Consider the following 230686-nt stretch of genomic DNA (forward strand, 5'->3'; position numbering starts at 1 on the left):
TCAGACGCGGGTCCATCTCATACCACCGGAGTGTTTTCACACTGTGTCATGCGGCACCGTGCGCTTATGCGGTTTTACCAATCGTTTCCAACTGCTATCCCCCTGTATGAGGCAGGTTACCCACGCGTTACTCACCCGTCCGCCACTAAATCGGCCGGAGCAAGCTCCAGCTTCAATCGTTCGACTTGCATGTGTTAAGCACGCCGCCAGCGTTCATCCTGAGCCAGGATCAAACTCTCATTAAAAAGTTTGTAAATCCTATGTCAGAAATCATACTAGCTTGTATTTTTCCTAACCATCTTTACTGTTATTGGTTTGTTGGATCTTTGATATCATCTCTGATCCGACGTTCTTGAAATTCTTGTTTGGAATTTCAGGGTTGTCATGTTGTTAATTTTTCAAGGTTCTTTGTGTTCTCGCCTCTCAGCGACAACTTCTATATGTTATCACATCTGAAGTTCTTTGTCAACAACTTTTTTATCTTTTTTCAAGACCTTTTCGGTTGCTGATGTCTGACCTCTTCGGCGACAACTTTTAAATATTACCACACCGAAGTGTGTATGTCAACAACTTTTTTCAGGTAATTTATAATCATGTCTCAGTGACATATCATGTTGTATACCTATAAAAGCTGTCGTCTGCTGCCTGCTCATGCGACAGCTTTTATAAGATACCACCACTGCAATCTTATGTCAAGGACTTTTTTTATTTATCTGACAATTGTGTGCAATTGTTCTAAACAGCCTCCCCTACATATGGCAATCTACCTATTCTTCCTCTGGATATGTAAATCGCCATGATCTTCTGAACTCTGTCATCATATCCATGACATCCTTTGTATATTCCAGATACATATCTCCATCACCGGATATCGCACTCTCCATGTCCTGAAGCTCATACGCAAGGGCATCCGCATTTTCTCCGGCTGCAACAATCTCAGTTTTGCCTGTATCTGTGTATGTGACCTTCGCCTCCCACGCTCTTGGATACTCCATCACCTCTATATATCCATTTTCACATGATACCATTCCACGTTTCGGCTGCTTCGAGTGAAGGGACAACATAACGGTTGCCATCTGTCCTTCCTTATTCATAAGCAAAAGTCCTGCCTGCTCATCCACTCCAGTAGGCGCAGGCTTAACCTGTGAAAGAAGCTTGTCTGGCTTTGAGTCCATGAACCACCTTATAAATGACAGGGCATACACACCTATATCCAGCATTGCCCCTCCCGCAAGGTTTCTGTTGAAGAATCGATTGTTCATATCATAGTCTTTGAAGCTTCCAAAATTCATGGTTATGAGATTGACTTTGCCAAGTGCACCCGAGTCCAGTAGCTCCTTAAGTTTTCTGTAAATAGGCATATGATAAATAGTCATCGCTTCGCCTATGATCACATTGTGCTGCTCTGCCAGTTCCAGCATATCTCCAAGTTCACCGCTGTTCAATGTTATAGATTTTTCCACAAGTATATGTTTTCCATTCTCTATCGCTCTTCTCATAAACTGTATGTGTGTATTGTGTGGAGTCGTTATATATATCACGTCCACTTCCGGATCCGTGAACATCTCATTGTAGTCTGAATAAACCTTACCTATGCCATACTTCTCAGCAAATGCCACCGCTTTGTCATACGTCCTGTTACCAACCGCATAAATGTTCCTGCCATTCTTTTTGAGTGCCACTGCCATCTCATTTGCAATAACTCCTGTTCCGAGAACTGCCCATTTGATATCTTTCATGTCTGTTTCCTCCATATATAATTATGTATTTGGATTGTATATACACTTTTATTCGACAGTATTCCTCTCAGAGAACCTTCCATATCATCCACAGATATATGTCCAGATATCTCTCCGTCATCCTTGGCATCCACGAGTTCTCTCGCCAGCGATATCTTGAGATGGTGAAATCCCTTCAGCTCTATTCGTTTGCAGAATCTCGACACCGAGGCCTCGCTGACACCGCACTCCTTTGCCAGCTCCCCGACTGTCATATCCACAACCTCCTTGGGATTCCTGACGATATAATCGCCTATTTTCTTTTCTGTATCAAAGAATGAATCCATAGATGCGCATATCTGATTTATAACTGATCCTTCCATATTTTCCTATTTCCTTTCTTCTTTCGAAAATAATCCATCATATAGTGTCTTCTATACAATGCCACTAACAATTTTCTCAGTTAAATTTGTTTTCATATTTGTTGTAGGCTTTAAATCTATTTTCATACCATTTACAACTCTACCATTCTTCTACCATCCAGTCAAACAAATGTATTTTCGCTTGAAACTCATTTATCAAATAAAAACAGAGTATCCGGAACCCCTATCACGATACTCTGTTTTGAATGACTTTCTTCTATATAAATATCTATTCGTTTTATTCGCCATGTGCAATATTTCTTGCTACGTATACACCGCTTGCAGATGCGTGTGAAAGGGAGTGTGTTATTCCGCTGCCATCTCCTATGATATACAGTCCCTTATATCTTGTCTCGAGCTTATCATCTACTTCAACCTCCATGTTATAGAATTTGACCTCAACTCCATACAACAGTGTATCTTCATTTGCCGTTCCTGGGGCTATCTTATCAAGAGCGTAGATCATCTCGATTATTCCATCCAGGATTCTCTTTGGAAGGACAAGGCTCAGATCTCCCGGTGTGGCATTGAGCGTAGGTGTGATGAACGCTTCCTCTATCCTGCTCTGGGTGGATCGCTGTCCCCTTATGAGGTCGCCAAATCTCTGCACTATTACACCGCCGCCCAGCATGTTGCTGAGTCTCGCTATGCTCTCGCCGTATCCGTTGGAGTCCTTGAACGGCTCTGAGAAATGCTTTGCCACAAGGAGCGCAAAGTTTGTATTATCCGTCTGTTTTGCAGGATCCTCATAACTGTGGCCATTTACCGTTATGATTCCATTAGTATTCTCAGTAACCACGGCGCCCCTTGGGTTCATGCAGAAAGTTCGTACCTTGTCTCCATACTTCTCCGTTCTGTATACTATCTTGCTCTCATAGAGCTCATCCGTCAAATGTGCAAATATAGCTGCAGGAAGCTCTACTCTGACTCCTATATCTACTCTGTTAGATTTTGTAGGCACATTAAGGTCCTTGCACACTGTCTCCATCCATTTACTTCCGCTTCTTCCAACGGATATGATACATTTGTTACAAGCAAATATACCCTTCTTGCAGCATACACTATATGTTCCATCGTCCAGCTTTTCCACAGTCTGTATAGGTGTGTCAAAATAAAACTCTACCTTGTCCTGAAGATATGCATACAGATTCTCTAGAACTATATAGTTGATGTCCGTGCCAAGATGTCTGACCGAGGCATCCAGCAAATGAAGCCTGTTCTGCAGACACACTGTCTTGAATCTTGTGCCGGCAGTGGAATAAAGCTTCGTACCCTCTCCGCCGTACTCCATATTGATATCATCCACATACTTCATGAGGTCTATGGCCTCGTTCTTGCCAATGTACTCATACAGACTTCCGCCAAAGTCATTTGTAATGTTGTACTTTCCATCGGAAAATGCACCTGCACCACCAAATCCGCTCATGATCGAGCAGCTATCACATCCCACGCAGCTCTTGATCTTTGTGCCGTCTATCGGACATTTTCTTCTCTTAAGCTCATGTCCAGCCTCAAACACTGCAACCTTGAGATCCGGAGCCTGCTTTGTCAGCTCATATGCAGAAAATATTCCTCCTGGTCCCGCTCCAATAATTATCACATCATACCTCATACGCGCACCCTCCAAAATCATTTTATATTTTTTGTTAAAACCCCATCCATACTCTGTATCCACACACATATTTTTACACAAAAATATAGTTGACCACGGCAATCCATGTCGTAGTCAACTATTATCGGTAGCTGGTAGATACGCCCAACCATATTATGGGCTTATACATATATAATTGTAATTCTTTCGTCATAAAAAATGATTGCACTATTCATATTTACTATATCTCACGCAAAATATCTGTGCTCATGTGGATGCCACAAACTGATCGTCCACATTGCATCCTTAAAAATTATAGCATATTACATTTAGTTTGCGCAAGCTCAACCGTCGCAATGCTCATTATATATATCATAACGATGCTATGATTGCCGCGATGAATGTTCCAAGCAGGATTAATATGCTTATTACCAAAAGCACTTTCATAAGCGTTCTTTTCCGCTTCCTCATGTTTTCTAAAACTCCGGTTGAATAGAACACCGCAACCAGCAACGCACCTATAGCAACTCCCATAAGCGTCCCCATCAAATAATCATAGACTGGAAGATTGTTATCTCTGCTGATCACCATCATCGTCAGTCCTGCAATGAGCGAAACCAATCCCACTATGCTGATTATACGCAATCTCATCAGCAATGTATTCTTCTCATTTTCTGCATAATCCGCTACAAGCTGCAATCGCTCTTTCTCTTCCTTATTCACGTCCTCACCCTTTCTTTCTCCATCAATGATATCCCTGATATCAACATCATAGAAATCTGCCAGCTCCACCAAAATACTGAGATCCGGCATATTGCTGCCTGTCTCCCACCTTGACACACTGCGGCTTGTTACTCCAAACCACTCTGCAAGTTGTTCCTGGGTAAGCTGTTTTTCCTTTCTCAGTTCTCTTAGGAATAAACCGGTCTTTTTCTGATCCATATCTGTTGCCTCCTTTCTATTGAACATCAGCCCATTTTAAGTTGCCTTCGGCAAGGGCTGATGCTACATGTCAAGCTTTTGCTAAAAACTTGACCCATTCATTGACAGAATAGTGTTTTTCGAGTGTTTTTTACAGGACATGATGCGGGAATTGGCTATTTTCAGCTAATATGTAAATGCACCAGATCACTAAATCAGGTTTAGTCTTTTTTATCATTTTAAGTCCCATACATAAAAATATAGTTGACCACGACATTTTTATTGTCGTAGTCAACTATTATCAGTAGCCGATAAATACCCCAGCCATATTATAGATCTATACGTATTATATTATTGTTTTTCTTCTATATTGCGTCTCTTCTATACAAATAATAGTTAGCTATTTTTATAATTACCACCATATCCGGCACCATACTGAGCATTGCCATTCGGATTGTAATTGGCATTGCCATTCGCCGGACCATTGTACTGGGAATTGCCATAACCGGGGAGTAGAAATTTTTCATTTACTCCCCAAAATAATATTTAACAATGTTCTATATTATAATTCTTATAAATCTAGCTATTACAATATATAATCTCCAATTATTGAAATTATTTTCAGCTACTATATATCACATTCTATTAGACACACTTTTTATTTTTGTTTCTGCTTTACATTTATTATTTAACGATTCATTTTTTTATTCAGATAAACTACATCTGAATTTTGCTACTATATTATCATCATTCAAGTACTCATCATAATTATACTTGGTTATTTTTTCAAATGCATTTTCTTCCATTATATAAAACTTATTAACGCTATACAGTTTATGAGATTCTAAACTTTCTTTGTATTTCTTATTAAGCTTGTCAAGCATTTCTTTATTATCATCTGTGTTGAGAATAAAGATTTTATTCATTGCAGAAACATTGTTATCATATTCCGAATTATTCTTATCTTTAACTTCAGTTATCTCTGAATATACTTTTACATTTTCTGAATTAACTATTTTTACTATAATATTTTTTATATATGATTCATAATCATCTCTTAATAATAGATTCAAATAATCATCAGTTATAATCTCTTTATCATCTATCTTAGAAACCGTTACTGTTACAATATCACTTTCTGTTAGTCCTTGGGGATAAACTATTAATTGTTCATCTTGTAGCGAGTTTGGCGCAATATAACCTTCATAAATAAATTCTTCATCATATTCACTATCTAAATACTTATATAATTCCTCAATTCTTTTGATTGCAATCCTCTGTGAAGATAACAAATCATCATAATTGGTGGATAATCCCGCTTCCTTTAATATTTTCTTCTGTCTACTTGTTAATTCTACTTGAGAATTCTTCTGTGAATGTTCTGTTTTTATTTTTACACCACACCCTACTAAACATATAATAAAACAACAAATCAAAAATAATGCACTTTTTTTTCGCATGTCGCTATCCTTTCCAAAACATAATATTATCCTTATCTGTTTTTTCAAATGCTACTCGAGTATCTATAATTGCTTTATGAGTTTCTTTAACTAAAGTATCTAATTGTGTTTGAACATTATTTAAAGTTTCTATAACGTTTTTTATTTTTCGACGTTTTTCAACTTTTCCGTGTTGCCCTCATAATTACAGGATGCTATAATCGGGACATGTGTGCTAACCGTCTATCGGTAGCACCTTTTTCTGTATTCACATTAACACGCATCTACGTGTATGTCAAAGTATTTTATCCCCTGTACCCTTAATATCCTATCTGTAAATCTCCTGTCCTTAGATCTTCCCTCTGAGATTTTTATGTCATTTGTAGGGTCAGAGCTTATTTTTTGCTCTAAATTAGGGTCAAAATAGGGTCAAAACCCATTTTTAAGCAGAAAAAAGACCTCCGAGGGCGAACCCTCGAAGGTCTGAAAATCCTTTATTTATGCGGTTTATCAAAGATTACTCGATGATAGTTGCAACTCTTCCTGAACCTACAGTTCTACCACCCTCACGGATAGCGAATGTAAGACCCTGGCTCATAGCGATTGGGTGGATGAGCTCGATTGTCATCTCTACGTTATCACCAGGCATGCACATCTCTGTACCAGCTGGAAGGTTACATACACCTGTAACGTCTGTTGTTCTGAAGTAGAACTGTGGACGATAGTTGTTGAAGAATGGTGTATGACGACCACCCTCGTCCTTTGTCAGAACGTAAACCTGTGCTGTGAACTTTGTATGACATGTAATTGAACCTGGCTTACAAAGAACCTGTCCTCTTACGATATCCTCTCTCTTGATACCACGAAGAAGGGCACCGATGTTATCACCAGCCTGACCTTCGTCAAGGAGCTTTCTGAACATCTCGATACCTGTTACTGTTGTCTTCTGGATCTCTGGCTTGATACCAACGATCTCAACTTCATCATTGAGGTGAATTACACCAGCCTCTACTCTACCAGTAGCAACTGTACCACGACCTGTGATTGTGAATACGTCCTCTACAGGCATGATGAATGGCTTATCTGTATCTCTCTGTGGATCTGGAATATATGAATCAATTGTATCCATAAGCTCCATGATCTTGTCTCCCCAAGGTCCCATTGGATCCTCAAGAGCCTTAAGAGCTGAACCCTTAACGATAGGACAATCATTGAATCCGTACTCCTCAAGCTGCTCTGTAACTTCCATCTCAACGAGCTCGATAAGCTCCTCATCGTCTACCATATCACACTTGTTAAGGAATACAACGATGTAAGGAACACCAACCTGACGTGAAAGAAGGATATGCTCCTTTGTCTGAGCCATAACACCATCAGTAGCAGCAACAACAAGGATAGCACCATCCATCTGAGCTGCACCAGTGATCATGTTCTTAACGTAGTCAGCATGTCCTGGACAGTCAACGTGTGCGTAATGTCTCTTCTCTGTCTCGTACTCAACGTGAGCTGTAGAGATAGTGATACCTCTTTCTCTCTCCTCTGGAGCCTTATCAATGTTCTCGAAATCTGTAGCTGTGTTACCAGCAACTCTCTCTGAAAGAACCTTTGTGATAGCAGCTGTAAGAGTAGTCTTACCGTGATCTACGTGTCCGATTGTACCGATGTTACAATGTGGCTTACTTCTATTAAACTTTTCCTTTGCCATGATATAAAATCCTCCTTAAAATTTTACCCCACGCGGGTTACTCGGCTAAAAATCATTATATAGAAAATACTAGAGATTTTCAACCATTTTTTATCTCTTTATACCAGCAGGCTAACGATATGTAATCTTTAACCTGCCAGCATATATAATTTTTTATTTATATGACCTGAAAGACCAGGAAAATGTCTTTCGTCAAATATCTTACTTAGAATGCTCTGCGATAACCTTCTCCTGAATGCTCTTTGGACACTGAGCGTACTTCTCAAAGAACATTGAGTAGTTACCACGACCCTGTGTTGATGAACGAAGCTCTGTTGAGTATCCGAACATCTCTGCAAGTGGAACGAATGCTCTGACGATCTTACCACCGCCGATATCATCCATACCCTCGATCTGGCCTCTCTTAGCATTTAAGCTTCCGATTACATCACCGAGGTACTCCTCAGGCATTGTAACCTCAACCTTCATGATAGGCTCAAGAAGAACTGGGTCAGCCTTAGCCATAGCCTCCTTGAATGCCATAGAACCAGCGATGTGGAATGCCATCTCTGATGAATCGACCTCATGGTATGATCCATCGTATACGTTAGCATAAACACCAAGTACTGGGTAGCCGCCAAGGATACCAGCCTTAGCTGCCTCTTCGATACCCTCTCCAACTGCTGGGATGTACTCCTTAGGAATAGCACCACCGACAACTGTTGACTCGAACTTGAATGTCTCCTCACCGTTAGGATCCATAGGCTCGAACTTAACCTTACAATGACCGTACTGTCCACGACCACCTGACTGCTTAGCATACTTGCTGTCGATATCAACTGGCTTTGTGAATGTCTCCTTGTAAGCAACCTGAGGTGCACCAACGTTTGCCTCAACCTTGAACTCACGGAGAAGACGATCAACGATAACCTCAAGGTGAAGCTCACCCATTCCGGCAATGATTGTCTGTCCTGTCTCTTTGTCTGTATGAGCCTTGAATGTAGGATCCTCCTCAGCAAGCTTTGCGAGTGCCTCACCCATCTTACCCTGATCATTCTTGGTCTTAGGCTCGATAGCAAGCTCGATAACTGGCTCTGGGAACTCCATTGACTCAAGGATAACTGGATGCTGCTCATCACAGATTGTGTCACCTGTAGTTGTAAGCTTGAAACCTACAGCAGCTGCGATATCTCCTGAGTAAACCTTATCAATCTCTTTACGAGCGTTGGCATGCATCTGTACGATACGTCCTACACGCTCCTTCTTATCCTTTGTTGCATTCAGTACATATGAACCTGAGTTCAGTGTACCTGAGTAAACTCTGAAGAATGCAAGCTTTCCAACGAATGGATCTGTCATGATCTTGAATGCAAGAGCTGAGAATGGCTCATCATCTGATGAATGACGAACAACCTCGTTACCGTCTGGATCAACACCTGTGATATCAGGGATATCTGTTGGTGCTGGCATGTACTCGATAACACCGTCAAGCATCTTCTGAACACCCTTGTTCTTGTAAGCTGAACCAAGGAATACAGGAACTGCCTCACATGCGATAGTTGCTCTACGAAGAACCTTCTTCATCTCATCGATTGATGGCTCCTCGCCCTCAAGGTACATCATCATTAAGTCGTCATCTAACTCGCAGATCTTCTCGACAAGGTTCTCATGCCACTTGTCTGCAAGCTCCTTAAGGTCATCAGGGATAGTTGTGATCTCGATGTCCTCGCCCTTATCATCTTTGTAGTAGTATGCTTCCATCTCGAACAGATCGATCAGACCGATGAAGTCTGACTCTTTTCCGATAGGGATCTGTACTGGAATTGCATTCTTGCCCAGACGATCAATGATTGTCTGAACTGAGTAGAAAAAGTCTGCACCCATTTTATCCATCTTGTTGATGAATGCCATACGAGGTACATTGTATGTGTCAGCCTGACGCCATACGTTCTCTGACTGAGGCTCTACACCAGCCTTAGCATCGAATACACCTACAGCTCCGTCAAGTACACGAAGTGAACGCTCAACCTCAACAGTGAAGTCAACGTGTCCCGGAGTATCGATGATGTTGATTCTGTGCTCTAACGCGCCAGCCTTTGGTTTGTGATGATCCTCAAGTGTCCAATGGCATGTTGTAGCAGCTGAAGTAATTGTTATACCTCTCTCCTGCTCCTGCTCCATCCAGTCCATGGTAGCTGTACCGTCATGAGTATCACCAATCTTATAGTTAACACCAGTATAGTATAAGATACGCTCTGTAAGAGTTGTCTTACCGGCATCGATATGAGCCATAATACCAATGTTTCTTGTTCTGTCCAATGGATATTCTCTTCCAGCCAACGGATTGTCCTCCTTTTGCTATTTTTCGTAACACATCTATTGTGTCCCATATACACATAAGCATGCATACAAATGCATTCTCACACAGACAATTAGAATCTGTAGTGAGCGAATGCCTTGTTTGCCTCTGCCATCTTGTGCATGTCTTCTTTTCTCTTTACAGATGCACCTGTGTTGTTAGCTGCATCCATGATCTCCTTCGCAAGTCTTTCTTCCATAGTCTTCTCACTTCTTGCACGTGAGAAAGCTGTTAACCAACGAAGTCCGAGAGCCTGTCTTCTGTCAGGTCTTACATCGATAGGTACCTGGTATGTTGCACCACCGATACGTCTAGCCTTAACCTCGAGGAGTGGCATGATGTTGTTCATAGCCTCTTCGAATACCTCTAATGCAGGCTTACCAGTCTCTTCTGCGATACGATCAAATGCACCGTAGACGATCTTCTGTGCTACACCCTTCTTACCATCTAACATAATGTTGTTGATAAGCTTTGTAACGACCTTATTGTTGTAAATTGGATCCGCTAATACGTCTCTCTTTGCGATATGTCCTTTACGTGGCACGGTTCTTCCCTCCTTAATTATTTATTAAATCTTCGGTACTCACATTCTCTCTATAATTATGGAATGTGTTCGTGCTGTTATCTGTCTTAACTGTTTCTATCTGAATTATTATCTATATAAAAACATGACCTTACCAGCACAAATTAGAATTGTGTTCTAGCATGTTTTATTTTGCATCCTTAGGACGCTTTGCACCATACTTTGAACGAGCCTGACGTCTCTTTGCTACACCTGCTGTATCAAGAGTACCTCTGATGATATGGTATCTTGTACCAGGTAAGTCCTTTACTCTTCCACCACGGATAAGTACAACGCTATGCTCCTGAAGGTTATGACCCTCACCTGGGATATAACTTGTTACTTCGATTCCGTTTGAAAGACGTACTCTGGCGATCTTTCTAAGAGCTGAGTTAGGCTTCTTAGGAGTAGCTGTCTTAACTGCTGTACAAACTCCTCTCTTCTGTGGTGAGCTTGTCTCTACTGGCTTCTTCTTAAGTGAGTTGAAACTTCTCTGAAGAGCTGGTGCAGTTGACTTCTTCTCTACTGTCTGTCTTCCTTTTCTAACTAACTGGTTAAATGTTGGCATGTTTTCACCTCCTGTATATAAATTTAAAATGATAAAGCATGTTTTTACGCATGCTTTATCATTATATAGTCGAGTATTTTCTCTGTCAAGCATTTATTTGACAAATATTTTCTTAACGAACTCAAAGACTCTCTCTGTTTCCATTGCCAGTCTGGCTTGATCAAATTCTGTATAACCTTCATTTACAAGAAACGCCTGTCCCATTATATATTTGTGCATTTCCTCATTTATCTGATCTGCAACAATCTCATCACAGTGAAGTGTCTCAACTAACATCTTCTCTGTCCTGGTATCCTTAAACAGTCCATGTCCCGAGTCATTGTCTGCAACGAGCTGTCTGAACAACACCCTCTCACTGTCTGCAAACTCACAGACAATAGTGGTCTGGCTGACATAATCCGCATTCTCTTTCTTACACAGACTTGTCTTCAGGGAACCGTAAACCTCATTTATACGCTCTGTTGTAATCTCTATAACAGCTCCCATATCAACAAAATTCTCATATATTGGTTGTGTTGAACAGGAAATCTCTTTTGCCAGTTTTCTTGCTGTTATTGCGGCAATTCCTTCTCTTCTGGCAAGGTTATACGCCGCTTCTAATATACCTTCTTTATTGATTTTCTTTACAGCAGCCATATTATTCCATTTCTTTCTTACTAAATATTTCCAAAAAGAAATCCGGCATATTCTATTTCTCACAGGTATATCTGAATACCTTTATGAGAAATTGACATATCCCGGATTCCCCTTATATCCTTCATGTCGAGCAGCTTCGCAGCCACTACTTTTTTATATACATCCAATCAAATGAGTGATTACTCTTCGTCAGCATCTCCGGCTGTATCAAGGGTCTCAAATACGATCTCCTCTGAATTTACATTCTCTAACTCTTCGTAATCATCTGTATCCTCATCTTCATCAAAGAAGTTAAGCTCTTCCATATCAGTGTCAAGCTTTACTGAACGATATCTCTTCATTCCTGTACCAGCAGGTATAAGCTTTCCGATGATAACGTTTTCCTTAAGTCCGATAAGTGGATCAACCTTACTCTTGATCGCAGCATCTGTAAGAACCTTTGTTGTCTCCTGGAATGATGCAGCCGACATAAATGAATCAGTTGCAAGTGATGCCTTTGTTATACCAAGCATTATCTGTGTTCCAGTTGCAGGCTCCTTGCCCTCTGCGATAAGCTTCTCATTTGTATCTTCAAACTCAAGCAGATCTGCCTGTGTTCCTGGAAGATAATCTGAATCTCCCGGCTCATCAATTATGATCTTCTTAAGCATCTGTCTTACGATGATCTCAATGTGCTTATCATTGATATCAACACCCTGAAGTCTGTAAACCTTCTGAACCTCACGGAGCATGTAATCCTGAACTGCACGAACACCCTTTATCTTAAGGATATCATGTGGATTAACTGATCCCTCTGTAAGCTCATCACCAGCCTCAAGTACCTGGTCATCAAGAACTCTGATACGTGAACCATAAGGAATAAGATATGCCTTTGACTCACCTGTCTCATCGTTTGTTATGACAACCTCTCTCTTCTTCTTGTTGTCACGGAGCTGTACCTTTCCGCCAAACTCTGCAATGATCGCAAGTCCCTTTGGCTTTCTGGCCTCGAAAAGCTCCTCAACTCTTGGAAGACCCTGTGTGATATCGCCACCGGCAACACCACCTGTATGGAATGTTCTCATTGTAAGCTGTGTACCAGGCTCACCGATTGACTGTGCAGCGATAATTCCAACTGACTCACCAACCTGTACAGGCATTCCTGTTGCCATGTTCGCACCGTAGCACTTTGCGCACACACCGAGGTGTGACTTACATGTGAGGACTGTTCTGATCTTAAGCTTTGCATCTGATCTTACAACTTCGTTTCCATCGTCATCCTTAACGGTGAATGGAACGCCGTTGGCATCGACACCCTTCTTAACAATGAGCTCAGCTCTCTTAGGAGTTACCATATGATTTATCTTGACAAGCATGTTGCCCTCTGCATCATATACAGACTCTGCAAGGTAACGTCCTGTGATTCTCTCCTGAAACTCCTCGATCATTTCCTTGCCCTCTCTGAAGGCCTCAATGACCATACCCGGAATTGAATCTCTTCCTATACTACAATCAGGCTCTCTGATTATAAGATCCTGTGATACATCTACAAGTCGTCTTGTCAGGTATCCTGAATCGGCTGTACGAAGAGCTGTATCTGACAGACCCTTACGAGCACCATGCGCCGAAATGAAATACTCCAGAACGTCAAGTCCCTCTCGGAAGTTAGACTTGATTGGGAGCTCAATGGTCTTACCTGTTGTATCTGCCATCAGTCCTCGCATACCTGCAAGCTGCTTGATCTGCTGATTAGAACCACGGGCTCCAGAATCAGCCATCATGAATATATTGTTATATTTATCAAGACCTGCGAACAGGAGATCCTGCAGATGCTTATCTGCCTTCTCCCAGATCTTAACTACTGCCTGATATCTCTCCTCGTCTGATACAAGACCACGTCTGAACTTCTTGGTGATTTGGTCAACGAGCTTCTGTGCATCCTCAAGGATATCCTTCTTCTCATCAGGCACCTTCATATCTGAAATAGATACTGATATAGCACTTCTTGTTGAATACTTATATCCTATTGCCTTGACATCATCAAGAACCTCTGCAGTCTTTGTTGCACCGTGTGTATTGATACACTTGTCAAGGATTGGCTTGAGCTGCTTCTTTCCTACATGGAAATCTATCTCAAGCTTCAGAGCGTTCTCACGAACAGTTCTGTCTACATATCCGAGATCCTGTGGAATGATCTCATTGAAGAGGAGCTTTCCAAGTGTTGTATCGATAACACCTGTAACTTCCTCGCCCTCGAACTCACCGGTTCTTCTTACATGGATCTTGGTGTGAAGTGTAATTCCACCATTCTCATATGCAAGTATTGCCTCATTCTTGGACTTAAAATATCTTCCCTCTCCGATCTCGCCTTCCTTTTCCATTGTCAGATAGTAGATACCAAGTACCATATCCTGTGAAGGAACGGCAACAGGCGCACCATCTGATGGCTTCAGCAGGTTGTTAGGTGAAAGCAGAAGGAATCTACACTCAGCCTGTGCCTCTACTGTAAGTGGAAGATGGACAGCCATCTGGTCTCCATCGAAATCGGCATTGAAGGCTGTACATACGAGTGGGTGAAGCTTTATAGCCTTACCGCCTACAAGCACTGGCTCAAATGCCTGGATTCCAAGTCTGTGAAGTGTAGGGGCACGGTTAAGCATAACCGGATGCTCCTTGATGACATCCTCAAGAATGTCCCAAACCTGTGGCTCAAGCTTCTCTACCATCTTCTTTGCCTGCTTGATATTGTTTGCCTTACCTGTAGCTGTAAGCTCCTTCATAACAAATGGCTTGAACAGCTCGATAGCCATCTCCTTAGGGAGACCGCACTGGTAAATCTTAAGCTCTGGTCCAACTACGATAACTGAACGTCCTGAGTAGTCAACTCGCTTACCAAGAAGGTTCTGACGGAAACGTCCCTGCTTACCTTTCAGCATCTCTGAAAGTGACTTCAGTGCTCTGTTACCAGGGCCTGTTACCGCACGTCCACGTCTACCGTTATCTATAAGTGCATCAACTGCCTCCTGAAGCATTCTCTTCTCATTTCTCACGATGATCTCAGGAGCACCGAGATCAAGGAGTCTGCGGAGACGATTATTTCTGTTGATGATTCTTCTGTACAGATCGTTGAGGTCTGATGTTGCAAATCTTCCACCTTCAAGCTGTACCATAGGTCTGATATCTGGTGGGATAACAGGTATTACATTCATGATCATCCACTCAGGTCTGTTCTCTGATGTTCTGAATGCCTCCATTACCTCAAGTCTCTTGATGATCCTTGTACGCTTCTGGCCGCTGCATGTCTCAAGCTCTTTCTTAAGCTCTGCGCTCTCGGCATCAAGGTCTATTGCCTTGAGAAGCTTCTGTATAGCCTCTGCGCCCATCTCTGCAACGAATGAACCGTAACCATACTCCTTCTCTGCCTCTCTGAACTCCTGCTCGTTGAGGATCTGCTTGTAAGCAAGCGGAGTATCCTTTGGATCTGTTACTATATATGATGAGAAGTACAGTACCTTCTCAAGCACTCTTGGTGATATATCAAGGATCAGTCCCATACGGCTAGGGATTCCCTTGAAGTACCATATATGTGATACGGGAGCAGCGAGCTCAATATGTCCCATACGCTCTCTACGAACGTTGGACTTTGTTACCTCAACTCCACACTTATCACACACGATTCCCTTGAATCTGATCTTCTTGTACTTACCACAATTACACTCCCAGTCCTTCTGTGGTCCAAATATTCTCTCACAGAACAGACCGTCCTTCTCAGGCTTAAGTGTTCTATAGTTGATAGTCTCAGGGCGCTTTACCTCACCATGTGACCATTCTCTTATCTTTTCAGGAGATGCAAGTCCGATTTTTATTGCGTCAAAGTTCAATGACTTTTCCTGTTCTGCATTGTCTACATTGTATTCTGGCATCTTACAAAGCTCCTTTCTTATTCTTCCTCATTATTATCCATATAATCTGAATCGCCGAGGTCTTCCATATCACTTATATCGCCGTTCTCATCAACCTCTGAGAATCCGCTTGCCTGAAGCTCATCTGCGTCATCGCCTCTGAACACCTCAGGTGCATCGCTCTCATCCATATCATCGTCTCTGTCTGATGATCTGTCGCTGAGAAGTCTCTTGATACTTGTGTTGTAATCATAAGCTTCCATGGTCTCGCTGAGATCAACTTCAACCATCTTCTTGTTGCCTTCCTCGTCCTCTTCCTCTCTTACGACTCTTACATCAAGTCCGAGAGCCTGGAACTCCTTGAGAAGTACCTTGAATGACTCAGGCACACCAGGTGCTGGTATATTGTCGCCCTTGATAATAGCCTCATATGTCTTAACACGTCCTACAACATCATCAGACTTAACTGTCAGAATCTCCTGCAGTGTGTATGAAGCACCATAAGCCTCAAGAGCCCAAACCTCCATCTCTCCGAAACGCTGTCCACCAAACTGAGCTTTACCACCCAGTGGCTGCTGTGTTACCAGTGAGTACGGACCGGTTGAACGAGCATGGATCTTATCATCAACCAGATGGTGCAGCTTGAGGTAATGCATGTAACCGATAGTTACAGGGGCATCAAAGTTCTCACCTGTTCTACCATCACGGAGCTGAACCTTACCTGTTCTGTTGATAGGCACGCCCTTCCACTCTGCTCTGTGGTCTCTGTTCGTGTAGAGGTAATCCATAACCTCAGGCTTTACTGTATCCTTGTACTTAGCCTCGAAGTCTTCCCATGTACCATTTGCATAGTCATTGGCCATCTCCAGTGTATCCATGATGTCAAACTCTGTAGCACCATTGAATACAGGAGTGGATACCTTGAATCCAAGAACCTGTGAAGCAAGTCCGAGATGGATCTCGAGGACCTGTCCGATGTTCATTCGTGAAGGAACGCCCAGTGGGTTAAGCACGATATCAAGAGGACGTCCGTTTGGAAGGAATGGCATATCCTCAACAGGGAGCACTCGTGAAACTACACCCTTGTTACCATGACGACCAGCCATCTTATCTCCGACCTGGATCTTTCTCTTCTGTGCTATATATACTCTGACCTTCTTGTCTACGCCTGCCGGAAGATCGTCTCCATCAGCACGTGTAAATACCTTTGCATCTATAACAATACCGAATGCTCCGTGTGGAACCTTCAGTGATGTATCTCTTACCTCTCTTGCCTTCTCACCGAAGATGGCACGAAGAAGTCTCTCCTCTGCTGTCAGCTCAGTCTCTCCCTTTGGAGTAACCTTTCCAACGAGGATATCACCGGCACGAACCTCTGCGCCGATTCTGATGATACCATTCTCATCAAGATCCTTGAGGACATCATTTGACAGACCTGCAAGATCTCTTGTGATCTCCTCCTTACCAAGCTTGGTATCACGAGCCTCACACTCGTATTTCTCTATATGAATTGATGTGTATACATCATCCTGTACAAGTCTCTCGCTGAGAAGAACCGCATCCTCGTAGTTGTAACCTTCCCATGTCATGAAACCGATCAGTGGGTTCTTACCAAGTGCGATCTCTCCGCCAGATGTTGAAGGGCCATCTGCGATAACCTCTCCAGCCTTTACGTGGTCACCCTTGAACACGATAGGTCTCTGGTTCATACAGTTACCCTGGTTGCTTCGTGCAAACTTGATGATGTGATATACATCCTTTGTTCCATCCTCATCTGCTCTTACACAGACCTCTGTGCTGTTTGAATATTCTACAACACCATCTCTCTTGGCAACGACGCAGACACCTGAATCTACAGCAGCCTTTGCCTCCATACCTGTTCCAACCACTGCTGACTCTGTCATCATAAGAGGAACCGCCTGACGCTGCATGTTTGATCCCATGAGGGCACGGTTAGCATCATCGTTCTGAAGGAATGGAATCATCGATGTAGCAACTGAGAATACCATCTTAGGTGATACATCCATGAGATCAACCTTTGACTTAGGGAACTCGGTTGTATCAGCTCTGAATCTTCCTGATACATTGTTCTTGACAAAGTGTCCATTCTCATCTATAGGCTCATTAGCCTGTACTACTCTGTATCTGTCCTCCTCGTCTGCTGTAAGGTAAACAACCTCATCTGTAACAACAGGGTTAGAAGGATCTGTCTTATCAAGCTTTCTATATGGAGCCTCAACGAAACCATACTCGTTGATACGCGCATATGTAGCCAGTGAGTTGATAAGTCCGATGTTAGGACCCTCAGGGGTCTCGATAGGACACATTCTACCGTAATGTGTATAGTGTACATCTCGGACCTCGAATCCGGCTCTGTCTCGTGAAAGTCCACCAGGACCAAGGGCTGAAAGTCTTCTCTTATGAGTCAGCTCTGACAGAGGGTTATTCTGATCCATAAACTGTGACAACTGTGAACTTCCGAAGAACTCCTTAACAGCAGCCGTTACAGGCTTGATATTGATGAGGGACTGAGGTGTGATAGACTCAGCATCCTGTGTTGTCATTCTCTCTCTTACAACTCTCTCAAGTCTTGAAAGACCGATTCTATACTGGTTCTGAAGAAGCTCTCCAACCGCTCTGATACGTCTGTTGCCCAGATGGTCGATGTCATCGTCATTACCAATGCCATACTCGAGGTGAATGTTGTAATTTATGGAAGCAAATATGTCTTCCTTTGTAATATGCTTTGGTACGAGGTCTGACATGTCTCTCTCTATGGCAGCCTTGAGCTTCTCTGTATCATCGCCATACTCCTCGAGGAGTCCCTCGAGAACCGGATAATATACTCTCTCCACAATGCCAAGCTCAGCAGGATCAAAATCCACATAGTTGGCAATGTTGACCATCATATTAGAAAGAACCTTAACGTTTCTCTCCTCTGTCTGGATCATAACATAAGGAACTGCTGCATCCTGAATTGTGTCTGCAAGCTCCTCTGATACTGTTGTTCCAGCTTCAGCGATAACCTCTCCTGTGCTAGGATCGATAGCATCCTCAGCAAGGACATGTCCTGCTATACGAGCCTTGAGAGCGAGCTTCTTGTTGAACTTGTAACGTCCAACCTTTGCAAGATCGTATCTTCTCGCATCAAAGAACATAGCATTAATAAGGCTCTCTGCATTCTCAACTACTGAAGGCTCGTCCGGTCTGATCTTCTTGTAAAGCTCTACCACGCCCTCTGCATATGACTTTGCAGGATCCTTGTTAAGACTCTCCATGATCTTTGGCTCCTCGCCAAATAAATCTATGATCTCCTGATCTGTTCCAAGACCAAGTGCACGGATAAGAACAGTCACAGGTACCTTTCTGGTTCTATCCACACGAACATAGAATACATCGTTGGAATCTGTCTCATACTCCAGCCATGCACCTCTGTTAGGAATTACTGTACATGCATACAGCTTCTTACCAACCTTATCATGTGTTATATCATAGTAAATACCAGGTGAACGCACTAACTGGCTTACTATAACTCGCTCTGCACCATTGATAACGAATGTTCCTGTCTCTGTCATAAGAGGAAGATCACCCATGAATATCTCATGATCTGACATCTCCTTAGCATCTCCGACTCTGAGTCTGACCTTGACTCTGAGAGGCGCCGCATATGTTGCATCTCTCTCCTTGCATTCCTCGATACTGTACTTCAAGTCATCTTTACAGAACTGAAAATCTACGAACTCAAGACTATACTGTCCAGAGTAATCAGTGATAGGAGAAATATCCCTGAATGCTTCCTTCAGACCGTCAGTTAAGAACCAGTTGTATGAATTCTTCTGAACCTCTATGAAGTTAGGCATCTCCAGGACGTCCTTCTGCTTAGCGTAGCTCATTCTGTAGCCTTTTCCAGACTTGACAGGACTAATTCTGTTCTTTTCCATCGACACATTCACCCCTTGGAATTTATTTTTATGCTTTTTAAGACAAACCTTAGTTTAAATAAGTGTTTTAAAGCCATTTATCACCATATTATGATGCGTATGCACACGAAGCCATAATAGTGACAGTTTACTATCCTAACAGCAAATGCAATATTTGTCAACTATATTTTGGAATTTTTTTAGATTTTTTTATTAATTGAGAAAAGATGTATAGAAAAACCGGCCCGGCGGGATGAGATCCATCTCCGCCAGGCCGAATAAAGTCTGATAATAAAATAAGGATCAAATTACTTTAATGTAACCTTAGCGCCCTCAGCCTCGAGCTTTGTCTTAGCTTCCTCAGCCTCTTCCTTAGTAGCGTCCTCCTTGATTACCTTTGGAGCACCATCTACAGCGTCCTTAGCTTCCTTAAGACCTAAGCCTGTAAGCTCACGAACAACCTTGATAACCTTAACCTTGTTAGGACCAACCTCTGTAAGCTCTACGTTGAATGAATCCTTCTCCTCGGCTGCTGCTGCACCGTCTGCACCTGCTGCTGCAACTACAACACCTGCTGCTGCTGATACGCCGAACTCCTCTTCACAAGCCTTAACTAAGTCGTTTAACTCTAATACTGATAAACCTTTGATTACTTCAATAATTTCCTGAGTTGTCATTATGTTTTTCCTCCATATAATATAATTTGTTATTTTGTAATGCATCCACACATCATTCTCGTATCATGCGGATACCCTTTGTCCATGATATAGACAGTTGAATATCTGACAGCATATGATCCCGGCAGTGCCGATATATACATCAGATGTTCTATCAGGCTTAATATTAAGCCTCCTTCTGCTCTGCGATCTGCTTGATAACACGAGCGAAGTTTGCGATAGGTGACTGGATACTTCCAAGGAACTTGGAAATAAGCGCGTCTCTTGAAGGGATCTTTGCAATAACCTGGATTCCTTCTGCATCGTAGAATGTACCTTCTACAACGCCGCCCTTAAGCTCAAGAGCTGGGGCATTCTTTGCGAAGTCTGCAAGAACTCTTGCAGCCGCTGTAGCGTCATCCTTGCAGATTGCAAGACCAGTTGGTCCCTCTAAACAACCCTTAAGGCCTTCGAACTCTGTTCCCTCGATAGCGAAGTTAACCATTGTGTTCTTGTATACCTTGTATACAACACCAGCTTCTCTTAAATTCTTACGGAGCTGTGTATCCTGCTCAACTGTAAGACCACGATAGTCTACAACTACTGCAGTAGCAGCGCCTTCAAGATTTGCCTTGATCTCTTCTACTATTGGCTTCTTTAACTCTACCTTTGCCATAATGCGCCTCCTTATTTTACTAATGACTGCACATTCCAAGATATAAAAAAACTCTCAAAGCCCTAAGACCTGAGAGTAGATTGTTAATTCAATAACGATATCTTTCCTCGGTAGGTGATATAACATCTTACGCCCTGGGGCACCTACTGTCTTCGGCAGTTCATCGTTGCTTAATGTAACACACTGCAAATGCAATGTCAACAATTTTTTTATTTTTTACCCGGCCTGACTCAAATCCGTTTATTGCCAGGCTCACGCTCACGCGCCGATCGTCTCGTCCACAGCATTTGCTATTGCGTCTGCTATGGCTTCAAAATTGTAATCATACAGGTAATTGTCGTAATCGTTGTTGATAAAGCCTGTTTCTATGAGCACTGCGGGCATTTCAGTCCGGCGCAGCACCGCCAGCCCCGGCCTCTCCTCAACATTTATATTTCGAAAGCCCAGCTTTTCAAGCTCGCTGTTGATCTCCTGTGCAAGATTGTATTTCACTCCGCTTTTATCGTAGACAAGGGTCTGCACTCCGCTGTACTTGTTGGCCTCCGGTGCAGAGTTGCGGTGAAGCGATATAAAATAATCTGCTCCGCTCTCATTTCCCTTCTGTGCTTTGCGGACCGGAGAATCGTATACATCCTCCGTTCTGGTGTATACCACATCATATCCCCTGCGGGTGAGTTCATCCCCAAGTGCCAGCGCCAGGTTCAGGTTATCGTTTTTCTCAAGCCTGCCCTCATACGATGCACCGTTGTCATATCCGCCGTGCCCGGCATCTATCATAATTTTTGTTGCCATATAAAACATCCAGCCCCGGTTGTTTATTCCATTTATAATATGTAACAACCGGGGCTGTGATAACACGTTTATTCAAGGTTTATTATTTGAACCAGAGATCCAGATCCACGTCTCCGGATATACCGTCAACGGTTCCGGACTCGGTGTACTGCCATCCTGTATATTTGTATGGGAAATTAGGAACATTTGCATAGTGTGCAAGCCACAGCTCGTAATCCCCGAGTCTGTCCATGTCAAGGCACTGTGCGAACATATTCCTGCTGGCATATATCATCGGCGTGTAGCCTGCCGCCTTTATCGTCTCACAGAAGCCGACTATGCCATCCGTTCTCTCATCATTCGATGCGTTGTCGCCTCTCGCCTCACTGTCGCCGATAAGCTCCGAGTCGATAACTATAGGATACTTGACGTTCATCTTGCCTATCTGTTTGAGGACAAAATTCGCTTCCTCTACACCCTCGTCATATGTTATCGCCTGGGTGAAGAAGTAAAGCCCTGTCGGTATTTTGTATTTGATGACGGCCGCCTTGCTGTCCTCAAAGCTTGAATCCAGCATCAGTCCGCCCTGCGTGTAGCCTCTGTAACCCACTCTGAGCATAACAAAATCTATGTCTTTGTTCTTCGCCAGAGTCTCCCAGTCTATGTCTGACTGGAATGTTGACAGATCCACACCCACCAGTGTGTCCTTTATATTGTCATCGCTGTAATGCATATATCCATCGTCGCCCGTGTAGAACTTCTCAACATCGAGATTGTTTCTCTCCACCTTGTCGCTGATCTTGTACAGCAGCGCATCAGGGCCGAGTTCTCCGACATTGATGTACGCTGTCGGTATATAGTTCCAGTAATTGTCATATATAAGACTGGTTATCTCCGTATCCTCGAGCGTATATCCCGATTCATAGGAAAGCCCCGGAGATGCCTTGGAGTTGGTAAATCCTCCCGCTCTTCCTATAAATATTCCTATAACAATTCCAGCAATAAGACATACCGATCCAACCAGTATGCACCAGTTTCTGGTAAATTTCTTTATCTGTTGTGTGTCCATATCTCTACCTGTCTCTTCCTTCTTAGCTTAGTCCGCCTTAGTCCGCATACACTGATTACATATTATCAAGGAAATGTTCCGTGCCAAGCCGCAAATGTATGACCTTGTCATACTTCTTCTTTATGGCATGTCTGAACCTTCTCGCCTCACTGTGTGAGAACATTCTCTCAAGATCCGCTTCTCTGAGTATCGGTTCATCACAGAGTATCTTGTACTTGATGTTCCAGTCATACATAAGACTTGTGCAGTTATCTATGCTCACCCGCAGCATCGTTCCTTTGTTTTTACCCATGAACACGCTTCTGTTCCATCTGTGTTTTGCAACCGAATTCTTGGCATCAAATACAACCTCAGCCCCCGGATACTTCTTCCATATCGCATCCAGGAACAACTTCAGCTTGTCCTTGTCAAAATATCTCATCATATCGTATACAACAAACAGGATCGCCACATTCTGAGGCTTCTGCACTTCATCAAGCCATTCGTAATCAAATATTGAACTTCCTATGTTGACCTCTCTGTCCCGGATCTCCATGTATTTTCTTCTTATATCTATGCGCTCCGGGAGATCAACATTGTACCACTTTATACGGCCGTTATCCACACGGGAAAACATGGTATCCAGTTCGCATCCGACATTGACGATAATTCCGTCCGCATATCTGTTTATGAAGTTTCGGACCCTCTCGTCCACAGCAACCAGCCTCTCCATCATGACTGTCCTGTCGTAAAATGTGTATCTGGCATTCCTCTTCTTATGCTCGATGCCTAATTTGTCCGTGAGCTTTATGGCCTCGTTGTCCTCATATAACTTTGGATAACGCTCCGCCATCATCGCCCTGCACCAGATGTCATTCTCTATGTCAGCAGGTACAAAATCCGAATCTCCCTTGATGCAGCCGGCGATCTTCTTCATGATGGTCTTGCACTCCGGTATGAGGGGATGCTCGAGATAATCGTGTGTCACCGCATAATACTGATAGTAATGCACCTTCATATTCGTCCTGCTCGCGTTATCATACAGCCTTCTGGCATAGCAGTTGAGCATGTCGTCATTTGTCGTGAATATATCCATCTCATCGCATATATCCGTTATGTCGTAATACACGGGACTTGTCATATCCGTCCTGCCTGCCGCATCCTTCACCCAGTAAGCAGAGAGGAAATGCTTTATCCCCGGCGTGTAGTAATATCTGTACATAAAACGGCTCTTGTCACTCATCTTCTGTTCAAGCTCCGTGTCCTCAAATTCCGTGTCAAGAACCGGGGAGCACAGTATGAGCTTGTCCGGTCTTCTCCTGCCCTTCTTCCACAACTGTATGGCAAGCGATAACGCCAGACAGCCTCCGGATGAATGTCCGAGAAGCACCAGACGCTGGACATCCTCCGAGTCACACAGCTTGTCATACGCACCCGTAAGCATATCCAGTGCCTCTGTCACCGAATGCTCCGGCGCAAGCGGGTATATCGGAACCACCGCCCCATAGCCGGTTCTCTCCACCGTGTCGAACACAAACTTCCATTCATTGTGTGTTATCCTCGACACAAATCCTCCGCCGTGTATATACATGAAGAACTCCGTCGCCCTGCCGTCTTTAGGCATCACATAAAAGCACAGTCCGCCCTTCTCAAACACCGATCTGACCTTAAACTTATCTTCATTATAAGAAGGCGGATTATAATCCTCTTTTTTGTGAAGCTTAACCGCTGTTTTATATATGTCAGAGGCTTTCATATGCCTGTCATCAAGCATGACGTGCCCCATCTTTTCTATTGCAATAGTTAAGTAATTCTGACTCTCCATTGTCCACCTTTCCAAATGTCCGGTCTACAACTCTCTTTCAGTTATTTTTGCACATGTCAATAATATAATCAAGAAATGATTTTATTTACTGTTGCAATATTGTCAATTTATGATATTATAATTGCGGTAAACAGGATGCATACAGCATAGAAAGGCAAATCTTATGAATATTACGATGTTAAAGAGTAAGATACACCGCGCAGTTGTAACTCAGGCTGAGCTCAATTACGTCGGCAGTATAACTGTAGATTCTGAGCTTTTAAAGGCCGCCGGAATCCTTGAGTATGAATTAGTACAGATTGTTGACATAGAAAATGGTAATCGTTTCGAGACATACACCATAGCCGGAGAGCCGGGATCAGGAGTTATGTGCCTCAACGGTGCTGCTGCCCGTCAGGTCCAGGTCGGAGATCACATCATTCTCATGTGCTACGCATCAATGACACCTGAGGAGGCAAAGGAGCACACGCCTAAGGTCGTATTTGTAAATGATGACAACTCCATCTCACGTATTACCGATTACGAGAAGCACGGAGAGCTTTTCAGCTAGATCCTATATAGAATAAAAAGAACTATTCGTTTTAACTAAAGACGAATAGTTCTTTTTTATATTCGGATATGACCGGTCTTATCTGTCGGCATCTTCAAGGATAAGTCTGCACATCTCCGGCACATTTACCTCATCCATAATTATGTCTGCTTTTATGTCTCTGTCGGCATCATCCACCGGGGATATATTGGAGTGTACATAACAGGTGTGGAGTCCGACCTGCTTCGCCGCCAGCACATCACATACCGCGTCATTTCCCACCATTATGGATCTGTTCGGATTGATATGATTTCTGTCCAGGAGCTGCTGATAGAACGCTGCATCCGGCTTCATTGCACCGAAATCCGAAGAGAGCGATATATCTGTAAAATATCCCTCTATGCCAAGTGACTGAACCTCAGGGAAGGTGAAAACTCTCTGTGCATTTGACAGAACGTATAATTTCTTTCCGGCCTGCTTGAGCTGTTCGAGCATATCCGTCACGCCGTCATACAGTCTTATATATCCTGTAGACGCCTTGCGGAACTCCTGAGCCGCAGCCACTGTCAGCTCTGCACAATCGGACGGTGTCTGATCTTTTTTCAACGTGAGCTGCTCAAATACCTCAAGTATCTGTATCTCAGGGAATTTGAACCTCTTCTTTGCCATGGCCTGTTCTGCGCGTCTGATCTGTCTCTTGTACCTTGATCTGAGTCCTGCCGGATTGTATTTCACTCCGTGCTGCGCATAGAACTCACACATATGTTTCCACACAGCGATGTCCTCCTCATCAGTGTGAATGTCTATCAATGTTCCATATAAGTCAAATATAATATTGTCGTACACGTCATACCTCCGGGTAATTCTATATTTTTTAGCGATAGCAGGCTCTCGCACCGCCAATGTATTTTGCACGGGTTCTCGCCATAACCACATGTGCACTTCCAACCATGCTGTGCTCAGATCTGACCGGAACGGCCACCGGCGCAAGATGCATGCCTATGAGAGTATCTCCTATATCAATGCCTGCCTGTGCCTGTATAGCCTCGATAGCCACTGGCTCCTTCATATCTGCGTATGCCGCTGTGGCAAATGAACCGCCCGCCTTGAGCTGTGGCACAACATTGACTATCGGTATCCTGTTCGCCTTTGCATATTCCTTCTCAACTATTATTGCCCTGTTCAGATGTTCACAGCACTGCGCCGCCATGTAGACACCTGTGTCTTTGAGTTCATCGAGTATTGCTCCCGCTATACATTTGCCGATCTCCTCACTGGAGAATGAGCCTATCCTCATATTTGCAACTTCGCTGGATGAGCAGCCGACCACCAGTGCATCGCCGGGTTCAAGTCCCGCAACTGCAATAAGATCCTTCACAGCGCCGCGGACCTCATCTTCGATCTCCTTCAAATGGTCAAAGGCTTCTGTTGAAACGCCCTGTCCCGCAGGTCTGAGTCCTTCCTCAATGCTCGTAGGTTCAGCTTTCTCCGGCTCAGAAATATCCTGAACCTCCTCATATTCATCCTTATCTATGGACACCGGCACACCGGTCTTGCCGAGCACAGTCACGCCGCCGTACCATGTGCTGTCCACCTTGAGCACATCGTCCACTTCATATTCCATTGAGTATTCATCTTTCTTTTTTATTATCTTCACCATCTTTGCCATGTCACAGATCTCCTTTCCTGTACATTTGCATTTACATGCGCTTTATTATCTTATATAGAAGAGAGCCATACATGACTCTCATAACCTTTTCGTATTCGTCCCGTGTCACGTACTCTCCGTAGGTCATCATCTCATATGTAACACCGGCTTCTCTGACCTGGTAATCCAGGCAGGACAGGCCATTGCGCTCGTAGAACGCCTTTCTCCGGCACCTCTGGTCGTAATTCGGCGCATTCTCATCAAGGGGCTCGATATTCAGAAACAGCTTCTGATCCGGATACTCTGCTCTCACCCTTTTTAATATTGCAGAGCCGTATCCACCATCTCTTGCCGATTCATCTATCGCAAGGAACATGAGCGTTTTCACCCTGTCATCACCTATCACATATGTCAGTCCGACAAATCTGCCCGAGTCCACAACCGCACGAAACCTCGCCTTTCCCTGTCTGCATCTTCTGGTGAGCATCCACATAGGAGGTCTTTCTTCACTTGGGAACGCAGTCACGAACAGGTGTTTTACCTGTTTTCTATAATTATCAATATCAACAAATTTTAATTCCATATTATAACCTTCCAAACTCAGTCGTTCTATCTGTCAACATATTTTATCTGGACATCTCCCGATGTGGTATCGACAATGCACTTGTTTTCATTTTCCATATGGGACTCAGGTATGTCCACCTCTCCGCTCTTGCTGTTCACAAGGAAACGTTTCTCCGACAAGAATGATATATCCACGTTACCACTCTCCGTCGCAAACCAGAGCATATGTCCATCGCACGCATCTACATTTATATCTCCTGAAGATGTCATGAACTGTCCAACCTTTGCCGCCTTTATATTATACCCCTCAAGCAAACCCTTGCCCGCGGATATTATGACATTGTCGCCGTGGACGTTCATTATCGAAAAGTCACCGCTGCTGCCATTCACCTTCACACTGTCCGCATCCACAGAAGCCATGGTGACCTCACCGGAATCTGTGACGACATTTACATTTTCTGCGGTTATATTGGACAGATACGCTCCGCCATTCACCTCAGTTACTTCAAATGTCCCACAGGATATCTGCACACTGGACACCAGAGTTCCCGTCTTCGAGGTCATGGATATATCTCCATACTCTCCCTCCGGTATACTCACCACGACATAAGGATCGTCTCCAAAGCCTATGTCTGAGCCAAATATCCTGTTGTCGGCACAGGTCATGACCAGCGCATCATCCTGCACCGTCACGGAATGTACGACGTCGGGCGAATCAAAATATGTGATGTGACATTTGTCATCGTCGGATTCCACCAGTTTCACATCCATGTCGTCTGCCACCTGTATGTTAATGTCCCGGAACTTCTCAGTTATGGTCATCTCTTTTTCTGTGTAAGAGCTTTTCGCTTTTGCCTTTTTTTCTTCTTTCATCGTCATACGCGCCTGTCTTCCAAGCCCGGCGGATATGATCACCGCAGTCAGCATGACTCCGACCACCAGAACAACTATGGCCCGCATGATCCATTTTGCAACTTTCAAATGCATTTACCTCAATACAAATATGTTTTACATCCACCCCATTATATATACAAAACGGATGTATTGCAAATCCTGCAATACATCCGCGTGTTGTAACTCTATAATTCTATATATCCAGTGCCATGTGGTTCATTATTTCTTAACCACAGTATTTTTTGCAGCACTCCATGTTGAATAATATGTCACCTTGCCGGTATCCTGTGCCCAGGCGGTCACTTCCGGCATATTCACCGTGGCCAGCATCATAGCCGCCGACAGTGCAAATGCCATAAATCGTTTCATCCTTCTCATAAGCCTCTCCTTTTATTCACATAATTTTTTTGACAACATTCCGGAAAAATTATACCGCCGATGGAACCAGGCCCCTCCACTATCTCTGCCTAAAATAGAAAAAATCCACAGGTCGGCTGACATTTGCCAGATATCCTGTGGATTCTTAGACTTCATTATCACTATACAATTATTTCCCCAGCGTGTTCGCCCTGTTGTCGATATTCTTCTGGAAGTTGATGACCTTATGGTCGTATGGCTCATCCATCAGCTTGGACTGGATCATAAAGTCCGCTGTGGCTTTGTTGTTCGCCATCGGTATGTCGTACACCTGAGCGATACGGAGCAGAGCCTTCACATCCGGATCGTGTGGAGCTGCGGTCAGGGGATCCGAGAAGAAAACCACGAAATCTATCCTTCCCTCAACAATCTTCGCACCTATCTGCTGGTCTCCTCCAAGCGGACCGCTGTTGTAGCCCTTCACCTGAAGATTTGTCCTGTCTGTTATCATGCGGGCTGTAGTTCCCGTTCCACACAACTCATGCTGGCTCAGTATGTTCCTGTTGTCCTCGCACCATCTGATGAGCTCTTCCTTCTTCGCATCATGGGCGATAAGAGCTATCCTTTTCTGCTTTGGTATGGTCATTGTGATGTAATCTGCACTCATGTCTGTACCTCCTGTTCCTGCTATTTGCGAGCAATACTCCCATACCCTTACTCTACCCAATCCATCCATCATTTTCAATATAAAACACTATAATACAGAAAAAATTTACTGCATTATTACATTTGCAATTTTGCCGAACTTTCCTCTGTTTTTTCTCCCATCTGTGTGGTATTCTCTTATAGGACGCTTTATAAATTTAAGTATTCTTACTTATTACATTATTTCATAAAGAGATACACAGACAAAACCATATGTCTGTTCAATTATAGTTTAAGGAGATTCACAAGATGAGAAAAATTGGCTTTGACAATGACAAATATCTGTCCATGCAGTCTGAGCATATCAGAGAGAGGATCGGACAGTTCGGAGACAAGCTGTATCTGGAATTTGGTGGAAAGTTATTCGACGACTATCACGCATCCAGAGTCCTTCCAGGATTCGCTCCGGACAGTAAGCTTCAGATGCTTCTCCAGCTTGCAGACCAGGCTGAGATGATCATATCTATAAATGCTGCCGACATAGAGCGCAACAAGATCAGACACGACCTCGGCATCACTTACGATCAGGATGTCATCAGACTTATAGGCGTATACAAAGAAAAGGGACTGTATGTGAGCAGTGTGGTAATCACCAGATACGCTGGACAGTCTTCTGCGGATGTTTTCCAGAAGAAGCTTGAAGCAATAGGGATCAAGGTTTACCACCACTATTCAATCGACGGATATCCAAACAACGTAGAAAAGATCGTCAGCGATGAGGGATACGGCAAGAACGAGTATGTTGAGACTACCAGACCTCTCGTCATCGTCACAGCACCTGGCCCTGGAAGCGGCAAGATGGCTACATGCCTCTCCCAGCTCTACCATGAGAATAAGCGCGGTGTGAAGGCTGGCTATGCAAAGTTTGAGACATTCCCTATCTGGAATATTCCTCTCAAGCACCCTGTAAACCTGGCATACGAGGCTGCAACCGCCGACCTCAACGATGTGAATATGATCGATCCGTTCCATCTGGAAGCATACGGTGAGACCACAGTCAACTACAACCGTGATATAGAGATCTACCCTGTCCTTGCGGCTATGTTCGAGGGAATCTACGGACACTGCCCATACAAGTCACCTACAGACATGGGTGTCAACATGGCAGGAAACTGCATCGTTGACGACGAGGCTTGTCAGGAGGCTTCAAAGCAGGAGATCATCAGAAGATATTATCAGTCCGTGAACAGATTTGTCAGAGACGAGGCTACAAAGGATGAGGTCTACAAGCAAGAACTCATCATGAAGCAGGCAAAGATCACCGTGGATGACCGCGCCGTTGTCCCTGTTGCTAACAAGCTTGCCGAGGAGACCGGTTCTGCTGCCGCTGCACTTGAGCTGCCAGACGGAACCATCGTCACAGGTTCTACCTCAGACCTTCTCGGACCTTCATCAGCAGTCCTCCTGAATGCCATCAAGATACTTGGCGGCATCGACAAGAAGACACACCTGATCTCAAGAACATTTATCGAGCCTATACAGAAGCTCAAGACTCAGTACCTTGGCAGCAAGAATCCAAGACTCCACACAGACGAGGTTCTCATCGCCCTGTCCATGTGTGCAGTATCAGATCCAAATGCCAAGCTTGCTCTGCAGCAGCTTCCAAAGCTTGCCGGATGCCAGCTTCACACATCTGCCATACTGTCGGCGGTTGATATGAACACATTCAAGAAGCTTGGAATCGAGTTCACGAACGAAGCGGTGTATGAGGGTAGGATGTAAGCGCATAATATTTTCGCATTTTTATGAATAAACGGCAGAAAGATACAAAATAATTTAAAATTGTATCTTTCTGCCGCTTTTTTGCTGTTTAGCGATAATTTTGTGATATTTTGAACATCCAGCTACTCTCCAGATAAAAACAGTGTGTTATCTCTTCTCCTTATACATCATGAGATGTGCCACCATAAGAAGTGCACTGGATATCCAGATCGACTTGAACCCCAGATGCAGCGTGCACACGCCGCCAGCTCCGGCGCCAAGTGCGAATATGATGATGATTCCATAATAGTGCATGGCCTTTCTGAGTGCCCCAGACTCTTTGTCCCTGAGGTATACCGACAGACTCTCCGTTCCGCTTCGGAGATTTCCTATACACATCGTGCTGGCATAGCCGTAGCCATTTACCTTTCTGAAAGTCTGAACCTGCATGGAGCAGGCAAATGACACAAGCATCGTGGCGAGCAGATTGAACCTCACCGGTATGAATCCAACCGCAAACAATATCACGATCTCCACCAGCACAACTATCTGTCTCCAATGTATGCGGGATGCATTCTTGTATCTATGGCTTATCCTCTCCGCCACCAGCACGCCAAGTGCAAATGCGATCAACGGAAAAAGGTATCTCAATGCAATCTTAAAATCTCCCATCATAAGATGCTGGCTCATGAGAACCACATTTCCTGTCTGGGCGTTGGAGAACACCTCATCTCTGGCATTGTATGTATATGCATCCTGAAAACCTCCTGACAGTGCAAGTATGGCACTTAACAGAAATGTCTCGGATGTCTGTCTGAGTTCATGTTTCTTTCTTAGCATGGTATTTGTCTCTTTTCTCTCCTTATTGAATCGATAGGGCACACTCAGCCCAATAAATCGCAATTCAATTAAATAAGATAGCACAAAATTCTTTTTTTACAAGTGGACATACAGCAGAATGATTCCAGCGAAACAAATCAATTATCTAGAATTGATATGATTGTTTAAATATTATAGAATTGGAAGAAATTTGCAAACGCTATAATTCGCAAACATAAAAACCGCCAGGATACACTCTCGCATGTCCTGGCGATTCATCAATATTTTAAATTATTTTATCTACATTGCCTTCTTATATATCTCAGCGATCTCCTCCTGTGTGAATACCACAGGGTTGTTAGCTATGCTGGCTGCCGAAACCTTCATACAGTTCTCAGCCATCCAAGGAATATCCTTCTCCTCGATTCCGAGATCTGAAAGCTTGACATCCAGATCAAGATTCTTCAGAAGAGTTCTGATCTTCGGTGCCAGATCATCCGCCGTGATACCACCAAATATTCTGGCGATCTTCGCAAACTTGAAATGATCTCCCTTGTAGGATGCCTCGATGATAACCGGTGTCAGAGCTGCGAGATCTTTGATGTGTATGCCTCCATGCAGTGGCACAGTGCATCAAATCCAACTGCCGCAAGCACATGCTTTGGCATGGTCTTCATGCAATCCGGATCCACGATGGATACCTTTGCCACGATGGCATTGCATCTGAGTGACTTCTTGTCGCCATTTTCCGGATTGGTGAGAACCGCAAATCCATTTCCCTCTGAACCTGTTCCACAGGTTGTAGGAATAGGAAGTGCCGTATCGCTGACCCAAGCGAAAATACAACCTCAACCTGATATCCGGCGGAAAGGGAATGGAGAACATCGTAAGCTGGGTATACATATCAGAGGATATATCCACATCCACATTCTTGAACGGAGGGGAACCTGCGGACTTATTCTGAATACCGGCAGATATATATTTGAGGAGGACATAACCGATGAGATCGTCAGGCTGTGTCACCTATATTCGTTCCCGCTGTTCACCATGCCATGGGACACAAGGATATTTGATATAACCCACGACTACTACAACAGGATATTTGAAGACTCCAGGGATGACGGCAACATGACCGCAGCATTCCAGAATATCCTCATGGGGAATTCTCTGACCGACGAGCAGACTGACACAATAAAAGGCTCCGGATTCAACAACGGCTGCTACAACGTTCTGTCCATCGGTACAGAAGCAACAGATGAGTTCATGTATATCCTGCAGAAGGTCTGCAACAATACAGATCTTGTCTTCCATGCATTTGTATATGATGGCAATCCGACAGTTATCCTGAGATGCCCTTCCTCCGGATCCATCGCAGACAAATGCAGTGACATCGCAGAGCAGCTCGGTGGTGTCATAGAGTACGACAAAACCCATCACTCAGCTCTGACGGACACTCTGTACGAATATCTTAAGTGCAGCGGCAGTGTTCAGCACATCTCTGAGAAAATGTTCTGCCACAGGAATACGATAAATTACAGGCTCCGGATAATAAAAGAAGAGCTGGAATATGATCTCTCCAATGCGGAGGTCAGATTCCAGCTCATGGCTGCATATAAGCTCAGAGAGATACGAAAAGTATAACTCTCTCCAATTATATCCATTACATAAAATGTGCATACACCGACGCGAGTATGACCGTGAGTATTCCTGTAACTGCAATCGACAGACTGCTCATGGCTCCTTCAACCTCGCCGATCTCCATAGCCTTGGCAGTTCCGATGGCATGGGCTGATGATCCCAGGGCAAGTCCCTTTGATATAGGTTCTTTGATACGGAATATCTTGAACACGATCTCTCCGATTATATTGCCGATCACTCCGGTCACAACTATGACTGCAACCGTGATGGTCACATATCCGCCAAGTTCTTCCGAAACACCCATTCCGATAGCTGTGGTTATGGACTTCGGAAGAAGTGTCACATAATCTTTATGGGAAAGCCCCATGACCTTACACAACACAAGGACTGTAGTCAGACTCGTTATAACTCCGGCAACTATACCGCCGAGCACAGCCTTATAATTGTGCTTTAAAAGCTCCCACTGCTCATAGAGTGGGATTGCAAGACACACTGTAGCCGGTGTGAGGAACCAGCTCAGATACTTTGCGCCTTCATTGTACACGTCATAATCCACGTCAGCCACAACCAGCACCACTATAGTCACTATGATGGACACCAGCAGTGGGTTAAGTATAGCTATCTTAAGTTTCTTTTTAAGTACACTTCCAAACATATATGCCAGAAGGCTTATAGTCACCCCTGCAAATATGGACGATTCAAACATATCACTCATTTTCAGTCTCCTTCTTCCTGTCTCTCCTTATTATAAGCTGTGATACCCAGCCTGAAGCAAGCATGACCGTTATGATAACGACCACCGTTATAACGCTGACTGGCACAAGCACAGGCTTAAGCGTTCCCCACGACGACATAAGGCCCACACCGGCTGGTATGAACATGACCGGCATGATCTCTATGAGAAACTTGCCCACACTCTTCACATCGTCCAGCTTGAGGATCTTGGTCTGTAGGCAGATAAACATGATAACCATACCATATATACTCGCCGGAATCGGTAGTGGAACTATGTACTTAAGTATCTCACCGATAAAGGATATGGCGAGGATTATAAGAAACTGCTTCAAATATTTCATCTTTTTTGTCTTCCTTCTATATATTTATCATGCACATATGGAGCAACGATTCATAACTTTGGTATACATGCCTGTATACAGCCTCCGCATGTCGGGCCTTTTTCACAAAAAAGGAGGTTCGATACACAGATATAATTACTCTGTATATTCAAACCACCCTTTAACCCTTTGATTATTATATTCTCACTCTGATTTTATTCAATAGAATATCCTGCTTTTTCTAATTTTTGATAAATATAACAAATTTTTTAATTCAATCTGAAAATATTTCGTAAATATTTCTATTGACTATTATTTTTTGCAGGAATCTCATCCTATGAATTTTTCATGATCACTGTGTTCACAATATCCGCCGCATGCTCGCACACATCCATACAGTTCTCTATGCAGGCATATATGTTTTTCCACACGACCACAGTCCTAAGGTCACTCTCACCGTACAGTCTGTGCATATTCTCCACATACAATCTGTCTCCCTGCTCCTCAAGATCATTTACCCTGATTATGCTCTGCCCAATGGTCTTTGAACTTTTGAATCTCTTCAATTCTCCGATCACATCCTGCAGTGCCTTGATGCACTCGAGGAGCAGTTCTACCATCTGGGGGACATCCTCTCTGATAGTATCCACATTGCACATATAAATCTGTAGGAACACATCCTCAACAGCATCGGTAATATCATCCAGATAGTTAGACAGGGCAACCAGATCCTCCCGTTCAATCGGTGTTATGAACGCCTGACTGAGCACAGTCATCATCTTATGTTTCTTGCCATCGGCCTTCTGCTCAAGCTCATGCATACGATCAAGATTTTCCTTGATGGTGTCCACCGAAAAATCCACGACTACGTTCTTCAGAAACTCCGCAGCCTGATACGAGATCTCCACACATGTATTCAGATTTTTAAAATAAAACTCGTCCTTTTTCTTCTTCATAGTTTTTCTCCTTATAATAAAAACTCTGTGTTTGTAGGTGGTTGAAAAACTCATACGCTGCAATCGTGTAAGTGATTTTTGCATTACCAAATCAGGGGAATACGCAGCCGCCGGTCCTTAGGTGGAGCCTCAAGCGGCACCTTAGTACCGCTGCAGGCTAAGTTAAGTGGGAACGACCCCTGATTGGTATGTCAAAATATCACTTGCACTTCTCAGCCTGCATTTTCAACCACCTACAAACTACCCCAGCCACACGATCAGCAGCTTTGCCATGCCATATCCTATGACACCGCAGCCAGGGAATGTGAGCACCCAGGCGAGCACCATATCACGCACCACCTTGAGGTTAATCGCAGATGCCCTCTTCTCAGCACCCACGCCCATGATGGCTGTCGTCTTCACATGGGTGGTGCTGACCGGGATTCCACATACCGTCGAGAGCAGGATACAGAGTGCCGCCGACAGATCAGCCGCAAATCCCTGGTATTTCTCAAGCTTTACCATATCCATTCCAACAGACTTGATGATCTTCTTTCCTCCAATTGATGTTCCAAGTCCCATGACAACCGAGCAAAGTATCATCATCCATATTGGTATCATTACATTTTCTGCACTGCTCTGTCCATTTACGAGAAACAGCCCAAGCAGGAGAACTCCCAGGAACTTCTGACCGTCCTGGGCTCCGTGCATGAATGCCACCGCCGCCGAGCCGGCCACCTGTGCTTTTGAGAAGAAAGCATTTGTCTTTCTTCTGTCAAAGCGGTAACAGATAACCGCGAGCAGCTTGCACACCACAAATCCGACTGCGAATCCGAGAACGGTTGACAGCACAAGACCATATATTACTTTTATCCACTCTGAAGGATTTACACCGTCCAGTCCTCCCTGAAGTGCTATGGCTGCGCCCGTAAGTCCGGCTATCAGTGCATGGCTCTCACTTGTTGGTATGCCAAATGCCCATGCACCGATTGCCCATATTACGATCGCCGTCATTGCCGCACACAGAGCGATCATAGCTGAGTCTGTGTCACCGCCGAAATTCACCATGTTCTTGATAGTCATGGCTACCTTTGAATTGACAAGCGACATGATAAGCACCCCAAGGAAATTGCAGGCAGCCGCCATAATTATCGCCTTATCCACATCTATACATCTGGTAGACACACACGTCGCTATGGCATTTGGTGCATCCGTCCATCCATTTACCAGAATTACTCCAAGTGTCAGCAGGACGGCGATCAAAAGCGCCGGATGGCTCACAACCTGCTCTGCAAAATATGAAAATGTAATATTCTCCAGCATGTCTATCTCCTATTATCCTGTATGGCCTTAATGATCTGTATTATCGCAGTTGGTGCAAATGCAAGTCCCGCTATCTTCAGCACATCCGCTGCTCCAAGACTTACCACGCTGAACAGACTGTGAAGTCCCGGTATGAACAGGACCGCAGCCAGAAATGCCACTCCGGCTAAAAATGCATATACGCTGTATTTATTTGATCTAAATCCAAGCTTAAACATCGACTCCTCACTTCTGCAGTTAAAACCATGGAACAGTCTGGCAAGTGTCAGTGTTGCAAATGCCATGGTAGTGGCTTTTGCCGGACTTACCGGCAGTCCAAGATGGAATGCTGTCATGGTCGCTACAGCGATGAGAAGGCCCTCCGAGAGCATCTTTGCCATAAAGTCAGATGTCAGGATTCCCTTCTTAGGATCCCTCGGTTTTTCTGATAGCAGCGATGGGTCAGCCGGCTCCATTCCTATCGCGAGCGCAGGAAGAGAATCTGTGAGTAGGTTGATGAACAACAGATGTACCGGTGCAAACGGAACAGGCAGGGCGGCTATCGAGGTGTAAAGCACCGCCAGTATTCCAGCTGTGTTTCCTGACAGCAGGAACAGTATCGCATTCTTTATGTTCCTGTATACATTTCGTCCATTTGACACAGCCTTGATGATGGTTGCAAAGTTGTCATCTGAGAGGATCATGGCCGCCGCGTCCTTGGACACCTCCGTGCCGGTTATTCCCATGGCAACACCTATGTCTGCCTTCTTGAGTGCAGGGGCATCATTGACACCATCGCCTGTCATGGCTACTATATTGCCGTTCTTCTGCCATGCATCGACTATCCTTATCTTATTCTCCGGTGACACCCTGGCATATACAGATATCTTTGTTATGTCACGTGCAAGCTCCTCATCAGACAGAGCGTCAAGCTCCTCTCCCGTGAGTGCCATGTCCCCATCTTCGTATATTCCGATCTGCTTCGCTATGGCAACCGCTGTGATCTTGTGGTCTCCGGTTATCATGACCGGCTTTATGCCCGCACGCCTTGCATCGGCAACCGCTGCCATAGACTCCGGGCGTGGCGGATCCACCATGGACACAAGTCCAAGGAATGTAAATCCATACTCAGTATCAACTCCCAGTACCTCATCACTTTCCTTATATGCAAATGACAGTACACGGAGGCCATTCTCTGAGAATGCCTTGTTCTGAGCCTTGATCTTCGCTTTTTCTTCATCTGTCATAGGCTTTACGCCATCGCTGTATCTCACGCTCACGCATCTGTCAAGCAGCACATCCACAGCACCCTTGGTGAGTATGGTCGGAACCCCATGAAGCAGATACTTTGTACTCATAAGCTTTCTGTCCGAGTCGAACGGAACCTCCTCCATTCTGTCCATGCAGTCCCTGAGTACATCCTCCTTCAGACTCCATTTTACAGCCTCCGCAGGAACAGAGATACCTGTACCATCCGTCTCCATGCCTGGCATCATGTGGACCTGACGGAACATCTCAAGCAATGCATATTCCGTCGGATCTCCTATTCCTTTTCCATCCACTATGCTGGAATCATTGGTGAGAACCGCATCATATAGCAGATACCTGTGGAGCTGGTTATGGGAATCAAGCTCCTCCGGCTTGTAAAGTTTTCCATCCAGATATATCTCCTGCACGGTCATCTTGTTCTGTGTAAGTGTTCCGGTCTTGTCTGAACAGATGACTGACACGCATCCAAGACTTTCAACCGCCTTGAGGTTCTTGATGATCGCATTCTCCTTCGCCATCTTCTGGGTGCCAAATGCCTGCACGATGGTAACTATCGAACCAAGAGCCTCAGGTATAGCTGCAACTGCAAGGGCGACTGCGAACATCATGGAATCAAGCACCGCCATCTTCCTGTATATACAGAGGACAAATACCAGCGCGCACACGATCATGATGAATGCCGCAAGCCTTGCACTGAACTTGTCAAGACTCTCCTGAAGCGGAGTCTTTCTCTCCTTTGCCGCATTCATAAGTCCTGCGATCTTACCGAGCTCCGTATCCATTCCTGTTCCGGTCACAAGCACCTCTGCTCGTCCGTATGTAACAAGACTTCCTGAATACACCATATTTGTCCTGTCTGCAAGAGGCACGGAACCTTCTATTATTGCATCATTCTTTTCCACATTTGTAGATTCTCCGGTGAGTGAACTCTCATTTACCTGGAGTGAGAAGTTCCTGAGTATCCTTCCATCGGCAACTATCATATCGCCCGCCTCGAGCAGCACGATATCACCCGGAACTATCTCGCGGGACGGAAGCTCCTGCTTCACACCATCTCTCATAACTTTTGCATTTGGGGATGAAAGCTGTTTCAAACTGTCAAGCGAACGCTCGGCTTTCACATGCTGCACCGTTCCAAGCACAGCATTCATGACGAGTACCGCCAAGATTACTATGGTACTCTCGATATTGTCAGAAAACATAGAAATGACCGCTGCTATGATCAGTATGATCACCAGCAGGTCACAAAACTGGCTGAGGAACACCTGTAATGTGCTCTTTCTCTTGCCTTCCTGGAGAACATTTTCTCCCTTTTCACTGCGGATCTCCTCTGCCCGCTCCGTCGACAGTCCGCGGCTGTCTGTCTTGAATTCTTTTAGTAATTCATCACCGGAACAGTTCCAAAAATTTTTCTCTGTCATACACACCAGACTCCTTTTCTTCTTAATCTCTGTAAACAGGTTGTGTGTGTCATGCAAAGAAAAAGGAACGAGCCCTTCATTGCATGATAAACACACAATAAAAGTCTCGTTCCTTTCAAGTTCTATATACGCTACTATATATACTCCGAAAGCGTGCGTCCCGGTTCCCTGCACAGGTATGTCCCAGCCAGAAAACGTGATGACGAGATCGCACAACATCTTATAACCGATGTGAACTACTCCCTGATATTTCCGACATAATAACACGGGAACCCTTTGATTGTCAAAGGATTCCCGGCTAGTATTTGGTAAAGAATTTATAAACTTTTAATTCAACGCATCATATCCGCTCTCCTTTGTACGGATCTTAGTTGCAGTACGGATCTCGTAGCTGAATATCTTGCCGTCTCCAACCTCGCCTGTATATGCCGCCTTCTGGATAGCCTCGATGGTCTTCTTCTCCCATTCCTCAGATGACACAACTATCTCAAACTTGATCTTCGGCTGCATCACCACATCTACCTCCGTACCACGGACAAGCTTCTTATATCCTCTCTGTGCTCCGCATCCCATAACCTGAGATACTGTAATTCCATTTACATCTATGGCATTCAACGCTTCCTTGACGTCCTCAAAGACCTCCTCGCGCACGATAGCCTCAACCTTTATCATCATAATGATATTCTCCTTTCACTTTGCCAAATTTCCAGAATATGCAGGCAATTGCGAACATAGTATTCTTATTTTGTTGAGCTGATTTAGAACTACCAACTCAGGGATATACGAGGGCGCCGGTCCTTAGGTGGTGCCCCCAGGCAGCGCCTTAGTACCGCTGCAGCCTGAGTTAAGCGGAAGCGCTCCCTGATTGGTATTCTAAATCAGTTCAACACTCTATACATATCCAGTTCGCAATTGCATCCTCCTACGAATCAAGTCCATTGAATGTTGGATATGCACTCTCACCATGCTCTGAGATATCCAGACCTACCTTCTCTTCTCTGTCTGTTACACGGAGTGGTGTGAAGAGTCTCACGATTCCAAGACAGATAAGTGTTCCGACTACGGCAACTACGATCGTAACCACAATGCCAACAAGCTGCATCAGGAACAAATGTACATCTCCGAATACCAGACCATCCCAACGAGCTACACTGTTGATCGAGCTCTTTGCAAATAAACCTGTTGCGATACCTCCCCAGATACCGCCGATACCATGACATCCAAATGCATCAAGTGCATCGTCTATCTTCAGCTTACCCTTAAGGAATGATATTGTAAAGCAGCAGATCGGGCTGACAAGCGCACCGATGATGAATGATGACCAGATCGGCACAAATCCAGCGCCAGGTGTTATAGCCACAAGACCGACAACAAGACCTGTCGATGCACCGACCAGGGTAGGCTTTCCATCCTTTATCACATCTATTATCATCCATGAGAGCATTGCGCTGGCACTGGCAATTGCCGTTGTCATGAATGCATGTGCTGCAAGACCATTTGCGCCGAGGGCACTTCCGGCATTGAAACCGAACCATCCAAACCAAAGGATGAATGCACCGAGTGCTACAAATGGAATGTTGTGAACTCTGTATGCTGTGTTCTCATATCCCTTTCTTCTTCCAAGGATGATAGAGAATACAAGAGCGCTCACACCTGAACTTATATGTACTACATTTCCTCCCGCGAAATCAACTGAACCGATCTCTCCGAGGAAACCACCCTGGCCCCATACCATGTGAGCCATCGGATAATAAACGATGATCGACCAGAGCATGATGAAGAAGAACAACGCCTTGAACTTCACACGTCCGACCAGTGAACCGGTGATAAGCGCCGGTGTGATCATGGCGAACATCATCTGAAATGCAACGTATACAAGATGAGGTATATTGTCCGCATAAGGACCAGCCTCATCCATCTTTATCCCGTTAAGTGCAAACCACTTGAGATCTCCTATAACACCTCCGTGATTAGTGCCAAATGAGAGTGAGTAACCGAACAACACCCACATGACAACTGAAAGTCCCATGATGGCCGTACATGCCATGATGGTATTTACAACATTTTTCCTCCTGACGAGGCCTCCGTAGAAGAATGCAAGTCCGGGTGTCATGAAGAACACCAGAGCCGCACAGATCATAATAAAACCAGTATCTCCCGTATTCATAGTTTCTTCCTCCTTAACCTTTATTCACCCGAAGGATGCGATATCTCATTCTCCCGGTACTACATACGCGAAAAGGCGCCAAACGAATCTTTTCGATTCATTTGACGCCTTTGTCGTGATTTATAATAGCAGACTTCAGAAAATAATGCAAGAGGTAATTTTAAATTGTTTTTCTCAAGCTGTTTTGTTGTTTTTATGAAGTTTCTTAACCAAGTCTTTGTTGTCGGCTCAATTTCGATATACTGGACTTTTTTACGGCGTGCTATCCTACGCCACCCCTGTAGACTCCATTCCAGTCTTGCCAGCTGCTGCCATACTTGCATTTGCCGTAACCGGGATATGTTCCTTATATGCAATTACAACATCCCGCATGGATGGCACTGACACACTCTCTGTCTGCCAGAACCGCTCTGTAACCACGGATATTGCATGTGTGATATGTCTGTAATCATTCTCGCATCCCAGAGCCTCACTGACATACCTGTCATGCATTTCTCTGAGATATTCCACTATGTCTCGCCCATCATCTATGCTTTCCATATTGACACCTACTGAAGATATCGTCTTATTCACATAGTCATGCAGCTCTGTCTCGTACTGGCAGTGTTCTCTAAGATTCCCAGGAAATATACTGTTGTGCGGATATGTGAATGAATCTGCCACGTAGTGAACAAGCTTTCCGAGAAGAAAGCTCTGTCTTATAGTTCCCATTCCGCCTTTTTCAAGTTTCTTTGTGAGTTTATTTGTAAGTTTTTCCATATACTTTTGGACATTTTCATAGTTGTGTCCTCTAAGCTTCTCCTCGCCATGGATGCTGCCCCTGAAATAAGTCAACATATTGATATCCGGCTCTATGCTGCCAAATATGAACGCCGCCTTCTTCAGCTTAGATGCGCCGGCATCCATATGATCCATAATATATCTGCTCAGATTCATGTGGTCTGCTGTTCTCATATTTAACGCCTCCTGCCTGTTCTGCCATCAAGCACAGCTTGATAAGCTTCTCATGTACAAATGTATCCTCTATACCTTTTTCGTTGTATATAGTGTAAACGATAGATATAAAATCCACAGGAAGAAACTATAAATACTTTCTAAATAGACCGTAAAATATTCAGAAATTCATGGCAATTAAGAGAGTTCCAGCAGTGATGCATACCACGCCAACAGCCGCTTTCTTGGTCAGCTTTTCATGGAACACGATTCCTGAAAATGCAATGGTGATGAGCATGCTCAGCTTGTCTATCGGTACTACCACGCTTGCCGGTCCGTCCTGAAGTGCCCTGTAATAACACAGCCAGGATGCTCCCGTGGCTATTCCGGAGAGCGCAATAAACAGCAGCTCCTTCATCTCTATGCCATTTATCTCATGCTGTTTTCCTGACACAAACACCATAAGCCAAGCCATGACAAGAACCACCGTTGTCCTGATCGCCGTGCCCAGATTTGAGTTGATATCCGATATCCCTACCTTGCCGAGTATCGCTGTCAGACTGGCAAAAACAGCTGAGAGCACGGCGTACAACAGCCAGCTGCCATGCAAAAGTCCCATTCCCCGCTGTTTCTGTGCCACACTGCCACCGTCTGTTGACATATGTTCGACATCTTTCCCTGACAGCTCCTGATCATCTGCAGTTTTCTTTTTGGTGATCATAAGCATAGTGCCCACACCTATCATAACTATTGAGATACCCTTAACCCAGGTGATCCCCTCATGTAGGAATATAAGGGCAAGCAGAATCGTGAGCACGGTGCTTGATTTGTCTATGGGAACGACCTTGTTGATATCCCCTTTCTGCAGCGCCCTGAAATAACACAGCCAGGATGCGCCGGTTGCAAGGCCGGAGAGGACCAGAAAAAGCAAAGTCTTGCCGCTGATATATGTGTCTGCAGTCCAGGCTCCTGTGACAAGAACCATCAGCCAAGCAAACAGCAGAACCACAACTGTCCTTATGGCCGTCGCCACATCAGAATCCGTCTTTCTTATACCGCATTTTGCAAGTATCGCCGTGATTCCCGCAAAGAACGAAGAACCAGCAGCAAATAATATCCACATTTTACGCGCCTCCCATTTATATGTGACCGTAAGACACACTTACATTTATCATTTTGTATCATCTTTATAGCTAACAGGAAAATGATTAGAAAAAATTTTGATCTTTGATTAAGGTTGCGGGCGTAACAGTTACTGCAAAGTGATTTATTCTACAATGGCGGCGTCCGTCAGTCTGGAATAGTGAGCAGTATATTTCCGTAAAAACAGCAAAGCCGCCCGGTTTCGGACGGCAAATTGGCACAGGCTGTGTTTTATACTCCCCAAAGCAAAGCCAAGCACTTTTCTATTGCATATAAGTTCAAATCCTTGTTTTCTCGCTTTTCTCAGTCTACCCGCAGCATACGGTAACCGACGCCGATATGCGTCTGAATGTATTGCGGACTGTCCTTTTGCGACTCCAGCTTTTTGCGCAGGGTCGCCATAAACACCCGCAGAGAAGCAATATCTTTTTCCCAGCTGCTGCCCCAAATCTGCTGCGTGATATAGGTGTGCGTCAGCACCTTTCCGACATTATGAGAGAGCAGACACAAAAGCTTGTATTCAATCGGGGTCAGGTGCAATTCCTCCCCATTTAGATAAGCACAGCCGGCAGCATAATCAATTTTAAGCTTGCCGTTTTGGAAAACGGGTGAGTCGGCGTCGCCGCTTGCCTGAAGCAGCAGCAGCCGTCTTTGCGTGACCCGAAGGCGTGCCAAAAGCTCCTCTATGGAAAAGGGCTTTGTCAGATAGTCGTCCGCCCCGGCATCCAGCGCCGTAATTTTGTCTTTATCCTCGCTGCGCGCACTGATCACAATAATGGGCATATTTGACCATGAGCGGATGCTTTCGATCACCTGTGTGCCGTCGATATCCGGCAACCCCAGATCCAGCAGAACGATATCCGGGTTATGGGAGGTCGCTTCTATAATAGCGCTGTGTCCGTTCTCCGCGGTCAGGTAGCGGTAATCGTGCGCCTTTAATGTTGTTACGATCAGATTGCGGACGGGACGGTCGTCCTCCACAACGAGAACAAGGGGTTTATTCATTCAGAGTCACCTCGCTGAGCGGTAAAGTAAAGGTAAATATGCAGCCGTGCGGTACGTTATCCGTAAGCGTCAGCGTTCCGCCGTGCAGCTCTACGATAGATTTACACAGGGTAAGCCCGATCCCGAAGCTTCTGCGGCTGTCTGCAACGGTATTTTTCCCGGTGTAAAACATCTCAAAAATATGCGGTTTCATATCGTCTGCAATTCCGTTTCCGTTATCGGCGACTCGGATTACGGCATCCCCGCCCTGTTTTTCGGCACTTACGCAGATCTCGGAGCCTTGTTCGGTATATTTCAAAGCATTATCAATAAGGTTGACAATGACCTGCACGATAAGCTGTGCGTCCATACGGGCAAGGATCAAATCGTCGCACCTTACCGTCACCTTGTGTCCGACGGATTTTTTCTTCAAGTGCGAAACGGCTTCGTTGACCACTTCGTCTACAAGCTGGTCGGTAAGCTCCAGCTTCAGGCGTCCGTCATTCAGCCGTGTAACATACAGCAGATTTTCCACCACGCCGATCAGCCATTCGGAATCGTCATAAATATCTTTATAGATCTGCTGCTTGGTTGCTTCGTCCAGGCAGTTTCCGTTATGCAAAAGCGTGTCCGCATTACCCGAAACGGAGCAAAGCGGCGTGCGCAGATCGTGTGAGATCGACCGCAAAAGGTCGGCGCGCAGCTGCTCGCTTTTTGCAAGATCTGCCGCCCGTTCCTTTTCGGCGGCGTTGTGAGCATTATCCATTGCCAGCGCACATTCGTTCACAACCGAAAGTACGATGCTGCTCTCAAATGAATCGGGCTTTTCGGGTTTCATCGGTATCCCGATTACACCGTATACTCTGCCGCCTGCACGGATCGCAAGATAAAGACATTCGGATTTTCCAAACTGTGCTGTCGCTGCTCCTGCACGGCAACCGTTTTGAAGCACCCATTCTGCGGTCTGCCGCTCTGCATCGCTTAGCAGCTTTTCAGCGTGTGTATCCTTTTTTTCGGCATACAGCCGCCCGGACAACATTCCGTTTTCGCCTTTCGTATAGGCAACAATGCTTCGGTCAAGCAGCCGCGAGAGCTGCATACAGGTCACGCTTAAAACATCATCGTTGCTTTTTGCTTTTTGCAGCAGACGATCAGTGTCGAACAGCACCTGCACACGGAACGCGGAGCGAGCCGAGAGCCTTGCATGATCTTTCAGCTTCGAGGCAAGCGTGCCGGTGAGAACGGAAGACGCCAGCATGACTGCAAAGGTAACGGGATAGCCTACGGCATATGTCTGAAAGGACAACCTGGGTTCGGTAAGGAAAAATCCGAACAATACAACACTTAGAAGTGAGCCTGCCATACTGCAAAGGTATCCTTTGGTCAAAACGGAGATCATCAGCACACCTAGGATGTATACCGTAACGATATTGGTATCGGGAAAGTCGAGATGGTCGAACAGAAACCCGATCGCCGTACATACGGCAAGCGCCAGGACGGTCACGGCAATATCCCGCAGCGACGGTATCTCTGCACTTAAGAACAGACGGCGTCTGTGCGGCTTTGTGTAGTTCAGTGCATCGGGAATAATATGAATGTCAACATCGGGGGCGGAGGAGATCAGCTTTTCAGTGAGAGTCGGTCTTCCGAACAGCCATCTGCGTCTGGCACTGCTTTGCCCGATCACAATTTTTGTGACATCGGAAAGCCTAACATATTCCGAGATCTGCAGCGGTACATCCTCGCCGTGCGTCATAACGATCTCAGCGCCGAGCCTTTGCGCGAGCTGTATGTTCTGGGAAAGTCGGGACTGATCCTCATCATTTATGACCGTATCCGTCTGCACATAGATGGCGGTAAATCTTGCATGAAGGGTCTTAGCCATCTTTGCGGCGGTGTGTATGATCCTTGCATTGGATGGCGAAGAGGATAGGCAGACAAGGATATGCTCGTCTGTATCGAATTTTGACTGTTCGTTTTGTACTTTCATCGGTTTCACCGCCATTTTTATTTTATTATTATACAGTAAAACTGTAAAAAAATCTACCGCAGTCTAAAAATCATTCTTCTGCCCATCGGAAAGAATAATATCGACATTTCCGTGCGTTTCACGAAAACGGCGGATCTCACATAATATTTCACTTTCGGACAACCCCTGCGGCAGCAGAATTTCGGAAGGCTCACGGGATTCGTTTTCCTTTAACAATGCTTTTCTGTTTTCTTCAAGAAATCGATCCAGCCTGCTCATAAGATAAAATCCGAAAGCAAATATGCCAAGCAGGCTGACGATCAGCAATAGTTCAGCCATCCTCACTCACCTCTGTTAAATGCGAAAACACTTTTGCAGTTCTTTGTAAGCACCGAGAACCAAAAGAGTGGTCTTGTTCGTAAGAACGGTTTCCGGTGAAACTGCCATATTGATTTTTCCGTTCTCCTTGGTCGCCATGATATTGATGCTGTATTTTCTGCGGATATCCAGCTCTCCGACGGTTTTTCCGATCCACCCCTCCGGAACCTCTACCTCAAAAATGGCATGAGCCTCATCGACCTCGATGTAATCCCGTATGTGATCGGCGGTGTACCGAATAGCAGCCCAATTTGCTACCTGTTTTTCTGGGTAAACGACCTCGTCCGCTCCGTTACGCAGAAGAAATTTCTCCTGCACATCACGCTCGGCACGGGATACAACTAATTTTGCGCCGAGTTCTTTCAGCAAAGAAGTGGTTTCCAGCGAATTTTGAAAATTTCCTCCTATGGTGACTATGCACACATCAAAGTTTCCGATTCCGAGCGACTTTAAAAATTCCGTGTTTGTGCTGTCACCTATCTGTGCGTTAGTAACGATCGGCAGAATTTTATTGACCCTTTCTTCGTTGCTGTCTACCGCCATCACCTCATGCCCGAGCTTATTCAGCTGCAAAGCGATATGCCTACCGAATCTGCCGAGACCTATCAACAATATGTTTTTCATAATATAGTAACTCCTTTATCCTACTGTGATATTTTCGAGCGGCAGCTTTGCACCGCTCTGATTTTTATTGGAGATCGCCGCGTAAATCAGGGTAAGTCCGCCGACTCTGCCGAGATACATCAAGACGATCAAAATAAGCTGAGAAAGAACACCGAGCTGCGGTGTGATCCCAAGGGTAAGCCCGACCGTTCCGACAGCGGACGCCGTTTCGTAAAGGCAGGTGCTAAGCGGCAGACCTTCTGCCGTGCTGATAACAATGCCGCCGACAAAAAACAGCAGGAAATACATTACGGCAACGGCTGCGGCGTTTTTCACTGCCGAACCGTCAATGCGCCTGCCGCAGACTTCGACATCGTCCTTTTTGCAACAGACGGAGAATGCACTCAGAATCAGAACGGCAAGCGTGGTCGTTTTCATACCGCCTGCCGTGGAGCCGGGCGATCCGCCGACGAGCATCAGCAGAATCATAATTGCCTTGGAGGAACCGGTCATAGCGGGAAGATCGGCGGTATTGAAACCGGCGGTTCTCGGTGTGACAGACTGAAAAAGCGACGCAAGAATCCTTTCGGCGAGCGGCAGCCCCGTAAAATCACAGAAGAAAAAGAATACTGCGGGAGCGATAATGAGGATTGCCGTTGTTACCAATATGACCTTACTTTGCATACGGTATTTTTTGAAATGCCACTTGTTTGTGTAAATATCATCCCAGGTCAAAAATCCAATACCGCCCACAATAATTAAAAGCATAATTGCAATGTTTATTGTAGGCTCTCCGATGTATCCCGTAAGAGACGGGTATTTGTTTTCTGCGGTGCCGAGTATGTCAAAGCCGGCGTTGCAAAAGGCGGAAATCGAATGAAATGCCGCCATCCAAATTCCCTTGATACCGAAGTTTCCACAAAATGTCGGCAGCATGACGATCATTCCGATAAGCTCGATCAAAAAAGTTCCCCGTACAATAAAGCGGGTCAGGCGGACGATCCCGCCGACCTTCGGGGCAGAGATGGCGTCCTGCATGGTACTGCGCTGCATCAGCGATATTTTTCTGCCGGACAGCATGGCGAAAAATGCCGCAACTGTCACAACACCGAGCCCGCCTATCTGGATCATCAGCAGTATTACCGTCTGCCCGAAAGCGGACCAATAACTGCCCGTATCCTGCACGACCAGCCCCGTAACGCAAACGGCCGAGGTCGATGTGAACAGCGCCTCGTGAAACGGCGTAACAACTCCGGCAGTCGATGAAAACGGCAGCATCAATATCAGTGCTCCGAGCAGAATAACCCCGGCAAAGCCCAAAACGATCAGCTTAAAGGATGACAGTCGCTTTTTTCTATGTGTAATTTCAGACATATATACTTCTCCTATTTTTGTTTGTTTACAAAGAGTATATCATGAAATATAAAAAAACGGTGTAATGATCCGGTGTGCTGTATTAAGATTGCATTAAGGCTCTCGGCTTTGACAAAGACACCGCCGAAGGAGCCATATCAATTCTGACAGAACTCGGCATCATATCATGATCAGACATTTGAATAAAATATCCCCATATAATTTCTGGGAATAAATAATTTCAGAATTATATGGGGCATTTTATGTCTGTTCTATATTTCTACTACTAAATTATTCATATAAACATATCTATCATAGATAATCATATACTTTACAACAATCCCTTAACGTCCTCTGCGATCATCTCCGCATCAAGACGATTATCCTTAAGAACCTCTTCGACATCGTACCTGTCAAGGAATTCCTTCTTAAGACCATAATTCAGTACCTTCATATCCGAATCACCATAGAATCTTGCAATCTTCTCGCCGAATCCGCCGTCCAGTATACCATCCTCGATGGTGACGACAACCGAGTGATCTGCCTTGAGGCTTTCGAGAAGCTCCTCGTCAAGCCCTGTGATATAGTAAGGATTGATGACAGTGGCATCTATTCCAAGCTCACTCTTCATCTCGTCTGCTGCAGCATTTGCCAGACTGTAGAAGGTTCCAAGGCCGAGTAGGGCAACCTTGCTTCCCTTCTGTGTCACCTCATACTTATTCAGATCTCCAAAGTTCTTCGTCACAGGGCTTCCACTTACCATTGCACCGCCTGGAAGCTTGATGGCCACCGGATGCTCATTCTGCTCTATGCTCCAATCAAGCATGGCAATATACTCTTCCTTTGTTGTCGGAGCAAGATATACAAGATTCGGGATATTTGAAAGCATCGGGATATCCTGAAAGCCCAGATGTGTCACATCATTCATTCCATATACAGACCCTGCAAATGTCACTATAGTGGCTGCATTGTTGTTGATACAGAGATCCTGAGATATCTGGTCAAATGTTCTCTGCACAAATGAGCTGTACACACCGAACACTGGCTTTCCGCCGCCTGCTGCAATTCCTGATGCAAGAGCCACCGCTGTCTCCTCTGCGATTCCCACGTCGACAAACTGCTTTCCGGCCTCACGTCTCTTATCCTCTGTAAATCCTATAACTGTCGGTGTTCCCGCTGTGATGGCAACGACCTTTGGATCCTTCTTCATCTTGTCAAGCAGGTAATCACAGGACACGCTTGAGTAGTCCTCCTCGTCACCTTCAAATAACGATCTTCCTGTCTCTATGTCAAACGGTCCGCTGTAGTGCCACTGCTCCTTGTGCTCCTCGGCTGGTGCATAACCCTTTCCCTTGAGGGTTCTGATGTGGACCACAACAGGCTTCTTTGAATCTTTTACCTTCTGGAATGTGTCTATGAGGGCTGCCACATCATTGCCTTCGTGCACGTAATAATAATCAAGTCCCATGGCGCGGAACAGATTGCACTCTGCTGTTCCCTTAGTATCTCTGAGTAATTTGAGATTTGTATAGAGTCCTCCGTGGTTCTCAGCTATGGACATATCGTTGTCATTTACAACTATGATGAGGTTGCCATCCAGTTCTTTAGCGTAGTCCAAGCCTTCAAGGGCCTCTCCTCCTGACAGGGAGCCATCACCTATCACCGCTATCACATTTCCCTCTGCGCCCTGAAGGTCCCTTGCCTTTGCAAGACCTGCAGCCAGACTGATGGATGTTGAGGTATGTCCAACCGTGAAGAAATCGTGCTCGCTCTCATGCGGGTTGCTGTAACCAGTCACATCATCATAGTGCTCCTCATAGAGGTATGCATCCTTTCTTCCAGTAAGCATCTTGTGCGGATAGCTCTGGTGTGACACGTCATACACAATCTTATCCTTAGGTGACTCAAATACATAGTGAAGTGCTATGGTTGCCTCAACCATACCAAAGTTCGGTCCAAAATGTCCGCCGTGCTTGCTGGCTCTGATGAGAAGTGCATGTCTCATCTCGTCTGCAAGTGTTCCCATCTCGTCTACTGTCAGTTTCTTTACATCCTGTGGTCCGTTGATATCTTCAATATACATTTTTTCTTTATCCTCCTGTTTTTACATAGTGCATTCGCCATCGGTAATTTTCCCGTCCCATACAAGCTTGCCGGTCTTCACGGCCTCCTCATATTTGGATATCTTGTAATGTAATCTATCCATGGTGGCTTCAATCTGTTTTCTCTGCTCCTCAAGTTTCTCATACTGCTCCTTAAGGAGATCCAGCCTCGCGCCAAATGTAGCATCTCCCATCTGGAACAGTTTTACATATTCAATAAGCGCCTCTATCGGAACACCAGCATTTCTCATGCATACAGTGTGTTCAACCCAATCGACATCCTTTTCCTGATAATCTCTGTTGCCACTGGCATTTCTCGCTACAGGAGGGATAAGCCCGACCCTCTCGTAATACCTGAGCGTATCAGCGGTGATATCAAACTTTTCACTTACCTCTTTGATAGTCATATTGCCACCTCTTTCCTAATTTCAAGAAAACCTTTCTATTTATAGCTATATGCACTCACACAATACCTATATGTTACATTGAATATATCACTTGGAGCTCACTCCAAGTCAACCCCCAATTTTCACCCCTTATGGGGACGGAGGTGCCTGACCCCATACAGGATATAAAAGAGGCGGGCAACGTAGTTACCGCTGTCCGCCTTTATATACATGAATATGTAAATTTTTATGCTACGCACTGATTCCAACTGTCGAGCAGATGTTTACTGCAATGATATCATCCACTGTTACACCAAAGATGGCGGCCAGAATGATCAGGTTATCTACGGTTGGCATAGCCATACCCTTCTGCCACTTGTATATCGCATTTGGAGTGGCAAATCCAAATATATCCTGCAGATCCTTTACAGAAAAACCTGCATTCTGTCTAAGCTTCACAATATTTCTGCCTGTTCCTGTCATGTCAATTGTTGGTACATTACACATAATACTTCCCTCCCAAAATTCTCATCTCATCTGCATTGCTACAATTGTGACAGATTTCTTCTTCACAAAGACGAGTTAAAAAACACGCAAAAAACGCCCATCCACATGAATACTTCTATAATACTCACATGGATGGACGCTTTTTCGTACATCATGATTCCAATCTATAAATGCTGATAGATCTGGCTGATCTCAGTCTATCGAAACCTATCTGATCTGTTATGTATTTGCTCAGATCATTCAGGTCAGCATATTTGTATGATCATGTTCCGTACGCTCTCGCCCTGTACCATATGAGTACATATGTTCACGCAGCTTATCATCTGTATGTAAAGTATTCCCTGCCACATCACTATTAAACTCTCGGGTTATGTATTTAGCGAAAACTATACTTAACATGATTCTTTCCTTTCCTGACTACCCTTCCGGGTTCCTTTTCCTAAGTCATTTTTTATTGGTGTGTCCTGATTTTCTTCTTTTATTTGACCACCTAAACTGTACTCTACCACAAATATAATTATTTGTCATTACACCGCTGGTATAAAATTATTTTATCCCCGGCTGCTTCAAGCTCCCTCTCTATCCAGGTCATGATAACATCCACCAGATACTCCTGCTGTCTTGGACCAAGCTCCACTCCCGGGGCAAATGTATGCCACTTACGTATGCATTCCCGGCAGCATGTAGCCGTCGCATGCTGTGCCACAAATACCGGATGTCCCCGCATGGGAGTCTGCTTTCCGTCATTTGGTATGAATGCCGGAGCTTCCCTCTGCGCTATGAAATCCCGTGCATGCTGTCTTATGGTATCCAGCCCCTTTTCATGTATATAGTCGATATCTTTCTGTGTCAAATGAAATCCACTGCGAAATTTCGACCTTCCCAGACGCTCAAAAAGCTGGGCGTACCATTCTTCCTTTGTCAACCCTATCATCTCCATTTATAAGTGTCATCGTATTTCCTCCGTATGAAAACTGATTATAAAAGCTGATTAAGCCTCTGTGTCTAATATATATCTAATCCGTACATTTTCCAAGTTCATTGTTCACTGTCTCACGAATCTAATATAAAAACCTCTCATATAAAAATTTGTTGAAAAAAGTCCATAAAAAAACTCTTGCTACTCGTATATATATTGAGAGTTGACGATATACCAGTTACAATAAATCATCGGGACGATACGATGGGCTTTACAATAAGGAGGTTTCAACTATGAAAAAACGAATGACAGCATTACTACTCAGCGCCTGTATATGCGCAGGTCTTGCCGGCTGCGGCACAAATACACCGGGAAATAATCCTGGTCACACAAAAACTGATTCGTCGGTCACTTCACTCACTGACAACATCTCTGTGACTCCGGTCAAAACGGATATAACATCATTTGACCAGCTAAAGAACGGAATCAATGAATTCTCTATGAATATGTATTCTGCACTTCCAGCTGACAAGAACATATTTTACTCGCCTTACAGCATTGCAAGTGCACTGTCCATGCTGGATGTAGGTGCCGGCGGTACAACAAAAAATGAGCTAGAAAACGCTCTCGGCATAACAGACCTTGATGAGTGGAACGATGAGATGAAGGCATATCTGTCAAAAGACTGGTCTCAGAATACATTTGTCAACACAGCAAATTCAGTATGGATGAACAAGGGAACGACTTGGGCGGCCAATATAAATTCCGACTTTCTTACACCTGCCAAGGATTATTACTCCGGTGAAATCTACGAGGCCGACTTCGATGGTCAGGCAGACAAGGTTGTTCAAAATGTCAACAACTGGGTGAGTGACAACACCAACAAGATGATCCCTGAAATCTTAAAGGAGATTCCTGGTGGAACCGTGATGATGCTCATAAACGCAGTTTATTTCGAAGGAAAATGGGATACTCCTTTTACCGAGGATAAAACTTTTCAGAGCAGTTTCTACGGAACCGATAAGGAAAGCGTTGTTGATATGATGCATCTCTACGGTGAGCACTTCGCATACATGGACAACGGCGAGATCAAGGGAATCACACTTCCATACGACGGCGACAATGTTGTCATGAAGGTGTTCATGCCAACCGCCGATGACGGAGACATAAATGAACTCTTTGACAAACTAAGCAACGAAGAAAAACAGAAACTCATCGACTCTCTGGATGATGCCAGCAACGTAGAGATCAATACCCTCCAGCTCCCAAAATTCACAGATGAGCAGAGTATCGACGGTCTTGACGACATTCTGAAAAACATGGGAATCCAGTCGGCATATTTGGAGAGTGCTGACTTCTCCAAGATCGCCGATGGCATAGCCGTTTCATCAGTCAACCACAAAGCAAAGGTGATCGTGGACGAGAACGGAACCAAGGCCGCAGCAGAGACAGACATCATGATCAAGGAAACAGCAATGATGCCAAGTGAGGAAACATATAACTTTATTGTGGACAAGCCATTTGTGTATGTGATTGAAGATCAGAGCACTGGCATGATCCTGTTCATGGGCAGGGTGAATTCGCTGTAATTTTTGATTATCGACACATACCAGAACTTGCTTCAGCAGCTTTTACTCGCAAAGGAATGGAACATTTTCACTTTTCTTTGCGAATATCAAAAAAGCACACAAGATCTCAAAATCTTGTGTGCTTTTTTCTATAGGCCCACTATTCCGACTTTCTCTCTGAATTCTCATTGGATTCTGTCGTGTCACCTGTTTCTCTGAGATTCTTCTCTCTTATATACTGAATAGCCTCTTTTACGGCTGCTTCCTCCTCATCCTTTGCTATCTTTCTTGCATAGGATACAGTCTTTACTAGGTTGGCTATGAGTATAATGGCAAGCGGAACAAGAATTATGGGTACAAATATAAGTGGGTTAGACACAAGCCTCACTATCTTGCCAAGTATGAGTGACGACCACACCACCCTGCCAAGCAGGTCTCTTGAGTCCACATCATAACGGTCCACCACATTATTGGCGTCGCCCTTTGTAATATACCTATAATTATTACCATCCGTCTCTATCGAGACAACTCTATGTGTATTTACCGCACCAGAAAGAGCCGGATCCGATGAATAAAATGATATGACATCATTCTCATGTATGGATGCCGGGGCTGTCTGCTTAACAATTGCCTGGTCTCCCCCATTTTTCAAATAATACAATATTGTATATCATAATGACGTATTATTATATGGGAAAATGTCAAGTATTCATGTATTAGTAATCTGTTTTTGTGCATATTGCAATATTGCATATGTGCACTATGTTCTACATTCTATCGTCTTGTGAAAATATCGGACCTACTGAGCGGTTGTCACACGGCACCAGTCAAGTACAGCCGAGTAAGAAGCCATCACACTCTCATGCATCTTGCAGATCATATCCACATCAAGTTCTTTAACCGCATTCTCCAGCTCCTGCGCCTCATCGCCCAGCTCCATGGCTCCGATCGTTCTGGATGTACTTTTTACCGTATGTATCAATATCCTGTAGCCGTCCCAATCTTTTTCATCATAAGCCTTCTGTATCTCTGCGCGCTTGTCGTCAGCTGCATACATTGATATGATTTCTTTCAAAAAGTCTTCACTGCCCCCGCAGTATGTAAGACCTTTCTCGTGGTCAATGTGAACTTCTTTACAAGATATGTCTAAATCCTGTTTTGAAAACCCATCTCGAGTCATATTTTCACATTTTTCTACCGCGCAAGTCTCTTCCGTAGCTTTATTCTGTTTTCCCATAACATCTGTTTTTTCGTCTACGGTTCCGGCACCCATTGTTGGGCTTTCCCGATCTTCATCACATACCGTCGGATCCACCAGCTTATCCTCAGGTATATATCTCATCAGGATATCTTCCAGCACCTCCGGCTGCACCGGCTTGCTGATATAATCCTTAAATCCTTCCGCCAGATACATCTCTCTTGCACCCATGACAGCATTTGCAGTCATGACTATATATGTACTCCTGCCACACAGGCTGTCGCGCATGAGCATAGCACGGTGAAATGTCTCCATGCCATCCATCTCAGGCATCATGTGATCCATAAGGATGATATCATACCTGTACTTTTTTATAAGCTCCAGACACTCGGCACCGCTGGCACAGGTCGAAACCTTCATACGTGTAGGCTTAAGCATCATCTTGATAACTTTCAGATTCATGACATTGTCATCCACAACAAGAACACTGACATCCGGGGCACACAATTTGCTCTTATACGTCTTTCTCTCCTTCATATACTGTCTGTGCCTGTCCTTAAAATCGCCTATTCTCTCATCGGACAGACGTTCCTGGCTGATTTTTACCACAAATGTAGTCCCATGTCCATACTTACTGTGGCAGGTTATACTTCCACCCATCATTTCCACAAGGTGATATGTGATGGCCAGTCCAAGTCCTGTCCCCTCTATAGATCGGTTATTCGACAGATCAAGCCGCTCAAAATCTTTAAAAAGTCTCTCCTGATCTTCCTCTTTTATTCCGATTCCAGTATCACGAACAGCCATGACCAGTTCCACATTATGGGGATCTGCACCATGATCCTCCATATGGACGGTCACTCTGATCGAACCTTTCTTCGTATACTTCACAGCATTTCCAATAAGATTTATCAGGATCCGGCATATTCTGGCGGAATCGCCTTTCAGATCATTGTACAAAATCTCCTGAACCTCGGCATCAAGCTCCAGATTCTTCTGTCTTGCTCTGGACTCCATAACAGACAACACATTGCTGAGCAGCTGGCTGAAATGATATTCCTCATTGACTATCTCCATCCTGCCCGATTCTATCTTGGAGAAATCCAGCACATCCCTCACCAGATCTACCAGGATATCACTTGAGCTCTGTATATCCCTGGCACATTTCATGGTTTGTTCCTCGTGTGTCTCTCTCATTATTATCTCATTCATCCCCACTATGGTATTTAGCGGAGTCCTGATCTCATGGGACATATGCGCAAGGAACTCGGATTTGGCATGGTTCGCCACATCAGCATCATTCTTCGCCCTGGTAAGCTCCTCATTTATCTGCTCTATCTCCTCTAGTTTACACTTGTATACGGCATTCTGGAATCTCACTATGGATCCGATAACTATGCCGAATATTATAAGGCTCTGGAGCATGTCTACATACACACTTCTCTCATTTGCCAATGGGATCACCAGTTCTGGGTATTTATACGAGACTATGTAACATGCAACCACCATTATGATCTGGACAGCCAGCATGACATAGCAAAACATGCCATCTATCAGAAGGAATGAGAATATCATGCCTAAGCCAAACCAGAAACCCATACCGCTGTACGCTCCGCCCGAGGTGAAGAACATCATCGGAAATGCCATCAAAGTTATAACAAAAACGATCACTATAGCACTCTGTCTCACCATCTTTTTTGCATTTGCAAGGTAAATGCATATGCCGAGCACAGCCAACGCGGTCAATATGGCAACATCTTGTATAAGTGGAGTTTTGATGATCAGGCTCGCTATAAAGCTGATGATTCCGCCAACGGTGCCTCCACCTGTAATTATATTAAAGAGGAGAAGCTGCATATCCGTATCATTGTTGAGCATCTTCTTCCAAGGTACAGCCTTTGAACTTTTTTTATCTGATTTCTCATTTACTATCTTCCCCAAAGTGTCCCCCCATCTGTATTTAACCGATAACTCCGTACAAGGTCTCAAGGAAAACTATTGGAAGGAACGGCTTCGTAATATAATCCTCAACCCCCATCTGTCTCGCTCTCTCTATCAGCTTATAATCCTTATAAGCTGTTACGAATATGACCGGTACGTCTGTGATCTTTCGTATCTCTTCCAGCGTCTGGAATCCATCCATGTCTGGCATCTCGATATCGAGCAATACTAGGTCTATCTGCTGATTTCCCACTATGTCTATGGCCTGCTTTCCGCTCTCAGCCGCAATGACCTTGTAGAGAGGCTCGTTTTTGCAGATATTCTCTATAAGTCTGATATTTATCTTCTCGTCATCTACAACAAGGATATTGCTGACCATCTTCTCGACCTGTCTCATGTTGTAGTCTTCATCCTCATCAATCATACTGAGCATGACTTCTGCAATGTCCGGATCAAACTGACTGCCCTTGCCCTTCTCCATCTCATCGCGCACTATCTTCTGTGGCAGGGCGTATCTGTAGCTTCGGTTGGATGTCATGGCATCATAGCTGTCCGCCACCGCTATGATCCTTGCACACCTCGGTATATTTTCTCCCTTCAGCCCACTTGGATATCCTGTTCCATCGTACCTCTCGTGGTGATACTTTGCGCCCACCGCCAGTTCCGGAAATGCATTTATATTCTTGAGAATATGGTATCCATTTACACAATGAAGCTTTATCATGGAGAATTCTTCATCCGTAAGTCTTCCCGGCTTGTTGATTATGTTGTCCGGAATACGTATCTTGCCCATATCATGAAGCAGTGCTATCTGATATATCTCGTCCTGCTCCCTGATTGTTCCGCCCATCCGCTTCACCAGCTCACGGCTGTATCTGGCAACACGCACGGAGTGGCCTTTTGTGTATTTGTCCTTTGCATCTATCGTCTTGGCAAATGCCTGCATGACCATATTATTCAGGTCTGTGAGTTCGTTATTTGTCTCATCGAGCTGGCTCATGATTGCATCCGTACTATTCTTGGATCTGGTACAGAAGAACACTATAATTATATATAAAACTATTCCAACGCCTATATCGTAGCCTATCAGGTTTCTTATTCCGTGGTACAGCTTCTCATTTGTGATGACCATGACCACATACCACTCATCAACTATGGAACAGCTGAAAACCGTCACCTTCTTGTCATCAACAACCGCTTGAAATGGTTCGCCGTCATTGTCCGTTATGCCCTTCATGAGTGCAGACATTTCACCCTGAGTATAGTCCTGTCCTACATCTTTCTTGTCTGAATGGGTTATCACCAAGCCTGACTTGTCGCAGACGAATGCATATCCCTGACCATTTAATTTGATATTTTCCGTCTCAGCCTGTATTTGATCCAGAGTTACATCCAGAGATATTACGCTCACACCATCATAGAGTAACTGGCTGACTGACATCAGAATATCACCTGTCTGCGCATCGATGTACGGCTGGCCCAGGGTTGGCTGGCCGTCTGCCGCCACTGCTGCCTTGTACCATGCCCGCTCCTGAGGAACATAATCATCGTCGGGAACCCAGCCTATACCATCCAGGTATTCGCCGTTTATAAAGCCATATACGCCTGTGAATGCAGCATCTATATCCTGGAGATAATAATCTGATTCATTCGTGAGAAAGTTCAGTATATCCTGCTCCGGCCTGCCTTCTCTCATCATATGCTCCACAGTGATCTTCGTAACTTCCACCGCATCCACGGCTCGATTCAGATACGAATTCATATATTCCTGCTCCTGCTTAACAGTCTCTGCCGCCAAAGCCAGAGTATCATTCACTGACTTCTTATAAAATGTCATGATCGTACACAACGACAGTACCACAATTGCCACAAAACTCACTATCAGCGTCAGTATATACTGCCTCTTGCTTGCATTCTTCATACCGAATCCCCCATCTCACGTACATTATTCCGGTCCCAGATCAGCTCAAGTTTATACTTACATATAAATATAATTGTAACACACTACCACCATTAATCAAATATTTAATGGGGACGGAGGTCCGTCCCCAGAGATAAATGACACCCGTTAGAGCGCGCCCATGGCGCGCAAACAAAAACAACCTCCTGGCGGTTTCCCACCAGAAGGTCGTCAATCCCTACCCCGAATAGGCAGGCCATTGCATACATGTTGTCAAATGTAGGAAGGCATTCGCCCCTCTGCCACTTGTAGATCGATACAGGTTCATTGAACCCGAGAAATGCCTGCAATGCTTTTACGGTGATTCCTTTCTGCTCTCTCACTTCTTTGATCCTCTTGCCTGTTGCACAAAGGTCGATCATTGGAAAATTGTTCTGTGTCATAAATGATACCTCCCATTGTAAATGCTATAAACTATCTGACTACCAATATCTCCAATAGTCTTATAACTGGGTCAATATCCCGAACACTAATAATAAAATATGTCAGAAGGAATCTACAGATACTATAACACAAATAAACCACAGGTTAAAAGTAAACCTGTGGTTTAAAATTTTTTATTCAGTTTTCCCGTTCTGCTTCGCAAGCTTGTACTGGGTCATCTTCCTCTTGGAAGCTATGCGCTTATGCTTCTTTGCCTCAGCCCGCTCCGCAGACCGGTCAGGAAGAATGCCACAGGCCTCAAGGGCTCTCGGCCATGGCCCAAGGTAGGATTTTATCCAGCCAACCTGCTCCGGTGTAAAGTCTGACTTTTTCGGATATCTTCCAAGTGAAATATATGCGTCCAGAAGCATCTGACAACATTCTTCACGTGTATAGCCAGCTCTCTTGTTCTCCATACCTCTTTCCTCCGGATCATCTCTGCGTTTCTATGGCCTGAGAATTATTTTACTTTGACAGACTTCACTGAGCTGCCAAGTCCCATGTATCTCTTGCCATTTATTGTTTTGTAAGCTCTTACTCTCACATAGTATCTCTTGTTCTTTGCTAGATTCTTGATAGTTGCACTGCCATACTTTGCGCTCACATACTTTGTCTTTGCAGACTTAAAGCTCTTGTTTGTAGCATATGTTATCTGATATCCGGTAGCACCGCTTACCTTCTTGTAGGTCACCTTAAGACTTCTGCTGCTGTTTGATGCAAGCTTTGTTATTGATGACTTTGCAGGGGTAACTATCAGAGTTACGATTCCGCTTGCCTTGTTGTAATTGCTGTTGCCTGAGACAGTGATCTTTATCTGTACTCTGCCCGGCTTCTTGGTTCTCACAAGACCTGACTTGCTGTTTACTATCGCAATATTCTTGTTTGTTGATGAGTAAGTTACAGTTCCCTTACCAGCAGCCTTAACAGTTATATATCTGTTGTATACATATAATGTGTTGCCTGTCACTGTCTGGTCTGCCTTATTGATCTTGAAGGTCTGCTCAACACTGCCTGTATAATCGTTCTTACCTGTTATAGTTACCTTGGCTGTTCCGGCGTTCACGTTATTTGCATACGATGCTGTATAATCAGCCGCCTCAAGTTTCTTACCGTCAACTGTTACTGTAACCTCAGGCTTCTGTGCCTTGCCTGTATATGTCACATCTGCAACTTCTATAACTGTGTTGTCCTTTGTGAGTGTAACCTTTGTATCCGGCTCCTCTGGCTCTACAGGAACCTCCTTGACTGTTATCTTGATAACGATCTGTCCAGCCTCGTAGTTCTCTGTTCCCTCAGATGAAACTGTGATCTCAGTCTCACCGACAGCCTTGACTGTCACACGTCCTGTCTCAGGATCTACCTCTGCCACCTCTGGTGCAGATGATGCAAATGTAAGTGTACCCTGTCCTGTAACCTCGAGATCAAATGGCTCTGCATTTTCAAGAACCTCGATCTCAGTCTTTTCTGTAGTTATCGTCTTTGTAGACTTCTTTATCTCGAACTCGCCCTGAATTGTACCAGAGAACTTACCAGTTCCCTTTACTGTACAAGTACCCTTTCCGGCATTTACGTTATCACTGTATGTAACCTCATAGCTGCTTGGATCAAGCTTCTTGTCATTTACATATACGGTAACTTCCGGTGTGAGCTCCTCTCCAGTGTACTCTGCATCTGCTATCTCAAGCTTTGTATTGTCCTCAGTGAGTGCTGTCACTGCCATGATCTTGTACCATGCAGTTCTTCCACCTCTTGATGTGATCCTGCACACAACATCATTTGTCAGGTTGATCTTGGCTGAAAGTCCGTCAACCACAACATAATGGCCATCCGCAGTTGTCTTGTATGTCATGTCAAGCTTTACAAGATCTGCGCTCTCCGGCAATACAACACCGACCTCAAATGGATCAGCCTTTGTTCCTGTTCCATTCAGAACCTCTCCATTTGCCTTGTATGTGTAGATAGAATTCCAATTCTCATCGGTTTCTGTCTCTGTGGTAAATGTTATCTCTGTTCCATCTATTGTCATGGACTCAAATGTAGGAAGTCCTGAGAATGATGCTGCTACATCTGCTCCTGTGAGCTCATAGTGAAGCTCGATAGTGTCGTTATCCTTTGCATCCAGTGAACCAAGCCCACCGTTGTCAAAGTCGTCTCCGTTATATGACAGCATCCATCCTGACATTGAGTAGTCAGCAACTGATGCAAGTCCGTTTACAGATACGATATATGGGCCATAAGCTGACTCTTGAATATCGTAGGCTATTCCGGCATTATCCAGTGCACGCTTTACAGCGTCAACCGCTGAAGCTGCCTCAACCTTTGTGTTCTCAAGGATAACTCCATCCTTTGATGCACCATTTATTCCGGCTGCACTTGCTGTGTAGTCATATACACCTATGTTGAAGATAGTAACTCCGTCAATTACAGTTCTTACCTTCTTGTATGTCTCTACAAATTCTCCATCTTCTGCTGTCAGAGGAACATTTGCCATGATCTCTGCTGCAGGTGCCACGTTCAAGATGGCCTCTCCGTCATTGATCTTGGTAACTGTGTCAACTGTGAGCTTCTTGACTGCCTCTATATTAGCAGCCGATACATATGAAGCCTGATCCTCTGTGATGCTCTCATCTGCTGCGGCTGTGCATGAATATGCAGATCCTGATATTGTCAGATCCTCTGAATAGCCTGCAAATACGCCTGTTGTGGCTGTGTCGCTGCCATTTACAGTTCCTGCGCTGTAGCAGTCTGTGATCTCCACGCCTGCGTCATTTGACGTATTACCCTTGAAAACACCTGCAATACCGCCTGCATTTGTCTGGCCTGTGATCGTTCCTGCATTGTAGCATGAAATGATCTTGCATCCAGGATCCTGTGGATAGTATTCATTGTGGCTTCCGAGTATTCCACCAACATTTGTCTTGGCTGTGATGTCACCATAGTTTGTCGAATTCTGTACGCAGATATTTCGGCTGCTCATAGATCCTATGATTCCGCCGACGGTACCACCGTTGTCTGCCTTAATAGTTCCATGATTTACACAGTTCTCAATCACTGTGTTGCTTATTTTGTTCGTGTTACAGTATCCTACCAGACCACCTATCGAAGCTGATGTATTTGTGCCTGTGTAAGTGATATTTACTTTAGATGTACAACCTGCTACTCTTGCCGGTGCATCTGTGGTTCCCTGATACAGGTATCCCACAACCGCTCCTGCTGCAGTCTTGGTGCTCATGATGATAGTTCCCTCTACTGTGAGGCCGCTGATCCTTGCACCCGCCTGTCCAAATATTCCTGAGTAGCCTATATCATTCTGATACAGATTGCTGATAGTATGTCCCTGGCCGTCAAATGAACCCATGTATATGGCACCCGATGTACCTATTGGTGTCCAGCTATATCCTGCAAGGTTGATATCCGCTGTGAGCACTGCATTTATGTCGACCTTCTTATTGACATTTACCTCATTTTCAAACCAGTACAGCTCTGCACCTGTGCTGATCTGGTATACTCCGTCAACCTGTTCGGGCTCGGTCTTGCTCTCGCCATCCCAAGCAGTTGCACTTGACGCTGTGAGGCTGATGGTCTGTGACATCTCGCCGGAAGTATCCTCCGGGATCTCAAATGTTCCCTCGGCATACATGTATCCGGCACACTTCATAGTGTAATTGTACTGTCTGCCTGCAAGACCATTGAAGCTGCCGTCCTTTACTGTTACGGCATTTCCTTCAGTATCCTTTATGCTTACCTTATATCCTTCTACTGCTTCGTTTGTAGCACCATCCACTACATCAAGCTTTACCTGGACAAAGTCTGTCTTTGCCAGCTTAAATGACATATCCGGGAGACTTCCAAGGTATGCCACACGTACGCTTGCTGCCATCTGTACAGGCTTTCCTGTTGCATGGCGGACCTCTCTGTGTGAACCGTATGGCGAACCAAATCCGCCCTCATACAAAACTCCGCTCAGCGTGTACTCGTCACCTGCAAAATACTGAGGTATCTTGACTGTAACTGTCTGGGCAGCAGGATATGATGCAAATGCATACTGGTTGCTTGCTCCTGAGAATTCATTTCCTTCACCATCTGACAGTTTTATAGTTCCGGCCATGTTGTAAATTCCTGCAAGCTTGTTGGCCGGAATATACAGACCATCGTATGCCTTCTTGCCATCCTCTGTACGCTTACCATATGAAACCTCTATGGTATCACCGGCTCTGAGTTCATCTGCTGAGATCTCGTCACCATCAGCGTTCTTATATGTGTATGATACCGGGACTTCCTTTGCACGTACTACCTGATATGTGCTAACTCCGTCCTTTGTCACCTTTATTATGTTTGATCCCTCTGTGAGACCGCTTACAGTGTAGCTTCCATCATCATTCTTCTTGACATCTGCTGTTGTAAATCCACTGTATGTAAGCTTGTTTCCCGTGATCTGTGGATGAAGAACTGATACTGCCACTCCATCCTCCGGTGTAAATGTGTACTCTGCACCGGCTGCTCCCTCAAGATAATACAGAACATCGATCTGTGCATCCAGATTGTCTACAGCAGTCTTAGCAGTCTCTGTGTTGCGTCCTGCATTTAATGTCATATTTGTCTGAATGTCTGAGCCGTCATTTCCTACAGTGAATACGACTACACCTGTGTTCTCAGGCCAGATCGCACTGAAGAATGAACCGCCCATACCAGGCTTGTTGATCTCTGCGTCATAGGTTACAAGCAGGATCGCTGTACCCTCTGATTTCGCCTGGATCTCAGCAACCTCTGAGTGCTCTCCCGGAACTACGCTGATGACATCATCAGATACGTTTCCATTCTCATCAATGACTGTATAGTGGTAATCAGGCTCTGCTGATTTTGCATTCATGATACCCTCTATAGCCTGCCAGTTACGGAAGCACTCAAGGTGATACTTGTCACCCTTCTGCATTGACACATAGCCCTTCTCATTGGATGTCATGTAGATATCTGCGACATCTGAGCTGTTGGCTGACATGTCATGTACAACTGTGCCAGGGCCATATGTGCTGTCGCCGATGTACATATCCTCGGCTGTTACCTTGTACTCAGCATCTGTGGTTGTGGAGAACCAGTTCCAGTATGTCACTCCCTCTCCACCAGTTACACGGTAGTAATATGTGATACCACTTCCAAGCTTATACTTGTATGTGTCATATCCGGCATCCTTGCTGTCTATCTTGATGCCAGCCTCATCCTTATATATATAGTATGTTGAAAGTGTACCAACTCTGAGCTCAGTTCCCTCTGGAACTGTGAACTCTACTGTCTTTGCCGCTGCAAGAGCTACTGAATAACCGTAGCTTCTGTTGGATGTAAGTGTGTTTGACACAGTCTTAGAGATATAGTCATCTGCTCTATCTCCAACCGGATCATATGTCACTGACACCATATCAGCATAGTAGAACAGTCCTGCATACTTTGCCCAGGAGTCATCTGATCCCTCCCTGGTCTTTACAAACTCTGCATGTCTGTCCACATTGTCAGGAGACATAACCTTACCTGTGACGGTATAGTCAACGTCTTCCTTCCAATATTTTTTGTTGCCATCTACAGTGTCATAACCTGTACATGCTATATCTGTGATGCTGTATATGCTGTATGACTGCTGTGGATCGTCTGTGACTACGAGATCTATCGATCCCATATCTGTCTTCTCGTCACCGCTCTTCTGATATGCTGACAAACGGTATGTACCCGGCTCAAGCTCAAGGGTATACTTGCTGCCATCAGGCTCTCCAACTTCAATCTCATTGCCCTCTGAATCAGCCAGAGTCATGTAAGGAGCAGAATAATTCATGGTTACAGATACTGTATTTCTCTTGTCGCCCCTGATCTTCTTCTCAACTGCCTGAACCTCATCTGCAGTTGCAGTGAGATCTGTCATGACCGCCTGAACCTCTTCACGTAGAGCCTCGTCCTTAGCTATCTCATCTGCATGCTCTGCATAGAGCACATAGAGCTCTGTCTTGTCCTGAGTCTCATAGTATGCATACTCAGAGTCAAATGTATTCTTATCCGGATTGTAGCCATATCCCAGATCTGCGCCATAATCTGCGAGTGTGAACTGCCAACGGATAACGTGTGTATTGTCTACTCCGGCTGCAGAATCTACCTGATATTCTCCTGCGCCGACATTTCCCATTATATTGTCAACTGTGTTCATCCAGCCAGACATGCTGAAATAGTCAAACTGGCCAAGATCTTTTCCAGTCTTGTCCTTAAGCTCAAGTACCTTTCCATTCTTCTTCTGATAAGCATCCTTAAGCTCCTGTGGAACATTTGCAGCTCCCTTATCAATGCCCTTTACGTTGGCAAGATAATAACTGGAACTGTTGTATTTGTCTGTTCCTGAAGGTTCTGTTTCAAGTCCCTCTTTCTTGAAAAACGCGTAAGTTGCCTGTGATACGGTAAGCTTAGACAGGTCGATGTCTATGCCTTCCTCTTTCCAGACTTCACCGATCTCTTTGTAGGACATTCTCTCCGGCTCGATATAGAATCCCTGGCCAAGAGTAAATCCCTCAAGAGACAGCACAACGTACTCAGTGCTGTAATCAACTTCGCCATCACTCTCTGCGGCGGCAGCCTGAACATAGCCCCAGCTTGCATTTGAAGCAAATGGTGTCACTAAAACTGCGCATGCCAATAAGAATGAAAGCATCAATGTCCTGATTCGTTTCATCTCCTATTTTCCTTTCTTTATTTAATTGTAGGTTATAAAGCAGGGAATATGTATTCTGCTTTTCCCACGCCCAAAAGCTAACAGATGAACTGTCGTGTCATCCGCATCCGGGTACTCCGCATATCCCGGCTGTCTGTGTCTGTCAGACGCCGTCACGCGGCCGGAAATCTCATAAAATCTGCGGGCATTCTGACTGAAAGACACAAGTCTTAACACAGTAATGGCGGTTGCACCGGAATCTCACCGAATTTCCCCCTGATCGAATGCTTTTCAGGACGGCATCCGAGCAGATTTTCACTATGAAATCACAGGGTTTATAGTAATTGTGAATCGGGGAATTGTCAACTCCAAGTACCACTTAATGTATTTTTTTGTCATATTTTATTAGTAAGGTGAGATATGTGTTTTATCCATATCACACATTTCTGCATAATATGTAAGTAGAGAGAAATTACTGAGAATACCTTTGGATTTCATTCTGCTGTCCACAGCATACATTTGGTTTACAAATCCTCCAAGCCATGATAACATCAAGAAATCGAAGGATGTCAAAGAGATGCTATCAGAGATGGTTGAGGAAGAGAGAAACCGTAAGAAAGTCACAAGCCGGGTATCCCTATTTTATAGAGATATCCGGCTTTTCTTCTAACTCTTATTCTGATTACTTTTTAGTTACGGAAGCCAGCTTATTCTGACCTCTTTGAGCTGTCCTGTTGTATCGTCAAACTCAAATGTATAGCCGCTGCTTCCCATATAAACCTCAGAATCTACACTGTACTTGACTATCTTGCCATCTACTTCTGCATTCTCGCTGCACTTTTCAAGCAACTGATCCTTGGTGATAGTTGTAGGGAATGAGAAGTTCACCTGCTTTGCACCGTCAATCATCATCTCACTGATCTCTGCATTCATGCTGGCATCATAATCCGGGTTTGGCACAAAAAGGTGTGAATACCTTACATATGAGAGAACGCAATCCTCTGCCTTCTGCTCACCGTCAGTAAAGTTGCCAAACATAAACTGCATCGTTACGTAGTCATTGATTTCTGCTGTGTATCTGTCAGTTTCGTAATTTTTATTTACATTGTTGCCACTGTTATTGAGAGAATTCTGCTCAAATGGTATTCCACCGTCTATAAGATCCTTCAAGGTGGACTCACCTAAAGTGAATTTCTTTCCATTATATACAAATGACCTATTGTCAAGATCTGCGTAATTCTCGCTGAGTCCCGATGCCAATGTAAAATCCTCATATACAGGCATCGTAAATTCTGTGGATTCCTCACTGTCATCACTGTAATCGGTTTCATCTGCATATGAATCATCAGATTCAGTATCACCTGTATCCTCAGCCTCAGATTCCTCCTCCGTTGCCATTTCCGTTTCGGTTACCTGCTCTGTTGACTCCGTCTCTCTGGTGGATTTGCCATCATTTCCACATCCAACTATAGAAATTCCCATCACCACCGTGATAAGTCCTGCAATCAACATTTTCCTGTTCCTCATATAATAATCCTCCTTAAAACCTAGTGGCTTTATTATTGAGAATGTCACTATATTTTATCAAGCCGTAATCGGTTGCAACCAGGCAACTATGGGTAGCAAACCGGAATTATAGGGATTTTCGTCACTTTTTTGCAATCTATAGTGCTTATTTCTCCGTAATGTTCATGAAACTATAATAAGTGTCTCTGTCCATGGCATCCGGATTATCATCGGCAAATCCGCTGACTGTATATATGTTCCCATCCTTCAGATCAGCATATGCATTAAAATAGTATGTGATATTTCTCTTGCCGTCCTTTATATATAAGGTCGAATATGTGTAGTAATAAAATGTCACACCATTTACCTCACACTGACCTTCCTCTGTTACCTTTGATATTCCGGCCCCGGTCTTTCTGTCTGCCATATCAGATGCTGTCATCCAGCTATATGGTACGATCGAAGTCACAACCGTGATCTTATCACCGTCTGAATAGTATGTCTTACCTGACAAATCCTCATTCTGAAGGCTGTAATTTTCAGGGATTTCATATGACACGGTAGTATCTCCATTCACGACACTGTCCACTACTCCCGTCTCCATAGCTTCGTCCTCCTGCCAGTATGAGCCTGTCATATCATTTGTCTCATCTGTGGGAACGGCCCCCGCAACAATAGCCACAGCTTCATCGGCAGCCTTCTCATATACCTCAGCTCTCTCCGACCCGCTCAGCGCATCTATATCTATCTCATCAAATCTTATCGAAGTAAAGAAACGCTGCCCTTCCCCGGCATCACATATAAGCTGATAAAAATATGATCTGTCGAACTTCGCACCTCGTTCATTTGCAAGACTCGCTATGTATCTGATATATTCCTTCCCCTGTATCTCGAACTTCTCAGGCTCCAGCTCCATCACATAACCTGCGTCCTCAATATTTTTCTTGCGCTGCTCTCTGTTGTCCCAGAAATCCGCCATCGTCTTATCCTCCACATCGATCTGTATCAGATAATCATCACAGCTTCTTATATTAAGACAGCCACTCTCATGTATGATTGCCAGTCCTACCGGCTTCACAGAGAAGGCATATCCCTTGAACACTATATGCCAAGGCTCTGTCTCATCGTCAGCTATTTTATTTCCATCCTGTTCAGTTTCACTTTTTTCTTCCGTCTTCCGCGCACTGTTCAGATCAATAACGCCCATAAACTCAAGAGCGACAAATGCAACTCCCGCCAGTATGCATGCTATTACGATCGCGCAGACAATTTTTTTACATTTTTTCATCGGCTGTCTTATCCTCAAGTATGATCTGAAGTGTATCTTCTTTCTTCATCCTTCTTATCTCAAGTCCAATGAGGATCAGAAGAATAATAAACACCAGCATGACAAATGATGCGGCAACTATGGTTGATGTCTTGTAATTCAGAAACAGACCATCACCGTCCGCCCCTGTGTACAACTGTATGTAATCTCCATCTCGTATCCCCGGTACATCAAGCCACACAGTATCCATGATCTTTCGGCCATTGTCATCAAAATATGCCAAATCAGCTTTTGTATACTGCTGATACACCTTCTCCACGCGCACATTTCCGTTCTTATCTGAATGGCTGATCCACTCGTTCCTCACAAACAGCACCGCCACCACAATTACACAGAAAACGCATATGGCTGCCATCACGCAAAATAATATTTTCAATCTGGCAAGCCTGCCTTTTCCCCTGAGATTCTTCAGATGGACAGCATTATTCGCTGAAGTCCCATCCCCGGACACCTCTTCCGGCGCCTCCGGCTCCTCACCCTTTCCATATATAAGTTCTCCAACCTGTACATCCAGAATCTCACATATACACACAAGCCTGTCCAGATCAGGATACGCCTTATCCCTCTCCCACTTGGACACAGCCTGTCTGCTGACTCCCATCTTTTCCGCAAATTCCTCCTGATTCAGCCCGGCTTTCTTCCGGTACTCCTGAATCCTGGATCCTATAAGCAGCATTTGTTTTCCTCCTTATCTCCATCTGTTATACTGTTTTTTTCAAACAATTAATCCATGCTTTTGCCAAAGTTATATGCCCCTCTTTTGTAGGGTGTGATCCGTCTAATGTTTCATAACGTAAATTCTGTGATGCCAGATCTGCAACTTCAATTCCCGCAATTTCTGCAGCAATTTTTATTGCCGCATTGTATTCATATATCGATACACCAGCCCATTTATGTGGAAATTTCCAACTATTATCGCCTTTCATATAACTTTCCATCAATGTCCCACATATAATTCTACTTTTCGGATAATTCATCTTTATCTTTTGCAACATATTATAATAGGACGAGAAAAATGAAGGGCTTCCCAACTTATCATTTGTAATATGAACACCGTTTCCAAAATCATTAAACCCTAAATATATTAGAATCATATCAGGTGTGTACTGCTCTGTATGCAAATTTGATGTACGCTGATCACAATTTCCACTAGGGAATTTTTCACCTGCAACCTTACTTCCAGAATAAGAATTATTAACACAAATGTAGGCGTTAATGAACTGGTTTACCTTTGCCCACCATGTATCATATACCGATGTCATGTCATTTCTTAAAGAGTTGTACTCATCATAAAACACCTTATATCCAATCGGATTATATCCTGAATATGTACTTATAGAATCACCCAAAATAGATACAAATTTTACTTTATTTTTCATTGAAGTCCCCTCTACTTTCCTCTCTTCTTCAAAGTTTCTCGACGTTCTAGTCTATTCTTAACCTAATCGGCCCTAATCGTAACATTTCTACTCAATGGGCCAATCGATAACGCTTTTAACACAATATCCTGACACACTTTCGCTGACGCCTTATCTCCCTGATAACCATTTTCATTTGCTTCTTCAATAAGCTTCTGTATATTTATCATCATAAAACCTCCAATCTAAGTGTCTCCATTACCATGTTTGACTTTGGTAATTCATACGCATATTCTGCAACTAAAGTCATATCCAGTTCATGAACAATCTTTCTATAACTTGCAATTAATTCTTTGTACAAATCAAAAGAAAATTTTCTTTTATTCCGTATCAGTTCCACAAGAAGACGCTCTTTATCATAAATTACAATATCCACACCATCATAATTCATTGTAGTTTTGCCCATATCAAATGCTTCGCTGTTTTCATAAAAATGCTTCACTCTTTCATCGCTGATTTTTCTTGTATTTTTCGGTGTCGCAACATAATAAAAATTTGGTATGGTATCCGTCAATCCATAGTAATAAAAGGCACTATTCAGAGTTATAATTGCATTGGGATATTTCTTAGAAATAATCTCCAGCTCCGGCACATATCTCTTATCAGAATAGATGCCTTTTTCTTTTACATACAGTTCCCCTTCTTGAACACATTTTTTAATTTTATAATCCGTTCCATATTTTTCCAAACACTCCTGATATGACAGCAACATTTTCCTTCATATGTTTTTCTGATTTAGCACCGTTTATCTATTTTGTTCCATGCTCCACAATCATCTCAACATTCTCAAATACATCGACAAACACCTGCTTTGCTCTTTCTAAAAGCTTACGGCATATCTCTGGTTCCTCAAACAAAAAACTAACACGCAGTTCTACGCTTTTAACATTTGGGTACTTTTCTTTATATTGTCCTGAATCTATGTACCAGATATAGGTATTGAGTTTATCTTGCAACAGCAATAAATGTCGATTCATATCTGACCAGTCCATTCCGTCTGTAAGAAGAAGTAACAAGCTGGAGGTGTCTTGTTCATATGCCAAGCCATCAATGGTATCTGTTTTTTCAATATTAAACTTATCATCGTTATTCTCTAACTCCATATCATCACCTATTTCCTTTATTGTATCCTCCGTATGCATTGATGTCGCATTTTTCGAATACACTTTTGATTTCCTGCTCATTTCCAGCCTCTACCAATTGCTCAAAATCCTTCGGCAGCGTCTTTCTCTTTGCTATAGTACCATTCTCCTTTCCGAATTCAGAACTATATCAAAATAGCTTTCATCATTTTTACTTAAATATAGATTCAATTCCTTTTAAATCATCTATTTTTATAATAGGAATAACAGCTTTATCGTAATTATCAAATCCATTGAACAAACTTATTAGTTCGTAACCTATCAACCTCAATTCACGAGCAATCACATTGCTTTGTAAAATATCATAATTGATTTCTTCATGAATCTCCTTCCCATTTAAACAGTAGTTTTGTAATTCTTCCTGATACATCCGATCCAATAAAGTCAAATCTAACTGTTTCTCACATCCAATATCGGATAATATACGATTAATCCCCTTCGTAAACTGCTCCATAGACACCTCACCATCCAAATGAAACAGGAACCCCCGATCAATTAATGCATCAACCCATGCATCATAGAACTCATTAAATGCATCTTCTGTATTATTTTCCATTAATAATCGATACTCAGGCAGAACTGTGATGTCATATCTTGAATTAGTGATAATCTCATTAAAAAACTTATACAAATTTATGTCAGTTGTCTCTTCTTCATAAACAATGTCATAGCCATCATAATCACAGGCAATATCAAATAAATCTTTCTTTTTTTTCGTACCATGTAATAACTTTAAAAAGTTCATGATCCATCCTCCGCTTAAACTAATATCTCTGCCTAACTGCTTCCTCGTATCTTTCAATGGGGCCCATTTGGTTCATTCCCGTCAAGTAGCGGCTTGTGCTCTAACTCTGTAGTCATCTTATTGCCTCCAAAACCACAAAAAAGTATATCTTTTCTAAATCACATTGTAATTATATCATTCAATTTTTTCAATTCTTCTTCATAGGCACAATCTGTCCAACAGGAACTAATATTTTTTCTTTTACACATTTCTGCCTTTGCATCTCCAAATGCGCTTCTCGTTTTTTCAAGATTTTTCTCTCGTACATTCTGCCCCGCTGCGTTCCTTCTCCAACCACAAAAATATACCTTAGCTTCTTCTTCAATTTTTCTTTTTTTAGAAGCAATTTTTAATGTCTCTTTATAATCTGGGCGCATCATAAATTCTTTAGGAATTCTTTTATTTAACGCTTCAAAAAAGTCTAGCGGAACAAATTTATGCGTTGGATCATATTTTATTTCAAGATAATCTACCAATTTTTTATAATCATCAATAAAACATTTGGCCTTATACCCTTTCTCTATTTCCAATTCAAATACCACCGGATATAATCCTAAAGTTGTCAAATACAAGCGGTATGGAATTATATCCGTCAAGAAAATACAACTAAAAATTTTTCCATTAAACCCAAATGGAAATGTTGCTCTCTCTTCTCCCTTTTTCATCATGTCTTTATGCAGGGTTCTTAATCCAGTAAATTCAAACATTTTCATCCAATCACCTTCGTTCTTATACCAATATCAATTTCATTATATCACTTTGGCGAAAAGTATCCTTTCGCCAAAATGTATATCTCCTGTTCCCCCAAGCCTATCCCCTGGGGTAAACCTCCACTTATATCATCACTCTACGGAAACAGAAACGCACATCTATTTTATTCCCCAAATGGCAAAATCCTTTGATTTATTGAGCTTTTCTCGACAGAAGGCAGACTGTTTCTACATGAACAGTACCCGGAAATTGATCGACAGCGCATGCCTTAGTCACGAAATATCCGTTCTCCTGCAGAGTCACCAGATCCCTGGCAAGTGATGTAGGCTTGCAGCTTATGTACACAAGCTCCTTCACTCCATAGTTAATGATCTTTGTCAGAGCCTTTGGGTTGATTCCGTCACGTGGTGGATCAAGAACTATGAAATCCGGCTTCTCCTCTATGTCATCTATGACCTTAAGAACATCCCCCGCGATGAACTCACAGTTGTCAAGGCCGTTGAGCTCCGCATTCACACGGGCAGCCTCCACAGCTTCCTCAACGATCTCTACGCCGATGACCTTCTTTGCAACAGGCGCAAGAAGCTGGGCTATCGTTCCGGTTCCACTATAGAGGTCGAATATGACAGCATCCTTTGTATCACCCACATACGAACGAGCCTTGTCGTAGAGTCTCTCAGCGCTCTTGGTATTTGTCTGGAAGAATGAGAACGGCGATATCTTGAACTGAAGTCCAAGGACAGTCTCATATATATACTCTGTTCCGTATAGCAGATTTGTCCTGTCACTGATGACCGCATCCGCCATGGAGTTATTTTCCGTATGAAGGATTCCTGCGATCTTTCCCTCAAGCGGCAGCTCCAGCAGCCCCTTCACGTATGCATCAAGGTCGAGAGCCGCCAGATTCTGGGTGGTTGTCACCAGATTCACCAGCAGATCGCCATTTGTCGCCGAACGTCTGATAACCAGATGGCGCAGAAGCCCCTCGTGCTGCATCTTTTTGTAATATGGGAGTCCCGCCTCCTTGCAGAACTGGACAGTATATTTCACTATCTTGTTCAGATCATCATTTACTATATAGCAGTCATCCATCTGTACGATGTCGTACGTGCTGTTCTTCTTGTGAAGTCCCAGTGCCAGCGGACCATCCTTATACTCATCGCCAAATGAGAACTCCATCTTGTTCCTGTATCCCTTTGTCACAGGAGATGCAAGTATCCCCTGCCACTCATAAGGGTGAACCTCGCTGTCTATCACTCCGTCAAGGAGGCCTTTGACAAGCTCCTCCTTCACCTTGAGCTGGTTCTCGTAGCTGAGCGTCTGGTAACTGCAGCCACCGCACATACCAAAATGCGAACACACTGGCGAAGCATCCTCAAGCTCAGATTTCTCAAGAACCTCAAGGAGCCTTCCGTCCGCCTTGCCCTTCTTCAGCTTGGTTATACGGCAGCTCACTTTCTGACCTTTTATCGCACCCTTAACTGTTACTTTTCTGTCATCCATATGAAAGCTGCCCTTGTTCGGGAACTCATATGTGTCTATCACACCTTCAACTATATCGTGTTTCTTCATTCTATTTCCAATCCTTATTTATTTTTCTGGAACGGTCTGCCCTATCCCCACAGATCCTCAAAAAACTTCTTCCTCTTCTTCTCCTCCGGTATGGAACATCAGCCATTTAAAGCTGCCTTCGGCAGGGCTGATGCTACATGTCAAATTTTCTTCGAAAACTTGACACATTCGACTCTACCCTCGGTAGCTCATTCTGCGCAAAAAACGGCGTTCCGTGCTGGTCAAAATCAAGCAGCATATACGTTCCAATCCGGTTGTCCCTCGGCAGAGCCAGACTTCCCGGATTCACTATATATGAACCCTTGTAGCTCGTCAGGTCACGGCGGTGGGTGTGTCCATACATTACGAAGTCATATCCTTCCGTGTCGATAAGCTCCTCCAGATATGAAATACCGCTGTTCACACCATACCTGTGTCCATGCGTTATAAATGCCCTCTTATCTCCGATGTTGAATTCGTCATATATCGGGAGCTCCGGGTTGTAATCGCAGTTGCCCCTCACCATGTGGATCTCACAGTCAAACAGATCATGTATCAGCTTTTCATCTCCCTCAACATCTCCGAGATGTATCAGCATGTCCACGTCGCCAACTATATCGTGTATCTGTTTTAAGCAGCTACTCTTGCCATGAGTGTCACTTATTATCAGTACTTTCATCTATTCCTCCTAACGAGAATCCATCGATCCCATTGATCATTAACTTATTTATTCCTGATTCTCACTTACTCTCCCTGTGCGCTCTGATGACGTTCTTCATCAGTCTCAGTGCATTTCCCCTGTGACTGATCTTGTTCTTCTCCTCAGGATCAAGCTCCGCAGTGGTCTTGCCCAGCTCTGGAAGGTAAAATATAGGGTCATACCCGAAACCGTTCTCGCCGCGCTCCTCGTAGCCTATGATTCCCTCTATGGTTCCCCGCTCTGTGTACTCGCTTCCATCCGGGAACACTGCTGCTATAGCGCACACGAATCTTGCTGTCCTCTCAGGATCTGGAACCCCGGCCAGCTTGTCTATTATGTACTGGTTCTTTATCCTGTACGATGTGTCCTCGCCCAGGAATCTCGCGCTGTATATGCCAGGCGCCTTGTCCATATAGTCGACCTCAAGTCCTGAGTCATCCGCAAGCACCAGGCATCCGCTCTCCTTGCTGATGGCTCTCGCCTTGATCAGAGCATTCTCCTCAAATGTCTGTCCGTCCTCCACTATGTCTATATCGATCCCAGCCTCCTTCATGGACTGTATCTCAAATCCGAGGTCAGCAAGTATCATGCGGACCTCCTTCATCTTTCCTTCATTTCCCGTTGCAAATATCAGCTTGTCCATAATAGTTCTCCTTTCCCACAGCTTACATACACTTCCTGTTTATTCTGTCTTATCCGTAAATGCCTTGAGGCAGACGTTACATTTTCTCTCTTTTTCCGCACTGTACCACTGATTTCCATACAGACTTATATAGCCTTCTCCATCGGAGATGTCAAAGCTGTCGGTCATGGAATCCGCATCATACTCTATGGCTATCGGGTATTTGCTGCCCGGCGTGGTTATATGTACTATGACCGCAAATTTCTTTTCATCCGGGAGCTTGACCACATCATCCATGTTGACCGTGTAGTATCCTGCGTACTCCATCTCGCCTGACGCGACAAGCTTCTTATTTGCCAGATCGTCAGTGTCCTCAAAATTTGTAGCCACATATACTTCATATGTCGTCTTTGCATCAGTAGCATAGAATGACACAGCCTTGAGCTCCTCGCTCTTGCCTGCCGTGTAAACATTTGCAAAGTAGGCATCCTCCTGGTCAAATCCAAGGACTCCTACCCAGCCCAGCTTATCCGACTGGTATATCTTATCGTAGTTGTCTGCACCCTCAAGTCTGGTGTACACAACACTGGTCTCGCAAATATGCGCATCATAGTATGATATATAGAAATATCCATCCTCGCCAAATTCGGTTCCCCAACTGTTCTTACAGATAAAAGCACCATCTTTCTTCGGTGCCTTGTTAAAGTTGTTCTTGCTGTAATTGTCATCCCATCCTACTATTACCACATCGTGGTTGATTCCCTCTGAACCATCATAATAGTACGCATGAGTCTCCTCGTTGTAATACTCCGAGCTGCTGTCGGCATCTATCATATCGCTGTATATCGCAGTCTCCACACCGCCCTTGGTGTACACTGCCTCTTTCACAGCCTTCAGATTCTTGTCGTCAATTATCTCCGCCTCCTGCAAATGCTTCACGGCCTTAAGCTTGGAGTTCGTCTTGTCATCCCCGTACGGATCATCCTTCTCGAGAACCGGTCCCTTCCAGGATGCAAGATATGCAATACTCATCCTGTACTGGCCACCCTCAAACTGTTCAACGCCAAATCCGTTGTTCATGGTCATGTTATCCACAGAGAACTGCAGCTTTTCATCCGGCATAAGAGTTGTCTCAAGCGCAGCCAGCGACGCAAATGCCCAGCATGTTCCCGAGTCTCCCTGGTCTCTGACCTCTGTGACCCTGCCCTCTTTTCTCATGTCGTAGGCGGCCGGCAGCTTACTGTCCTCACCGACCTTCTGCAGGGATACACGGCCTGTGTCATAATTGTACTCACATGTATAGTCAAGCGTGTCCGCTATATACTCTATAGGGACAAATATCTCGTCATCCTTCTTTATCGGCGCATCCGCGATCTTCACGTCCTTGCCGTCCAGCTCTGCATCCTGGGAATCAAGCACCAGTCTGGCGACTCCTTCATTCCTCTTGATCACGATACTGCCATTCACATACTCTATGTATGTGCACTTCATCTTATCCTTGAGCATCTTCAGCGGCATCATAAGGTGAAGATTATTGCTTACATACGGCTTGTACTCGTCCTCTTCCACCTCACTGCCATTTACATACAGTGTGAGTCCCGCTTCATTGTAATCGCCCGCAAGCTTCTCAGACATGCCGGAAACTGCGTGCTGATCCTCCTCGTTCTTCTCCAGACGTCCCGACGGCTCCTTTGTTCCGTAATACGCCAGAGCACCTATGGCAAGGATCAGAATTATATATACAAATTTCTTCAAGCTTCTTCTCTCCTTCGTTTAGGCGGCTTCGGTCCCATAAACTGATAGAAATATGATTTTATCATTCCGTTGTATATCTTGCGGTTTCTGTCGGCCTTTCTGCCGATATACTTCTCCGCATCCGTATACGATGTGATCAGGAACATTGACCAGTCATCAAGACTCCTATAGCTCTCGCCGATGGTCCTGTACAGCTCAGGCAGAGCCTCCTTCTCCTCAAGTCTCTCTCCGTAAGGTGGATTTGTGATTATAAATCCATACTTCTTCGGATTTCTCAGATCCTTCACATCCCTCTGCTGAAAATGGATGTGCTGCTCCACTCCTGCTGCCCTGGCATTCTCCATGGCACACTTCACCATATCGCCATCCAGATCATATCCCTGTATGTTCATCTTCACATCGCGGTCTATGAGATCATGAGCCTCATCCACCGCATTGTACCATATCTTCTTGTCACAGATCTTGGACCACTCCTGGGCCGTGAACTCCCTGTCCATTCCCGGTGCGATGTGTGCGCCTATCATGGCCGCCTCTATCGGAAATGTTCCACTTCCGCAGAACGGATCTACAAGGACTCTGTCGCTGTGCCACGGCGTGAGCATGATCAGCGCGGACGCCAGCGTCTCCGATATAGGAGCCTTTCCAACCAGCTTTCTGTATCCCCTCTTGTGAAGTGACACACCTGACGTGTCAAGTGCTATGGTCACTATATCCTTGAATATAAATACTCTCACCGGATAGCTTGCGCCATCCTCCGTGAACCATGACACTCTGTATGTCTGCTTCAATCTCTCAACCATAGCCTTCTTGACTATGGACTGTATATCCGATGGACTGAAGAGTGCACTCTTGTTTGATGTCGCCTTGGACACCCAGAATTTTGCATCCCTTGTCAGATACTTCTCCCAGGCGATGGCCTTTGTTCCCTCGAACAGCTCGTCAAATGTGGCGGCCTTGAAGCTGCCACATTTAAGCATGATACGCTCGGCTGTCCTTATAAAAATATTTGCCCTTGCAATCGCACTCTCGTCTCCGGCAAATGTGATCCTTCCGTCCTCCACCTGGACTATCTCGTATCCAAGATCAAGTATTTCTTTTTTCAGTACCGACTCCAGTCCAAAATGACATGGAGCTATAAGTTCTACTCTACTCATTTCCTGCCCTTTCTGTGGGTTGTATATTTGTTCTATCTCTGTCTTGTGAGCGGGCCTCTGTACTGCGCCAGGCCTCCCACCGTGTTGATAACTCTGTATCCATCCTCGCTCATGATGAGCGCAGCCTTCATGCTGCTCACCCCATGAGCACAGTATACCAGCAGATATTTGCTTTTGGGAAGAGTATACTCCCTCGCTTCTATCAACTCAAATGGAATATTTACCGCCATGGGGATGTGTCCCTCCAGAAATTCATCGCGGTCCCTGACATCCACTATTATGCCGCCCCTTGCAACAGCTTCACGTATGATGTTGCGTATGGGAATACTTGTGAATCCCATTTCTCCACCTCCTTCATACCGACAGAAAAACCTCTTCTGTTATATGATATGAAGGAAATGTCTCATCGACACAATAAAAACGAAGATCCCGGCAGGCGAAAAGCCAATTCCGTCTGTCGGGACCTTATAATTACTTCTTAAGCTGTGCAAGACGCTCGGCAACCTGCTCAGACATCTCAGTGTACTTGGCAAGCTTTGCCTTCTCCTCCTCAACCTTTGCGGCTGGGGCCTTGTCAACGAACTTTGGATTTGCAAGCATTCCTGATGCACGCTTGATCTCTCCGGCAAGCTTAGCAGCCTCCTTCTCAAGTCGCTCGATCTCCTTGTCGATATCCACAAGCTCCTCAAGAGGAATGTATACAGCGGCATCGTGGATCAGTGTTGATACTGCATTCTCATCGATTCCTGTCTTGTCCTCCTGAACGTGTACCTCGCTGGCATAACCCAGTGTGGCAAAGAAGCTCTTTGATGACTCAAATATATGTCTCACGTCCTCCTTTGCAGATACGACATATACCTTTGCCTTTCTGCTAGGTGGTACGTTCATTCCTGTACGAAGGTTTCTGATGGCACGGACTGCTGCCTTGATAGTGTCAACAGCGGCCTCGTCAGCCTCAAAGTTCCACTCGTCTGTGTACTCAGGCCACTTGGAGATCATGATCGACTCCTCCTCGTCCTGAATGTTGCAGAAGATCTCCTCTGTGATGAATGGCATGTATGGATGAAGAAGCTTAAGTGCCTGGATCAGAACTGTCTTAAGTGTCCAGAGTGCTGCTGCCTTTGTCTCATCCTCATCGTTGTAGAGACGAGGCTTAACCATCTCGATATACCAGTCACAGAACTCCTCCCAGATGAAGTCGTATACCTTGGATACAGCGATACCAAGCTCGAACTTCTCCATGTTGTCTGTCATCTCTTTTGCAAGTGTGTTGACCTTGGACAGGATCCAGCGGTCAGCTATTGTCAGGTCTGACAGCTTCACATTTGTGAAATCTGCCTTCTCCATGTTCATCATGATGAAACGTGTTGCGTTCCAGATCTTATTTGCAAAGTTTCTGGAATTCTCAACTCTCTCCCAGTAGAAACGCATGTCGTTTCCAGGAGCATTTCCTGTTATAAGTGTCAGACGAAGGGCATCTGCACCGTACTTATCTATAACCTCAAGCGGGTCAATACCATTTCCAAGTGACTTACTCATCTTACGTCCCTGGTCGTCTCTTACAAGTCCGTGGATCAGCACATGCTTGAATGGGCTCTTGCCTGTCTGCTCAAGTGCTGAGAATACCATACGGATTACCCAGAAGAATATGATGTCGTATCCGGTTACAAGCACGCTTGTAGGATAGAAGTATTCATACTCAGGTGTCTTATCCGGCCAGCCAAGTGTTGAAAATGGCCACAGCGCAGATGAGAACCATGTATCGAGCGTATCCTCATCCTGTGTGAGATGTGTACATCCGCACTTTGGACATACTGTAGGTGTCTCACGGCTGACGATGGTCTCGCCGCACTCGTCACAGTACCATGCAGGGATTCTGTGTCCCCACCAGAGCTGTCTTGATATACACCAGTCACGGATGTTCTCAAGCCAGTGGATGTATGTCTTGTCGAACTGCTCAGGCACAAATGAGAGCTCATCTGTCTTGATGATGTCAAGAGCTGCCTGGCCCATCTCCTTCATGCGGACAAACCACTGAGGCTTGATCATAGGCTCTACAGTTGTCTTACATCTGTCATGTGTTCCTACGTTGTGGCTGTGTGGAACTACCTTTACGAGAAGTCCCAGTGCGTCAAGGTCTGCCACCATCTGCTTTCTTGCCTCGTAGCGGTCCATGCCTGCATACTTGCCTCCGAGCTCATTTATGGTTGCATCATCGTTCAGTATATTTATCTCCTCAAGATTGTGACGCTTTCCAACCTCGAAGTCGTTAGGGTCATGTGCAGGTGTGATCTTTACACATCCTGTTCCAAACTCCTTGTCAACATATGGATCTGCGATAACCGGAATCTGTCTGTCTGTAAGTGGCAGCTCCAACATCTTTCCTACTATATCTGTGTATCTCTCATCGTCAGGATTTACTGCAACGGCTGTATCTCCGAGAAGTGTCTCCGGTCTTGTGGTTGCTATCTCCACAAATCTTCCAGGCTCTCCAACTACAGGATAGTTGATATGCCAGAAGAATCCGTCCTGCTCCTCATGTATAACCTCAGCATCTGATATGGAAGTCTTACATACAGGACACCAGTTGATGATCCTTGAGCCCTTGTAGATGTAGCCCTTCTCGTACAGTCTTACAAATACTTCCTTGACTGCCTTGGAACATCCCTCGTCCATGGTAAATCGCTCTCTGTCCCAGTCCGCGGATGAACCCATCTTCTTGAGCTGGCTCACGATACGATTGCCGTACTCCTCCTTCCATGCCCATGCATGCTTTAAGAACTCCTCACGGCCGATCTCTTTCTTATCTATTCCCTGCTCCTTCAGCTTCTCTGTAACCTTGACCTCGGTTGCGATGGCTGCGTGGTCTGTACCAGGCTGCCACAGTGCTGAGTAACCCTGCATTCTCTTGAATCTGATAAGTATATCCTGCATGGTATTGTCCAGGGCATGTCCCATGTGGAGCTGTCCTGTTACATTTGGAGGCGGCATTACGATCGTAAATGGCTTCTTGCTCCTGTCAACCTCTGCGTGGAAATACTTCTTCTCCTCCCACTTTCTGTAGAGTCTGTCCTCTATCTGGGAAGGATCATATGTCTTCTCTAACTCTTTCATCTCATTCTTCCTTTCTATTGTTACTGATTTCTTACTGTTTGATAAATCCGGACCGGACTTTTTACCCCGGAGCTTTCTTATTCCCTATGCACTGCACAAAAAAACCCGCTCTCCGGACATTCTGTCAGAAGGGCGAGTAAATATTCGCGTTACCACCTTGTTTTGTATCTCATCTTATCCTATAACGGGAACGCCCCGGCATGGCTTATCCTTGTTAATTATCTTTCAGCCATGCAGCTCAGAAGCTACCTTCACAAGTCTCTGTCAGGAACGGTCTCACAGCCCACGAACCATTCTCTCTGTCTGACTCCACATGCTACTCCTCTTCGTCACAGCATTTGCATATATCTTCTTTATTCATTGTGATAGTACAACATAGGCTGGCTGTACGTCAAGCACAAAGTCATCCTATCTGGTTTCTGAACTGATCCTTGAGTGCACTCAGGATGGAATTCATACGCCTGTCATAGTCCTCTATGTCGCCGTGCATTCTGTTGTACACAGCCTTCTGGACTTTGTTGTATATGGACATCTCATGTACATCCTCCTTTGAATCAGCGATCTCGTTCATCAGATCGTCCAGGAATCCGGCCGGCATACCGCGCTTTCTTATCTCCCTCTGGAGTGTCGCCGTGTCCACCGTCACCGCCATTACACAGAAGTATTCTATCAATGACTCATTGTTCTTATTCAGCGCAAATGCTCTGATGAAAGCATCCTTTGCCTCCTCAAGCTGAAGATTGCCCGCCAGCGCAACGCCTTTGTTGTGATATATATTTCCAAGGAACTCATCGTACTCACCATGTGACTCCTTGTACTCTATGATGTCATCGTATATGGCGTCAGCCTTGATGTAATGCTTGTACATCATGTAGCTGTCAGCTCTCTTCTTGTCCAGCTCATACGGCTTGAGAGTCCTGATCCTCTTGCACTCGTCCATGAATTCCTTCACTTCATCCTTGCTGTAGAACTCACCAAATGTAAGTATCTCCACCATGATATCCTGGATATACGCATTCTTGGCATTGAGCGCGTCTATCTTGTCCGCAAGATCCTCCATGTCTATGGCCGTTCTCAGCCAGTTGCTGAGTCTGTCCGCAAGGTCGTCTTTACCTATGAGCACCATATTGTTGAATATGTAGTAGCACAGCTCCTCATATGAATATATGGTTATCTTCGTATTGAGGAATGTGTACGGATTGTCCGCTGTCTTTGTCTTACAAATAATAATTCCACTCATATGTGTATCACTCTCCCGGATCAAAATGCTGTCCTCTGAGGTATGACGGGATGCTGAACGCACTCTGCTCATACTCATCGGAATCTTCGTCATCCAGATCCTCTTCATCTATGGTTTCTTCATCGTCCGGCTCTGACTCGTCGATCTCAGTCTCGCTGTCATCTGCATCGTCTGTAATGTCATCTGATTCTGATTCGTCATCATCTACCTCATATGCAGCATCCACAGATTTCGTTTCGTCATCATCTACCTCATATGCAGCATCCACTGATTCCGTTTCGTCATCATCAATTTCATCTGAAATGTTCTCAGGATCAGAGACCGCATCATCTTCTAACTCTTCAGCCTCCGTCATATCCCCCGCATCGTCGTCAATCTCTTCCACAACATCCTCTGCTTCCGTTCCGAAATCATCCGGCTCTTCCACAGTCTCCGGCTCCACAGGTGACGCTGTTCCGTAATATACCACAGGCTCTTCATGTACCTCCGGCTCGGCTTCCACCGTCTTTGCATTACCATGCTCCACCGCCGGATCTTCGCCTCTCAGTTCCTCGGTGTCACCCATGCGTATCCTGAGCTCCTCTTCCCTTCGCGCCGCCTCAAGCTTCTCCGCATGCTTTCTCCTGATGGCTCCTATGTCAAATTCTTTTCTGTATATCTTATTTGTGGTAGGATACAAACTTCCAAATCCAAGATCACGGATGACTATGGCGCCCTTATCCGCACCATAATACTCCACGGATATCGACAGCTTTGTCGTCTTCTTTGGTCTCGCCGGAAGTCCGTATATCTCCACAGTCTCCCGCCATTCTTCCTCAGTCAGTATGTCCTGGTATACAATCTGTATCCTTCTTGTGTTGTCGAGGAATACCTCTATGCTTCCGCGGGTGTTGAACCACTCAAGCCCGCCGTATGCTATCGGCCAAAATGTCTTTTTCTCATCCATGAGATTTATTCCGATATTTGTCTTGACCGTCTGCTCCGTATCTATAAAATATCTGCTGAGCGCCTCCGTGTACACACCGCCAAGCGATCTGTAACATGCACCCTTTGTATATATATTCTGTCCAACAAATACCCTTCTGCCCTGACACAGGACCGCCGCCGACTGCTTCATCCAGTTGTCAGCAAATCCTATTCCCGTGAGGAATACAGAGGATATAAACACCTGTGACATACATTCCTTAACTATATCCGCAAATGCCTCATCCATATCCTCATGGTATTTTCCAAATCTTTTCATGTTCATCCTGTCATGGAAGTTCACATGCTCAACGGTCACTATCAAAGGATATTTCCTTGTCATATCTATCCTGTAAAAATCCAGCCCGCTCCTGCCGAAATCAAACAGTCCCACGCTGTTATTCCTGAGCGGCTCAGGCTGTGCAAATATATAGCACAGGCCACTGTCAAGATGGCTCACTATATTAAACTGGTCATGGGTCAGACGGAGTGCCGACTTAAGTCCTCTGACTGCAGCTATGATGCGCGGATCTGTGTCAGCCACTGTGACTGTCAGTTTCTTTATCACAAAACTCTCAAACTGCTCGGTAAACTGTCTTATATGCAGTATCATCATCTTCACAAGAAGATCTCCCGCCTTATAATTACGCCCCGCAACTTCTATATTCTCATTTCTCAGGGTACGCTCATACACCTGATCCACAACCGTTCCATTTTCCTCGAACCTGCAGGCTGAAGCCTTCGCCCCTGCACACCAGCCAGCCAGATCTATGAACTTGTAAGCTTCACTCTGTCCGTCATCCGACTTTTTGTTGTACGCGCTGTAGAACATGATGTTAGGGAGCATATATGTATCCCTCGCCTCCTTGTGGTACACCGATTCCGGCTCCCGCGTGTCAACATTATAATAACTAAGCTGTGTATATTCCGGGCCAAGATCCAGACCCAGATATAACTGTGTGTCAGACATAAATTATGCCCCTCCTTGTGAAAAATCAAAAAGTTAAAGCAACATCAAATTGGCGTCGAAGAAATGGCTGTTGTACAGATATGTGTCCATTGCCTGTATGAGCTCATGGTCATTTCTTGTCTCCTGGCTAACCAGCATGCTATTGATAAGTTCAAAGCTGCTGCTTCCATCCTTATGGAATGTCTCATTTTTGAGTATGTCGCTCTCAACCACGACTGAAGTTCCAACCACTCCATCGATGGAGTAGACAAGCGACTCTCCGTGGAATACGACAACTTCCTTAACATACACTCCCGGAATTATCTCATTCATCCTCTCGGATTTGTAGTTTGCCATACTGCTGCTCTCCTGTCCAAAGCTGTAGCTGACCCATACCTGCTTTCCGCTTTCACCCTTGAATATGACATATGTCTTGAATCTCATATCCCCTGGCAGCTTTACGATCGACTCAAATTTTCTGAAGAACGGAAGTATCTTGCTGTATTCTATAAACTGTTTTACATTTGCCTTGATCCATTCCTGCTGCTCCTCAGTGTATCGTCCACTTCGGTTGCTAAAATAATACAGCAGGCTCATTCTGGATATCTCGTCCTTTATATTGCCCTTGGCGATCTCCTTGTACAGATCCTCCATTATATATGAAGGGATCTTCTGATCCTTTATAAAATACTGGTGCGCGCAATATCTGAGGAAAGCTTTCACCACCATGCCTCGGCTGCGGCCGCGATAGTACACCTCAAATATATCGTATATGGACTCTATATATCCGTCCGCGAACATCATCTGTGCGAGTATGTTCTCAGACAGCATATCAATATTTCTGTAATTTGAATTGACCGACTTGAAGAGATTTGCCATCTCCTCGAGTGATCCGTTGTAATTGTTGATGAGATATGACAGTATCTTCTGTCCGGCGTACCCTCTCCTGTATATATACACGCATATGGATATGAGCAGCCTGCTCTCATCGTATCTCTTGTCATCGATTCCAAACTCGGCTATCTTGATCAGCTCATCTATATCCACATCCACATAGCCAAATCTGTACATTCCCTCAAATGCATTCTCATACATATCCAGAGCTATATAATATGTATTTATCCTGGAAGCATATGAAGGATCCACGTAATCCAGATCTATCTTGGACAAATATTTTCCGAGAATGTCCGCATCGAAATTCTCATGATAATACTCAACCATATGGGTAAGCGCTTCCTGTCTCACCCTGTAGCTCACCTCAGGGCAGAGTGCGATATCTCTGGCAAGATTTATCTCCTTTGCATCCCTGTGTGTAAATATATCTATATCGTTGTAGAGGAACAACAGGTATCTGTAATCCCTTGGACTGTACTCGTGACAAATGTCCAGATAGCTCCTCTCGTCTACGATCCTCTCCATTCTGTACTGTACGGTGCTCACATATCTGCCGCCGTTGTCATCCAGAAGTGTGACTATGGCAGACGGCGATATTATCTCTACATATGCCTCACCATTAACCACCGGAACCTTGACCTCTCCGCCAAGCTCACTGTGGGATACCAGTATGTGTGTTATATTCTCATTATCACACACGAACTTTCTCTTGAAGATTATGTTGATGAGCTTTGTGGCAAATTCCGGTTTCACCGTATCAGGATCAAGGAATTCATCGTATATGACTGTCAGGTCATCGCTCACATTCCCCTGAAGTATCATCTTCTCCATAAAACGCTCAATGGCAGGGACAAAATCCCTGTACACAGACTTCTGGTTCTCCTTGTTCATGATGACATTTGCATATATATACGCCAGCTCCTCGTCCGTCAAAACGTTCTTGTAACTGAAATATCTGAGTATGGCCTCAGGTATCTCATCGTAGTGGTTTTTGTCCATGCTCCTGATAAAGCATTCATTCAGACCAACATACTTGAGATCCTTGTCCGATGCGTCACTGTAATATCTGTGATAACACGGATCGTACATCTTATTCTTGATCAGTATTCCGCAAATGGCATCCAGAGTCGTCCTGTCATGCCTCATATCGTATATCTGCTCAAGCATCTTAAATGCCTGCTCGTCAAAATCCTTCTGTCTCGAAGCAGTCTTGACAAACTCCACGATGACATCCTCTGAGACAAATTCATTTCTCATGCCCCATCTGAGGGCTGCGATCTCAAGCGGTGCGATCTTCTTCATCATGAGCGGCTGCTTGTTGAACATGTCGCATATCTCAAAGTATATTACCGGACTGTTTACACCTGAGTTAAACAGCTTCTGTATATCCTCGTAGAGAACCCATTTGTCCTCTGTATAATTCACATCCACAAATAACAGTATCCAGAAATAGAACAGCCTGTTCTTGTCATTTGCCTCAAATCTTTCTCTGACCATGGCAGCAGTTCTGTCTATGATGAACTTCTCCCTGCGCAGAAGCGACTTCAGGTAACTGAGATAACACTTCTCCATGTCCTCCATGCTGGTGAAATTGGCGTCCGCATCTATTCTCAGGAATTCCTGCTCGACAAATTCTGTGTGTCCCTCCAGAATCTGCATATGAAGCAGTCCCAGCCTGTACATTCCATACTCCGGTCTGTATTTTATAAGGGTATTCAGGGCATCCCTGGTCTCCGCTATGTACTTCTTCAGATCGATCTTGTCCGTTCTGAAGTCAATATATGCACGGATCAGAGCCTCCTCCGCCCTCTTGATGGTGAATCTCGTCTGCCTGCTCTTTGGAGTCATCTTGATGACCTCAGGCTTTCTGATGCTCACCTGTATTCTCATATTCTGATACGTGTTCCATATATAAATGTAACCCGATGACTCCCCATCATGGATCTTCTGCGGATCTATGAGGAAACTGAGGTCAAATGTGTTGCCATCGAAGCTGTTCCACTTCAGCACGCTGGTCTCAGGTATGAGGAAATCGCAGTCCGATGCTATCTTGGTATTCGTGTAGCCCCAGGTGTTCTTGGTGATCGTAACCGATGCCCTGACCAATTCGGATGGCATCTCAACCAGCAGATCGTTCTGAGCCACGGACAGTGTGAGTGCCCTCTTCTTGTGTGTATACACAAGGAATTCCTCCATGGCCTGTCCTATGGACAGTGACATTCCCAGTGTGTCATACACCCTCTGAAGCTTTTCATCCCTGCCTATAAAAGTGCGCACAAAATCCTCGCTTCCGAATATCCTTATGGCATCCTCCCAGTTCTCCTCTGCATATGCTGCAAACTGGAACAGATCCTCGAGCTTCTTACCCTCGACCTGAATATATGGAGCGACTATAGCTATATGATAAGGGATGATAAACTCTCCCCCATCAGTGATTATATTTATATGACCCTTGAAGGATTTGCCTTGCTCGATTCCTCGGGCGTCAAATGAATAGCTGACTCTGTTCTTCCTGCCCACAAATGTGTGACTCTTGAAATCCAGTATATAGCGGCTGTCGTATACCATCAGTTTCACTGCACAACTGTTTGAAGAATCCACTGTAAACTCTCCATCATACACAGTTCCCGCCTCGATATTCAATTCTATCTTGCTGACTGATATGGCTACCGCTGGTCTGTCAACCTTAAACTCACCACGAGCATACTGTTCAACTATTCCCTTCATCGTCTGGTCTCCTGTATCTATTTCTATTGTCTTTTTGTCAAAAATCACTCATAGTGGTTGTATTTGAAGCTTCCAATCGGTATAATTGACAAAAAGACATATATTCAGATTATAACAAAATATTGTCTCTTTTTAAACAATATATACAGAAAAATAACTTAAAACAACTGAAAAAGGGGTTTTTTTATGAAAAATGGGGTTATCAATCTAAAAACAGAGAATCTCCTCAGTCAGGTCGAAACTGTTCGTGCAGATCTTAACATGAATCCACTGGGAGTTCCCGAATCTGTTACTAAAGCTATTGCAGACAACATGAGTCAGTTATCAGTATACCCTGATCACAACACAAAGAAATTAAAGGAGGCCATATCCGCATACTCCGGAGCAAAGACAGACGACATAATCGTCGGCGGTAGCTCCTATGAATTTGTCAAGATACTGTGCGAATTTACCTCGCCTAAGAAAGCTATCCTGATAACACCTGGAGCACAGAATTACGAAAAGCTGCTCTCTATGAACAGCTGTGAGATAATCTACTACTCCACACCTGAGGAGGAGGATTTCACCCTCGACATCGCAGATTTTATATCGAAGTTGTCAGAGGACATCGATATTATATTTATATCGAATCCTAATGGTACAACATCACAGATAATCGATGCAGAGTCTTTGGAATTTATAGCCAAGATATGCGATGGCAATAACATAACCATGGTCGTTGACGAGGAATACATGGATTTTGTTGATGATCTGGAGAGTAATTCTGCCATTCCTCTCACATCGGAATACGAGAATGTTATCGTGCTGCGAAACACAACGAAATTTTTTGCAGTTCCCGGACTCAGGCTGGCATATATGATCACATCGAATCCTGTTCTCAAGAAAACACTTGAGATCACCGGACTGCCATTTGCGATAGGCAAGCTTGTGGAGGCCGCCGGAGTCGCCATGTTCACCGACGAAAAATACATTGCCGAATCAAGAGAGCTCATCAGAACCGAGCGCAACCTTGTGTACTCGGCACTGTCCACCCACAAGTCGATCAAGCTGTACAAACCGGCCGCCAACTTCATACTGATCCGTATCCTGAGGGATGCTATTTCCGCGGGTGATGTGGTGGATTACTGCATGCCAAAGGGTCTTTATATACGAAGCTGTGCTGATATAGGCGGACTTGACAACAAATACATAAGATTCTGTTTTATGAATCCAAAACAGGATGACCTGCTGGTCAACACCGTGCTGGAAATAGTCTAGGAAATTACTGTTTTATTTACAGACAACATAATAATAGAAAAGGAGAATTTAAACTATGGAAAACATGACAACCAAGATCACATCGTCTTATAACAATGCACTGGACATCAAAGTAGTTGACGGACATTTTGCAACTAACCATTCCCACATCAACAGATACATCGATATGACAACCATCAAAAGCAGAAGAAAGATGGCTCTCGCTGCTGCCAAATCCATGGCTACAGAGTATGTTGCAACAACGATCGTTGACACCATCGTCTGCATGGACGGAACAGAGGTTATCGGTGCTTACCTTGCAAATGCCCTCACAGAGAACGGTATCGTGTCCATGAACCAGCACCAGACCATATACATCATGACACCTGAGGTTCATTCTTCAGGCCAGCTCATATTCCGTGACAACCTTCAGCCAATGATCAAGAACAAGAACGTTCTCCTTCTCCTTGCATCGGCAACCACCGGCAAGACAATCAAGCAGAGCATCGAATGTATTGAATACTACGGTGGAAGCATCTCAGGAATATCAGCTATCTTCTCAGCTACAGACGAGGTTGCAGGCCACGAGGTTCACTCTCTGTTCAGCAAGAAGGATATCGACGACTATGCTTCTTATTCCGTTGACGAGTGCCCTATGTGTAAGGCCGGCAAGAAGATAGAAGCCATTGTCAACAGCTATGGTTATTCGATGCTGTAATACCACAGAAACAACACAACCTTTCCCTCGCCGCTCACATAAACTAAAACGGCTGCCTCGATGGCATATGGCCTTTCTTACCGAAAACCACACACCATCAAGGCAGCCGCTTATTTTATATTATTCTATTTTCCAAGATAAAATTTCTTTGACCTTTTATGATATACGATCACTCCGGCCAGTGCACCGATCACCGCTGCCACAATAAACCATGCCCATATCGGCACATCTTTGATATTGTAGCATCTGATGTTGATCCACATCTGGTTGATATCCTTGGTGGCATCCTCATCGAAATACTCCATGACCGCACTTCTCTCTATGGCGTCCTGTGACGGATACTGAGCCCCAAGCTGTCTGTTGACCTGTTCCGCAGGAGCTCTGAGAACGTAGTCAGGATCTGAGTTGTCCCCTGTGAAGAAATATCCAAGTGGATAATCAACAACATCCTCCTCGTCATCTTCTGCACCATAAGTGTAATCCAGATAAGAATATACCGTATCGTCATCCCCACCTGCTATGACTGAGGTATAACCAATGTAATACATGTTGCGGACTGCATTGTCAGGTCTTGACACAAAGTTGATAAACGCCTCGGCCGCCTGCTTTCTGTCAGCGTCACCGTCTATTCCATTTTTCAGCATGACCCATCCGTCAAAGTACAGATTTGTGCACTCCTCAGGGACCGCAAAGTCAAGCTTCACACCATCCTCCTCAGCCTGATCCATGGCATAAACTGCATCTCCTGACCACTGGTAATTCGCGACAACCTTTCCTGTTATCATGTCTGCCTTACCGCTGTCAGTCTCAAATGAATACACATTATCCTTTATGTCCTGAAGAAGATCCTGTGACTTTGCTATAGTCTCAGGACTGACATCGTTCATGATATCCTTGAGCTGCTCTGAGTAATCATCCTGAGCCCTGAATTCAGTGTCCATCAGCTTGTCTCTCTGCAGTGCTCCGACTGCGGCAAAGTAGGAATCTCTGACATTGTCTTTTATGGTGATCTGTTTTGCAAACTTAGGGTTGTTGAGGACTGTCCATGTTCCCGCCTCGTCAGCAGTCATCTTCTCCGGATTGTACAGAATTCCCGTAATTCCAAACATGAAGCCAGCCGCATATTTGCTCCAGGTCTCACCATTTATCTCATGAGTCTCAAATGTATCTCGAATATATGGCGACACACCATTTATATAATAATTCTTGTCGTTGTTCTCATCGAAAAAGCCATCAGATAAAGGCTCAAGCTTGTTCTCAGACATAAGCTTCATGATCATGTACTCCGAAGGACATACAAGATCATACACATCGCCGAGAGTCAGCATATTATAGAGATCCTCATTGGTGCCGAAGCACGAATACTGAACATTCACCTTCACACCATAATTCTCGTAATACCAGTTCTCGAAATCCTCCACCATGGAATTCTCACCAAATATAGTTGTTCCATTGTCCAGTTCCAGGGCTTCGTCTTCATCCCAGCCACCCTCGTCAATGTACTCTTCCCAGCTGCACACCCTGAGAGTGACCTCTTTTTCAGTAGCAGATGCGCCGTCACTCTTGACAGAAGCAGCATCTCCTATATCCTCCGCTGCCATTACCGGCAGCATCTGTCCGGCAAGCAATGAAACAGCCATGACTGCTGCCGCCAGCTTTCTGGAAATCGAACGTCCAAAACATATATGTCTTATCATCGCTCCACCTCCTTCTTTCTTCCGGCCACATTCATAGCCACAACGATTATGACAACCAGTGCAAAAATGACTGTTGAGAGCGCCCACAGGGCTGTCTTAACTTCCGTCTGTGAACCCTTTGTCGCATTTACAACGTAAGTACTTATGGTGTCAAATGTCGCAGGCTTGGTGTATGTCGCGATGAAGTAATCATCCAGTGACAGTGTAACAGCCAGCGCAAATCCCGAGATAATACCCGGAAGTATCTGAGGTATCACTACCTTTGTGAGTCCCTGGAAAGGTGTAGCTCCCAGATCTAACGCAGCCTCATACAGACTGCTGTCCATCTGCTTGAGCTTTGGCACTACCGACAGATATACGAAAGGTGCCGACAAAACCACATGGCCGATGACAAGCGGAACATAGCTGTCCTTGCTCATGCCGAATGCAACTATGAGCAGTATACATATAGAGAAACCTGTCACAACATCTGCATTTACAACAGGCACCTCATTCATGGCATTTATCGATGCTGAAGCCCATTTTTTTGAATAAAAAGCACCTATGGCACCGAGTGTTCCTAGAATGGTTGCTATCAGTGCTGAACCGGCAGCCAGAAGAACAGTTCCAACGATCATTGACCTCAGCTCATCTTTGGTGAACAGAGTCACATAATTGTGGAGCGACCATCCGTGAATGCTTCCGATATTTGCCGATGTCGTAAAGCTGTACACAGCCAGTATCAGTATAGGCATATATATGAGAAGCAGCATAATGCATATAAATATAATCTTAGACCATTTCTTCATTATAACAACGCACCTCCTCTGCTTCCACCGTCGTCATCCGTGTACTTGTTTGTCACAAGTGTGAATACAAGTATTATCACAAGAAGGACGAGTGCTATCATGGAACCGCCGTTCCAGTTGTATGCTGAGAAGTAGCTTCCTATCAGACTACCCATGATGTATGTGCTGTTGTAAAGCATGTCAAGCACAACATAGTTAGTCATAGATGGTAAAAATACCATAACTATTCCGCTGACGATTCCCGGAACGGTGAGCGGAAGTGTGACCTTGACAAATGTCTGGAAGCTATTTGCCCCAAGATCCACAGCAGCCTCCATAAGACTGCCATCAAGCTTCAATATGGTTGTGTATATAGGAAGTATCATAAATGGCAGGAAATCATATGTCATTCCTATAACCGAATTGAGAAACGGGTGGAATGCCAGATTGCCCTCTATAACCGTGAGCACTTCCTTGAGTGCTGTGATCCTCAGTGTGAAGTTGATCCACATCGGGAGCACGAACATCATGACAATTACCGATTTCCTTTTCATCTCACTTCTCGCAAGTATATATGCGATCGGATATGCCAGCAGCAGACACACCAAAGTAGTCGCTATGGCAAGCAAAAAGCTGTATGCCAGAGTACCTATGGTGTTCGGGCTGGTAAAGAATCCCGTCAGATTGTCAAATGTAAACCTGCCCTCGCCGTTGGTGAAGGCATAATAAATAATTACAAACAGTGGTGCAACTACAAAGCATATGAGAAATAATGCGTATGGGATGCCCAGCTGTTTTCTTGAAAAACGTAAGCCGTTCATGTTCATCCCTCCATCTATTTCTTAAGTGAAAACTTCATCTTATCCTCTGGAATTATCAGGCTGACTCTGTCCTCCATGTTCCACAGGTACTCGTCATCCACGATAAAGTCCTCCTCATTGTCAGTTCTCACCACATAGCTGTAGTGGTCTCCCTTATATATAAGATTGATGATATGTCCGCAGATTATACCAGCTTCCTCGTCATCACTCATGTCGATATCCTCTGGAAGTATAGATACTATTACCTTGATCTTCTCACGGTCTATCGCCTCACCATTTGCATCCACCAGCACGCCATCCTTCATGGCTGAACCCGGAACGATCTCCGTGAGGTCGCATGATACCTTACCGTCAAATACGCCGAGGGCATAATTTCTATTGACTGAGCTCTCAATCTTGTTGATTGCAGTCTCCGATATCATGATGTGTATTCCATCAGGTTCAACATTGAGGCCAACCTTGTCTCCAACCTTGGCGGACTTTGTGGTCTGAATAACTATCTCATTCCTTCCGGACTCAACGGTGATCTCATAGTGTACACCCTTGAACACAACAGATGTCACAACTCCCTTTACAGCGCCCTGTTCAGGTGTAGTGATCATCACATCTTCCGGTCTTACTACGGCATCCACCTTTGTTCCAATCTCCACGTCATCCAGACAGACAAATTCTGCACCACAGAATCTTACCTTTAACTTGCCCGTCATAATTCCGTTGAAGATGTTACTCTCGCCTATGAAATCCGCAACAAATGCATTCTTTGGCTCATTATATATATCTTCAGGAGTTCCTATCTGCTGTATCTCACCCTCGCTCATGACAACTATCTTGTCTGACATGGTGAGTGCTTCCTCCTGGTCATGTGTTACATAGATAAAAGTGATTCCCAGCCTGTCATGCATTCCCTTGAGCTCTATCTGCATCTCTTTTCTCATCTTGAGATCCAGTGCGCCAAGAGGCTCATCCAGAAGAAGTATCTCTGGCTCATTGACAAGAGCTCTCGCTATAGCTATTCTCTGCTGCTGTCCACCCGAAAGCGTGGCGACTTTTCTGTCCTCAAAGCCCTCAAGGTCAACCATTTCAAGGACCTTCTTGACCTTCTTCACGATCTCTGCCTTAGGAAGCTTCTTGAGCTTGAGGCCAAATGCTATGTTGTCAAAGATATTCAGATGTGGGAACAGCGCATACCTCTGAAAGACCGTGTTGATAGGTCTCTTATTTGGTGGAAGCTTGCTGATATCCTGTCCATTCAGTAATATCTCTCCTGAAGTAGGAATCTCGAATCCTGCTATCATTCTAAGTGTCGTGGTTTTTCCGCAGCCTGAAGGGCCTAAGAACGTGACGAACTCGCCTCTCTTCACTTCGAGGTTAAAGCCGTCAACTGCTGTGAATCCATTGTCATAGGTCTTGACAATGTTTTTCAATTCAATGATATTGTTGGAATTATTGTTGTTTTTTTCCATTTATTTCCTCCTTAAGTATCATGACATACTCCGTCACTTACTTACAGTGCCCCAACAAAGCGCATTTGTCATCTGCCATTCCAAATGGACGACAAGAGCGACCGCCCCGCCGTCAGCGGACAACAAATCCACGCTCCATGTATCACTGCTGTATATCTCACCAGCCCGGGGAGCAAATAACGAAAAGCCTATCTGATAGCTCTCCTCGCATGAGCACAACTTTATCTTGCCCTCATACTGTCGGGGAATCAAAAACATGTTAAGAAAAAACCCCTTTATGATACCGGGTGATGGCATGGATCACGGTTAGTAGCCCTATCCACCTGCCTCTCCATGTCGAGATACATTTTAAGGCACGGTATCCAGGGTAAAATAGCTAACAGACTTCCTATTTTTCCCAAAATCCATGAAGATCATTCTGCATTTTATGCAGAAAAATCGACCCTGTCTCCAAACATTCCGCATATTCGCGGCTGCATCCCTGCAATTTGAAACAAAGTCGATTTATTCTAACATATAATCATTGGTAATGATATATATTTTCATTTAATTCTTTAACAAAACAGGTCGTTACCTGCTATTTCATTCTGAACAATTCCGGAATGACTCAAGAGGCAGTCACATTTTACTGAATCCGTCAAATCCGAATCGCTATTCAAATAATAGCTAATAAATTCTAGATCAGAAGTACCGCCAACTGCACCAGTGCTGACAGCCATATGAGAACCACCAGATATATCTTTGCCGCTTTTGTCATGCCGAACCTCCACACACATCCCTTTTACAACTTGTTATTATTATGTTCTACGAGAGGGATTTTATGCCTGAACAGGCACAAGTTTACGCAAAAATCATCTGATGATACTTCTTTCCGTTTTCCCATATTTCCATGTATATACATACGTAAGCTTCATCTGCCCGTGCTCTGACTGCCATTCAAGATGTCCGTCTTTCATCCGAAAATCTATGCCCAGCTTGTCCGTGTCTATCTCTCCTGGCTGGTATGTTCCATCTTGACCGTCACGAGATACATCGCCGATACCAGCGACCTCGTATCTCACCTTCTCAACATCCGCCTCCACCTGCGCTTTGGCCATGTAACCAGCCGCAGAAAACATAGCCAGATCAAAAATCACGGATACAAAGCCAGCCAAAAGTACAGTCATTATCTTCTTAAACAGATAGGTCCTTACCTTTCTGTCATCGACTGGTTCAAGCCTTCCTCTATATCTTCTATTGTCAGACTGCCTATAATATACAACTGCCCCAGCCACCCAGAATACAGCAACAATACACAGACATATTCCAGGAAGCGACACTCCGGGGAGCCAGCGCCACCACCCTACATAATACTTTATGACCACCACCGCAAAACAAAGTGCACATGCAGCCGTGATACATGCTGATATCACGCTATCCCTGTCCCTTCCATCAACGATGCAATAATCTTCTCGTTCTCTCGGCAGATTTTCCAGCACACAATTATATTTCCTTCTGTCGTCTGGGACCTCATATCCGGCCTTGATCAGTTCTCTCAGGTACAGCCATGCGTCCAGGTAGGCAAGCCACAAACCAGCCATAGGGCAAAATGTAATAACGCTGGTCACCATCATAACATCGCAAAATGTACTGACAACATCATCAAAAAACACACCACAGATCATTCCTGCAAGTGTAGGAACAGATACCACCACCGCGGTGATCAGAATTATACGCATTACGCGCCTGTCATATTTTATCTTCATACGACTTCACCCCATTTTTGAACATCAAATAACTTACTATCTCTTACATGCACTACATCAATGCCAGCCCCACAAACATTTTAACTGCTGTCTCTATGATCTCATCCGGGAACTCGAATCCCGCCGTATGGAGCTGGGCATGATCCTCACCATCGCCTACGCCGAAGAATGCTCCCATTGTCTCCTGCAGATAGTATCCGAAGTCCTCCGACCACCTCATCGGCTCAGCGAGTTCTGTAACCACAATATTCTGGTCAGCAGCACATTTTCTCAGTTTGTCCACATTCACAGCATGATTTTCCGTTGCCGGGAACCGCTCTATCTCCTGTATATCAAGGGTGAAGCCCCCATCGTCCGCAGTATTTTGTGCAATCTGCTTTATCTCATCCACATACCCGGCAAATACCTTTTCTCTCTCAGCCCTCACCGTCATGCGCAGCGTTCCTTCTGATGCAGCCACACCGTAATTGGCACTTCCAATATCCATTCCGATGAGCGTCATCCTGACAAATCCCCTGCTGCGGTTGTACTCCTCCGTAAGCTTCTCTATCTCCAGCAGCAGCCTGGCAAGCGCAGGCCCCGGATTCTTTCCCGCCTCAGGATATGCCGCATGGCTGGCTGTCCCTATCATATGTATCTCAAGCCCCGTTGATGCGCATGCAAATGTTCCATCTATCGTCAGCACATGATTTCTCGGATATCCTGGTATGTTATGAAGTCCGTAAATCTCACCTATATTCTTCTCAATTATAAGATCTCTGCACAGCCTTGCCCCGGCACCAATCTCCTCGCCTGGCTGGAAAATGAAATAGACGTCCCTGTTAATTATCTGATTCTGGCTTGCACGGGACAACCAGGCCGCAGCCCCACATAATATACTGCTATGTCCATCATGCCCGCAGTAATGTCCCGGCTTTCCATCCTGCCCACACACTGCATCCATGTCTGCCCTGAACGCGATCGGCGTTCTTTCTTCATCCCCTATTATGTCATAAGAAGATTTCAGCACCGCATAAAACCAAGCACCTCTATCCACGATCTCAAGGTCAGTATTCTCCCTGAGAAACGACATGAGCATCGCCTTAGTCCGCATCTCATGCATCGAAGCCTCAGGAATGCTGTGAAGCCTGCGTCTGAGGTCATATATCTTTGTCATAAGCTCTTTGTCAATTTCCATAACGCCTCCGTGCTCCTTCTCATCTATCACAGCCCAAGACACATCCTTATAATACCGAGTATCAGCATATGCACTGGATAGAACAGGTAATTCACCAGCTTATTCTGCCTGCCGCGCTTGCCATTGTATGTCAAAGTCAGTCCAAACCCCAACAGTGCCCACGGTTCCTTGAACATCGCCAGGTAGCAGAACGGTATTGCAATTGCGGACTTTTCATGAAATATATACAGGAAATATCCTATAAGTATGGCGTGGTAGTCATAATCAACCGCAAGATTCATCGATATAAGACACACTATGGCAACTATCGGTATCGTTGCTATAAACCATACTGCCTTGGGAAGCTTCTCCATTTTTTTCCTCAGCACATCAATGATCCATATCATTGCCAGCACCATCGCCAATGTAAACATAATATTATTTGCATTCCATTCAAAGAATACGCCACTGGAGAACATGTCATAAGGGATCTCAGATATCACGCCAAATATAAGCAGCATTCCAAGATACTTCCACTTGTTTCTCGTATGAAAATATCCTTCCACCAACATATATATGAATATCGGGAAAGCTATCCGCCCCAGGACATCAAATACATCACTTACAGCCGATATTATTCCACCATCCAGATACGGATACAGCAATGTCTTATTCGTATGATCTATGAGCATTGAAATGAACGCTATATACTTAAGCTGTGCTCCGGAAAGCAGACCTATTCCGTTCAATGTTATTTTTCTGCACGTTTCACAAGTTGCACCCTCTGCCTGCTCAAAGTTATTTTCTATTTTATAATTATGAACTTTCATGCAATTTCTCCTTTGTTTTTCCAACATTTACTGATGTTTTAGTCCTAATAAGTACAGTAGTCGTTTTTAGGCCCCCGCACTGATGCACTACCACACTTTTCAACTGTGTTTTCACTATAAGTATAACATAACTGCATTGAATAACAGAGCTTAACTTTTTTTCAATACGCTTAAATTTATGACATTGCGCATTTACATGTAGTCAGCATATTTGCTGGATAAATAAACAAAATACCAGTCTGCAAAATCAGATGTTTTTCTAATCTTTGCAAGCTGGTATTCGATCACCCTCTGTGTCAATCAGAGCATATGACCTATATGTTCAGATCGTATTTCTCCACCTCAAGTTCCACACATCCGTCAGTTTCAAATACAATAGCCTGAGCATTGCGCGGTGTATATATAACTGTAGACAGCACTTGTTCTCCATCATTTACAAATATCTCTATGGAATTCCAATCCATCACTATTCTCATTTTTGAAAGTCCATTGCCATTCTTGATTTTGACCTTGCGCACACAGTTTGTATCACGTATCCATCCCGCAAATGTTCTGTCTATCTCAAGCATTTGTGCTCCCGGGGTATAGCTGACATTGGTTTCATGAATCTCATTCTTTGCAAAGTGCATTGTAAAATGTCCGCATTCAGCTTTCTTTATATCAACTGTCATATCGATAACTCTGCCGTTAATGCCTTCATATGTCTTCTCACCACGCAAAGTATCATTAACTACCAGCTTGTTCTGCCTGTATCCACAAAGCTCTCTGACCGGAGTCTGAATCAGCTTGCCGTCAGAGATCATTAGTTCTCTTGGAACTGACATCATACATGCCCACTTCTGTCCACGTGGCAGCGTATTTACGCTGTCCCAAGACTGCATCCAGCCAATCATCACCCTTCGGCCATCAGGTGTTCTTATAGTCTGTGGTGCATAAAAATCAAATCCACTGTCCACAGATACTGCTTTTTCATACTTGAAAATATGTTTCTCTTCATCCACATCGCCTGTGAAGAATACCACGTTATTTCCATTGTGAAACTCTCCATCTGCTGACATGTCCTGTGGGGATACTATAAGCACCTTATGTCCATCCATCTCAAAATAGTCTGGGCACTCCCACACTGCGCCAAATCTGCCTGTTTCATCCTTTGCAAATACTGATTCAAATTTCCAGTTGTACATATCATCTGAAGAGAACAGTACAACCTGAGGGATTCCATCATATGTCCGGTTTCCAGCCAGCATATAGTACCTACCGTCCGCATCCTTCCAGACCTTCGGATCTCTGAAATCAGCACGGCTGCATTCCTCCGGCATGATCTTCCCATCAACAACAGGATTGCTGGATATTTTTTCATAACTAATTCCATCGCCTACAGCCATACACTGGTTTTGTATAACATTCTTAGTTCCACCAGCCAGTTTTTCCTCAACTACTCCTGTATAGAACAATACATGCTTCCCGTCATTCTCTATTGCAGTTCCTGAAAAGCAGCCAAATGCATCATAATCCGAGTCAGGTGCCAGTGCTGTTGGAAGCTCCTCCCATCTTATAAAATCATCTGAGGTGGAATGTCCCCAGTGCATAGGTCCCCACTCCGTGCTGTATGGATGGAACTGATAAAACAAATGTGCCTTTCCTCCATATATGGAAAATCCATTAGGGTCGTTTAACCAGCCCACCGGAGTTGTAAGATGGAACTCCGGCTTGTCTGCTCTGTCTACTCTGTTCTTTTCTATATATTCATCTGCCTTCTGGCATGTATACATACTGTGACCTCCTTCTGTTTGATTAGATTGTTTTTTCGGTTGTACTGTCAAAGAAGTGCAGCTTATGTGGCATGAATACGAACGAAACCTTGTCGCCTATCTGGCTTATCTCATACTTTGATACTCTTGCAACAGTCTTGCTTCCCGCAAACTGGAAATACAGATTATTTTCATTTCCCGTCCACAAGAAGATCAAACCGCCCACACCCCTTTATTTATCTGAGGTGTGGGCGGTTTTTATCAAAACTTTTGTCCTATAAGTTTAAATATCATTCTGTCTACTGCGCATGCTCGAACTGATGCTCTTTGTAGTGATGAGCCTCCTCCAGCATCATGTCCTTGACCTTCATAAGTCTGACCTGGGTGCTTCGCTCATTCTCATCAAGCTTCATGCTTATATACTTTATTCCCTCCCGAGTCTCCGGGATGATAACATGCTCAAGAGCATTTACACGCCTTCTGGTCTTCTCTATCTCCGCTGCGAGCATCTGGCAAGACTTCTCCACCTCCGCCAATCTCAGCATATCAGGAAGTATATCCGAAAGGGACTTCACTGCATCGTCCAGCTCTCCAGATGTAAATGCAAATCCATACGAATAGATGTCATTTGAATTTGCGCTTTTCGTCTTATAGTCGTACACAGGAATATCAACACTCATTACATTCCTGTCGCCAAGGGCGATCCGCACCTCCTGCTTCGGAGCCATGAGCGCCGTACTCAATGTCTGCTCATTCATACCCGCCTTCGCTATTACAAAGCCTGTGTTGGCAGCTTTGATGCCAGCCTCAACCTTCTTTCTCAGTTCCATATTCTCTCTTGCCATGTCAAGGAACTGCCTCATCAGCTCATCTCTTTTATCTTTCAGGAGCTTATGGCCTCTGGATGCCGTGACCAGCTTCTTCTTAAGCCTTGTCAGCTCCATTCTGGTTGGATTAACCACAACATTAGCCATCTATCTTCTCCTTTCTTCCAAATATATTTTCAAGCTACTTGACATGTATTACAAAGACAACGTGTATATGGCAATTTTGAATGTCGTACATTTAATTGTGTCCCCATTGCGGCATATATTGCCAACCGGGGGTCGCTTCCGCTTATTTCGGTCTGCAGCGGTACTAAGGTGCCGCTTGAAGCGCCACCTAAGGACCGGCGACCTCAAACTCCCCCTATTGGCAATATATGCCGCAATGGGGGACGAACACAATCTACATCTTTCAAAATTGCCTACCCACTACTTTCCGTAATACATGTCAAGCCACTTGTCGTCGATACGTTTCAGCTCGGCTCTAGGAAGAATGGAGAGAAGCTTCCAGCCTATGGCAAGTGTCTCCTCAATACTTCTGTCGGTGCCGTACCCCTGGGATACATACTCCTTCTCAAATGCCTCTGCAAACTTTGCATATATGATATCTATATCCGAAAGTGCCGACTCACCCAGGATAGTCATGAGCTCCTTGGCATCCTTTCCTCTTGAATAAGCTGCAAATAACTGGTTCATGGTGCTGGCATGATCTCCTCTGGTCTTGCCCTCACCGGTTCCCTTATCCTTAAGTCTGGACAGTGATGGAAGTACATCGATAGGCGGTGTGACTCCCTTTCTGTACAGCTCTCTTGAGAGAATAATCTGTCCCTCTGTGATATATCCCGTAAGGTCTGGTATAGGATGAGTCTTGTCATCCTCAGGCATGGTCAGGATCGGTATCATGGTTATACTTCCATTCTTACCCTTCTGTCTTCCGGCTCTCTCATACAGAGTTGCCAGGTCAGTGTACATGTATCCAGGATAACCACGGCGTCCCGGAACCTCTTTTCTTGCGGCTGATACCTCACGAAGTGCATCCGCATAGTTCGTGATATCCGTGAGGATTACCAGAACGTGCATGTTCTTCTCAAATGCAAGATACTCAGCGGCGGTAAGTGCCATTCTAGGTGTGGCGATACGCTCAACCGCAGGATCATTTGCCAGGTTGATGAAGAGGACTGTTCTGTCTATGGCACCAGTCTCCTTGAAGCTCTCTGTGAAGAAGTTTGCCTCCTCAAATGTGATACCCATGGCTGCAAATACGACGGCGAATGGCTCATCTGTTCCGCGCACCTTTGCCTGTCTTGCTATCTGTGCTGCAAGCTGGCTATGCGGAAGTCCTGAAGCCGAGAATATCGGCAGCTTCTGTCCTCTTACCAGTGTGTTCAGTCCGTCTATGGCTGATATACCTGTCTGAATGAACTCAGACGGATAGTTCCTGGCAGCCGGATTCATCGGCAGACCATTGATATCTCTTCTCTCATCAGGAAGTATCTCAGGGCCGCCATCTATAGGTCTTCCAAGTCCGTCAAATACACGGCCAAGCATATCTTCTGATACGCCGAGCTCCATACTCCTTCCAAGGAATCTTACTTTGCTGTTTGAAAGGTTGATACCTGTCGAATTCTCAAAGAGCTGTACCAGGGCGTCCTCGCCATTTATCTCAAGGACCTTGCATCGTCTGATCTCGCCGTCCGCCAGCTCAATCTCACCCAGCTCATCATAAGCTACATTCTCAACTCCGTGCACCAGCATCAGAGGACCCGCAACTTCCTGTATAGTTCTATATTCCTTTGGCATAGTCTTAGTCCTCCTTCTCTATAGCTTCCTGAAGCTCCTTGTCAAGCTCCCTGGATATCTTCTCGTACTCTTCATCCACATTCTCAGGAAGCACATATTTGAATCGTCCGATCTTTTCTCTGATCGGCATGTTCAGAATATTTCTTATGCTTGCTCCACCGGCCAGTGCCTGCGCTGACTCCTCATAAAATGCCATGATGAGCTCCATCATCAGAAACTGCTTGTGAAGCGGTGTGTATGTGTCCACATCATGGAATGAGTTCTGGTGAAGAAAATCCTCTCTGATGGATCTCGCCGCCTCCATCTTCAGTCGGTCTCCCGCTGAAAGGGCATCCATACCTACCATCTTAACGATCTCATCGAGCTCTGCCTCCTCCTGAAGCAGGGTCATCATCTTCTGTCTGTCGACCATGAACTTTTCATTTACATTTTCCTCGAACCATTTGCCCATATTGTCCACATACAGAGAGTATGAGGTCAGCCAGTTGATGGCAGGGAAATGTCTCTTGTACGCAAGCGATGAATCCAGTCCCCAGAATACCTTGACGATTCGAAGTGTTGCCTGTGAAACCGGCTCGGAAATATCACCACCCGGAGGAGAAACCGCACCGATAACCGACAGTGCACCGGTTCTTCCCTCGCTGCCGAGAGTCTTGACCATTCCGGCTCTCTCGTAGAACTGTGCAAGTCTTGAACCGAGGTAAGCAGGGTAACCCTCCTCACCAGGCATCTCCTGCAGACGTCCTGACATCTCTCTGAGCGCCTCAGCCCAACGCGATGTGGAATCCGCCATGAGTGCCACCGAGTAACCCATATCACGGAAATACTCAGCTATAGTTATACCCGTATATATAGATGCCTCTCTGGCCGCAACCGGCATATCCGATGTGTTGGCTATGAGGACTGTTCTCTGCATGAGTGAATGTCCGGTCTTCGGATCCTTCAGCTCTGGGAACTCGTTCAGAACATCTGTCATCTCATTTCCACGCTCTCCGCATCCGATGTAGACAACGATATCCGCCTCAGCCCACTTTGCAAGCTGATGCTGGATAACTGTTTTGCCGCTTCCGAAAGGTCCGGGAACCGCAGCCACTCCTCCCTTTGCTATAGGGAAGAATGTATCTACAACTCTCTGTCCTGTGATAAGTGGCATGATCGGTGGTATCTTTTCCTGATATGGACGGCCCTTACGAACCGGCCACTTCTGCATGAGTGTCAGCTCCCTGTCACCCTTGTCTGTCTCAACCACACACACAGTCTCCTCAACTGTGAATTCTCCTGCCTTTATCTCTTTGATGGTTCCTGTCACACCATAAGGCACCATGATCTTCTGTGTGACGACCACAGTCTCCTGAACTGTTCCTATCACATCGCCTGCCGACACTTTATCACCCACCTTGGCAGTCGGCACAAATGTCCACTTGATATCTCTCTTCAGCGATGGGACTTCAACTCCTCGCTTCAGGTTGTTACCACATATCTTCATGATATCATCCAGCGGTCTCTGGATTCCATCGTATATACTGCTTATAAGTCCCGGTCCCAGCTCAACCGACAGAGGCATTCCCGTTGACTCCACCGGTGCTCCCGGTGCAAGTCCTGATGTCTCCTCGTATACCTGAACTGATGCCTGATCTCCATGCATCTCTATGATCTCGCCGATAAGTCTGCTCTCACTTACACGCACCACGTCGTACATATTTGCATCACGCATGCCCTCAGCGATGACCAGTGGTCCGGCGACCTTCTTAATCTTTCCTGTAGCCACTTAACAGCTCACGCTCCCTTCTATACTCACTCGCTCCATAGATAATTGCGAATCCTCTTTCCGATATGATTGAGGCAGTTTAGTATATCAATCAGTGGTCGCTTCCGCTTAACTCAGCCTGCAGCGGTACTAGGATGCCGCTGACGCGCCATCTAAGGACCGGCGGCTTCGTATTCCCCTGATTTGATAATACTAAACGCCTCTATCAAAATCGAATTATACCGATTTCGCAATTACCTATATCCGCTCGTTTCACCATTATTTTCTAATCATTCTTCATTAAATAAAATATCCGAGCCTACAGCCTGCTCAACGGATTTCTTTACTCCCGCTATTCCGGCCCCTGTATTGCCAGATATCCCCGGTATGAGAATGATCGCAGGCTTCATAACCTCTCTGTATCTGTCTATCTCTTTATTGAGATCCGAAGCCAGTGCCTCGGTCATATATATGACTGCATAATTGTCCTCCGCCAGCCTTTTCAGCAACGTGACCCCATAATCCAGATTATCTACAGGGAATGTATCCAGGCCCAGAGTTGCAAATCCGTATATACTGTCATAATCGCCCATAACAGCTATCTTATACATACATCTCCCTTACCCTTTCCCTGATAGCCTCCTCCGGAAGCTGGTTCAGCTTGCATGTCAATATGATCCTGACTGTCTTTATCTCGTTGAGCCTCGCCAGAATGTACGCCACTATCGGTCCCACCGTAAATGGGTTGTACTTCTGAGGCTTTATCGTTTCTATAATACGGTTGTCACACCATCTCTCAAATGCCGATGCCGACTCAGAAAGTGCCTCTGCCCCACCAGCGTATGCTGTATCCGCAAGGTATCTCTCTATCTCCTCCATGCCAGCCACCGCAGCCGTCGCCAGCCTGTCAATATCCAGAGTGTTGCACTCCGCCATGGCTCTCTTCATGAAATCCTTGTTTTTGCCTGTCTTCATGGATCTCACCGCTATCTTGATATCTGCAACAGCCACCGTCGTCTCTGCATAATCCCTGAGCAGGCTGTCATCTGCCTTCTTTGCAGCCTGCATGATTGCCAGCAGTGTCCCTCGGTCTATCACAGCATCGCACATCTGTCCATCTCCAGCCTGTGCCATACAGTCCCAAGCCTCCCTCGCGCAGTCTCTCATGTGTTCTGGAAGTCTGTCCCACGCCTTGTCACTTACGATGGACAGCATCTTCTGACCGTCTATCTCGGCATTGTCGAAGAACACATGGGCAGGAGTCTCCCCGGCAACCACAGTCTTGATCGCCGCCTTGAGGTTGTGATACAAATCTGGAAGTCTTATGACATCGAACACGGACATATCATCCACCATCTCAGCCACAGCAGCCCACGTCTTGTCAGTCTCCGCCCTAAGTATGTCATTTTCATCCATACTGGCTTTATCACTATCGCCCCAGCCCTTCTCTATGATGAACTGAACCGCCTTCTTGTAGGAATCCGTGGCCACGAGCTGTTCTATGACTGCCTGACTCATAAGCGTCATCTCAAGTGCCCTGATCCTGGCAACTGCATATATATATTTGTCTGCCATCTGCCTACCTCCAGCTATCTGTTATCAACAAATAATAATTCATTTACCTTGTCTGCCAAATGTTCTCTGTTCGCGTCCAGCATTGCTCTGAATGAACAGTTTTCCTCGATTCCTCCGTAGATCAGGATAAATCCTCCATCTATATCACAGTTCCCATTGGACACCTTAAGGCTTCCTCCATGAGCTGCAGCTATCTGCTCTATCTGCTTCTCAGTCTGTGGTGTAAGTCGTTTTCTGTCTTTCCCGGAAAAACATATCTCTCCGCTTTTCGGCTGTACCGACTTCTCCAGACATTTGACGATCACCTGGAAATACTCCTCATCCGGGAGCGCCACCATTGCGTCATATGCCTTATCCAGCATATTCCCAATTATGGACTGCTTTGCCGCAAGTATCGCCTGTCTCTTCTTAAGTTCTGATGAGGACTTTGCCCTGAATGATCCGGACTTTTCTGCCTGGGCAACCTTCTCTCTGGTCTCCTCATTCATCTTATCCACAGTCTTTTTGGCATTTGCAATGATGGAATCCGCGTTTCTGGCAGCCTGAGCTTTGATCTCTTCAGCTTCCTTCTGCGCTTCCTGAAGGATCTGTTCTACGATTGTTTCCAATCCCGTCATAAAGTACATCCTCCTTACAAAAAGTTATAATTTGATTCCATTTACCGCAAGAATTGATACCAGAAGTGCAAGGATCGCATATGTCTCAACCATGGCTGGGAAAAGCATCGCCTTACCAAACTGATCAGGCTTCTTTACAACTATTCCAACTGCTGCAACTGCTGTCTTGCCCTGGTGCATTGCTGATACAAGACCAACTACCGCTATTGGAAGACATGCTGCAAGCATCATAAGTCCCTGTGCTACTGTGAGCTCCTTCGGTGTTCCTGAAAGGATTCCTATGTTGGACAATGCTATGAATCCAACAAGAAGTCCGTAGATACCCTGTGTACCCGGAAGAAGCTGGATGATAAGAACTTTTGCAAATTTGCTTGGATCCTCACTTACTACACCTGCTGCCGCCTGACCAGCAACTCCTACTCCATATGCAGATCCCATGCCTGCAAGAATTACTGCAAGCGCAGCTCCCACTAATGCCAAAACCGTTCCCATTGTCATAATATTTTCTCCTCCTAAAATTGGTTTCTTATTTCTGTGTTTCTGTACCACTTACTATATCAACGTACTTCGTATTCTCTCTGAACGGCCTGAATGGATTGCCGCCGCCCTCGTAGAATTTGCCGAAGAACTCTACATACTGGAGACGGCATGTGTGCACGTATGCTCCCAGCATGTTGATCGCAAGGTTGAACAGATGTCCTACTATAAATACGATGATGAACACTATGGCTCCGAATATTCCATCGCCAGCCATGCTTCCCATCTGGTTTATTACCTGTGCTATAACTCCCGTCGCAAGTCCCAGAGCAAGAAGCCTTGAGTACGACAGCAGATCTGACAGCCAGCCTGTCAGGTTGTATATGTCATACAGCCCAAGCGCAAACCTGAGCACCGGATTCTTGTGGTCTCTTCCCGACATGAGCACGATGATCGCAGCTCCCACAATCGCCAGTCCGTAGCTTGTATTCTTAAGCCAGCCAGGGAAATTGAACTGCATCTGTGCTATGGATGCGAACAGCTCCGTCGGCATGAGCATCAGCACAAGTCCTGTGATGAGCATGAACCACGACAGCACGTCGCATATGAATGACTTCGCATCTCCCTTCTTCAGACACATATATCCCTTGAGTGCCAGTCCGCCGAACAAATGTATAAGTCCGAACAGCAAAGAGAATAACAAAAGCTTCATCGGGTCATCCAGCGGTGCAAACCATACCGGCTTGAACGTCACCTCGTGGTGGAAAAACGTCCTCGATACCACCGTTATCAGGTCTCCGAAAAAACCGCCAAATAATATTCCCCATATCAGTGTGGATATACCACAGTACATGAACAGACGCAGGGACTTTTGAAGTCCGTTCTCCATCTTCGGGAATTTCCTGATCAAAATAAAACATGCCAGGAATATGATGAGTCCATACGCCGCATCGGACAACATGAGTCCGAACAGGAATATATAGAATATCGCCATCGGTGTGGTTGGATCCATCTCACCTTTTCCCGGAAGTCCAAATGACTCCAGTACGCCCTCCGCCGATGCGAACATCTTCGGATTCTGAAGCTGTATAGGTGCCGCTTCATCCTCCGGAACATCATATACATCAGCCATCAGGCTGAAATTCTCATTGAGTACAGCCACTACCCTGTCTGCATCTCTCTCCAGCACATATCCCGATATGACAAATGTGCTCTTTGACTGGAGAAGGCCTCCAAGGACCTTATATTTATCCGCCCTTATGCGGTAATAGTCAGCCAGAAGTCTCAGCTTGTCTCTGTCATCAGCCATGGATACTAGTTCATTCTTCTTGTCCTCTATCCACTGTTCGAACTCCCTTATATCCGCCCTGTACTTATCCGTCTTCTGTTCAGGTGTCCTTTTGGAGAAATACGAAATTCTTGTAAATCCATGGGATCTCAATATCTCCTCCACCCTCTGTGATACAGTTTTAATGGCTATTGCCACCATACAAGTCTGGTCCTTATCAGATCCTACAACAGTGACTGTGTATCCCGCTATCTCCGGTTCCGCAGAGCTTATATACCCCTGAATATCCGTCTCCGTGAGCCCCGGTGGCATAGTTCCAATCATCACATCCGTCTTCTCGGTCCCTGTGGTATTGATCGGTATGTCCATATTCAGCCACGGCGCCAATCCGTCTATAGCCACCTGACATTTGACTATTCCCGCCTCACAGCCTGCTATGTCCTTGCTGATCTCCTGGATCTTTTTAACCTTACGGTTATAATCCCATCTTCCAGCTATGATCTCCTGAATGTCAGCCTCCGACGCCTCCTGCCGTCCTTCCAGGCTGGCAAATATGGATTTCTCCTCCGGAGCATATTTATCAATTATCTGTAAGGCTTCATCTGTATTCTGTACTCTCTTCTCGTACTTTGCTCTCTGGCTTGTGGTACTCATCTTCCTGAAGTCATCAGTCTCTTCGTTATCAGTCTGTATCTCAACCATTCCCAGCGACTGGAGCTTCTCAAGAATTGCTTTTCTGTCCCTCTTCATGGCACAGATCTCAATCTTCTTCATAGGAAGTACCGCCATACATTTACCCCCTTTCTTAAAATGCCTGCAGGGCTTTTCATCCCACCAGCTCTGTGATGATCATGGAAGTAACCTCGCCTTCCATGGACGCTGCACGTTCCCTGAGATGTGCGATCTCAGCGGTGGCAATATCCATCGCCTTCACCGTGAGCTTCTCCTCCTCAGATCTGCCGGCTCCCTCGGCACTCTTCATGCTTTCTCTCGAAGCTGATCCTGCGGCCGCGATCATATCCGCAGCCTCCTTCTTTGCAGCAGCTACTGTATAGTCGGCTTCTTCCTTGGCCTTGCGAATGATCTCGTCAGCTTCAGACTCTGCATCGGTTATCTTCTTCATAGTCTCCTGCAGCATAACATTCCTCCCTTATAAAAATTTATGAGTAGACTCAATTCCATAAACACTTCATCAAAGCATCACTTTAGATTATTATGTCAAAACTCAAGTAATATTATTTTATAATGAGTTGGCTATATTGTAAATAAACATTTTGTAAAGTTTGTACAACCCCCTTGATATTTTTTTATTGTTAATGTACAATGTGACTATGTTGATAATACTTATGTTTATCCATTAATCATTTTTCTTCCTTTTAACGCGGTTATATGTCGAACAAATGATGCAGTTTGACGAAAACCGTATAAAAAAAGATCCCATGACAGTCTTGACCATACTGTCATGGGATTCTTTTTTGAGTATGAACGGGGTCCCCCTTACGGCATAACTTATGATACTACTCAATCATTCCGATTCTTCTTACGTGACGCTCATCATTTGAGAATGGTGTGTCGAGGAATATGTCGACTATCTTAAGTGCAAGTCCAGGTCCTATGACTCTGGCACCCATAGCCAGCATATTTGCATCGTTGTGCTCTCTTGTCGCCTGTGCCGAGAAGCAGTCGTGGCAGAGTGCAGCTCTGATTCCCTTTATCTTATTCGCTGAGATCGATATTCCTATTCCTGTTCCGCAGATGATGATTCCCTTATCACACTCACCTGAGGCTACTGCCTTTGCTGCTGCCTGTCCATATACCGGGTAGTCAACTGACTCTGTGCTGTAACAGCCAAAGTTCTTGTACTCAAGGCCTCTCTCCTCAAGATGCTTTATAACCTCCTGCATAAGCTCATATCCGCCGTGGTCACATCCAAGTGCTATCATGTTCTGATTCTCCTTTTTATATAATATTTTTTTCGAAATTAACTAACAGCTTATTATCCTGTGTCCTGCAGCCTTGATGAGACGGTTCATGATGGCGTAGCCCATGTCCCCCTCCTCAAATGACTCGCTGTATATATACTGTGCACCTATGTCATCACAGGTTCTGAGCAGACTGTACAGTCCGGCAGACACAGTTATCTCGTTCTTCTTGCTTCCGGCATCGTATACGTTCTCGCATACTCCGTCATCATAAAGACTGACATTGTCAGTGTCACACAGTACCGCAGTCTTGTATCCCTGCGCCTTTTTCTCCGCAACAAGACTTCTTATCTTCTCAGCCGCAGCCAGTCTATCGCCCTCTACTATGCTGAGTTCTCCCTTTGGAGCATAGTGTGTGTACTTCATCCCCGGAGCCTTAGGTCTCAGAGCATTGTTCATACCTGTTATCGCCGGATCTATAGTCACATCGCCAACGATATCCCTTATCATCTCCGGAGTGATATATCCAGGCCGCAATATAGTCGGTCTGTCTCCGGTCATGTCCACTATCGTCGACTCTATACCGATTCCGACTGCCCCGCCGTCGATGATCATATCTATCCTGCCGTCCATATCCTGCTGCACATGCTGCGCAGTGGTCGGGGATGGTCGTCCGGACAGATTGGCACTTGGAGCTGCGATATACACTCCCGAATCCTTTATGAGCCTCATGGCAACCGGATGCGATGGCATCCTGATGGCAACCGTATCAAGTCCGCCAGTGGTCGTGTGCGGAACGACCTCTTTCTTGTTGAGTATGATGGTGAGTGGTCCCGGCCAGAATGCTTCCATGAGCTTCTTCGTGTCGTCACTCACTGTCTCCGCCAGTTCATACACGCTTGATGTCTCTGCTATATGGACTATGAGCGGATTGTCCGATGGCCGGCCCTTTGCCGCATATATCCGATGTGACGCATCCGGATTCAGCGCGTCTCCTCCAAGGCCATACACTGTCTCTGTCGGAAATGCTACAAGACCACCTCTCTTAAGTATCTCCGCCGCCTGCTCATACATGCGGTCGTCATCCACTCCTGCTTTTGCAATTATAGTGTTCATCACTTTACCTTCTTCTATAATAAATTGTTATCGCTTCTATATTATTGCATATACGCCCATATTTTAGCCCAGCACTGCATGTGTGTCAAATGTTTAGGCTATATTTGGGTAACATATATCATATAACGTCCGCCGCCGTCATATAAAATAGTAATTACACTTCCCGGGTATCACCGATGCGTACTTCCACCAAATTATACATACTTGTATTTGCCATAATATTTGCAGTAATACTTCCTCCAATCCTCTGCTACATATTTATAGTCCGTCCCGCAGACCATACAGCCGGGCAGGATACTTCCACCAATACAGGAAATGAGCACACATCCACCGAAGGTTTGGACACCACAGATGCGGCCAAATCATTTACGATCCTCATCGATCCGGGACACGGCGGATTTGACCCGGGTAAGGTCAGCCCGGATGGGATCATGGAAAAGGATATAAATCTGGCCATCGCCTCAAAACTGGCATCGGCACTTACGGATCAGGGATTTTCCGTGTATCTGACCAGAGACTCCGACAAGTCCCTGAACAGTGAAAATGCATCCAGCAAGAAGACTTCAGATCTGAAAGCCCGCACCAACCTCGCCACAAATGTAAACGCTGATCTCTACATCAGCATCCACCAGAACAGCTATTCAGCCGAGTATGTCCACGGAGCGCAGGTATTTTATTACTCCACTTCCTCCGGTGGTAAAGCCTTGGCGGAGTGCATCCAGGAGCATCTCATCTCCGAAGCCGATCCATCCAACACACGGGCGGCAAAGGGCAATTCCGAATACCTTGTTTTGCGGGAAAGTCCATGCACCGCCGTCATCGTTGAGTGCGGCTTTCTGAGCAACACAAAGGAATGTTCCGATCTGTGCAATGATGAATACCAGACCGCCCTAGCAAACGCCATCTGCAATGCAGTCTGTACATGGCATGAACAGCACGCCAAATAAAACCAGGAGCTCTGCTGTGACAGCGGCAGAGCCCCCCAAATAGATGTTAAGTGTAATTCTGTGCATATAATTATGTTCTATATGCTACTGCTGCCTTTTAACCCCCTATAGGCATCACCCCCAAATAGTTTATTTTTCCATCCCTGCCATGCAATGTAAAGACAGATGTGTTGTGATGTATTATTCTCCTTTTATGTGCCATGTGTCAGTTATGGAAATGTGTGAGCACTGTCATATCACTATCTCTGGGAATTGTATCTGAGACGATAAGAATCAGACAGAATTTGTAGAAAAATAAAGAAATGAGCTCATCTAAATATCCTGAGCACGTCCCGCTCACAACTCCACAATAACGCATAAAAAGCCATTTTCCAACCCCATTTGAACATATTTTATGAAATTTTCATAAAAGTATACATAACGTAGAATTAGGGATATTTTTTCACGGAAAATTCCAATATTTTCTCCATATATCCTATTTACTTGCTTGACAAATGTGGTAAACTATAATACACATTTTAATACCATTAAATTATTGAAGGGGGTCGATTCTATGAAGATTGAACGTCTAAGTGAAAATCAGATAAGATGCACACTCAACAAAGCCGATCTCACCGAAAAGCAGCTCAAGATCTCCGAGCTTGCCTATGGCACACCGAAGGCAAAAGAGCTCTTCAAGGATATGATGCAGCAGGCATCTGTAGAATTAGGCTTTGAGGCTGACGACACTCCACTTATGATCGAAGCCATACCGGTATCACCAGATTGTCTCATACTCATTGTGACAAAGGTTGAAGATCCGGAAGAACTGGATACACGCTTTTCCAGATTCTCAAAGACCAGCGAATATGATATTGATGACGATGACGAATACATGGATGATGATGACATAGATGACGATCTTGACGACAACGATGAGTCCAGGGATAACAACGGAACCATCGCAAGACTTGAGATCAGTGGATCCGGTTCCGTTCCACAGGGCGTAAGAGAGGCACTTGAGGGCATTTTCAACACCATATCCGGACTTGCCGGAACCGCAGGAGATTTTGCCGCTGCGGCAAATGGCAGCAATACATCATCTGATGACAGCACCACAGGCACTGCCGCCAGTACAACAGGCAGCACAAAGGAATCAGGTTCAGCAAGGGAGAGCATGTGCTCACTGTACATCTTTGACTCACTTGCAACCATCATAAGTGCAGCAAAACAGGTTGCTTCTTTCTACTTCAGCGAGAACTGCCTGTACAAGAATCCTTCCAACGGAAGATATTATCTGGTTCTCACGAACAGCAATAACACAAGCCAGGAATTTGTGAGAGTCTGCAATATCCTTGCAGAATACGGAACAGCACAGAAGCTCACATATGCCATGCCGGCACATTTCAAGGAGCACTTCACCGCTATTATGCCGGAGGAAGCACTTCAGACACTGTCAGCATTATAAGTAATAGCCAGAGATTCCGGCGCAGCAAAAAAGACGTACCGCACAAGCGATACGTCTTTTTGTTTTATATGTCAATATCATCATTCTCGATAACTGCTTTTGGATTGGTGTAGAAGAGCTCCGTCATGTAATCCTCTCCATACTTTCGCTCTATGTACTCAGCACACTCCCTGAGGTATGGTGCTTTATCCTCTGAATCCAATGCATCACTTGCCACAAAGTGAACAAGCTCTCCCTTGAGAAGCTTTCTCGAAAAATTCTTGATGTCATGTCCAAGATCTCCAACCACAGCCGATGCACTTATCTGTACATATGCACCAAACTGAATGAGCTCCTCGACCTTGTCCTCGTCTTCCTCAAGACATTCATACTGTTCTACATTGGCAACTATCGGTATATATCCGTCCATATTGATGTCTCTTATAGCTTCAGATATCGTCTCAAAATCCACATCGTAAGGGAATCTGATCATAACATACTTGCTGTCTGCCATGGAATCCAACTGACCAGATATGATCTTCTGGTGGTTCTCATCGTTATACTCTATCTCTCTTCCAAGATAGACTCTGTAATCCGGATCTATCTTCCCAGCTTCAACGTTGAGCTGTTCCACAAGTCTGTCCAGTTTGTCTCCATCCATTATCGGATTCTTCTTGTTGTATGGCGGGGTGGCAACTATCGTCCTTATTCCCTCATCATACGCTATTCTGAGCATCTCTGCCGCTTCCCGGAAATTATCCGGTCCATCCTCTGTTCCCGGTAAAATATGACAATTAATATCTATCAGTCCAAATATTCCCTGCCCGGGAGGATTTGTTCCGTCTGTCTTCATATATCTCTCCATCCTTTATAGTACACCTGGTTACTTTGGCAAGTATACTACTCAGCCTCCTTTTTTGCAAGATAATCATTGATCTCCTGCTCAAGCTCCTCTGCATCAAGTCCGTGAACGGCTGCTGCCTCCTCAAGACTCTCTCCTGCTGCTGCAAGGCATCCTATGCAATGCATACCTGCTGCCATCAGTATTGCCGCATTTCCTGCATCAACTGCAAGAATGTCATTTATAAGCATGTCTTTACTTATCTTTACCATTATTTATATCCTCCTTAGATTGCACTCTTACTCAGCATTCACATTATATTATACCCAATTTTAAATGTCTATCCCTTTTATTGTTACTTATTGATAAAACCCGTTGTTGATAAATATTATTATCACTTGCTAATTAATGAGTTTTGTTTTACAATAAGCGTGTGATTATTTTTACTTTATAAGGAGGAAACAATTATGGCATTCGTTATTGGCGATTCATGTATCGGTTGTGGTTCATGTGCTGGTGCTTGTCCAGTAGGTGCTATCAGCGATAATGGCGGCGTATTTGTTATCGATGGTTCACAGTGTATCTCATGTGGTGCTTGTGCTGGTTCTTGTCCAGTAGGAACAATCGCAGAGGAGTAATCTACATGATCCGTAACATTCGGACCCATGCTAAGTAACTTATACTACAACTATTATAAAGAAAACGGAGCGGTAACTCGCTCCGTTTTCTTTTTATCTTTATTCCTCAACATAAGTGTAGGATTCATTGTGCCACTGGAGCATCATATCCGTATACTCATCTCTTGACACAACTATCTCCTTGTCCTCGACAGGATCATAATATCTTATGTCTGCCTCATTATAGCTCACTATGAGAACATATCTGCCATCGCTTATCCTCGATATTACCGGTATTCCCGAACTCACATAACCGAGGAGCATATCCAGCGAAAGACCTGTAACATCTATGCCCTGTCTCTTTCCAAGAGAGTTAAGAGCCTCGACAGGATCTGTATACTGTGCTATATCATCCTCTGTCACCTGTACCCCCTGATACGTCAGAACCATGTACAGACAGTCGCCGAGTGACGCATCCACACTTCGTGTACTGCGATGGAATATTCCAGAGGCAATGGTGTTGTATTCCTGGCTCTCAGCCTGCCTGTATATTACCTCGCCTTCGCTTGACACCACTATACCTGATACAGACACTGCATAATTTATCGCATCACCCGCCACGTCATATATCTTTGAAAGTCCAAGATTGTCGTACACATGATAGGTCACCTTATCACGCACTACTGTCATTATCATACTTGCAGCATCAGGATCTATCTTTTCCTTTGTTATGTTCAGCGCCGGTATATAGCTCAGATACATATTTGACGGGACCGTAAAATACAGCCTGTCATATCCGGTTATGGATGACAGATGGGTAGTTCCTATCGTCTCCTTTGTATCGTCCTCCTTGAAGGTTATGAAATCATCGTCCACAGACTTGAATCCACTGTCGGATTTCTCTCCTCTTGTCAGATACAGCAGATTCGTATCCACATCAACCTGCATCAGATAATACCCGCTCTTTGCGTATTCCTTTATCTGCTCGCCATCGCTGTTTACTATATACAATCTGGATGCAGGTATGTTATCTCTGGACTCCTCGCTGTACCTCGTACCAACAAACGACTCGGCATCCACATCAACCTGCGCATCAGATATGCTTGACACTCCGTATACCATATCTGAGTCCTTAAAGCCATAGCATATCAGACATTCCCCTGCTCCGGCGGTTATCTCATAACTCTTTCCGGTATGCATATTCATCAGAGTCAGCTTTGTATTGCTGCTCTGGTCCTCGCTCTCTCCATACGCCATAACTTCCATGTTCACCGACACCTTGACATCGCTGGCTGACAGTCCCTCCGCAATATAAGACTGCTGTCTCGTCTTCATGTCCACGGCGTTCACCTTTCCGCCGAGCATGTAATAAAACTTATCTCCGTCGTAATATGTCAGTCTGGAGGTCTCGCTCTTCATAGCCTCATAAGGCACATTGCACTCGACGAACAGAAGCTCGTCCACCTCCAGAGTCGTATAATCAAATGTATACAGCGCAACTCCGAGCTTTCCCTCATGATCTCCGCTGTTCATATATCCATACACCGCAAATGTCATATTTCCATCTTTGTCAAAGCTTATGATGTTCATGTCATGGTCGGCGTAAGTGTTTGAGTCATTTGCATGGTCATCCATTCCTGATCCGTACACCAGAGTTATCTGTCCATCGCCGTAGTCATACATCCAGAGCTGTCCATTTCTCACAAATGCGATCTTCTTGTTATCCTCTGTGTAGCGGTATTCCAGATCATCCGATGACACGATACCTATCTCATACACATTGTTTATAGCATCTATGCCGTCTTTGTCAAAATACTCGTCCACATATCTGTCATAGCTGAGCATGGTGATCTTCGGCTCAGTCTCCGTAACAGTATCTGCATCCTGTTCATCCGAATAGGCCTCATCATACGAAGCTGTTTCGTCAAAATATATTCCATCAGTGCCGGCTCCGTCCGCCTCATCAGTCTGGCTGGCAACAGGCACATCCTTGTAGCTGATCTTATAGAACTCCTTAACTGTATAATAGCTCATGACATCCTGCGATGTGATGGACATGGCTTTATATTCCATCTCGATCACCGCATAGTTGACATCTATCTCCTTTATATATGTGTTTACATCGCTTATAACCGTAGGCTTAAGCCCATCCCAGAGGAGATCCGAGTATGCATTTGCAAGGTTCACATGTCCCAGTCCGTAGGAATCTCCCGTTCCGCCACCCGTGTATTCCTGCTTGTAGGTTCCTATGACCGATTCCGACTCCAGCTTGTCAAATGCAAATGTCGCATCGTGGAAATCCTTTGCGGCATTCAGCAGTTGGGACTCATGATAATTGTCATTTACGACCACTCTGGTATAGTATGAAGCACTCCTGCCATCACCGCTCTTAAGCTTGACAACCAGCATATACTCCATATCCTGCTTGAGATCCATTCTCGCACTTATATCAAGCACATCGTAGCCATCAGTTCCCGAGGCCGCCTCCAGATCACCCTTCTCTATAAGGGAATCTCCGGATATCGACCTGATCTCATACGAATACGACGCATCCTTAAATGCATCATTCTCCACCATTATCTCAAGATTCTTATTCTCATCTATCGGCGTCACAGAGTCCCTGAGAAGTGTGAGGTCGACCTCCCCTGTATAACCATGCATACAATTGAGAAGCGAATCGCCATAGCACACATAAGCTAATGGCAACTCTGCATCCTTCATCTCCGCAGCCAGATTCTTGTAACTTCTATTCTGAAATATATTGACCAAATATATTGTGATCACAAATATTGCTGCCATCACAAGTATTCTCACAAGTACATTTATTTTCTTCTTCACTTAATAAAACCTTCTTCTACGTCTTCTATGCCTGTCGCGTCTCATACAGAATTCATTGCACACAAGCAGTTCGATTATATTTCTCATAACACAATTGGCGCATCCGGGTCCCTCTGGAACATATGGCGGTTCCTCGTACGAAGCTTCACCTGCCGAAGCCATTCCTGCATAACAATCCTCCGATATCTGCCCACTTTCGCTCAGATCATCGTACACCCTTCGCGCAACACGGCGCATCTCTTCTCTGTCAGGATATTGAACAAGCATCGGACTGCCCTCATACTCGAGCTTGTCACACTCCTCCTCCACGGCCATACTGACCTTTCGGAGTTCTTCCGGGTACATCTCCTTCATGTACTCAATATCCCTCATCATTTCATCTGTCCCATCATCACAGTCAGGAAGCATGATTCCTGTCGAACTCATACTGTATCCACCAGTCTCACCCATACCGGGTATCACAGGTGTCTTGATATTATAGACATTTCCATCCCTTATAAGCCCTCTGAGGTTTTCATCGTCCGGGCTGTAAGGAATATACTTAAATTCTTCACTCATACAAATCTCCCTATCTGCATTGTTGTGTGTCTATTACATAGATATGCAGATGGGGAGAATGTGTGAATATCTCTGTTACTTTTTTCAGAGCTTACTTTATCTGTCTCCGAATGAGATTCCAAGTGTTCTTGCCTCGCTGATGATGTCGTCATCAGGAGATACGTATTTGAGCTTTCCTGCACTCTCTGAGAGTGGGATAGCTGTAACCTTGTTGTCAAGGAATACAACAAGCTTTCCAAAATCCTTTGCCTTTATGAGCTCTGCTGCCTTTGCTCCAAATCTTGATGATATGACTCTGTCATATGCATCCGGACTTCCACCTCTCTGGGTATGTCCAGGTATTGCTATTCTTATATCCTGTGTTGTGTACGCCTTGAGCTTATCAGCCAGCTCATACGCAACTGATGGATATGGATTGTTGGCTATCGCTTCTTTTCTCTTCTTCTTTGGAAGCTCTGCGATCTCCTTCGGAATAGCACCTTCGGCAACTGCAACTATCGTGAAGCCCTTGTTGTCCTTTGTTCTCTTGTCTATAGCCTTATATACCTTATCGATATCGTATGGGATCTCCGGGAGCAGGATCACATCTGCGCCACCGGCGATTCCGGCGTGGAGAGTTATCCAGCCAACCTTGTGGCCCATAATCTCAACGATAAAGATTCTGTTATGCGATGCAGCGGTTGTGTGGATACAGTCTATTGTCTGGGTCGCTATATCAACAGCACTCTGGAAACCAAATGTCATGTCAGTTCCCCACAGATCATTGTCTATGGTCTTTGGCAGACCGATGACATTGAGTCCCTCCTCACTGAGGAGATTTGCGGTCTTCTGTGAACCATTTCCACCTAAAACGCACAGGCAATCCAGCTTCAGCTTCTTATAGGTATCCTTCATGGACTTTACCTTGTCCAGACCATCCTCAGTTGGCTCTCCCATGAGCTTGAATGGCTGTCTTGAACTGCCGAGGATCGTTCCACCCTTGTTGATAATACCTGAGAAATCAGCCGGCTTCATCTTGATATAGTTGCCTCTAATGAGTCCCTTGTAACCCTCAAGGAATCCATAGATCTCAACCTCGTCAAACAATTCATACAAACCCTTTGCGATTCCGCGCATAGTTGCATTTAATGCCTGACAGTCACCACCACTAGTCAAAAAGCCTACTCTTAACATACTCTGCACCTCTTTCTTTTATTTTTCTTATGTACACAGACTGTCTGTATACATTATAAGTATACTCTTCCCTCAAGAGCCCTCAGAAGCGTAACCTCATCTATACACTCCAGATCTCCGCCTACAGGCACACCGCTTGCTATACGGCTGACCTTGATACCGGCCGGCTTCACAAGCTTTGATATATACATCGCAGTCGCCTCACCCTCCGGGCCTGAACCTGTAGCGATTATGAGCTCATCCACATCTTCATTCTGAAGCCTTCTCATGAGCTCGGATATCCTGATATCCGCCGGGCCGATACCCAGGGCAGGATTTATAACTCCGTGGAGCACATGGTAAACGCCATCAAACTGTCCTGTTCTCTCATATGCCGCCAGATCCCTCGGGGTCTCCACCACCATTATCACCTTGTGATTCCTGTTTGGTGAACTGCATATAGGACATACCTCCCTGTCAGTTATCGTGTAGCAACAACTGCAGTATTTTATGTTCTTCTTTGCATTCACAATGGCATCGGATAACGCCAGCGCCCTCTCCTCAGGCATACTGATTATGTGAAACGCCAGTCTCTGAGCCGTCTTGGAGCCTATTCCTGGGAGTCTTCCCAGCTCTTCTATAAGTCTGTTTACTTCTCCTCCATAAACTTCCATTAGAACGGCAATCCTCCAAGTCCCATTCCACCTGAGATCTTGCCCATACTGCTATTGTAGTCATCCTCCTGTGCTCTCAGTGCCTCGTTCACAGCCGATATGATAAGATCCTCAAGTGTCTCTATATCATCAGGATCAACAACCTCAGGATCAAGCTTGATCTCCATGAGTTCCTTCTTACCTGACACCTTTGCAGTGACAACTCCTCCACCTACAGATGACTCATACACCTTATCCTCAAGTGTCTTAGTTGTCTCCTCCATCTGCTTCTGCATCTTCTGTGCCTGCTTCATAAGATTGTTCATATTACCAGGCATCATACCTCCTGGGAAACCGCCTCTCTTAGCCATTACAATAGTCCTCCTTATTCTGATTAAATAATTTATAATATGATATCATCATTTCTTATCTATTGGAAAGTTGATCTTGTTCAGGTTCAGTATATTCTCCGTCTCAAGCCTTCCATTATCACTGTGGGAATTCCTTGTACAAAGTATCTCAAATTCAATCTCTCTTCCAAGATATTCCTCGATCACACTCTTCACATGCTCCACATTCTCAGGCTTGTCAAAGTATAACTTCGGCATATCGTCATCCGTCAGCGGGATCATGAGCAGAAGTCTTCTGTGATCATCGGACAGTATGAGCTTCGTCCTTATGGCCGGATCAGCATCATTTCTCTTGAGATATCTTCTCGCAGGAACCGACAGCTTCTCCAGTATATCATTCCAGTTCTCCGCAGCTCTCTGCAGATCCTCGAACTCTGCCTTTGGAAGCTCCATTGCCAGCTTGTCCTGATATTCCTTCATGCCCTTCTGATCTATCACATCGTCAGCCGGGCTTACGGAGGCAGCACTTTGAACCGGCGCAGCCTGTATGCCATTTGCCTCAAGGTCATCAAGCTTCTTCTCAAGCATCCTTACCCTCTCGATCAGACTTGTGGTATCAACCTCCATCTGTGGTCTGCACAGCTTTATAACAGCCATCTCAAGCACTATCCTCTTCTGTGAGGAATACTTGATGCTGGCGGCTGTATCCGAGAACACGTTTATATATCTTACTATGGTGCTCTCCTCCATATGACCGGATATCTCTCTTATGCGTTCCAGATTCTCCTTGGTCATATCCAATCTGTCGCCCTCCGCCGAGGACAGCTTGACAACGAGTATGTTCCTGAGAAACCATGTAAATTCATTTACGAAACGGCCAAGCTCACGTCCCTGCCACACAACTTCGTCAACCACATCTATGGCATGTTCAACATCAGATTCCAGCACGCACTCCAGAAGTCTTGCAAATGTATCTATGTCCACAGCTCCTATGGTCTCAAGCACATTATCATATGTAAGCTTCTGTCCGAGATTGAATGCAACGCACTGATCCAGAATAGACAAGGCATCTCTCATGGAACCATCGCCGGATTTTGCGATATAATCTATCGCCTTCTTATCCGCATCAAGTCCCTCCCTGTTCATAAGCTCCTCCAGTCGATCCGAGATGACATCCACCGGGATACGTCTGAAGTCGTACTTCTGACACCTTGACGATATGGTTATAGGTATCTTGTGGGACTCCGTGGTAGCCAGTATGAATATTACATATGATGGCGGCTCCTCGAGAGTCTTTAACAGAGCGTTGAACGCTCCCGGAGACAACATATGAACCTCATCTATGATGTATACCTTATACTTGCCCTCAGTAGGAGGATATGCTACCTCCTCCCTTATCTGCCTTATATTGTCAACACCATTGTTGGAGGCCGCATCTATCTCAATGACATTAAGCGATGATCCATCCGATATGGCTCTGCAGCTTGCACATTCATTACATGGGCTTCCGTCCACCGGATGCTCACAGTTACATGCCTTGGCAAATATCTTGGCGATCGAAGTCTTACCTGTTCCTCTTGTACCGCAAAATAAAAAGGCATGACCAAGTCTATCATTCTTAATCTGGTTTCTAAGAGTGGTAACTATATGATCCTGCCCCTTTACCTCGTCAAAAGTATCAGGTCTCCATTTTCTATATAAAGCTACATACGACATCACCAATACCTACCTTTGTATCATAAAACTCACACAGACTATTATATCTGAATTTACATTTTATATCAATCAGATAAGCAATATTTGAATATGGTATTGCCTGGTGCCTATACACAGAACATCTCTGTCCGCAAGCTGCCAGCTCCTGCCCGCCGGAAGCCTGATCCCATTTATGACAGTTCCATTTGTGGAATCAAGATCTTCGACATAGATCTTCTCTGCATCCTCGTATATCCTTATGTGCCTTCTACTGACGCTGATATCCTCTATAACCTGATCCGCCTGTCGTCTGTCCCGCCCCAATACAACTCCCTCCGGCGTCACCGGAAATTCAGTAGCCACAATGCCTCCGTCTTCGATCAGTCTCACAGACAGTCTCTGCTCCTGTGCGGACTCTCTGCCATCGAGATTATGCTGTGTAAGCAGGGTTGTACAGTCATCCTCCGAGCCAAGCACCGTGGTATCGCCAGGTATTTCGTCAGCCAAACTTACATGTTCCAATGCATCAACATTCTGTTTTTTAGGTCTTCTGTTTTCATCTTCCTCCGCATATCGCAGCTCTGAGCACTCCACGCCCTCCTGTCCCCGCCGTTCATCCTCAGCAGCAGACAGCTTCCTCTTCATCTCCACATAGACAAATAACTCCACGGACAGCACGATGAGTGCCAGCATTATAAATCTCACATCCGCCGCATGCCCCTGTATATAAAATTGAACAGCCGCTATTCCCGTAAATGCCGCCACAGTAAATCCTATGAGTATGAAAAATATCCTATCATATTTGTTTTTCTCCGTTGTCGGTATCGTCAACGCCGCCGCACTGCTTTGATCCGTTCCGAACACCTCATCCATCAAAAGCTCCTGCTCACGGGCCGCAGCCAAAGATTCCACATTTCTTTTTCTATTGCCGGAGCAGCATTTTTCCTGCTCACGGGCAGAGACCTCATCCACATATTTCTGCATCCGCTCCATGTCATAATTTGCCGACACCACCATGTCATATATCTCATACATAAAATCCACAAGCTCAGTGTCCCTGTGATCTACCCTCTTTATGATCTTCTCCACAAGATTCTTTATTCCCATTCTGACATCCGTTCCCTGTCCCGGCACATACACGTATCTGAAACTCTTCTCTGCATCCGAGTAAAATATCTTGTCGGATTCTATCAGAAGATTGTCCGGCTCAAGCATGTATTCTCCCGTCTCCATGACCACACTGCACAACGATCTTATGAGAGCAACAGCCTGCTCCATGGACATTATCCCCCTGTCAGATATATCGTCCAGGCTCTTCATGCCATTTATTTTGCAGTATATGAACATATCTCCGTTGATGGCCCTGAATTCCGGCTGTATTATTCCCTCGACAAAATTATTGTACAGCATGTCCGTCTCATAGGAATTTATGGCTGCTGCACTGACCTCCACCACAAAAAAAGTGTTAATTCCCTCTACCTGGCAATAACTTACCATATTCCTGCCACCTCCTAAGTTCATTTCCTACATCCCTTATCTCCTGTCTGGCCGCAGTCTTTCTGTCACATCTGCCGTCATCTATCAATATCTGTATCCCCGGAAATGACTCTCTGTAAGTTATCTCCGCAACCAGATTCTTCCCATTCATGGCCATTTCCGCATTCACACCATCGGCACATATCACGGTCTCGGATACATTTGTGGACATCGCTTTCTCTGCACTGTCCGTATCCCCCTCACCACTCTCATTGATCCTGTATTCCTCTCGGTTGTACAGTACCAGATATGCCTCCCCCGATGCCGCCGCATGGTTAAACGCTATAAACAACATGTTCATCACCACAAACACGGCACACACAAGTATCGGTGTTATCAGGCACATCTCCAGAACTATAGATCCATTGTCATCCATATATCTGACTCCTCCTGTCTTTTCTTCTCTTCTCCTATCTTTTCCCGCACTCTGAGCACTGAGGAAGTCCCCCGCACTCTGACTTTTTCTTTCTGTATATCGTCCGCTTCAAGCCGGAGCAGCCCAGCGAATAGTGATATTTGTCTCCCTGTTCAGTGACATAAATCACACCATTGCTTTTATATCTTCCACAGATCCTGCACGCCGAAAGCCCGGAATATCTGTCATCCAGAACCTCCCCACTCACGCTTCTCACAGATATCCTGATATGGTAACAGCTCCGCGAGTTGTGGTACACCGAACCATTCTCAGCCACATACACATACTCATCATCATCGTCATCATCCTGCGACCTGTCATATCCCAGGTACGCCCTCTGTCTTATCCTGTCCACGCACCCCACGGTGGATCCTCCGGCAAATGGCAGATTGATCTTCAGCATATATCTGACCTTGAGGCACACAAATCCGTCATCCGACAGCTCTGCATTTATCACCTTAACCCCGGACATTCCGCCGTCGACATATGTGTTCACCGTGCCTTTGTCATCTATGTACTCCCTGATCTTCCTGTTCGCCAGCACGAGCGACACACCATCTGCCATACCTTCAGCATACGGCCCCATGTCCGCGCCCTTTTCGGCTAGCTCATACGCATAGCTGTATTCCGCAAGATACGCAGCCGTCTCATGTAAGCCCTCATATATCACAGTCCGTGTCCGTATACATCCGGCCATGGCAAACACAGTCAGCATGGCAAATATAAACACTGGCAGCACCAGCGATGCCTCCACACTGGCACTACCATGGTCACATCCCAAAGGAGCTGTCTTATATATTCTCCTGCCATACCTGATCCGAACAAAATCTATAGTAATATGCGCTTGGAGAGGCGATTTATCTTTCATATATTTACTTTTCAACATACAACAAGAGAACATATAACACCCCCCTTCAGGATATTTTCATATCTCAATAACTCACACACTGCCTGAAGCTGTACCTGTACAGTCCGTCATCTATCTTCGATACGCCCTCGTGATCTTCTATAAACGATGCAAATTTCCTGTCCTGACTGACCTCAACATCAAATGTCAGAGAATACATCATATTCTTCATCTCAAACGACTCATCCGTCTGTCTGAAATTAAGCTGTATAAGATCCGCCATCCTGTAATACATGCCTCCTTTATTCTCTATCAGAAGTATCGCCAGATAATCCCTGTAGCTCACAGCATCCACGCCTTCATAGTCCACGGAATCCAGATTCATCAGCTTGTCAAGATTGTTGATGTCCGTCACCCAGTATTCGTCTGTCTTCATAAACTGAACGCTTTTGCCGTCAAGCAGCAGCCTTATATCAACAATTGTCTCAGCATAAGCCCAGCATCCGAGCAGCAGATATTTCGCCGCCCCATAGGTGACCCCCGGCACAAGAGCCAGCACCGCAGCTATGGATGACACTTCGGCCATCTTTGCGCTGTCTGAGAGCAGATATGCCAGATTGAGCGGCAGTCTGTGAAGCACTATCCTGTTCACGACCCCCTGCAGATTGTCATGGTCATTATCCTTTCCGGCGATAATGTATTCCACCTCACACTCAAATGGTCTGTCCTGTTTCCTGTCAGTAAATGTATTGAAATTCGCCAGTGCATACCCGACACCATATATGTCATCCACTATTCCGGTCTGTGATCTCTCTCCATCCAACATGAGCTGCCTCTGGAATTTATCCAGATCGTCAAATTCTATGTCCTCCCACTGTCTCGTATCCTCCGCCTGTCCGTCTGACGGAAAGCCATCCAGATCGTATGCCTGATCTGACACCACCCGCCCGGATGGCGTGACAACATTCAGAAGTCCACCTGTCAGGATGCTTTTCAGCGCTTTTCTAGGATCCGTACCGCTCCAACTGCTCTCATCCTGATTCGACTCATTCTTACCATTTTCCACAGCTCCAGAAGCATCCTCCATGGCCTTATCCCCGGATGTTATCATCTCAAGAATGTCTTCTATTCCCTTCTCCTCCATGTACACCTTCATATGGTCGGTTATCTGCAGCTTCATATTCTCGCAGTCATTCTCCAGAAGTCCCCTGCACTCTGCCAGCGCCACATCTTCAACGCTCATATTGTCGCCCTGACCATTTTCCAGAGTATATTCCAGATAATCCTGCGCCATCTGCTCAAGCTTTCCCTCACCGTGTCCGCCAAATGTGCTGTCGACCGCCAGCAGATGATACTCCTCAAACAACTCCTTGTCGTACGCCGCCTTCACATCACAGGCTGCGCCCTCGGCCGCCATTGCGGCCTTGGCACTGCCCATTCTTATCCGCGCCATCTCAAGCACGGAGAGCCCCAGAAGCAGCATGGAGATCAGGATTATACTCAGAAAAACCGTTACATGTCCCTGATTTCTCATACAGCTCCCCCTTAATATATCTTCTTTGCACTCTTGTTGATCGAGTTCCATATGTTGTTCACCAGAGAAGTTATCTGCTGCTTGAATATGACGCACATCGCGATCAAGACCACCATTATAAGGATTATTTCGACCACTCCCATACCTGACTCATCTTCCATAAAATCTTCCCATCTCTTCATACATTTTTCCTCCTTAAAACTTATTATCTTAAAAATTTATTATTGCGGGCAGCATGACTATTACCATGACCACTCCCAGCAGAACCACCATCGGAAGAAGCAGCTTTGTCCCGGCTTCCTCCCCCTTTCTCTTCGCCATCTCCTTTCTGGTCTGCATTGCGTTCTGCTCCTCGCCCGCCATCATGATCAATATATCTCTCGTGCCTTTCTTCACATTCTGTGACAAAAGCGACATGAGCTTTATATACATCGGCAGATTTATCCTGTGCCCCATGTTGTAGTAAGCCTCACTCTCGGATACTCCTGCCTGGATCTCATTTAGCGTATAAATCAGTTCCCTGGTCAGAACACTCCCGCCCTGATCCGTACCGGCACAATCTTCCCTGCCACTCTTCACTATCCTTGCAAATGCACCTCTGACCGTGACTCCTGCTCCAAGATAGAGCGTCAGCTTATCCACAAGCTCCGGGTACTCCGACATGAGCTCGTCGGATCTCTTTTTTTCCATTCCCTGGATCTTCGACCTGTTTCCACCCCATATACAAATGGCTGCGAAACCACCGAGAAACAGTATCATAAGACCGCTTCCGCCTCCCGAGGTGGGCCTGACCGCATATCCGTTTATCTGCTCCGGCAGCGCCACCTCGCTCGAATCTCCACTTCCCGCCTGTATCTCCCTGATGCCTTCCCTTATATCCTTCAGAGCCTTTTCCCTGCCTGTCTCTTCCCTTCCGCACACGCGTATCTGATATGTTCTCTCCGCGCTCAGCTCCCTGTATGTAAGAACAGCCGTGATGGACACTATTCTGTCTTCTCCCTCCGCTATATCGCCGATACGTCCATCGGACGACACCAGCTCGTTGTCCTCGCTTATCCACTGCACATCGAGTCCGAGCGCATCCAGGTGATCCACAAGCTCCAGATCATATATCACTTCGTCGGGGGATTCATTTTCCCCAAGATACAGGTCTTCAATCTCACCAAATCCCTGCTCAAACACTGCTTCCATATCGTCAGGATCATATTCCAGCGGCATGACATCCACATCAAAATCAGTCTTTTCTCCATCTATGTCAGTCTCCAGAGTGACGGTGGACACATCCCCTCCGTACCCATCTCTGGTGAGCACCACCTGATGAGGCGCAAATGCTTCCTTTGCCACAAGGATCACCGCAAGAATACATGTCACCAAAAGCGTCAGCAGGATCTTCGCAATAATGTCTGTGTACATCTCCGCACATTTATCCCTCGCCGCGGCATCCGTACATATGTATACCCTCTTTATCTTCGTGAGCATCTTGTCATTGTCCATATGCGGTTCTATCCAGCCGTATATTTTTCCCGCAGCCCTTTTCAGCATATCCATCATCCTTTCACATATGTATATCTGTGATCTTTCTGCCCCATATCACCGTCGCCGCCGTGATCACCAGACACGCACTCATGGCAGCTATCCCCAGAGCATTGCCATACAGCGCATCCATATATCCAGGATTACACACCCTCAGATACAGAATGATGACAAATGGCATGGCAGACATGATATTCTGCTCCAGCCGTTTTGACGTTATCATCGTGTCTATCTCTTCCTCCACTTCCAGACGCCTGTCAATATTTTCAACCATCTTCTTCATCATCCTGATGAGATTTCCCCCGGAGCCCTTTGCAACTGCGACCACATGAGCAAATTCCTTCACATCCTGAAGTCCTGACCTGTCCGCCATATCCCTCAAAAGACTTTCAACATCAGAGCTCATCTCAAGGCCGTTTATTATGAGCAGCATTTCCTGTCTGATATAAGATTTCCCCTGATACATTCCGTCCAGCTCGTGACAAGCTGGAACAAACGCTTTTTCCAATGAATATCCCGCCGCCATATTTGCGGACAGGGACAGCAGCATTTCCTTAAATTCATTATTAAGTTTATTCTTTCTCTGCCGGCATTTACCATCGGCAATTTTCCTGAGAAATACCAGAATCCCCGGCGTGAACACCAGGCACGGTATAAGACTGTCAAAGAAGAGCACCGACACCATCACCGCTATGACTGAATACACAGCGATACCGGTTACGATTTCCCTGACACTTAGTTTATAAGAATCATAATCTATACCCTGTCTCAGCACACATCCCTCCTTGAATCACTGCTCTCATTAACGCTTATAAATCCAGCCGCCACGAGCTTTGATGTGTTGTGAAGATCATTTATCTTTCTAAGCATTCCTTCCACTCGCCCCCTGTCCTTTCCCATATTGCTCTCATGAAATTCATACAATTTATTCATGACAAATTCACCTCCTTCCAGTCCTGTGACCTCGCTTATCTCTATACATCTTCGGGATCTGTCCCTCAGTCTTCCAAGCTGGACAACTATGTCCACCGCCGACGCTATCTGCTGCCTTATCGCCAGAACAGGCATATCCGCACCCATCAGAACCATGGTCTCAAGCCTCGTCAGCATGTCCCGGGCAGAGTTTGCATGTCCTGTTGACAGGCTTCCATCGTGTCCTGTGTTCATGGCAGTAAGCATATCTATCGCCGCCGCATCCCTGACCTCACCCACTATTATCCGTGAAGGTCTCATTCTGAGGCTCGTCTTGATAAGATCCCTTATGCTCACCGCATTTTCGCCCTCGACATTTGCACTTCTCGCCTCAAGGCTCACCAGATTGTCGATGCCCGCAAGCTGAAGCTCCGCCGAATCCTCTATCGTGACAATTCTCTCATCCGCCGGTATATACCCTGACAGGGCATTCAGAAATGTCGTCTTGCCCGCGCCGGTTCCTCCCGAGATGATTATGTTGTAGCCCGCCACGACCAGATTCTTCAGGAAATCGGCAACCTCCATGGTGACTGATCCGATCTCCACCAGCTTGTCCATGGTCATCTTGTCCTTCGGAAACTTTCTTATGGTCATCACGCTGCCGCTCAGGCTCACCGGCGGCAGCACCACATTCACTCTCGAACCATCCTTAAGCCTTGCATCCACTATCGGCGATGCCTCATTTACTATCCTGTTGCACTCCGCTACGATGCCCTGGATTATGGTCTTGAGCCGTTCCTCGCTCTCAAATGCCTTGTCATACCTGTACATCCTTCCTGCCCGCTCGACAAATATATTGCTGTAGCCATTTATCATTATCTCAGTCACCTCTTCATCGTCGAGAAGCTCTGACAATATATCAAGCCTCCTCAGACTGTTGAACAGTTCCTTCTTCAGCGCAAGCTTATCCCTCACACTCAGCACATTCCCGGACTCAGATTCGAGAATACACCTGTCGATCATATCGCTGACCTGCTCATCTCCTATGTCACCCGACATATCTATACTCTGCATGACCTTACTTCGTATCAACTGTCTGTCATCCTGTTTCATCTTCTGCTTCCTATTTCACTTTCTATAAATCTCAGCATCTCCGCACTTCCCGGAACCGCCAGCGGCACGTTCAACCTGTGCAGCCTCCGAGCAATCTTGCCGAGCTCCCTTCTCTCCAGAACCCTCTCGAACATCCCAAGCTTGTCCTGGGACAATTCATCCTTAAGCTCCGGAACCATTATCTCGTCAAATGCCCCAAGTATCGCCAGATCCTTGAGAACCGCCTGTCCCATATCAAACACAACCGTTGTATATCTGCCCCATCTGCGGAACTCGTCGATGAGCCACACCATATCCTCCGTGTCCAGCTCCAGTGCATCTATGTACGATCCCAGATATCCAAGCACGCTGTATTCCTCAAGCTCCACGATATTTTGCTCCATATATCCGGTCAGATCCGGTGACCTCTGTTTCACCAGATATATCACATTCGCCAGAACATCCTCATGGTCGTGAAATGCACTGTACTCCTCCATGCCCACATACAGGCCGCCCCGCACCTCATCATTCATGCACAGGCTGACCGCAAGGTTTGTCTTACCACACCTCCCTATGGGTGATATAACTGCATACGACCTGAACAGCTTTCTTCTGCGGTCCGTATCGTCTATATTCATATATCTGAGGATCTCTGAAGAAATGTTCCGTACCCTGGAATATTTGAATATCCTGTTATGGCTGATCTCTTCTGATCCATCGACTCTATCCCTCGTCATAAATATCATCCGGCAGGCCACCGGCACTTTGCTCTCATCCAGAGGAATATTCTCATCCATCAGCAGAACATCCAGAGTCTTAGTCTCAAGATACCCATACAGTTCTCCCTCCGATGAAAATGCAAGCGCAAACAGCGGATTGTCCCTGTCCGAATTGATATGGTTCATAAGACTTATCATGTAAGCCCTGTCACCATCCAGTATTCCAATCTTGTACTGCTGAATTTTGTCACCTCCACTCTATAGTGCACACGTAATACATGACTCCGCCCATTATGGCAGCAGAGAAATGTACCCTAGACTTCATCAGATTCCTATAAAATTGTTTTGTTGAAATTTCTTTACGATTCGTAACTGACATTAAAACTTCTTTTAAAAGAAAAAATAAAGATATAACTCCTCCGGCCAAAAAGGAGTAAACAATCACCCGGATCACATCGGTTCCTACAAATGTGCCAGCCGTCGCCAGCAGCTTGATATCACCTGCCCCCAAGGCTTTTTTATGAAATAATACAAACAAGATCACCACAGGAATAACACAGCCTGCCACACTGCTCAGAAGTCCATCACACGGTCCTCTGACAACTGCCGACATCAGGAATCCCTGTATCATGCCAACTGCGATAAGCCTGTTCGGAATCCTCCAGTCTCTGAAGTCCGATACCACCGCCATGCTCACAGTTGCGATCAATGGTATTACATAATATATGATCTCTGTCCTCCCTTCTCTCTGAGTTGTAAGCACACCTTACACCCTCTCTCAGCCTTTGTAAAGGGGGGATTTCATAAAGAAAATTTTATAAATTGCGGCTATATACAGGCTGTATATTGCCCAATTTCAATATACAAAAAGCCCGTCCTGTTACGAACGGGCTTCTGATTTTACAGCATGTATATATAATTTTTTTTACTAAAATTGTCCATTTCCCATGTTCTGATTGTTATTTGGGTTCCGGTTATAGTTCTGGTTAGGACTCTGATTAGGATTCATATCAGCCTGCTTCCTTGCCGCCATGGCATTATCAATGTTCTGTATCTCGCTCCTGCTTATGGCTATACTGTCCTGAAGAACCTTTACATTGTTGAAATACTGGAGCAGCTCCTGAGGTGGATTCTCCTTGTTCTGCTCGTAGAAATACTTGCCGATCTCGACCATGTTCCTGTCGATCATCTGCACCTCATTTGATATCTTGTTGTTGAGCTTTGCCTTCTGCGCTGCGTCCTTCGTCTCATCCACCGCATTATTTGCAAACTTCTTGGTCTTGTTGAACACATCCTGGAAAAAATCTGACATATCATATACCTCCATGTAATATAGATCTTTCTTTATCTGCCTTAATATATCCATGTAAAACTAAAAAAACCGGGAATATGGGTGTTGATTCCATAATCCCCGATTTTTTATTTGACTTTGTTTCTCACTATGTCATGTATACTTATGGCCTTTCACATCAGTCGTCTATGTACTTATTCAGTGTATCAACCACATCATTGAGATTATAAGGCTTTGCGATATAATCATCAAGCTGGTTCTCAAGGATCCTCTCCTTGTCACCGAACATGGCTCTCGCCGTAACCGCAATGATCGGAAGTCTCTTTCTCTTCTCCTTGCGCTCTATCTCCCTGATCTCCTGTGTAGCTGCTATACCGTCCATAACTGGCATCTGTACGTCAAACAGTGCCGCATCATATATCTTGGTCTTGAACAGTTCAACAGCCTTCTGGCCATTCTCAGCTATATCGTATGAGAATCCTGCCATACCGAGAAGCTTACCGATAACCTGCTGGTTGACCGGCTCATCCTCTGCAACAAGTATCCTTGCCTTGCTGTGTGCATTGATGGAGAATACCGCTGGCTCCTCCTTCTCCTTGAGAAACTCATCTGCCGCATCCGCAGCCTTGATGACCTTGAGAGGTATCTCAACAATAAATGTTGAACCTATATCTTCCTTACTCTGAACTGTGATGTTACCACCCATCAGCTCAACGATCTGCTTGGTGATGACAAGTCCCAGACCTGAACCACCGTACTTTCTTGTATCTGATGCATCTACCTGGCTGAATCTTATGAACAGCTTGCTCATGTTAGCCTCTGAGATACCTATACCGGTATCTGCAACTGCCATTCTGATCTTAATCTTGTTGTCTCCATCATCCATGGATGCTATCTTGACTCTTACGCTTCCCTCGGATGTAAACTTGATAGCATTTGAAAGCAGGCAGTTGAGAACCTGCTGGATTCTCTGTCCATCACCGCGGACAAGCTTTGGAATATTGCTTCCAAATGAACAGTCGAGCTGCAGTCCCTTGTTGGTTGCGATCGGAACCTGTGCAGCAACTGTGTCCTCAATGGCAGTCCTGATGTCAAATGTCTCTTCCTTGATCTTGTACTTACCAGCCTCAAGCTTGCTTATATCAAGAATATCATTGATAAGTCTGAGCAGTGTGTCTGCACAGTTCTTAGCTGTGATAAGGTTATCTCTGTAATCAGCCTGAAGATCCTCAGCCATAAGTGTGAGCTGGAGCATACCGAGAATACCGTTTATAGGCGTTCTTATCTCGTGGCTCATGTTTGCAAGGAACTCGGCCTGTGTCTTGTATGCTGCATTCGCATCCACGATGGCCTTGCTGAGCTTCTCCTCAGTCTCCTTCTGCTTGGTCACATCTATGACTACCATGTTGATGTAATCAGCCTCAGACTTATACATAACCGTGTTGAACACCTTCTGAAGTGACTCCATGGTGATCTCAACATCCATCAGATCTCCCTCTTTGGTGCCGGAGTTGTTATAAGCTGTGAACCATGCATTGATATCCTGAAGTACCTCTATCTTGCTCTCCTTCAGTATCTTGTCCTTGTAGTCAGACACATCGAGCTTGAAATACTCCCCAAATATCTCATTGGCGTCTACTATCTCGTAGTTTGTTCCGTTGACAGGATCATTAACGATCCTCGCCTGTGCAAATCCTATAGGAAGGTTCATGAAAAGCTTCTTATACTTATCAGACTTTCCTGCTGATCCCATGTTGCCATCTCCGAATACCAGTAATACCAGAACAGCAACGACCGCTGCCAGGACGCCACATATAATAGCTCCCACACCTATACCGGCGACTCCCAGCACTCCCGCCAGCAAAGCCAGAACAGCCATGGCCAGTGCAAGCGGCTTAATCCCAATTTCCTTAATTTTGTCCATTAATGCACCTCTGTTTCTATAAATATTGCGTTTGCCACATAGACACTCCTATGCATATCCACATGGATACATTATATTATAAATAATTATTAAGGTCAACGCTCATATAGTTTTTTATGCTGAATAATGTACAAATTTTCTCTGTTATTTTGTACATATTGGACTACTTTTTATGGTCTCCCAGCCATTCTACCTCGTTATTATGCATATTTTATCTATCAACAGATCTGCATTACTCTATCGCTGCTTCATCATCTGTCCGATCCTCATCCTCTGGCTTCCCCTTTTTGCTACCGCGCTTCTCCTTGATGGTCTTCGCATTCATAAGCAGTGCAAACACAAGCCAGCCGGCAAATGTGAATATCAGGCCGCTCTTGAGTCCTCTAGGGAAATACTTGAACTCTATCACATGGTCTCCCTTCTCAAGATCCAGTGCGATAAATGCTCCCGCAACAGTCTGTATATCGGTCTTTCTGCCATCAACATAGGCAGTCCAGCCCGAATCATATGGTATGGATGTGAACATCAGGCCAGCCTCATCGACTGATATATGTCCCTTCACATATCCATCCTCAAATTTGTTGATATTTAACTGATTGTCAGCCCATCCCTCATACGCCTGGTCAAATGCAGCACCGTTGAGAGTGGCTATCGTAAGTCTTGCAGATGTATTGTCAGGTACACCCGCAGAGAAATAATACTCGACCTCCACGTTGGTTCCCTTTATCAGATGTCCCACATGGTATGTCTGGTACTGAAGTCTCTCGTAATTCTGCTCCTCACCGTTCACATATATCCTTATCTTGGTGATTCCATTGCAGTTCGCTATGATGTACAGATCATTCTGTTCCTCTGTTATGTCAAAGCTGAGTCCAAAGCTCACGATACCCGGTGTGATATCGGAAAGTCCAAAGTATTCACTGTACGGATTGTCATGTGTTATCGTGATGTCATTTGAAGAGCCAGTTATCTCCGGATATATCTGGCTGAACGTACCAGCCACCCCAGTCGACTTTTCCACGAAATTATTTATACTGTCAAACATATTCGATGCGTCAGAAGTCCAGTCTTTCAGCTCGTTATTCACCATGAAGCCCAGCTTGAGCGCCCGGCTGTTCTGGTATACATCAACGCCATCCACTGTATCCACATAGTCCATATCGTAGGACATATGCTCATCCTGTCTCCTGAACAAATATCTTATGCCCAGAACCGAACTTGACACCGGATTTGCTCCGTCAAACAGGAACTCATTGGCACCTGTGTAGAAACCAAGTCCGTGCATGGCATTCACAAGGTCATTTGAAACCGTCGAACCAAACAGGCTGACTCCCTGCATATTGTAATAGGTAGATTCATCCACCACCTTGGTGTTGTTGAGCTCCGTTCTATACGGAAAATGGCCTGTCTTAACAGAATCTATAGCGGCCTGCACACTAGCAGCATCGCCATAGTAATCCGGTATGTTCACCGTTCCGTTGCTCTCGTATCCCTTTGCCGCGCTGAACACGATCTCAGTCAGACACAACACTGAAAGTATAGCTGCCACTGCGAATCTGCCTTTGCCGCGGACAAGTCCCAGCACCAGGATTCCCGCCGAGTACACAGCAAACAGCACCCATGTGAGGATAATTACCGTCCTGTCCATATCAATATTCTTGTCTGCATAAACCAGTAAACCGAACGCCACGATGATTCCCAGGGCTATTCCCGGTATCTGCTTCTTGTCTGTATTTGCAATGGCCTCGTATCCCATGCTCAGCAGAATGAAGATGAACAGGAATGAAAATCTGTTCGGGATTCCGTACTGATCATGGAAGCCGTGCCATATATAGTTGAGCAGCGTATTGTTGAAGCTCATCATGAGAAATACGATCAGTATCACATTCTTAAGCTTCTCGTACCATTTGATCTTTGTATTGAAAATATATATTCCTATCAGCAGTATGGCAAATGTACCGCAGTACAGGTTCACACCGCCGTCAAACTGCTGGCTCTTTATCGGCTCAGTCAAGACAAACATCTGCTTTATCATATCCCATATGCTTCCGTACCACTCCCATTTAGGGAAATGTCTGGTGGCAGACGCCGTGGTGTTAATCCCGATATAAGCCGGGATCAGCAGAAACGCAGACATAGCCGCAGCCATGACAGATGTTCCCGCAAATCTCAAAGTGTCCTCTGCGCCCTTGTATATGTTCTTGTGATTGGTGAGTATAAACTGGAGAACCAGGAATACACATATCATGAAACATATATAGTAGTTACACAGAAGTCCATAGAACAGACTGAGTGTGTACAGTCTGTAGTTGCTGCCGTCCTCCATCATCTGCTCGAAGCCCTGCATGATAAGCGGAAGTATCAGTATACAGTCCATCCACATGAGATTCCATGAATATCCTATGACATAGTTGCTGAGTGCATATGCCACAGCAAATGGAATGATGAGCAGGTTGTTCTTGTTCCTGCACTTGTATCCAAGATAGCTCGCCATGGTCATACCGGACAGAGCTATCTTGATACTTATGAGCAGGCACATCGCTATGTACAGATGCTCCCTGCTGAACAGCACGATTATAAAGTTCAGAGGGCAAGCCATATAGTAGGCGATTATGTCAAGCAGATTGCTTCCCATGCCTATGTCCCACGTATAGAACAGGCTTCCCTCGTTCACCAGTTTGTCATGATAATCAGAGAAGAATGGCAGATACTGGTGAAGACTGTCCACCATGGTAAGGCTGTGTCCGCCAAATGGTCCTATCTCCGCCACCACCCACAGCACGAACATAAATATCGCCGGGATGATAAAAGCGATTATCATGATATAGTTGTCAGCAAATATATCCTTTACAGGCTTTTTATCCTTCTTAAATACGAAGCATTTGCTGAATATATAGTTTATTACAAGTACAACTACCTGAATTATTATCTTTGATATAAACTCATTGTATCTGAAGGAGTCGCACAGCAGGTTGGTTCCAACGACCTCCACCACCATGGCAAACAGACGCATGCCCACAAATGATATGAACTCCCTTATGATCCGGCCTACGCTCTTCCTCTGCTCCGACCTGAACACGTAAAATCCATTTGCAAAGTAAGCAAATAATATGGCAAGCATTATCGCTATGATATTCGCCGCACTTCGCGACAGATCCGTCACAAGTCTCAACACAAAGAATGATACAAGATTCACAGCCGTGGTCATTCCTCCGGCTATAACATATCTGACCATCTCTTTCTCCATAAGCTTTTTTATTTTGTCTACATATTCATTCATATTTCCATACCGATTCCTTACATGATATTCAATAGTTATATCAAATATGATGTACTAATTATAGTTACATATTCTTAAATATTTGCTACTTGAAGTTCGCAAGAAGATATACAAGAGGTGAATTCCAGTAGATCGTTACCTCATTACATGAATAACTCTGTGCGTTGTCGACATAGCATCTCTCCTTTGGAATCTTTGCAAGAACAGCCTTCGCATATGGATCCTCAAGGTTTCCATCGGCACCGCCCACAAGCATTCCAGGCATTGCCTTGCCCAGTGCCTCTGAAGGTCTGTGGTGTGGATTCTCAGGAGTCTGTGAACCATATCCTGTCACATAACAGTAGCTGACTGCATTTCTTCCAAGTATATAGTTGAGCTGGTCTGCCGCATAGTCCACATATGAATCGTCGCCCAGAACCTTTGATGCCATGAGCAGAAGGATTCCGTTATCCGCAACGACCATGTTGCTTCCCCATACATAAGAGCCGCCTGTTGTTGAACCGAAGCCGCTGCCGGCATAGTTATCTACAAGCTTGTCAGCACCCTTCTTAAGTATCTCCTTCTCTGCTGCGCAGTCCTTTACATTTACACAGTAGTCATATATTCCATAATATCCGACATCCGCCCATCCAAGGCCGTACTTAACGCTTCCCTCGATGGCTGTCTTCACATAATCATTGTAGCTCTCATCACCTGTTGCGATATACAGCTCCGCTGCTGCCCACAGGTACTCATCGCTGTCATTGCTGTCAGGATACTCACCTGTAACTATGCTTCCAACGTTCTTAAAGCCTGCATCTCCCTGATGCTGCTCAAGATACTTCCATGCCTTCTGAGCTGCAGCAAGACATGAATCTGCAAATGCTGCATCGTACTTTCTGTATACAACTGAAGCCTTTGCCATAACAGCCGCAAAATCGCCTGTTGCTGTGTTGGATATAGGTGAGAGTATCATCTGAGCAGTCTCCTCAACAGCAGCCACCATCTCAGGGAACACCTCTCCGGTAACCTTGTGATAAACTCCGCCGCTGGTCTCATCCTGCATCTTGAGCATCCAGTCAAGCTCGTATCTGACCTCATCCAGAACGTCAGGAACACCGTTGCCGCTCTCAGGTATTCCGATAGCGTCGTCCTTTGCCGCATACTCTGAATCCTCATATGTAAGGAGCAGATCCTGTACCGCCTTTGCGCCCGGAACAACATATCTTCCGTAGTCTCCGGCATCATGCCATCCGCCGGTCACATCCTTTGCAACATCTGAGCCGTACACTATGGCAGTTCCCGTGTGACATGCAGCGTGTGCAAAATCACCGGCTATGGCTGAATCAAGCTCTGTTCCACATCTCTGGTCATAGAACATGAGCACTGACGCCTTGTATATATCGTCATACACGCCATCCCCAACAGGGAACTCGTATGATTCTGCTCCGGTGTCGAGAACTATCTTGTATGTACCCTGATCCTTGACATCAGAGAAATCTATAACCGCACATTTGTCGCCCACAGCAGGATCGTAATCCCAGCCAGATACGTCACCCTTGCTGACTACCTTGTCATCAGCGACGCTCTTTACCTCGTAGCTCTTGGCGTCTCTGTCAGTCACTGTGGCAAGCTTCTTCGCATCCTTGCCGTAACCCATCTGGTTGATGCCAACCAGCTTTGGATCAGGAATACCCTCAACGCTCTGTGCGCTTGAGGCGTCAACTACAGTGAGCTTGATATTGTCAAAGTATACCTTGTGAGGCACGCTGTCATCACCAACGCCCTCGAAATGTCCCAGATTCATACACATTCTAGGTGCCGGATCCGATGCCTCGCTCATGGTGAACTGGTTGGATATGTGCTGTGTCTCAGTGCCTATCGTTATGTCATCCATCACATAAGCGTGGTAATCACCGCCATTTATCTGAAGTCTGTACTGAATTCCTCTCTCAATGGTGCTGTGCACGTCAAATGACAGCTCATACACACAGTCCTGGTTGAGCTCAAATCCGTCATAGTATATCTGGTTCGCATAATCCAGGCTTCCTGTTCCGGTTATATCCAGACACAGTTCTCCGTTCTCTGCTCCGAGTACGGCCTGTCCGCCATTTGAATATGTATGGCACTCGTCCGTGTCATTGTCATCAAAGTTCAGGTCTATCAGGACATCCCCTGCCTTGACCTCTGTCTTCTCCTGTTCAGCCTCCTCCGAAGCAGCCTCCTCTGTCTTCTCCTCCGAGGTCGCAGCCTCGCTGGTCTCCGCCTGGCTTGTCGCCTCTGTCACATCGTCCTTGCCCTGACCTCCGCAGCCAGCCAGCATGGACATACCCATAGCCGCAGCCATCGCAATGGCCAGTACCTTCTTCATCTTTGCCATGTTAACCCTCCATAAACCTTATAATCTCCTGAAACGCCATATGTCCCCCAAAGATATCCAGTGCACTCCCTATGGTCACGTCTATCCTGTTCCTTCCGAGACTTCTGAGCTGTTCCAGATCGTCAAATGATGCCACACCTCCGGCATATGTCATCGGCAGCTTTCCCCATCTTCCAAGCATGTCCGCAACATGGGTCTCTATGCCTGACGCCTTGCCCTCCACATCCACCGCATGAACGAGATACTCGTCGCAGTATTCTGAGAGCCGGTCAAGCGTTGCCTCCTCCACCTTTACATTTGTAAATTTCTGCCATCTGTCAGTGACAATATAATACTCTCCGTCCCTCTTCCGGCAGGACAGATCCAGCACCAGATGTTCTCTGCCCACAGCCTTCTCAAGTGCCTTCAGGTTGTCGTAGTTGATCTCTCCATCCCTGAACACAAATGATGTGGCTATGACATGTGACGCACCCATATCTATGAACCGCTGTGCATTGTCAGCATTTATTCCCCCGCCTATCTGCAGTCCTCCCGGATATGCAGCCAGAGCGAGCTGTGCCTGTCTTACATCGGCGTCATAGTATTCGCTGGACGCAGGATTGAGAAGTATGATATGACCACCCTTAAGTCCATAGCTTTTGTACAGTTCAGCAAAGAAGTCTCCGTCCTTCTGTGATACAAAGTTTTCATCTGCTCTGTCACCCTCATCACAGAGACTGCCTCCAACTATCTGCTTTACCTGTCCATTGTGTATGTCTATGCATGGTCTGAATCTCATATCGTCTGTCTCCTGTCGCTTTTGTCACCTTTTGGTGTAAATTTTGCTCATATAACTGCTATTTTATCATACAAAATACAAATATGACACAATAAATGGATTAACCAGGCAAAACTTTATTTGATTACATGGGCCAAAGGCTTTACAATAGATACAATTATGTGCTTTATGGAAAGGATGGGGAACAACTTATGAATTACTCACTAAAAGCCGAACTGGACAACTGCTATTCCTATGCCGATTCGCTGGACAACGACGGCTACGGTGCGCGCCAGAAGACAGGACTCAAGACAAGAGAGATGCTTCAGTTTGACCTGCTTCAGTTTCTTGCATATCTGTCCAGCTCCGACCAGGCAGAACTTACCCTGGAGATAAAATTTGTCCGCGAATACCTGAACCAGCACTTTACAACAGACAAATTCCGCACATTCAAATATGAGAGAACAACCGGGGATTTTGCCGTGACACAACCTAGATCCCTTACATATTTTGTACAGGGCGATCTGGCCCGGGCAAAGGTAAATCCCAGATCAGTATACCGTTCCAGAGATTACGTCAGAATGTTCAAGCTCATGGGTCAGGAATTCATCGCCTGCAACAACATGACTGACGACAACGAGATAGCAAGGCTCACAGGCTACTGCCTCATGCTCGACAAATATCTCAAGTCCATGAACCTGTACGCCATAGATCCAAGCCCACTGCTCGACAAGTACAACGCACTCCCAAAGAGTGCTTCCCCAGTCTCACAGACTCCGGCTAAGTCGACAGCTTCCGAAAGGGCTGAACCCGTCAAGGATGTGGACACTCTTCTCGAGGAACTGAATTCCATGACCGGTCTCGAGAGCGTGAAGAAGGACATCACCAACCTCGTAAACCTTCTGAAGATCAAGAAGCTCCGCGAGGAAAACGGCATGAAACAACCGTCCGTATCTCTCCACCTTGTATTCTCCGGCAATCCGGGAACAGGAAAGACCACGGTGGCAAGACTTCTTGCAAATATATATAAGGGTCTGGGCATACTGTCAAGAGGACAGCTTGTCGAGGTCGACAGAGGCGGACTTGTTGTGGGATATATTGGTCAGACAGCCGTCAAGACAACCGAGGTCATAGAATCAGCCCTCGGCGGGATCTTATTTATAGATGAGGCTTATACTCTCACCGCAGGCAAAGGTGAGAATGATTTCGGCCAGGAGGCAGTGGACACGCTGCTCAAAGCTATGGAGGATCACAGAGATGATCTCATAGTCATAGTTGCCGGCTACCCGGATCTCATGGAACGGTTCCTGAGCTCCAACCCGGGACTTCGTTCCAGATTCAACAAATTCATCACATTTGAGGATTACACCGGGGACGAGCTTATGTCCATCTTCGAGAGCATGTGTTCCAAGCAGGAATACAAGCTGGACGATGATGCCCGCGCATACGCCTCAGAATACTGGCACGACAAAGCCGCACATCACGACGATACATTTGCCAACGCCCGTGAAGTCCGTAACTTTATGGAATCCGCCATATCCAGGCAGGCCACCAGAATAGTTTCCATGGACAACATTGACGTAGCCACACTTGAGACCCTTACAAAGGAAGATCTGATGGCTTAGGCTTGTAATTTTTTTGGATAAAGAAAGAGAGGTATTTTATTTTGAACAGATCATTATCGACAGATAATCCTATCATGAATTTTCTAACCATAGTGTGCGATATAGTAATATTGCATTTTCTGTGGCTGCTGACTTCCTTGCCAATCCTCACGATAGGTGCATCGACCACAGCACTCTACTACACCACCATGAAATGCATCAGAAACGGTCAGGGCGGCGTGGTCAAGCTGTTCTTCAAGAGCTTCAGGGAGAATTTCAAACAGGCTACAGGAATAGGCGTTCTGGCTCTGCTTGCCGGTGTCCTGTGTGCATTTGACATGTGGTTCGCCGTGAGCAGGAACATCAAGAGTATGCTGGTCATATTCACCATCATGTCACTTATCTACCTGTTCACTGTCCTGTATGTATTCCCACTTCAGGCGCAGTTTGAGAACACAGTCAAAGCGACCATCAAGAACGCATTCCTCATGTCCATCAAGAATCTTCCATGGACACTTCTCATGGTTGCGATAACGGCAGCGATCGCAGCGGGATGCTATTTCAGCTCCACCGTGCTCGGTCTTATGCTCATATGTGTCGCAGGACTTCACGCTTATCTGTGCTCACTGGTATTTGTACACATCTTCAACGAGTACATGCCGGAGGAGGAAGAGAAGAGCGACGAGGACTTCCATATAGTTGACGATACAGACGAGGACTAACACCCCTTGCCAACACATACAGATGAATAATATACATGGCGTGCGCCGGCTTTCTTCAGAAGGCCGGCGCACACGTCTATGGTGACACCGGTTGTATATATGTCATCCACAAGCAGGATATTTCTGTACTCCGGGTACACTCTGCCTATGTCCATGGATGTCTTTATGTTGTTTGCCCTCTCCAGGTTGTCCAATTTCTTCTGCGGTGTGGTGTACTTTCTTCTCACCAGCATATCCTCACAGAATGGAAGCCCCAGTTCATCAGCGACAACCTTCGCCAGTACAGCCGCCTGATTGTAGCCGCGCTGTCTCTGCTTTCTCCTGTGCAAAGGTACACAGGTGACCGCATCTATTCCATACCTTCTGACATACGGGCGCACCTTCTCCGCCATCTGAGCTCCGTAGAAATCACAATATTCTTTTTTGTTATGGTATTTTATCGCCAGAACACTGGCTTTGACGGGTTCCACGTAATTAAATACGGGGAAACCTCTTTCGAAATTTCTTGAATGTTTTTCACAGTCCAGACAGAGCTCCCGCTCTTCACTGTCGACCTCCTTGCCGCACACCATACATGACGGAGTCTTCACATAGGGAAGGCTGTTATGCCCTCTGCATATCAGCCCTTCTCCCATCGGAAGCACCTCGTCACATATCGCACACCGGCGGGGATACAGGAGATCCGTGAGCAGTCGTCCGAACCCGAACTTATCTGCGCATCGTTTCATCTTCTCTCCATCTCCCTGAGTCTCAGTGCAAATGAGGTGTATCTCTTCTGTTCATCCTCATTGTCTATCATCGTATTTACCAGTCCTATATTGCCCACTATGACCACGCTTCTTCTGGCTCTCGTCACCGCCGTATACAGCAGGTTTCTGTTCAAAAGCTTAGGTGGGCATCTGAGAAGCGGGATCACAACCACGGGATACTCACTTCCCTGCGACTTATGTATGGTTATCGCAAATGCATGCTCAAGCTCCTCAAGCTGGTTGTATGGATACTCAGTCTGTCTTCCATCGTCAAATTCCACCACGATCCTCTGCTCGTAGTCGTCAACAGCCTTTACAAATCCAATATCGCCGTTGAACACTCCGACTCCTTCCTCCTTGGCAAATCTGCCCGACGGATCCAGTATCTTCCACTCCTGCTTGTAATTGTTCTTGACCTGCATGACCTTATCGCCCTGTCTGAACACCACATCGCCCCGGTCATGCTCGGGTTTTCCGTGCCCCTCCGGATTGAGGACATCCTGAAGCTGCTTGTTGAGGTTCTCAACACCCATATCATACTTACGCATAGGTGTCAGCACCTGTATATCCGATTTATCCACACCAAAATATGATGGAAGCTGCTTTGTCAGAAGCACCTTGAGCTCTGCCACGATCTCATTGTAGCCATTCCTTGGAACAAAGAAGAAATCCCTGCTCTTGTTCTTGATCTCCACATGCTCTCCATCCTTTATCCTGTGGGCATTGCCTATGATATCGCTGTCCTCGCCCTGTCTGTATATCCTGTCCAGCACCGACACGCTGAACACACCGGACGCTATGATATCCTTGAGCACATTTCCCGGGCCAACTGACGGAAGCTGATCCGAATCACCCACAAGCACAAGTCTTGTGCCCGGAGCCACAGCCTTGAGCAGACTGTAGAAAATGCTGCTGTCAACCATGGACATCTCATCTATTATGATAACATCGGCCTCAAGTGGATTGCTCTCATTCCGCATAAATGTATACGCAGAAGTCTCTTCTCCTTCCACTCCGCCCGTAAGCTCGAGCATTCTGTGTATGGTCTGTGCTCCGTATCCTGTGGCCTCTGTTATCCTCTTGGCTGCACGTCCTGTAGGCGCAGCGAGAACTATCTTCATCCTGAAGCTCTCGTATATCTTGATAAGTACATTTATGATCGTTGTCTTTCCGGTTCCGGGGCCTCCGGTTATGACCGCAACGCCGTGATCCACGGCATTTCTTATGGCAAGTCTCTGGGCATCAGCCAGCTTCATATTCTCTGACTTTTCTACCGTCTCAACAACCTTGTCTATCTTGAGCTTTGCCTTTGAGAAATCTATGTTGAGCTCACACAGAAGTCTTGCCGAATTGAGCTCCATATAATAATTAGGTGCTGCATACACGGCATTTGTCACGTTTGACTCTGACTCCGTATCCAGCAAATCCATGTCTATGTCAGCCACCGGATCATCAAGGCTCACATCTGGGAGCTCCCCTGAATCTGGATCGTCCTTCAACTCCTTTATGATTATCTTGCCGGCAACGCTGAGCTCAAGTATCTGATTGCATATAGACATCTCAAGCTCCGGATCATATGGCATGTACTCATTCATCAGCAATGAATATGTCTTGTCTACCAGCATCTTCTGGGGAATATACATATGGCCAAGTCCATTTGCACCGGATAGGGCATACATAATAGCGGCTCTTACCCTGAAATCAGAATCTCTTCCGATACCAAGTCTGTCCGCAATCTCGTCCGCTGTCCTGAATCCAACGCCCGTTATATCCTCTGCTATCTTATAGGGATTTGTCCTCACTATGTCGTACACTTCGTCACCGTATTCATTGTAGATCTTTACAGCGAGGTTCACCGGGATATTGAGACCGGTCAGGAACATGAGCGCATCCTGCATCTCTTTCTTCTCGTTGTATGACACAGCAATGTCTCTGGCCTTCCTCTCTGATATTCCACGTATCTCCGCAAGGCGCTCCGGCTCTTCCTCGATTATCCTGAGTGAGTCCATGCGGAACTTCTTCACTATACGTTTTGCCAGAGCCTCTCCGACACCCTTTATGATGCCCGAACCGAGGTACTTCTCAATACTGAGCACATCATCCGGCATCTTGATCTCACATGAGGTGAATTTGAACTGCAAATCATAAGTTGGATGCTCTACATAATCCCCCTCCGCCGATACATAGATCCCCTCTGCAACGCCGTGAAGATTCCCCACAAAAATATCTTCGCCGTCCTCGCCCTCAACGGCGAAGACGGCGTACCCATTGTCTTCATTCTTATATATAACTTTCTCTACGTAACCTTCTCTTACCAAGTTTTCTCTCCTCTGAAGACTGAGTCCTCAGCTCCTGTCTTAATTGTTCTTCTCGCTGAGAAGCTCGATGTACTTTCCTGTACCAATGGCCACCGCTCTGAGTGGATCCTCCGCTGTCATGGTGGTTATTCCTGTCTTCTCCTCAAGCAGCTCCTCAAGTCCGTGGAGCAGCGCACCACCACCGGTCAGAACTATACCACGATCTGCAATATCAGCAGCAAGCTCAGGAGGAGTTCTCTCCAGAACTGAATGAACAGCTTCACATATCTGGGACGCAGGCTCACGAAGTGCCTCCTCCGTCTCATCCGATGTGACCGTAACAGTCTTCGGAAGACCGGTTACAAGGTTTCTGCCTCGTATATCCAACGTTATATTCTCAGGTCTTCTGTAACATGTACCTATCTTGATCTTGATCTCCTCGGCGGTTCTCTCTCCTATGAGAAGGTTATGCTTCTTTCTCATGAATCTGACAACTGCCTCATCAAAATCATCTCCGGCAACCTTAATGGATGCGCTGACAACAGGACCTCCGAGAGAGATGACTGCTATATCGGCAGTTCCACCACCTATATCAACTATCATGTTACCACATGGTCTGTATATATCTATTCCTGCGCCAATGGCTGCTGCCACAGGCTCCTCAATTATGGACACATCCCTGGCACCGGCCGCATAAGTTGCATCCTCAACTGCCTTCTTCTCAACCTCTGTAACCTGAGAAGGTACACATACGCTGATCCTAGGTCGTCTTCCAAAATAACTCCTTCCGACAGCCTTCTGTATGAAATACTTGAGCATCTTCTCTGTTATCGTATAATCAGAGATTACGCCCTGCCTGAGAGGTCTGATGGCCACTATATTACCCGGAGTTCTTCCAAGCATAAGTCTCGCCTCTTCACCAATAGCCACTATCTTATTAGTATCCCTGTCGTATGCAACTACTGAAGGCTCCTTGAGTACGACTCCTTTGCCTTTCACATACACCAGTATACTGGCTGTACCTAAATCTATACCAATATCTGCGCTTGCCATCACAAGTCTCCCTTCTATTCGTTCACGTCCCTTAATATTACAAGAGATGCATTGCTGCCGTCAAGCCATTTCATGCTAACTTCAGTCAAATCCATGATCTTGTCGAGACTTCTTATATAGCTTCTCCAGTTGACCTCCTTGCTGTCCGTAGCCAGATGCTGATCCGGACCTCCCATGAGCTTGTACTTATCTCTGAGATTCTCTATAAGGAGCTTACTGTCCTTGTCTGTAAAATCATATCCAAGCATATCGTTCAGAGTCCTGTTCGAGAACAGCACTCTTCCAGTATCAACTTCTCTAATAAATATACCCTCATCAATATAGTTATATGTATCGAGGAGAACACTGTTTATGCGTTTAACGCTGTCATCGCTCTCTATCTTCTCAAGGGCACTTCTGAGTACATCACCTGTCTGCTTTACAAATTCAATCTCCTCTGTGGTCCACAATTTGTTGATAGAGGTATTCGCCAGCACAAATACCGCTCCATAATTGCCATTAACATACACAGGAACTGCGGTAAAGCTCTTAACAGGCCCCCCTGACATGATCTTCTTAGCTGCTTCATCCATATGCTTTGCATCTATCACAAGGTATCCCTTGTCCACCAGCTTGCCCGAGCCCTGACCATTCTGCCATGATCTGAACTTCATGTTGGCGCGCTGCCACTCTGTCACATACTCCTCCGCAGACATGCTCTGATTCTTGGACCAGATATACTGGCAATCCAGATCTCCCTGCTTGTCCTTCACATACAGGGCTGCCACGTCAGCATTTAAGACCTCGCCCACCTGTGCTATCACGTCATTGATAACCTGCTGGGAGCTCTTATCTGAAGTGTTCAGGGCATCAAGCAGAATCTTCTGCCACTGCAGCTTGTTCTCCATTATGACCTCCTCTGACTTGGCACGGATCGCCTCCTTTGCCAGGATCTGAGAGCTGAATGCGTATTCGGAGAAAATGCGTCCAAGCTGCCACTGCACCTTGTATACGCTCTCCATTTTCTTCGCATCCTCGTCATCATATGAGCAGCATATCCATGTTGCCACATGCTTGCCATCTATCATGATCGGTGCACCACAGATCATACTTCCCGTGATGTCATCGTCCATTTCCATCATAACCGGAACATTGTTCCTGAGAACTACCTCATTGAGCTTCATATATATCTGCTTATACTGAGGCTTCTCAAACATATCATAGAAATAACCCATATGCTTCTGAGGGCCGGCCGGCTCAACCATCTTCTTGCCCACAGGATCTATGATAGTTGTATAAAGTCCTGTGAGTGCAGAGAACGCCTTCGTTATCAGAGTCCACTTCTCGATATCTATCTGATTCCTTTCCTCATCCGACTGGGTATTTGTCTTCATAATGTATGAGAGCTTGTCATCGAACTCCTTCTTAGCGCGCTCAACACTGTTCTCAAGAGCCTTCTTGTCCGTAATATCAGATATAAAATACTCAACCGTGTATGTGTTATCAGCCGCCTGTGTCACAGAGCTCTGGGACTTCACCCAGATAACCTCGCCTCTGTCGTTGACTATCCTGAACTCTTCCTCGTAGTCCTTGTCCTCGCGCTTCGTGGCGTTTCTGACATTCGCCATAACCCTGCTTCTGTCCTTCGGATGGATATAATCCTCTATGAGTCTGTCACCAAGCTTGATGGCATCCACATTTATTCCCATCTGCTTGGCGTTCGGGGTTATATACTTGAAGATCGGTCTGCCATTCTCGTACTGCTGTACCATGACAAAGCTCTTGATCTTAGACATGGCAGATAATATATACGCCGCCTGATCCTCATTGTATCCGGTCTCCTTGTCCTTTATGAACAGGAGCTCTATTCCATCCATGTCGCCATCTGTGGTTCTCACGATGTGACACTTAAGTCTCATCTTATTTATATCTCTGTGAGCTGATACGATCCTAGTCTCCATCTCAAAATCATCCACTCCGGTATTCTGAACCTTGTAGAGCTGTCCGATCAGAAGGTCATAATCACTCTTAGGGAGCAGGTCGCTGAGTCCCACCAGCCCACTGTAGAAATTGCCATCTGTATATCCATACTCAGATATGTTCTTAGATACGTATCTCGTTCTCCATACGCCCTCCGGCTTATACAGATACAGAGCTATAACGCCTATATGGTTTATGATCCTCTCAAGACTCACGCTTCCTATCGTAACGTCTGATCGAAGCTCAAACAATACCATATACGCCTTCTTGTCACCATATTCAAACTGGTTGACAAATCCACTGACTACATATCTGTCCTTGTCGTTAACTATAAGTCCAAGTCTGTGCCATATGATAGCCTTCTTGTCGTCAAGTGTCGGCCAGAACTCATCGCTGACCATAAACTTATCCGGCTCCATGGCAATGGATTCAACATCCGAACCCACGATCTTAACTGCGGCATTGTTTATGCTGATGACTTCACCATCCTCGCAGAACACAACCGCAGGATATTCAACTATTCCCAGAAAATCTGAATAACCACTAAGTCTGTTTATCTCCATAAATATCTCTCCATATATCCACTGCACAAGTGCAGTTTTATCCCATTATTATACACCCCGTATATTATTTACCCCTTAATGCACATAAAACTTTCCTATGTCCCATCACATAGAAAAGTTTCATGTTACCATATATCATATATTACTACTGTGCATCCTCAGCATCACTAACCATAGCAGTTGCCTCGCTCTTCAGTCCGGTAAATGCCTTGTCGGCAACATCCTTTGTTGAAGCACATGCAGAAATAACATTGTCCAGTGATGACAGAAGATCTGACATATATCTGCTTACGCTCTCGCACTCCTTCTTCACATTGTTGCGAAGTCTGGTTGCATCATCTGTGGCTGCATTTCTTGTATTGGCAGCATCCTTCTGAGCTTCCTCTCTCATAACCTTGCACTCGTAATCTGTCTTTGCCGACAGAGCCTCTGCATCTGCGTGAGATTTATTTCTTGTCTTCTCTGCCTCTGAGTATGCCTCATCCTTCATGCTGTTGCACTTTGCCTCGGTCTGATCATACATCTGCTGGCACTGTATCTCTGTATCTGTCTGGAGCTTTGTGCATCTCTCCTTGACATCTGTCTCATATGCCTCGAGCTCTGCAGTTATAGTATTCTTCTTGTCTGTGCACTCCTTCTCAGTCTGTGCGATCAGTGCGTCTGCGCTCTCACGGGCCTCAAGAAGTGTTCTTGATATTGACTCGTATCTTCCTGCATTCTCAAGCTCTCTCTGCTTGTATGCATTGATCTGCTCCTTGAGTGACTCTATCTCGCTCTCCTGCTCTGAATTGGTCTTCTTGAGAGTCTCTATGGTCTTGGAAGACTCTGTCATATTGACCTCTCTCATGGTCTTGAGACTCAGAACAGCCTCGCTGAGCTTGTTGACGTTCGCCTTAAGCTCCTCTACTTCTTTATTGTGCTTTCCCTTAAGTTCATCAATATAGTAATCAACGGATGCCTTATCATATCCACCAAACTTCACTGTCTTCAGTGATTCTACTCTATCGTCAGTTACAACATCTTCTACCTGTTTTGCCATGACCTTACCTCCGAAAAACTAATCCTATTGTAGATACTCCGTAATTATAGCACACATAATTCTGTAAGCAAAGTATTTTTACCTTTTATGATTACAAACCACTTTTTTTATGCTATATTGTAACTGCTCATTGAATTTAAATTTTACGGAGGATCATATAGATGAAACACCATTCAAAACTTGTCATATTAGGTCTCGCGGCAACCCTCGTGATGACATCACTCACAGGCTGTCTTCACCGCAAGAAGACCACCTATCAGGCATACATGCAGAACGTTCTCGACGTCAACTACAAAGGAAGCTTTGACGGATACGTGAAGGACAACGACGGCTCCGAGGAGGACGCCTCAGCCATGTACAGCGACAGCATAGATTATCTGGCCGGCCAGCTCATCAATCATTACTCACTGAACAACGCAGAGACAGACGAGGTGGATGCTATATTTGACGAGACCGCAAAGGTCATCTACTCCAAGGCCAAATACGAGGTGTCAAGAGCCTATAAGAGCGGAAGCGACTACTATGTGGACGTGACCGTGTATCCTATGGACATTCTCAATCAGGCATTTGACGATGTGTTCGCATATATCGACGACTATAACAAGAAGATCAGCGCCGGCGATTTCAACAACACCACAAAGGAAGATTACGAGAAAGAATTTGCCCAGGGCGTGTCGGATATCCTTCAGAATAAAGCCGCAGACATGGATTACCGCAGTCCTGTTGTGGTCTCTGTGAAGATAACCGATGACGGTGAATATTACTGTGCTGACCCGGTGGGGCTGTCCCAGGTTGATGCATCCATGCTTGCAATAGAGGGTTCCCAGCAGAGCTCAGGCTCTGACAGCTCAAGCGAGGACAGTTCAGACGAAGGCGATATCTCCTCAGGTGGCGAGACCGCCGAGTAACTATATGCATTAAGAATGTGTCTTAAGAATATACATTAAGAAAAGCTCAGCCTGTGTGATTTCTACTGAATCCATCACACAGGCTGAGCTTTATATATATGTTATCTCCGGCTACTTTCTCACCCTGACTGACTTTGTCTTGCTCCATGCTGAGTAGCATCTTGTGCCAAACTTGTTCGAAAAGCTTCTAACCCTTACATAATATGTTTTTCCGCCTTTAATCCGCTGCTTTGCTCCAAGACTCGCAGTCGTCTTGCTTCCACCGCTTAACACCGTGAATGCATATGTACCCTTTTTAAAGTTTGATGTTGTTGAATACTGGATCTGATAGCCATCTGCGCAGCTTATCTTTCCCCACTTTAATCTTACAGACGCAGCCGATGGGCTCTTTATCTGGCTTATACTTGGTATCTTCGGGCTGACAGTAACAGGTATTATCTTCTTCACCTTCACATGATTCGAATCTCCAGCATATACGGTGATGTTTGCCTTGCCTATATACCGGGCTGCGATCGTTATTGTTCCAGCAGAGTCTACCTTTACAGCTTTGTTATCCGAGCTGTAGCTGAGCTTTCCGGCACGTGCGCTCACGCTCTGTGAAATAGATATTCTCTTCGAGCTGGTTGACATCTCTATTCTGTAGCTGCGCTTTTTCAGCGTTATGCTGTTCGGCGCCTTTTTGATCTTAAAATTGATCGTCTTCTGTCCCTGATATGCGCCAGTGCCTGTAATTACAGCCTCTGCTGTTCCGGCAGCTTTGTTCTTATTGTATGAAACCGTATAATCTATACCCTTTTTCAGCGTTTTATTGCCAAGCTTTACTGTTACAGCCGGATTCTTCGAATTACCATCATATGTATATTCTGTTTTGTTAAGCGTAACCTTTGCTGACGATATGCTCTTACGCGTGAGCTTTGAGCCATACACATAGCTTGTCTCACCCTTTGCTCCACAGTATACACATGCATAGTAATACTCTGCCGGGGAATCATAATCTGCTGCCTTCTTCAGATATTGCTCAGTTGTTTTCTTTGCTGTGTAGCTGTGATCAACCGGGTCTGTTGCTGTACCGGTTTCAAAAATCTCACCACACATGCTGCAGACAACATCTCCTGTATATCCGCCGCCCATACAGGTAGCTTTCTTCTCTCCTACAAGCGTTCTATCATGGTCTGTCTTTGGAAGAATCTCAGCAGTCCTGCTGAGTTCTGCCTTGCACACGGTGCAGTATATAACCTTGTCTCGGCTGCCTTCAGCCTGACATGTAGCCAGATTTACATTCTCATACACAGCCTTTCCCTGGGTATGTCCGAGTGGCTCTGTCTTCTCATCCTTTGTCTTTTGGCATCGCTCACATGTGTATCTGATCAGACCTTCTGCTGCACACAAAGCTTTTTTCTTAACCACGCCTGAATCCCATCTATGTCCCAATGCACCAATGGCTATCTTCTTGGTACTCTGATAACTCTTGCCATTCAGCGTGCATTTTGCTGTACACACCTTTGCACCATCGTTCTCGCAGGATGCCTGCGTTATCTTGCTTGTTACAGTCATCGGCTCACTGATCACATGACTCGAATCTCTGGTACAGGTGAGAACCAGCTTGCAAGTGTTGCCATTTGCTGACCACTCATACTTTGGGGCGTAATCATGCCCCAGGCTATCCCCGTGTGTAAATGTCTTTTTGCGATTCACTCTTCCACAGTTATCACAGGAATAATAATATTTCGCAGCAGTTGTACAGGTCGCAGCCTGTGCAAGAGTTTCATCATTTACTATTTCCGCAGTGTATGAATGTCCGCCTATCTCTGTTATATCAAGTTCATACTCAGCCTTCACCCACGGATTATATTTACTGGCAATCGTAATCGTTACAACGCCGTTGCCGATTGCCGAAAGTGATGCCGTAGTCCTAGACACTTCATTCACCTTTACAACAGTCTCATCCGACGATGTAACCGCATACTCATGTATGTCCGCTCTCGTTGGCCAATCCATTATATTTATACTCAGTTCCGCTCCAATTTCATACTCACTTGGTGAAGTAGTCCTGTTATCGCTGTCCTTCTCCTGCCAATACACATATCTGATACTGGTAGGAAGTGACACGATCTTCTCATATCCGCACTTTGAACACGTCTCTACTGTCTGGCTTTCACCCTCATCTGCCTCTGATATGACATACTCATGTCCCCCCTGATCTGCCACATTGAACGTGTATTCCTGACAAATTGAGCTGTCATATTTATGAACTATTCTTATGGTTACATCACCTGTTCCGACCGCCGTAAGCTTAGCATCATATCTTCTATAAGAAGATTCCGGATCACTCACTTTTACAATACCTTCATCCGATGATGTAACTATAAACTCAGAGTTGTCGACCTTCGTTGGTGCATAATCTACTTCCAGATTGATCTCATCACCTACTTCCACATCAGCAGGCTTGTAATATCCATTACTATCACTCCACCATACAGTACGTGTTATCGCCGTCGGGATTGTCACCGTTTTTGTCGTCCCGCACTTTGAACAAATTTTTTCTGTCTCTCCAGATCCCGGTTCTGCCTGACTTATTACATAGTCATGACCACCCACATCTGTTACCGACACAGTGATTACCCTCTTCATATCCGGATTCACGACCGGATATACAGTCACCGTTGTCTCTCCTATCTTGTTCATATGGAATGTTCCAGCATAGTTAGACGAAGGGGTATACGAAATAATAGACGGGTCTGCTATATCAAACACGAATTTGTCATCGGATTTGCTATCTGATGCCGTTGAGAAAGATATGTATGTCTCTATATCCTTTCCTACTTCGAACTCCTGATCATATGTGGCTGATGAAGCAGTTTCCGATAATCTCCAGTACACGTACATCGTCTTTGGTCCTGTTACTTTACATCTCGTACATACGCCATCTGTAAAGCTATGCCCAAGAGCCGGAACCTTATCCTCTATCTTTTTGTAGCCACATTTAGCGCATGTGTATACTGTTCCACCTGTCTCTGTACATGTGGCCTCTTTTTTCACACCTTCACCATACACATGCTCCGTGCATGCATCATACCGCTGTCCAAGCAACTTATCCAGCTTGGCCTGCGCTGCATCCACCTTTTTCTGCCACTTCTCCGGATCTACAGTCTCATAATATTCATCAAACAGCTTCTCAAATTCAGCTATTGTGTACACCTCATATTGGCTAGTATAGTTTGAAAGCTTGCTTGCATTGAAGCATGAAGTATTGCCATACCTGCCATAGAGTGTGAATCCGACTCCCATCACCTGATCTGCTGCCCAGAACATATTGGTATAATGTCCAACCGTGACTCCCTCCGAATCCGCCTTTTGTTCAACAGCTGTAAGCTGACTCTGCGAAGTTATGGATGAATATCCCAGCTCATCCCTTATCTTGTTAAAAGATGCCTTCTCACTGTTCCATCCTGCCGCCGGATCAGTATATCCAAACGCCAGATTCTCACATGACACCTGAAGAAGTGAATGATTTGTGAGTCCTGCACCTCTGTCCGCGCCTGACTGTGCCACCGCCATGAAATAGAAATTAGTCTTAGCCGCATTCCTCTTCATTGCCCCGACATAGTTTTCGTCTGTGTCCCTTAACGAATTAATTTTATTCAATACCGCAAATGTCGCCTTTGTGTTTTCAAGCGATATGGCGTCTTTCTTATCTCCGGTAACAACAACCTTGTTATTTCTCGATTCCGGAAGACCTGTATTATTTCCTCCCGCCCACTTGGAGAAATCTTCCTCACATGCCTCCTGCAGGACAGTCTTGGCCCGATTCAGATCATATTTCTGTTTTGTTGTCAGGTTGCTTTTCGCAAGCATCCAGTCTACAAAACCTATAGAGCCCTGATCATATACGGTCATCACTTCACTCTGATCTTTCTTCACCTGTTCCAACTCACTCTGAGCCTCTTCTATCTGCTGGTCAAGGGTACTGGCCTTAACAGTCTGAATACCTGTCGTCTGAATACCTGCCGTCAGCATCAGCACTGCACACATTACCACTGTTGCTGCTTTTTTACACAGTGTCCTTCCCGATAAGCTTCCTTTTCTTTTCATAATCTTTGATACTCCCCCTTTTTTCACATTCTATTTATATTACCCCTTTACCCACATGTACTCCGGCGCACCTATGCAGGGGATTTATTATAAAATAAGGAGACTCATTATAATAATAAACAAGTCTCCTTATCCAGTATAATATACTATTTTATTTCTCCTTGAAGGTGAACTCTTCATTCGCAAGCTTGAATCTGATTCCATCTATGAGCATCATATCCGTTCCGCTGCTTATGATCTTGCCACCAAGGTAAGTGTGGTTGGTCGACTTGTTATCTCTCAGATAGTACACGCCGTTGACATTGATAATGTAAGCATGGCGGCGGCTGACTGAATTGTTGTCAGTTACCTGATAGTCAACTCCCTGTGTAGACTTACCGATACAGAATATCGGCTTGTCGATCCTTATCCTCTCGCCTGTTCTCGTTCTTATGATGACAGGGCCGCTCTTGCCACGGTTGTTGGCTGTGAGAACTGTTGTCGAACCGTCATCGTTGTCATCAAATCCAATATCATTTGATGAGAAATCCTTAACTTCCTTTGCAAGCTTGAATGAAGAAGTTGTAACATGAGGAGTCTCAGGGACCTCTACCTTAGCCACATTGACCGGGCTGACTCCCGCTGACTTCATAAGCTCCTGCTCATCCTCAGGATGTGCTATATTGTCATTCTTCAGGTCTGTTATAAACTTATAAAATTCTGACAGATAAAATGTAGGATTGTGATCAAAGTATTTGATAAGCTCATATCCGGCATCGGATGCCTTCTTATTCGCAAACTTCATATTGCCCATAAGATCCCTTATAAACTTCTCCATATTACATCTGTCCATAGGCTTATCTATAGGCAGGAATATGAGCTGAACAGCCATATTCTGGAAGTCTATATACATATATCCCTTATTCAGTATAACCTTTCCAATGGACAGATCATTCGCCTTGAGATACATGAGCTGATCTGCAATACTGAATATCAGATCAACCAGCTCATCCTTGTGTATCTTCTTCTCAAGGAACTGATTCATGGTAGTCATGGCTGGAATAGAATATGTCAGAGCTCTCTGACCATCTATATATTCCTCATGGCAGAACGCATTATTGCCCACAAACTGAGCATTGTACAGCTCTACCTCATTGTGAAGAACCTCTACATCGTCTTCAATCTTAAAGTACAATTTGTACTCATCACACAAATACATCTTATCACTCATATAAAACCCTCCGATATTTATCGCACGATATCCATGTAAGTCCCGGAGTCAATTATTCTACTGTAACTGACTTTGCCAGATTACGTGGCTTATCTACGTCCAACCCCTTTGCATCGGACGTGTAATACGCTATAAGCTGCAGGATGACAGCAGCCGAAAATACCGTGAACAATCCATCCTGCTTTGGTATGGATATGTGTTTGTCACATACATCTTTATCATTGTACTCTTCATCCATGCTGACAAGAATGACGTATGCGCCTCTTGCCTTAACCTCGCGTATATTGGAAATCATCTTTCCGTATACAGATTCCTGTGTAGCCAAGGCTATGACCGGAACGTTCTCAGTTATGAGTGCTATCGTTCCATGTTTTAACTCCCCTGCCGCATAAGCCTCAGCGTGAACATAAGAAATCTCTTTCAGCTTCAGTGCACCTTCCAGTGACAGTGTATAATCCAGTCCTCTTCCTATGAAGAATGCATCCGGAGCCATCTTTATATAGTTTGCAACTGTCTTTACTTCATCTGCCTGCTTGAGTGTCTCCTCTATCACCGGGATAACGCCCTGAAGCTGTCTGATGAATTTCTTTGCCCTGTCCTCAGAGTATATACCCTTGACATAGCCAAGTCTGCATCCAATGAGATACATTGCAGCCATCTGTACCGAATATGCCTTGGTACTTGCAACTGCGATCTCAGGACCGGCATGTGTATAAAGGACGTAATCGCTCTCTCTGGCGATGGTCGATCCCTTTACATTGACTATGGACAGAACCTTTGATCCACATCTCTTGGCAAGTCTGAGTGCCTCGAGTGTGTCAATAGTCTCTCCTGACTGTGATGTAACTATTACGAGAGTCTTTTCATTTATGAGTGGTTCCTTGTATCTGAATTCTGATGCTATCTCAACATTAACAGGAATCTTTAACTCCTTCTCAATCATGGCCTTGCCGACTATTCCGGCGTGCATAGCTGTTCCGCATGCAACCACTGTGATGTTCTCAAGATTCTTAAACACCTCATCATCGATGCCGTCCTCAGTGAAATCAGGAAGCTCATTCACTATACGAGGAGTTATCGTGTTTCTCAGTGCCTCTGGCTGCTCATAGATCTCCTTCAGCATAAAGTGCGGATATCCACCCTTCTGAGCTGCCGTTATGTCCCATGTTATCTTGAGCATCTCCGGCTCTACCATGTTCCCCTTCATGTCTTCTACTCTGATGCCTGTGCTTGAGAGTGTCAGTATATGATACTCCGGCACAACAAAGTATTCCTTTGAAAATGATATTATCGCTGTGAGGTCTGATGCAATGATCGATCCCTCATCTGTGTATGAAGCGATCATCGGACTTACATTTCTCACTGCGTATATCTTGCCCGGTCTGTCTGCAAACATAATGCAGAGTGCAAATGAACCGGCTATAGCCTTAACAGCCTTTCTGATAGTCTCGATGGGATTGCCATCGTACAGTGTGTCCAGAAGTGCTGCTACTACCTCTGTGTCCGTCTCGGATACCAACCTGTCGGCCAGTCCGTATTCTCTCACAATGTCGTTATAGTTCTCTATAATTCCATTATGTATAAGTGCCACATCTCCGCACCTATGTGGATGTGCATTCACATCCGTAACTCCGCCGTGAGTAGCCCATCTCGTATGGCCTATTCCACAGGTTGATCTGTACACAGGACTGTCGTCGCTGCACATCTCCCTGAGGTCTTCCACTCTGCCGGCTTTCTTCTTGATCGTCAGTGTATCATCATCATTAAGCAGTGCTATTCCCGCACTGTCATATCCCCTGTACTCGAGCTTTGCCAGTCCGTCAATAAGAATGTCCTTGGCTGGTTTCTTTCCTACATATCCTATGATTCCACACATATTAAATTAATCTCCTTTCGGCTTATAACCACGCTGTATACTGATAATATTATAATATGGCGCACTTAAAAAAGGTGAAACCACCATACATAACAGCTATGGGTGTCTGGTCATGATTCTTTGTTTTGGAGTTACCCCCATATTTGGATATCATGTGCGCATCCAGACTCTGCGTGAAGGCATCCGCCGAATATTCGATAACCTTCAACCTCGTTATCCCTGAAAGCCAAAGCCCAGGGGTCATGGCGCTAAGATTTCTAAATCTTTCCAAAGGCACACTCCTCCTGTCCGTGCACCTAACAAAATTCTATCATGAAACATCTAATAAATCAATGCAGAAAGGCCTCTGCGTATAATCTTTGTAACATAAAATTTACTTCAGCTTTATAAATAAAAACAGGGAAACACCACGGATCCCGGCCGTGTGCCCGGCCTGTGATGCTTCCCTCATTATATCCACTATTTTATATCTTAGCTTATAAAGCATCCACCTGGGAAGTCCTTCTCGGTGGTCAGGAGTGACAGATTGCCCTCAGGATCCTCTGCGCACAGAAGCATACCCTCTGATACGACTCCGGCAAGCTTGCATGGCTTGAGGTTTACTATAGCCACAACCTTCTTGCCAACCATATCCTCAGCGGAATATGTACCCTTGATTCCGGACACAATCTGCTTCACATTGTTCTTGCCAAAGCTTACCTGTGAACAGAGAAGCTTTCTGGAGTTTGGAACCTCCTCACAGGAAACGATCTCGCCGATCATGAGCTGCATCTTCTGGAACTCCTCAATGCTTATCTCCTGCTTGTCAACTACATCAGGATTGGCCTTGAGTGCCTGAACCTTTGCCTCTGCGATCTTGATCTTCTTGGTCTCAGCAGAATTCTCCTTCTCTTCCTTCTGCTTCTTGGCCTGCTCGTACATGGACTCCTTCTCCACTGGAGCGAACTCGGCAACCTTAGCCATAACTTCCTTCACGTCAAGACGTGCGAATAGGATCTCAGGCTGCTCTGTTACCTTTGTTCCTGACTTGTACAGACCAAACTTTCCAAGCTCTGTGACCTTTCTCTTCTCGGTATTGAGCTGTGCCATGATCTTCTCAGTTGTCTCAGGCATATATGGCTCAAGGAGTGTTGCACCTATAACGATGCTCTCGACAAGGTTGTACAGAACTGTGTTCAGTCTGTCCTTCTTGTCCTCCTCCTTTGCGAGTGCCCAAGGCATTGTCTCATCTATGTACTTGTTGCATCTCTTGAACAGTGCAAATATCTCTGTGATCGCATCTGCAACCTTGAGCTTATCCATGCACTCTGCAACCTTGTATCTGCAGTCCATAACGACCTTCTTAAGATCCTCATCGACAGGCTCTGTGACGTTGGTATTTGTCACAATGCCACCGAAATACTTGTTTGACATCGATATGGTTCTATTGACCAGATTTCCAAGTGTATTTGCAAGCTCTGAGTTGAGTCTCTCAACCATGAGCTCCCATGAGATAACTCCATCATTCTCAAATGGCATCTCGTGAAGAACAAAGAATCTGACAGCATCCACGCCAAATATATTGACCATATCGTCAGCGTACATTACGTTGCCCTTCGACTTACTCATCTTGCCATCACTCTGGAGGAGCCAAGGATGTCCAAATACCTGCTTTGGAAGCGGAAGTCCGAGTGCCATCAGCATGATAGGCCAGTAAATGGTATGGAATCTCAGGATATCCTTGCCGATCAAGTGAAGATCTGCCGGCCAGTATTTATAAAACTTCTCATCGCTCTTTCCATCTACGTCATATCCAAGTCCAGTTATGTAGTTTGAAAGCGCATCAACCCATACATATACAACATGTTTTGGATCAAAGTCTACCGGAATTCCCCACTTGAATGATGTTCTTGAAACACACAGATCCTGAAGTCCCGGCTTTAAGAAGTTGTTGACCATCTCGTTACGTCTTGACTCAGGCTGTATAAACTCAGGATGCTGCTCTATATGCTTCATGAGCTTGTCCTGATACTTGCTCATCTTGAAGAAGTATGCCTCCTCCTTGGCCTCCTGAACAGGTCTTCCACAGTCCGGGCACTTGCCATCTATGAGCTGTCCATCTGTAAAGAACGACTCACATGGTGTACAGTATTTTCCTACATAATGTCCCTTATATATATCACCCTGATCGTACAGCTTCTTAAATATCTTCTGTACCTGCTTCTCATGGTAATCATCTGTTGTACGGATAAACTTGTCATATGAAGTATTCATGAGATCCCATATTCTCTTGATCTCACCTGATGTCTCATCAACGAATTCCTTTGGGGTCTGCATGTTCTCAAAAGCCTTGTTCTCGATCTTCTGTCCATGCTCATCTGTTCCTGTCATGAATCTTACATCATAACCTGCGAATCTCTTGTACCTTGCAATGCTGTCAGCCAACACGATCTCGTAGGTGTTGCCTATATGAGGTTTACCTGATGCATATGCAATGGCGGTTGTAATATAATACGGTTTTTTTGCCATTTCAAAAACCCTCCCTGAAAAAATACTACAAGCACAAATGAAATGCTTGTGCAACTTTACCGAAAAACTCCTCGGTAATTGTAAATTATATGCCTTTTTATTATTTATTGTCAAGAAGATGGGATATTAAATAAGTCTGTTACGATGGTCATTCTATAACGCTGCCAATAAACTTGTCATCGTCTCTCTCTCAAAAGCGCATCACATTCCTGAGAACGGCAAACATCACCGCCCCGGCAATACATATAAATATAAGTATATTGTCAAATCGCGATAATTTTCTGTTTCCATATCTTACGAATACATAATCGTTTTTTACAATTATGTATGCCAACGCCGGAAGAGCTATAAACATAAATTGATTATAAGCAAATGCCTTTGCAAGATCCAGCCTTACGGCCGCAAGGATAGCCCGTGTTATCCCGCATCCTGGGCATAAAAATCCGGTTATCTTTCTGAATATACATGGTATGGCAAGTCCTGTCACTCTTATGAATATATAATAGAGGATGCCTATCCCCACGAGGATGGCATCCCTTTTAATTATCGCATTTCTTCTTGATTTCTGTATCTGATCCATGCTCTGTATTTCTTTGTCTCCGCCGACTACTGCTGGCTGTTATCACTGCCTGAAGCATCTGCTGATGTGTTAATATTCTGATCTGACTGCTGGCCAAATGTATTCTGGTCTAAACCGGCCTGCTGGCCATATCCCTGCTGATTGTATGCATTCTGATCATATCCCTGCTGGCTGTATGGCTGCTGTCCGTATGCCTGCTGGTTATATGCATTCTGGTCATATCCCTGCTGACCATATGGCTGCTGTCCGTATGTATTCTGATTATACTGCTGCTGACCATACGCATTCTGGTTGTATGCGTTCTGATCATATCCCTGCTGACCATACGCATTCTGGTTATACTGCTGCTGGCCGTATGTATTCTGACCATATCCCTGCTGACCATATGGCTGCTGACTGTAGGTCTGCTGACCATATCCTGTATTCATCTGAGGTATAGCCTCTGCATATTTGTTTGCAGTGTCCTGCATAAGCGCATATGCAATAATTCCAAGTCCAAATACCTGAAGAAGGACGTATAAGATGCCTGAGTTGCTTGATGGTACACCGTTCTTATTCTTTATGATATCAACTTTCTCACCCATCTTATATGCCCAGAACCATCCATAGATGTTACATGTAACGATAGTGAGCAAAAGCGACATTCCACCACTTGTTGCATCTGTCTCTCCTGACTCCTGATTGATATCGTCTGTCAGCACAACAAACCAATACAATCCATATATTCCGCATGTCACAATTGAAAGCAGAATACATATTCCAATATTCCTCTGTTTGATCATAATTGATAATCCTCCTTAAATTTAGATCCTTAATTACATATGTATGACTTGTGTATGACTGCAATTATACTGTTCCTATATAACCACTACATAACTGCAATAAAAATAATAGAATAGCCCCGCAGACACAACTCAGCCTACGGGACTATTTTCTCATACATTTTGTCTGTATGCAACTGCATCTATACATTTTTCAATGTATATTTGTATGCAATTTGATTCATTACGCATTTTTATTGATGGTATCCTGCATAATAGCATATGATACAATTCCAAGTCCACATAACTGGAGCAGAAGGAAAAGTATGCTTGAGTTTCCTGCTGGCTGACCATTCTTTGTCTTTATGGCATCAATCTTCTCGCCCATCTTGTATGCCCAGAACCATCCATAGATATTACATGTAACGATAGTAAGCAACAATGCTACCCCACCGCTTGTTGCATCTGTCTGTCCAGATTCCTGATTAGCATCATTTGTAAGGCAAACGAACCAATACAGTGCATATATTCCAAATGTAATGATTGAAAATACTATGCACAAAGCAATGTTTCTCTGCTTGATCATAAAATGTCCTCCCTTTGATTTAATTATAAATTTTTTATAAAAATTTTATAAAATAATAAAACCATATATGCACATCTTTGTCAATAAAAATCAAAAAATTAAGCTGTTTTTTGCTTTATTATCTATATTTTTTTATAATCAGGCATAAATCTTCAAATATTTACATTCATAATTTATGTGATGTCGTAAACTGTTTTACTTTTGAAACCATGTGCTATATAATAAAATTTCAGGCAGACATATATCAACACCCGTATCCTAAATATATTGCCAGGATCCACAGATTATGTTTGTCCGTATTGCAAGTAATTTATAATTATAGAGAAAAGAGGACATTTGTTATGAAAAACATGCTTAACTTCAAGAATTTCACAGCTGATGAGCTGATGGATATTCTCAATCTGGCACTTGATATGAAGAAGAACCCTGAGAAGTACGCTCATGCTCTTGATGGCAAGAAGCTCTACACTCTTTTTGAGAAAACTTCCACAAGAACATTCCTTTCATTTACAACAGGTATAACTGAGCTCGGCGGTACATATTACAACCAGCTCTGGAAGGATTCCAACTTTACACTCGGTGAGCCTGTATCAGAGATTAAGTATGTCTGCAGAAATGTAGATATCATCATGGCTCGTCTTGTAAAGAACGAGACTGTTGAGCTGTTCGGTGACAATGTTACTGTTCCATTTATCAACGGATGTGACAGTTCTTATCATCCATGCCAGATTCTGGCAGATGCCCTCACTATCATAGAGAAGTTTGGCAGCCTCGATGTAAAACTTATGTACATCGGTGCCAAGAATAATGTATTCAACTCACTTGTTGAGTTCTTTGCAAAGATGAAGAAGGGAACTATCTACGGACTCACGCCACTTGTGAACAACACCGTATGCGGCGATGACTTCTTTGAGGCAGCAAAGGCTACAGGTCACTATGTTGAGCTCGATCCTACCATGAGCATGGAGGAGGCCAAGAAGTACGCCAAGGACATGGATATCCTCTACACAGATACATGGGTAGACATGGAGTTCTTCAACAACCCTGCATACAAGCAGCAGAAGGAGGAGACTCTCGCAAAGATGATGCCTTACCAGCTCAACGAGGAGTTCACAGAGGGAAGCAAGGCTATAGTATTCCACGACATGCCTATGCACCAGGGATTTGAGATCTCACAGGGCGTTATCGACAAGAACCTCAACCACATTTTGGATGAGGCTGAGAACAGACGTCACGCTGAGAAGGCTGTTATGTATACACTTCTCAATTCATGATAATATTTACCCGATCATCTAAGGAGGATTATGTCAAATGAGACATTTAATAGACCCGATGGATCTGTCAGTTGAGGAGATCGATCATCTGCTCACTCTGGCGCAGGACATCATCGATAACAAAGAAAAATACAGTGAGGTGTGCAAGGGCAAGAAGCTTGCAACTCTGTTCTTTGAACCAAGCACACGCACAAGACTTAGCTTCGAGGCTGCCATGATGGAACTTGGCGGAAACGTTCTCGGATTTTCATCTGCGAGCTCCTCATCTTCAACAAAAGGTGAGAGTGTGGGCGATACCGTCAAGATCGTCAGCTGTTATGCCGATATTATAGCTATGAGACATTATAAAGAGGGTGCCCCGATGCTGGCTTCCATGAAATCAGATGTTCCTATTATTAATGCTGGTGACGGCGGTCACAATCACCCTACGCAGACATTGGCCGATCTTCTCACAATAAAGAGAGAGAAGGGCAGACTAAACAATATGACCATAGGTTTCTGCGGGGATCTTATGTTTGGTCGTACGGTTCATTCACTTATAAAGGCCATGTCACGATACGAAGGCATAAAATTTATTCTCATATCACCGGATGAATTAAAATTACCTGATTATATAAGAACAGAAGTCATCGAAAAGAATAATATACCATATGAGGAGATTTCCTCTCTTGAGGATGCTATCGGATCTCTGGACGTTCTCTATATGACAAGAGTCCAGAAGGAACGTTTCTTCAACGAGGCGGACTACATAAGACTGAAAGATACCTATATTCTTGACAAGTCAAAGCTGGCTCTCGCCAGGCCTGACCTGTCGATCCTTCACCCGCTTCCTCGTGTAAATGAGATATCCGTTGAGGTGGATGATGATCCGAGAGCATGTTATTTCCGACAAGCCCTCAACGGCAAATATGTCCGAATGGCACTCATCATGGACCTTCTCGGACTCGACAAGGATTTTAAGGCATAGGAGGAACGATCATGAATATTGACAGTATTCAGAATGGTATTGTACTTGACCATATAACAGCAGGCAAAGCCCTGCAGATATACAACGATCTTCATCTTGATAAGCTGGATTGCTCCGTTGCTATAATCAAGAATGTTAAAAGCGAGAAGATGGGAAGAAAGGACATTCTTAAGATAGATCAGGATATCGACATAAACCTTGATGTTCTGGGGTATATCGACCCGGACATATCCGTCAACATCATCAAGGACGGCAAGCTCGTTGAAAAACGTAAGATCGAACTGCCTGAGAGACTGGTTGGAATAAAGAAATGTACCAATCCAAGATGCATTACGACCACAGAGCAGGGAATAACCCATATATTCAAACTCACAGACAGAGAAAAGCGAATTTACAGATGTATATACTGTGAAGCAGACAAGTAACTGTTTACTTTTCAGTTTTATGTGCTATAATCTATAAAGTTGCGATAATCCGAGAATTATCTAAGAGGTGAAATATGGAACAGTATGTTATCAAGGGAGGTCGTCCTCTGGAGGGCGAAGTTACCATTGCGGGTGCTAAGAATGCCGCACTTGGAATACTTGCCGCTGCAGTCATGACCGACCAGGAAGTCACAATAGAAAACGTACCGAACGTCAGAGATACAAGAGTCCTTCTTCAGGCCATTCAGGGTATCGGCGCAAGGGTCCGTTACATAGACGAGCACACGGTTGCTATATGTGGTGGAACCATCAATCCGAATACCAATCTCTGTGTCGACGACGAATATATCAGAAAGATCAGAGCATCCTACTATCTGCTCGGCGCACTGCTTGGCAAATATAACCATTCACAGGTCGCTCTTCCAGGCGGATGCGACATCGGAGCCCGTCCGATAGATCTGCACATAAAAGGTTTTGAAGCACTTGGAGCCCACGTTGATATAGCAAACGGTATGATATCCGTTGAGGCTGATGAGCTGATCGGAAGCCACATTTACATGGATGTGATCTCAGTAGGTGCCACCATCAATGTCATGATGGCCGCCGTAATGGCAAACGGCAAGACTACCATAGAGAACGCAGCCAAGGAGCCACATATCGTTGATGTTGCCAATTTCCTCAACAGTATGGGTGCTAACATCAAGGGTGCCGGAACTGATGTCATCCGTATCCGTGGCGTAAAGTCACTTCACGGAACTACATATTCCATCATTCCGGATCAGATCGAGGCAGGAACCTTCATGGTTGCAGCAGCAGCCACCAGAGGCAACGTCCTCATCAAGAACGTAATTCCTAAGCATCTTGAGGCTATAACCTCAAAGCTTACAGATATAGGTGCCACTGTCATCGAGTACGATGATTCAGTGAGAGTAATGTGCAACAAGAGACTCAAGGCTACCAACATCAAGACTCTGCCATATCCGGGATTCCCGACAGATATGCAGCCACAGATGGCGGTTACACTTGCACTGTCCAACGGAACAAGCATCGTCACCGAGAGCATATTTGAGAACAGATTCAAGTATGTCGCAGAGCTTTCAAGAATGGGCGCACACATCAGAGTCGAGGGCAACACCGCTATTCTCGATGGTGTGGAGACATTCACCGGTGCAAATGTTGCAGCACCTGACCTGAGAGCAGGCGCAGCACTTGTAATTGCGGCACTTGTGGCCAACGACTTCTCTACTGTATGTGATATCAAGTATATCCAGAGAGGCTACGAGAAGTTCGACGAAAAGCTTCGCGGACTTGGTGCTCTAATCGAGAAGGTAGAGACGGACAAAGAGATCCAGAAATTCAAGCTCAAAGTAGGTTAATATATACGACATAAGGCGAAAAGCTTTTGCCGGTCAGCACTTGTCTGACCGGCAAAAGCTTTTTTGTTGCAATTTTATTACTTTTTTATAACTTTTTTCACAAAAATGGTGCTCATTTGCAATAATTATGGTAAACTTAGACTGATGTAATTTTGTCATAAATACTATTTTATATATAGATTTGTTTTATGAAAAATGGAGGTTACTATGGATATCAATAATAAACGAACCCGGACTACTATTTCTATCGTAATGCTTATTTGGGCGGTCGTCTGTATCGCGGTGACCGGACTGTATGTGGGAAACAATCACGCAGAAGCCGCGACCACGGGAACTCTCACGTCTGACTACGTGTATTTCCGCAAATCACCAAACGGCACGCCTATAAAATATAACGGCTCGGCCATACTCCTCAGGAAGGGTCAGAAGATGACCGTACTGAGCACTTCCAACAAGACATGGTACAAGGTCAAGCTTACATATAAGAAGAAGCGCTACACCGGTTATGTGTACTCCGCATTTATCAAGGTGACAAGGACAACCTCCAAGAAGGCTCACCTTCGAAAAAATGAAAACTATGTATATTTCCGAAAAACGCCAAACGGCACGCCGCTGAAGTATAACGGATCGCCGATCATGCTCATGGGCGGTCAGAGCATGACCGTACTGAGCACTTCCAACAAGACATGGTACAAGGTCAAGCTTACATATAAGAAGAAGCGCTACACCGGTTATGTATATTCCAAGTTCATCGTGATCGACTCCACTTCAGCCACAACAAAGGCCACGACCAAGGCTACTACGCAGCAGCCTACCACAGCGGCTCAGGCAGCCAAGAGCGGTTATGTGAATGAAGACTATGTATACTTCCGCAAGACGGCAGCGGGTACACCTATAACCTACAACGGAAGCGCGATCATGCTCATGAAGGGACAGGCACTCTCCGTGACTGATACATCCAACAAGTCATGGTACAAGGTCAACCTCACATACAGCAGCAAGAAGTATACAGGATTTATCTCCTCATCGCTCATCACAATGGGAACATACAAGGAACCTGACGGTAACCAGACATCGGATGCAGCATTTGAAAAGCAGTTATCCGCCCAGAACTTCCCTGAGAGCTACAAGGTGCTTCTCAGAAAGCTCCATGCGGAGCATCCAAACTGGATATTCAAGGCGGTACACACCAACCTTAACTGGAACGACGTGGTCAAGAACGAGGTCAACGTACAGGGACGTGTCAACAACCTTGTAAACTGTACATCTTCCAGTCCTAACTACGGCTGGAGATCACAGACCGTTGGATACAACTACAAGACAGACTCCTACTCATCATATGATGGTTCAACATGGTTTGCAGCCTCGGACGATCTTGTAAAGTATTACCTCGATCCGAGAACATATATGTCATCCGCAAGCTCCATGTTCGCATTTGAAAAGCTGTCATACGACTCATCACAGACAAAGTCAGGAGTTGAGGCTATATTATCTGGTTCGTTTATGCACAATGCGCACCCAACCGGTTCGACCACCACATATTCATCCATGATAATCACCGCAGCACAGAAATCCGGCGTCAGCCCTTACCACATTGCTTCACGTATCAAGCAGGAGGTCGGAGGCTCGATAACCTCGGGAACAAACGGTAAGAATGCCACATATCCCGGCATATATAACTTCTACAATATCGGTGCATTTGAGAGTGCATCAGGCAACGCTATAACAAACGGTCTGAGATGGGCTTCATCGGGCACATCGTACAACAGGCCATGGACAACACCTGCCAAATCAATAATCGGCGGTGCGATGTATATCGGAGAGTCCTACATCAACAAGGGTCAGAACACTCTGTATACTCAGAAGTTCAACGTAACCTACACAGACTGCCTGTACTGGCATCAGTACATGGGAAATGTACAGGCCCCTACAACAGAGGCATGGAAGGTATATGATGCCTACAAGTCTTCAGGAGCACTCAACAAAGCCATAACATTTGCCATACCTGTTTACAAGAATATGCCAAGCACAGCAATGAAGATGCCTGCGGCTAATCCGGGCAACCAGAACAACTACCTGAAAACACTCTCTGTAAGCGGCCAGAAGCTGTCACCTACATTTGCAATAAACAGCACTACACAGTACACGGTAAATGTGCGCTCATCTGTATCAAGTGCGACAATAAACGCTTCACCTGTAAGCAGCTACTCCACAGTGAGCGGAACGGGAACAAAAACCCTGAAATCAGGAAAGAATACATTTAAGATAGTATGTAAATCCCAGAGTAAAGCTACACGTACTTACACCATAATAATTAACAGAGGATAAGGAGGACTCGGTGGATAACCGTATATGAATATTATGAGGACTACAAGATTTAGCTTTAGAACGTTTATGACAGAAGTTGCATGTGTGTTGACTATGATGCTTTTCATGCTTCATACCACTTATGCCGCTACAGTCGCATTTAGTGTTGAGGTTCCATCCACCACGGTCGTTGTTGGCGATACCGTGGAGATCAAGGTAAGTATAAACGCAGCCGATCAGGCTTTATCAAGCTACAGCTACAATATCACATATGATTCCACATTGCTCAAGGCTGTGAGCGGCGGCACCGTGGAATCTGAGGGCACCGTAAGCTACTCCCAGGCAAATGTAAAGCCTGGAGATGCAATGACAGCAACATTTACATTTACCGCCATTGCGAGCGGAACTGCCAGCATAGAGACATCAGCAGTTGAGGTCATCTCCGACACAGAAGAGTCGATAGACATGACACCGTCATACAACTCGGTAACCATCAGCGACAAGTCAGCCGCCGCTTCCACCGAAGCAGCTTCATCTACTGTCAGCGATACCGGTCCAGAAGCCGAGCCTGCAACACCTCTTGCATTGATCGACAGCGAGACCAAGCCTGTTGTTACTGAGGATGAGGTAGGAACACTCACAGAGGCAGATCAGAACGCATCCGCACCTGCAGATACCCTTGTAAGCGTTCACTCAAACAACAACACTTATAACATCATTCCAAAGCCTAATTCAGTCTCAGTGCCAACCGGATATCTTCCAGTGAAGATCAACCTGAACGACACGGACATCAGAGCTTATATGAAGGGAAGCAGTTCCAACACCGTTCTCCTCTACGCAGCAACAAACGACGGACACCAGGGCTGGTATTTCTTCAATCCAAATGAAGGAACTTTCCTTGACGCAACGGATCTCATCGAGGAGACGGATTCGCTGTCCAGCTTCATAGACAAGCACAAGTTCGTAATAATGCTCATAGCCATCATAGTTCTTGTGATACTGGTCGTTGTCATCATCATCCTTGCTGTCTCACTCAAGGGTCTCATCGCTGATTACGAGGCTCAGATAGACAAGCTGAAGAAGGACAACGAGGAGAAGGAAAGCACAGCAAATGAAACATCAGAAGCTGCCGAGCCTTCCGCAAAAGCCGCTGAACACGTCAGAATGCCTCACCACGACAATAGCGAGGTGCCCACCATCAACAACAAGGCGCTCTTCCCTGGGGACGACGAGGTTATCCACGAGAGTTACGCAGACTCCGATTACGACAATCAGGTATCTCCTGATGAGGACGATGTCATCCACACTGACGACTATGACGACACTGCATTTGAGGATGTCGCCGATGACAGCGAGCCTATAGATTCAGCATTTGACGTCAAAGAGGATACGGAGAGCAAGATCCAGGCATCCCTCGACGAGATAGATGCGGCACTTGAATCCGCAAAGAAATACAAAGATTAATACTCACGGAATAACGTGATATACAAAAAGCACATGTATCAGTTTCAATCTGATACATGTGCTTTTATATTTGTCTGAATTTTTTTAATCTGCTTATAAGTATGCTTTCAGCACATCCACCTTGTCCAGCTTCTCCCATGGGAGATCAAGATCTGTTCTTCCGAAGTGTCCGTAAGCTGCTGTCTGCTTGTAGATAGGTCTTCTGAGGTCAAGCATCTTGATGATACCTGCTGGTCTTAAGTCAAAGTGCTCTCTAATGATCTCAACAAGCTTCTCATCTGAAAGCTTTCCTGTGCCAAATGTGTCTACCATGATGGATGTAGGTCTTGCAACACCGATAGCGTATGAGAGCTGTATCTCACACTTGTCAGCCAGACCTGCTGCAACTATGTTTTTAGCCACGTAGCGGGCCGCATAAGCCGCTGAACGGTCTACCTTGGTACAATCCTTGCCTGAGAAGGCTCCGCCGCCGTGACGGGCATATCCGCCGTATGTGTCAACGATGATCTTACGTCCTGTGAGACCACTGTCACCATTTGGTCCACCTATTACGAATCTTCCTGTTGGATTGATGAAGAACTTGGTATTCTCATCGATGAGCTCCTGTGGAAGAACCTCGTCGAATATATACTTCTTAACGTCAGCGTGGATCTGCTCCTGGCTGACTTCCTCTCCGTGCTGTGTTGAGAGAACGACTGCATCAAGTCTTACAGGCTTGTCATTCTCATCGTACTCAACTGTTACCTGTGTCTTACCGTCCGGTCTTAAGTATGGGAGTGTTCCGTTCTTTCTTACCTCTGTGAGCTTTCTTGCAAGCTTGTGGGCAAGTGCTATTGGATATGGCATGTACTCAGGTGTCTCATTTGTTGCAAATCCGAACATCATACCCTGATCTCCGGCACCGATCGCCTCGATATCATCCTCGCTCATGAGATGCTCCTTTGCCTCGAGTGCCTTGTCAACTCCCATGGCAATATCTGATGACTGCTCGTCTATGGCTGTGATAACGCCGCATGTATCGCAGTCAAATCCGTACTTTGCTCTGTCGTATCCGATCTCTCTGATCGTCTCACGAACGATCTTCTGAATATCCACATAAGCGTTGGTTGTGATCTCTCCCATGACAAGCACAAGACCTGTCGTGATGGATGTCTCACATGCCACACGGCTCATTGGATCCTGCTCCATCAGCGCGTCAAGCACTGCATCTGATATCTGGTCACAGATTTTGTCAGGATGTCCTTCTGTTACTGATTCCGATGTAAATAATCTTCTTTCCATACTACTTCCTTTCCTTTTTGTACATAAGAAAAACCGCTTCGTATGAGCGGTTTGATCGTGTCTGTCAAGCCTCTCATTGTTCGAGCACAGATCTTGTATCACCTACATATCTGCGTCGCTCAGGTCGGCACCTTCCGAATCTGACATCGGGGTTGCCATGGCTTCTTCGTCCCTTCTGACTCCACCATTCTGAATAAGAGCGTTTTTCTAATATCTATAAATGCAATCATTACTCTATATCATTGAGAGTTATTAGTCAACATATTTTTGGGGGAAATGATGCTTAATGAATTATTTTCCATATAAACCATATAAGCAGCAAATGCAGGGGATAAAACAGGTAGAAAAAATACTTGAGCTTCATCCTTCCTCTCTCTCCGCTGTACATATTCACAGGTATCATCGCCAGCAGAGCGTATAGCTGATTCATGCCCAGGCAGAGAATGTATACCAGCGAACTGAGCACTACGATCTCAATGTTCTGCTTCTTATTGAAATATGCCAGAGTATAAGCATCCGCTCCACTCCGCTCCTTCTCGATCAGATAGAACATGACTATGATTCCCACTCCCGCCATGCCGTAGTCGAATCTCAGGAACTCCGCCAGAAGTGCTGCGGCCAGTACGATCTCGACCTTCCATCTTCCGATTGGCCCCCGGCTATCCATGGCGTATATGGCAAACAGTCCGGCTGTCAGGGTGAAGAATATGTTCTGAGCCCCCGGATACCAGATCGTATCGTGCATTGCCAGATCAAATGGTATCTCTGACACCACCGCAAATATTCCAAGTCTCAGAAGATACCTCCTCACGTCGGATGTACGCAGAAGCCCCTGTACAAGCAGGAATGCAAATACAGGAAATGCCAGACGCCCCACAGCGCGCATGAACAGATTGTTGTCCACAAATACGATTCCTATATGATCAATCAGCATACTTACGCAGGCTATGATCTTCAGCGCATTGGAGGAAAATATCCTGATATTCCTTTTTTGTTTTTTTATATCATTCAGTCTATTTTCTCCCATTTATTTATCCTTTCCTCATCGTTGATCACCAGCCATACGACTGCCTTCAAGTGCTTATCCAGACTCTATATCTGTATTTGCAGACATTGTATACAGAAAAAAACAGCACATGACTTATGTTCATCATGTGCTGCTCTTCTCACAAAACCTTATATATCTATCTTCTATCGTCTAGATTCTCTTTCTGAGAGCCTTAGACAATGCTGACAGCTCCTCTGTATCAGCCTTACCCGGTATCCAGGTCATAGTCACGTTGTCCTTGATGTATCTTGGAACAAGATGCATATGGAAGTGGAATACAGTCTGGCCTGCTGCCTCGCCGTTGTTCTGAAGGATATTCAGTCCGTCCGGATTCAGCTCAGCCTTCTGTGCCTTTGCCACCTCTGTAGCTATAGTAAATATCTTGGCTGCTGTCTCAGCATCCATGCTGTATATATTGTCAAAATGTTCTTTCGGGATAATAAGCGCATGGCCCTTGTTAGCAGGATTCACATCAAGTATTACTCTGCAGATACTATCCTCATAAACTGTCGCTGATGGAATCTCACCGTTGGCTATCTTACAAAAAATGCAATCGTCCTTATTCATATAAGTTTTACCTCCTCATTGCCTCTATCCATTGTAAACCATCTGACAAAATATTACAAGCACCAAAGAGAACACCAGTTTTATACACCAGTCAAATAATTCTATAATATTGACATGTAAAATTCATTTTTCCTGTCCCTGCCCTGCGGAAATGTCTTTCTGGCACCGGCTATGACCGCAGGATCCAGCTCCGCAACGAGCAGTCTGTCGCTCACCCTCTCCGCCATCTCGTTGCCGTAGACATCATATATATGTGAGCTCGGGACATATCTCTCCCTTTTACCCATGCCCACTCTGTTCACGCCTATCACATATGCCTGATTCTCAATGGCCCTCGCCCTGAGCAGCGCTTCCCACTGGGCAACTCTCTCCTCAGGCCAGTTGGCTATCACAAGTATGGCATCGTAAGAATCCCTCGCCGCCGAAAATATCTCCGGGAATCTGAGATCATAGCATATGTATCCGCCCAGCCTCAGATCCTTGACATTCGCCTGACAAATGCGGCTGCCTGCCCGGTACACCCTGTCCTCACCGCTGAACGAAAAAGGATGTATCTTTGCGTAATCCATGATCACCTCATCACCGCTGACGATCGCCAGCTTATTTTCAAATACCTTCCTTCTGCTCTCATCAAACTCACCGCTTCCATCAGCCATGAAAGCTTCTATATAACCAAATGCCATGGCCATATCGTATTTCCTGCTGTTCTCCATGAAAAACGAAACGCTCTCCGGTATCTCACCATCCCTGTACGCCTCCCACATGCGAGCGGGCATCATGGTAAATCCCGTCAGCGTCATCTCAGGAAACACCAAGAGCTCAACGCCATTCTCATATGCCTCCTGCATGACCTCAAGACAGTGCTCCCTGGCATACTCCTTATCCTCGTATCCAATATCGATCTCCGTGATTCCGACCTTTATCATATCCCGCCTCCTGTGTATACACTCTGTATATCGTTCGAATTCTATATTAAGTATTTTACACAATAACGTGTGTTTTGCAAATGTTAACCTGCGTTCAAAATTTATGGTTGACATTCCTCCCATGTGTATATATAATGTCAACCATAGCCCTTGTGTATAGGTTAACAAATCCAGGCAGTATTCGTCATCAGCCCGTCGAAACTACCTGGATTTGTTGTGAATAAGCTGTACACAGGCATTACAATCATTGGAGGATTATTACAAATGAAAAAAGCATTTACCACTGTAGAGCTGGTCATGATGGCCATGTTCACTGCAATTCTGTGTGCATCCGCTTACCTGAGCATTCCAACACCGCTCCCTAACGCAGCACACATCACATTACTCAACTTTATGATAATTCTGATAGCTCTCGTATTTGAGCTCAGAGACTCAACGATCATAATAGCACTTTGGATGATCATGGGTGCCATCGGCGTTCCTGTATTCATCGGCGGAGGCGCAGGCCTTGGATATCTGTTCGGAGTATTCGGTGGATACACCTTCTCATTCATCATTGCATCAATCGTAGTCGGTCTCATCAAAGGCAAAAAGTACAAGAGACTTAAGTATACCATCGTTGCGATCATAGGTGTCGTGATCATTGATATCGTGGGAATGATCTGGTGGAAGTTCAACGGTAACCTCACATGGAAGGTTGCATTCTTATCAGGTTTCGTGGCATTCATTCCACTCGACCTCGTTAAGGCTGTCATCGCCGCACAGCTCGTTCCACTGTTCAAGAGACTTCTCCCTGAGAAGGACGACAAAGAGGCCAATGAACAGGCAAAAGAAGCCTGATTAATGGAAATACACAAACTTAAGTGCAATTATAGCTGTCGGCTACGATTGCACTTTTTTGTTACCATCTCGTTTAGTAAACATATTTACTAAAATTTAAAGGGTCACAAACCCGTATGTTATCATTTTTGCGGGTGATCGAATGCAGTATATGGAATTTAGCAAGGATAAAAAGTATATAGAAAGAATCCGTGGACTGCGGGAAGATCATGACTTTACACAACAATATGTTGCCCGCTATCTGAACACCTCACAGACCATGTACGCACGTTATGAAAGGGGCGCAAGCGCGCTGCCAATCCATCACCTTATATATCTCACCGAGTTATATAACGTGTCATCCGATTACATTCTTGGAATCACCAACAACCCTGTTCCATACGAAGAATATTACAGAGAAGCCGCTGTCACCGACCAGGATCCCAGATCACCGGGAAAATACGATATACACTGGAAGGGCAACAGCTAATTCTTTCCCGCACATTTGACCACTATCAACCTGTCACCGGCTTTCACGTCATCCCCCTCAAGGCTGTTGAGCTTTCTTATGGAATCAAGACTGGAATAATACTGTTTTGCGATCGACCATATGCTGTCACCGTCACGCACAACATAGCCCACTATACCTGGCGCCACCGCTTTCTTCTTCATATCGACCGGAGCCACCGTCATGTCATCGATAAGCTCTATCTCTTTCCGGGTAAATATGGTCATTCCCATATCCACTATGGCTTTTATCTCCACCTCGTCATTGCCCGGCAGCGCCGCCGTGATCTGATTGAGTGCAGGGGTAATCCTGATGGAATCCTGAGTTCTGAGCGGAACAGTCTCCACCCTGTATGAAAATGGAGCTACCACCTCCATCTGACACAGAGGTCTGCTGTCATCCGATGACACATAAAGAACTGCCGCCTTCACAGCACCCTCGACGACCACGGCGTCATCCGCCGGCCTGACATCGTCTATATCCACACTGCCCGTCACATTTACGATCTGGAGAATGGACGGCTGGCCGCTCTTGAGCCTCTCCTTCTTCACGACCCTCGTCTTTGCATTGTTTCTCATGAGAAGGTTCTCGTAGCTGAATCTGCTCCTGACGGGATCGACCTGCGCAGAATATGAGAACATATCCTTGAGAAGGTCTGCCTCCACGTCCTCGTACACCTTGATGTCCACATTGAGGCTGCTCTCCACCTGGAGTATCCTGTCCTCACCGCCGTCATTTGCACGCACGGACACCGAACCGCGGGATGCGGTTATCATATCGTCCAGTATCATATCCTCGTCTATTCCATCGCAGTTCACAGTGTCCTGGAACTCCCTCGTGGCGCTGACATACTGCACCGGAGCCACCTCGTCATCCGGCTTGTATATGACAAATATGTCCATCTTGCCGCTTATATGTACCCCCACGTCCGTGGCACGGCTCTCTATCTCCGAGAAGTTCACCTGATCCCACAGCACACGTCCGATATTCGGCTTATTTGCCGGGATCTCTATGTCCTCCTTTATCTTCATTATGTCTCTGGAAGACGCCGCAAGATTTGTAAAGCTTACCTTCTCCGTCATGCACTCTATACCAGAGCCGTTTGCTATGCCCACGGCGCCCTCTGCGGTGATCTGCTGGCACGCCCAGAGCTTCACGCCCACAAGCCCTCTCACCTCGTATTTTCTGGAATTTATCACGGTCACGTACAGATCCTCCAGCACACCCTGTACGGAAACCTTATCTCCCAGCGACAGTTCATCCGCATTTATCGTCTCCTCAAATGGCAGCTCTCCGTCATGGCTCTCAAATGAATACCCCTCCCGGTCCGTCTGGTATAGGATGGCGTAGCTCACAGTTCCTGTGATGCGCGCCTTGCCCTCCATGACGTCTATGTTTTCTATCGTCACCTGTCCTTTGCTGGCTATCTGTCTGTCTATATCCCCCTTCACATCAGGGACATTGAAATCGTCATCCACGGTAAACTCAACGTATTTTGCCGCCTTAAGATTCGTCGTTGTGATCCTGTTCTTAGTAAGCTCCATATTTTCCCCACCTTATTTTTTATGATATACCGTTCTACTTGAATACAACCGGAAGATCCATCTTCACTATCCTGACCACCATATAAGGAAATGATACATTGTCTCCCTTCACGCCATCCGTCGGAGTCGCCACCTGCCTTAAAACTCCCTTGATGTAAATGGCATTGTCGTCCTTGTACATCTCCTCCAGAGTCACCCCAACGTCATCCCTATCCTGCATGCCCGCAGCGATGACTATATATGTATATGTGCTGTTTGAATATACGAGATTAAATGGTTTTTCCTTCTTTTTGTCTATGATGGTAACCAGTTCATCCGGCAGCATGGTCTCATCGCACACGTCATAGAGCAGCGGCTCACCACTGTCCGACACCTCAAACCTTGCACATCCAACGCAGAATATCATGAGCTCCAGTGCAACCACCAGCAGGAAGGTAAGTCTGCCCCACATTCTCCCTCTTAGAAACTCTTTTTCATTTTCCACATGTATCACCTCCACCATTTGCTTTTTAAGGTGTCTGGCTGTCATTTTAAGCCACTTAACACACTTTGGTATAGTATATGTACCCCATTTGCTCTTTATGTCTGTAAACGCAAAAAAGAGGCGGGATATCCTGTTTGATATCCCGCCTCCGTATCAGAAGCTCGTCCTTCTGTATATTATTCTGTCATTCTACTCTGCGTCTGCAGGTGCGCTCTTCTCAGCCTCGATCTCGGCCTCAGCCTCTGGTGTGACCTCGATTCCAAGCTCAGCGAGCTGCTTGTCGTCTACATAGTCAGGCGCATTTGTCATGAGACATGATGCATCCTTTACCTTAGGGAATGCGATTACGTCACGGATAGAATCCTGCTTTGCCATGAGCATGACCAGACGGTCAAGACCATAGGCAAGTCCTGCGTGAGGTGGTACTCCGTACTTGAACGCATCCAGAAGGAATCCGAATCTCTCGTGAGCCTCGGCCTTTGTAAAGCCAAGGCACTCGAACATCTTCTCCTGAATGTCATCCTGATGGATTCTGACTGAACCTCCACCGATCTCATTTCCGTTTAATACTATATCATAAGCCTTTGCACGAACCCTGCCCGGATCAGAATCGATGTACTGAAGATCCTCCTCCATAGGCATGGTAAATGGATGGTGCATAGCTGTGAATCTGTTCTCCTCGTCTGACCACTCAAGAAGTGGGAACTCTGTGATCCACACGAATCTGTATACATTCTTGTCCACAAGTCCCATGAGCTCTGCCAGATGGCATCTCAGTGCGCCGAGGACTGTCCATACGATCTTTGTCTTGTCCGCTGCGAACAGAAGCAGGTCGCCAGGCTTTCCATCCATGGCTGCCACAAGGGCGTTCATCTGCTCCTCTGTCATGAACTTGGCAAATGATGACTTGTAGCTTCCATCCTCGTTGATAACTATATATGCAAGTCCCTTTGCGCCGTATGTCTTTGCATACTCGATAAGGGCATCTATCTTCTTTCTAGGCATGCTTCCCTGTCCCTCGGCATTGATACCGCGGACTGTTCCGCCATTTGCAAGGGCACCTGTGAATACTCCGAACTCACAGTCCTTGACAACATCGCTGACATCCTTGAGCTCGAGTCCAAATCTGAGGTCAGGCTTATCTGAACCAAATCTGTCCATTGCCTCCTGCCATGTCATTCTCTGAATTGGAAGCTGGATGTCGAGATCAAGTATCTCCTTGAAGAGCTTTGCAAGAAGACGCTCATTTACATCGATTACATCGTCAACGTCAACAAATGAGAGCTCCATATCCATCTGGGTGAACTCCGGCTGTCTGTCTGCACGGAGATCCTCGTCACGGAAGCATCTTGCGATCTGGAAATATCTGTCGTAACCAGAGCACATAAGAAGCTGCTTGAAGAGCTGTGGTGACTGTGGCAGAGCGTAGAATGTACCAGGGTGTACACGGCTTGGCACAAGGTAATCTCTTGCTCCCTCTGGTGTTGACTTGGTCAGCATAGGTGTCTCTATCTCAAGGAATCCCTCATCTGCCATGAACTGTCTGGCGATGGTGGCTACCTTACTCTTCATGATAAGATTTCTCTGGAGGTCAGGACGTCTGAGGTCGAGATATCTGTACTTGAGCCTTATCTCCTCCTTGGTCTTGCTGTTCTCCTCTATAGGGAATGGAGGTGTCTCTGCCTCTGACAGTATACGGAGGCTGCTTGCAACGACCTCGATGTCTCCTGTTGCAAGGTTCTCATTCACTGCACCCGCACGCTTGCACACTGTTCCCTCGATGGCTGCAACGAACTCTGAACGGAGCTTTCCTGCCTTCTCGAAGCACTCTGCGCCACACTGTGACTCCTCAAATATAACCTGTAATATTCCACTTCTATCTCGAAGATCTACAAAGATTATTCCACCTTTATTTCTGCTCTTCTGAACCCAGCCCATCACGGTGACTTTCTCACCTATGTTGGCACTGCTAACCTCTGTACATCTGTGGCTTCTCTTAAGCCCCTGCATAGATTCTGCCATCTTACGCTATCCTCCTAAAATTAAAAACTTTCCTTATGTCACTATACACTTTTTTCATTTTTCGTCAAGACCTGGAATATCGCCGTGAAGCACCTGATTCACCCTGCTCATGATGTCTGTGGTGTTGATCAGCCGCTGGAACGCCAGAAACGCCCTCATGTCGAAGTGTCTCACCTCATCTATCACCATTCCAAATGCCGTATCCGCGTCAAATGCCTTCCTGTATGGTCTGTCGCTGACCAGTGCACTGAACACATCGCACACTCTGATAAGTCTTGCGCCGAGTGGTATCTCCTCGCCCCGCATCCTGTACGGATATCCCGAGCCGTCATAGTTCTCATGGTGATAGTGCACCATATCCACTATGTCCTGATCGTAGCCCTCACGCTTAAGTATCTCCGCGCCAAGCTTGGCATGCAGCCTGACGTATCTCATCTCCTCGATCTTCATCGCACCCTGCCGCCGTCCATATATGTAAGGACTCACCTGCAGCTTGCCCACATCGTGCAGCATTCCCGCCACGGCAACCTTGTGTATGAATTCCTCATCACAGCCCAGCTCCCTCGCCAGCTCAGATGCCAGTACACTCACACACATTCCATGGCGCACCGCATCATTCATATCAACTGAATAGCATTCTTCTGCATCCTTCTCCAATGCTAATCCCATATAAATCCCGCTTTCTTACGCTCGATCATCTCATCTATTCGAGCTATATAATCGTCTACACTCTTACAATTCTCTATTCTGTCTATACGTGTCCCCTCTGTCACTCCGTCATGTCCTGGTCTCACCACAAGCTTCGATGAACTTCCGGCACCGAGACCGATGATGTCAGTCCTCTCCTCCATGATGAGTATATTGTACAGGCACTCAAGCCCCGGCTTCGAGTAACCCACGTTCTCCAGATTGCCGGTCATGTTCTTCTGTCTGTACAGATAGTATGGATCAAGCCCCATCTCAGCCGCCGCCCTCGTAACAGCACCAAGCTGGCTGTCTATATCCGACTTCAGGGTGTCACGGTATTTGTCCATCTCTATGTTCAGATTCGCCGCCCTCTTGATGGCAAGGGTGTGAACCGTCAGACTTTCAGGGGAAAGCTCCTTCACCTGTCTCAGCGTGTTCTCCACACTGTCCGTGTCCTCTCCCGGAAGTCCCACTATCAGATCCATGTTGATGTTGTCAAAGCCCGCTCTCCGGGCATTCTCCATGGCTATGACCGTCTGCTCCGGCGTATGTGCCCTGCCTATGGTCCTTAATGTCTCCTCGTTCATGGTCTGTGGATTTATGCTTATACGCGTCACTCCGTGGCGCTTCATGACCTCAAGCTTGTCAAATGTGGTACTGTCCGGTCTGCCCGCTTCTATGGTGAACTCCCTCACCTGTGACAGGTCAAATGACTTCTCTATCATGCTGCAGAGTCTGTCCATATGCTCCGCAGATATGGATGACGGCGTTCCGCCTCCCACATATATTGATATGAGCCGTTTTCCGGAATATGCCTCCGCAACGTATGCCATCTCTTTCTCGACTGCGTCCAGATATGCATCCACCTTATTCTTATATACCGCGATCGGATATGAGGTAAATGAACAGTACAAACATCTTGTCGGACAGAACGGTATGCCTATATACAGACAGTATTCGTCCTCCTCCGCCACAGAGTCTATGATTTTCTTCTCCCTGTCAGCCACCGCCACTGCCAGCTCGGCTTTCTCACGGGAGGTTCCATATATCTCCTGGTAGTTTCCTATTATATCCTCTGAGGTCATACCGGCTTCCATATAAGACACAGCTATCTTCGTAGGTCTGATACCCGTCAGGGAGCCCCACGGAAGTCTGCGGTCTGTATACTCCGAAAGCATGTTGTATATCGCCAGCTTTAACGGATTCCTCACGGCACTCTTATCCCGGCAGTCGCCATCCACAGGAATCTGTGTGCTGCACGCCAAAGTCCGCTCTCCTCCGTCTGCTACAGAATACAGCTCTATATTTATTCTATTGTCATCTATATCCGCCACAAGCTCCTTGTCTATCTCCGCCTTAAGCTCCGGCTTTTTGTCAAATATCTCCGGAACCACTATTCTTTCACCGCCGTAGAAGGCCTGGAGACTCACCCGGAGATCATTGTTGTAATCTTCTATATTCTGTATCAGTAATATCATATTTCCACCATGATCCGCCCATCAGAAGAACGGATTCATCTTCTTCTCTTTTCTTATAAGTGTTGTCTCCCCGTGTCCAGGGTACACCACGGTATCATCAGGAAGCACAAACAGCTTCTCTCTTATGTTCTCGAGCAGCGCATGCTCATCACCTGTAGGGAAATCCGATCTTCCCACACTGTATTTGAACAGCGTATCCCCTGAGAACAGTATATTCTCTGACTCGAAGTAATAGCACATTCCGCCTCTGGTATGTCCCGACACACTGATGCATCTCATCTCAGTGCCAAGCAGCTTCTTCACACTGCCGTCGCTCAGATAGTGATCCGTCTCAGTCTCTATCACCTTTTCAAATACACTGGTCATCATCGCCGACAGGTTCACCCTGCTGTTGCCGAGAACTTCCTTCTCGTCCTCCGAAGCATATGTATCCGCGCCTGTGAGCTTCTTCAGATCTCCCATCGCCGCCATGTGATCCACATGACCGTGAGTGAGATAAATGCCAACGCAGGTATACTCATTCTTCTTCAGTGTGTTGTATATATAATTCGCATTCCATGAAGGATCAATGACTATAGCCTCCCCGGTCTGCTCATTTGCCACTATATAACAATTCGTCTGGAATCCTCCCAGCTCACTTCTGATAACTTTTAATTCCGCCATATAAACCTTTCCGGCCATCAGCCCGTAGTTCTCTCTATATCAATTATATTATCAACATTCCTTATCTTGGCAATTATCGTATTCAACTGTTCCTTCGACTTGATCGCAAATGAGATCGTGATCGTAGCCTTGCCCTGCTTGCTTGTACGGCTGTTGATACTGTTTACGTTTATATTTGCCTCGCTGAGGATCTTGGTTATGTCAAATAATATGCCGTTTCGGTCATCTGCATATATATTTATCTCGGTCATGTATGTGTTCGATGCAACAGCGTCATCCTTCCACTCGGCCTCGATGACTCTGGCTCTGTCCGCCTCGCTCATGCACAACACATTTACACAGTCGGTACGGTGTATGGACACACCTCGTCCTCTGGTGATAAATCCTATGATCTCATCCCCCGGAACAGGTGAACAGCACTTGGAGAATCTCACGGCAACGTCATCTATGCCGTTTACGATTATTCCACCCTTGCCGGTATGGTTGCCATGGTTCTTCTTCACCGAATACTCGTCCAGAACCTCAGCGTTCGTGGCAGTCTGTGGCTTGTGCTCCTTGTTGTACTCATCAATCAGACGGTTTACTATCTGACCTTCCTTGATTCCGCCATGTCCAACGGCGGCAACTATGGAATCCCAATCCTGGAAATTGTACTTCTTGTATATCTTCTCCTGATACTCAGGCTTTGAGTACATGGAGTAGTCTATTCCCTTTGATTTGCAGTAGTTCAGTATGAGCTCTCTTCCGCGGCTGATATTCTCATCCTTGAGCTGATGCTTAAACCACTGGTTGATCTTTGTCCTCGCCTGTGTACTCTTGACTATATTCAGCCAGTCACGGCTTGGTCCTGTGGAGTTCTGTGAGGTTATGATCTCCACACGATCTCCGTTGTTGAGCTTGGTATCTATAGGAACCTGTCGTCCGTTAATCCTTGCACCGACCATCTTGTTGCCCACCGCCGTGTGAATGGCATAGGCAAAATCTATAGGTGTGGATCCGCTAGGAAGGTTCTTAACATCTCCGGCAGGAGTAAAGCAGTATACCTGTTCAGCAAAGAGATCAAGGTCAGTCTTGACAAAGCTCATGAACTCCTTGTTGTCATCGGTATCCCTCTGCCACTCAAGGATCTGACGGAGCCAGGAGAGCTTTTCCTCCTCCTTCTGCATGACCGTACCGGTTATGTTCTCCTTGTACTTCCAGTGCGCAGCGATACCATACTCAGCCGTTCTGTGCATCTCGTAGGTTCTTATCTGTATCTCAAATGGCTGTCCCTCAGGTCCGATCAGTGTGGTGTGAAGGGACTGGTACATGTTGGACTTAGGCATGGCTATGTAGTCCTTGAATCTTCCCGGAATAGGCTTGTACATCTCATGAATGATACCCAGTGCTGAGTAACAGTCCCTGACCGTATTCACCTTGATACGTACCGCAAATATATCGTATATCTGATCCAGAGTCTTGTTCTGGTTCTTCATCTTCTTATATATACTGAAGAAATGCTTTACTCTTCCGTCTATCTCAGCCTCAAGTCCGGCATTATCAATATGCTTCTTGACATCGGCAACGACCCTCTTGATATAAGCATCCCTCTCGGTAAGCTTCTCATCTATCTGCGCCTTGAGATCCTTGTACACATCCGGCATGAGGTACATCATGGACAGGTCATCCAGCTCGACCTTGATCTTGCTGATACCAAGTCTGTGTGCGATAGGCGCATATATATCCATGGTCTCTCTGGCCTTCTCTATCTGCTTCTCCGGTGACTGATACTGGAGGGTTCTCAGATTGTGGAGTCTGTCTGCCAGCTTTATCAGTATGACTCTGATATCCTTCGCCATGGAGAGGAACATCTTACGCAGATTCTCCGCCTGAACCTCTATCTTGTCCGTGGTCATCTTGAGCTGTGTCAGCTTCGTAACTCCATCCACAAGGAAAGCAACCTCCTCGGAGAACTCCGCTGCTATCTCCTCAGATGTCATGACTGTATCCTCAACGACATCGTGGAGTATCCCTGCCACTATCGTCTCCTTGTCGAGCTCAAGCTCTGCCAGGATTATGGCCACATTCAGAGGGTGCATGATATAAGGCTCCCCGGACTTTCTGAGCTGTCCCTTGTGGGCAGCGTCCGCCACCTTATATGCCTTCTCTATCATAGTGATGTCGGCAGATGGGTGATATGTGAGTATCCTTGAGATAAGCTCCTTATACAATTCCTCCGGCGGTGTAAAATCTGCCGGTGTGGACAGATCTATCTCTCTCTTCGCCTTCATCTGCTTATTCGCCTGCTCCTCCAGCTTTATAAGTTCATTCTGAGGAACATTCTTGCCAGACGCAAGAGCCTTCTCGATGGCTGCTATTCCATCCTTCGTGGCCTGCTCCGAGGTGATAACACCTGCTTCCGCAGCCCTCTTTGTCTCCTGAGCTATTATATTGTCCTGTGTCTTATCCAATGTCTCTCCCATATGCTCACCACACTTCCTGTTTTATTCTGCCCTGATCATTCGCCCTCAAACTGTACTACTGAAGCCACGTCATATTTGGAAAGTCTCTCTCTTCCCTTCAAGTCTGTCAGCTCTATGAGGAATACCATCTTGACTACTATTCCGCCAAGGCTCTCTATAAGCTTAGCCGCAGCCTCTATGGTTCCACCTGTTGCAATAAGATCATCCACCAGCACGACCTTCTCACCCGGCTTGATGGAATCCTTATGTATCTCTATAGTAGCCTGTCCATACTCAAGATCGTAAGACATCTCCACGGTCTCTCTCGGAAGCTTGCCCTTCTTTCTCACGAGAACAAGTCCCTTGCCGTTCTTGTATGCCAGCGGTGCTCCAAATATAAATCCTCTGGACTCTGCTCCGGCGATGACATCGTAATCTACTCCCTCCAGCAGCTTGTCCATCTCATCGATGGCCAGCTTCATGCCCTCAGGATCCTCTGTTACACTTGTCACATCCCTGAATATGATTCCCGGCTGTGGAAAATCAGGAATACTCTTGATATACTTTTCTACCTCACTCATCTTACGTCCTCCTGTATGGTATATATTACAAATGTACTTAATAGTATTCTCATCAAAGTCAGCTTATATTCCCTTGTTATAGGCCTCCATCTTCATCTGGAGTGAACGTCTTCCCATATATTCATTGATGGTCGGATAGTATGCGACATCTATCACTACGGCGTTCGGCTGACCATTTAACATTTTAACACATTCATCCTCTCCAAACCACTGTTTTATGTTATTCACAAATGTATCCGGATCAAAATCTATGGCATCCACGCACCTTCCGTACCCGGTATCAAGCTGGAGCTTCAGAAGATTTTTGTTTCTTCCAAGTATCTGCGCCCTTCGCACCGGTACTGCCGCCTGTGCAAACAACGGTTTCCTGTTACCCTTTCCGTATGGTTCAAGCCTCTCGATCTGTTCCGTCAGCTCTATGCTGTTGTACGCCAGCGGCATGGCCACATCTATCATCAGCTTAGGTGTTATATCTTCATCCGTCAGCACCGCCGCTTCATTGAGCTTCCGCCTCAGCTCGTCAAGCCTCTCCTTCTCTATGGAAAAGCCCGCCGCCATGGCATGTCCGCCAAATGCAGTGAACATCTCCCGGAACCGGTTCAGCTCCTCGAACATGTTGTAGCTGTCTATGGATCTTCCCGATCCTTTCAGTATCCCCGGCGTCTCTGCGTCCGTGAACACCATCACAGGTCTTGTGTATGCCTCCTTGAGCCTGCTGGCGATTATTCCCACAACGCTCTCATGTACAGCCGGTATATACACCACAAGTACCTTGTCCGCAAGGGTAGCCGCCTGTCCGAACTCTCCGTTCACAGTGGCTGTCTCAAGCATATCTGTGATATGCCGGGCTCCGGCCTCCGTCATGCTCTTTCTCTCATTGTTGACAGCCAGCAGGTCCCTAGCCCTTGCCTCGGCGACATTTGGATCTCTCTCAAGCAAGAACTCAAGGCTCTGTTTCGCATCCCCCAGTCTTCCCGCCGCATTGATGCACGGCCCTATCAGAAATCCCAGATCATACGTTGATATCTTCTTCTCATTTCTGCCGCTGAGCATCATGAGGGCATTCAGACCCGGATTGCGGCTGTCCTTCAGACTTTCAAGGGCATATTTTACATAGAGTCTGTTCTCATCCACCAGATCCATCATGTCACAGTTGGTAGCCAGCCCCAGGATCTCCATGAATTCATTTACCTCGCTCTCGGCTATCCCGCATATCCTGTACATGTACTGGATGAGCTTGAACGCAACGCCGGCCCCGCACAGCCCCTTGAATGGATATTCACAGTCCTGCCTCTGATTGTCTATGACCGCATCCGCCTGGGGCAGCATATATACCCGCTCGCCGCCATCACTCTCCTCAAATGGGATCTGATGGTGATCCGTGACGATGACCGTAAGCCCGCGCTCCTTCGCATATCTCACCTGTTCTATCGCCGCTATTCCATTGTCGCAGGTTATGATAGTATCAACACCATCCGCTATGGCGGCATCTATAAGTCTTTTATTTATTCCGTATCCATCATGCACTCGATGTGGAATGTCGTAATCCACCACGGTGCAGTCATCAGCGCAGCTTCCGTGCAGCGCCGTCCATGTTCTCCGAAGGCCGAGAAGCAATATATAATTGGAGGTAACCCCGTCCACGTCGTAGTCCGAGATTATCCTTATCCTCCTGTTATCGCTGAGCTTTTCCTTTATTATCTCACCGGCTTCCACCATATCCTTCATCAGTGCCGGATCGTGCATGGAATCCCAGCCGCCATCAAGGTACATAGCTATGGCTTTCTCCCCGGTGACTCCTCTGTTCGTGATAACCCTCGCCACAACAGGACTCACACCGAACCTCTCGCCTATGGCATTAAAGTCCGCTCTTTTGCCCGCCACTCTCCACTCTGGCTTCTTCACATATTTATCTATTATATCCTTCTGCTCCGGTGTCAATGTCATCTTCTGTTCTCCGTATCATTTTATCGCAGGAACATATCCGCATCCCTGCTGTATCCATCCACATATTTTAGCAGACGCATTATGGTATTACCAGTGTAAATGCCGCCATTTTGCCTGTAAATGTTGACATTTCACCTGTTATGTCTATTTGCTTTTTATTGTATAAATGTTATAATAAATATACATTTTGAATATATCTTTTGTGCATTTTGATGGCAGCATCTGAAAGTTCTATCACAAATGCGCAGTGCAAAGGAGGAGATATTTTTATGGCAAACAGATTCGTACTCAATGAAACCTCTTACCACGGAGCGGGTGCCATCGCTGAGATCGCCACAGAGGCAGTCGGCAGAGGCTTCGCCAAGGCTCTTGTGTGCTCAGATCCTGATCTGATCAAGTTCGGTGTGACCAAGAAGGTCACCGATGTTCTGGACGGTGCAGGACTTGCATACGAGATCTATTCCAACATCAAGCCAAACCCTACTATAGAGAACGTGCAGCAGGGTGTGGCCGCATTTAAGGCTGCTGAGGCAGATTACATCATCGCCATAGGCGGCGGATCATCCATGGACACTGCCAAGGGTATCGGCATAGTTATTGCCAACCCTGATTTTGCAGACATCAGAAGTCTGGAGGGTGTTGCACCTACAAAGAATAAATCAGTTCCTATATTTGCAGTTCCAACTACAGCCGGAACCGCAGCAGAGGTAACTATCAACTACGTCATCACAGATGTTGAGAAGAACCGCAAGATGGTATGTGTTGATCCTAAGGACATTCCTGTTGTGGCATTTGTCGATCCTGAGATGATGAGCTCCATGCCAAAGGGACTCACCGCAGCAACAGGTATGGATGCACTGACACACGCAATCGAGGGTTACATCACCGCAGCCGCATGGGAGCTGTCAGACATGTTCCACCTCAAGGCAATCGAGATCATCAGCCGTTCACTCAGAGGGGCTGTTGCCAATACGCCTGAGGGCCGTGCAGATATGGCTCTTGGCCAGTATGTTGCAGGCATGGGCTTCTCAAATGTAGGTCTTGGAATCGTTCATTCCATGGCTCATCCACTGGGAGCTCTGTATGACACACCTCACGGTGTTGCAAATGCCATCATTCTCCCAACTGTCATGGAGTACAACGCAGAGGCTACCGGCGAGAAGTACCGCGAGATAGCAAGAGCCATGGGCGTCAAGGGCGTGGATGACATGACCCAGGAAGAATACAGAAAGGCTGCTGTCGACGCAGTACGCCAGTTGTCCATCGATGTAGGCATTCCTACAGACCTTAAAGACATTGTAAAGCCAGAGGATATTCCATTCCTGGCACAGTCAGCCTACGATGACGCATGTCGTCCGGGCAATCCAAAAGAGACTAGCGTGGAGGATATCACCAAGCTCTACGAGTCATTGATCTAACTGACCCATTAGATCAAAATATGTCAGTCCTTTGCCGGGACTTACATATTATATATGGGACCTCACCAGTCCCCTTAAACCCCTAAAAACTAACTAAAAGAACTCCTGTTACAGAGATTTTGCTCTCTCTGCATCAGGAGTTCTTTTTTTATTCGTCGGATCCATCTGTCATGCTCTGATGGACTCAAGAATATACTCTTGAAACTCATTCATATTCTTAAATATAAAATCTGCCTTATCCCTCATCTCATCATCCGGCTGCACGAGGTCCGGGATCATGGCAATCTTCATCCCTGCCGCATATGCTGCTCTGACTCCGTTGTATGAGTCCTCCACCGCCCATGCACTCTCCGACTCAACTCCAAGCTCTTCACAGGCCTTCAGGAATATATCCGGTGCGGGTTTGCTCCGATCTACCATGTCTCCACATACAAGCTTGTCGAAGTAATCTATCACCCCGAGGTTGATGAGCTCCATGGTGACTACCTCTTTTCTGGTGGATGTGGCAAGGGCACATGGTATGCCATTATCCCTGAGCATCTTCAGCATGTCCGTAACTCCCGGCTTCAGCACAAGCTCTCCCTCTGCCGCTGCCCGGTGGAATTCCGCCGCCATCTCAACCTTGAGGCTCTCATATCTCTCCTCATCCAATGTATCCTGTCCTTCATCACATCTTCCTTTGTACATCTGCACGAACAGCTTCTTCGCCGCCTCACGGTTGAGTCCAAGGGCAGCCATACAGAAGCTCTCTATGTCCTCTATGCCATATTTGTCCGCTGTCTTCTGCCAGCTCTTGACAACCAATTGTTCTGAATCGAGGATGACTCCATCCATATCAAACACCACTGCTTTACAATTCATATCTCTTCCATCTCCCAATAATACAACAGGCTTCCACAGCATCTCTGCCATGGAAGCCTGTTATCATCTGTCATCTGACATCCGTCCGATAACTTTATTCTATTAAGCATCTTTTTCTGTCTTACCAAGCTTTGTCTTCATGTAGTACCAGAGTGGACCTGTGATACATACTGAAGAGTAAGCACCGATAACTACACCAGCCATAAGTGTGAGAGCGAACTCCTTGATGGATGCCACTCCCATGATATACAGAACGAATATTGTAACAAATGTTGTGAGTGATGTATATATTGTTCTGCTGAAGGTCTGGTTGATACTCAGGTTGACTATATCCTTGTATGTGGCCTTCTTAGGCTTCATAACACCTATATTCTCTCTTACACGGTCGAATATGATGATCGTCGCATTGATCGAGTAACCCACTATGGTAAGCAGACATGCGATACATGTGTTACCAACTGTAAGTCTCAGTATAATATACAGACAGAATACCATCGCAACATCGTGGAGAAGTGCGATAACTGCACTTGCACCAAACTTCACATCATGGAATCTGATAGCAATGTATATAAGCATCAGGATAGCTGCAAGGATGACTGAGAATATAGCGTTCTTGGACATCTCGCTGCTGACTGATCCACTTATTACGTTTGCCTCCTTGACATCTGCGCCAAGCTTGTCTGTGAGTGCGCTGCGCACCTTGGACATCTGTGAGTCATCTGTTCCGTCATCTGAAAGCTCAGGCATCTTGAACACGATCTCATTTGTTCCGGATACTGTCTGTACTGATATTCCCGCTTCACCGATACCGGCTGCCTCTGCAATGACAGGAACTATATCTTTCTCAGCCTCGCTAAGTGAGTACTCTTTGTCAAAACCTACTGTAAGGCTTGTACCGCCTGCAAACTCAACACTGAAGTTAAGTGGTGAACCCTTTGACTTATTATTAACAGGCATCATACAGAAGCATGCGATGATCACAATGAGTGATCCGAGCATACAGAACTTACCTGCCTTCACGAAGTTTGTCTTCTTTGGCTCTCTTGCAACGCCGAAATACTTGGCATCTGTAACGCCGAGATTTACAAGCGCTGTGAGCAGTGACTGGCTGACTGCCAGAGCTGTGAATACTGAAAGAACAACACCGATAGCCAGTGTGATCGCAAATCCCTTGATAGTACCTGTTCCGAATATTCCAAGTACAAGAGCTGCTATAAGTGTTGTAACGTTACCATCTATGATGGCTGACAGGGCATTGTGGAAACCACCCTTTACAGCCTGCTTTACGGACTTGCCATCCGCCAGCTCCTCTTTGATACGCGTGAATATGATTACGTTGGCATCGACCGCCATACCTACTGACAGGATAACACCAGCTATACCAGGAAGTGTCAGTGTTACGTTGAACAGATTGAGTACCAGCAGATCAAGTATTGTGTAGAATGCCAGAGCAAATGATGCCACAAGACCTGGGATCCTAAATACTATGATCATGATAAGAAATACAAGTGCAATACCGATCGCACCTGCCTTAAGGCTTGTGCTGATGGCATCTGATCCAAGTGTAGCACCTACTATATTGGAACGAACCTGCTTAAGTGTAAGAGGAAGTGCTCCGATACGGATAGTAGTAGCAAGCTGCTCGGCCTCCTCGTAGCTTCCGATCTTGTTGATTTCTGCGCTTCCGCCTGTTATGGCTGACTGTACTGTTGGTGCACTTACGACCTTGTTGTCATATATAATGTATACTATATTCCCAACATTTGCCGCGGTAACATCAGCGAACTTCTGAGCTCCCTCATCGGTGAATGCAAGCTGTACCACATTGTCATTGCCGTTATCTGAGTCAATTCCGGCTGTGGCATTTTTGATGTCATCTCCTGTAAGAGCAGCCTCATACTCCTGTCCCTGTGACCACTTTGTATAATTGTCCGGATCAAGAAACTCAAGCTTTCCCTCAATATTCAGAGCATTAAGTATCTCATCTGCATTTGTTACACCCGGGATCTCTGCTGTGATCTTCTTGTCTCCATCTTCATAGACTGAGTACTCATTGGTGTAGGCCTCTACACGCTGCTCAATCTTATACTTGGTATCCTCGAGATCCTTGTCGCTGTAATCATCCTCCTGAATCTCGTAAGTTACACTCAGACCACCCTTAAGGTCAAGTCCAAGCTTGATGTACTCGACTTTACCTCTGTCTGCAACACCGAATATTGCTGTATATATAGCAACACCCAGTATAAGCAGAAAGGCAATGATGACGAGTACAGCGTTTCTCTTTGTCTTCTTCATCGTCTTCTCCTTTTACCCTTTTTATTCCTCTTCTGCCTCATCGGCCATAGCCGCCTTCAGCATGATTGCACATTCTATACGCTTCTTCTGAAGCTCACAACCTATGTCATATGCATCAAGTATATTGCCGTGGAACTTGTATGAGTTGGCCGCACAGCCACCGCTGCAATAGAATCTTGCAAAGCAGTCCTTACACTTATCCTTGGCATATACATTGCACAGCTTGAATTCATTGACTATATCCTGATTCTTGATTCCATCGAATACATTTCCTATACAGAAATCATCCTCACCAACAAACTGATGGCAAGGATAAAGGTCTCCCCAAGGAGTGACCGCCATGTACTCTGTACCTGAACCACAACCGGAAAGTCTCTTGGCTACGCAAGGTCCACCCTCAAGATCTATCATGAAGTGGAAGAAATTGAAGCCTCTTCCCTCCTTATGTCTCTTGATCATCTCCTTAGCCAGGATATCGTACTGCTCAAGCAGTACCGGTATATCCTCTTCCTTTATAGCATATGGCTCGTCCGGAAGTGATACAACAGGCTCAACGGATATCTGGTCAAATCCCAGATCCGCCATATGAAGCACGTCCTGTGAGAAATCAAGGTTGTTATGAGTGTAAGTACCTCTTACGTAGTAGCTCTTGCCTGCTCTCTTCTTGGCAAATTCCTGGAACTTGGATAATATCACATCATAACTTCCCTTGCCATTCCTTGTAGGTCTCATGTAGTCGTGGACTTCCTTCCTTCCATCTATGCTGAGCACCACGTTCGCCATCTCTCTGTTGGCAAATTCCATGATCTCGTCATTCAGAAGCACTCCGTTGGTAGTAAGTGTGAATCTGAACTTCTTGTCATACTTCTCCTCAAGGCTTCTTCCGTATTCCACAGTCTTCTTGACTACATCCCAGTTCATAAGCGGCTCACCGCCGAAGAAATCCACCTCGAGATTTCTTCTTAAACCGGAATTCGCAACCAGAAAATCCAGGGATTTCTTTGCCACCTCAAGTGACATAAGCGCCCTGTCTCCCTTATATTCTCCCTCACCGGCAAAGCAGTATCTGCAGGCAAGGTTACAGTCATGGGCGATATGCAGACACAACGCCTTGACAACTGTCTTTCTCTTCTTGAAATCTATAATATAATCTTTGTATACGTCATCTGTAAATAATGTTCCGTCCTCTACCAGTTGGGCTACCTCGTCATAAGCCTCGGAAACATCTGCGCTGTCATACTGTGACAGTGCCTTTATAATCTGCTCTTTATCATTCTCCTCATATAAAGAAATAATATCATAGACAAGATCGTCTACGACATGTACAGAACCACTACAGACATCAAGCACTATATTATAACCATTGTTCTTGTACTGATGAACCATAATTCTCCTTCAATATATTCCATCGGATCTATCCGTGAAATTCTAATTCAAGGCGCCACACACGGCACCCTTATACACGCACTAAAGAGGACTGTCATCATAAACGACGGTCCCCTTTAGCTGATCAAATACAAACCTGTTACAAATTACTTGTTGTTAACATTCTCACAGCTCTGATTACCAACTGTGCATGATGTCTTACAAGCTGACTGGCATGATGTCTGGCACTCGCCACATCCACCCTTGACCATTGTATTCTTCATAGTCCTGTTTGTGAGTGTTTTAATTCTCTTCATTCTGGATACACCTCTCTTTTTATGTCATATACCGGGATTATAACACAAAGATATATAAAGTAAAAGTTTTTTTTAACTGAGCATAGCCCCCAGCATCCCGCCTGCAACGCACATAATACACTTGGTTATAACTGCTATTCCCTCTCTGTCGCCTGAACCTGTAAACAGCACCGACACGGTCAATGCGACCGATATGTAAGTCAGGCCATACACCATCCCCCACAGGAAACGCTTCTCCCTGACTTTTCTGCCCGTAACAAAGCCCCCGGCAAATGTGGCCACTATGTATATCACAACAACCAGTATACCGAGCACCTTATCGCTTATCCCCACTTTGTATACGACCACCGCCGTTATAAACAGCATGATTATCGTGAGCAGATAGGACAGGATCAATCCCTTTACAACTCCCATAAATTTCTGACTTGCAGACATACTACCACCATATTCTTTACTCTTTACATTATTATGATGTTCCTCCTCATTTTATTAATAAAAATACAGCCTGTTTACTCAAACAGGCTGCATATATCTTCTATATCATAAAAGGTTTTGTATGCACGCTCGCGCGTGATATCATTTGGTTTTATCAGATCCACCACCATGACCGTACATAGCCCTGCCCGGCTGGCAGATATGATACCATTCACAGAGTCCTCAACGGCCACCGCTTCGTCTGGGTTTACGCCCAGCTTCCCGCAGGCCTTCAAATATATATCAGGCTCCGGCTTTCCGTGGGTGATCTCGTCTCCGCATACCTTTTCATCGAAGTATCCGGCTATTCCAACGCTATCAAGTCTCTGCTGCGCCCTCGTCCTCGCAGTGGAGGTTGCAAGTGCTATCTTCACGCCGTGTTCTTTTAAGAATCTCAGCGTGTCCTCGACATGTGGCTTTATGTCTATTCCATACTTTTCCACATGTTCATCGAACAGATCCATTGTTCTCTGTCTGAACGCAAGATAATCAAAATCTTCGCCCATTATTTCCTTAAATACCCGGGCGTTGGAGGTCTTGTTGCCTCCAGCCACCCGGTCACATACATTTTCCATCTGTGCCTCAGGAATCCCTATGCTCATGCCGTTTTCCTTCCAGCACTTCCTGTATATCTTCTCCGTGTCTACCAACACGCCGTCCATATCAAATACAACTGCCCTGTACATAGCACTTTCTCCTACATTAAGCAGCGGCGTTTTTCTTTCTTCTTCTGCCAGCTATGATGATGAATGCAAGCAATGCAAGAAGCAGGATCGCTGCGATTATTATTATGATCAGCACAACCGGTGACATCTTTTCGCTGAGCTTGAAGGTGAATACCTCTCCGGTCTCTCTGTCATATGTTGTCGCTATATTACCGGCCTTATCCTGGGCTGTTACCTCAACCGTGTATGTATCATACTGATCTACCTGCATCTCATACTTGTTATCTGCCTGATAGCTTGCAGGATCTATGGTATTGCCATTTATAACGATGGATGTGATCTCGTCTTCCTCATTCTCAAGACCTATCGTCATGTTGAATGGCTCTCTGAGAGTCTCTCCATCCTCAACACCTGTTATGATGATTCGTGGTGCAGTACCATCATACGTATAATCAAATTCCTGTGTTGCCGTGTGTCCAACCTTGTCAGTTACTGTAAGTGTTATCTTGTGATATCCGTCTGTCATATCTGAGAAATCGATAAGATTTACTCCGTCTATCTTGGCGTCAACCGAGAAGTCTGAAGTATCACTTACATCCCACAGTGCTTCGTAGCCCTTGTCTCGTATATCAGCAAAATCTGATGCATTGAGAAGCAGTGTTCCGTCATCGCTTGCAATGCTCTTGCTCATGAATCCGGCAAGTGTCGATGTAGCCTTGAGCTCAGGTGGTGTGTTATCGACTGTGAATACCAGGCTGTAATCATCAGCCTTATTTCCCAGTTCATCCTGCGCTGTTATTGACACCTCGTATACACCATCCTCAGAGAATCTCTGGCTTCCTGTGCTGAGCTCTGAAGAATTGCTGTAATTTGTAAAGTATGATGATGACACATCCTTGCTGTCCTTCTTCACGGTTATCTTCACATCATCTGTCGAGAAGAATGACTCCTGAACGCTCAGTGACATATCAACATAGTTCGGTGCGGAAGAATCCATACTTCCTATTGGGTCGTAATTCTTTACTTCCTTGTTGTTCTTATCCACTGCGCTCACCTTTACAACAGGTGCCTTTGAGTCAACCTTGAAGGTCTTGGTCTGGCTGGCTGCCACATTTCCTGCAAGATCTCTTGCATTTGCTGTGATCGTGTACTCGCCATCCTCTGTAAAGTTGTAAGTTGCGGTATGTGGATTGCTTCCTGAGAAGCTGCTTGTTCCCAGCGTAGCGATATTCGATGCCGCTGTTCCGTCCGTCTTTCTGGTTATTGTCACGTTAAATGCATCTGCGGCAAGATTGTTGTTCTCATATGCAAATGAGAATGCCTCATCTATGCTGATGGTTGCATTTACCGCCGTTGTCTGTCTGTCGTTCATTCCTGAAATCGATATAACCGGTGCAGTCTTATCGATTCTGAACTTCACTGTTCTGGTCACAGCCTTGTTGCCCGCCTTATCCTCTGCGGACACGGTGACTGTGTAATCACCCTGGGCGTCAAATGTCACACCGCTGAGTACCTCTCTGACTGTGCTGACTCCATCGCCCTTTGTTCCCCAGGTAACATTCTTTCTGATATCTCTGTTCTCTACAACAGATCCACCCTCATTTGTTCTGACTACATGAATGGTGTACTTTCCACCTCTCATGTTATCTGTAAGTGTTACAGGGACTGTCACATCGCTGTTGTTTATAGTGTTGACATTTCCAAGCTGTATCTCAGGCTTGTGCTTGTCTATGTAGAAATGGGTTCCTGTTGTTCCTTCATTTCCACACTTGTCGGTAACGGTCATGGTGAGATCATACTCACCTTCCTTATCATATGTGTACTTCTTGCCCCATGTTCCGCCGTTACTCTTTATATAGAAGTATTGCGGATTCTCATCCACTGCTGCATTTCCATCATTCTCTGTGATAATGGTGTTCTGAAGCGACTTGAACTGTTCCTCCACACCAACTCTGAATGATATTGAAGTCTTGAAGTAATTGTTATTATCCAGTCTGTACTCAGGATCATCGTCCACATACACAAGTGGCTCTGTGGTGTCGACGTAATAATTCTTTGTATTGAGAGCACTTGTGCCCTCCTGAACACTGAACGCCTCGTCTGCTGCCGGCTTCAGTGCATTGCCGGAATTATCGGCTCCCTCAACTGTGAAATAATATACAGTTGCCTTGCCGCCCTTAGCTGTCATCTTATATGCTGCAGTGGTCTTGCCATCTGCTGTCTGGAACGGAACCGTTGTCTCTGACCAGTTCGAATCACTGTAGGTCTTGTAGTGTACCTTAAGCGTTGCATTCTGTGCATCCATTCCATAATCGTCTTCTATGCCAAATGTAATAGTTCTGCTCCTGTTAAGGAATCTGCTGCTTCCACCGGACACAACTGATATCTCAGGGCTCTTCTTATCTATTACAAATGAAGTTGTTGCCTTACCCGACTCATTGCCAACCTCATCGACAGCAACGATCGTGATATTATAAAGTCCAGGCTCTTTGAATGTTGTGGACTTTGCTGCATTTGCAGTGTAATCCGCATCCAGCTCATACTTGCTTATGCTCCTGCCATCGCGTGTTCCTGTCACAACGAACTTCTCCACGAAGTAATTGTCAGTTCCCCTTGCTGTTATGGTCACATTGCTGTTATTCCAGTAATTTATCAGCTTTCCGCCGGCAGTTCCATCTATTGACACTGATGGCTTGACGGTATCAACTATCAGGTGTATCTCCTGACTGGCCTTGCTCTCGTTTCCTGCTCTGTCCTTCAGCTTAACAGTCATCGTGTACTCTGTATTTTCATCTGTTATGCCAAGGGCCTTTGCATCCAGTGTCTTTTCTATATCATTTCCTGATACATTAATGCTTCCTGTAATGTCCTGTGATCCGGCTGCGCTGCTTCTGCCTACTGTATATGTAACTTTGCCATTGCTGTCATTGTTATCGGAACCAGAGACCTTGATCTTCACGTCACTCTTTGATCTGTAATAGAATGTCGATCCTGATTTGTATTTCTGGTTTGCACACTCCAGCTTCACATTTGCCGGTGCAGTCTTATCATAGTAAACCTTTATGCTCTGTACTTCTTTGAACTTCGTGTCAGCATTGTTCGGATCGTGTATTCTCGCCATGAGTGAGATCTCGTACACACCCTCATCTGGAAGCTCGTAGGATATGTTGACCGTATTCTTGTCATATGCAGCGGCAACTGTACCCTTTACCTCAACTGCCTTATCCTTCTTTCCTGCAAATGATGTTCTGGTGATCACCAGCTTTGCGTCATCTGCTGCAAGCTGGAAGCCTGATACTGCACCCTCTACAGTCAGAGTATCATCATTTCTCCAGAATATAGCGCCGTTGTCAGCATCTGTACCGTTCACAGATAACTTCTCTCCTGAAAGGCCATCCACATTGACATACACATATGTGTTCGTCTCTGTCTTATTTCCAGCCTCGTCAGTTACCACAACTGTCAGGACATAACTTCCTGAACCATCTATGCTTATCTCTTTTCCGCTCTGCAGGCCATTGTCACCTGTAGATGTTGAATACCAGTTCTTGACTGATGTATATGATCCATTTGCATCTGCCTTCTTGAGTGAAGCGACCGCCGATGCAACACCTGATGTGGCATCGCTGTACTTTATATTAAGAACAGCTTCCTTTGCGTCTGTGACCGTGTACTGCTGATCATTGTTTGTCCTGTCTGTTCCGGCGTTGTCCGTAACCTTTACAACAGGTGCTGTATTATCCACCTTGACTACAGTCTCTATCCTGCCATCTATTCCGGCGAAGTCCTTTGCCGCAAATGTGATGGTATGCTCTCCATCAGCCAGATATATGTCTGACTTTGTTGAATCCTGTACATCTCCACCGCTCACACGGACATCGCTGCTGTATGTGAACTTGTTTCCTTTTTCAAGGATCGTTTCCTTCTTGCCATCCACGCTGTATGACACGGTGTCTATGTAAGAATACTCTCCAGTTGCCTTCACTGTCAGCTTTGTGGATTTCACATAGCTTGTGGAACCGCCTGTAACTGTGAGTTCAGGCTTTCCTTCCTTTACAAATACAATGTCGCCATCCTCATCTGCGCCGACTGAGTTATTGCCAAACTCGTTCTCCTTGGCGTAAATGACAAGCTTCTTTGCATTGTCTGCATTGTCCTTCTTGAACCACTGTGCACTTATCTCGAATTCATATTCATATCCGCCGGACACAGCCTTTTTGCCTGTGCACTCCACTGCTGAAGCTGCACCCGTAAGCTCGTAGTACAGGCTCACGTCATCTATCTCAGTGTTATCACTGCCGACTGTAACCTTCTTCACCTGTACAGTGAACTTATAAGCATCATCTACCTTGAGCTGAGGGAATCTGTAATCCACTCCGTTCTTCTGTATGATCTCAGGGGTAACACTTGTTATGACAGGAGCTCCGTTGAGCTTCTTGACGATAACACTGGTCTCCTCTGACTTGTTTCCTGCAACATCGACCGCTCTGAACTTGTATGTTCCACTCTTATCAGGTGCAACAAACTGGGATGTGCTCTCAGTCTTGCTCCAGGTCTTTCCATTGTCTGATGAATACTCCACATAGTCTATTCCTGTGGCATTTCCCTCTGCTGCATCTGTGGTATCCTTGGCGTCTATCACAAATGTTCTGTCGGCATCACTGCTTGTGAGGTTCAGGAGATAATAGCCATCGCTCACCTTGTTGTGAAGGTTGTAGTTATCATCAGCCTCAACCGATATTGTAGGTGTCTGCTTATCCACGGCAACCTTTATGGTTCCAAGCAGCTCGAAATCGCCGCTCTCATCAGTACCTGTATAATAGTAAATAGCTATCTTCTGTACTGCTGTGTCATTCTTCAGCTCATACACATTATCAAATGTGACAAGCTTTCCTGCTGCATCTGTGGCTGTAGCGATCTTATCGTCCGCTGTAGCTCCTTTGTAAACAGCCACTCCCAACTTGCTGCTGTCGATTCCGTCAACTTTGTCGGACTTGATCTTGAACTTTATTGCCTTGTCAAAATCCTTGAAGCCATACACCATATCCGCCTTATCGCCCTTTACAATGGCCGTTACATCTATGGTCTGTATATCTTCCTCCTCCGCAAACAAATGAAAATGTGAATCGATCGCCACAAGAGTGAGTGTCATAACTACCGCCATCGTAAGCGCGATCAGTCGATGCAAAAGTGATTTATTCTGCATAACCTTTTTCATGTCCCTCTCCTCCTATATATCTTCATCGGAATGTACTATAATTACATTCTTTATCATTCTTACCGAGCTCGCTGCGCGTCCTCCCTGAAGAACAGCTGTGGAATCATCTGCGTCATCGCTTCTAAGTACATCCGTTGCTTCCTCGTCTGCGTCATCGCTTCTGAGTATGTCCGTTGCTTCCTCGTCCGCCTCATCACTTCTGAGTATGTCCGTTGCTTCCTCGTCCGCCTCATCACTTCTGAGTATGTCCGTTGCTTCCTCGTCCGCCTCATCACTTCTGAGTATGTCCGTTGCTTCCTCGTCCGCCTCATCACTTCTGAGTATGTCCGTTGCTTCCTCATCCGCATCTTCTCTGAGGATGTCTGTCGCCTCCTCAAAGCTGCTGCCATTGATGTCAAGATTCTCTTCGTCTTCCCTCAGAATATCTGTTGCCTCCTCGGCATCATCGCGGAGAATATCAGTTGCAGTCTCGCCTTCATCCTCCAGTCTCTTTTTCCCGAGATCAGCTATCGCTTTCTCGTAATTTGCCATTCCCTTTTCAGAATGTTTTTCGGCTGCAGTTGACTTTACATCCCTTACCGAAATTCTGGATGTATGGTTCTTGATCGCCTCCTGTTTGGAGGCACCGCCTCCCTGTACACTCTCATAGCCCTTCTCCTTGATCTCATCGATCTTCTTACGGGCTGTTGAGCCTGTGGCAATTCCCACCGCCTTCGGTATCTTTAACACAAAGAACAGTACCACCGCCACAATAGCGAATACGATCGCAAGTGCCAGGCCGCCATATAACATTACATTATAAACTGTTGCCATAACCTTTCACTCCTCCCTTACTCGCTCGTTGACCTTGAACTGCCATTTACTATGCTCTTAACTGTCAGGTCATTGGATAACGACTGCCATCCCTGCTTAAGACCATTTGCAAGTGCCGGAACTTTGTTACCGTTCTCGTACACTTTCCTCACAGCCCTTGTGGCACTGGCATTCCATGATGCCGAATCGCTTCCAAATTTATTCGAATATCTATCGACCAGATAGCTCAGATGGCTTACGTACACGACCGCTGCGTTGTCATCGGTTCCAAGTGTAGTCTCAGCGTTGCCATATATTCTCTCTGCCTCATCATAGTAGCTGTCATCGCCGCTGTTCTCTGCCATCTTGATATAAGTCTCAGCCTCGTTCACCGAGTATTCTGAATATGCTTTCTTGGATGTCTCTGTCGCATTCTCGCCCTCTATATCCAGACTGTTCAGATAAAGCGCTGCACTGTTCGCCGCAGAGTTGTAATAATGTAACTGCTGGCCCGCATCATCCGCATTCTCGGCAAGTTCTGTATATACTGAGTACATAACTCCTGAATACTGGCCATTGTAGTATTTTACGCCTCTGTCCGCCGGGAACTGGCTGTTCAGCACCTCTGCGTTGTCGTCCAGGTTCTTCATCGCCTCATCCATCAGCACCTCTATTCTGTTCGCAAGCTCCGGATCATTGGATATCTCGCCAAGATATATGTAAGCTATGTTGAGGTAATTGGTGTATTTGTCAGGATTGGTGTCATCTATGTTGTCACTGTTGTAATCCTGGAATGCAAATATATTTTCCTTGTTCGTATCAAAGCTTGCAGACTTGTTTATCTTGCTGTCACATATCGCAGCGTAATACTTTGCCTGCTTTGCCTGATCCGGGAAGTCCTTGCTCTCATCAACCATATTGAAATATTTCTTGGCCGCACTGTAGTCCTTGACCTCGTCGTAATACAACATGGCTATCTTGAACTTTACGTCGTCCTTTATCTCGTCCTTGTTCTTAAGTGCAAGTCTTATTCCCTTTTCTGCCGCCGTCTCGGTGTTGGCCGAAGTGTTTCCATCGTCCTCTGTATAATAGTAAGCATATGTCTCCATGTAGCCTATATAGGCATCCGATGCGGTTGGGTCTATGTCGACAGCCGCCTTATAGCACTCAAATGCCTTGTTGTAATCGCCCTCGTCGACTGCATCCCTCGCCTCGTTGACCTTGTTGTTGTAATCAAGATCCTTGAGCTGGCCTTTCTTTACTCCGCCTATCACAGCACAGCACGCTGAGAGTATCGATAATCCCGCAACCACTGAGAACGCTGCTATCTTATGCTTTGCCTTTGCCTTGTATGCATCGTCGAGCTCGTTGTAGTGATCCAGCGCATACAGCAGTTCTGAACAAGACTGATATCTGTCCTCAGGACTCGGCTGACAGCACGTCTGTATAATTCTCTCAAATCCTGATGAGAGCATCGGATTCCACTGTCTGATAGGCTTTATCTCGTAAGGAGGCTCACATGGATTCTTGCCGGTAACAAGGTGATAGAGCGTTGCTCCCAGATTGTAAATATCTGTTCTTGCATCCGTGTTGTAGATTCCATGTCCCTGCGCATCACCGAACTGCTCCGGTGCCGCATAGCCTCTTGTTCCAAGAGCCGTGGTATCCGCATTGTTCTCCACTATGTATTCCTTAGCCGTTCCAAAGTCGATAAGCTTTACCGAGCCATCCGGCTTCAGCATGACATTTGAAGGCTTCATATCTCTGTATATGATCGGCGGATTCATGGAATGCAGGTAGTCAAGCGCACTGGCAAGCGCCCTGCCCCATTCGATTACCTTTTCCTGTGGCTGTGCTCCCTCCGCCTTGAGCACATCGCTGAGTGGACGTCCTTCTACGAAGTCCATGACAACGTAGATCGTGCCATTCTCATTGATGATATCAACGATTCGTGGCAGTACCGGATGATCCACATCCTTGAGGATATTTGCTTCTCGCTCCAATCCCTTTAAGAGTGTGGCTGTACTCTTGGAGCCATCATTCTTGATTTCCTTTACAGCCCACTGTTTATTAAGTCGGTTATCCATGGCAAGATAAACTATTGACATACCACCCTGACCGACTTTTTTAAGTATTTCGTATTTTCCGTCTAATACCGTTCCTAACTCTGTCATATATCGATCCCCATTACTCCGATTTAATAAGCACTACTGTTACATTATCCGTTTCTTTTCTGTACTTCACAAGCTCTGTGAGGAACTCACAGCCCTCCTTCATCTTCGCCTCGTCGACGCATGTTCCCGGGCCAAGTCTCTCTATCATCTCCTGAGGCGTTATCTTATGTCTGAATCCATCAGAACACAGCATGTAATGCGCTCCGGGAGCTGCCTGCCCAACTACGAAATCCGGTTCCACCACAGGTGAAGCTCCGATACACTGGAGAAGCACGCTTCGTCTGCTGTCCGTCTCCGCCTGCTCCGGTGTAAGTCTTCCCGCTGCGATCTCCCTTGCAACAAGCGTCTGATCTGCGGTGAGCTGTCTTATCCCTGAAGTGATCTCATACACTCGGCTGTCTCCAACATGGAGAATGTAGTACATTTCTCTGTATATGAGGATCGCAGAAATGGTCGTACCAAGCATAAATCCATTCTGCTCGCCATACGCCTTGATCTTCTCATTCTGCTCCACGGCAAGTCTTATCCACTGGTATCTCAGCAGCTCTTCACTAAAGCTGTTGTTGTCAACCATCTCAACAAACTGTGTGTCAAACCAGTTGCAGAAAGCTGTTATGACTTCCTTGCTGGCAACCTCTCCCTTTTCCAGACCTCCCATGCCATCACATACGAGGGAGAACACGACCTGTCCATTTGGAGTATCCGCTATCTTGATCGCCAGCGAATCCTGATTTGTCTTTTTCTTTATTCCTACGTCTGTATTGTATACTGCGCTAAACCCCATATACATTCCTCCCAATATTTATGTCTCAACTCTCGTTGCGGATATTCTATCTAATGTGATAGACAAGCTCCTCGTCCCCGAGTATAACGATCGCATTGTTCGTCAGGAACTTTTCTTCGCCCGCCTTCAATTCCTCTCCGTTCACAAATGTACCATTTGTAGACTTGTTATCGCTGATGAAGCACACGCCATTTCTCTTGGTGATAACACAATGAACTCTGCTTATAGCTGAATTGTCAGTAATCGCATAGTCCACAAGTCTTGCCTTATGTCCGATCTTGAACTCTGCCTTGTCCAAGCTTATTCTCTCGCCCGTCTTCACCCTAAGGAAATATGGTGCCGGTGCTCCATCAAATGGATTGCCCTGCACTGGCTGTGCCTGTGGCATCGGCGGTGTCTGTGGCATTGGTGGTACCGGCTGCATCTGTGGCATTGGTGGTACCGGCTGCATCTGTGGCATTGGTGGCACCGGCTGCATCTGCGGCATTGGCTGCGCCTGTGGCATTGGTGGAATCGGGTTTCCTCCAAATGGGTTGCCCTGCATTGGGGGTATTGGCTTTATCTCCTGTGGCTGTGTTTCAACCGGCTCTGCTGGCTCAGGCTTGACATCCTGCGGCTCTGTCACAACAGGCTCTACAACCTCCGGCTTGGCATCCTGTGCTTCTGCTTCAACCGCCTCATCATTCTCCGTTTTATCACTCTGCGGCTGTGCTCCAGCCACCTCAGGCTTAATTGGCTCCTCCATCGGTGGCACGCCTACCGGTGGCATTCCATTTGGTCCCATTGAGCCGTTTGGTACCTGTCCATTCGGTCCCATTGGCGGCATGCCCATCGGTGGCATTCCGTTTGGCACCTGGCCATTCGGTCCCATTGGCGGCATGCCCATCGGTGGCATTCCGTTCGGTGCCTGTCCATTCGGTCCCATTGGGCCGTTTGGCACCTGTCCATTCGGCCCCATTGGCGGCATGCCCATCGGTGGCATTCCGTTTGGCACCTGGCCATTTGGTCCCATTGAGCCGTTTGGCATCGGACCGTTTGGTTCCATCGGCATCATGCCCATTGGCGGCATTCCGTTCGGAACCTTGCCATTCGGCATCTGACCATTTGATCCCATCGGGCCGTTCGGTCCCATCGGTGGCATGCCCATCGGTGGCATTCCGTTTGGCATCTGGCCGTTTGGTCCCATCGGCTGTGCATATCCATTCATTCTCGCATTATTTCTCATAACCTCGAGTCTGCTCACCTTAGGTGACTCACCTCGAAGTATGTGGCTGTTGCCACCCTTTGGAGCATTTGTGGAAAGCTCCTTCATCCTGTCTATCTCAGCAGCGTCTATGCCTGCTTCTGCAAGCATCGCCTTAACCTCGTTCTTCATGTCCGAGTTTGAAAATGTACCTCTCATATTCGCACAGTTTATAAGGCGTGCTACGTAATTGTCATTGTCATTCTCTGAGTATCTCGCATCAACTATCACCGACTTCACAAATGCTCTGACATCGTTGAGATCTGTCACTTCCTTCTGTACCGGAGCGACAATAAAGCAGACATCGTATGTCTCAGGCGATACAAATACACACTGCTCGTCCCTTGCAACATAGCTGAGCGAAACCATATTCTTACCAAACATCTCCAGTGCATGCAGAATGTTGTACAGAAGTGTGAGTATCTCCTTCTTGTTCATCTCCTGTCTCAGTATCTCCGCAAGAGGCTTCTTGTCATCGATCTGATAATTGAACACCCTGACTCCGGCATTCTCCTGCATGTCACACGGTGCCATCTCAGGCATAGATCCGCTTCTGCTCATATCATACACTTTAGCATCTATCACATCACTGATATCCAGACTGTAACTCACTCTGTAAGTTTCCCCCGCCGGAACTACAACAACCTTTTCTCTGTTCATTTTTTCAATCCCTTTCGTCTAAATCCGCATATTTTCCGTCAAAAATTATTCCTTCATTCAAACACCAAAAGCAGGTATTGCTACCTGCTCTTATCCCACATCGTGGGTGGTGTATATTAACTTAATTTGAAGATGAAGTCCTCTCCACCGATGCTTATCATGGCATCGTTTGAAAGCTTCTGCTCTGCATTCTCATCCAGGCGCGCTCCGTTGAGATATGTGCCATTTGTCGCCTTGTTATCCTTCAGATAACATCCATCCTCTCTCTGGTAGATGATGACATGTACCTTGCTGATGGCCCCATTACCACCGACATGGTAATCAACACCTCTTGCCGCCTTTCCTATCTTGAACACAGCCTTGTTGACCATAACTCGCTCGCCTGTGTTGACACGGACTATATATGGCATAGCCTTTGGAGCGTTCTTGTTAACCGCTGCCTTCTCAGGTTCGGTATCCTTAACTACGTTCATTCCTCCGGTCAGCTCAACAGTGCTTCCTGTGCCCTTCTGCTCAGGCTCCTCTGCCTTCGCCTTCACCGGATCCATATTCGTCTCAGGCTCCGGCTGGTCACCGTTCATGAACTGTGGTGCAACTATCTGTTCTGTAGGGTTATCTATCTGAGTTTCCTCTGTCTCAGCAACCGCCTTCTGTATGATCTTCGCACGGTTGATCTTGATATTCTTAACAACAGGTGGATTATCCATAAGCTCGTCCGTAGATATCAGAACCGGCTTCTGCTCATCCTTCTTGTCAAGCTCAACCTCCGTAACTCCATCGGCAGCCTTTGCAACCTCTGTAAGTCCTGATGGCTCATGTACTGCCATATCTGATGTGAGAGCCTCTGTCATGCCCTCCTCGTCGTCCTCTTCTTCCTCATCAAGGCTCTCATCTAACTCGAGCTCCTCAAGAACGCTGTCATCAAATACCGACATATCTATCTCGCTTGATACATTCTCTTTCTTCGTCTCATCCGAATCAAGATCAAGATCCTTGAATATCGCATTCGCTGCGGCCGCCTCGTCGCTGATCTCCTCTACCTCATCAAGCTCGTCTTCCTCATCATCGCCAAATGATACGTCCTCAAACTCAGGCAGATCATCCATACTTGTATCAGATTCCACCGTGTCAACTGAAGACTGTGAAACCGACATATCTGATCCTATATCAACGAAGTTCTCCTCCACCTGCATTCCTGCAGACTCCATAAGCTCTGTGAGCTGTGCATAGAAGTTTCTCACTGTGAACTTATCCGCATTCAACAGATTGAGAAGCTTTGCCACATAGTTGCAATCCTCACTGTCATCATAAATAACGCTCGTCAGCAAGTCCTTTGCGAACATCCTGAATTCGGCATTGATATTGGCTTCTGACTCAACTGGAACACATAACATTCCAACATCGTATGTAACCGGATTAACATATGTAAACTCCTTGTGAAGAACCACATATGATGCCGGTATTCCAAGATCACGTAAATTAACTATACCAGAAGCTACCCCTCTGATTATCCCCAATATCTTCTCAGCATTTACCGTATTCGAAAGGAGTGCGTCAACCGTTGTCCTGCCTGTAACGTTATATGTAAGATAATCGTTCTCATCATCCTCTTCATAAATGATATCAATGAGCTCAGGAATCCGGTTCTCCTCCAGATAATCCAATAACTCCTCGTCAAACTCACAATCATCATTCAGAATATATGACAAATATTTCTCAGAGCCGATATTTCTTACCTTGAAACTTATTTTCCTCATCAAATATTCCTCCTATCGCACCTCCATAAGCGCATAACTAGATGCATAAAAACCCAAAAGGGTACATACTCCTTTATTATATATAAAAAGTCTATATATCGCAAGCAGTTTATACCCTTTTAGATAATTTTCGCTATATAATTTTGTCTATATTTTTTTACTCTGAATCAGTGCTTTCATCGGAGCCATCTTCTGATCCATCACCCTCTGCAGCTTCCTTTTCCGCCTTGGCTGCATCAGCCTTTTCTATGTCAGCAAGATGTCCCTCGTATGTCTTATTAAAGATACATGCTCCCTGGCTCTCATCTGATGTCAGGTAGTAGTAGTAATCATGCTTAACCGCATTCAGGACACCCTCTATGGATGCCTCGCCCGGATTACATATAGGGCCGACAGGAAGTCCTGTGTACTTGTAGGTATTGTACGGTGAATCAACCTCCAGATCATCATATGACAGCTCTGCCTGATTGTACTGACCGTCAGTCACAACATAGAGAACAGATGGATCTACCTGAAGAGGCATGTCATCATTCAATCTGTTGATAAATACTCCCGCAACCATCGCTCTGTCTGAATCCAGCTTACACTCCTTCTCAACTATGGAAGCCATGGTGAGAACCTCAAAATCTGTATATCCAAGCTCCTCTGCCTTCTTCCTGAAGTCATCTGTGTAAATGCTGTTAAACTTGTCTATCATGTCCTGTATGAGCTCCTTTGGAGTCATATCTGCATATATGTCGTAAGTAGCAGGGAACAGGAAGCCCTGTAATGCGTACTTGACTTCCGATGAAGGTATCTCAAACGGATACTCAAACTCTCCCGACTTGCACGCCTCAAGGAACTCCTTTGCAGAGCAGAAGCCCAGCTCCTCGCATCTGTCAGCGATCTGTTCAACCGTAAATCCCTCAGGAACTGTCAGTGTATATTTTACCTCTCTGGTCGACTCCACGTAACACAGAGTCTTTATCATATCCAATGTCGACATACCTGTTGTGAGTGTGTAAGTACCCGGCTGAAGACTGTGGCTGTACTGCGAGCCGGTCATTCTGAGCTGGAATGCAAGCTTATACTTTATAAGCCCCGCATCCTTAAGTATAGATGCTGCCTCCTTGACAGATGTATCCTCAGGTATGGTAACCTCGATCTTCTCTCCGCCGCCGGCACTGTAGGTGCCCTCGTATTCCTGCATAAATCCGGTATACGTCTCCTTAACCTTGTATACCCCGAACAGCACCAGACATACCGCCAGCGCTATTATAATAACGGGTCTTGCTATGTTTCTCCAATCCATCTCTTTCTCCTTCTGTATCTGCAAATTTCATTTGCCTGTTCTGTTAACTGATGTTATCATTACCCTATCTTATACCAAGAAAGGAATGATATACATGGCAAATCCAATAGTTACTATCACTATGGAAAATGGCGATGTCATGAAAGCAGAACTCTATCCTGACATTGCTCCAAACACTGTAAACAACTTCATCTCACTGATCAAGAAAGGCTTCTATGACGGAATAATCTTCCATCGTGTAATAAAAGGCTTCATGATACAGGGTGGAGACCCTCAGGGAATCGGCATCGGCGGTCCTGGATACTCAATCAAAGGTGAATTCTCACAGAACGGATTCAAGAACGATCTGGCCCACACTCCGGGAGTGCTGTCAATGGCCCGTTCCATGATGCCTGACTCAGCAGGTTCACAGTTCTTTATCATGCATAAGACATCTCCTCATCTGGACGGTGCTTACGCTGCCTTCGGTAAGGTTATCGAGGGACTTGACATCGTAGACAAGATCGCAAATGTGCCAACTGATTACAATGACAAGCCTCGTCAGGAACAGAAGATGAAGACTGTAACAGTCGAGACCTTCGGTGTTGATTATCCTGAACCTGTAAAGGCTTAATTGAAAGTATTATAACCCATATAGCAGTTTTTGAAAACACTTATAATTCTTCTTACAAAAAAATAAACATCTGCCCTGCGATCCCAGGTATACAGGAGTTCGCAGCAGATGTTTTTTTATGTTCATTTATTGTACTATCCTTCCATCTTTCATCTCATATATCTCATCGCACAGATATTCCAGCTCCTCCCTGTCGTGGCAGGCAGTGATTATAAGACTTCCTCCATCACGCAGCTTCAGCAGCTCCTTCTTTATGTTATCTACAGACTCTTCATCAAGTGCGTTGATAGGTTCATCCAGCACTATGACATCCGGCTCTCCCATGATTGCATTTGCTATGCCAAGCTTCTGCTTCATTCCAAGGGAATACTTTCTGTATACCCTCTTATCATCCGGATCAAGACCTGTCCTCTCTATGGCATATCTGACATCGTCATCACTGATCCCTCCCATGAGCTTTGCCAGAAGCCTGAGGTTCCTGAAGCCTGTGTACTGAGGCAGAAATGACGGATTCTCTATCAGAGCACCTATACTCCGTGGAAACTTTATGTCCCTGTGGAGCTCTTCATCATCTATATATATGTGTCCTCCATCAGGTATGAGCAGACCACATATAGCTCTCATAAGCATTGTCTTGCCACAGCCATTCTTTCCACGGAGTCCATATATCCTGCCCGGAGTCATGGTCAGACTGATATCATTAAGTATAACTGAACCCTTTATCTTCTTATTCAGATTTTCTATCCTTATCTCGCTCATATGTATTCTCCTATCAGATTATATCCTTATTATCAAAATACACGATTCCTCCTGCAAATGCAGTGATCAGCATACCAGCCGCAAGCACCACTCCACTCATGGGATTAACCCCATCTGCCACTACATATGACACTCTCTGCCACATCGTATAATTTCCCGACAGATACCATACAGTATAGTATGCCGACAGAACATACACTCCACACACCGCTGCAAAGCTGATGACCGGCGTGATTATAAAACCCGCCAGTACCTGAAGCTGGCTTATCCCCAGCGTTACCAGCATCGGTATAAATAATGTTATCAGAAGCAGATCTGCGGCACTAAGATTGTATGTCTGCGGAGGATACAGCCGTGTTGTCAGCGCCGCCGTCATATCCATGGTCATATCTGCCCCATATGCCGCCGCCATTAAATATATCGTCAGCACACATACAGCAAAATACATTACCACAGCCACCGTACAGTATATGAGCTTGCTGACCCACCAGCTTCTTCTGCTTCCGGACGCAAGGCACACCACTCTCGCATTTGCGGCAAAATCATCACTGGAATAATATGCCAGGAAATAGGCCAGGCCTATCTGGAACGCAAACCAGTATATCGGTATGTAAAATACGCTCCTTGGATCAAAGTAATACACCTCCATCCCCTTCATCGCAAACAGAAGATAGTCCGCAAATGTTCCGTTGGTCAACAGGATATTCCCATCTGCAAGCTCGATAAGATATGCGTGGAGCTCACGTGTCTGCGACACCGCAAACAGTAACGGCAGTATAAAAAGAACACATCTCCTTAATATTCCATTTTCCATATCTCTTCCGAGAAGTCTCAGAGTCCTCATTCCCGCATCACCTCATATCTGTCCACCACATACATTCCTTTTTTATCTGTATTTCCTTCTTTCATAGAATATCCCTTCTTCTGTGCCATATGTATATAAGAACGAGTGCCGCTGCACTCACCGCAGCATACATCGTCACCATCTGGTACCTGTATGTAACCACATTCTGCAGTGGATTGACCATCTGCATGGCTGACCAGGTTCCAATCCCACGTCCCTCAAACATCACACCGGTAAATACATACAATGCGAACGGAGCCATTATCGTTGAAAATCTGCTCCCGCACCACCTCGCAAAGCACATAGCCACAAGACCTGTTATCCCTCCAAACACTGCATCGAGCAGCGTAAACAGCAACGCATAGCACACAGGATGCTCTGCAAATATTCTCGGGAACATGTGGCAGTCTATAATTCCTGCATACAAAAATGTCAGTTTTTCCGGTCTTTTATCCGGATATATCCCCGCAGCAATGAACATGGCTATGAGCAGCGGGCACGCCACGGCTGCCGCTCCCGAAGCCGCCACAGCCGCTTCCTTTGCAATCATATAGCTTAAGCGGGACGTCTTAATACATATACTGCTTTCATATCCGGTTTTTTGATCCTGATAACACGACCCCGCATACGGAAAACACGCAATCAGTGGCAGCAGTACGTAAAACAAGCTGTTGTATGCAAACTGATAGTCTGTCCCGATCCATGTCTGGATCAAAGCCCTGCCTCTGTTAAATCCATACTGGCTGACATTAAGCCATATGTCCGCCAGCCCAATCAACGTTCCCAGAGCTATGCTTACTGCAAGCCACTTATTTCTGAACGCTCTGGTCATTTCAAATCTTAATACTCTCATATCTCAACACCACTTCATTCAATATCCAGTCTGATCATCAGCTTATCAGGTTCAAGGGTGAGTACATAATAGAAGCTCTCCCGCTCCAGGTTATCCCACGTATCCCTGCTAAATGACACCCGCGCCAGACTTGTCACATACCATATATCCTGATTCATTCCGGGCTCCAGATCATTACTTGTAAACGTATTCAGTTCCCGGCCAGAATACAAATTCACCGAACTGCACCATGTCTGTGACTCAAAGCCACACTCAGTCGCCGCCATCACAGTATCCCAATCGATCGGTTCTTCAGTTGTATTATCTACATTCAGGCGTGTACAGATAAACCGATCCTCCGGGCTCAGCACATCCACACTGTCCACATTAAAACGTGCTTTATACTCATCTATACTGTATATGCGGGTCTCCCTGCATTTTATAAGCAATCCATCCACCGATACATTCTCAGCCGCTTCTACAACTCTGGTGTCATCACTGTACGCCCTGTTAACGCTGTATATTCTTCCGCACCACAAGGTGACTGCACACAAGCTCACAACACCCAATGCCATCAGAACACCTCTCCTCATGCATATACCTCCACAAAATCTGATTCCCACCTCATGGCTTGTCATCCGCTTCCGGCTTTGGGAGTGCATCCAGATCCACAAAATCCGGAAGATCCGCCGGATTGTACGTAAAATATCCTGTGATCACCTGTCCATAATAATATTTCACGCCATCCTCCGGCTCCTGTGGCACAACAAGTCCAATCGTACATTCCATTGTCTCGTGTCCTTCCAGTCTGTATAGATAGTACCAACTGGCTCTGTCATCGCCCTCTGTGTGGACTGATTTGTCAAAGTATACCATTCCTTCTACGAACGAAACCTCACTCTCACCGGGAATCCTCTCCACAATGTCGTATGGGAACACATTCTTCACAACCGCATCCCCGGTATTCGTCAGTCTGCACTTAATAAAATACAGCTTATTGGTCTTTACCACAGTCTGCGTATGCTTATCTATCACATCCTGATACTGTGCAGTTATCTCCTCACACTCCTCAGGAGTATACGCATCCCCTGCCGACTCCTGAAATTCCTTGTATCCCGGAGCCTCCTCATACAGAGCATCCCAGTCTGTTATCTCCTCCTCCGACTCAGGCTCCGGCAGAGTCTCACTGCGAAAATATTCAACCGGATATTTATCCTCTGTTGTTATCTCGTCACCTGTGTATACATCAGCCGACAGCAGCTCTATCTTCACCGCTCCTGACATCAGCACGTTATCACCCACACCTTCTTTTTCACTTATTTTCTCTCCGGTCTTGTTTCCCGAAGCTTCGCTGTCTGTCTCTTCAGATGCCGCCTCAGACGACTTCCTTAACGCTCTGTCCTCTGGGGTTTCCCGTTTTTTCTGGAGCACATACGCCGAAGCTGCCACTGCTGCCATGATCAGCACTGCTGCCACTGTCATCACAAGATATCTTTTCTTCTTCACTTCTACTCCTCCCAACTCTGCCTTTGCCATCCGTCTTATGTCACTGCTTTAATCAGTCATAAATAGTGTAATTTCTTGTGGAATCCGGACTCCACCAGCCCTTTGAATCAGTCTGTGCTTTGACTGTCCTGTGCATCCTCAAGCCTGCATAGGCATAGCCTTTTTCGTTTACCATGTTTGTGATACTCGCCTCAATTCCAAGCGGAATAATATGCGTATCAGATTTTACTATTGGGTTTGTCCCTTTTGATGAATGCGAGCCCATTACTGTGTAACTGAGCTTTGGTCCTACTGTTGGATATACATAAACCTTTGTCTTATTATATTTACGTCTGTACGAACTATAACCATATCCGCTGTTATTGTTGCTAAAAGTAAACAGCTCGTTATCTGTATTAGAATATGATTCTTTGCATGTAACCACTGTACCTGCATTATTTGTATGTACATTCTCAGCCTTAGCAGGTGCAGCAATTCCCGCTGCTCCTGACACTGCCATCGCTCCTGCAACAGCGAACATCGCAAGCTTTGTTTTCATTGACTTCTTCATAACCTTTTGTCCCTCCTAATTAATTATCTGCGGTCTTTACTCCACTTTTGCCACTTTTAACAATTTTGCTATTGTACTTTTCTGTGTCTGATAGTACAATCCGCTTATCAAGATTTTTCCAGCAAATGATTGTCTTGATATTTCTAATATCCTGAAGCTCAACTCTTCAGGATATTTTACTTTGTCTCTTTCTGCGAATCGATATTCCTGAGACACTCTGGGAGTTCTATCTCTCCCCAATGATTCTGGCATCCAGTCAATTTAATTATGTCTCCTGCCAAATCTTCTAGTATGTCACCAAGCACTGCTCTTACCTTGCTACCAGACATTTTTCTCGCCTCCCTTCTTAATATCTGGCAATATTGATTTCTTACATACAACCAAGATTGCCTCTATTATCTCAAGCAGCAAAATACATGTTATCGTACTGCTATAAGATTTCATAATTACGCTCAAAACAGCCGAGACCATCAATCCAGCTATACATCTTATTTTTATATTTATACGTTTCTTCCCTATATATTTGGGACGTTGTTCTGATGGTAACGGTGCATATAAAATAACCATAAGCACACATAACAAAATACTTGCACTCTGCATAAGTAAACTGAAATGAAATATTTTTCCGCCTATTATCGCTAAAGAATACACCATAGTTGTCATCATCGTACATCCAAACCAGGTTGTCATATGCATTCCACCCATAAATTTCCTTGTTAAAGATATTACCAACATACAAACCAGAGCTTCTTTGGTTGTATCAAATACTATTGATATCAGAATAATGATAAAAAACTTTTCTATATCATCTATTATTTTCTGTAACGAATATCCTATCTTTGCTGTCCTTTCGGACTCGGAATCGTACTCATCGCCTTCAATTGCCTTTACCAAATACCTGCTCAATATTTTATTTAGATTCTCTATTCGACCACCTCCACTTTCCTTTTATCATACAACTACTTAGATTGCAATATATTTTACTTGATTTGTCATGAACGGTATCTATCATGTCATAAACGACAATTGACTAAACTTTTTTGCTCTCATATAATGTTTTAAAATCTCTTATTATTTGCGGGAAAGCGAGCGTGGAAATATGCCTGACATAATTATTGAACAGCTTTGTTTTTTGTTAGAACTTATTTGTTATCTTACTCTTATATCCTCTCTCTCAGGTATACCAATAAAGAAAATGCGTCATCCCTTTATTGCTCTATCCAGTAATTTTTTTATATGCTCTGTGCTCTCATATATTTTTTCTAACGCCTTAGGCTGGATTATTCTGTGTTTATGCTGCTTTATCACTTTTTCTTACATACTACATGTATCATTTTTCAAATCATCAATAGCATATGTTTTATCCTATGCCTTGCTTAGCCTTATTCAGGATATAGTTGTTATGGCTTTTAACCGATTTAGCATTCAGGATAAGGCTTTTTCATCTTTTCTTGGATCTGCAATATCTACTATTTTAATTTTAATATTGTGTCGTTTCATCAATCTGAATAAATGGTTTTTACTGTTAATGGAAGGATCTCTGTACCCTAAATATCTCATATTGCATTTATATGTTCTCTATATGGTAGAAATAGGACTGTCAAAGTACAGTGCAATTAATATCAATGCACTTATCCCCCTCATCTCATTTTTCACCGTGATAGTACTCATCACCGACATAGTAATCCTCAGCCAGCAACAGATCATCAGCAAGCAGCAGCACGATCTGGCAAATTACAACATCTATCAGCCTATGATGGATGATCTGATTGAGGACGTCACGGGAAGGCAGCATGACTTTGACAATATATTGACCGGTATTCGAATGCTTCCATATACACACACCGACTACAGTTCATTAAAGGAGGCTCTTATCAGCAGTTCAGATGAGGTTATATCCGAATACAGAACCACCGAGCTTCTGAAAATCAACATGTTCGTGATCGCCGGGTTTATATACAGCAAACAAAAGCAGGCAGAAAAGGCGCACAAAAAGCTGAATATTGTCGTTCACAGCTATCTGCTCGAGAGCCGGATGCCTGAATATGAGCTGGTCAGGGTTCTGGGAATACTCATCGACAATGCACTGGAGGCCATATCTGAGCACGATAGTATGACTCTGCACCTGGATAGCCGTGACGGCAGGATCATCATCACCACTCTGAACAGGGGTCCTCTGCTAACACCCGAGATCAGAGCAAAGCTTTTCACGGCAGGCTATACCACCAAGACCTGTGATCGTCAGAAGCACGGTCTTGGTCTTTACAATCTCAGGCGTCTGGTATTTAAATATAATGGAAAAATATATCTGGAAAACGATTATCTTCTGGATGATACTCTGGTGCGTTTTGAAGTAATGGTTTAAATTACAACACATAGAAGGAAGGAGTCTTTTACAATGAGAGCTTTGGTAGTTGAAGACAATGTGGCACAATTAAATGGTCTGGCGGAAATAATAGAAGAAACCTTCCCCGACATAGAATGTCTGAAGGCCGCCTGCTATGATGATGCTCTGGCTCTGGCAGATTCGCACAGCATCCAGCTTTTTCTGCTGGATATACAGCTTGGCGCCGACCCGGATAAGGACGGAATAACGCTGGGAGAACAATTGCGGAGGAATCCGCGTTATCAGACAACTCCTATTTTGTACGTGACAGCTCTTGTAAACGAAGCTCCCAGAGCGATCCACAAGACCAACTGCTACGATTATCTGGTCAAGCCCTACTCACAGCAGGATCTGATAGAATCTGTCTCCAAGCTTCTGAACCTTTCTCTGATCAGGGAGGAACCAATAGAGCTTACCGACAGAGATGGTGTACTTGCCAGGATCAGACCAGACAATATACTATACATTAAATCCGAGCTGCGAAACATGCATGTCCACACAACCACCGGACTATTTATATCCACAGGAACACGACTCTCTGTATTTGCGGACTCTCTTCCATCGTATTTTGCGCGCTGCCACAAGAGCTTTATCGTAAACCTTCATCATGTGGATACCTACGACAAGGTTACCGCCATGGTATCGCTTGACACACCGGACTATCAATGGATACCGGTTGGCCGCAAATATGCCACAGAGTTTGGTCACAGACTTAAGGCTTCCACAACTGCGCACAAACACGTTGAACAGGCTTAGCAATGATAAGGAGTATTTGAAATGCCGAATTCTATAATTGATCTCCTATGCTTTACATTGGAAACAATGAAGGATGTTATTTTTATATCTGCCCTCATCGGAAGAAAATTCCGGGATATGCGCCACCCAATTATTGGAATGGCTGCTTACCTTATACTCGGGAATGCAGTTTCCTTAATTTTCCCAAATGCATTTGGATGGCTGGCATTATGCCTGCTGTCCTATCTCATGCTGTTGTATATTATGAAGACCAGATATTTTTATGTATTGATGGCGTATATTCTTGAATATCTGTATGCGGCTTTTCTTGAGGACATTATCATCATGGGTATGACACGTCTGGGTGTGAACAATGAGATATACCTGTCCATTTCCTGTGCTGTATTTTCATTTCTGATCTCAGTGGCTCTGTGCAGATATGCGCCTATGAACCGTGTGTTCCAAACCTTCATGGGCGGCAGTGGAATTATCAAATTCCTGTCTATTCATTTGTACGTTGTGTATATGATTGAGACTGGGCTGTACAAATTCAGCACCATCGACACCTCGGTGTATATACCTGTGATATCATGCTTTGCGGTTGTGGTCATTCTCTCGGATATCATCATTCTGGGACAGCAGCGAACCATAGGAAAGCAGCAGCACGACCTGGAATGCTTTAAAACCTATCAGCCTATGATGGCTGATCTGATAAAGGATCTGCGAAGCAAACAGCACGACTTTGATAACCATCTGATGGCAGTCAGAATGCTTCCATACACCTATAGGGATTATGAGTCTCTGAAAAATGCCCTGATAAACTATTCGGACAATATGGTATCTGAATACCGTGAGTCTGAGCTGCTTCGCATCAATCTGTCTGTTGTCGCCGGTTTTATATATAGCAAGATGATCAATGCTGAAAAGAACGGAAAGACTCTGAATGTGATAGTCAGACAGCATACGTTGAAAAGCTGTATGCCCGAATATGAGATCATACGTATACTTGGAATATTAATAGACAATGCTCTGGAGGCTGTAGATGTTCCGGGATCTGCCACCCTGTCTCTTGACAGCAGTCAGAACCAGATCATCATAAGTACCATGAACAAAGGTCCTGTGTTGAGCTCTGATCTTAGAAGAAATATGTTTACCTACGGCTACACAACCAAGACCATCGACAAACAGCATCACGGATATGGTCTTCCGAACATGAAAAAACTTGTGGATGAATATGAGGGAAAGATATGTCTGGATAACCGAACCATATCCGGACAGAATTATATTTGCTTCGAGGTGACAGTGTAACGCAGCTCATGCACCTAGAAAACCGGCAGTATACAGTTGAGCTTCAACTGATATACTGCCGGTTTTCTATGCTTATCTATGATCTGCCTGTTACAGCTCTACATCCCAGAAATCCTTGATGGTTGCGAAGTAATCCTCAGGTGTCTCTGCACGGCGGATGAGTTTGAATGAGCCGTCCGGTCTGAGCAGAACCTCTGCTGACTTCAGCTTGCCGTTGTAGTTGTAGCCCATGGCAAAGCCATGTGCTCCGGTGTCGTGGATGACAAGGATATCTCCCATGTCGATTTTCGGAAGCATTCTGTCTATAGCGAACTTGTCATTGTTCTCACACAGTGAACCTGTCACATCATACTTGTGATCACACGGCTCATTCTCTTTGCCGAGGACTGTGATGTGATGGTATGCACCGTACATGGCAGGTCTCATGAGGTTGACTGCACATGCGTCTACGCCGATGTACTCCTTGTGTGTGTGCTTCTCATGGATAGCTGTTGTAACAAGGTGTCCATAAGGTGCCAGCATGAAACGTCCAAGCTCTGTGAAGATAGCAACATCACCCATTCCTGCAGGTACGAGAACCTCCTCGTATACCTTTCTTACACCCTCGCCGATGACCATGATGTCATTTGGCTCCTTGTCAGGTGTGTATGGGATTCCTACTCCGCCTGAAAGATTGATGAAGTCAAGCTTTACACCTGTCTTCTCCTTGATCTCAACTGCTGTCTCGAACAGGATCTTTGCAAGTGTTGGATAATATTCATTTGTCACTGTATTGCTGGCAAGGAAGGCATGCATTCCAAATCTCTTCACGCCCTTTGCCTTGAGGATCTTGTATGCCTCGATGATCTGATCCTTGGTCATACCATACTTTGCATCACCAGGGTTGTCCATGATGGTGGTTGATATGGAGAACTTTCCGCCCGGGTTGAATCTGCAGCAGATCTTCTCTGGAATTCCTGCTGACTTCTCCAGGAAATCAATGTGTGTGAAATCGTCAAGATTGATGGTTGCGTTAAGCTTCTTCGCAAGCACGAATTCTTCGGCAGGAGTGTCATTGGATGAGAACATGATCTCATCGCCCTTAAATCCCATCTTATCTGACATCATAAGCTCTGTCAGTGATGAACAGTCTGTTCCGCAGCCCTCTTCCTTGAGGATCTTGAGTATCGTTGGGTTTGGAGTAGCCTTTACAGCGAAATACTCCTTGAATCCTTTATTCCATGAAAACGCCTTATAAAGCTTTCGCGCATTCTCTCTGATTCCTTCTTCATCGTAAATGTGAAACGGTGTAGGGATCTCCCTGATGATCTCCTCTGCCTTTGCCTTTGTAATAAATGGTGTCTTCATCTTTTTTGTCCTTTCTGTGCTGTATTATGGCAAGTATCCTGCATATTATGCGTTGTTCTCCGCTGCAACAAGGTTCTCACTCTTGTGCATCTTACGGAGAAGTGGCTTTTCTATCTTACCTGTAGCATTTCTCGGAACGTGCTCAAATATGATCTTCCTTGGTCTCTTGTATCTTGGAAGTTCTTTACAGAACTCGTTGATCTCTTCCTCTGTGCAGGTCATGCCATCCTTTACCTCTATGATCGCCGCTGTGATCTCTCCGAGACGGGCATCTGCGATACCAATGACCGCAACGTCCTTGATCTTCTCGTATTTGCTGAGGAAGTTCTCTATCTGTACAGGGTAGATATTCTCTCCACCACTGATTATAACATCTTTCTTTCTATCTACAAGATAAATAAATCCATCTTCGTCCTGCATAGCCATATCTCCTGTGTACAGCCAGCCGTCCTTCAGGCACTCCTCTGTCGCCTTCGGATTCTTGTAGTAGCAGGTCATGACACCAGGTCCCTTGAGGATAAGCTCGCCGACTGCGCCCTGCTCGACCTCTGTTCCGTCCTCGTTCACGATCTTCGCCTGCCAGCCATAACCCGGCACGCCTATAGCTCCGACCTTATGTATGTTCTCAACTCCCAAATGTACAGCGCCCGGTCCGATGGACTCTGAAAGACCATAGTTCGTGTCGTACTGATGGTTAGGGAATATCTCTTTCCATTTCTTTATAAGACTCTGTGGTACCGGCTGTGCTCCAATGTGCATCAGTCTCCACTGTGACAGCTCATAATCTTCAAGATGTACATCGCCGTTCTCTATGGCAAGCAGTATATCCTGAGCCCATGGCACCAGAAGCCATACTATAGTACACTTCTCGTCGCTTACCGTCTGAAGTATAGTCTTGGCGCTTACTCCCTTGAGCAGAACTGCCTTTCCGCCCACTATCAGACTTCCAAACCAGTGCATCTTGGCACCTGTGTGGTACAGTGGCGGAATACACAGGAACACATCATCCTTTGTCTGTCCGTGATGTACATTCTCGACCTTTGCCGCATGCATCAGGCTCTCATGGTTGTGCAGAATAGCCTTTGGGAATCCTGTTGTTCCAGATGAGAAATATATAGCCGCATCATCACTGTCCTTGATGTCCCTCTTCTCGAATACACTTGAGCAGTTGGATGTCAGCTTGTCATAGTCCTCTGCAAATGTAGGACAATTGCCGCCCACATAGAAGAGGATTCTCTTCTCAGCTATCTCGTCAACGACAGCCTCTATACGTCCGATGAACTCAGGGCCAAATACAAGCACGTCAACATCTGCAAGCTCTACACAGTATTTGATCTCCTCCGCATCGTATCTGAAGTTGAACGGAACCACTATGGCTCCTGTCTTCAATACTCCGAAATATATTGGAAGCCACTCAAGGCAGTTCATCATGAGGATACCTACCTTGTCTCCCTTCTGGATTCCGCGTGATACCAGTAGATTGGCAAATCTGTTTGCCTTCTCGTTGAACACGCTCCATGTGATCTCTCTTCTGTACTGGCATGTAGGATTCGACTCTATGAGCTCATACTCCCTCCATGTAACCCTTCTCGTCTCCTGCACATCAGGATTTATCTCTACCAGAGCGACATCATTTCCATATTCTCTGACATTTCTCTCTAAGTAATCTGTGATTGGCATAATCGTAACTCCTAACCTCTCTTAATAATTGCTCTTCTTTCTCAATTAAAAGCTTTAACGCGTTAAATTGCACGCTCTTTACAGTATATCCCTCACATGGAAAATATACAATAGGCAATTACATTTGAATACTATCATAAAAAATAGTGCTGATGTATAAGTTTTTTATCACTTATACATCAGCACTATTTTTTTCATGGATTCATCACTCTACGCATAAAACGATGCCTTGATCATATTGATATAGCCGTTCATCATCTGTGATCCCACAAATGTCGCGATCATCAGTCCCACGCTGAGCGCCGGGCCAAATGCGAAATGATCGTCCTTGCCCTTCTTACGCCTTGCAAGAAGTATCACGCCCTGGCATCCACCAATGATAAGTCCGATGAAGAATGCTATGACGGTTGCCTTCCAGCCAAGAAAGAATCCTGCGGCAAACATGAGCTTGATATCTCCGCCGCCAAATCCATCCGGTATAACCAGCACTATCAGGAACAGAGGAAGACTCACGCAAAACATTCCAATAAGTCTGCTCACAAGAGAGAGATCTCCGCCTGTCAGTAAAAATCCACCTCTCGTGAATATGGATATAACTCCAAGCACCAGTATGCATACATTCAGCACAAATGGTATCTCCATGGTATCAGCGTCTATGAATGTGATGATAGTCAGCAGTCCAAAGAACAGGAATACCGTGACCGCCTCAAGGCTCACACCAAACTGCCACACCATCAGCACGCCGAACACCCCACCAAGGATCTGTATGAACAGACATCTCGGAGAAAACTTCTCAAAGCTCTTCGGCTTTCCCTTAAATATATTCTCGTTGTCAGGCAGCTTGAGTATGATCTCATTTGCCAGAGTGAAAAGCACCACCCCAAGTAAAAACGCAACTATACAAGCTGCTATATTGATTGAATTCATAAATATAAAATCCCTTCTAAAAATATCACTGCTCACGATGGTCGATGACACGCTGTGTCTTCTTCTCACTTCTAGGCAGCGTTCCAACAGGGACAACAGTAATCTTCGGTGTAACTCCGATCCTTGACTTGAACAGATCTCTGATCTGACGTCCTGTCTGCTCAAAATCTACACGTCCCTCGGCCTCAACTGTAACCAGCATGATATCCTTATTGGCAGGCTCGTCATGGGCTATATTTATGGTGTACTCACTTGGGACTCCATCCACAAGTGCAAGCAGCTCCTCAACCTGACTTGGGAACATATTTACGCCGTGTACCTTGAACATATCATCACTTCTGCCCTTGATGATATCCAGTCTAGGATGCTTTCTTCCGCATGGACACTCACCCGGAATGATCCTTGATATATCGTGTGTCCTGAAACGAATGAGCGGAGCCCCCTCCTTAACCAGAGTAGTGATAACTATCTCTCCCTCCTCTCCGTCAGGGAGAGTCTTTCCGGTCTTCGGATCTATTATCTCTATATAAACATAATCATCCCAATAGTGCATTCCATTCTGGGCATCGCAGCTTATTCCGATACCAGGTCCATAGATCTCTGTAAGTCCATATATATCATACAGCTCTATTCCAAGCTTCTCTTTTATATACTTTCTCTTCTTCTCACTCCAGCGTTCTGAGCCAAATACGCCCTTTTTCAAATGTATCTTATCCTTAAGCCCTCTCTTATCTATCTCCTCGGCAAGAAGAAGTGCGTATGATGATGTTGCTGTGAGAACTGTACTTTCAAGATCGATCATCATCTGTAACTGTTTGTCAGTATTTCCAGGACCCATAGGAATCACCATGGCACCAAGCTTCTCCGCGCCTGCCTGAAATCCTATTCCGGCTGTCCACAGACCATATCCCGGTGTGATATGTACTCGGTCTTTCTTTGTCACTCCTGCTGTCTCGTAGCATCTTGCGAACATGGTTGCCCAGTCATCGACATCCTTTGCTGTATAAGGTATGATAACCGGCTTTCCTGTTGTTCCTGAAGATGAATGGATACGTACCACTTCCTCATCCGGAACAGCCTGTATTCCCAGTGGATAAGCATTTCTCAGATCATCCTTGCTTGAAAACGGAAGCTCCTCAAATGCCTCCTGACTTGTCACATCTGTTATACCAAGTTCTCTGTACTTCTTACCATAATAGCTGTCAGTCTTTACAAGTCTCTTTATCTGAGCGTCCACCTGACTGAGCTGTGTGTCATTTAACTTCATAATTTTTACTCTCCTTTTTCCCTTCGGTCAGCCCATCGCCAACTACATCTTCATCGCATATTCAAATACTTTCTTGTTCACCTCTACAAACTTCGGATTCACTCCATTCTCAATAGCTGAAATGATATCCGCCTCGTCAAGTCCAAGTCTGCCGCTGACTGCTGCAACTCCAAGAAGTGCTATGTTGTAGAACTTTGCCGAACCAAATTCACGGCTTATCGCCGCGCCATCCATGACTATACAATCGCATTTATCCTTCAGGTAGTCAAGCATCGGCTGCGCCTCGTAGCCTGAATTCATGAGCGAGTCAGTCGCCGGTTTCACCGGGACGTTGTTGGTGATGACGATTCCTCCCTTTTTCAGATAAGCCAGATTGCGCACCGCCTCTGCAGGCTCAAACGCAAGTATAATGTCAGCACCGCCCTGAGCTATGAGTGGCGAATACGCCTCACCGATCCTCACATGGCTCGTGACACTTCCGCCTCTCTGCGCCATTCCTATGGTCTCCGCCGAATGTACCGTCTCGCCCTTTGCCATATAAGCCGATGCGATGAGCTTGGACGCAAGAACCGTTCCCTGTCCGCCTACTCCGCAGACCAGAATATCTTTATTCATTGCAAGCACCTCCTATCGCCCCCACCGGACAGATCTGTGAACAAAGACCGCATCCCGTACACAGGCTTTCATCTATCGCCACCTTACCATCCTTCAGGATTATCGCAGGGCAGCCTATCTCTCTGATACATTTCTTACACTGTATACACTTTTCGAATATCTCCATCTTGCCAGACGGCTTGGTGATGGCTATACATGGCGACTTGAAAATGATCGCTTTGACACCTCTGATATCCGCACACTCCTTAACTGCTGCCACGCTCGCCTCAAGATCAAGCGGATCAACAGTGACTATCTTCTTCACTCCGATTCCTTCAAGAACCTTCTGTATACTCACCTTGTCCACGAACTGGCCCATCATGTTGCGTCCTGTTCCCGGATGTGGCTGGTGTCCCGTCATGGCTGTGGTCGAATTGTCCAGCACGCACAGGATCATATTTGCATCATTGTACACTGCATTTACCACGCCGGTCATACCAGACGCGAAGAATGTGGAATCTCCCACAAATGCAAAGCACACGCCATCTTCATCCACCCAGTGGAAGCCCTGCGCCATAGTGATTCCGGCTCCCATGCACAGACAGGTATCCACCATGTCAAGCGGCATGGCATTTCCAAGTGTATAGCATCCGATATCTCCGCAGAAATAACTCTTTCTGCCGGCCATCGCCTTCTTTACCGCATAGAATGACGCTCTGTGAGGGCATCCCGCACACAGCACAGGCGGCCTTACAGGAAGTGCCGGTGCATCTGACACATCCACCTGGGAAGTCTTCTCAAGTCCCAGAAAATCGCACAGGATGTCTGCAGCCTTGTTTGTGCTGAGCTCTCCGCTTGTCGGCACATCACCGGTCTGCTTTCCTCTGACATCTATATCCATATGGTATTTGCCTGCAAGGCGTAATATCTGATTCTCTATGTATGGGCTGAGCTCCTCAAGACACATGACCTCAGTCACCCCATCCAGCGCATTTTTCACGAACTGCTCAGGGAACGGATGTGGGGTCGCTATACGGACCAGCTTCACATCAGGCACGTTCTTGAGTGTCTCCTTTGCATAGCAGTAGCTGATTCCCGATGCGAATACCGCCTTGCTGCCGCTTTCCTCCACCGTGTTCATGGAGTAGCTGCCGAAGTCGTCCCCAATCTCTACATTTCTTTTTTCTATCATGGCATGATTGGCAAATGACAATCTCGGGAAGATGACCCATCTCTTTGAATCCTTTACAAATCCCTCATATTCCTTTGCCTTCCACTCGTCTTTTACCTCTATGGATGCATATGCATGACACACTCTGGTTGTCGGTCTGAACAGAACCGGCGTCTTGTATTTCTCCGAGTAGTCAAATGCATCCTGTATCATCTGATATGCCTCCTCAGGAGTCGACGGGTCAAATACCGGGATCCTGCAGAAGTCTGCAAACATCCTCGTATCCTGCTCTGTCTGTGATGATATAGGGCCCGGATCGTCCGCTGACACGATGACCATTCCGCCTTTTATTCCAACATATGCCAGTGACATAAGCGGATCCGATGCCACGTTTAGACCCACCTGTTTCATGGTCACAAGCGTTCTCGCTCCACTGTATGATGCACTGGCGGCAACCTCCATAGCCGCTTTCTCATTTACCGACCACTCCACATGGACTCCGTCGTGCGGGTATTTTGCTACTGTCTCCAGTATCTCCGAAGACGGGGTTCCCGGATATCCCGCCACAAGGTTCAGACCCGCCGCAAGTGCACCGAGGGCTATGGCCCCGTTACCCATAACATATTCTTTTCTCATAACAATACTACCTTCCAAGTCATTTATAAATTCTCTTATATTTCGATATTATACCCTCCACAGCTTTCAATGACAACAAATATTCGGGTCAGCAATTAAAACGGGGCATTTTATTAAAATAAAATAATAAAAACGGGGCAAAATAATTTTATAGTAATTGAAAAAACGGGGCAAATAGGTTAAATTGTATTTGGGAGGTATGAATGTATGTATAGAAAAGATTCCAGAATTATTGGAGAATGGCTTGAAAATTCAAATAAAGCATTGTTGGTAACTGGGGCAAGACAGATTGGAAAAACATGGCTTATAAGAAACGAAATTGAAAAGAGCAAATATACCAAGTTTGAGGTCAACTTCATTGATCAACCGGATATGGTATCTTATCTAAATGCAGAAATGAGTGCAGAAGAATTTCTGGTTAAACTGAAAATGATCATGCCCGAAGATTGTAAAGTGCACGAAACGGTTGTTTTTTTTGATGAAATTCAAAAATGCCCAGAAATAGTAACAAAAATAAAATTTCTGGTAGATGAGGGCAGTTATAAATATGTCATGAGCGGTTCACTACTGGGTGTGGAGCTTAAAGGAATTGCTTCTGCCCCAGTCGGGTATCTGACAGTCTTAAGAATGTATCCCATGGATTTTGAAGAATTTATGGTGGCAAATAATGTCTCAGCAACAACCTTGAATATGTTAGAGGATAAATTTAAAACTTCCAGCCCGGTGGATGAATTTATACACAAAAAGCTTCTGGCAATGTTCTTTGTGTATCTTATTGTCGGCGGAATGCCGGATGCTGTCAAAGCTTATATAAATACCAAGGATATTCGGGAAGTCGATAAAGTTCAACGGGATATTACAACTCTTTATAAGGAAGATTTTTCACAATATGAGCTTGAAGACAAAAAGTTAAAAGTGAAATCTATATATGAGATTATTCCGGCTGAGTTGAATAAGCAAAATAAGAAATTTGTATTTACCATGTTGGATAAAGAATTGAAATTTAATCGATATGAAAACAGCTTTTTATGGTTAAAAGATGCAGGCGTGGCGTTGCCTGTTTATAATGTAGATGCGCCGGTAATCCCACTTCTGGCGAGCAAGAGCAGTAATGTGTTCAGACTTTTCTCGAGTGACATCGGTCTGCTGACCAGCGCTTATCCGGCAGAAACTAAAGTTGAGCTGATAAATAAAAACGGGGAAGTCAACAATGGTGCTCATTTTGAAAATGCAGTCGCACAGCAATTGGTTGCCAATGGTTTCGAACCTTATTTCTGTAAAAAGCAGAAAATCGGAGAGATGGATTTCGCAATAGAAATGAATGGTCAGGTTGTTCCAATTGAAGTTAAATCGGGAAAGGCTTATAAATCACACAAAGCGTTGGATAATTTTATGAAAGTTCCGGATTATCATCTTGAAAAAGCATATGTTTTATCAATTGGAAACGTGGAGACAGACGGTGCTATAACATACCTTCCAATCTATATGTGCTATTTATTAAGAGAGCAAAAACTGGAACAGATGATCATAGAATTGGATACAACGGGGTTGTAAAATATATATTCTGCGTGACTTTTAACAACATCATAACACACGTGTTGACTCATTCAACAATTAAAAATATAATTACCTAGATACTATATATGACAGTTGTAAAATAGGAGAATAACTATGAATAACAGACCATTTGCAGGAAGAACTGCAGCAGTTATAGATCTGGCAAAGCTCAGAAGCAATATCGCAAATATCAAGGCAAGACTGAAGCCGGGCGTGGAGTTTACCGCCGTCATGAAGGGTGACGGATACAGACACGGCATCGCCGGACTTTACCCAACACTTAGGGAATGCGGCATCGACAGCTACGCAGTTGCCATCTGGGAGGAGGGCAAAATGCTCAGGGACGCAGGCGCAACAGAGTCCGTGCTTATACTTGGAGACACCGCCGATGATATGCTGGATGAAGCAGTAAAGTACGACCTCGACCTGACCTTGTTCTCTCTGGAGGGTGCTGAGAACATGGCTGCCGCTGCAAGAAGAGCCGGCAAGAAACAGAATGTCCAGATAAAGCTGAACACCGGTATGAACCGAATAGGATTCCCGGTATGTCAGGAATCATTTGACACTATAAAGAAGATCTGCGAGATGGACGACCTGAACGTAACAGGTATATTTACACATTTTGCAAGGGCTGACGAGGGGGATCACACAAGTGCAAGAAAGCAGCTTGACCTATATCTCCACGCCGTAAATGAACTTGAGAAGATGGGGGTTGTCATACCAAAGCACCACGTAGCCAACAGCCCTGCCATACTGATGTTGCCTGAGGCACAGCTTGATGCGGTGAGATGCGGTGATATCCTCTATGGTCTCACTCCTTCTGATGATTTTGACTGGAAGAATTCAGGACTTCAGGAGATCCTCAGCTGGTACACATACGTTGCCATGGTGAAGGAGGTTCCTGCCGGTTCAGAAATCGGCTACGGCGGAACATTTGTCACCAAAAGGCCTACAAAGATTGCCACTCTGCCTGTCGGATTTGCCGACGGCTACAGCCGCTATCTGTCCAACAAGGGCAAGGTCATCATAAACGGCCATGAAGCGCCGATCATCGGACGCGTATGTATGGATCAGTGCATGGCAGACATTACAGACATCCCAGATGTAAAGCGCGGCGACACCGTGACTCTTCTCGGCGAGGGCATGTCCATCGAGGATATGGCAAATATGCTTGATACCAATGTGGATGTGATCGTGTGCAACATATCGGTGAGGGTTCCGAGGGTGTATA

At 45.4% G+C, this 230686-nt stretch carries 193 protein-coding genes, 1 rRNA gene, 2 riboswitches and 2 other annotated features (1 of these 198 cut by a window edge); of the genes, 27 read left to right on the forward strand and 167 right to left on the reverse strand.

Features of this window, described 5'->3' with window-relative positions:
- The 18 genes from DXB91_RS10405 to DXB91_RS10490 form a co-directional block, all read right to left on the reverse strand.
- Positions 1-245: ribosomal RNA gene (locus tag DXB91_RS10405) — 16S ribosomal RNA — on the reverse strand; the annotation flags it as partial.
- A gap of 522 nt (positions 246-767) precedes the next feature.
- Positions 768-1739, reverse strand: coding sequence for a Gfo/Idh/MocA family protein (locus DXB91_RS10410; protein ID WP_118017910.1), 972 nt, complete (start codon positions 1737-1739; stop codon positions 768-770).
- Complete coding sequence (locus tag DXB91_RS10415; protein WP_243003558.1) at positions 1736-2101, reverse strand: MurR/RpiR family transcriptional regulator; 366 nt, start codon at positions 2099-2101, stop codon at positions 1736-1738. Before DXB91_RS10415 ends, DXB91_RS10410 begins: the two co-directional genes overlap by 4 nt.
- A 277-nt stretch (positions 2102-2378) precedes the next feature.
- On the reverse strand, positions 2379-3752 hold the full coding sequence (locus DXB91_RS10420; protein WP_118017912.1) for an NAD(P)/FAD-dependent oxidoreductase: 1374 nt from the start codon (positions 3750-3752) through the stop codon (positions 2379-2381).
- Between the two features lie 91 nt (positions 3753-3843).
- Positions 3844-3942: riboswitch (purine riboswitch) on the reverse strand.
- A 161-nt stretch (positions 3943-4103) separates the two neighbouring features.
- The gene (locus tag DXB91_RS10425; RefSeq protein ID WP_118017914.1) at positions 4104-4673 is read right to left on the reverse strand and encodes a helix-turn-helix domain-containing protein; all 570 of its coding nucleotides are present in this window, start codon (positions 4671-4673) and stop codon (positions 4104-4106) included.
- A 683-nt stretch (positions 4674-5356) separates the two neighbouring features.
- The gene (locus DXB91_RS10430; protein WP_147343983.1) at positions 5357-6160 is read right to left on the reverse strand and encodes a hypothetical protein; all 804 of its coding nucleotides are present in this window, start codon (positions 6158-6160) and stop codon (positions 5357-5359) included.
- A 448-nt stretch (positions 6161-6608) separates the two neighbouring features.
- Positions 6609-7796: an elongation factor Tu gene (gene tuf / locus DXB91_RS10435; protein WP_004850603.1), complete on the reverse strand. Its 1188-nt coding sequence runs from the start codon at positions 7794-7796 to the stop codon at positions 6609-6611.
- A gap of 201 nt (positions 7797-7997) precedes the next feature.
- On the reverse strand, positions 7998-10115 hold the full coding sequence (gene fusA / locus DXB91_RS10440; RefSeq protein ID WP_071849530.1) for an elongation factor G: 2118 nt from the start codon (positions 10113-10115) through the stop codon (positions 7998-8000).
- Positions 10116-10207: 92 nt separating this feature from the next.
- Positions 10208-10678 (reverse strand): 30S ribosomal protein S7, encoded by a 471-nt coding sequence (gene rpsG / locus DXB91_RS10445; RefSeq protein ID WP_004850607.1) that lies wholly within the window; start codon positions 10676-10678, stop codon positions 10208-10210.
- Between the two features lie 166 nt (positions 10679-10844).
- The gene (rpsL, locus tag DXB91_RS10450; protein ID WP_004850608.1) at positions 10845-11264 is read right to left on the reverse strand and encodes a 30S ribosomal protein S12; all 420 of its coding nucleotides are present in this window, start codon (positions 11262-11264) and stop codon (positions 10845-10847) included.
- A 93-nt stretch (positions 11265-11357) separates the two neighbouring features.
- A complete protein-coding gene (locus DXB91_RS10455; protein ID WP_015534191.1) occupies positions 11358-11900 on the reverse strand; it encodes a hypothetical protein in 543 nt (180 codons plus the stop codon).
- Positions 11901-12079: 179 nt separating this feature from the next.
- Positions 12080-15802, reverse strand: a complete 3723-nt coding sequence (gene rpoC / locus DXB91_RS10460; protein WP_015534192.1) for a DNA-directed RNA polymerase subunit beta' — start codon at positions 15800-15802, stop codon at positions 12080-12082.
- A gap of 17 nt (positions 15803-15819) precedes the next feature.
- On the reverse strand, positions 15820-19722 hold the full coding sequence (gene rpoB, locus DXB91_RS10465; RefSeq protein ID WP_022216760.1) for a DNA-directed RNA polymerase subunit beta: 3903 nt from the start codon (positions 19720-19722) through the stop codon (positions 15820-15822).
- A gap of 287 nt (positions 19723-20009) precedes the next feature.
- Entirely contained in the window at positions 20010-20378 is a 369-nt protein-coding gene (gene rplL / locus DXB91_RS10470) for a 50S ribosomal protein L7/L12 (RefSeq protein WP_015534196.1), read from the reverse strand.
- A gap of 166 nt (positions 20379-20544) precedes the next feature.
- Positions 20545-21033, reverse strand: a complete 489-nt coding sequence (gene rplJ, locus DXB91_RS10475) for a 50S ribosomal protein L10 (RefSeq protein WP_015534197.1) — start codon at positions 21031-21033, stop codon at positions 20545-20547.
- 36 nt (positions 21034-21069) lie between these two features.
- Positions 21070-21207: a sequence feature (ribosomal protein L10 leader region), on the reverse strand.
- Positions 21208-21291: 84 nt separating this feature from the next.
- Positions 21292-21825: an N-acetylmuramoyl-L-alanine amidase family protein gene (locus DXB91_RS10480; protein ID WP_015534198.1), complete on the reverse strand. Its 534-nt coding sequence runs from the start codon at positions 21823-21825 to the stop codon at positions 21292-21294.
- A gap of 82 nt (positions 21826-21907) precedes the next feature.
- Positions 21908-22873 (reverse strand): glycoside hydrolase family 25 protein, encoded by a 966-nt coding sequence (locus DXB91_RS10485; RefSeq protein WP_022216759.1) that lies wholly within the window; start codon positions 22871-22873, stop codon positions 21908-21910.
- Between the two features lie 55 nt (positions 22874-22928).
- Positions 22929-24677 (reverse strand): alpha/beta hydrolase fold domain-containing protein, encoded by a 1749-nt coding sequence (locus DXB91_RS10490; RefSeq protein WP_022216758.1) that lies wholly within the window; start codon positions 24675-24677, stop codon positions 22929-22931.
- 163 nt (positions 24678-24840) lie between these two features.
- Between DXB91_RS10490 and panD the strand changes: the two genes are divergently transcribed.
- Entirely contained in the window at positions 24841-25227 is a 387-nt protein-coding gene (panD, locus tag DXB91_RS10495; RefSeq protein ID WP_015534201.1) for an aspartate 1-decarboxylase, read from the forward strand.
- A gap of 78 nt (positions 25228-25305) precedes the next feature.
- On the opposite strand, the gene DXB91_RS10500 is transcribed toward panD, so the two are convergent.
- The 6 genes from DXB91_RS10500 to DXB91_RS10520 form a co-directional block, all read right to left on the reverse strand.
- Positions 25306-26052, reverse strand: a complete 747-nt coding sequence (locus DXB91_RS10500; protein WP_158564600.1) for an HAD family hydrolase — start codon at positions 26050-26052, stop codon at positions 25306-25308.
- A gap of 28 nt (positions 26053-26080) precedes the next feature.
- Entirely contained in the window at positions 26081-26617 is a 537-nt protein-coding gene (locus tag DXB91_RS10505; protein WP_118018059.1) for a TIGR01440 family protein, read from the reverse strand.
- 289 nt (positions 26618-26906) lie between these two features.
- Positions 26907-27437, reverse strand: a complete 531-nt coding sequence (locus DXB91_RS10510) for a GNAT family N-acetyltransferase (RefSeq protein ID WP_118017920.1) — start codon at positions 27435-27437, stop codon at positions 26907-26909.
- Between the two features lie 26 nt (positions 27438-27463).
- Positions 27464-28399 (reverse strand): DUF4097 family beta strand repeat-containing protein, encoded by a 936-nt coding sequence (locus tag DXB91_RS10515; protein WP_158564601.1) that lies wholly within the window; start codon positions 28397-28399, stop codon positions 27464-27466.
- A 132-nt stretch (positions 28400-28531) separates the two neighbouring features.
- Positions 28532-28690 carry a hypothetical protein gene (locus DXB91_RS14155; protein ID WP_158564602.1) on the reverse strand — a complete coding sequence of 53 codons (159 nt, stop codon included), beginning with the start codon at positions 28688-28690 and terminating at the stop codon, positions 28532-28534.
- Between the two features lie 169 nt (positions 28691-28859).
- Complete coding sequence (locus tag DXB91_RS10520) at positions 28860-29336, reverse strand: methylglyoxal synthase (RefSeq protein ID WP_055147786.1); 477 nt, start codon at positions 29334-29336, stop codon at positions 28860-28862.
- A gap of 287 nt (positions 29337-29623) precedes the next feature.
- Between DXB91_RS10520 and DXB91_RS10525 the strand changes: the two genes are divergently transcribed.
- Positions 29624-31096, forward strand: coding sequence for a DUF1846 domain-containing protein (locus DXB91_RS10525; protein WP_015534206.1), 1473 nt, complete (start codon positions 29624-29626; stop codon positions 31094-31096).
- 147 nt (positions 31097-31243) lie between these two features.
- Here the strand turns inward: DXB91_RS10525 and DXB91_RS10530 are convergent, their stop codons facing one another.
- The 3 genes from DXB91_RS10530 to DXB91_RS14665 all read right to left on the reverse strand — a co-directional run bounded on the left by DXB91_RS10530 (position 31244) and on the right by DXB91_RS14665 (position 32703).
- The gene (locus tag DXB91_RS10530) at positions 31244-31915 is read right to left on the reverse strand and encodes a YoaK family protein (RefSeq protein WP_118017924.1); all 672 of its coding nucleotides are present in this window, start codon (positions 31913-31915) and stop codon (positions 31244-31246) included.
- A 279-nt stretch (positions 31916-32194) separates the two neighbouring features.
- Positions 32195-32521: an iron-containing alcohol dehydrogenase gene (locus DXB91_RS14660; protein WP_022216750.1), complete on the reverse strand. Its 327-nt coding sequence runs from the start codon at positions 32519-32521 to the stop codon at positions 32195-32197.
- Positions 32476-32703, reverse strand: a complete 228-nt coding sequence (locus DXB91_RS14665; RefSeq protein WP_330416383.1) for an iron-containing alcohol dehydrogenase — start codon at positions 32701-32703, stop codon at positions 32476-32478. The genes DXB91_RS14660 and DXB91_RS14665 overlap by 46 nt, the downstream gene beginning before the upstream one ends.
- On the opposite strand from DXB91_RS14665, the gene DXB91_RS14670 reads away from it, so the two are divergent.
- Positions 32606-33535, forward strand: coding sequence for a PucR family transcriptional regulator (locus DXB91_RS14670; RefSeq protein ID WP_118017926.1), 930 nt, complete (start codon positions 32606-32608; stop codon positions 33533-33535). The genes DXB91_RS14665 and DXB91_RS14670 overlap by 98 nt on opposite strands.
- Before the next feature lie 19 nt (positions 33536-33554).
- On the opposite strand, the gene DXB91_RS10545 is transcribed toward DXB91_RS14670, so the two are convergent.
- The 18 genes from DXB91_RS10545 to DXB91_RS10630 form a co-directional block, all read right to left on the reverse strand.
- Entirely contained in the window at positions 33555-34247 is a 693-nt protein-coding gene (locus tag DXB91_RS10545; protein ID WP_015534210.1) for an LrgB family protein, read from the reverse strand.
- On the reverse strand, positions 34240-34608 hold the full coding sequence (locus tag DXB91_RS10550) for a CidA/LrgA family protein (protein WP_004850651.1): 369 nt from the start codon (positions 34606-34608) through the stop codon (positions 34240-34242). Before DXB91_RS10550 ends, DXB91_RS10545 begins: the two co-directional genes overlap by 8 nt.
- A 314-nt stretch (positions 34609-34922) precedes the next feature.
- Positions 34923-35543 (reverse strand): DUF47 domain-containing protein, encoded by a 621-nt coding sequence (locus tag DXB91_RS10555; RefSeq protein WP_015534211.1) that lies wholly within the window; start codon positions 35541-35543, stop codon positions 34923-34925.
- Positions 35544-35783: 240 nt separating this feature from the next.
- Positions 35784-36845 carry an inorganic phosphate transporter gene (locus DXB91_RS10560; protein ID WP_015534212.1) on the reverse strand — a complete coding sequence of 354 codons (1062 nt, stop codon included), beginning with the start codon at positions 36843-36845 and terminating at the stop codon, positions 35784-35786.
- 2 nt (positions 36846-36847) lie between these two features.
- Positions 36848-39514 carry a cation-translocating P-type ATPase gene (locus DXB91_RS10565; RefSeq protein ID WP_118017928.1) on the reverse strand — a complete coding sequence of 889 codons (2667 nt, stop codon included), beginning with the start codon at positions 39512-39514 and terminating at the stop codon, positions 36848-36850.
- Between the two features lie 327 nt (positions 39515-39841).
- The gene (locus DXB91_RS10570; RefSeq protein ID WP_004850656.1) at positions 39842-40189 is read right to left on the reverse strand and encodes a P-II family nitrogen regulator; all 348 of its coding nucleotides are present in this window, start codon (positions 40187-40189) and stop codon (positions 39842-39844) included.
- 247 nt (positions 40190-40436) lie between these two features.
- Complete coding sequence (locus DXB91_RS10575) at positions 40437-41681, reverse strand: ammonium transporter (protein ID WP_022058952.1); 1245 nt, start codon at positions 41679-41681, stop codon at positions 40437-40439.
- 267 nt (positions 41682-41948) lie between these two features.
- Entirely contained in the window at positions 41949-42635 is a 687-nt protein-coding gene (locus tag DXB91_RS10580) for a zinc dependent phospholipase C family protein (protein ID WP_022216743.1), read from the reverse strand.
- Between the two features lie 160 nt (positions 42636-42795).
- On the reverse strand, positions 42796-43737 hold the full coding sequence (locus tag DXB91_RS10585) for an EamA family transporter (protein ID WP_055147804.1): 942 nt from the start codon (positions 43735-43737) through the stop codon (positions 42796-42798).
- A gap of 323 nt (positions 43738-44060) precedes the next feature.
- On the reverse strand, positions 44061-44762 hold the full coding sequence (locus DXB91_RS10590; RefSeq protein WP_015534217.1) for a response regulator: 702 nt from the start codon (positions 44760-44762) through the stop codon (positions 44061-44063).
- Positions 44755-46731 (reverse strand): ATP-binding protein, encoded by a 1977-nt coding sequence (locus tag DXB91_RS10595; protein ID WP_118017930.1) that lies wholly within the window; start codon positions 46729-46731, stop codon positions 44755-44757. The genes DXB91_RS10590 and DXB91_RS10595 overlap by 8 nt, the downstream gene beginning before the upstream one ends.
- Positions 46732-46794: 63 nt before the next feature.
- Positions 46795-47049: a hypothetical protein gene (locus DXB91_RS10600; RefSeq protein ID WP_015534219.1), complete on the reverse strand. Its 255-nt coding sequence runs from the start codon at positions 47047-47049 to the stop codon at positions 46795-46797.
- 15 nt (positions 47050-47064) lie between these two features.
- Positions 47065-47712, reverse strand: coding sequence for a potassium channel family protein (locus DXB91_RS10605; RefSeq protein WP_015534220.1), 648 nt, complete (start codon positions 47710-47712; stop codon positions 47065-47067).
- Positions 47713-47727: 15 nt separating this feature from the next.
- Positions 47728-49065 carry a TrkH family potassium uptake protein gene (locus DXB91_RS10610; RefSeq protein WP_055224440.1) on the reverse strand — a complete coding sequence of 446 codons (1338 nt, stop codon included), beginning with the start codon at positions 49063-49065 and terminating at the stop codon, positions 47728-47730.
- A 310-nt stretch (positions 49066-49375) separates the two neighbouring features.
- Complete coding sequence (locus DXB91_RS10615; protein WP_118017932.1) at positions 49376-51127, reverse strand: 1-deoxy-D-xylulose-5-phosphate synthase; 1752 nt, start codon at positions 51125-51127, stop codon at positions 49376-49378.
- Between the two features lie 21 nt (positions 51128-51148).
- On the reverse strand, positions 51149-51553 hold the full coding sequence (locus DXB91_RS10620; RefSeq protein WP_004850681.1) for a MerR family transcriptional regulator: 405 nt from the start codon (positions 51551-51553) through the stop codon (positions 51149-51151).
- A 231-nt stretch (positions 51554-51784) separates the two neighbouring features.
- Positions 51785-52039, reverse strand: coding sequence for a helix-turn-helix domain-containing protein (locus tag DXB91_RS10625; protein ID WP_015534224.1), 255 nt, complete (start codon positions 52037-52039; stop codon positions 51785-51787).
- 517 nt (positions 52040-52556) lie between these two features.
- Positions 52557-52964 (reverse strand): DUF4186 domain-containing protein, encoded by a 408-nt coding sequence (locus tag DXB91_RS10630; protein WP_118018061.1) that lies wholly within the window; start codon positions 52962-52964, stop codon positions 52557-52559.
- A gap of 287 nt (positions 52965-53251) precedes the next feature.
- On the opposite strand from DXB91_RS10630, the gene DXB91_RS10635 reads away from it, so the two are divergent.
- On the forward strand, positions 53252-54547 hold the full coding sequence (locus DXB91_RS10635; RefSeq protein ID WP_118017934.1) for a serpin family protein: 1296 nt from the start codon (positions 53252-53254) through the stop codon (positions 54545-54547).
- A 139-nt stretch (positions 54548-54686) separates the two neighbouring features.
- Here the strand turns inward: DXB91_RS10635 and DXB91_RS10640 are convergent, their stop codons facing one another.
- From DXB91_RS10640 to DXB91_RS10765, 25 genes are all read right to left on the reverse strand, one after another.
- On the reverse strand, positions 54687-55187 hold the full coding sequence (locus DXB91_RS10640; RefSeq protein WP_118017936.1) for a signal peptidase I: 501 nt from the start codon (positions 55185-55187) through the stop codon (positions 54687-54689).
- Between the two features lie 138 nt (positions 55188-55325).
- The gene (locus DXB91_RS10645; RefSeq protein WP_055224450.1) at positions 55326-57665 is read right to left on the reverse strand and encodes an ATP-binding protein; all 2340 of its coding nucleotides are present in this window, start codon (positions 57663-57665) and stop codon (positions 55326-55328) included.
- A gap of 19 nt (positions 57666-57684) precedes the next feature.
- On the reverse strand, positions 57685-59586 hold the full coding sequence (locus DXB91_RS10650) for an HD domain-containing phosphohydrolase (RefSeq protein ID WP_055280318.1): 1902 nt from the start codon (positions 59584-59586) through the stop codon (positions 57685-57687).
- A gap of 104 nt (positions 59587-59690) precedes the next feature.
- Positions 59691-60008, reverse strand: a complete 318-nt coding sequence (locus DXB91_RS10655; RefSeq protein ID WP_070097475.1) for a helix-turn-helix domain-containing protein — start codon at positions 60006-60008, stop codon at positions 59691-59693.
- 174 nt (positions 60009-60182) lie between these two features.
- Entirely contained in the window at positions 60183-60464 is a 282-nt protein-coding gene (locus DXB91_RS10660; protein ID WP_055271920.1) for a homing endonuclease associated repeat-containing protein, read from the reverse strand.
- Positions 60465-60508: 44 nt separating this feature from the next.
- Entirely contained in the window at positions 60509-66751 is a 6243-nt protein-coding gene (locus DXB91_RS10665) for a DUF4430 domain-containing protein (RefSeq protein WP_243003559.1), read from the reverse strand.
- Between the two features lie 672 nt (positions 66752-67423).
- Positions 67424-68257: a hypothetical protein gene (locus tag DXB91_RS10675; protein ID WP_015534232.1), complete on the reverse strand. Its 834-nt coding sequence runs from the start codon at positions 68255-68257 to the stop codon at positions 67424-67426.
- A gap of 145 nt (positions 68258-68402) precedes the next feature.
- Positions 68403-69524, reverse strand: coding sequence for a hypothetical protein (locus tag DXB91_RS10680; RefSeq protein ID WP_118017940.1), 1122 nt, complete (start codon positions 69522-69524; stop codon positions 68403-68405).
- On the reverse strand, positions 69511-70239 hold the full coding sequence (locus DXB91_RS10685) for an XRE family transcriptional regulator (RefSeq protein WP_118017943.1): 729 nt from the start codon (positions 70237-70239) through the stop codon (positions 69511-69513). Before DXB91_RS10685 ends, DXB91_RS10680 begins: the two co-directional genes overlap by 14 nt.
- A gap of 25 nt (positions 70240-70264) precedes the next feature.
- The gene (locus DXB91_RS10690; RefSeq protein WP_117875129.1) at positions 70265-70942 is read right to left on the reverse strand and encodes a GDSL-type esterase/lipase family protein; all 678 of its coding nucleotides are present in this window, start codon (positions 70940-70942) and stop codon (positions 70265-70267) included.
- A 62-nt stretch (positions 70943-71004) separates the two neighbouring features.
- Positions 71005-71154, reverse strand: coding sequence for a hypothetical protein (locus tag DXB91_RS14160; RefSeq protein ID WP_158547590.1), 150 nt, complete (start codon positions 71152-71154; stop codon positions 71005-71007).
- Complete coding sequence (locus DXB91_RS10695; protein ID WP_243002940.1) at positions 71151-71669, reverse strand: type IV toxin-antitoxin system AbiEi family antitoxin domain-containing protein; 519 nt, start codon at positions 71667-71669, stop codon at positions 71151-71153. Before DXB91_RS10695 ends, DXB91_RS14160 begins: the two co-directional genes overlap by 4 nt.
- Positions 71670-71730: 61 nt before the next feature.
- On the reverse strand, positions 71731-72165 hold the full coding sequence (locus DXB91_RS10700; RefSeq protein ID WP_117549554.1) for a DUF6572 domain-containing protein: 435 nt from the start codon (positions 72163-72165) through the stop codon (positions 71731-71733).
- A 109-nt stretch (positions 72166-72274) separates the two neighbouring features.
- Entirely contained in the window at positions 72275-72868 is a 594-nt protein-coding gene (locus DXB91_RS10710; protein ID WP_118017946.1) for a hypothetical protein, read from the reverse strand.
- A 158-nt stretch (positions 72869-73026) separates the two neighbouring features.
- Complete coding sequence (locus DXB91_RS10715; protein WP_242992633.1) at positions 73027-73620, reverse strand: DUF6037 family protein; 594 nt, start codon at positions 73618-73620, stop codon at positions 73027-73029.
- 190 nt (positions 73621-73810) lie between these two features.
- Complete coding sequence (gene rlmD / locus DXB91_RS10720; protein ID WP_118017948.1) at positions 73811-75190, reverse strand: 23S rRNA (uracil(1939)-C(5))-methyltransferase RlmD; 1380 nt, start codon at positions 75188-75190, stop codon at positions 73811-73813.
- A gap of 133 nt (positions 75191-75323) precedes the next feature.
- The gene (locus DXB91_RS10725; RefSeq protein ID WP_118017950.1) at positions 75324-75848 is read right to left on the reverse strand and encodes a metallophosphoesterase family protein; all 525 of its coding nucleotides are present in this window, start codon (positions 75846-75848) and stop codon (positions 75324-75326) included.
- 61 nt (positions 75849-75909) lie between these two features.
- Positions 75910-76512, reverse strand: a complete 603-nt coding sequence (locus DXB91_RS10730) for an XTP/dITP diphosphatase (protein WP_022217550.1) — start codon at positions 76510-76512, stop codon at positions 75910-75912.
- A 39-nt stretch (positions 76513-76551) separates the two neighbouring features.
- Positions 76552-78246, reverse strand: coding sequence for a lectin like domain-containing protein (locus tag DXB91_RS10735; protein WP_118017952.1), 1695 nt, complete (start codon positions 78244-78246; stop codon positions 76552-76554).
- Entirely contained in the window at positions 78243-79400 is a 1158-nt protein-coding gene (locus DXB91_RS10740) for a THUMP domain-containing class I SAM-dependent RNA methyltransferase (RefSeq protein ID WP_118017954.1), read from the reverse strand. Before DXB91_RS10740 ends, DXB91_RS10735 begins: the two co-directional genes overlap by 4 nt.
- Positions 79401-79432: 32 nt before the next feature.
- Positions 79433-79741, reverse strand: coding sequence for a rhodanese-like domain-containing protein (locus DXB91_RS10745; RefSeq protein ID WP_117875111.1), 309 nt, complete (start codon positions 79739-79741; stop codon positions 79433-79435).
- A gap of 130 nt (positions 79742-79871) precedes the next feature.
- Positions 79872-82514, reverse strand: a complete 2643-nt coding sequence (locus tag DXB91_RS10750; protein ID WP_022217547.1) for a valine--tRNA ligase — start codon at positions 82512-82514, stop codon at positions 79872-79874.
- 125 nt (positions 82515-82639) lie between these two features.
- Positions 82640-82856: a binding site (T-box leader), on the reverse strand.
- Positions 82857-82917: 61 nt separating this feature from the next.
- A complete protein-coding gene (locus tag DXB91_RS10755) occupies positions 82918-83754 on the reverse strand; it encodes a hypothetical protein (RefSeq protein WP_117549702.1) in 837 nt (278 codons plus the stop codon).
- A 7-nt stretch (positions 83755-83761) separates the two neighbouring features.
- On the reverse strand, positions 83762-85687 hold the full coding sequence (locus DXB91_RS10760; RefSeq protein WP_118017957.1) for a DUF5716 family protein: 1926 nt from the start codon (positions 85685-85687) through the stop codon (positions 83762-83764).
- Positions 85688-85720: 33 nt separating this feature from the next.
- Positions 85721-89287, reverse strand: a complete 3567-nt coding sequence (locus tag DXB91_RS10765; RefSeq protein ID WP_022217545.1) for a DUF5717 family protein — start codon at positions 89285-89287, stop codon at positions 85721-85723.
- A gap of 186 nt (positions 89288-89473) precedes the next feature.
- On the opposite strand from DXB91_RS10765, the gene DXB91_RS10770 reads away from it, so the two are divergent.
- Both DXB91_RS10770 and DXB91_RS10775 read left to right on the forward strand, forming a co-directional pair.
- On the forward strand, positions 89474-90544 hold the full coding sequence (locus DXB91_RS10770) for a pyridoxal phosphate-dependent aminotransferase (RefSeq protein ID WP_117875107.1): 1071 nt from the start codon (positions 89474-89476) through the stop codon (positions 90542-90544).
- A 55-nt stretch (positions 90545-90599) separates the two neighbouring features.
- Positions 90600-91241, forward strand: coding sequence for a phosphoribosyltransferase (locus DXB91_RS10775; protein WP_022217543.1), 642 nt, complete (start codon positions 90600-90602; stop codon positions 91239-91241).
- 125 nt (positions 91242-91366) lie between these two features.
- Here DXB91_RS10775 and DXB91_RS10780 read toward each other — a convergent pair whose 3' ends face one another.
- The 21 genes from DXB91_RS10780 to DXB91_RS10880 all read right to left on the reverse strand — a co-directional run bounded on the left by DXB91_RS10780 (position 91367) and on the right by DXB91_RS10880 (position 112837).
- On the reverse strand, positions 91367-92938 hold the full coding sequence (locus tag DXB91_RS10780; RefSeq protein ID WP_117875105.1) for an extracellular solute-binding protein: 1572 nt from the start codon (positions 92936-92938) through the stop codon (positions 91367-91369).
- On the reverse strand, positions 92935-93726 hold the full coding sequence (locus tag DXB91_RS10785) for an ABC transporter permease (protein WP_055146251.1): 792 nt from the start codon (positions 93724-93726) through the stop codon (positions 92935-92937). The genes DXB91_RS10780 and DXB91_RS10785 overlap by 4 nt, the downstream gene beginning before the upstream one ends.
- Entirely contained in the window at positions 93726-94526 is an 801-nt protein-coding gene (locus DXB91_RS10790) for an ABC transporter permease (protein ID WP_004850757.1), read from the reverse strand. The genes DXB91_RS10785 and DXB91_RS10790 overlap by 1 nt, the downstream gene beginning before the upstream one ends.
- Before the next feature lie 14 nt (positions 94527-94540).
- On the reverse strand, positions 94541-95989 hold the full coding sequence (potA, locus tag DXB91_RS10795) for a polyamine ABC transporter ATP-binding protein (protein WP_015534263.1): 1449 nt from the start codon (positions 95987-95989) through the stop codon (positions 94541-94543).
- A gap of 33 nt (positions 95990-96022) precedes the next feature.
- A complete protein-coding gene (locus tag DXB91_RS10800) occupies positions 96023-96247 on the reverse strand; it encodes a hypothetical protein (RefSeq protein ID WP_015534264.1) in 225 nt (74 codons plus the stop codon).
- A gap of 593 nt (positions 96248-96840) precedes the next feature.
- The gene (locus DXB91_RS10805; protein WP_117875103.1) at positions 96841-97734 is read right to left on the reverse strand and encodes a hypothetical protein; all 894 of its coding nucleotides are present in this window, start codon (positions 97732-97734) and stop codon (positions 96841-96843) included.
- Positions 97735-97786: 52 nt separating this feature from the next.
- Positions 97787-98941, reverse strand: coding sequence for a M20 metallopeptidase family protein (locus DXB91_RS10810; protein WP_117875101.1), 1155 nt, complete (start codon positions 98939-98941; stop codon positions 97787-97789).
- Complete coding sequence (locus DXB91_RS10815; RefSeq protein WP_117875099.1) at positions 98938-99720, reverse strand: TraX family protein; 783 nt, start codon at positions 99718-99720, stop codon at positions 98938-98940. The genes DXB91_RS10810 and DXB91_RS10815 overlap by 4 nt, the downstream gene beginning before the upstream one ends.
- Before the next feature lie 314 nt (positions 99721-100034).
- Entirely contained in the window at positions 100035-101492 is a 1458-nt protein-coding gene (locus tag DXB91_RS10820; protein ID WP_118017959.1) for a glycoside hydrolase family 32 protein, read from the reverse strand.
- A 22-nt stretch (positions 101493-101514) separates the two neighbouring features.
- On the reverse strand, positions 101515-101688 hold the full coding sequence (locus DXB91_RS10825) for a hypothetical protein (protein ID WP_227135321.1): 174 nt from the start codon (positions 101686-101688) through the stop codon (positions 101515-101517).
- An 82-nt stretch (positions 101689-101770) separates the two neighbouring features.
- Positions 101771-102445 (reverse strand): V-type ATP synthase subunit D, encoded by a 675-nt coding sequence (locus DXB91_RS10830; protein WP_004850770.1) that lies wholly within the window; start codon positions 102443-102445, stop codon positions 101771-101773.
- 279 nt (positions 102446-102724) lie between these two features.
- Positions 102725-104095, reverse strand: coding sequence for a V-type ATP synthase subunit B (locus tag DXB91_RS10835; RefSeq protein WP_004850771.1), 1371 nt, complete (start codon positions 104093-104095; stop codon positions 102725-102727).
- A gap of 4 nt (positions 104096-104099) precedes the next feature.
- On the reverse strand, positions 104100-105863 hold the full coding sequence (locus tag DXB91_RS10840; RefSeq protein ID WP_022217533.1) for a V-type ATP synthase subunit A: 1764 nt from the start codon (positions 105861-105863) through the stop codon (positions 104100-104102).
- Positions 105864-106132: 269 nt separating this feature from the next.
- Positions 106133-106453: a V-type ATP synthase subunit F gene (locus DXB91_RS10845; RefSeq protein WP_022217532.1), complete on the reverse strand. Its 321-nt coding sequence runs from the start codon at positions 106451-106453 to the stop codon at positions 106133-106135.
- Positions 106446-107417 carry a V0D/AC39 family V-type ATPase subunit gene (locus DXB91_RS10850; RefSeq protein ID WP_022217531.1) on the reverse strand — a complete coding sequence of 324 codons (972 nt, stop codon included), beginning with the start codon at positions 107415-107417 and terminating at the stop codon, positions 106446-106448. The genes DXB91_RS10845 and DXB91_RS10850 overlap by 8 nt, the downstream gene beginning before the upstream one ends.
- A 14-nt stretch (positions 107418-107431) precedes the next feature.
- On the reverse strand, positions 107432-108034 hold the full coding sequence (locus DXB91_RS10855; protein ID WP_022217530.1) for a V-type ATP synthase subunit E: 603 nt from the start codon (positions 108032-108034) through the stop codon (positions 107432-107434).
- A 24-nt stretch (positions 108035-108058) separates the two neighbouring features.
- A complete protein-coding gene (locus tag DXB91_RS10860) occupies positions 108059-108532 on the reverse strand; it encodes a V-type ATP synthase subunit K (RefSeq protein ID WP_004850778.1) in 474 nt (157 codons plus the stop codon).
- A 28-nt stretch (positions 108533-108560) separates the two neighbouring features.
- A complete protein-coding gene (locus tag DXB91_RS10865; RefSeq protein WP_118017961.1) occupies positions 108561-110588 on the reverse strand; it encodes a V-type ATP synthase subunit I in 2028 nt (675 codons plus the stop codon).
- Between the two features lie 37 nt (positions 110589-110625).
- Complete coding sequence (locus tag DXB91_RS10870) at positions 110626-110937, reverse strand: Vacuolar (H+)-ATPase G subunit (protein WP_118017964.1); 312 nt, start codon at positions 110935-110937, stop codon at positions 110626-110628.
- A 379-nt stretch (positions 110938-111316) separates the two neighbouring features.
- On the reverse strand, positions 111317-111742 hold the full coding sequence (gene rpiB, locus DXB91_RS10875; protein ID WP_015534276.1) for a ribose 5-phosphate isomerase B: 426 nt from the start codon (positions 111740-111742) through the stop codon (positions 111317-111319).
- 42 nt (positions 111743-111784) lie between these two features.
- On the reverse strand, positions 111785-112837 hold the full coding sequence (locus DXB91_RS10880; RefSeq protein ID WP_022217527.1) for an L-threonylcarbamoyladenylate synthase: 1053 nt from the start codon (positions 112835-112837) through the stop codon (positions 111785-111787).
- A gap of 176 nt (positions 112838-113013) precedes the next feature.
- On the opposite strand from DXB91_RS10880, the gene DXB91_RS10885 reads away from it, so the two are divergent.
- Positions 113014-113784, forward strand: coding sequence for an N-acetylmuramoyl-L-alanine amidase (locus DXB91_RS10885; RefSeq protein ID WP_022217526.1), 771 nt, complete (start codon positions 113014-113016; stop codon positions 113782-113784).
- A 553-nt stretch (positions 113785-114337) separates the two neighbouring features.
- Positions 114338-115231, forward strand: coding sequence for an adaptor protein MecA (locus DXB91_RS10890; RefSeq protein WP_015534279.1), 894 nt, complete (start codon positions 114338-114340; stop codon positions 115229-115231).
- 64 nt (positions 115232-115295) lie between these two features.
- On the opposite strand, the gene DXB91_RS10895 is transcribed toward DXB91_RS10890, so the two are convergent.
- Positions 115296-116063, reverse strand: a complete 768-nt coding sequence (locus tag DXB91_RS10895; RefSeq protein WP_022217525.1) for a CpsB/CapC family capsule biosynthesis tyrosine phosphatase — start codon at positions 116061-116063, stop codon at positions 115296-115298.
- Between the two features lie 47 nt (positions 116064-116110).
- Entirely contained in the window at positions 116111-116323 is a 213-nt protein-coding gene (locus tag DXB91_RS10900; RefSeq protein WP_015534281.1) for a DUF1858 domain-containing protein, read from the reverse strand.
- 195 nt (positions 116324-116518) lie between these two features.
- Between DXB91_RS10900 and DXB91_RS10905 the strand changes: the two genes are divergently transcribed.
- Entirely contained in the window at positions 116519-116689 is a 171-nt protein-coding gene (locus DXB91_RS10905; protein ID WP_015534282.1) for a DUF362 domain-containing protein, read from the forward strand.
- Positions 116690-116788: 99 nt separating this feature from the next.
- Here the strand turns inward: DXB91_RS10905 and DXB91_RS10910 are convergent, their stop codons facing one another.
- The 21 genes from DXB91_RS10910 to hisA all read right to left on the reverse strand — a co-directional run bounded on the left by DXB91_RS10910 (position 116789) and on the right by hisA (position 142134).
- Positions 116789-119506 (reverse strand): hypothetical protein, encoded by a 2718-nt coding sequence (locus DXB91_RS10910; RefSeq protein ID WP_118017966.1) that lies wholly within the window; start codon positions 119504-119506, stop codon positions 116789-116791.
- Positions 119507-120064 carry a hypothetical protein gene (locus DXB91_RS10915; protein ID WP_015534283.1) on the reverse strand — a complete coding sequence of 186 codons (558 nt, stop codon included), beginning with the start codon at positions 120062-120064 and terminating at the stop codon, positions 119507-119509.
- A gap of 96 nt (positions 120065-120160) precedes the next feature.
- Positions 120161-121237, reverse strand: coding sequence for a 6-phosphofructokinase (locus DXB91_RS10920; protein ID WP_015534284.1), 1077 nt, complete (start codon positions 121235-121237; stop codon positions 120161-120163).
- A 53-nt stretch (positions 121238-121290) separates the two neighbouring features.
- Positions 121291-121890, reverse strand: a complete 600-nt coding sequence (gene recR, locus DXB91_RS10925; RefSeq protein ID WP_022217523.1) for a recombination mediator RecR — start codon at positions 121888-121890, stop codon at positions 121291-121293.
- Entirely contained in the window at positions 121890-122240 is a 351-nt protein-coding gene (locus tag DXB91_RS10930; protein WP_015534286.1) for a YbaB/EbfC family nucleoid-associated protein, read from the reverse strand. Before DXB91_RS10930 ends, recR begins: the two co-directional genes overlap by 1 nt.
- 48 nt (positions 122241-122288) lie before the next feature.
- Positions 122289-123935: a DNA polymerase III subunit gamma/tau gene (gene dnaX / locus DXB91_RS10935; protein ID WP_015534287.1), complete on the reverse strand. Its 1647-nt coding sequence runs from the start codon at positions 123933-123935 to the stop codon at positions 122289-122291.
- 69 nt (positions 123936-124004) lie between these two features.
- Positions 124005-125411 carry a DUF6382 domain-containing protein gene (locus DXB91_RS10940; RefSeq protein ID WP_022217522.1) on the reverse strand — a complete coding sequence of 469 codons (1407 nt, stop codon included), beginning with the start codon at positions 125409-125411 and terminating at the stop codon, positions 124005-124007.
- The gene (locus tag DXB91_RS10945; RefSeq protein ID WP_015534289.1) at positions 125380-125826 is read right to left on the reverse strand and encodes a hypothetical protein; all 447 of its coding nucleotides are present in this window, start codon (positions 125824-125826) and stop codon (positions 125380-125382) included. Before DXB91_RS10945 ends, DXB91_RS10940 begins: the two co-directional genes overlap by 32 nt.
- A gap of 34 nt (positions 125827-125860) precedes the next feature.
- A complete protein-coding gene (locus DXB91_RS10950) occupies positions 125861-126733 on the reverse strand; it encodes a TadE/TadG family type IV pilus assembly protein (RefSeq protein ID WP_147323108.1) in 873 nt (290 codons plus the stop codon).
- A gap of 64 nt (positions 126734-126797) precedes the next feature.
- Entirely contained in the window at positions 126798-128246 is a 1449-nt protein-coding gene (locus tag DXB91_RS10955; protein WP_015534290.1) for a DUF5702 domain-containing protein, read from the reverse strand.
- Positions 128247-128257: 11 nt separating this feature from the next.
- The gene (locus tag DXB91_RS10960; RefSeq protein ID WP_015534291.1) at positions 128258-128428 is read right to left on the reverse strand and encodes a Flp1 family type IVb pilin; all 171 of its coding nucleotides are present in this window, start codon (positions 128426-128428) and stop codon (positions 128258-128260) included.
- Between the two features lie 28 nt (positions 128429-128456).
- Complete coding sequence (locus DXB91_RS10965; RefSeq protein ID WP_015534292.1) at positions 128457-129788, reverse strand: immunoglobulin-like domain-containing protein; 1332 nt, start codon at positions 129786-129788, stop codon at positions 128457-128459.
- A gap of 13 nt (positions 129789-129801) precedes the next feature.
- Positions 129802-130554 carry a type II secretion system F family protein gene (locus tag DXB91_RS10970; protein WP_055271948.1) on the reverse strand — a complete coding sequence of 251 codons (753 nt, stop codon included), beginning with the start codon at positions 130552-130554 and terminating at the stop codon, positions 129802-129804.
- Positions 130548-131804 carry a CpaF family protein gene (locus DXB91_RS10975; protein ID WP_117549734.1) on the reverse strand — a complete coding sequence of 419 codons (1257 nt, stop codon included), beginning with the start codon at positions 131802-131804 and terminating at the stop codon, positions 130548-130550. The genes DXB91_RS10970 and DXB91_RS10975 overlap by 7 nt, the downstream gene beginning before the upstream one ends.
- On the reverse strand, positions 131801-132745 hold the full coding sequence (locus tag DXB91_RS10980; RefSeq protein ID WP_330410625.1) for a hypothetical protein: 945 nt from the start codon (positions 132743-132745) through the stop codon (positions 131801-131803). Before DXB91_RS10980 ends, DXB91_RS10975 begins: the two co-directional genes overlap by 4 nt.
- Positions 132746-132749: 4 nt before the next feature.
- Positions 132750-133265 carry an A24 family peptidase gene (locus DXB91_RS10985; protein WP_055222450.1) on the reverse strand — a complete coding sequence of 172 codons (516 nt, stop codon included), beginning with the start codon at positions 133263-133265 and terminating at the stop codon, positions 132750-132752.
- A 165-nt stretch (positions 133266-133430) separates the two neighbouring features.
- Positions 133431-133814: a hypothetical protein gene (locus DXB91_RS10990; protein ID WP_055271950.1), complete on the reverse strand. Its 384-nt coding sequence runs from the start codon at positions 133812-133814 to the stop codon at positions 133431-133433.
- Positions 133815-133971: 157 nt separating this feature from the next.
- On the reverse strand, positions 133972-135717 hold the full coding sequence (locus DXB91_RS10995; RefSeq protein ID WP_015534296.1) for an ATP-binding protein: 1746 nt from the start codon (positions 135715-135717) through the stop codon (positions 133972-133974).
- A 232-nt stretch (positions 135718-135949) separates the two neighbouring features.
- Entirely contained in the window at positions 135950-138952 is a 3003-nt protein-coding gene (locus DXB91_RS11000; protein ID WP_243003560.1) for a GtrA family protein, read from the reverse strand.
- A gap of 130 nt (positions 138953-139082) precedes the next feature.
- A complete protein-coding gene (locus DXB91_RS11005; RefSeq protein ID WP_015534298.1) occupies positions 139083-141356 on the reverse strand; it encodes a glycoside hydrolase family 9 protein in 2274 nt (757 codons plus the stop codon).
- A 1-nt stretch (position 141357) separates the two neighbouring features.
- A complete protein-coding gene (gene hisA, locus DXB91_RS11010) occupies positions 141358-142134 on the reverse strand; it encodes a phosphoribosylformimino-5-aminoimidazole carboxamide ribotide isomerase (protein WP_055146208.1) in 777 nt (258 codons plus the stop codon).
- Positions 142135-142325: 191 nt separating this feature from the next.
- Between hisA and DXB91_RS11015 the strand changes: the two genes are divergently transcribed.
- Both DXB91_RS11015 and DXB91_RS11020 read left to right on the forward strand, forming a co-directional pair.
- Positions 142326-143738: an AAA family ATPase gene (locus DXB91_RS11015; RefSeq protein WP_118017972.1), complete on the forward strand. Its 1413-nt coding sequence runs from the start codon at positions 142326-142328 to the stop codon at positions 143736-143738.
- Positions 143739-143779: 41 nt separating this feature from the next.
- Positions 143780-144439, forward strand: coding sequence for a YesL family protein (locus DXB91_RS11020; RefSeq protein WP_022217511.1), 660 nt, complete (start codon positions 143780-143782; stop codon positions 144437-144439).
- On the opposite strand, the gene DXB91_RS11025 is transcribed toward DXB91_RS11020, so the two are convergent.
- From DXB91_RS11025 to DXB91_RS11045, 5 genes are all read right to left on the reverse strand, one after another.
- The gene (locus DXB91_RS11025; RefSeq protein WP_015534301.1) at positions 144436-145167 is read right to left on the reverse strand and encodes a ComF family protein; all 732 of its coding nucleotides are present in this window, start codon (positions 145165-145167) and stop codon (positions 144436-144438) included. The genes DXB91_RS11020 and DXB91_RS11025 overlap by 4 nt on opposite strands.
- Positions 145164-147506 (reverse strand): SF1B family DNA helicase RecD2, encoded by a 2343-nt coding sequence (gene recD2, locus DXB91_RS11030; RefSeq protein ID WP_055146199.1) that lies wholly within the window; start codon positions 147504-147506, stop codon positions 145164-145166. Before recD2 ends, DXB91_RS11025 begins: the two co-directional genes overlap by 4 nt.
- A gap of 39 nt (positions 147507-147545) precedes the next feature.
- Positions 147546-148538 carry a rod shape-determining protein gene (locus DXB91_RS11035; protein WP_015534302.1) on the reverse strand — a complete coding sequence of 331 codons (993 nt, stop codon included), beginning with the start codon at positions 148536-148538 and terminating at the stop codon, positions 147546-147548.
- Positions 148539-148552: 14 nt separating this feature from the next.
- Entirely contained in the window at positions 148553-151060 is a 2508-nt protein-coding gene (locus tag DXB91_RS11040) for a PAS domain-containing protein (protein ID WP_118017974.1), read from the reverse strand.
- 145 nt (positions 151061-151205) lie between these two features.
- Entirely contained in the window at positions 151206-152099 is an 894-nt protein-coding gene (locus DXB91_RS11045; protein WP_117549749.1) for a hypothetical protein, read from the reverse strand.
- 161 nt (positions 152100-152260) lie between these two features.
- Here DXB91_RS11045 and DXB91_RS11050 point away from each other — a divergent pair, with 161 nt between their 5' ends.
- Positions 152261-153007 carry a hypothetical protein gene (locus DXB91_RS11050; protein WP_117549751.1) on the forward strand — a complete coding sequence of 249 codons (747 nt, stop codon included), beginning with the start codon at positions 152261-152263 and terminating at the stop codon, positions 153005-153007.
- 111 nt (positions 153008-153118) lie between these two features.
- Here the strand turns inward: DXB91_RS11050 and DXB91_RS11055 are convergent, their stop codons facing one another.
- The 8 genes from DXB91_RS11055 to DXB91_RS11090 all read right to left on the reverse strand — a co-directional run bounded on the left by DXB91_RS11055 (position 153119) and on the right by DXB91_RS11090 (position 164620).
- A complete protein-coding gene (locus DXB91_RS11055; protein WP_118017977.1) occupies positions 153119-157099 on the reverse strand; it encodes a hypothetical protein in 3981 nt (1326 codons plus the stop codon).
- Between the two features lie 151 nt (positions 157100-157250).
- A complete protein-coding gene (locus DXB91_RS11060; protein WP_015534306.1) occupies positions 157251-158309 on the reverse strand; it encodes a DUF6382 domain-containing protein in 1059 nt (352 codons plus the stop codon).
- 52 nt (positions 158310-158361) lie between these two features.
- The gene (glmS, locus tag DXB91_RS11065) at positions 158362-160185 is read right to left on the reverse strand and encodes a glutamine--fructose-6-phosphate transaminase (isomerizing) (RefSeq protein ID WP_118017980.1); all 1824 of its coding nucleotides are present in this window, start codon (positions 160183-160185) and stop codon (positions 158362-158364) included.
- A 49-nt stretch (positions 160186-160234) separates the two neighbouring features.
- Complete coding sequence (locus DXB91_RS11070) at positions 160235-160456, reverse strand: hypothetical protein (RefSeq protein WP_055146187.1); 222 nt, start codon at positions 160454-160456, stop codon at positions 160235-160237.
- Between the two features lie 200 nt (positions 160457-160656).
- Positions 160657-162693, reverse strand: coding sequence for a methionine--tRNA ligase (gene metG, locus DXB91_RS11075; protein WP_055222442.1), 2037 nt, complete (start codon positions 162691-162693; stop codon positions 160657-160659).
- Positions 162694-162883: 190 nt separating this feature from the next.
- Positions 162884-163273 carry a DUF2752 domain-containing protein gene (locus DXB91_RS11080; RefSeq protein ID WP_015534309.1) on the reverse strand — a complete coding sequence of 130 codons (390 nt, stop codon included), beginning with the start codon at positions 163271-163273 and terminating at the stop codon, positions 162884-162886.
- Positions 163274-163299: 26 nt separating this feature from the next.
- The gene (locus DXB91_RS11085; protein WP_118017984.1) at positions 163300-164055 is read right to left on the reverse strand and encodes a DUF4234 domain-containing protein; all 756 of its coding nucleotides are present in this window, start codon (positions 164053-164055) and stop codon (positions 163300-163302) included.
- 223 nt (positions 164056-164278) lie between these two features.
- The gene (locus tag DXB91_RS11090) at positions 164279-164620 is read right to left on the reverse strand and encodes a DUF4234 domain-containing protein (RefSeq protein ID WP_117549759.1); all 342 of its coding nucleotides are present in this window, start codon (positions 164618-164620) and stop codon (positions 164279-164281) included.
- 341 nt (positions 164621-164961) lie between these two features.
- On the opposite strand from DXB91_RS11090, the gene DXB91_RS11095 reads away from it, so the two are divergent.
- From DXB91_RS11095 to DXB91_RS11120, 6 genes are all read left to right on the forward strand, one after another.
- Entirely contained in the window at positions 164962-165894 is a 933-nt protein-coding gene (locus tag DXB91_RS11095) for an ornithine carbamoyltransferase (RefSeq protein ID WP_118017987.1), read from the forward strand.
- A gap of 37 nt (positions 165895-165931) precedes the next feature.
- Entirely contained in the window at positions 165932-166861 is a 930-nt protein-coding gene (pyrB, locus tag DXB91_RS11100) for an aspartate carbamoyltransferase (RefSeq protein WP_118017989.1), read from the forward strand.
- An 11-nt stretch (positions 166862-166872) separates the two neighbouring features.
- Entirely contained in the window at positions 166873-167286 is a 414-nt protein-coding gene (locus DXB91_RS11105) for an aspartate carbamoyltransferase regulatory subunit (RefSeq protein WP_015534312.1), read from the forward strand.
- Between the two features lie 74 nt (positions 167287-167360).
- On the forward strand, positions 167361-168662 hold the full coding sequence (locus DXB91_RS11110; RefSeq protein ID WP_117549764.1) for a UDP-N-acetylglucosamine 1-carboxyvinyltransferase: 1302 nt from the start codon (positions 167361-167363) through the stop codon (positions 168660-168662).
- A 207-nt stretch (positions 168663-168869) separates the two neighbouring features.
- A complete protein-coding gene (locus tag DXB91_RS11115; protein ID WP_242992637.1) occupies positions 168870-170990 on the forward strand; it encodes a cadherin-like beta sandwich domain-containing protein in 2121 nt (706 codons plus the stop codon).
- Positions 170991-171014: 24 nt separating this feature from the next.
- A complete protein-coding gene (locus tag DXB91_RS11120; RefSeq protein ID WP_118017992.1) occupies positions 171015-172433 on the forward strand; it encodes a cohesin domain-containing protein in 1419 nt (472 codons plus the stop codon).
- 93 nt (positions 172434-172526) lie between these two features.
- On the opposite strand, the gene metK is transcribed toward DXB91_RS11120, so the two are convergent.
- The 4 genes from metK to DXB91_RS11140 all read right to left on the reverse strand — a co-directional run bounded on the left by metK (position 172527) and on the right by DXB91_RS11140 (position 176255).
- The gene (gene metK, locus DXB91_RS11125) at positions 172527-173714 is read right to left on the reverse strand and encodes a methionine adenosyltransferase (RefSeq protein ID WP_022217499.1); all 1188 of its coding nucleotides are present in this window, start codon (positions 173712-173714) and stop codon (positions 172527-172529) included.
- A gap of 70 nt (positions 173715-173784) precedes the next feature.
- Positions 173785-173914: riboswitch (SAM riboswitch) on the reverse strand.
- 83 nt (positions 173915-173997) lie between these two features.
- A complete protein-coding gene (locus tag DXB91_RS11130) occupies positions 173998-174741 on the reverse strand; it encodes a TraX family protein (protein WP_118017994.1) in 744 nt (247 codons plus the stop codon).
- Between the two features lie 171 nt (positions 174742-174912).
- Positions 174913-175329 carry an HIT family protein gene (locus tag DXB91_RS11135; protein ID WP_015534318.1) on the reverse strand — a complete coding sequence of 139 codons (417 nt, stop codon included), beginning with the start codon at positions 175327-175329 and terminating at the stop codon, positions 174913-174915.
- A 101-nt stretch (positions 175330-175430) separates the two neighbouring features.
- A complete protein-coding gene (locus tag DXB91_RS11140; protein ID WP_118017996.1) occupies positions 175431-176255 on the reverse strand; it encodes a nitrilase-related carbon-nitrogen hydrolase in 825 nt (274 codons plus the stop codon).
- Positions 176256-176519: 264 nt separating this feature from the next.
- On the opposite strand from DXB91_RS11140, the gene DXB91_RS11145 reads away from it, so the two are divergent.
- Complete coding sequence (locus DXB91_RS11145; RefSeq protein ID WP_015534320.1) at positions 176520-177095, forward strand: biotin transporter BioY; 576 nt, start codon at positions 176520-176522, stop codon at positions 177093-177095.
- A 151-nt stretch (positions 177096-177246) separates the two neighbouring features.
- A complete protein-coding gene (locus DXB91_RS14460) occupies positions 177247-177564 on the forward strand; it encodes a helix-turn-helix domain-containing protein (protein ID WP_308936787.1) in 318 nt (105 codons plus the stop codon).
- Here DXB91_RS14460 and DXB91_RS11155 read toward each other — a convergent pair.
- The 9 genes from DXB91_RS11155 to recJ all read right to left on the reverse strand — a co-directional run bounded on the left by DXB91_RS11155 (position 177561) and on the right by recJ (position 189429).
- Positions 177561-179126 carry a DUF3794 and LysM peptidoglycan-binding domain-containing protein gene (locus DXB91_RS11155; protein ID WP_118017998.1) on the reverse strand — a complete coding sequence of 522 codons (1566 nt, stop codon included), beginning with the start codon at positions 179124-179126 and terminating at the stop codon, positions 177561-177563. The two genes, DXB91_RS14460 and DXB91_RS11155, sit on opposite strands and share 4 nt — an antisense overlap.
- Positions 179127-179160: 34 nt before the next feature.
- On the reverse strand, positions 179161-179610 hold the full coding sequence (locus DXB91_RS11160) for a protease complex subunit PrcB family protein (RefSeq protein WP_243003561.1): 450 nt from the start codon (positions 179608-179610) through the stop codon (positions 179161-179163).
- Between the two features lie 189 nt (positions 179611-179799).
- Complete coding sequence (gene aspS / locus DXB91_RS11165; RefSeq protein WP_055146156.1) at positions 179800-181632, reverse strand: aspartate--tRNA ligase; 1833 nt, start codon at positions 181630-181632, stop codon at positions 179800-179802.
- Between the two features lie 54 nt (positions 181633-181686).
- Entirely contained in the window at positions 181687-182301 is a 615-nt protein-coding gene (locus tag DXB91_RS11170; protein ID WP_118018002.1) for an HD-GYP domain-containing protein, read from the reverse strand.
- Positions 182292-183797, reverse strand: a complete 1506-nt coding sequence (gene hemZ / locus DXB91_RS11175; protein ID WP_055146151.1) for a coproporphyrinogen dehydrogenase HemZ — start codon at positions 183795-183797, stop codon at positions 182292-182294. Before hemZ ends, DXB91_RS11170 begins: the two co-directional genes overlap by 10 nt.
- Before the next feature lie 21 nt (positions 183798-183818).
- Entirely contained in the window at positions 183819-184460 is a 642-nt protein-coding gene (locus tag DXB91_RS11180) for an MBL fold metallo-hydrolase (protein ID WP_070098441.1), read from the reverse strand.
- Positions 184461-184477: 17 nt separating this feature from the next.
- Positions 184478-186922 carry a RelA/SpoT family protein gene (locus DXB91_RS11185; RefSeq protein WP_015534327.1) on the reverse strand — a complete coding sequence of 815 codons (2445 nt, stop codon included), beginning with the start codon at positions 186920-186922 and terminating at the stop codon, positions 184478-184480.
- A 35-nt stretch (positions 186923-186957) separates the two neighbouring features.
- Positions 186958-187482: an adenine phosphoribosyltransferase gene (locus tag DXB91_RS11190; RefSeq protein ID WP_015534328.1), complete on the reverse strand. Its 525-nt coding sequence runs from the start codon at positions 187480-187482 to the stop codon at positions 186958-186960.
- Positions 187483-187545: 63 nt separating this feature from the next.
- On the reverse strand, positions 187546-189429 hold the full coding sequence (gene recJ, locus DXB91_RS11195) for a single-stranded-DNA-specific exonuclease RecJ (protein ID WP_118018004.1): 1884 nt from the start codon (positions 189427-189429) through the stop codon (positions 187546-187548).
- 269 nt (positions 189430-189698) lie between these two features.
- Between recJ and fucO the strand changes: the two genes are divergently transcribed.
- Positions 189699-190847: a lactaldehyde reductase gene (gene fucO / locus DXB91_RS11200; RefSeq protein ID WP_015534330.1), complete on the forward strand. Its 1149-nt coding sequence runs from the start codon at positions 189699-189701 to the stop codon at positions 190845-190847.
- A gap of 168 nt (positions 190848-191015) precedes the next feature.
- Here fucO and DXB91_RS11205 read toward each other — a convergent pair whose 3' ends face one another.
- The 13 genes from DXB91_RS11205 to mltG form a co-directional block, all read right to left on the reverse strand.
- Positions 191016-191708 carry an HAD family hydrolase gene (locus tag DXB91_RS11205; protein WP_242992639.1) on the reverse strand — a complete coding sequence of 231 codons (693 nt, stop codon included), beginning with the start codon at positions 191706-191708 and terminating at the stop codon, positions 191016-191018.
- 102 nt (positions 191709-191810) lie between these two features.
- On the reverse strand, positions 191811-194003 hold the full coding sequence (locus tag DXB91_RS11210; protein ID WP_015534332.1) for a protein translocase subunit SecDF: 2193 nt from the start codon (positions 194001-194003) through the stop codon (positions 191811-191813).
- A 21-nt stretch (positions 194004-194024) separates the two neighbouring features.
- Positions 194025-195389 carry a thioether cross-link-forming SCIFF peptide maturase gene (gene scfB, locus DXB91_RS11215; protein WP_015534333.1) on the reverse strand — a complete coding sequence of 455 codons (1365 nt, stop codon included), beginning with the start codon at positions 195387-195389 and terminating at the stop codon, positions 194025-194027.
- A gap of 146 nt (positions 195390-195535) precedes the next feature.
- Positions 195536-195685, reverse strand: coding sequence for a six-cysteine ranthipeptide SCIFF (scfA, locus tag DXB91_RS11220; RefSeq protein WP_015534334.1), 150 nt, complete (start codon positions 195683-195685; stop codon positions 195536-195538).
- A gap of 72 nt (positions 195686-195757) precedes the next feature.
- On the reverse strand, positions 195758-196120 hold the full coding sequence (locus DXB91_RS11225) for a TIGR04086 family membrane protein (RefSeq protein WP_015534335.1): 363 nt from the start codon (positions 196118-196120) through the stop codon (positions 195758-195760).
- 74 nt (positions 196121-196194) lie between these two features.
- On the reverse strand, positions 196195-196845 hold the full coding sequence (locus tag DXB91_RS11230; RefSeq protein WP_118018006.1) for an HAD family hydrolase: 651 nt from the start codon (positions 196843-196845) through the stop codon (positions 196195-196197).
- A gap of 16 nt (positions 196846-196861) precedes the next feature.
- Entirely contained in the window at positions 196862-202042 is a 5181-nt protein-coding gene (locus DXB91_RS11235; protein ID WP_118018008.1) for an Ig-like domain-containing protein, read from the reverse strand.
- A gap of 12 nt (positions 202043-202054) precedes the next feature.
- The gene (locus DXB91_RS11240; RefSeq protein ID WP_118018010.1) at positions 202055-202855 is read right to left on the reverse strand and encodes a hypothetical protein; all 801 of its coding nucleotides are present in this window, start codon (positions 202853-202855) and stop codon (positions 202055-202057) included.
- Positions 202856-202872: 17 nt separating this feature from the next.
- Positions 202873-205008, reverse strand: coding sequence for a serine/threonine protein kinase (locus DXB91_RS11245; protein ID WP_117549797.1), 2136 nt, complete (start codon positions 205006-205008; stop codon positions 202873-202875).
- A 13-nt stretch (positions 205009-205021) separates the two neighbouring features.
- Positions 205022-205792: a PP2C family protein-serine/threonine phosphatase gene (locus tag DXB91_RS11250; RefSeq protein ID WP_118018012.1), complete on the reverse strand. Its 771-nt coding sequence runs from the start codon at positions 205790-205792 to the stop codon at positions 205022-205024.
- 46 nt (positions 205793-205838) lie between these two features.
- Positions 205839-207695, reverse strand: a complete 1857-nt coding sequence (locus DXB91_RS11255; protein ID WP_118018014.1) for an FHA domain-containing protein — start codon at positions 207693-207695, stop codon at positions 205839-205841.
- A 116-nt stretch (positions 207696-207811) separates the two neighbouring features.
- Positions 207812-209452, reverse strand: coding sequence for a DUF6382 domain-containing protein (locus DXB91_RS11260; protein ID WP_118018016.1), 1641 nt, complete (start codon positions 209450-209452; stop codon positions 207812-207814).
- 157 nt (positions 209453-209609) lie between these two features.
- Complete coding sequence (gene mltG / locus DXB91_RS11265; protein ID WP_055146128.1) at positions 209610-210743, reverse strand: endolytic transglycosylase MltG; 1134 nt, start codon at positions 210741-210743, stop codon at positions 209610-209612.
- Between the two features lie 94 nt (positions 210744-210837).
- Here mltG and DXB91_RS11270 point away from each other — a divergent pair, with 94 nt between their 5' ends.
- Complete coding sequence (locus DXB91_RS11270; protein ID WP_015534342.1) at positions 210838-211356, forward strand: peptidylprolyl isomerase; 519 nt, start codon at positions 210838-210840, stop codon at positions 211354-211356.
- A 126-nt stretch (positions 211357-211482) separates the two neighbouring features.
- On the opposite strand, the gene DXB91_RS11275 is transcribed toward DXB91_RS11270, so the two are convergent.
- From DXB91_RS11275 to DXB91_RS11305, 8 genes are all read right to left on the reverse strand, one after another.
- The gene (locus tag DXB91_RS11275) at positions 211483-212115 is read right to left on the reverse strand and encodes an ABC transporter ATP-binding protein (RefSeq protein WP_055146125.1); all 633 of its coding nucleotides are present in this window, start codon (positions 212113-212115) and stop codon (positions 211483-211485) included.
- Positions 212116-212128: 13 nt separating this feature from the next.
- On the reverse strand, positions 212129-212959 hold the full coding sequence (locus tag DXB91_RS11280; protein WP_117549805.1) for a hypothetical protein: 831 nt from the start codon (positions 212957-212959) through the stop codon (positions 212129-212131).
- A gap of 61 nt (positions 212960-213020) precedes the next feature.
- Positions 213021-213812, reverse strand: a complete 792-nt coding sequence (locus DXB91_RS11285) for a hypothetical protein (RefSeq protein ID WP_055271978.1) — start codon at positions 213810-213812, stop codon at positions 213021-213023.
- A 14-nt stretch (positions 213813-213826) separates the two neighbouring features.
- Entirely contained in the window at positions 213827-214384 is a 558-nt protein-coding gene (locus DXB91_RS11290; RefSeq protein WP_117549807.1) for a hypothetical protein, read from the reverse strand.
- A gap of 31 nt (positions 214385-214415) precedes the next feature.
- A complete protein-coding gene (locus tag DXB91_RS11295) occupies positions 214416-215297 on the reverse strand; it encodes a hypothetical protein (protein ID WP_238051178.1) in 882 nt (293 codons plus the stop codon).
- Positions 215298-215349: 52 nt separating this feature from the next.
- Entirely contained in the window at positions 215350-215847 is a 498-nt protein-coding gene (locus DXB91_RS11300) for a hypothetical protein (protein WP_118018018.1), read from the reverse strand.
- Positions 215848-215883: 36 nt separating this feature from the next.
- Positions 215884-216087: a hypothetical protein gene (locus DXB91_RS14035; RefSeq protein WP_147343985.1), complete on the reverse strand. Its 204-nt coding sequence runs from the start codon at positions 216085-216087 to the stop codon at positions 215884-215886.
- 78 nt (positions 216088-216165) lie between these two features.
- The gene (locus DXB91_RS11305; protein ID WP_158564603.1) at positions 216166-216741 is read right to left on the reverse strand and encodes an accessory gene regulator B family protein; all 576 of its coding nucleotides are present in this window, start codon (positions 216739-216741) and stop codon (positions 216166-216168) included.
- Positions 216742-217429: 688 nt separating this feature from the next.
- On the opposite strand from DXB91_RS11305, the gene DXB91_RS14165 reads away from it, so the two are divergent.
- Genes DXB91_RS14165 through DXB91_RS11320 form a run of 3 tightly spaced genes read left to right on the forward strand, consistent with a single transcriptional unit; the run spans position 217430 to position 220276 of the window.
- Positions 217430-218212 (forward strand): sensor histidine kinase, encoded by a 783-nt coding sequence (locus DXB91_RS14165; RefSeq protein ID WP_158564604.1) that lies wholly within the window; start codon positions 217430-217432, stop codon positions 218210-218212.
- Between the two features lie 33 nt (positions 218213-218245).
- Positions 218246-218989 (forward strand): LytR/AlgR family response regulator transcription factor, encoded by a 744-nt coding sequence (locus tag DXB91_RS11315; protein ID WP_118018025.1) that lies wholly within the window; start codon positions 218246-218248, stop codon positions 218987-218989.
- Between the two features lie 21 nt (positions 218990-219010).
- Positions 219011-220276, forward strand: a complete 1266-nt coding sequence (locus tag DXB91_RS11320; protein ID WP_117549815.1) for a sensor histidine kinase — start codon at positions 219011-219013, stop codon at positions 220274-220276.
- 90 nt (positions 220277-220366) lie between these two features.
- Here DXB91_RS11320 and DXB91_RS11325 read toward each other — a convergent pair whose 3' ends face one another.
- From DXB91_RS11325 to iorA, 6 genes are all read right to left on the reverse strand, one after another.
- The gene (locus DXB91_RS11325; RefSeq protein WP_117549817.1) at positions 220367-221623 is read right to left on the reverse strand and encodes a diaminopimelate decarboxylase; all 1257 of its coding nucleotides are present in this window, start codon (positions 221621-221623) and stop codon (positions 220367-220369) included.
- A gap of 45 nt (positions 221624-221668) precedes the next feature.
- On the reverse strand, positions 221669-223303 hold the full coding sequence (locus DXB91_RS11330) for a class I adenylate-forming enzyme family protein (RefSeq protein WP_118018027.1): 1635 nt from the start codon (positions 223301-223303) through the stop codon (positions 221669-221671).
- A gap of 210 nt (positions 223304-223513) precedes the next feature.
- Positions 223514-224230, reverse strand: coding sequence for a prepilin peptidase (locus DXB91_RS11335; protein WP_118018029.1), 717 nt, complete (start codon positions 224228-224230; stop codon positions 223514-223516).
- 25 nt (positions 224231-224255) lie between these two features.
- Entirely contained in the window at positions 224256-225497 is a 1242-nt protein-coding gene (locus DXB91_RS11340) for a phenylacetate--CoA ligase family protein (protein ID WP_004852568.1), read from the reverse strand.
- A 42-nt stretch (positions 225498-225539) separates the two neighbouring features.
- Complete coding sequence (locus DXB91_RS11345) at positions 225540-226112, reverse strand: indolepyruvate oxidoreductase subunit beta (RefSeq protein WP_118018031.1); 573 nt, start codon at positions 226110-226112, stop codon at positions 225540-225542.
- Positions 226105-227898, reverse strand: a complete 1794-nt coding sequence (iorA, locus tag DXB91_RS11350) for an indolepyruvate ferredoxin oxidoreductase subunit alpha (RefSeq protein WP_199414262.1) — start codon at positions 227896-227898, stop codon at positions 226105-226107. The genes DXB91_RS11345 and iorA overlap by 8 nt, the downstream gene beginning before the upstream one ends.
- Before the next feature lie 207 nt (positions 227899-228105).
- On the opposite strand from iorA, the gene DXB91_RS11355 reads away from it, so the two are divergent.
- Complete coding sequence (locus DXB91_RS11355; protein ID WP_118018033.1) at positions 228106-229452, forward strand: ATP-binding protein; 1347 nt, start codon at positions 228106-228108, stop codon at positions 229450-229452.
- Between the two features lie 117 nt (positions 229453-229569).
- Positions 229570-230686 carry the 5' portion of an alanine racemase gene (gene alr, locus DXB91_RS11360; RefSeq protein ID WP_118018035.1) on the forward strand. 17 nt of this gene lie beyond the right edge of the window, so the window shows 1117 of its 1134 coding nt (coding positions 1-1117); its start codon is at positions 229570-229572; the stop codon falls past the right edge of the window.

The sequence above is a fragment of the Coprococcus sp. OM06-34AC genome, assembly GCF_003462545.1.
Classification (GTDB): domain Bacteria; phylum Bacillota; class Clostridia; order Lachnospirales; family Lachnospiraceae; genus Coprococcus; species Coprococcus aceti.

Bases quoted from the DNA above. Each gene is read 5' to 3' on its own strand.
- DXB91_RS10410 (WP_118017910.1), bottom strand. From the start codon at position 1,739: ATGAAAGATATCAAATGGGCAGTTCTCGGAACAGGAGTTATTGCAAAT.
- DXB91_RS10415 (WP_243003558.1), bottom strand. From the start codon at position 2,101: ATGGAAGGATCAGTTATAAATCAGATATGCGCATCTATGGATTCATTC.
- DXB91_RS10420 (WP_118017912.1), bottom strand. From the start codon at position 3,752: ATGAGGTATGATGTGATAATTATTGGAGCGGGACCAGGAGGAATATTT.
- DXB91_RS10425 (WP_118017914.1), bottom strand. From the start codon at position 4,673: ATGGATCAGAAAAAGACCGGTTTATTCCTAAGAGAACTGAGAAAGGAA.
- tuf (WP_004850603.1), bottom strand. From the start codon at position 7,796: ATGGCAAAGGAAAAGTTTAATAGAAGTAAGCCACATTGTAACATCGGT.
- rpsL (WP_004850608.1), bottom strand. From the start codon at position 11,264: ATGCCAACATTTAACCAGTTAGTTAGAAAAGGAAGACAGACAGTAGAG.
- DXB91_RS10455 (WP_015534191.1), bottom strand. From the start codon at position 11,900: ATGGCTGCTGTAAAGAAAATCAATAAAGAAGGTATATTAGAAGCGGCG.
- rpoC (WP_015534192.1), bottom strand. From the start codon at position 15,802: ATGCCAGAATACAATGTAGACAATGCAGAACAGGAAAAGTCATTGAAC.
- rpoB (WP_022216760.1), bottom strand. From the start codon at position 19,722: ATGGAAAAGAACAGAATTAGTCCTGTCAAGTCTGGAAAAGGCTACAGA.
- rplL (WP_015534196.1), bottom strand. From the start codon at position 20,378: ATGACAACTCAGGAAATTATTGAAGTAATCAAAGGTTTATCAGTATTA.
- rplJ (WP_015534197.1), bottom strand. From the start codon at position 21,033: ATGGCAAAGGTAGAGTTAAAGAAGCCAATAGTAGAAGAGATCAAGGCA.
- DXB91_RS10480 (WP_015534198.1), bottom strand. From the start codon at position 21,825: ATGGCAACAAAAATTATGATAGATGCCGGGCACGGCGGATATGACAAC.
- DXB91_RS10485 (WP_022216759.1), bottom strand. From the start codon at position 22,873: ATGGACACACAACAGATAAAGAAATTTACCAGAAACTGGTGCATACTG.
- DXB91_RS10490 (WP_022216758.1), bottom strand. From the start codon at position 24,677: ATGGAGAGTCAGAATTACTTAACTATTGCAATAGAAAAGATGGGGCAC.
- panD (WP_015534201.1), top strand. From the start codon at position 24,841: ATGAATATTACGATGTTAAAGAGTAAGATACACCGCGCAGTTGTAACT.
- DXB91_RS10510 (WP_118017920.1), bottom strand. From the start codon at position 27,437: ATGGAATTAAAATTTGTTGATATTGATAATTATAGAAAACAGGTAAAA.
- DXB91_RS14155 (WP_158564602.1), bottom strand. From the start codon at position 28,690: ATGAGAAGGATGAAACGATTTATGGCATTTGCACTGTCGGCGGCTATG.
- DXB91_RS10520 (WP_055147786.1), bottom strand. From the start codon at position 29,336: ATGAGTGCAGATTACATCACAATGACCATACCAAAGCAGAAAAGGATA.
- DXB91_RS10525 (WP_015534206.1), top strand. From the start codon at position 29,624: ATGAGAAAAATTGGCTTTGACAATGACAAATATCTGTCCATGCAGTCT.
- DXB91_RS10530 (WP_118017924.1), bottom strand. From the start codon at position 31,915: ATGCTAAGAAAGAAACATGAACTCAGACAGACATCCGAGACATTTCTG.
- DXB91_RS14670 (WP_118017926.1), top strand. From the start codon at position 32,606: ATGGCATTGCATCTGAGTGACTTCTTGTCGCCATTTTCCGGATTGGTG.
- DXB91_RS10545 (WP_015534210.1), bottom strand. From the start codon at position 34,247: ATGAGTGATATGTTTGAATCGTCCATATTTGCAGGGGTGACTATAAGC.
- DXB91_RS10550 (WP_004850651.1), bottom strand. From the start codon at position 34,608: ATGAAATATTTGAAGCAGTTTCTTATAATCCTCGCCATATCCTTTATC.
- DXB91_RS10555 (WP_015534211.1), bottom strand. From the start codon at position 35,543: ATGAAGAAGAAAAAGGACGAGTTTTATTTTAAAAATCTGAATACATGT.
- DXB91_RS10560 (WP_015534212.1), bottom strand. From the start codon at position 36,845: ATGCTGGAGAATATTACATTTTCATATTTTGCAGAGCAGGTTGTGAGC.
- DXB91_RS10565 (WP_118017928.1), bottom strand. From the start codon at position 39,514: ATGACAGAGAAAAATTTTTGGAACTGTTCCGGTGATGAATTACTAAAA.
- DXB91_RS10570 (WP_004850656.1), bottom strand. From the start codon at position 40,189: ATGATGATAAAGGTTGAGGCTATCGTGCGCGAGGAGGTCTTTGAGGAC.
- DXB91_RS10575 (WP_022058952.1), bottom strand. From the start codon at position 41,681: ATGAATACGGGAGATACTGGTTTTATTATGATCTGTGCGGCTCTGGTG.
- DXB91_RS10580 (WP_022216743.1), bottom strand. From the start codon at position 42,635: ATGAGAACAGCAGACCACATGAATCTGAGCAGATATATTATGGATCAT.
- DXB91_RS10585 (WP_055147804.1), bottom strand. From the start codon at position 43,737: ATGTGGATATTATTTGCTGCTGGTTCTTCGTTCTTTGCGGGAATCACG.
- DXB91_RS10590 (WP_015534217.1), bottom strand. From the start codon at position 44,762: ATGAATAAACCCCTTGTTCTCGTTGTGGAGGACGACCGTCCCGTCCGC.
- DXB91_RS10595 (WP_118017930.1), bottom strand. From the start codon at position 46,731: ATGAAAGTACAAAACGAACAGTCAAAATTCGATACAGACGAGCATATC.
- DXB91_RS10600 (WP_015534219.1), bottom strand. From the start codon at position 47,049: ATGGCTGAACTATTGCTGATCGTCAGCCTGCTTGGCATATTTGCTTTC.
- DXB91_RS10605 (WP_015534220.1), bottom strand. From the start codon at position 47,712: ATGAAAAACATATTGTTGATAGGTCTCGGCAGATTCGGTAGGCATATC.
- DXB91_RS10610 (WP_055224440.1), bottom strand. From the start codon at position 49,065: ATGTCTGAAATTACACATAGAAAAAAGCGACTGTCATCCTTTAAGCTG.
- DXB91_RS10615 (WP_118017932.1), bottom strand. From the start codon at position 51,127: ATGTATATTGAAGATATCAACGGACCACAGGATGTAAAGAAACTGACA.
- DXB91_RS10620 (WP_004850681.1), bottom strand. From the start codon at position 51,553: ATGACTATCAAAGAGGTAAGTGAAAAGTTTGATATCACCGCTGATACG.
- DXB91_RS10625 (WP_015534224.1), bottom strand. From the start codon at position 52,039: ATGTGTAATGTACCAACAATTGACATGACAGGAACAGGCAGAAATATT.
- DXB91_RS10635 (WP_118017934.1), top strand. From the start codon at position 53,252: ATGAAAAAACGAATGACAGCATTACTACTCAGCGCCTGTATATGCGCA.
- DXB91_RS10650 (WP_055280318.1), bottom strand. From the start codon at position 59,586: ATGAAGAATGCAAGCAAGAGGCAGTATATACTGACGCTGATAGTGAGT.
- DXB91_RS10655 (WP_070097475.1), bottom strand. From the start codon at position 60,008: ATGACACAGAACAATTTTCCAATGATCGACCTTTGTGCAACAGGCAAG.
- DXB91_RS10660 (WP_055271920.1), bottom strand. From the start codon at position 60,464: ATGGAGAACAAGAGAGCTGGCTATACACGTGAAGAATGTTGTCAGATG.
- DXB91_RS10665 (WP_243003559.1), bottom strand. From the start codon at position 66,751: ATGAAACGAATCAGGACATTGATGCTTTCATTCTTATTGGCATGCGCA.
- DXB91_RS10675 (WP_015534232.1), bottom strand. From the start codon at position 68,257: ATGAGGAACAGGAAAATGTTGATTGCAGGACTTATCACGGTGGTGATG.
- DXB91_RS10680 (WP_118017940.1), bottom strand. From the start codon at position 69,524: ATGAAAAAATGTAAAAAAATTGTCTGCGCGATCGTAATAGCATGCATA.
- DXB91_RS10685 (WP_118017943.1), bottom strand. From the start codon at position 70,239: ATGCTGCTTATAGGATCCAGGATTCAGGAGTACCGGAAGAAAGCCGGG.
- DXB91_RS10690 (WP_117875129.1), bottom strand. From the start codon at position 70,942: ATGAAAAATAAAGTAAAATTTGTATCTATTTTGGGTGATTCTATAAGT.
- DXB91_RS14160 (WP_158547590.1), bottom strand. From the start codon at position 71,154: ATGATGATAAATATACAGAAGCTTATTGAAGAAGCAAATGAAAATGGT.
- DXB91_RS10700 (WP_117549554.1), bottom strand. From the start codon at position 72,165: ATGAGCAGGAAATCAAAAGTGTATTCGAAAAATGCGACATCAATGCAT.
- DXB91_RS10710 (WP_118017946.1), bottom strand. From the start codon at position 72,868: ATGAACTTTTTAAAGTTATTACATGGTACGAAAAAAAAGAAAGATTTA.
- DXB91_RS10715 (WP_242992633.1), bottom strand. From the start codon at position 73,620: ATGAAAATGTTTGAATTTACTGGATTAAGAACCCTGCATAAAGACATG.
- rlmD (WP_118017948.1), bottom strand. From the start codon at position 75,190: ATGAAGAAACACGATATAGTTGAAGGTGTGATAGACACATATGAGTTC.
- DXB91_RS10725 (WP_118017950.1), bottom strand. From the start codon at position 75,848: ATGAAAGTACTGATAATAAGTGACACTCATGGCAAGAGTAGCTGCTTA.
- DXB91_RS10730 (WP_022217550.1), bottom strand. From the start codon at position 76,512: ATGGACAAGCTGATATTTGCAACGGGAAATGAAGGAAAGATGAAGGAG.
- DXB91_RS10740 (WP_118017954.1), bottom strand. From the start codon at position 79,400: ATGAGTAGAGTAGAACTTATAGCTCCATGTCATTTTGGACTGGAGTCG.
- DXB91_RS10745 (WP_117875111.1), bottom strand. From the start codon at position 79,741: ATGGGATTCACAAGTATTCCCATACGCAACATCATACGTGAAGCTGTT.
- DXB91_RS10750 (WP_022217547.1), bottom strand. From the start codon at position 82,514: ATGAAAGAGTTAGAGAAGACATATGATCCTTCCCAGATAGAGGACAGA.
- DXB91_RS10755 (WP_117549702.1), bottom strand. From the start codon at position 83,754: ATGAGTGGAATTATTATTTGTAAGACAAAGACAGCGGACAATCCGTAC.
- DXB91_RS10760 (WP_118017957.1), bottom strand. From the start codon at position 85,687: ATGTCTGACACACAGTTATATCTGGGTCTGGATCTTGGCCCGGAATAT.
- DXB91_RS10765 (WP_022217545.1), bottom strand. From the start codon at position 89,287: ATGAAGGGAATAGTTGAACAGTATGCTCGTGGTGAGTTTAAGGTTGAC.
- DXB91_RS10770 (WP_117875107.1), top strand. From the start codon at position 89,474: ATGAAAAATGGGGTTATCAATCTAAAAACAGAGAATCTCCTCAGTCAG.
- DXB91_RS10775 (WP_022217543.1), top strand. From the start codon at position 90,600: ATGGAAAACATGACAACCAAGATCACATCGTCTTATAACAATGCACTG.
- DXB91_RS10780 (WP_117875105.1), bottom strand. From the start codon at position 92,938: ATGATAAGACATATATGTTTTGGACGTTCGATTTCCAGAAAGCTGGCG.
- DXB91_RS10785 (WP_055146251.1), bottom strand. From the start codon at position 93,726: ATGAAGAAATGGTCTAAGATTATATTTATATGCATTATGCTGCTTCTC.
- DXB91_RS10790 (WP_004850757.1), bottom strand. From the start codon at position 94,526: ATGAACGGCTTACGTTTTTCAAGAAAACAGCTGGGCATCCCATACGCA.
- potA (WP_015534263.1), bottom strand. From the start codon at position 95,989: ATGGAAAAAAACAACAATAATTCCAACAATATCATTGAATTGAAAAAC.
- DXB91_RS10800 (WP_015534264.1), bottom strand. From the start codon at position 96,247: ATGTTTTTGATTCCCCGACAGTATGAGGGCAAGATAAAGTTGTGCTCA.
- DXB91_RS10805 (WP_117875103.1), bottom strand. From the start codon at position 97,734: ATGAAGATAAAATATGACAGGCGCGTAATGCGTATAATTCTGATCACC.
- DXB91_RS10815 (WP_117875099.1), bottom strand. From the start codon at position 99,720: ATGAAAGTTCATAATTATAAAATAGAAAATAACTTTGAGCAGGCAGAG.
- DXB91_RS10820 (WP_118017959.1), bottom strand. From the start codon at position 101,492: ATGTATACATGCCAGAAGGCAGATGAATATATAGAAAAGAACAGAGTA.
- DXB91_RS10830 (WP_004850770.1), bottom strand. From the start codon at position 102,445: ATGGCTAATGTTGTGGTTAATCCAACCAGAATGGAGCTGACAAGGCTT.
- DXB91_RS10835 (WP_004850771.1), bottom strand. From the start codon at position 104,095: ATGCCAAAGGAATATAGAACTATACAGGAAGTTGCGGGTCCTCTGATG.
- DXB91_RS10845 (WP_022217532.1), bottom strand. From the start codon at position 106,453: ATGTATAAGATAGCTGTTATGGGCGATTATGACAGTATATACGGATTT.
- DXB91_RS10850 (WP_022217531.1), bottom strand. From the start codon at position 107,417: ATGGCAGACAAATATATATATGCAGTTGCCAGGATCAGGGCACTTGAG.
- DXB91_RS10855 (WP_022217530.1), bottom strand. From the start codon at position 108,034: ATGACGGGATTGGAAACAATCGTAGAACAGATCCTTCAGGAAGCGCAG.
- DXB91_RS10860 (WP_004850778.1), bottom strand. From the start codon at position 108,532: ATGACAATGGGAACGGTTTTGGCATTAGTGGGAGCTGCGCTTGCAGTA.
- DXB91_RS10865 (WP_118017961.1), bottom strand. From the start codon at position 110,588: ATGGCGGTACTTCCTATGAAGAAGATTGAGATCTGTGCCATGAAGAGG.
- DXB91_RS10870 (WP_118017964.1), bottom strand. From the start codon at position 110,937: ATGCTGCAGGAGACTATGAAGAAGATAACCGATGCAGAGTCTGAAGCT.
- rpiB (WP_015534276.1), bottom strand. From the start codon at position 111,742: ATGATAGCACTTGGATGTGACCACGGCGGATATGAGCTTATGCAGGAG.
- DXB91_RS10880 (WP_022217527.1), bottom strand. From the start codon at position 112,837: ATGAACACTATAATTGCAAAAGCAGGAGTGGATGACGACCGCATGTAT.
- DXB91_RS10885 (WP_022217526.1), top strand. From the start codon at position 113,014: ATGCGTACTTCCACCAAATTATACATACTTGTATTTGCCATAATATTT.
- DXB91_RS10890 (WP_015534279.1), top strand. From the start codon at position 114,338: ATGAAGATTGAACGTCTAAGTGAAAATCAGATAAGATGCACACTCAAC.
- DXB91_RS10895 (WP_022217525.1), bottom strand. From the start codon at position 116,063: ATGAAGACAGACGGAACAAATCCTCCCGGGCAGGGAATATTTGGACTG.
- DXB91_RS10900 (WP_015534281.1), bottom strand. From the start codon at position 116,323: ATGGTAAAGATAAGTAAAGACATGCTTATAAATGACATTCTTGCAGTT.
- DXB91_RS10905 (WP_015534282.1), top strand. From the start codon at position 116,519: ATGGCATTCGTTATTGGCGATTCATGTATCGGTTGTGGTTCATGTGCT.
- DXB91_RS10915 (WP_015534283.1), bottom strand. From the start codon at position 120,064: ATGAGTGAAGAATTTAAGTATATTCCTTACAGCCCGGACGATGAAAAC.
- DXB91_RS10920 (WP_015534284.1), bottom strand. From the start codon at position 121,237: ATGTTAAGAGTAGGCTTTTTGACTAGTGGTGGTGACTGTCAGGCATTA.
- recR (WP_022217523.1), bottom strand. From the start codon at position 121,890: ATGGAAGTTTATGGAGGAGAAGTAAACAGACTTATAGAAGAGCTGGGA.
- DXB91_RS10930 (WP_015534286.1), bottom strand. From the start codon at position 122,240: ATGGCTAAGAGAGGCGGTTTCCCAGGAGGTATGATGCCTGGTAATATG.
- dnaX (WP_015534287.1), bottom strand. From the start codon at position 123,935: ATGTCGTATGTAGCTTTATATAGAAAATGGAGACCTGATACTTTTGAC.
- DXB91_RS10940 (WP_022217522.1), bottom strand. From the start codon at position 125,411: ATGGTAAGTTATTGCCAGGTAGAGGGAATTAACACTTTTTTTGTGGTG.
- DXB91_RS10945 (WP_015534289.1), bottom strand. From the start codon at position 125,826: ATGGATGACAATGGATCTATAGTTCTGGAGATGTGCCTGATAACACCG.
- DXB91_RS10950 (WP_147323108.1), bottom strand. From the start codon at position 126,733: ATGAAAGATAAATCGCCTCTCCAAGCGCATATTACTATAGATTTTGTT.
- DXB91_RS10955 (WP_015534290.1), bottom strand. From the start codon at position 128,246: ATGAGAAATCAGGGACATGTAACGGTTTTTCTGAGTATAATCCTGATC.
- DXB91_RS10960 (WP_015534291.1), bottom strand. From the start codon at position 128,428: ATGAAGAGATGGGAAGATTTTATGGAAGATGAGTCAGGTATGGGAGTG.
- DXB91_RS10965 (WP_015534292.1), bottom strand. From the start codon at position 129,788: ATGCTGAAAAGGGCTGCGGGAAAAATATACGGCTGGATAGAACCGCAT.
- DXB91_RS10975 (WP_117549734.1), bottom strand. From the start codon at position 131,804: ATGAAACAGGATGACAGACAGTTGATACGAAGTAAGGTCATGCAGAGT.
- DXB91_RS10990 (WP_055271950.1), bottom strand. From the start codon at position 133,814: ATGTCAGATTTTTTCCAGGATGTGTTCAACAAGACCAAGAAGTTTGCA.
- DXB91_RS10995 (WP_015534296.1), bottom strand. From the start codon at position 135,717: ATGGACAAAATTAAGGAAATTGGGATTAAGCCGCTTGCACTGGCCATG.
- DXB91_RS11000 (WP_243003560.1), bottom strand. From the start codon at position 138,952: ATGGTCAGATATGTTATAGCCGGAGGAATGACCACGGCTGTGAATCTT.
- DXB91_RS11005 (WP_015534298.1), bottom strand. From the start codon at position 141,356: ATGGCAAAGATGAAGAAGGTACTGGCCATTGCGATGGCTGCGGCTATG.
- hisA (WP_055146208.1), bottom strand. From the start codon at position 142,134: ATGAGATTCAGACCATGCATAGACATACACAATGGACAGGTAAAGCAG.
- DXB91_RS11015 (WP_118017972.1), top strand. From the start codon at position 142,326: ATGAATTACTCACTAAAAGCCGAACTGGACAACTGCTATTCCTATGCC.
- DXB91_RS11025 (WP_015534301.1), bottom strand. From the start codon at position 145,167: ATGAAACGATGCGCAGATAAGTTCGGGTTCGGACGACTGCTCACGGAT.
- DXB91_RS11035 (WP_015534302.1), bottom strand. From the start codon at position 148,538: ATGGCAAGCGCAGATATTGGTATAGATTTAGGTACAGCCAGTATACTG.
- DXB91_RS11040 (WP_118017974.1), bottom strand. From the start codon at position 151,060: ATGGAGATAAACAGACTTAGTGGTTATTCAGATTTTCTGGGAATAGTT.
- DXB91_RS11045 (WP_117549749.1), bottom strand. From the start codon at position 152,099: ATGGCAAAACAGGTAGAAGATGTTGTAACTGACGATAGAGTAGAATCA.
- DXB91_RS11050 (WP_117549751.1), top strand. From the start codon at position 152,261: ATGAAACACCATTCAAAACTTGTCATATTAGGTCTCGCGGCAACCCTC.
- DXB91_RS11055 (WP_118017977.1), bottom strand. From the start codon at position 157,099: ATGAAAAGAAAAGGAAGCTTATCGGGAAGGACACTGTGTAAAAAAGCA.
- DXB91_RS11060 (WP_015534306.1), bottom strand. From the start codon at position 158,309: ATGAGTGATAAGATGTATTTGTGTGATGAGTACAAATTGTACTTTAAG.
- glmS (WP_118017980.1), bottom strand. From the start codon at position 160,185: ATGTGTGGAATCATAGGATATGTAGGAAAGAAACCAGCCAAGGACATT.
- metG (WP_055222442.1), bottom strand. From the start codon at position 162,693: ATGGCAAAAAAACCGTATTATATTACAACCGCCATTGCATATGCATCA.
- DXB91_RS11080 (WP_015534309.1), bottom strand. From the start codon at position 163,273: ATGGATCAGATACAGAAATCAAGAAGAAATGCGATAATTAAAAGGGAT.
- DXB91_RS11085 (WP_118017984.1), bottom strand. From the start codon at position 164,055: ATGATCAAACAGAGGAATATTGGAATATGTATTCTGCTTTCAATTGTG.
- DXB91_RS11090 (WP_117549759.1), bottom strand. From the start codon at position 164,620: ATGATCAAGCAGAGAAACATTGCTTTGTGCATAGTATTTTCAATCATT.
- DXB91_RS11095 (WP_118017987.1), top strand. From the start codon at position 164,962: ATGAAAAACATGCTTAACTTCAAGAATTTCACAGCTGATGAGCTGATG.
- pyrB (WP_118017989.1), top strand. From the start codon at position 165,932: ATGAGACATTTAATAGACCCGATGGATCTGTCAGTTGAGGAGATCGAT.
- DXB91_RS11105 (WP_015534312.1), top strand. From the start codon at position 166,873: ATGAATATTGACAGTATTCAGAATGGTATTGTACTTGACCATATAACA.
- DXB91_RS11110 (WP_117549764.1), top strand. From the start codon at position 167,361: ATGGAACAGTATGTTATCAAGGGAGGTCGTCCTCTGGAGGGCGAAGTT.
- DXB91_RS11115 (WP_242992637.1), top strand. From the start codon at position 168,870: ATGGATATCAATAATAAACGAACCCGGACTACTATTTCTATCGTAATG.
- DXB91_RS11120 (WP_118017992.1), top strand. From the start codon at position 171,015: ATGAATATTATGAGGACTACAAGATTTAGCTTTAGAACGTTTATGACA.
- metK (WP_022217499.1), bottom strand. From the start codon at position 173,714: ATGGAAAGAAGATTATTTACATCGGAATCAGTAACAGAAGGACATCCT.
- DXB91_RS11130 (WP_118017994.1), bottom strand. From the start codon at position 174,741: ATGGGAGAAAATAGACTGAATGATATAAAAAAACAAAAAAGGAATATC.
- DXB91_RS11135 (WP_015534318.1), bottom strand. From the start codon at position 175,329: ATGAATAAGGACGATTGCATTTTTTGTAAGATAGCCAACGGTGAGATT.
- DXB91_RS11140 (WP_118017996.1), bottom strand. From the start codon at position 176,255: ATGATAAAGGTCGGAATCACGGAGATCGATATTGGATACGAGGATAAG.
- DXB91_RS11145 (WP_015534320.1), top strand. From the start codon at position 176,520: ATGAAAAAAGCATTTACCACTGTAGAGCTGGTCATGATGGCCATGTTC.
- DXB91_RS14460 (WP_308936787.1), top strand. From the start codon at position 177,247: ATGGAATTTAGCAAGGATAAAAAGTATATAGAAAGAATCCGTGGACTG.
- DXB91_RS11155 (WP_118017998.1), bottom strand. From the start codon at position 179,126: ATGGAGCTTACTAAGAACAGGATCACAACGACGAATCTTAAGGCGGCA.
- aspS (WP_055146156.1), bottom strand. From the start codon at position 181,632: ATGGCAGAATCTATGCAGGGGCTTAAGAGAAGCCACAGATGTACAGAG.
- DXB91_RS11170 (WP_118018002.1), bottom strand. From the start codon at position 182,301: ATGGGATTAGCATTGGAGAAGGATGCAGAAGAATGCTATTCAGTTGAT.
- hemZ (WP_055146151.1), bottom strand. From the start codon at position 183,797: ATGATATTACTGATACAGAATATAGAAGATTACAACAATGATCTCCGG.
- DXB91_RS11180 (WP_070098441.1), bottom strand. From the start codon at position 184,460: ATGGCGGAATTAAAAGTTATCAGAAGTGAGCTGGGAGGATTCCAGACG.
- DXB91_RS11185 (WP_015534327.1), bottom strand. From the start codon at position 186,922: ATGGGAGAGACATTGGATAAGACACAGGACAATATAATAGCTCAGGAG.
- DXB91_RS11190 (WP_015534328.1), bottom strand. From the start codon at position 187,482: ATGAGTGAGGTAGAAAAGTATATCAAGAGTATTCCTGATTTTCCACAG.
- recJ (WP_118018004.1), bottom strand. From the start codon at position 189,429: ATGACATTGACACCGGAGCAGAAGGATATAATAGATAAATATGTGAAG.
- fucO (WP_015534330.1), top strand. From the start codon at position 189,699: ATGGCAAACAGATTCGTACTCAATGAAACCTCTTACCACGGAGCGGGT.
- DXB91_RS11205 (WP_242992639.1), bottom strand. From the start codon at position 191,708: ATGAATTGTAAAGCAGTGGTGTTTGATATGGATGGAGTCATCCTCGAT.
- DXB91_RS11210 (WP_015534332.1), bottom strand. From the start codon at position 194,003: ATGAAGAAGACAAAGAGAAACGCTGTACTCGTCATCATTGCCTTTCTG.
- scfB (WP_015534333.1), bottom strand. From the start codon at position 195,389: ATGGTTCATCAGTACAAGAACAATGGTTATAATATAGTGCTTGATGTC.
- scfA (WP_015534334.1), bottom strand. From the start codon at position 195,685: ATGAAGAGAATTAAAACACTCACAAACAGGACTATGAAGAATACAATG.
- DXB91_RS11225 (WP_015534335.1), bottom strand. From the start codon at position 196,120: ATGTCTGCAAGTCAGAAATTTATGGGAGTTGTAAAGGGATTGATCCTG.
- DXB91_RS11230 (WP_118018006.1), bottom strand. From the start codon at position 196,845: ATGTACAGGGCAGTTGTATTTGATATGGACGGCGTGTTGGTAGACACG.
- DXB91_RS11235 (WP_118018008.1), bottom strand. From the start codon at position 202,042: ATGAAAAAGGTTATGCAGAATAAATCACTTTTGCATCGACTGATCGCG.
- DXB91_RS11240 (WP_118018010.1), bottom strand. From the start codon at position 202,855: ATGGCAACAGTTTATAATGTAATGTTATATGGCGGCCTGGCACTTGCG.
- DXB91_RS11245 (WP_117549797.1), bottom strand. From the start codon at position 205,008: ATGACAGAGTTAGGAACGGTATTAGACGGAAAATACGAAATACTTAAA.
- DXB91_RS11250 (WP_118018012.1), bottom strand. From the start codon at position 205,792: ATGGGGTTTAGCGCAGTATACAATACAGACGTAGGAATAAAGAAAAAG.
- DXB91_RS11255 (WP_118018014.1), bottom strand. From the start codon at position 207,695: ATGAACAGAGAAAAGGTTGTTGTAGTTCCGGCGGGGGAAACTTACAGA.
- DXB91_RS11260 (WP_118018016.1), bottom strand. From the start codon at position 209,452: ATGAGGAAAATAAGTTTCAAGGTAAGAAATATCGGCTCTGAGAAATAT.
- mltG (WP_055146128.1), bottom strand. From the start codon at position 210,743: ATGGATTGGAGAAACATAGCAAGACCCGTTATTATAATAGCGCTGGCG.
- DXB91_RS11270 (WP_015534342.1), top strand. From the start codon at position 210,838: ATGGCAAATCCAATAGTTACTATCACTATGGAAAATGGCGATGTCATG.
- DXB91_RS11275 (WP_055146125.1), bottom strand. From the start codon at position 212,115: ATGAGCGAGATAAGGATAGAAAATCTGAATAAGAAGATAAAGGGTTCA.
- DXB91_RS11280 (WP_117549805.1), bottom strand. From the start codon at position 212,959: ATGAGGACTCTGAGACTTCTCGGAAGAGATATGGAAAATGGAATATTA.
- DXB91_RS11285 (WP_055271978.1), bottom strand. From the start codon at position 213,812: ATGAGAGTATTAAGATTTGAAATGACCAGAGCGTTCAGAAATAAGTGG.
- DXB91_RS11290 (WP_117549807.1), bottom strand. From the start codon at position 214,384: ATGAGGAGAGGTGTTCTGATGGCATTGGGTGTTGTGAGCTTGTGTGCA.
- DXB91_RS11300 (WP_118018018.1), bottom strand. From the start codon at position 215,847: ATGAAGAAGTCAATGAAAACAAAGCTTGCGATGTTCGCTGTTGCAGGA.
- DXB91_RS14165 (WP_158564604.1), top strand. From the start codon at position 217,430: ATGGTAGAAATAGGACTGTCAAAGTACAGTGCAATTAATATCAATGCA.
- DXB91_RS11315 (WP_118018025.1), top strand. From the start codon at position 218,246: ATGAGAGCTTTGGTAGTTGAAGACAATGTGGCACAATTAAATGGTCTG.
- DXB91_RS11320 (WP_117549815.1), top strand. From the start codon at position 219,011: ATGCCGAATTCTATAATTGATCTCCTATGCTTTACATTGGAAACAATG.
- DXB91_RS11325 (WP_117549817.1), bottom strand. From the start codon at position 221,623: ATGAAGACACCATTTATTACAAAGGCAAAGGCAGAGGAGATCATCAGG.
- DXB91_RS11330 (WP_118018027.1), bottom strand. From the start codon at position 223,303: ATGCCAATCACAGATTACTTAGAGAGAAATGTCAGAGAATATGGAAAT.
- DXB91_RS11335 (WP_118018029.1), bottom strand. From the start codon at position 224,230: ATGAATTCAATCAATATAGCAGCTTGTATAGTTGCGTTTTTACTTGGG.
- DXB91_RS11340 (WP_004852568.1), bottom strand. From the start codon at position 225,497: ATGAAGTTAAATGACACACAGCTCAGTCAGGTGGACGCTCAGATAAAG.
- DXB91_RS11345 (WP_118018031.1), bottom strand. From the start codon at position 226,112: ATGAATAAAGATATTCTGGTCTGCGGAGTAGGCGGACAGGGAACGGTT.
- iorA (WP_199414262.1), bottom strand. From the start codon at position 227,898: ATGAGAAAAGAATATGTTATGGGTAACGGGGCCATAGCCCTCGGTGCA.
- DXB91_RS11355 (WP_118018033.1), top strand. From the start codon at position 228,106: ATGTATAGAAAAGATTCCAGAATTATTGGAGAATGGCTTGAAAATTCA.